The organism is Microbispora sp. NBRC 16548, assembly GCF_030268985.1.
Classification (GTDB): domain Bacteria; phylum Actinomycetota; class Actinomycetes; order Streptosporangiales; family Streptosporangiaceae; genus Microbispora; species Microbispora catharanthi.
Genome location: NZ_BSSF01000006.1, coordinates 1 through 222,575 on the forward strand (window position 1 = coordinate 1; position 222,575 = coordinate 222,575).

The following is a 222,575-nucleotide window of genomic DNA, read 5'->3' on the forward strand; positions in this document are numbered from 1 at the left end:
TGGTCATCCGGATCCTGGCCCTGACCTGCGTGATCTGGCACAACGACAGGACCGGTCAGCCGGTCAAACGGTCGCTGATCGCATACGACCACTGACCCAGCCGGAGGGCTTGGAATCAATCATCTAGGCGCAATCGGCGTTGTCCGGCGACGGCATTACAGTGGGGAAGCCCGCATCGCTGTGACGCGTTGTCCTTGGCGTATGTCCCCCGGCCGTGCCCTCCCCGGCGTGACGGCCGCCCATGTCCGTCCGGAGGTTTCCACAGATGACCATGACCGCCCTCGGAGAGCCCTCGGTGCTGCTCAAGTTAGGCGAGGTGGTTCTGAAGGGCCGGAACCGCGAGATCTTCGAGATGCGCCTGCGGGCGAACATCAAGCACGCTCTCAAGGGCCACCGGGTCGACATCCGCCAGCGGCACGGGGTGATCGCCCTGTTCCTGCCCCCGGGGACCGAAGTGGAGGAGGCCGAGACGGTGGCGGCCCGCGTGGCCGACGTGCCCGGGATCGTGCTGGTTCACCTCGCCTGGCGGGTGGCGAAGGACCCCGACTCGATCACCAAGGCCGCGATCGAGCTGATCGGGGACAGCGACGAGGTGGCCCGCAAGGCGCGCTTCGCCGTACGGTCGCGGCGTCGCGACAAGCGCTTCCCGCTGCGCTCCAACGAGCTGGATCGCGTGGTCGGCGGGGCGATCAACGACACCTACGGGCTGCCGGTCGACCTGAGCAACCCGGAACTGACCGTGCACATCGAGGTGGACAAGGACGAGGCGTTCCTGTTCACCGGGGGCAGGCCGGGCCAGGGCGGCCTGCCGGTCGGCTCCAGCGGCCGGGCGCTGGCGCTGCTGTCCGGCGGCATCGACTCCCCGGTCGCCGCCTACCGCATGATGCGGCGCGGCCTGCGGGTGGACTTCCTGCACTTCTCCGGCATCCCGTTCACCACCTCGGAGTCGATCTACAAGGCGTACGCGCTGGTGCGCAACCTGGACAAATTCCAGGGCAAGTCGCGGCTGTGGGTGGTGCCGTTCGGCAAGGCGCAGCAGTCGATCAGGAACTCCGGCCAGGACCGGCTCGCGGTGATCGCGCAGCGGCGGCTGATGCTCAAGACGGCCGAGGAGGTCGCCCACCGCATCCATGCCGAGGCGCTGGTCACCGGCGACAGCCTCGGCCAGGTCTCCTCGCAGACCCTGGCCAACATCACGGCCCAGGACCACGCCGTGGACCTGCCGATCCTGCGCCCGCTGATCGGCCTGGACAAGACCGAGATCATGGCCGAGGCCCGCCGGATCGGGACGCTGGAGATCTCCGAGCTGCCCGACGAGGACTGCTGCACGCTGCTCGCGCCCCGGCAGGCCGAGACCCGCGCGAAGATCGAGGACCTCAAGCAGATCGAGCGGCGCCTGGACGCCGAGGACCTCGCCGCCCAGCTGGCCGACTCGATCCAGCCGTACAAGCTCGACGTCTGAGACGGCGTTCGTCCTTCGGCCCCGCCGGGACCCGGGACCGCCTGACGCGGTTCCCGGGCCCCTGCGGACCCGGTTCGGGCGCGACGGGTTCGGGCGGGACGGGTTCAGGCGGGGATCGGGGACGCCGCCGTCGTCGCGGTGCGGCCCAGCAGCGGGGGGAAGTCGCGCATGACCGCCGCGAGGTCGTCCAGGTCCCCGTTCACCAGGGCCTGCGGGCCGTCGCACAGGGCCTGCTCGGGGTGGGGGTGGACGTCGACGATCAGGCCGTCGGCCCCGATCGCGACCGCGGCCCGCGACAGCGGCAGCACGAGGTCGCGCCGGCCGCCGGAGTGCGACGGGTCCACGATCACCGGCAGGTGCGACAGCCGCTGCACGACCGGGACCGCCGAGATGTCGAGCGTGTTGCGGGTGGCGGGCTCGTAGGTGCGGATGCCCCGCTCGCACAGCACGATGTCGAGGTTGCCGCGCTGGGCGACGTACTCGGCCGCCATCAGCCACTCCTCGATGGTCGCCGTCATGCCCCGCTTCAGCATGACCGGCTTGCCCGCCGCGCCCACGGCCTGCAGCAGCGCGAAGTTCTGCGCGTTGCGGGTGCCGACCTGCAGCATGTCGGCGTACGACGCCACGAGCGCCACGTCGTGGGCGTCCACGACCTCGGTGACGATCGGCAGCCCGGTCTGCTCGCGCACGTCGGCCAGGATCCGCAGGCCCTCCTCGCCCAGTCCCTGGAAGGCGTACGGCGAGGTGCGCGGCTTGTAGGCGCCGCCGCGCAGCAGCGTCGCGCCCGCCGCCTTGGCCATCAGCGCGGCCTCCAGCGTCTGCTCCGGCGTCTCGACCGCGCACGGGCCCGCGATGAGAGTGACGGTGTCCGGGCCGATCGGCACGCCGCGCACGGTCACCGCGGAGCGTTGGGGATGGTTCTCCCTGCTCACGAGCTTGTACGGCGTGGAGACCCGCACGACGTCCGCGACGCCCGGCATGGCGCGCAGGTTCAGTGTGGCGAACTGCTCGACGTCGCCGATGAGGCCGACGATCGTACGGTTCACGCCGCGGCTCGCGAACGCCTCCCCGCCCGCCGCCGCAACGAGCTCGACGATCGTCTCGACGTCGTCCTGCGTGGCCTCGGGCGTCAACGTGATCACCATGACGGGGGCGGCGCGGAAGCCCCGACCCGCTCCGGGGAGGTGGGCATCAGGAGTAGGTCGCTATGGACCTGCAAGGCGGCGTCTGACCTGGGGGCGGCCGGGACGATCTCCGGGCTGAAGACCTCCTGAATGTAGAGGATCGGCTCGGACTCGAGACAGATCAGGTACTCGCGGTAGGCGCAGTGGCGATCGAGGTCTGACCACGCATCGTGCCATACGGTGCCGTGGTTGAGGATCCGCCGATGATGGCCGGGCACGTGCTGGGCCAGAATATGCCCCAGGGGGACGTCGTCCGCTTCAGATATCGCCGCCACAATCGGATGGCGGGAAGGAACCATGATCACCGTGTTCAGCGAAACGGCCTCCCCTGTCGCCCTGACCAACTGCGAGCGTCGCACGATGGCGTGGTCTTCGCTGGAGAGTTTGAGATGGGCGGAGACGTGGGGGGCCAACGCCGAGGCGGCCTCATCGTGCTGACGTAGCACGCGCACTTTCAAGGGCTCGCCGAGCAGGCACGTCAGAATCCGGGTCGTGGATCCATCGTGTTGTAAAACCATGCGCGTTAACGCATGTGAGGAGACATCCATAGCACTCGCTAGTCAGAGGAGAATTGAAGTTGACTCATGTTTACAACCATTGTAAAGACTGTTTGCGAGCCTAGGGAAGATTGCTTGTGGTCCTCCAGCGATCTGCTCTCGCTGTCACCAATTTGTGATTCGCCCGGTGAACCGAGGATCCGACGCGGCGCTGTAGAGCGTGATCTGTAAGGAGTTCGGCCGGGGCTGTGGGGCTCCGAGACAGCTCAACGGGCCATCACGGTCGCGACGACTGACGCGACCTCGCCCGCGAAGACCGCGCGGTCCTCGCCGCTGCGATCAAAACGACCCGGGGTTCTTCCCGCTGGCAGCCTTCACGAGCTGCTGTGCCCGCGCGCACAGCTCCTCACGGACGTAGGTCGGCCCGCTGAACCCATCCGCATGGGAGATGAGAAATCGCTCGGTGACCTGCTTTCGGGCAGGGGCCGTACGGCTGCGCTGAAACTCGGGCTCGGCCGCCAGCTCGGGGGCCAGCTCATCAATCCGGGCGTACAGCTCGCGGTACTTGTCCCCGGCCAGCTCCTCGGCCCGGTCACACGCGGCACTGATGATCCGCCATGAGGACCAACCGCGGTTGGTCTCGCCCGGCATGGCCGCCTCGCCGACCCGCCGCCGAGCAGTCGCCTTGGCCGCCCGGAACTCGGGATCGGCCAACAGGGCGTCGACCAGTTCGGCGAGCTGCGCGCGCTCCTGGTCGGTGTGCTGCTCGTCTTCGTCGTCCTCGTCGTAGTCCTTGCGCGATGACTGCGCGTTCGCCAGTTGCTGCCACTCGGTGTACCAGGCCGCGCGGTCCTGCCAGACGTGCACGATCCCGTTCGCCGCGAACGCGACACTCAGATGGCCGATCTGCCCCTTGCGCCTGGCCAGGTGTGCGGGCGGTTCGCTGACCTCGTGCTCGTCGTCGGCGGGATCGAACGGGTTGGCCCGCAGGTAGAGCAGACCGCCGCCGTGCTTGCAGGCGATGTCCAGGAAGGCCGGCAGGTCGAGCTCGGCTGGCCCGAGACAGACCTCTGATCCGAGATCGGTTTCCGGCACCGCCGGAACCAGCGTCATCGCCGCCTGGTCGGCGAGCTGCCGGACAGTCCCGGCCAGCTTGGCAAGGTCATCCACGAGCCGCTACCGTAGCCGCCGGCACCGACATCTAGCCTCGCTCATGGAGCTGACCAAGGCATGCTTGGCGGTTTCGTAGAGTGTCCGGGTGGGTCCTTCCAGCACGGCTTGTACACCGACTGGCAGCTCTGACCTGCGGGTCAGGGACTCTTGATTGCTGATTGTCCGGCTGGACGGATCTGCCCGGCGCATGTTGCATCCCTGTTTGGGAACTCGCGGCCATCCCCTCGGCTCTCCTGCGCGACCTGCCCCGCATCCGACAGCGAGGTGCCGCCTGCGCAGGGCAAGGTCGCTGGCACGCGCTGACCTCACCTGCCCGCCGGGAGCCTCGGCCTGCGCTCGATCGCTCCCGCAGTCCTCGTCATGCCGGGCCGAACCGCTCATCGGCGGGCTGCTGGCGCGACTGAGCGGCGGCGCGCAGGGCCGCGGCCACCTGCGGGTGGATCTCGAAGGTGGTGTGCAACCCGGTCAGCTCCAGCACCTGGGTCAGATGCGGCCCGGCCCCGGCCAGCATGAGCCGGGTTCCCGTATTGCGGCTGCGCCGCCACGCCTCCACCAGCTCAGCCAACCCGGCGGAGTCCCAGAACACCAGATCCGACACGTCCACGATCAGCACCGGGACGTCTGCGAGCTGCCTCAGCTGGGTGCGCAGGAGCGGGGCTGAGGCGTCTGTCAGCTGACCGGCGGCACGGACCACGGTGACACCGGCGTCCTGGCCGACGGTGACTGTGAAGGTCGGCCCTGGACTGGGTGTCATCGGGAACTCCTTATGCCTGCGGGGATCAGGGCAGGCGATCTGGACGACTCCATCCGAAATCGTCCACTCAACCTATGCCCCTCCCGTCAACGTCAACCTGGTTTTGTCGGCGAGAACCGACAGCACCCGCCTGTGACGGCCTGTCCTTGTCGCTGAGTTTTGACAGCACCCCCGTACGGCCCGAGAGCGTCTTCGCTGCCCTTGCCGAGTTCATCCGCGAGCTCATCGTCGACGGCACCCGCGAGGGCCTGGCCGCCGCCCGTGCCCGCGGCCGGGTCAGCGGGCACCCCACCGTCGTCCACCCCGACCTGCTACGCGCGGCCCGGGACATGCTTCCCAACCCCGAGCACTCCATCACGTCCATCGCCAGACTGCTTGGCGTCTCCCCCGGCACGCTCTATAACCACATCCCCGATCTGAAAGAACTCCGGGCCGCGGCCACCTCGCGTCAGCTCCCTCCGGGGCGGGGATTCCCGGACAGGGCCGGGGGTTAGACCAGAGCGCCCGCGGAGGCCTGGTGAGGTGAGGTGTCAACGTTTGGGGCGTTTGGTGCGTCTGTTCACCAAGGAGGTCATGGTGGAAATTCCGAACGGTTTGGAGGATTTGCCTCTGGAGTTGCTACTGATCCAGGCCCTGCACGAGGAAGCCGAACGGCTGACCGGAAGGACCGTCCCGCGCTGGAGCGCGCAAGAGTCAGCAAAGGTGCTCAGGTCGGCAGATGCCAACGGTGGAAGACCCGCTCGTCGGCACCGGGGAAAGCCGTGGCCTGTACCCCGAAGATGACCCACAGGTCGACGGCCTCACCGGCCGATCTCGAATCCCGGAGCGGCGGTAGAAGGCATCCCGGCCCGGGTGGGACAGGCAGGCGCTCCCTTGAGGAGACTTTCCCGTCCCCGCGTGATTCCTGATCATGGCGGCATGAGCGAGGGACAGATCCGGTACGGAAGGAAGAGCCGTTGAGCCGGCCGCCGCAGGGGGATGAGCATCCCGTGCTGAAGGTGTTCGCCGCCTACGACCGGCTCCAGGAGCAGCTTCAGCAGCGCTACGGCGAAGACGACACCCGGGCCCGGCTGCTGCTGATCGGGACGGTGGCGGTCGTGGTCCTGGTCGCGGTGATAGTCGTGGCCGGGGTGTTGTGGCTGGTGCTCGGGCTGATCGGTGCTGTGGTCACAACCGCCGCGAGCGGGCTGAACAGGGTCGCTGCCTCCGATGTCTTGGCGGTCGTCACCCGGCCGGTCCGCGCGTACTTGAGCGCGCACGCCGCTGGACTGCCCGCCACCCCGGAGGCGCTGTGGCAGGTGTGGGCGCTGGCCGGGCCGTGCCTGTGGCTGCTGGGGCTGTTTCGCGGCTGGGCCGCGCGCCTGGCCTGGATCCTGTACGGCGCGGCCACCGTGGGCATGGTCTACGCCGGCAGCCCGCCCACCGGCCAAGCCCTGTCCGGTGGGCTGACCGTGCTGGTGTGGGCGGTGCTGTCGCTGCCGGTGCTCGCCGGCGTCGGCCGCCGCCCCCGCACGGTCATCCACGTGTCCGCCCCGTCTGGGACGAGCGAGAGCGCCGTGGCGATGATGCGCGACCAGGTGACCGAGCTGCACAGCCGCCTGGAGCGGATGGAGCGGGCCGGCGATGAGCTGGCCATCCGGCGGTCGTCGGCCGACGACGATTGAGTTCCTCGCCGCCTACAGATCGACGCTCTCGCAGCCGGTGGTGGGCTGTGGTCATGCGACAGAGTGGGAGACACGGCCGCCCTAGGCAACGCGCCCTGCTCGGGGTCGGTCACCGTTCATCGAGCTGGTCCAGGTCCCGCTGTTCGGATTCCAGAACCGCCTCGTAGGCACCACGATCCCACCAGCGCGCCAGAGCCAGGTTGAAGAGGCGATGAAGGTCATCGGGCGCTAAGGCGTCGACCTCGACTTGCACCAGACGCCCATGCGCAGCGGTGAAGGCGGCGGCGCGTGAGTCGGTGGCCTTGCCGGGCTGTGGCGGCAGATCGAACTGGGCGATCTGGTCGGCGGTCAGGGCGACACGCTCCGTGTGCATCCAGCAGCCGGTGCGGACCACGAAGTCACGCTCGATGTCCTCACCCGAGCTGTCGAAATCCCCCGCGTACAACAAGTTTGCCGGACGTCCGGCACGCTGAGCATCGCGGCGCACCAGGTCGGCAATGGTCTGCGAGCCGTAGCCACGCAGCGCGACGACCGGAAGACCGAACTCGTCGTACCAGGCGGCGAGCTGAGCGACCAGAGCGTCCTTCTCGACGCCGAGATAGATCGCCGCTGGTTGCCCGGCGGTGCGGTCCCGCCGATAGACCTGCCGCAGCCACGCCCGGGCGTCGGTGACGTCGGTGAAGGACAACGGCCGGGCTATGCGGCGGCCATGGTCGGCCAGATCCGGGAAGGTGCCCGCCCGGCGGGCGCCGGCGGTGAGCGCTGACAGCCTCTTGTAGGACGAGACGGTGTTGGGGATCACACTGGCAGCGACCAGGCGGTAGAAGACCTGCCGCAACGTCACGGGCTCGGCGTACCCCTCCACGACCGCCCGCGCTTTGTCCAGCACTGAGGACCAGGCCAACCTCGCCACCGCCATCACCGCCTATCGCCGCAGGTCAGGCGCTACAGGGACTAGTCCATATTCTCCCGCCGCAGGCGCAGGAAGCCGACCCGATCGCTCCTCAGTGGGGGCCGCCTGGCCCAGCTCCTGGCGTAATCGGGCGCTGGGGAGGATGACGCCCGCCGCTCACCGCGCTACCGGGGCTAATTGGGCAGGGCGCGCCGGCGTGCGCCGCTCGGCGGCCGGTCGGAGTCGTGGTGCTCGGGGTCGACGCGCTCAGCGGAGGCGTACGGGCGGCCGGGGGTGGCTATGACCTCGAACACGATCCGGCCTCCGCCGCTGCGGTGCCGGAGCCGGGTGGGGTCTCCGACCACCAGGTCGGGGCAGGCGCGCAGCCACGGCACGAGGATGGCCAGCACGTGTTCCACGGCGTCGGCGTCGGTCGCCCATCAGGCGGAGCTGTGCCATCAGACGCTCACCTCCCGCCGGGTGCGCTCGGTCGGTGCGCCGATCGCCTGGAGGACCCGGCGCGCGTCGAGCGCGTCGCCGAGGGCGCGGTGGCCACCGCCGAGCGGCAGCCATCGCCCGATCCGGGCCCAGGTGGAGCGTGCCCGCATCAGGCAGTCCCACCGGTCCGGGCCGGGCAGGTCCCGCACGTCGAGCCCCGCGACACGGTGCGTGGCCCTGACGGCGCCGGCGTCGAAGGGGGCGTTGTAGGCCAGGATTCGGCGGCCGTCCACCGCCTGGAGGAACGCGGGGCCGACCTCCTGCCAGGTCGGGGCGTCCTGGAGTTCGGCGTCGGTGATGCCGTGCACCGCCCGGGCGCCCGGCTCGATCGGCACGGTGCCGGGGTTGACCAGGGTGTTCAGCAGAGTCTCGCCGGTGCAGGCGTCGACGACGGCGATCTCGATGATGACGCCGTCCATGCCGGTGGTCTCGGTGTCCAGCACGACCGCGACGCCGGGGCGCAGGCACTCGCGGGCCCAGCGGATGACCTGCCCGACCGCGGTGGACAAGGTGATCTGGTCGGCGTACTTGCGGGCGCCGCGGTGCGCGGCGAGCGCTGCGGCCACCTCCGCCTTGGTCGGATGGCCGTCCTCCCGGATCTCCCAGTCGATCTCCCACCGGTCGCCGCCGTTCCAGTAGTGCGGCCACACCTCCACCGACCACTCGTGGCCGAGCTGGGCGCAGAACGCGCGGATGGCGTCCGCCCTCGCGATCGGCAACCGGGTGTGCTCCCGCAGCGGCGAGGGCTGACCGGGCCTTACCGCGCGTACAGCCTCCCAGTCCACGCCCGGCATGGCCAGCGCGTCCTCCAGGTCGCCGACCTGATACAGCGGCACCTCCACCGTCTTGCGGACGCCGACCTCGCGCGTCACGTGCAGAACAGGCCGGATCCACCCGGCGGCCACGACGTAGTCGAAGTCGCGGCGGCGGATCTCCATGTGCTGCGCGGCCTGCTCGGGTCCAAGCAGTTGCTCGCGGCGCACGCGCTCGATCAGGGCCTCGTCCTCGGTGAGGGCGGCGATGTCGGTGCGGGCCCACCGCCCGAACCTGCCCGCCGTCATGCCGCGTGCGGCGGCCACGCGCTCCAGGTCGCGCACGTGCCAGCCAAGCCAGCGCGCGGCGTCCTCGGCAGTGATCGAGTCGGCCAGCCACGCCTGCCGGTCGGCGACGATCCCGGTCAACGTGGCCAGCCCGTCCTCCTGGCCGACGAGCGCCACCAGCGCGCCCACGTCGTACAGGTCCCACTTCTTGTAGCAGTCCACGACCCGGGTCAGCCCGCGCTCCTCCAGGACCCGTACGTCGGCGTCGGTGACCTCCAACCCGGTCCGCTCCGCCAGCAGCTCGGCACAACGGCGCAGCCCCAGCGGCTGCGGCGGGATCGCCGCGCGGATCTCCTCGGCACGTGCGGCGAGCTGCTCGGCCAGCGCCCGGGTCCAGTACGGGGGCCGGTCCGGGGCGGGAATCACCTCGGCGTCGCGGCCCCGCCGGAGGTCGCCGTGGCCGATCCCGAGCATGGTCATCAGCTCGGACTCGTCCGCGTCGTCGGGAATCGCGGCCGTCAGCTCCTCCCGCCGGCCGAGCATCTCCGTCACCAGGCGAGCCGACCACCGCGGCGTCTTCATGTCGTAGGCGGGCAGGACGCCGGCGGCGAGCGCGCGGCCGAGCTGGCCCATGGTCCAGCCCAGCGCGGCGGCAAGCTCGGCGTGATCGTGGGCTCTCGTACGCGGCGGCGCGGGGCCGCTGCCCTGCTTAGTCGGCGAGGTCTGCGCTGTCATCGGTAGCCCTCTCGTCGTCGCAACCCCTGCCCCATCTGGGGCCGGTGAGGGCGACGGTACGGCAGCTCGACGACACTTTGCAATTTGCTCGGAAGTGGCGGTTTACCTGGGTAAATGAAGTTTGCAAACTAAGTTTCCGACTCGCCAATTCAGGCCGGGCTCAGGGCGCGGAGAGCAGCCGCACGCAGGACGTCGCCGGGTGTCGTGACCTGGTTAGCGAGGGCCTCGTACTCGGCGTACAGCGCGGGGTTGTTGCGGGCGGTGATGGCCTCGGGGTGCGAGTCGCGCCATGCGCGCAGCGCGGCGATCGCGGGAGCGCTAGTGTGCCAGCACCCGCAATACACCCATTCCGCGAGCTCAGCCGGCAGACGCATCGGGATCGCCTCCGGCCAGGACCGGTCACGACTGCCTGGCCAGCGGCCCGACCGCGGCGCCCCGGGCGGCGGGACCGGCCACGGATGATCCCATCCACGCTCGGCAAGCTCAGCACGCACCGCGTGGGTCATCAGGACATCGACGGAATCGCACAACTCCCCCGCCCGGCGTAGCTGGGCCAGGTGCGCGCGGGCCCGGGCCCGCAGCTGCGCCCGTGCCTCGGCCGTAGTCCCTTTCGCTGGTCGCCAGTGAGGCTCGGCGAGGATCTCCTGCCGCCGGGTCTTCTCCACGCGCAAACGGTCAGCCAGCCGCTGCCTGGTCCCGAACGCCACACGGACCTGAACAGGCGTTGCTCCCTTCATATACCTATCGTCCACCTGCAGAAAACAAGATTGCAAACATGTCTCCCAGGAGCGGCGGCCTGAGGGCAACCAGACCGGCCCTTGCCGTGCGCGGGTCCCGCATGGCAACGTTAGGGCTCATTCCGATCACCACTACACCCCGGCATGCCGGGCGTGGCGCACGGAATTAGGAGCGGCGCCGCGGCGTCGGTCCGTGGGCCCCGCAGTAGCGGGGATGCTCCCCACCTATGTGGGGGTAGAGCCCTTCTTCGGACAGGGCTCACATTGGCGTCTCCTCAACCTGCAAGGACGGGCCTATGTTCGATCCCCCGATCGATCTCAGTGACCTTCCCGGCTACCAGGCCGCGGCGAGCACGCGACCGGCCAGGACTGCGTTCCTCGGCCGCTGCTCCACCAAGGACAACCAGGATCCTCGCTCCTCGATCGCTGGGCAGCTCACCGAGGCGTCCGTGCTCCTGGCGCCCGGCGAGGCGTTCACCGCCTATTTCTGGGACGTGGAGTCGGGCATGCTTGGCCTGGACGACCGCAGCCAGGGCTCCGCTGACGATTACGGGCGGCTCGGAGTGCCCGTGCCCCGCGACGGCGGGCTGCGGGAGCTGCTGGAGTGGGTGGAGCGCGGTGAGCTCGACCGGGTGGTGTGCGAACGCATCAGTCGCGTCGCCCGCGACATGCTGCCCAGCCTTCAAGTCGAGTACCATCTGGCGTCCCGCGGTGTGACGCTGGAGTGCGCCAACGAGCCCCGCGGCGGAATGACCACTGGGCAGCTGGAGTTGCGCCGCACCGCGCAGGTCCGCGCTGAGATCTACCGCCACGAACTGCTGGAGCAGTCCATGCGCGGCCAACGCCAGCACGCCGCTGCCGGATACCGGCACGGCCCGCCCTGTTACGGCTACATCGCCGTCGTGGACCCGGATGCTCCTCCAGCCGCCAACAGGTTCGGCGGCGGCCGCCCCAAGATGCGCCTCGCCCTGCACCCCGACCAGCGCCGCGCCGACACCGTCAAGGAAGTGTTCCGGCTCCGCCGAGACGAACAGCTCCGGGATGGCGAGATCGCCCGCCTGTTAGCCACCGACCTTGACCGCTATCCGCTTGCCGACGGGCAGGTGTTGTGGGCGGCGCGGCGAGTCCGCAAGATGCTCGCACAGCCAAAGTACAGCGGCTATCAGGTGTTCAACAGATGCGCGGCCCGGACCAACCATAGCCGGATCAACCCCATTGCCGACTGGGTGTGGTCGCACCAGCAGGCCCATCCGGCGATCGTGCCGCTAGAGGAGTGGCATGAGACTCAGCGGGTGACCGCGCAGATGCGCGAGCGGCAAGCCCCCGGCTGGGAGCGAGTGCACACGGCCGCCGCCCAGCGCGGTATCCAACTCACGACGGTACGGCAGACCGACACCCACGTCCTCTACGATGCCAGCGGCCGCCAGTTCGTGCTGCCCCGCGGAGACCTGCCAGCCGCAACGGCCGACGAGGTCATCACGATCCTGGAGGCGGGCGCGTGACCGACAATAAACCCACGGCCGAACTCGCAACCAACGGGGACGCCATCGTCTTGCCGGCCATTCGGAGGGAACGGCGGTGGATCACACCGGCCGGTGCGCATGGCGTCGTCGTCCACGGCCGCACGCTGAGTGAACTCCAGGCCAGCGCGCGGCAGGCGCTGGCGCTGCGTTTCGGCACCCCAACTGCCCCGCCCGTGCAGGTGCGCCCGCAGTCCGCCGAACTCGACACCCTCGCCGAGGCGCGCCTGCGCTACGACACGGCCTTGCGCCACGCGGTGCAGACCCTGCGCGCAGACGGAACTTCCTGGACCGACATCGCGCAGGCCTGTCACGTCCGCATAGCGGACGCGCAGTCGTGCTTTGCCAAGACCCAGGCTGATGCGTCCGCAGCCCAGTGACCGGCCCTCGATGCAGAGCGCGCCAGGTCGGTCGGCGAACTGGTGGGCGACGTCGTGTCGGTACAGGGTGCCCCATCAGCGGGTCCGGCCGGAATACGGCAGAAAGGGGCCGCGGCGGTACGTTCCTGCTGGTCAGGGGGAGTATCGGTGGGGGCGCTCGCCGGTGCTCGCCGGGAGGCTAGAGAGGCCTTCGAGGAGGTTAAGCGCGCAAATTGGCGGTGGCGTTCGGATCCTGAATCTGGGTGCGCGCGGATTTGGAATGGTTTGCTGTGACGTGTGACAAGGGTGAACTGGGAACTCGAGCCTGGCGAGAAGATCGAAGAGTTCGTGGCAGCGATGCTGCTGCTGGATCACCCGCGAGGTAACCGGATCACTCCTGCGCGGGGGGACCGCGGCGTCGACATTCGCGTGCCCACCCCAGATGGCTACGACATCTACCAGGTCAAGCGGTACAACCGACCCTTGACGAGCGCACAGGTCCGAGATGTGGAGAAGTCCTGGAAGACCTTCGTCAGCCAGACGCTGCCCTATCTCCCGGTTCGGTCGTGGACGCTGGCGATGCCGTGGGACCCCACGAACACCCGCCTGGAATGGCTACAGCGCCTGACCGCGGGCACCGGGCTCGACATTCATTGGATGGGGCGCGCCTCCCTCGACGGCATGGCGGCCAGGCGGCCGTCGCTGGTGGACTACTACTTCGGTGACGGTGGCCAGCAGGTGAAGCGGCTGATGGCCGATGTCCTGCGGGGTGGCCGCGACCTTCCCGACGGCGAGGCGGGTCAGGATCTGCTGGAGGCGGTGGTCGACCGGTATGCGGCGTTGACGGCCGCGTTGAACGACGTCGACCCCTTCTACGACTACGAGTTCGCCATCCGGGTCGGTCGGGTGGCTGAGCTGTCGTGGGAGGACACCGTCCGGGAGGGCACCGGGGCCGCTTTCGTCCATTACCGGCAACTCACCGATGACCGCTACCTGGTGATGCGCCTGCTGGCCTTGTCAGCCGAGTCGCAGTGGCTGCGGCCGATCACCGCCGAGGTCACGCTGGAGGCCGCGGCAGGCTCACGGGAGCAGCAGGCACTGGAGGAGTTCATCGCCTACGGGGTGCCCTTCGAAGGTATCTCCGGCACCGTGACCCGGCTATCCGGGCCGGCGGGTCCGTCGCCCGCAGCCGATGCCGGGCAACTCGCCTTCATCGTGGTCGCCGAGCCGGATCCGGAACGGCCGGATTTGGAGGTGCGGCTGCTCGGACGCGACGGGACGGTCCTGCATACGCTGGACCTGGTGGAGGTGCGGGCCTCGCGCGGGTTGGAAGGGCCGGGGTTCTGGCTCAGCGGCACCGACCCCAGCGGTATCGCGCAGTTCCAGTTCCTGCTCAACGGAGCCGATCGGCGCGAGGTGTTTCGGCTGGATGTCAGCTCGCCCTCCGGCAAGACCCCGGCCGAGGTGCTGCCCGCGATGCGGCTGCTGGCCGACCTGGCCCCGGACACGGCTCTAGTGCTGGCAGTGCGGGAGGGCAGGGCATTCTCGCCGGTGTGGCAGCCCGAGCCCGATGCCGTGCAGGCCTGGGCTGCGCAGCAGGTGCTCTTGCTGGAGGCGTTGAAGGAGATCCAGAAGCACAGCCTCCGACGGGTCGTGGTGCCACCTCTGGAGACCAGCCCGGCACAGGGACTGGCCGAGTTGCTGCTGCTGGGCCGCCTGCTGAGGGGCGAGACGGTCGAGGTCACGTGGACAGAGGTGGAGACCCGGATCGGCGACGGCGCCGCGCTGCCAGCGCAGGAGTTCAGCTTCGTGGATGTCGGGCTGTTGCAGGCGCGATTAGGTGACCGGGTCATCGATCTTGGGATGAAGCGGCAGGTGTTCTATCGCGCCGCCCGTGTCGCCGACCCGGCCGAGGCCGCCTCGGCGCAAGTCGGCGACACCGTCAGGCTCATTCCGGGCACCAGCAACCAGGCATTCATCACCGCGATTTCCGCCGCGCCGGAGGCTCCGACCGCTATCGCAGATAGTGAGTGATTATCTGCGATAGCGTCGATGCCGTCCTGGGAGAACACCCCCGCCGCGGCGCCGGTGACTCCCGTTGCTTATCTGCGATAGACCCGGGAGGGGCCCCGTGGGGTCGGTCCACCGCCTGCAACAACCGTCGTCCGCTCCGCTGCTGGGCGCGGCGGCAGGCGCGTTCCTCGCCCAGGTTGCCAACGTCAACACGGCCCGCGCGTACAGCATCGCGCTGCGCGTTCTGGCCCTCGAGTTCGGCGAGCGCGCGCCGCTGGCCGAGCTGGAGGGAGCGCTATGCCAACGCGGCGAGGTGCAGGGATCCGCGTGCCTGCGGCGACGGCGCGCGGCGGTCGCGACTTCCTCGAACACCCTGCAACACAGCCCCCTTCCGGCTACGGTGAGTATCGGCGAGGCCGCCAAGTTGCATAGCAACTCGACGGCCCTGTTGTGCGGGTAACGTCTCAGCACCTACCCGGCGGTGGGCGCTCCAGAGGGTTGGCAACCTCTTCAGAAGAGCGGCAACCGCAGTGAGCAGGGACATCCCCGAATACCCCATGTCCACCGGGCTACGTTCCTGGTGGAGTGGCATCCATAAGTCGCAGCTCTTTCGAGAGCAGCGGCGCCGGCCAGGTGCTGAGACGTTACGTCTGCCCCTGGACGAGCGAGGGCACCGAGCTGGTGACAGCTCGACGGCCTGGTGAGCAGTGACGAGAGCCGGCGACCTGGTATAGGTCCCCGGCTCTCGACGTTCGGCCGTCCGGGTGGTCGCTGCCGGCTCGCCTGCCAAGACGGAGTGGGTCCTCTGGTACCGAGACCGTTGCGGTTACGTGCGCGTTGCTTCTTCTCCCGTCCGTGAAGCTGACGGTGAAGAGCGGAGCGGTTCCGTGTCGGTGCCTGCCAATACCGTCAAGGCCGGCGCACTCTCGATCGCGGCGAGGGCACTTCAGATGAGTGTGACTGTGCATGGAACGCCTGGCTGGAGCCTATGCGGATCAGGCGGTGGAAAATACGGGTCGAGTGCTCGACGCAGGGCCTTCCATGAGGAACAGGCTGCGCGAGCGCTTAGCATCCAGGACGACAGCTCAGGAGAGATCATCTGCGATAACGCGCTGTGAGAGAGCGGGGCGGCGGTTCGTTGTCCTGCCCAGCTCCGGCGCAGCGGCCATCGCCAGGGTAGGCCGGAGTGCAGATTCTTCACACGTGCCTCGATGGGGAACCGGACACCAGGGATGGATCGACGGCGAGCGCCTGCCATAGCCGGGAGTCGGTGAGGGCCGGGACGCGAAGATGACAGGGGAAGATCACTTCAGGGGAATAAGGGACTCCGACGAGATACAAGCCGGCGGCGAGTGCGGCAGCGCCTCCAGGGGAGGAGTCTTCCATGGCGATGGCGTCGCCAGGCTCGACGTTCATGGCGGCACACGCCACCCGATAGGCGTTCGGTGCCGGTTTGGGTATTCCAGCCAGGTCGCTCCCCACGATGGCTGTGAAAGCGGTGAGGTCGAAGAAGTCACTCAGGTGGGCTATGACAACGGTCGTCGGGGCATTGGAGGCCACTGCTAACGGCCGGGTTCCGGCGAGCGCGTCGACGAGTTCGACGGCGCCGGGCATCGGCGCCAGCCGACTTCCCAGGTGCTCACGCATCAGCTCGTAGGCCTGGCGGCCCAGTTCGTGGGGTGAGGCCGGGTGGTCGAGTAGATCAGCGAGTCGCTGCCCCAGGGGAGCCAGCTCCAGACCAACGAAACTGCGCCGGTCGGCTGGGGCGAGCGGGACGCCGTACCGGGCAAAGAGCGCAGTGTACGCGTCGTCCCAGGCCGTTTGGGTGTTGACAAGCAAACCGTCGCAGTCGAAGACGACGGCGGCGCCGGGTGCGGGCGCGCAGCGGTTGAGGGTGGGCTGATGCACGGGTATCCCTCATGGTCGGGTCGCGGTTGGGTGTGACGTCAGCAGAATGCCGGTCTGCCCGGTGAGTAGGCCGGGGTGCTCACGGAACAGCGCCAGGAGGTAGTTCGCTGTCGTGCGGGTGCCGGTCGGTATCGGCAGATGGCCGAGTTCGTCGGTCGATGCCCAGCGGAACGGGTGCTCGGCGCGGCCCCCCAGGTCGCCGGAGTGGTCGTCCAGCGCGACATATTGGTGGTCTTCGTGAATGTGCGGTTCGGAAAGATGACCGTCCGCCGCTACGGGCATCCGAACGATCCACCAGGGGCTCGCGATGCGGGGGTGGGGGTATCCCTGGGGCAATTGCAGGCTTGGGGCCGTCAGCAGGCGGGGGGTCCGCCCGGTCTCTTCAAGAGTTTCGCGTACAGCAGCATCCGATGGCATTTCGTCTTCGACATGACCTCCGGGAATCATCCAATCGCCGAGGCGGGGGTGTTTGATCAGCCCGAGCAACCAGTCATGGTTGCGGTGGGCGAACAGGTACACCGAGGCGGTCAGATGAACGGTGGGCATCTACGCTCCCTGATCTGCGGCTCGGGCGTTGGCCGCGGCATGGCGGTGGGCTCGAGGACGTGAACTGCCAGTTGGCGGTGGTGCCCGCCAGGTTCCCGCTGGCCGGGGTGCCGGAGGCCTGATCCGCGAGCAGACGAGCGTGAATTCGGAGTGTGGTGGGCAGGCCCCATTAGCGCAAGCAGCGGCTGGGACGAGGTCCAGTGTCGGGAGAGGTCATGCGGCCAGGCGCATGGACCGGACTTGTTCGTGGAAGTCCAGCACGTCGGACAGGGTGGGGTAGCGACGGCGCAAATCCTCATCGAGCTGGCGGAGCCGCCCGGTGACGGCGGTGACCAGCCGGTCGCTGGAGAGGGCTTGGCGGCCGACGTCGACGGCCGCGCTTGGCTCTCCCAAAGCGGCGTGTGCCAGGGCCAGGTCGAGCTGAGCGATGGCCAGACGGGTGGGGGCGCTGATCGCCCGGTAGTGCTCGATCGCGTCACCGGCTGCCTTTTGGGCCTGGTTGGGATCGTCTAGCCAGATGTAGGAGGAGGCGTCGTAAGACAGGATCCGCACTGCATCGACCGAGAACAGCCCCGAGGTGGCGGCCGGCAGCTGGTCTTGGTAGGCGTGGGCGAGGTCAGCGGCGACGGTGAAGCCTTCGGCGTTGCCGAGCATTGCGTGAGCCCGGGCGATCTGAGCCGTCATGCGGATGGCGGCGGGGCCGTTGCGAGGCGCGACCGCGAGGCCGCGGGTGGCGGCGGCCAGCGCATCCAGGGGTCGTTTGCTGTACAGGGCATGGGTGGCTAGGACATCTTCCGCCCAGGCGCATACCTCCGGGGCGTCAGCCTGCTGGCCGTGGGTCTTAGCGTCGGCGGCGAAGGCTTCGACGGCCGCCTGGTTGCCCAGATCGTGCGAGAGCCAGGCCAGCACGACTGACAGCATGCCGGCGCATCGGGCGACCTCGCGCCCCTCGCGCAGGGTGTGGCGCCGGTGGTGCAGGAGCTCGAAGGCCTGGTGGCGATAGTGAGCGGCTTGGGGCCACAGCTGGCGTGGGGTGTAGGTGGAGTAGGTGACGCCGAGGCGATGCACGGCCAGATCGAGGTCGCTGATCTGCGCTTGGTCGAGATCGGAGGTGGTGGCCTGGCGGGCATAAGCGGTCGCGGTCTCAGCGGCGGCCGTCAGTAGCGGAATCAAGGTTCCGGTACCGATGATGGTCAGGGCAGCTCGTCGGTTCGTAGGATCACCTGCTAGAGCGGGCGGCGCGGGCGGCGGCGCTGGATGGGCAAAAGAACGAGCCCCCGGGTCGAGGGCCGATGGGCTGGATAGGCCGAGGTCTGCGGGAGTGAGCGTGCAGGCGCATAATCGGCTCAGCGTCGCGGCGATAATCTCCGGCAGGGGCGGGCGGGGCTGCTCTCCGGAGCTGACCCAGTGGCCGATGCGGGTCCGGTCAGGACACAGATCTGGCCGACCGCATGCCGCGGCGGTGTCCCGTAGTTCGCGTGCCAGGATGGCGTAGCTGACCTGTGCTTGCTCAATCCAGTAGCCGAGCTGTGCGTTCCGGCTTCTGCGCGCCGACCGGGTGCTCACAGCGAGTCCTTTCCGCTGGGGGGAGTGCGGTTCAGGAGCGTCTTGCTTCACGGTAACGACCTGCGTAGGGCAGGGGAAGGCGCGCCGGGCATGCGCCACAATGTGCCGTGGCGTGCGCCACAGCAAGAGCTGATCGGTTCCGCGACGATTCGCCACATAAACGGATCTAGCCCCGCCACGGGCTCGTGGGGTGTGCTCATAGGGCGTCGGCTTCCCCTGTCGTCGACAGGGTGGCTCCCGCCGCTTCGGGGAGCGGCGGCCTGAAGCCGGCGCCGGGCCCGCTACCGACACCGGGACCGAGCTCGTCTCCCAACGCGAGGGGATGGTGGTCAGCGCTCATGCCCGCAACCTGTGCCGGTCAGCAGATCGACACCCTCCTATGCGACGTCGGCGACGTGATCATTACGTTTGATCCCGCTGTTGCCGCCACCATCGAGACCCGGCACGAGCTGGCGGCCGGGACGCTGCTGCCCATCGCGCTGAAGTCCGAGCCGGCTCGGCTCGCGATGAAAGGCGCGATCGACCACGAGGAGTGGCGGCGCGCGGTAACGCAGCTGGTGGGTGAGGCGGCAATCACCGACTGGCTCGCCTACCACGGCGACCGTAACGACAAGGTCATCGCCCACCTCAAGAGCGTCCGCGACCAAGGGGTGCGCATCGTTCTGCTGTCGAATGCCACCAGCCGCCTGTGGGACGACCTGTCCTTCCACGGTCTCAACGACCTGGCCGACACGGTGCTGTGCTCGGCCGATATCTGCCAGGTCAAACCGGACCCTGAGTGCTACCTGTACGCCGCCGAGCGGGCCGGGTTCGCCCTGGAACGCGCCCTGTATATCGACGACACCCCTTCCTGGGTGAGCGCGGGCGTTGCGATGGGCCTGAACGGGCACCTGTTCCGCTCCGCCGAGCTCCTGGGTGAGCACCTGGCCTCCTTGGGGCTGCTGCCATGACGGGCCTAGCCGAAGCCCCCGGCGAGCTGGCGGTGAGCGTCATCGTCGCCTCCGGCCGGGAGAACGGCTGCCAGCGCCTGGTGCGGGCAGTGCACCAGCAGTTCGAACAGGTCGGCGAGGAAGCCTACGAGATCGTGCTGGTCATCGATGGCTGCCCCCGCTACCGCTGGTTGGAGGCGGCCGACGCCCGGGTGCGGGCGATCGTGCTGCCGCAGCCGGTGGGTATAGCCCGGGCCCGCAACGCCGGGATCGAGGCCGCGCGCGGCCACCTGCTGGCGTTCTTGGACGATGACTGCGTCCCGGCCGACACCTGGGTGGCCGCGCTGCTGCGGATGAGCCGCGACTACCCCAAGCAGGTGGCCTTCGGCGGCAAAGTGATCGGAACCGACCGGGTGAACCTGTATGCGCAGCTGCGGGACCGCGTCTACTACTACGAGACGTTCGGCCCGTGGTACACGGACGCCGGCTCGCGCACGGATGTGCTCGGCTCGCCGTATGTCAACGGCGGCAACAGCGCCTACCGGCGCGAGGCGCTGACCGGGGCGGGCGGGTTCGACCCGCTGCTTCCCGCCTACAGCGACGTAGAGGTCGGCCGCCGCCTTGACCTGGCGCGGCGCGCGGTGCTGAGCCCGCAGATGGCCATCCACCATGACCACCCCAGCCGCTTCAGCAGCTACATGCTGCGCTGCTGGCGCAGCGGGCGGGCCAGGGGGCTGCTGTGGGCGCGCCGCGGCTACGTCCAGGACCGCCCGGCGGCTGTCCTGGGTGCGATCGCCCGCAACATCGTGTGGCACAACGCCGCCCGCCGGCGGCGCCGGATCACCGCCTCCCCGCTGCGGGTGGTTGCGGTACTGACCTGTCAGGAGGTTGTGCATGGACTGGGGTACGGGCACGCGCTTATCGATAACCTCGGCCGCCGCCGGCGTGCTGGCCGCCGCTCTGATGGCGCGCCGGGCACTGGAGTGGCGGCAGATTTGCCGTAGCCGCTCCTGGGACCAGCCTGCGCCGCCGCCGCCCGAGCCGGGTGCCGGCGCCGAGCCGCGGGTGGTGTGCATCGTGCCGCTGTACTTGGAGCAGGACCTGGTCGCCGAGACGGTGCGGTTCTGGCACGAGCTGGCCCAGCAGAATCTGGTCGACCAGGTGCTGCTGGTGACCACCGCCAAGGAACGGTCTGAAAGGGAGACCACGACGCGGGATCTGGTCGATGCGGAGCTTCGGCGTCGGGGCACCGGCGGCGACCGGATCACTCTGCTGCACTGTGAGCAGGTCACCCGGTATCGGGCAGCGCAACTCAATCTCGCCGTCGAGTGGGCCCGCGCTCGCTTCCTGAGGGAGGGCAGCCAGGAGACGGCGATGATCTGGATCGGCGTCTACAACGCCGACTCCCGGCCGGAGAAGAGCACCTTCACCGAGCTGCGTGGCCGGATCGCGGCCGAACCCAGCACCCGAATCTTCCAGCAGCTGGTCGACTACGTGGTCCCCGAGCGCGGCCGCCCCGACCCGGTGGCAGTAGGCAACGCGCTGCTACAGACCTGGTGGACCCTGTCGCACTACGTGGGCCGCAACCGGCGCGGATATCCCGGCACCACGGTGTGGTCGCGCACCAGCCCGTACTCCACCTTCGGCCATGGTGAATTCGTCCGGCTGGATTTCCTGGACGACATCGGCGGCTTCCCGGACTTCGCCTACGCTGACGGGCTGCTGCTGGGCTGGATCGGCAGGCTGATGGTCGAGCCGATCGGGCTGCTGGCCAGCCGGGACGTGGCTGAAGTGCCGCGCTCGGCCGCGGACCTGATCACCCAGCAGACTGCGTGGATGCGTGGGCTGCTGAATTTCCCCACCACCGTAGACTGGTGCCGCCGCCAGGGGCTGCTGCGCCTGCCGAAGCACGAGGTATGGCTGTTGCGCGCCCAGCACCTGGCCATCCCGCTGTCGTGGGGCCTGAGCACCGCGGCGGTTATGGCCGCCCTAGCCGCGCTGGCGCGTCAGATAGGACGCGGGCAAACCAGTGCGTACGATCTTGCAATCCTGGCAGGATTGGCGGCCTACCCGGCAATCCCGGCCCTGGCGCCCGTGGCGGATCCCCACCGCGAGATAAGCCGCGGCCGGCGGGTGCTGGGAGCGGTGAGGTCCTGGCCGCTCGAAGGTCTGGCGTTCTGGCCGGCCCTGGGCAGCCACCTGCAACGCAGCCAGCGAGCCCCGGCGAAGACCCCGCGGTAGGAGGTGGACGGTGTCGGCCGACGACGACCGCAATGCGCTGCTGGCCAAGGCTCTGGCCAGCGTGGCCGACGGGGCCAGCGCGCGGTGGTGCGGTGACGGCTACCGGTTTTCGACGGTGGGCGGCGGCACCCAGGCCACCGTCTGGCACGGACAGCCGACACAGGCCGAGGCGCCGGAGGTCGCCGTGCGGCTGACCCCCAAGCCGGTCGAGCTGATCGACCGGATCGCCCGCCTCATCGATGCCGTCGACGCCGTGGAACGCCCCGAAACCCTGGCGGTGGCCCGGCTGCAAAGCGGCGGCCGCACCTGGACAGTCCATGTGTGCACCTGGATCGGCAAGGGAACGGCCGACCGCAGCGACCCCTACGGCCTCGGCCAGGACATCGCCCGGCTGCACCAGCAGCTAGCCCGCGCGGGAAACGACTTCGCCGACCGCAAGCTGACCTTCGAGCGCGGCCCGGTCCCTCCGGCCGACCAAGAACTGCCGGCCTGGTACGTGGCCCGGCACCTGTGGCGCGACCGGATCTTCCCGCGGTTCGCCGACCATCAGGCGCAACTGCGGCCCCAACCGATTCACGGGGACCTGCACTGGGACAACGTCGTCGCGGGAAGCAGCGGCGGATTCGGCTTTATCGACTTCGACAAAGTGATGCACGCCCCTCCGGTGTTCGATCTCGCCAAACTGATCGCCACCGGTTTCTTCAGAATATCCAGCTCTACCGGAACCGCTGTCTTCCGGCAATCGCGCGCGACGGATCTGCTGGCCGGATATCAAAGCATCCGGCCACTGAGCGCCGCCGAGATCGCCGCGCTGGAAGGCTTCGCGCTTATCTTGAACGAGGAGACCGCCCGGCTCGGGCACCTCTACGACGTGGCGACCTACCGCGAGCAGGCGGATGCGGTCGGCAGTTGGTGGACCATCCGCCGCCGCCGCAAGCCGAGCGACCCCTTGGGTATCCGCACGGCCAGCCGCACGCCCAACGCGCCACCACGGCCTGCCGTTCAGCAGCTGCCGTTCTTTCCCGACCCTAACAACTGACCTTTTCGTAAAGCATCACCCGCGATCCCCGCTGTCACCGCAGGGGAAATGAGCCGCGTGGTCTGTTCACGCCGCTGTTTTTCGCCTGCGCGAATCACAGACATCGCTTGCGATGCCGGGATGGAGTGCCGTGCGCACCGTGCTTGTCGGATGCGGAAACCATGGCGGTCAGACGCTGCTGCCCGCCGCCTGTTCCGCCGGAATCAGCATCGCCGCGCTGGTCGATCGCGACATCGACCGCGCCCGTGAGCTCGCCCGCCTGTGGCTGATACCGCAGGTGTACGGCTCGATCACCGACGTCGACGCCTCAACCTTCGACGCCGTAATCCTCGCGCTGCCGATCGCCGCCCAGGTCGAGCACGCCAGCTGGGCGCTGCACCATCACCTGCACACCTTTGTCGAAAAGCCGCCCGCCCCGGACCTGGTACGGCTGAATGCCCTGGTGCAGCAGGCCCAGCGCGCCGGCGTGGCGTGCTGCGTCGGCATGAACTTCCGCTGGGCGGAGGGCGTGGGCAAGCTCCTGGCCGCGCTGGAATCGGGCCAGTACGGGCAGGTCAGCTACGCACGGGTGGATCACATCGCGCGCAAGCCGGTGCAGTCGTTCAGCCCCGACCTGTCAATGGAGGCGAGCCTGTTCGCCGCCCAGGGAATCCATGCCATCGACCTGGGCCAACTGCTGCTGCCGGGCAAGAGCACGATCTCCGGGCAGATGGTCGCCGTCAACCGGGGCCGTCTGTGTGCGCTGGTCGGACAGGATCCCGAAACCGGCACCCGCCTGGAGATCCAGTTCGGCAGCTGCGCGGCGGGCTTCTATCACCAGGTGCAGGTGATCACCACTACCGGTGACCTGCTGCAGCTACGCAACCTCTCCGAATTGGTGCATCTGCCCAACGGCGGCGACGAGCACGTCAAGGAGTACCCCGGCGCCCGGGTGCTGTGGCGCAGTTCCCCGATCACGGGCGGATACGCCGCAGCCGGCTACGGCCCTGAGCTGGCCGCGTTCCTGGAGCGGGCGGGCGGTGGCGCCCCACGCCACCTAGCCAGCGTGAGCGACCTGCTGCCGGTCTACCAGGCATTCGACGCGCTGCTGCAGGACGGAGGCCTGGCGTGGACGGCGTAACCGGCACCTACCTGCAGCGGGCAATAGCCGACGGCGGCACCGGCAACGCCGAGATCGTCCGCGAGCTGGAGAGCCGCTTCACCGACCTGTTCGGCCTGCCGTACGGCCTGTGCGTCTCCAGCGGCACCGCCGCGCTGATCTGCGCGCTGCGCGCCCTCGGCGTGCGCCCCCGTGACAGGGTCGCACTGTCGGTACTGGGCCCGGCGATGACCGGCCTGGCCGTTGCCGCCGTCGGCGCCGAGCCGGTGTTCATCGACAGCGCGGCGCCCACCTCCTTCGGCTTGGACGCCGCAGCCTTGGCCGCAGCCGCCGGCCAGGGAGTGGCCGCCGCAATCGTGGTGCCCATGTGGGGGTACTGGGATGAGGACGCCACCGCCCTGGCCGGCCTGCGCGCGGCAGGGGTGCCGGTCATCGTCGACGCCGCCCAGGCCCCGTTCCTGCGCTTGCACACCGGCTGGAGCGATCTAGCCGACGTGGTGTGCCTCAGCCTGCATGGTCGTAAACCGATCAAGGCTGGCGAAGGCGGGATCTGCCTGACCGGTCAGGCGCATGTGGCCGAGAAGATCGCGGCGATGCGGAGCTTCGGCCAGCGCTCTGCCTTCACCGGCAACCGGCTAGACCCGACAGGGTCGTTCGCACACCGGTTCGGCACCAACTTCAAGATCAACGCTTTGGGCGCCGGATGGTGCCTGGCCCAAATGGACATCGTTGAGCACATTCGCCAGCGCCACACCCAGCTGCGGGTGCTGGCCTGCTCAGCTCTCGATGCCACCGGCGTGGACTGGAGCGAGGCCCGGCAGGCACCCGAAGTGGACGAGCACGGCCGCTACGGCATCGTCGCACTGTGCGCCACCCCTGCCGACGCCCAGCGCATGGCGGCATCCCTGGCGGCCACCGGAATCGAGGTGGACACCACACGCTACGGGTACGCGCCGATGGACCAGGCCCCGTTCTTTACCCGAACGGCTAGCGGCCTCAGCGGGGGCCCCTACCCGAACGCCCACCGGCTCACCACCACGGCGGTGGCCTGCCGCCTTGAGACCTTTGCTCCCCACCTACCCACAGGAGCGTGACACCGTGAAGATCGGCATCATCGGGATGGGCCACGTCGGCTCCACCATGCACGCCTTACTGGCCAACCACGCCGACCTCGTCACCTACGACGTGGCCGACGGCGCACCCTACCCACACGAAGAGCTCGCCGGCTGCGACTTCGCCATCGTGTGCGTCAACACCCCAAGCGGCCCGGACGGCACCTGCGACATCACCTGTGTCCGCGAGGCGATCAAGCAACTGCCCACCGTCAAGGTCCTGCTGAAGTCCACCGTCGCACCGGGCACCACAGACCGGCTGATCGCCGAGACCGGCAAGGAGATCTGCTTCAGTCCCGAGTACGTCGGCGAGAGTACCTACTACAACCCGGTCTGCTCGGACGCCGCCGCGATGCCTTTCGTCATCCTCGGCGGCCGGCCCGCCACCCGGGCATGGTTCCTCGACGCGCTCCTGCCCGTCTTGGGCCCCACCAAGATCTACTTTCAGTGCGCCGCCGTCGACGCCGAAGCGGTGAAGTATATGGAGAACGCGTTCTTCGCCACGAAGATCACCTTCGTCAACGAGTTCCGGCGCATCTGCCAGGCCCTGGGTGCCGACTGGCACACAGTGCGCGAGGGCTGGCTGCTGGACCCGCGGGTCGAGCCGTCGCACACCGCGGTTTTCACCGCTGATCCCGGCTTCGGCGGTAAGTGCTTGCCCAAGGACACCCGCGCGATCGTGGCCGCGGCCCAGCAGGCGGGCTTCCAGCCGCACCTGCTGGCCGAGGTCCTGGCCAGCAACGACCGCTTCCGCACACCCGCCTGAGACGAGCGCACTTCCGTCCTCCGAGGCGGGTCGGCGGGTTACCCGACTGGCCGCCCCAGGATCGCACCCCTTCCTTCAGGGAGCTGCAATGCCCGATTCCCCCGCGGTAATCGCGGTGAACTACCACCGCATCGGCGCGATCGATACGGCCAACCCCTTTCACCGGCTGCACACCGTCGACGCCGGCGTCTTCGCCCAGCAGGTGGATTGGATGCAGCGCCACGGAGCGGTCATCTCCCTTGACCAGGTCCGTAGCGGCCGCGAGCTGGCCGAGCTCAACTTCGTCGTCTGTTTCGACGACGTGCCGGTCTCGGCAAGGCGCGGCATCGACCTGCTGCGCGAGCGCGGCCTGCCTGTGACCATCTCCCCGTGCGGGCACCTGACTGAGCACGGCGCCGGAACTCGCGACAAGGTCTACGCCATCGAACAGTTGGCACCCGCCGAGGCCATCCGCGCTCACCTGGCCGAACTCCTGCCCTCGGTCGGCGAGAACGCGTCGTTCTACCACCTGACCAAGAGCGCCGAGCTGAACCCGCACTGGGTGCGTACCGAACTAATCGACCCGCTGTTTTCCACCATCGAAGCCCAGGCGCAGCCTCTGCTTGCCCAGCGCGGCTACCTGGCCTGGCCGGAGCTGCGGGAGCTGGCCGCCGACGAACTGGTGACGGTGGCCAATCACACTTTGACCCACGACAACCTCGCAGCGCTGTCACGCAGCGCGCTGGAGGAGGAGATCACCCGCTCGCACGCGCTGTTCACCGAGCGGATGGGATTTCCCGCCCGCTACTTCACCGTCCCCTTCGGTCGCTTCACCCCCGAGCTGGCCCTGGACTGCCTGCAGGTCCTGACCGCAGCCGACTACGCGGGCATCTTGTGGGTGGGGCCGGCCGGCCTGACCATCACCGGCCCTTACCGTCACCAGGTGCTAAACCTGTCCCGCCTACACTCCGCATCCACCCTCGAGGACTTCACCGCCCACGTGGCGCGCGCCCGCCGGGCCAGCACCGCAGCCCTGATCTGGCAACTAGCCCCGACCCGGCACCGGCGGCCCGTCACCATCGGCTCCAGCCGCGACGCCCACCGAGCCCGGGTGACGGAGATGGTGCTGCGCCAAGGCAAGGACTACGCCAGCGACCCGGCCTTCTACGCCTACCAGTTCACCGACAACCCCTACCGGTCCGAGCGACCCGACTATTACACGGTCGAATGCGACGGCCGCATTGAGGCGACCGCCTACAACTTTCACACCGTCTTCGCCGTCGACGGCACCTGTGTGCCGGGTGTGTACCTGTCCAGCTGGCGCAAGCTCCCGCACGCTCACCCAGCCGCCGCGGCCCACCTGCTGCACACCATGCTCACCCGCGAGCCGATCGTCGGCGTCTACCGGCCCAACCCCGCGATCGCCGCAGCCTTCTCCGGCTGGCACCGAGCCCGGGTGCAGCACCTCACCCTCCCGGTGCCCGCCGGCCACCCTCGGGGCCCGCGCCCGCCCTACCAGGTCGGCGAGCACGCCGACTTCCCGGAGTCGTGGGTGGAGCTGTGCGCCACTTCGGTACGCCGTGCCGGCTTCACCGTCGCCCGCGACGCCACCTACCACCGCTGGCGGCACAGCTCCTATCCCCTGGCCCGAGCCACCTACCTGACGCTGGAGCGCGCCAAGGAACCGCTCGCCCTGGCTGTCATGCTGCACCGCCCCGGTGCCGTCGAGATCGCCGACTTCCACGTCGCCGCCGCCGCGACGACTGCGGTAGCGCCCCTGATCGAGGCGGTACTAGCGAGCGCCGCTCGCCACGGCGCCCCCACCGTGACCTGGCAGGCCAGCGACCCGTACCTGGTCGCGACCGCGGTAGGCGTATTCGGCGCCACGGCCACCCCGTTCGACAACTTCTACCATCTCAACCCCGCTCTGCTCGGCCCCCTGGGCGTCGCCGCCGGTGAGCTCGGCCGCCGCTGGCCGCTCTTGCCGTTGCACGAGACCGGCACCACCAGCGACGTCCTGCTGCGATAACTCAGGAAGGCATCTCCCTGTGCCCTACACCGTCCCCGACCTCCTGCTGGAGTCCGCCGCGCGCTGCCCTGACGCCCCGGCGGTCATTGACGGCGACGCCGTCATCTCCTACCACTGCTTGGCCGAGCTCGCCCACCTGTATGCCGGCGCCCTGACCGAACCGCTCGCCCCAGGTGAACGCGTCGCTTTGCTGCTGCCACGCAGCATCCCTACCCTGGCCACCTACTTCGGCGCACACCTGGCCGGGCTGGTGCCGGTGATCGTGCACGAACGGCTGCGGCCCCGCCAGATCGCCCGCATCCTCACCCACGCCCAGGCTGGTCTGGTCGTCACCACTGCCCGGCTGCGGCACCTGCTGCGCGACTGCCCCCTGCCCGATGAGCAGATCCTCCAAGCCGACGACCTCACCGGCAAGCCGCTGGCCCACCCCGTGCGCACCATCGGCGCCGATCTGGCCGCCCTGGCCTACACCTCCGGTTCCACCGGAGGTGCCAAGGCCGTCATGCTCAGCCACCGCAACCTGGTCTTTGGGGCCTTGGTGGTTGCCGACTACCTGCATCTGGACGCCGCTGACCGTACCCTGGCGCTGCTGCCCTGGTCGTTCGACTATGGCCTCAACCAGGTCCTTGCGACGTTCGTGGCCGGCGGCACAGTGGTCATCCAGCGCTCGGCCTTCCCGCCCGACATCTGCCGCACCCTCACCGCCGCGGGTGTTACCGGCATAGCCGGCGTGCCCACCCTGTGGTCGGACCTGGCCGGTCCCCGCTCGCCGTTCCTGCGCCAGCACTACCCGCAGCTGCGCTACCTGACCAACTCCGGCGGCGCCCTGCCGCCCCTGATCACCCAGGCACTGCGCTCGGCGCATCCGCAGGTCGCCATGTATGCGATGTACGGCCTGACCGAGGCGTTTCGCTCCACCTACCTTGACCCCGTCCGAATCGACGCCAAACCCGCATCGGTGGGCCAGGCCATCCCCGACAGTGAGATCCTCATTCTCGACGAGCACGACGCCCCGTGCCCGGTCGGCGTCGTGGGAGAGATAGTCCACCGCGGGCCGACCGTCGCCCTGGGCTACTGGCGCGACCCGCAGGCGAGCGCCGCGGTCTTCCGCCCTCACCCTCACCTGCCCGCGCCCCGGCAGGAGACCGTCGTCTACTCCGGCGACCTGGGCTACTACGACGCCGACGGCGATCTGCACATCACCGGCCGCCGCGACGAGATGGTCAAAATCCGCGGTCACCGGGTCACCCCGGCCGAGATCGAAGCTGAGATTATGGCGTGCCGCATGGTCGGCACCGTCGTTGCCGTCATCAGCCCCGCCACCGACGGAAACGACCCGCGCGTCCTGGTCGCCATCCAACCGCACGGCCCGGACTTCTCCCTGCAGACCGTGAAGGAGTTCTGCCGCACCGAGCTGCCCGCTCACCTACGCCCCGAAACGATCACTGTCTTCGAGGAGATGCCCCGCACCCCGCACGGCAAAGTCGACCGTCAGCAGCTCCATCACCAGCTGGCCCCATCCGCCCACACCGGACCTTGGCGATGAGCGCGGCCGCGAACCCGGCGTCCTCGCAGGTAACCGACCTGCTCACGCCGCTCGACACGTACATGCGCCTGCACGCGGCCACCCTGCGCCGCTTCGGCGCCAGAGCGCTGGATCTGTCCTTTCCCAATCCTCAGTTCCTCGCCGACCCGCACCCCTACCAGACGCTGGCCAAGCTGGCCGCCCGCTGTGACCCGCTGGACCTGCGCTACAGCCCCTTCGGCGGCTTCACCCCGGTCCGGCGGCGCATCGCAGCCGCCCTGTCCAAACGCCACCAACTGTCCTACCGCTGGAGCGACATCATCATGACCCCGGGCGCTGCCGCGGCCTTGACCATCGCCCTGCGCACTCTGCTGGCCCCCGGCGAGCACGTCATGCTCATCACCCCCTGCTGGATGGACTATCCGCTGTACCTGGCCGACCTCGGGTTGGGGTGCGACCCGGTGCCCGCCGCCGCCGACAAGCACCTGGACTTGGCCGCGATCGAAGCCGCCTGGCGGCCGCACATCCGCGCACTGATCATCACCCAGCCGGTCAGCCCCACCGGCGTCGTTCACAACGGCGATGAGTTGGCGTCCTTGGCCGCGCTGCTGACCCGCTTGTCGCAGCGCCACAGCCACCCGATTCTCCTAATCGCCGACGAGGCCCACCGCGACCAGGTCTGGGCCGGCACCTGCTGCCCGGCCCTGGCCAGCCACTACCCCCACACCCTCACCGTGCACTCCTTCGGTAAGGCCTGGCAGATGCCCGGACAGCGCACCGGCTACCTGGCGGTCTCCCCGCACCTGACCACACCTCCGCAGGCCGCCCACCGCCTGATCCAGGCCATGCGCACCAGCGGGCACGGCGCCCCGACCGCACTCATGCAGCACCTGGCCGCGGCCCTAGCCGACGCCCGGCCCGACTTGAACGCCCTGGCCCGCCTGCAACGCCATGCCCGCCAGGACCTACGCAAGCACGGCATCGAGGTCCTCGAGGCCCACGCCACCCAGTTCCTGTACGCCCGCTGCCCCACTGGCGACGACGGCGCCTTCGTCACCGCCCTGGCTAACCGAGGCGTGCTGACCATGCCTTCCCATCTGTTCCACGAACCCGGATGGTTCCGCCTGGCGCTCAACGTGGACATCCCCGATCTGAGCCAGGCCGCGCGCATCATCGCCGAGGAGGCCGCCCGTGCTTGACGCCCGCCTGACGATCGCCAACGTTTGCTGGGACCGCGAGCACTACGTACCCTCGCCGTCCGCCGCGCTCGATGCGGAGACAGCCCACCGTCTCACCGGCCGGTTCGCCACCGCCCACCACCAGGGCGACCGCATCGTCTTGGCCCGCGACCCGCTGGGCCTCAACAAGCTGTTCATCGGCCACCACCCCACCCGAGGAATGATCGCCACCAGCTACCTGATCGACCTAACGCGCGCTGGGATCCCGTTTGCGCGCACCTATGCCGTACCCGCTGGCAGCATCTTCACCGTCGACCTGCGCCGCAGCACGACCAGCATCCACCGCTACGCCACGCTCCCGCCCACCAGCGGCTCCGATCGCTCACAGGAGGCCGTCGCCGCCGACATCGCCGACGCACTGGCCTGCGGCATGCGCCGCCTGGCGGCCACCCGCCCCGACCACCCGGTGGCAATCTGCCTGTCTGGAGGCGCCGACAGCTCCCTGATCGCCGCCTACGCCCGCCGATACCTGCCGAACCACACCCTGACCGCCTACACCTACTCCTACACCGGCGGCGGCACAGGCCTGAGCCAGGACGCCGCTGCCGCCCAGCGCATCGCCGCCCACCTGGGCCTGCCGATCCGCCTGGTCGCTGCCGACACCGATGCGATCCTCCAGGCGCTGCCGCGCGCCCTGACCTACGGCCAGGACTGGCGCGACTTCAACGTCCATGCCGCCATCGTCAACGACCTGCTGGCCGCAGCGATCGCCGCCGACCACCCCACCGTCCCCCGGCCCCTGGTCATAACCGGCGACCTGATGAATGAACTCCTAGGCGACTACAGCCCCGTCACCTACGCCGGAGACACCTACTACCGCCTGCCCCGCCTGGACCCGGGCAAGCTGCGTGTCAGCCTCACCCGCGGAATCCAGACCGGGGACCGGGAGGTCGGCGTCTTCAACGCACACGGCCTGGAGGTCATCCAGCCCTACGGATGGGCCGCCCGCCTGCTGCTCGACCTGCCCAATCCGGTGTCCAAACCGGACATCATCACCCGGCTCGCCGCCGGAGCCCTACCTGAGGACGTCATCCACCGGCCCAAGGTCCGCGCGCAGATTGGCGACCACGACGCCCACCAAGGGATCCTGCCGCAGCTGTTGCGGGCCGGCCTGGATGCCCGCGGGCTGCAAGCCGCCTTCTGCCGGACGTTCGCCATCACCGGTGCCGATGAGCTTCGCCGCGTCGTGCGCGCCGGCATTCACCAACCACCCCCGCCCACCCCAGGAGGGAACCCGTCATGACACCCCAACCGCTCACCCACGACAGCGTCGCCGCGGAAATCGAGGAGTTCCTCCGGCAGAACGCCGCCATCGCCTCAGACGATGCCGGCTTCCAGCGCACGACGGACCTGTTCGACGCCGGCTACCTCGACTCCCTGACCCTGGTCACGCTGACCGCCTTCCTGGAGAAGAGGTTCACGCTAGCCCTCACCGAGGACGACCTGTTCGACCCGCGGTTCACCACGATCGACGGGATAGCTCACCTGGTCACCGCCCGAGCGGCTTGCTGAGGGCGCGGCCGCTCCCACACCACAACATGACTTCATGCACCGGGCGGCACCACGGCCGGCACCGCCGGGCAACGAGCAAAGCGCCGCGCGGTCACATTCAGTCGCGTGCTCAGTCTGTTAGACGGAGCGCAGCAGGAGCGATGTAGGGACGCACGTCCACCACGTGCATGTTGGCCGCGCGGGCGCTGGCGATCCCCTCATCGGCGTCTTCATAGGCCCAGCAGCGGGCGGGCTCCACCCCGAGCCAGGCCGCTGCGGACAGAAACAGATCCGGCGCAGGCTTGCCCAGCGGCACATCATCGCGGCACACCACCGCATCGAACAGATGCCTCACCTTCAGCGCTGCCATGCCTGCCTCCACCACACGCCGAGCGCCGCCGGAAGCGATCGCCATGGGCACCGCACCGTGCAGTTCCTCCAACACAGCCCGCGTCTGCGGAATGAGGACCAAGCTGGTGATGTCCGCCAGGATGTACTCCTGGCACGCGTTGATCACCTGCGCAACGGGCAACTCCCGGCGATGGACAACAGCCAGCTCGGCCAGCAGGTCGGCCACCGAGGTCCCCAACCGCTGCCCATACCAGACTGGGTCCAGCACAACACCGTGCGCCTTCACCGCATAGGCCAGCGCGCGGAGGTTGGCTGACTGGGAGTCGGCGAGGGTGCCGTCCCAATCCCACACCACCGCCGCGCACTCGGTCTGGTTCGGTCGTGGCAAGATCGGCATCGGCATCGGCCTTCCCAGCGGGACAGCTTCTCACCGATCAGAGTAGATCGCTGGAGGGGCTCGGTTGGACAGGGTTGGACAAACGAGAAGACCAATCGAAGACTCTTGGTTTCGGGCGGTTTCGATGTGATCGTGTCCTGGGCACCCGCGCTGCACTTCCTCAGTCGCTCACATCATTATCGATGTGGCGTGGCCCCAATTCCAGCTCAGGAGATTGATATGCCCCCGTTGATTCTTATGCCCATCAGGCAACCAAGGACCGTTGTGGACCTTCGGACGGAACCGCCTCTGGTCTCCTGATCGCAATGAGGACTCTCGTGACGCCGCGCCACGCAGCCCAACCCGAAAACTCCGATCAGGCCCTTGTTGCCGCTATGCACCTCTCCGCCTTGCTTGCTCGGCGCAACATACCGGCCTACGTGTACCGCCTGCCCAACGGAGTGGTGGTGTCCGTGTTCGCAGGGCTCCTCGCCCACGTTGATCGCGTCATCTGGTGGGCCATTCCCGATCTCACCGGTACCCGCGACAAGCCGCTCACGACGTTCGCGCACACGACCGAGGCCGCCGCTGGCCGGCTTGCCGAACATTACGATCAGCTACGATCGGTCCCCCTTGGCGAGTTGGTAGGCAAAGGGCTCATTACGCCCGTGGCCGCGGCGCTTCTCGACGACAACGAGGTTCACCGCGATGTCGTACCTGTTTGACGAAGATGAGGTTGCGCTGGCGCACCTCATGGAGCAGAGGTCTCCTGGGTGGGTCATCATCTGGCGCCGCTGGGCGCGGACATATATGGCGTGGCACACGGCCGACCCCAATCGGTGCCGCTGCGTTGAGTCCGCCGACCCCGACAAGTTGCGTTCCCTGATGATCGATGCAGAGGTCGAACATCTGTACGCGGCATGGAGCGCTAGTTGACGCGGTGCGTTTGATGCGCGAGGCACGACGGCCACCGTCCAGTTCGCATGGCGAGGTGCTTTGGGAGGCCCTGCCCAGACGCACTACAGCCACCGCTGTTGGAACCGATGCCTGCTGGCGTACCTCAGGGCAGTGGCTCGACCGGCACCCGTGGCCAAAGTGCCCGGAGCGGCTGTGGCTGAGAGGTGAGTACGGGCCAACCACGGTCTCGAGCAGCGTGGACGACAGCGGCCGCCGTAACACCTGCCGGCGCGTGATTCCCGGCAGCAGCGCGGAGGGTATCAGCGATCCCAGGGGCGGTGCCGCGGGTGAGGTCAGTAATGACTGTGATCGGCAGATTGAGCAGTGCGGTGATGATGTCCCACCGATCGTCAGGGATCTGCGCGAGCGCGGCCACCAGGGCAGGGGCCGGGACAACGATGACGAGATTCTCTTCGACGGACGACCAGACGGCAGCCTGCGCGTACGGGGAACCGACGCCAAAGGCGACCAGGCCAGAAGAGTCGAAGACGCGACCGCCGATCACTCGGCGGGTGCCTCGAAGGTATGGGCGAACGTACGTACTGCCGCGAGAGCATCAGCGTCGGGCTCACCGCCAAAGATGCTGCGGAGCCTAGCCAGAGCGTCCTCCCGCTCCTGGGCCGTCATTACGACGGTTTCGACGATCGCACTCATAACGGCCAGCGTACCCCCGCCTTCTTCTCGACGCGAGATTACAACAAGAACCAATGCTCATCGCTATCCTCATCATCCGGCCTCCCATGAGGATTACCTCGGCGGACAGTAGATCGCGTGGAGAGGCAGTCCCACGTCGTAGCATGGGCGTGAGCAGCGTAGACGTGCTGGCGGTGACACGTAGAGCCCTGCGCCCGCTGCTCGTCTGGGTCCCATCCCGTGGAGCGTGTGTGAGTGACCAAGCCCTGGTTGGCAAGCGAATTAAGCAGGTGCGTCGTCAGCGTGGTCTGTCCCAGGCTCAGCTGGCGCATCCTGAGCTGTCCGACAGCTACGTCTCCCTGATCGAAAGTGGTAAGCGAGCGCCCACTGCTGAGGTGCTGGAACTTATCGCCGGCAAGCTCGACTGCTCCGTAAGCTACCTGGTTACAGGGGTGTCTCCAGACCTACTGGAAGATATTCGCGTCGCGCTTAAGCACGCTCAGCTTGCTTTCAACCAGGGTGAGTTCAGGGAAGCGCGGCACCGCTACAAGGGTCTCCTCAATGACAGCCGCCTGGCGGGGCTGACGGAGTTCCAGGCGGACGCGGAGTACGGGTACGCGCTCGCGGCCGAAGCGTGCGGCGACTCGGCGGAGGCGGCCCGGGTCCTGAGCGAACTGCTTGAGTCGGGTGCAGGACTGGACGATGAGCGGCTGATGATGGTCAGGGCGGCGTACTGCCGTACTCACCTCGCCCGGGGCGACCTCAACCGGGTCATCCAGCTGGGAGAGGCAGTGCTGACCGAGGCCGTTTTCTGGCAGTGGACCGAGCGCCACGTTGAAGTGGGTGCAGCGGTCCTGATGGCGTACGCAACCCGTGGGGATCTGCTGCGCGCCCAGCAGTTCACCCTGGAGCTGCTGGGCGCCGCGGACAGGATCGGCGCTGTCGGCGCCGCAGCTTCAGCGCGATCTGCCGCGGCTGCGGTGGCAGAGCTGTGCCAGGAGAGCGACAAGGCTCTCGCGCTGGCACGGCAGGCCCTGTTGGACCAGGAGGAAACAGGAGACGCCGTGGCCACCGCGCGGGCGCGGATGGACTACGCCCGGCTCCTGCTCACGCTGCAGCCCACCGAGGCCGAACGAGTACGCGACCTGCTCACCACGGCCAGCCGGGAAGCGGGAGCGTTGCCGGAGGGGGTCGACCAGCTACGTTGCGCGCTGCTGCTGGCGTGCGTGGAGCTGGCCTTGGGTCATCCGGACCAGGCGCTGGAGGTTTTGCGCTCAGCGCCCAGTGCCACCGGCGATGCCGCCGACGAGCATCAGGCGCAAGCACACCTCATCGCCGGCAACGCTTATCAGCAGCTCAATAGGCTGCCGGAGGCGGAGGCGAAGTATGACGCCGCCAGCCGGCATTTTGCCCAGGCGCCGCAGACATGGGCGCTGGCTCGCACCTGGTTCGAGATCGCTGAAGCGCTCACCGTCATCAACCCCTCAGCAGGCATCACTGCCTACCAGCGAGCGCTGTCTTGCCTGCAGCTGTGAGTGTGCGCGAGCAGACAGGCCGGGATCGGTGACTTGCCTCACGGCGAGACCGGCCGACTCGGGATAGAGCTCGTGAACCGCCTCAAGCAGATCACGCAGGTCGCCAGTGCGGGCGTCGATCGCCCACCGGCCGGGGTCGAAGAAGTACAGGCTTGGCCTGGTCTCCCTGATTGGACCGCAGGCCCAGATCCGGCTCAACGGGTACAGTCCGAACAGGTTGATCCGCAGGTCAGGACATCTCTCCTGCAACGGGGCGAGGAGCGAGTAGGCACGCCGCAGGATTTTCTCCTCCCGAGGGTCCTCGACGGCGAGCGCCAAGCGACGTCCGTCCGCTGAGGCTCCCGCCCTCAGCAGCGCCGCGACATAGCTCAAGGCAGCCAGATCAATGCCGTTATCGGGACGGGCAAGACTGCACAGCTCGCGCCACAGCCAGTCGCCCTCTCCGAGGACCTTCAGCATTTCGTCGATGGTCTGATTCGGGGGACTGATGCCGTCGAGTTCCGGTCGTGTCTCGATCACCACCGGGGCGCCCTGTAGAAGGTCAGCCAGGTGGGTTGCGAACATCAGCTCTACGCGTCGGTGCCGCGCGTCGACCATGCGCATCCACTGCTGAGCCAGCTCGGGACTCATCCGGCCCAGGGCGTGCAGGTGGTACTGGACCCGGGGAACGTCCAGGACGATCGTGACCGGCACCTGGGCGGGAAGGCTGTGTACGATGCCGGCGATGACCGCGGCCTGGCGCAGGGCTCCGTCGACCTCGCTGACCGTCAGATGCTGGGCCGGGTGCTCGATCTGGTCGATCGGTGGGGGATTGACACTGGTGTGCAGGTCGCCCAGGGGAAGCATGTCGCCGTTGTTCAGGCGGAATCCCAGCCCGGTGGAGCTCCACAGGCATAGGCCGGTGACGATGCGCAGTTCACGAAGGTCGCCTAGAGGTAGCGGTGGCGGAGCACCCTTAACGAATACGTGATGACGAGCATGTCCGAGGTCCGCCGCGTTGTAGACGGTGATCCCGCTGTGGCCGGGCCGGGTGTCGAGCTCGCAGATCGCGTCCGGGCCGACGGCGCCGAGGTCACCAGTGAGATAGCCGAGGACCTCGCGCAGGCGTCGCTCGCCGCTGGCTACAGGACGGCGGAATCGTGCAGGTAGACGGGGAGAAGCTGCAGCGACGTGGACATGCCCGGGCGCGATTTCACGCGGACGAAGGGGTGGATTTGTCAGGTCGACCTCGCGGAGGAGGGCTAGCGATCCGCGGATCGGCTGCGTGACGTACCCGACGCGGCGACTGCTGTTCGCGCTGGCAGGCGAGGCGGGATCGTCCTTGAGACGAAGGGGAGTGGGGGTCATCGACGGATCACCACCAGGAGGGTTCCGGTGACGGTGACGGCGGCGCCGGCCAGCTTCAGGGCTGTCAGCGACTCTCCCAGCAGGACGGCGGCGGCCACGAGCCCGGCGACGGGGGTGAGGCACAGCGTCACGCTCGCCTCTCCCACGGGGATGACCGTAAGCGCGCGATTGTACCACAGGTACGGCAGGCCAACACCCACCGCGCCGGCCAGTGCGGCCGCGGCCCAGTGGCTGAGGTTGGCACCGGACGCGGTGAGGGTGCCGTCGGCCGCCTGGAGGATGCCGGCCGGGGCGCACACGAGCAGGGCGATGAGGAATTGCCAGGCGGTGCTGGCCACAGGGTCGGCCTCCTGAGGCATCACGCGGGAGGCGAGTAGGGAGTAGGTTGCCGCGGCGAGCGTCGCTACGCCGATGAGGACAGCGCCGAGGCCCTGCCCGACTTCAGCGGATGTCCCCTGGACGATCCACAGGCCGCAGGTGGCTACGGCCAAGCCCGCCCAGGTGGATCTACGCAGCCGTTCCCGGAAGAACGCCAGCGCGCCGACGGCGACAAGGGAGCTTTCGGCGCTGCTGATGAGGGTCGCATGCATGGAGGAGGCGGTGGCGAGTCCCAGCGTCCACGCCCCCGAGGTGAGAACAGGGTCGAGCAGCGCCATGATCGTGATGCGCCTGAGGTGCCGGACCGGGCGGTGGCCCCGAACGATGACGACCGTCCACAGCGTCATGGTGGCGGCCGCGAGTTCGACTGTCAGCAGCGTGCCCGGAGGCAGCCCTGTGGTGGCGTGTTTCAGGACCGGCGCGGCAAGCCCCCACCCTGCGGCGGCCGCGACGAGGGCGCCGCGGCTGCGGCGGCGCTCGTCGCGAGCGCGGCGCCGACGAGGCCGCCTGCCAGCCGGGCTGGCGGCTGGCGGCGAGATGGTCAGGGGTGGCAGGGAGACGGTAGGTGCCCCGGAGTCGCTGGTTACCGGCATGACGGGCCACCGAACGGTGAGCGATAGTCCCGCAGCCGCCAGGCGTCGTGTTCGCGGACCATGGCGATGTGCAGCTGGTAGTGGGCCTGTTTGCGCGCTCCGAAGGTCCAACGCTTCGTCCCGTCCGATCTCTGGGTGCCGGCGTGGGTTTCGTCGCCGCAGCCCCGCAGAACCGCGATGCGCGAGGTGAGGCTGTCTACCGCCAGATGGGTGACGCGGATCTCGCCGACCGGGCGGACGTCTTCGCGTATCCAGCTGTCGATGGTGTCGGTGAAAAAGCTGGCGCTGCCGCGGGCCACGGTGTCTCGGGCGAGGTAGTCGCGGTATCTGTGGTCGCGGCCGTGGGTGTCAATGGCGCGCCACCAGGCCGTCCAGAACGTCTGGAAGGCGGTCACCGCCGGGCGCGCACCTGAGGGCAGTTCGGGAGCGACGCTGAAGGTCAGCCGGTAGCCTGGCGGGCTTTCGAGGCCGCGACTGGCGCGTCGGCGGGTGACGTGCGGGTAGGTGGTGTCGTGCGGGTGCCGGTCCTGGGCCCGCTCCGCGGCTGGGGTGGCGGACATGATGGCGGGAGAGACCGCAGGTGCGCGGTGGGTTTGGCCTTCCGTGCAGGCGCTCAGGGACAGAGCTAGCGGCAAGGCCAGCAGCAGGAGCCGTGCTCGCTGACAGGGCGCTATCGCCTTTCCGGGTCGCAGCCGCGCTTGCGTGGCCTCCGGCCTCACGTGGGTCCCTTGGCTTTCGTTCATGGAGCTCACCTCTGTGAGGCGGGGTGGATGGGTGCGGTCGGGCGACGCAGGTGGTACGGCGGGATCAGCCCAGAGGCCAGCGCGGGCGCATCCAGCGTCTGGGGGAGGTAGGGCAGCCGGCTCAGTCGGTCGGTCATCACTGCGGCGGGATCGGTCGCGTCAGTGAGGCTGCCAAGCAGGAACGCCTGCTCGAGCTCCCACGCCGTGTACATGACCGTGGTGCGAAACAGGCTCTGAAACCGATCGAGAGCAAGAGCGACAGGTTCCTGCCGCCACAGGGTCGGGCAGCCGGCCGGGGCGACGACGGTGCCGCCAGGGGCGAGAAGGTCCCGGCACAGGTGCAGGTAGAGGCTGGTGTAGAGCTCGTGCAGGTATCCCGTACCGCCCGTCGGCTGGGCCGGGGCATCAAGCACGATGAGGTCGTAGCGGGTGCCGGACTCCAGCTCAGAGACGATCACCTGGTGCGCGTCGGCGAAGCGGGCCCGGATCGGGCCGTTCCCTTCGGCCGCGGCCAGGAGCTGGTGGCTGTCGTATCCGTACGGCAGCAGGAGGGCGCACAGCTCTACGCACTCGCGGTCGGCATCGACGTGGTCGACGTGGGCGACGCCGGCCTCGGCGGCGATCTGCGCGGCGAGTCCGTCACTCGCTCCGATGATGAGGAGACGGCGTCGCCCGCCGGCCAGGAGCAGACCTGGGATCGTCAGGGCCTCGCTGTAAGCCTGGGCGGTGAGCTCGCTGCTTTTCAGCCGACCGTCACAGAGCAGGGTCACCCCGTGGACCGCAGTTCGCGCGATCAGCACGCGCTGGTGAGCAGTGACGCCGGTGTGCAGGACCTCCTGCAGCATCCAGGTGCGTGTCAGGTCCGGCCCGAGCCGCTCGGCTAGGGTGCGGGTGGTGGTCAATGGGACTCCTTGAGGGCGGTGCCAGCACTGACAGAGGGCGGGCGCCGTCACCAGCTGTGCGCCGGAACCGGCTGCCTTGACTGGCTCAGTCAGCTTCACGCTGGCTGCGGCGCGGCCCGCCGGTGCGGTGTGGGTGTCGGCAAGCCGCGCCGCAGGTGCTCACCGGATGGAAGGCCGGTGAGCCGGGGAGAAGAGTCGGTGGCCTGGCGAGCCGAGACAGCGCCAGAGGTGGATGTGATCGCAGGGTGCGGTCGTCGTCTAAGGCGGCAGTGGCATGGGCGTTTCCTCACACCGGAAATCAACAGGCATCTTGACTAGTCCTGACAATCTCTGTCAAATTACCCGCATCACCTTTCACGATCACGACAGGGTCGGCCGGTCCCTCGTGGGGGTTCGCGGGGCTCGGCGAAGGGGACCCACCCAACAGGCAGGCGGGCACTCTCACCAGATGGGGAGTGCCCGCCTGCGGCTGGTGGACCGGCACCCGGCGTGGCGTCCACCACTGGAAGGGGGACCCCCCGTGTCGGCAAGCGATGCAGCAGCGATACGCCGGCGCCACGCGCGTGCTGGCGGACAAGGTCTCAGCAACCCGTATCTCCACCTCGCCGGCGCGGCGATCTGCTGGGGCATCGCCGCACCCTTGGCCGTCTACGCGCGCAGTGACGGCCGCGCCCTGACCGTCCTTGGCTTGCTGCTGGTGCAGATCGCCTCGGCTGCGGCGCTGCTGTGGGTTGTCGTGATCGGCCGCCGGCGGCCGCGGCGGGTTAGTCACGGGCGAGCGGCGCTTCTGGGCGTGATCCTCGCCGCGGTATGCGCGGTAGCGGCCCTCGTCCCGGCCACCACCGGCGGCGCGGGAGCGTTCGCCCGTGAGGCGGCCGCGGGGTATGCGGTCGCGCTTGCGGGATTGACCTTCTGCGGGCAGCGGTTGCGCTGGCCCGCCGGGGTGGGCCTGGCCGTGGGCGGGGCCGGACTGTGGCTGCTGCACGGCGCGCCCACATCCGTCCTCCCCTGGACACACCTCGCGCTCATGCTGACGGTGGCGGTAGGGGCGGGGCTGTATTCGGTCCTGGCTGCGCGGCTGCGCACCGACCCCCTGGCCGCGGCCGCGTGGCAGGCCCTGTACGCCCTGGCCGCCGTGCTTCCCGCCGCGGCCGGGCAGTGGCTGATGAGGCCGCTCCTCGGCGAGGCCAGCCCCCTGCACCTGGCAGCGGCCGCCGTAAGCGGCGTCGTCGGCATCGCCGTACCGGTACTGCTGTACAACCGGTCGATCCGTACGGTCCCGCTGACCGAAGCGGGCCCGATCCTGTGGCTCACACCCGTCGCCGCCGCCGGCGGAATGCTCCTGCTGAGCCATCGGCTCACCTTCGGGCAGTGGCTCGGCGTCGCCCTGGTGCTCGGTGCCGTTGCCCTGGCGGCCGGCCGAGGCCAGCGCAGGGAGACCGGTTTGTCTGCACGGTCTGAATCCCAGGCCGAGGACGAAGCGCGGCAATGGCCGCCACTGCCCAGACAGTCCAGGGCAGGACAGGTGGGGCGGGACCTGTGGCGGACTCCCCCACCGCCAGCCGCCCGGCGCCGGCCTGGACCCGACCTGGCGCACGATCCCCACACCGGGGATGTCCTCGGACAGGTCCTGTCGTTGCCCGATCATCCCAGCCCCGCCCATCCTGCTCGCACGTTGGCTGGCGAATCGCCGGGACACCGCTCCCAGCAGGCGGCCATCGCTGACGCGCCCACCGTGGACAACCTCACCCCGTACGGTCATCGACCGGCCCTTCCTTCCCCCTTGCCGCACCGCACCGCGACGGCACTGCGGCACCTGCTGCAGGCCACCCAGGCCTTCCAAAGCGCACTGGAGACCGCGCTCGATACCTCCGCTCCGCCCGCAGCCGCTGCCAGGGAGCAGCGTGAGCGGCCAGCCGGCTGAGGCACTGTCAGGTCGGCTCGTAAACGAGGGCGGCGTGCTGCTCGCGCCAGGTACGCAGGATGTGATCGCTCAGCTGCGGCCGGGCAGCGAAACGCATCACGGAGATGACAGGCATGCCGGCATGGACATCGACCTCCACCGCCGTGATGAGCAGCTCGAACCGGGCCAAAGAGCTGGCCGGCGCCGACGGCAGGCGCCTCGGCTCGGCGCGAATGTGAAACACGTCCGGCGGCGCGGCGATGAGCAGCAGCACCGGACTGCCCCGGCCCATGTTGGCGGCAGTAGCGCTGTCCGGCCACACCACGGCGCGTAGACGCTGCCGGTCGACCACGAGCAACTCCGCGGCGCTGAGCAGGCATGAACGCGGCTGGCCGTCGGCGTCGACAGTGGTCAGGATGAGGCACTGTCCCCTCGGCTGCTGCCGTGCGTCGTCAGACAGCAATGCCATCACCCGAGGCGGGAGCGTGCTCCCGCACCGCGTTGCCATAGGGCTTCCTCCGAAGTGTGACGAGGGGCGGATACGGCGCAGAATCCGTTCGCTGGCCTTCGAGCTGGCCGCGTAAAGGTGTGTTCCTTCACCAAGGCCGGGCCCGCGTGAGCGGGCACCGGCGGAGAAGGCCTACCCCCGGTGCGACCGACGGGCGCAAGGCCGGCACTGCAGTGATGGGTTGGATGGCACCGCTCACGCCGTCGGGACGGATTCGGAGTTGCGCTGCGAACGAGGCGCGCGCCCCCGCGGGCTGAGGCTCCACCGTGGCGTCAGGTCGTTGCCGATGCCGAGCTGGTCCAGAACCCGGGCCACGATGTGGTCGACGACGTCGCCGATGCTGGCAGGGCGGTTGTAGAACGCGGGCATCGGAGGGACGATCGTGACCCCGTGCATCCTGCTCAGCGTGAGCATGTTCCGCAGATGGATCTCGCTGAGCGGAGTCTCCCGCGGCACGATCACCAGCGGCCGGTGCTCCTTTAGCATCACGTCGGCGGCGCGGGTGATGAGGTTCCCGCCGAGGCCGTGGGCCACTTCCGCCAGGGTTTTCATGCTGCACGGCACGATCACCATGCCGTCGACGGGGTAGGACCCGCTTGAGATCGGCGCGGCTTGGTTGTCGTACCGGTAGGTCCTGGTGGCGAGACTCTGCACGTCGCTGAGGTTGTAGTCGGTTTCGATCCTGATCGTCCGCTCCGCCCAGTCGCTGACCACCAGGTGGGTCTCGACCTCCTGCGCCTGTAGCACCTCCAGCAGCCGGATGCCCAGGATGACGCCGGTCGCGCCGGTCATGGCGACGACCAGCCGCCTGGGCCGCCTGCCGCCCGCCGGCGCCAACTCATCTCCGTTGACCTGCATCAGTGCGTCCGGCGGGGTGTCGGTGTCGCTGCGAAGGCCGTTCACCGTGCCCCCTCCACCGCGATCTCCAGCAGGCCCACCACCGCGCCGTCGCGGTCGGCGATGAAGCCGACTCTCCCGGCGAGGCTGTCTTCAGCTGCGTGCACGACCGCGCCGCCGGCCTCTGCCGCTGCCGTTTCGGCCGCTGTCAGGTCGTCGACTCCCAGGTAGATCAGCCAGCGACAGTGGTTTCGCGGCGGCTGGTGCGTCTGCGGAGAGATGACCAGGTCCAGGTGCTCGCTGTTGGCCTGCAGCCGGCCGAAGCTGCGGGACCCGTCGCGGGCGGGGTGCAGTTCGTAGCCGAGGACCTCGTGATACCAGTCGGCCGCGCGCTGGGGGTCAGGGGTGACGAGCTCGGCTGCGCAGATGGTGCCCGGCTCGCCCACGACGTGCGTGCCCGGTTCGGGCCCGCTGTGCCACAGTCCGAGCACGGCGCCGTCGAGGTCGGCGGCGAAGGCGATCCGGCCGGCCTGGCCGATGTCGGCCGGAGGCTGCACGACCCGGCCTCCGTGTTCGAGGATCAGCGTGCACGTCTTGTCCACGTCGTCGACGGCGAGGTAGGGGCACCACCCCAGGGGCACGTCGTAGGTTCTGGTCGTGGTGTGGGCGAGGCCCGCGCAGTGGACCTGGTCGATGGTCGCGATGTAGTGCGGGCCGACGACGCCGGGCACGTAGTCCCAGCCGAGCACCGCCCCGTAGAAGGCGGCGGCGGCGCCGAGGTCGCCGGACACGAGTTCAGGGTGGACGAGATCACCCTGCCGGTGCAGGGTCGGAATGGTAGGCATGGGGGTTCGCCTTTCATCGTGGACCAGCAGCCGGTGAGGGCCGGTGCCGGTGGAGCGGGTGAACCGCGTCGTGCGGGTCAGGCGTGGGCGTAGAGGCTGAGCATGGAGGCCAGGTAGTCGCCCACGGTGCGCGGCGGCCCCGCCCACAGCGGCAGTTCGGTGGTGCCAGGCAGCGGCAGCGGCGTGAGAAAGGTCGCTGGGTTCGGGTTGGTGAAGAAGACCAGCGACTGCCGCCGCCCTTCTCCCGCCAGCGGCGGCCGCACGCGGTGCAGGGGCGAAACCCATCGGCGGCCGGTCCAGTTGGCCAGCATGCTGCCGACATTAACGATCAGGTTGTGGGGGTCTGCGGGGACGGGATACCAGCACCCGTCGTCGCCGCGCACTTCCAGGCCCTCGGCGCTGCTGGCCAGGATGGTGAGCAGGCCGCGGTCGCGGTGCTCACCGAACCGCATCTGGTCAGGCCTAAGCCGACGGCCGCCCTTCGGATAGTCGATTGAGGTGAGCCAGCTGAGGTGCCGGTGCAGGGACTGCCGGAAATGGTTCGCCGGCAGTCCCAAAGCGAGCGCGAACAAGTTGCTGACGCGCACAGACAGGTGATGCATGGCCTCGTAGTAGGCGCTGAGCGTGTTCCGTACCTCCGGCATTCCCGCCGGCCACGCATTCGGCGGGGTGAACTCGGTGCAACGCTCCCCCTCGTCGAGCTCCCGCCCGACGGCGTAGGTCGCCTTGCGGTCGCGGGGGCCGGTGCTGGTCGTCGACGCCCGCAGGGTGTCCGGCCCGTGGTAGCCGAGGAAGCTGCCTTGCCGCGTGCATGCCTTCTTCACGCGTTGCGGGGAGTCGAAGAAGATGCGGGACACCTCGAAGGCCCGGTCGATGAGGTCGGGGGACACGCCGTGTCCGGTCAGGCGGACGAAGCCGACCTCGCGGCAGGCGGTGTCGGTCTGCTGCACCGCGTTGTCGTCGAGGTCGCTCAGGTCGATCAGGGGGATCGCCTGCGTTGCTGATGCCGTGGTCATGGTCGGTGGATCGGCCCTTCACGAAGGGGATTGGCGAAGTAGGCGCGGAAACGGTTCGTGATCAGAAGGTGCCTCCGTGCCCGGCCCGCGCCGCTCATGGAGCGGCGCGGAGGGATCGAGCATTCGGCTCTCACCGATGGCCAGCAGCCACAGGTCACAGGCGTCTTTCCCGGCGGCGGCCCAGGCCCGGGCCGTTTCCGTGGCCGGCGCGAGGATCGCTTCGCGGCCGAGCAGGAAGGTCCCCCAGTGCATCGGCACCAGGACGCGGGCACCGACGTCCTGGCAGATCTGCACAGCCTCACCCGGCTCGACGTGCGCTGACTGCTGCAGCCACCGCGGCTCATAACTGCCGGTGGGGACCAGCGCGACATCGATGCCCGGGTACCGGGCGCCGATCTGTTTGAAGCCGTTGCCGTAGGCGGTGTCGCCGGCGAAGTAGATCCGCTCCCGCCCGGTGGTGAGGATCCATCCGGCCCACAGCGTCGCGCACAGAGTGAACGGGCCCCGGCCGGACCAGTGATGGGCCGGAACGCAGCCGATCTGGACCTCGCCGACCTCGGTCGACTCCCACCAGTCGAGCTCGCGCACGTCACGAAAGCCAGTCCGGCGCAGCCATCTGCCAACACCGAGAGGGACCACCATCGTGGTCTCGCGTGAAAGCTGCCGGAGCGTGCGCCGGTCCATGTGGTCGACGTGGTCATGGCTGATGACGACGACGTCGACGCGCGGCAGGTCCTCCCAGGCGATGCCGGGCGGCGTGAGGCGGCGCTTGACCCCGGGGACCTCTCCCCAGACGGGGTCGGTGAGCACCGTCACGCCGCCGAGCTGGAGCAGGAAGGTGGAGTGTCCTACCCAGGTGACGACCGAGCGCCCCGCATCCGGCTCCGGCAGGCCCTCGTGGCAGATGGGAATGCGGCGCTTGTCGGAGACGTCCTTGGGTGTCCACCCGCCATCCAGCAGGCAGTGGACGATGTCGACTGGGCCGGGCAGCCGATGCGTGAGACGGTGCCGGTACCGCCCGAGCAGGCGCCCGGCCAGCAGTTCGCCGGCGGTCATGTGCGGGCCTCGCGCGGCTTGCGGCAGACGTACAGCAGCGCTGGGGGGACGTTGCGCCACACCATGCTGGTGGTGTGGACGTCGCGGAAAACCTCGCGCAGCAGGCCGCGGAAGCGGCGGGCGGCCGGCCACGGCAGCGCGGTCACGGTGGTGACGGTGGTGAATGCGGCGCCTGGGGCCATCGCCTTGGCGACCTCGCCGAGAATCGCCTGCTGGGTATCGCTGCCCATCAGCGTCCAAGGCAGTGCGGACACGACGGCGTCGACTTCGGTCACGTCTGCGGAGAACAGCAGGGAGCCCAGCTCGGCGGCGTCGCCGCGGATCACCTCCAGCCAGTCGCCCCGTGAGCGCTCCAGGTGGCGCGCGCAGTCCGGGTTGAGCTCGATCGCCAGGTGCCTGCCGGACCCGTCGCGCATGCGGCGGTGGATGGCGTCGCTGATGACGCCGGTGCCGGGGCCGAGCTCGGCGACGACCGCCGCTGTCTGAGGCACGATGCTCGCGGCCAGATCCGCCAGACGGCGTGAGCTGGGGGCGATCGCGCCGAGCTGCCGGGGGTTGCGTCGGATCGCCGACAGAAAGGTACGGGTGTCGTCGCCCGTATCCGAGCCGCGAGGGGTGTAGCGGGTGGGCAGCCAGGACGAGTCGTACGTCGATCGCCCGCGGCGGTTTCGGGAGGGGGTGGCGTTGGCCATTGCTGTCCTTGGAGTCAGGGGTGGTAGCGGATCAGGCGACTGCCGAAGGCGTCGACGTGGCCGACGGCTGATGCGTGCGGGGATAGGGGTCGCGGCGGTAGGGACCGCCGCCGGGATGCGCAGCAAGCACCTCCCGGCGACCAGGTGCTTGGGGTGCCGGGGCGACCGCGGTGCCGGTCGTGCCGCTGTGGCAGGCGCACTGGGCCGCCGGGCCGTCCAGATCCGCTTTGATCGCCTCCACGAGGTCGGCCGTTGCCGTCTGCAGGTCAGCGATCACGCCGCGGGGCAGACCTCGGGGGGCCAGTGGAGGGACCGGGCGTGCTTGGACCGGCGCTGGAGTGACGCGCTGCCGGGCGCGCACGATCAGAGCGGTCAGGCCGGCGAGCACGAGCACGCCAACGCCCACAGCCAGTGCAGCCTGCCCGGCGGGCACGCTCGCACCACCTGCTCGGCTCGCCGCGGCGTAGATGGTCGTGGCGGCGAGTGTCCCGCCCAGGTGGCGCGCGGCCGCGAGTTCGGTCAGGCCCGCGACATGGCGTCGGCTGCTCACGCCGGCCAGGCCCGCCTGCCAGGCGCCGGTGTGCGTCGCTCCCAGTCCTAGTCCGGCCAGGATGAGAGCCGGTGCCCACAGCGGCGCGTTGCTGAGGGCACCGGCCCCGGCCGCCAGCAGCCACGCGGCTCCCCCGGCGGCGGTGGCCGCGCCGACGTAGACCGTCAACCGGGGGCTGGCTGCCCGTACCGTCATACGGCCGAGCGCGGCTCCCGCGACTGCGGCCAGTGGTCCTGCCGCGGTAGCCGCCATGGCCCAGGACCCCTGCCCCGCCGGCTGCACGAGCAGCGGGATGGCCAGAAGCACCAAGTAGGCCGCCGCTCCTTCGCAGAGGGTCACTGCGACGCCGGTAAAGCTGGGCTTTCCGGTGTCCTTCGCGACCAGGCGCCACCCCGCACCGGCCAGCGCTACTGTCCCCGCGGCAGCCGTCAACAGGCTCCAGATGCCAGCCGACAAGAAGACGGCTGTCGGCAACGTGGCGGCCGCGACCACGACCAGCGCTTCCCGGGCCGGATCGGGGCGGCGCGCTCTGCGCCACCCTGGAGTGTCAGGCACCCACGCGAGGCCGATCAGCAGCAGCCCGGCGGCAGCGACGCTCACCAGATACACCCCGCGCCATCCTGCCTGGGATGCGAGGCCGGCACCGGCCAGGCAGGTGAATGCGGCACCGGCAGCGAATCCCGTGGTGGACACGCCGACGGCCGCTGCGCGTCCTCGCGTCGTGCAGTGCTCGAGGTAGAGACCGGCTGCGCACGGAACTGCGGCTGCGGCCGCAGCCCCTTGCAGGGCAACCGCGGCGAATAGAACCGCATCCGCGGACGCTGTGAAGGCGGTCATGGCTGCGGCGGCGAGGATCAGCGACGTGGCGACGAGCATGCGACGCCGCCCCACTCGGTCGGCCAACCAGCGGCACACGTTGAACGCGGTGACTGCCGGCACCAGCGCCGCAATCAGCAGCGCGTCGGCGAGAGGGGCGCCGGCCGGGCCGTTGTCCGTGGCCGCTGACGCAATGGTCAGCGTGGCGGTCGTGACGTGAATCCCGGGCAGCGCCATGGCCAACGTGCACACGAGTGGGGTGAGCGGCTGACGCCTGGGTATGGCGGCGTGGCGCGCTCGGCGGCCAGGCCCAGATGGGGAGGCCGCGGAAGTCGAGGGAGCTGAGGCGACGTGCGTGGTCATTCGACGTCCCTTGGGCGGGCAGCGGTGGGCACGTGCGAGGTTGAAGAGTTCGAGGCGACGGCGCTCGCCGTGGTCTAGGGGATGGGTTGCGGCGACCGGGGCCGGACCCGGGCGATACGCGTGATCTCCAGGGCGGTGTGCGCGGGGTTGTCGCCCGTGATCAAGCCCCAAACCGACAGCGCGACCTCTGCCAGGTCCTCAGGCCGGTCGACGTACCAGGAGACGGGCCGGTGCTGGTGGCGTAGCAGGGCCTCGGCTTCCCGCTCGGCCAGGGGCGCCGGTAGGACGTCCTGATAGGCGGCGATCAGCGCCGGGATGTCCCACAGCTCGTCGACGGTTGCGGTGGTGGCCATGCGGACCTTGACCGTGTCGGCATTGCCGCCGACGACCCGGATCTCCACGCTGGAGGCCTTGGCTTCGATGCGCGCGTGCAGGGCCGCGAGCTGCTGATAGGTGACTGAGGTGTCGCAGTAGGCCAGATGTCCGTCGAGCACGGCCGTGACCGGCCACTCGCGCCAGTCCACCTCGGGACTCGCGTGCCGTAGGTGGGCGGCGACGTCGGAGTCGGCCGGCGCGGCCAGGATACGGTTCCAGGGGCTGGTGAGCGGCGGGTCGACCGGCATGGGGAGCTCGGTCCAACTGGACACCTCCCAGCCGTTCAGGATGGCGACGGCTCTGACGCCGGTGCTGCTGGGGCGGCTGTACAGGCCGTGCATGGTCTCCCCCATCGTCCACGGCCCTGTCTCCCACCCCAGGTCCGGCGTGCTCGGACGGAACGGGGGCGGGGTGCGGATATCTCGACGGAGTGTCCAGTCGCTCAACGATGGCCTCCCATCTGTCTCGCCTTGGGGGCGCTTCCCCGATGGAGGCGTCCGAGGGCTGGCAGCGCGCACGCCACCTCGGCGTACGCCATATATGGTGGAAATGCTGAACCATCCGCCATATATGGCTACTCAAGATGGTTGGTTCGTCGGGGTTATGTCAAGATTCCGCGCCATATATGGTGGACTCATCTCCATACATGGCGGCATCGCGGAGGCTCAGGACGATGACGAGCATCGCTGAATGGATCAAATATCTGTTCGATACCAGGCCTGATCCTGCTACCGGCCGCCCCTGGAAACCTCGGCACGTGTACAACCGCACCGGCATCGCCGAGAGCACTGCGCGACGCATGATCGAGGGCGGAGCCACGAACCCAACGTGGGACACTCTGGAAGCCCTGGAGACGATCTTCCCGAACGCGCGGGCGGACTACCTGAGGCTTCATGGCGCCAGTGCTCCGCCTGATGATCTCGGACGGGGCGACAGTCAGGACAGCACCGACGAGCAGTCGTCACCCAATCGCATCGAGGTGCTGGTCACGCGCGCCATGCAGGATCTCGATCCGGCGAACCAGGACAAGATCGTGACATTCGTGAACTTCGTGCTGAATCAGAATGGGCTGCCTCCCGTGGAGGCACCTCCGTCCGCCGGCGACAGCCGCCCGTAACCGCTATCAACCAGTCTCGGGGCATTCTCGCACTTTCGCCCCACCTCAGCACTTCCCGCACGTGAGAGGTCCATGATGCTACAGCGTCTGCGCCGCGGGCAGGACGACGTTATCAAGCGACTGCGTAGAGATCACGCAGAAGCGCTCAAACTCCTGCACCCGTTCTCCATCCCGGAGTTCTGTGAGCGGTTGAGCACATGGCGCGGAAGGCCGGTCTATGCACACCCTTTTGACCCCGCCGCCATGGAGAGCCTGTACTCCTGCCATGGCGTGAGCGGAATCTGCGCGAAGACGAGAGATGCCGACATCATCGGTTACGCCGACAATGTCCCCCTAGCCCTACAGGTGATGATCTTCTTTCATGAGGTCGGGCATCTCCTCGCGGGGCACCTCGACACCTCCGCCACTCAACTGCGCACCGTCACCCTGCCCCGCGGCTCGTTTCCGCATTTCGATGGCGACATTCAGGCAGTAATGGGCCGCACCAACTGGCTCGGCCAAACAGAGCAAGAGGCCGACATGATCAGCATGATCTTCGGCGACCGCTTACGCCGAGGGTGGCTGGCCAGTTCCGATGAGAGACCCGAGAGGGTCAACATGCTCCAGAAGCTGGTCGGCCCGCTGCATAACCCGTTTGCCGATGAGTGACAGCGTCACCGCTGTCTGTCTCACGGCGATGTGGATCATCGCCCTCATGCGGCTGCCCGGCGCCCGGAAATCAGCCAAGCACCTGTTCATTTCGATAGCTCTGCTCTCCGGCTGCGTCGTGGTATCCGTCCAGCAGCCCCTCATCTCGACCTGGGTGGCCGCGTCGGCTCACCCGAGCCTGCCATTCGTGAGCACCATGGTGTTCACGATCTCGGCCATGACGGGGATTCTCTGCTGGTGCGTCGCGCCGGAGCGGGGCTACAACCCCTGGGCCGGAGAGATTCGACGCCTTTGGATCCGCGCCGGGCTCATCGCGGCCGTCTTGTCGACCACGGCAGTCGCGTTCCACCTCGAGGAGAAGTCCGCCTACGCGGCGGTAGGAGCCGGCCACGGAACCCCGCCCCAATGGCTGTGCCTGGCCGGATACGAGATCTACATGGTGTACGCGCTCGCCACGCAGATGGTCCGCTTCCGCGGCCTGGCGCACACAGCGACGTCGCGATTGGTGAAGACGAGCCTGTACATGCTGGTGGCCTCGACGGTCGGCTCGTCCACCCGGTCGATCTACACGATGCTGTATCTAGTTCCTCAGGTGGTAGGTCTGCCGGAGCCGGGTGTCCCCTGGTCGGCCTCCTTCAGCTACACGGTGAACATGCCCTTTCACGCACTGGGCTTCGTGGCGCTGACTGTTCCGGCACTGTCTGTGCCGCTGGAGTACCTGCAGACCCGCCGGTATCTGCGGGCGATCACCCCCTTGTGGGAAGAACTGCGCAGCGCCTACCCCGAAGTCGTTCGCGTCAGTGAGCGTCTTCCTCAGCAGCACATGAGACTGCTCGCGCAGGTGACCGAGTTGTTCGATGCGCTCACGCTGATGTTCGCGAGTCCTGGTGTCGCCGCGGCGCTCAACCGTGCTCGGCTGACAGCCCGAGCCGCCGAAATACCGGAGGGCAAAGTGGAGGCCGTGGCGCATGCGGCGTCGATCGCCTACGCCCTCCAGCACGGCCCCCGCGCCGGGGAGATGCGGCCGACCTCCTGGTCCTACCAGGACCCGCGGGAGGACGACCTGCGCAGCGCGATCGCCTGGCTGGCCGACGTCGCCACCGAATTCCGCAGCAACCCCTTCGTCTCCCACTTCGCCACCACAGTCCCCGCCCCCACTCCCGCCGAATAAGGAGCTGGATCCATGGGTGCAGCCACCGTCATGAGGCCCACTTCTCCCCCTGAGCTCGCCGCTCACCTCGTATCAACGCTGCTCGCACCCGTTCCTCTCGCCGCTGCCCTTCCCATCGCGATCGGCTGGCACGCCGCCGGGTGGTACGGCGGCATGTGGGGTGTCGTGCCCGCTGTCTTCACCGGCATCCTCCCCTACCTGCATGCCCGCCGGCTCCGCCGAGCTCAAGCCGCCACTGTCCAGGCTGGGGGAAAGCCTCCCCGGCAGGTCGCGGTCGCGCTGGTCTCCTTGCTGATCGGGGTGGCAGCGCTCGTTATCGGTCAAGCGCCGCGCGAGGTGCTGGCAGCCGACGTCGCGTTACTGTGCATCCTGCTGGTGACAGCCCCTATCACGATCCGCTGGGACATCTCTTACCACGCCGCCGTTGCGGCCGGCGCCGTCGTCGTCTGCTGCCTGGCCTACACGGTCCCCCTGCCCGGCGTGACGGCACTCATCGCGGGGATGGTTGCCGTGGGGTGGTCCCGCCTTCGTCTCGGTCATCACACCACCGCCGAGGTCGTTGTAGGCGCGCTCGTCGGCGCAGCCGTTTGTGGGCTCAGCTTCGCGTTCCTCGCCTAAGACCGCCGCGCCCTGCCCGGGTCTGCGCCTCGCGGACGGAGCCCCGCCCGCCCTCAGCGGAGCCGGCCGGACGCACAATCCCCCAGTGAAGTAGCACCACATGAAAGGGTTGTCGACCTCGCGATGACGGCCACAAGCAGCTCCGCGCATCCTCCCTCCGCCTGCCCGATCATCCACCCCTTTGACCTGGACGAAGGCGGGGTGAACCGCCCTGGTCTCTATAAGAGCGACAGGTACCACGCTCTTCGAGAGGCAGGCACAGGCGTTGCCGACGTCCTCCGCGCCAACGGCACCACCGCCAGACTCATCACCCGCTATCAGGACGTACGGCACGTCCTACGCGGTCCGGAGTTCAGTCGAACCGCCGCGCTGGACGTCGACGACGTTGAGCTGGAAGGGACTCTCCTTGGGCTCGACGGAGATGAGCACACCGCCGTCCGCAGGGTGGTTCGCGACCGCTTCACCCCGCAGGCTCTCGACCGCCTGCTGGACAGAATCGAAACCAGCGCGCGCGTTCATCTCGAGGGCATGATCAGAAACGGGGCATCCGACCTGATCGACGACTTCGCTCTCCCGTTCGCTCTGGATGTGATCGGCGACCTGTTCGGAGTGCCGCAGCAGGAACGCACGCAATTGCGGGTGTGGGGTGAGGCGTTCCTTTCGACTTCCCTGCCGCGTGAGGAGGTGTCGGCGGCAGAGCAAGCCATGGCGATGTATCTGGCCGGCCTCATCGACCAACGGCGGCAGGCGCCGACCGACGACCTGCTGACGCAGATCGCCACCGAGGGCACCCACCTGCCCTTCGACCAGCTGGTCAAGCTACCGCTCGCGCTGCTGGTCGGAGGATGGGAGACGACCGCCAGCTCTATCGGCACGGCCGTCCTGGTGCTGCTCACTCACCCGTATGAGGAGTACGAGACCGCTTACGCCTACCTGGTCGCCAATCCCAGTGCGGTATCCGGCGCGGCCACCGAGTTGCAGAGGATGTTCTCAACCTCGGCCGCAGACGCGATGCCGCGGCGTGTCCTCCGCGACACCGTGCTGCCCAGCGGCGCACATCTTAGGGCGGGCGAGATCGTCATCCCCTCCCATGACGCCGCGAACTTCGACCCCCGCGTCTTCTCCGACCCGCACACCATGCGGTTCGACCGCCCAGCCCAACCTCACCACTTGTCGTTCGGCTACGGCGCGCACTACTGCATCGGCCGGCATCTCGGTCAGGCCGAGGTAGAGGTCGCGCTCACCCTCCTCACGACTCGTCTACCCAACCTCCGTTTGGCCGTTCCTGCCGAAGAGGTTCCGCTCAAGGCCGGCCATGCCATCGCCGGCCCTGAGCACGTGCCGGTGGCGTGGGATTGACCCGGTCCTGAATTGCGAGGGCGTAAGAGCGGCCACCGGAACCCGGTGGCCGCTCTTACGTGTCACGGACCCATAACGCCCGGGAAAGTCCTCCTGATGAAGGTCCGGGCACGTTTACACTCATCGTCTTGACAATGATGTTGACAGAAGTAAAGACCCGCGTTTCTGTCTTGTCGTCCGCCTTGGACCAACGCTGGAGCGATTCATGAGCGCCTCGCCACCCACCGTCGCACTCATCTGTGCCCGGGCCAGCACATGGCAGACCCAGGCCCTGGCAGGGCCTGACGGCAGCGTCACTGTGCACTCCGTCAACTGGGCCGATCAGCAGCGCTGCCTCCGCGCACTGCGCGCGTACGGCTGGAACGTGGACGCCTCCGCCGGCCCCGCCTACGAGCTGCACGTGAAAGGGTGGAGCTCCCCCGACCTCAAGCGGCGCATCATCAACCTTAGCCATGCCCAGAAGAGGCTGTTGGCCGACGTTGAGCAGACCGCCCAGCAGGCCGTAACCGACACCGAGAACTACCTCCAGGCTCACCCAGGCTCGCCAATCGAAGCCGCCATCGAGGCCGCCACACAGGAAACCTCACGGCGGATTAAGTGGCTGGCCCTGCTCGAAGAGGCGCGCCAAGTCCCCCGGCACAGCGACGCCCCAGCCATCGCCGACGATCTCCAGGCAATCATGGACCTCGAAGCCGAGCTCGGACGGCTGTGCACCATTCACCTGCGCACAACCACCACCGCCGTGGTGGTGCTCTGGAGCAACCACTCCTCGGACGGCTCGCTCCCCCCAGGAGCACGTCATGCCGTGATTGCCGAGACCGTCGACCGAGTTCGAGCGGCGACAGGCGTGCCTGTCGCGAGCCATGAAAGCGCGTGCTAGCGCGATGGCCTGGACATACCTGGCCATCGCGATCATCGTTGAGGTAGCGGCCACCTGCGGCCTCAAGGCCAGCGAAGGCCTCACCAACCGAGGCGTGACCGCCCTGATCATCACCGGCTACGTAGTCTCCTACGTCGCCATGGCCCAGGGTCTGAAGGCGGGACTCGAGGTGAGCGTCGGATATGCCATCTGGTCCGGCGCAGGCACCGCCGCCGTCGCGGTCATTGGCGCCCTATGGTTCCGTGAACCGGCGAGCTGGGTAAAGATCGTCGCCATCGCGCTGATCATCGCCGGGGTCGCACTACTGAACCTCGCGCCAACTTCGGCCTCTGCAGCGGCCCGTGGACCGTCGACGAGCATCACCCTGCATCCAGCAGCTAGCCTCGCGCTGGCCGACGCGCTCAATGACCTCACATCGGCGCTGCATCACATGCACCAGCATAGTGGAGTCGATGACCGCCGAGACGAAGGGACTTATCGGCGTCAGCCGACACGAGTCGGACTGGCCCTTGGGGAGTCCCGGAACCGGAATTAGCGGTCGATCTTGGCGCTACTCGTCCCGAGGACGACCAGCGCGACCACGACGACGAGGATGACGGCCCCCATCGGCCGAAGCCGTCAGGAACGGTGAATCCACCACACCCGTTCGTCCGATGTGACCGAGCCGCCGTTTCCGCCCGACTCCTTCGCCACCGCTGCTCAGGTGATCCCGGCTCTGCTGGTGCTGCTGGCTGTGGACGAACGAAGCCGCTGGAGCACTCCGAGCCGCGAGGGTCTGCATCTTCTATTGCGCACGCTGGTGGCGAGGGGGAACCTGGGGAGGGGGAAGTACTCGGGCCGGTACAGCGCGGCGAGCAGGATGCGGGGGCGGGTTAGGCGGGTCACCGCCTCTGGGCTGAGGTCGGCGGTGGTGAGCCAGTCGCTGGGTTGATGCAGCCGTACGCCCTTCTGGGCCCAGGTGGGCCAGTTGCGGGTGTCGTGCGGCTGTCCGGACAGGTCGGCCAGCAGCCATTGTCCGCCGGTGGTGGTGGCGGCGAGGAGGCGCCGTTCCAGGGTGCCAGCCACCACCACCTGGTGACCTGGCAGGATCTGTTGGACGGCCTGGGCGACGGCGGCGGGCTGGGTGCGGGGAACTGCCTGTAGCGCCTGCGCTTGGTCGGGGGGTGAGCGGAGTGAGGTGGCTGACCGCGTTGAGAAGTAGGGCGGTGCTGTCGGGGAGGACCATTGCAGGCATGCGAAACCTCCACAAATTGGGGGTGTTTTGGGCATGGCGAACTCACCCGAGGGCGCGGCATGGGCGCCCTGGGGTCGTGCTGGTAAGGAAGGGGGTTAGGGAGTGACAGTGAACGTCGCGGTCATCGCCGCGTGGTCACTCAACCGCAGGACTCGCGGCTCTTGCAGGTACGCGCACCCGGTGACCGTCTCCGGGTGGGTAGTGAAGATGTGGTCGAACCGGTAGCCGGAGCCGTTCCGGCCGAACCATGAGTGAGTGACGGCAGCGGGGTGCAGGTGCCGGTAGGCGTCGACGAGGCCCGCCTTGATGAACCCGGAGTAGAAGGTGTACTCCCAGCTACGAAACACCGTGTGATGCGGGACGTGACCGGGCTCGACCACGTTCAGGTCACCGGCGACGATCACAGGCCCGGTGAGCTTCATCTCCGCATGCAGGGTGGGGAGAAGCTCGGCGACAGCCTGCTGGAAGGCGCGTTTGTCGACGTTACGGCGATGCCTGGGCCCTCGCGACGGCACGTACAGCCCCACCAGCCCCACCGTGGCGCTGCCTGCGAGATGAAGGCGGGCGGCGGGGGCGCGGTGCGGCATGACCGATGTGGCGACCTCGCGGGCCGGTTCGAGGTCCCCGACTCTTGAGGCGATCACCGTGCGGTAGTCGAACCCGCCGTCGATGTCGTGCACGGCGAACCCGCGCTCGCACATCGCCTGCGGCGTCTGCTCGCCATGGCCAACCTCGGTCAGCACAACCACGTCTGCGGTGCTGGCGGCGATCCAGTCCGCCTGCCGGTGCGCCCGGCCGGGCGCGGCGTGCTGCACGTTGAACGTGATCACCCGCAGCATGCCCGTGGCTGACCGGTGACCCGGTGCCGGCACCAGGCTCATCTGCGGCCCGTTCACGGCTGCCCCGCTTCGTCCACGAACACCTGTCCCTGGGCGTCGAGCGCGGCCTGTACCCCGGCCATGACCTCGCGCGCCTCGGCGATGACCGTCGGGTGCGGCGGCCCTGCGGAGACGGCGGCGAGGTTGGTCCGGACGTGCTCGGGGCGGGTGAACCCGGCCAGCACCACGGCGTGGGCGTACCGGTCCAGGCACGACCACAGGCAGATCCGCACCAGGTCCTGTCGGTGCGGCCCCACCAGGCGCCGCAGCCTGTCCAACCCTTCGTTGATCACCGCTACCGCCTGGGGGGAGAACCAGCGTTTGCGGGAACGGTGGTCTCCCGGCCCGAACACTGGCATCCGGGCGGGGTCGTAGGAGCCGGTGAGCAGGCCCTGCGCGAACGGCTTGTTCACCAGCACCCCGACGTGGTGCTGCCGCGCGAACGCGAAGATTCCTTCTGACCGGGCTGGGGGGCACAGCAGGTTGTCCCGCACCGCCAGTACGTCGGGGCGGACCTGGTCGAATACCACCTGAAAGCGGGCGATCTTGTCGTCGCGTTCATAGGGGGAGGTGGTGAGCCGGTCTAGGGCGAAGCGGTGCGGGCCGCGCATCCCCACGCTGCCGATCAGCCCTCCGGCTTGGAAGCTGCGCATCGCTTCGACCGCGCCGTGCAGCCACCGGTCGCGGTCTCCGAACGCCGAGTGGTGGAGGAAGTACACGTCGAGCCGGTCGGTGCGGAGGTTGTCCAGGGTCTGCTCCAGCTGCCTGCGCATGTGCCGGGGCTCGAAGCCGTGCTCAGCGGTGCCGGCGAAGTATCCGACCTTCGACACAAGCACGATGTCCTTGCGGGGCACCCGCGCGACGAGGTGACCCAGTAGGCGTTCGGACCGGCCCAGCCCGTACACGTCGGCGGTGTCGAACAGACGTGCCCCAGCCTGCCACGCTGCTTCGAGCCCGGCGACGGCAACAGCTTCGTCGCTGCCTGTGGACCACCCCATCGGCAGCCCCAGGTTCTCCCCCGGGCCGCCGATGCCCCAGCAGCCGACTCCGACGGCGGGGACGGTGATGCCGGACCGGCCCAGCGTCCGCAGCGGCAGGGCGTCATCGTGCGGTTGCACGGGTCACCTCCGGGCGGGGCAGGGCGGGCGCGGGCGGGGCCTGGTAGTACACGATGTCCTCCGCGGGCTCCAGCCCTGCGGTGCGCAGGTCCCCGATGAGGGGTCGGTTGTGGATGGGAACGATCGCCCGCGCCACTTGGGCGCCGTGCCTGGCTCCGGCGTCGATCACCGCGGTGATCAGCGCGGAGGCGACCGTGGCGCGGTCGGCGGCCGGGTGCACGAGCACGTCCGCCACGAGGACCTCCGGTGGTTCGGCGGCGGTGGTGTGGATCAGCGGGTACCCCAGCGCTACCCCCGCCAGGCTGTCGTCGGGGCCGTCCACGGCGAGGAGGGCGTCGGGGACGAACCGCTCGTCAGACGACCACCGGCGGTAGGTGTCGGCGGCCACCTGCGGCCCGTCGGTGCTGTTGATCATCTGATATAGCGTGGCCAGCCGGGTGGCGTCATCGGCGTCGAGAGGGCGCACCACCAGCCTGGACATGTCCCGTCGGGTGATCGGCCCTTTGAGGAGGACCGCCCCGTGCAGGCGGGCCCACCCGGCCCGCTCGAACAGCTCGCAACCGTGGGCGCGGTTGACGGGGATCTCCGCCGTCACGACGGTCATCCCGTTGCCTGTCCAGAGCACCTGGGCGTGCGTGAGAAGACGCGACCCGATGCCGGCCTGCTGCCACTCCCGTGCGACCACCGGCCCCCACAGGCGGGCGGTCCCGTCCGGAGTGGCGGGGTGCCGCAGCGCGGCCGCGCCGACGAGATCACCAGACGGGGTGCGGGCCAGGACCAGGCTGGTGGCCGGCGCGGTCGGAGACGGTGGGCGCAGCCTGGACCGGACCAGGGTGGCGGTGACGGGCCGCTGGTCGGCCCAGCCACGCATCCCTTGGTAGCCGAGGTCGGCGAGTTCGTCGTCCAGAGCGGTGTCGGGGCGGTAGCGGGTGGTGGTGATCTGAATGGTCACGTGCGTCGCCTCTTGACGGGGGTGAGTGCGGCCACGCCGACGCAGATGCTGCCGCGCCCGGCCCAGAACGCGGGATGGGCGGCCAGGGCAGGGGTTGGCGGGCCAGGGCGAGTGAACACCCGCACACTCTCAAAGGCGGTGCGGAACGCGTCGGCTAGCTGGCCGGGGGTGGTGAACGGCGCGGGGCGGGACAGGCGGGCAATCTTGTCGCGGGCCAGACGCCACCGCTCGCGGGGCGGGGCGGGCCAGGCCAGGGCTGCGGCGGCCTGCATCACCCGGCCGGGGGCGTCGTACTCCAGTCGGCCGCCCGGCCCCGCAATGCGCGTGGTGTATAGCAGCAGCCCGTCGTCAGCCACCAGCGACGCCAACCGGTGGATCACCTCGTCGCGGGTGTGTGGGTCGGGCATCAGCGACAGCAACCCGTCGGTGATGACCAGGTCGAAAGCGCCGCCTACCTCTGCCAGTTTTGGTGCCGCAGAGTGGATCGTCTGGACGTACGTCCCCGCGTGATGCGCCCACTCTCGGATGAGGGCGAGGGGGGCGGGGCAGGCGTCGGCGACGGTGACGTGCGCGGTCGGTGCGATCCGGGACAGCACCTCGGGCATTGTCTCATCCGACGACCCGCACACCAGGATCCGTGACGGCCACCACGGCGCCCGCCCGCAGATCAAGGACCGGTAAAACGACTCGTGCCAGGTGGGGTTGCCCTTCACCCCGGCGTGGCGGAACAGCCGCCACGCCGCGTGGTAGGGGAAGCAGGAGCGGGAGCAGTATGCCCGCGCCGCCCGCCAGGCCCCCACCACCCCGGGGCGGACCGCCCGGGTCATGACCCGACCCGGCGGGAGATGAGGTGGAAGTGGCGGGCCACCAGCCGGTACGGGTCCCGCGCCCCAGCTTGCCATTCGGCTTCAAGGACCTGGTCGAAGCCTTCCCCCACGGGTGTGTCCCCGAGGTGGTCGGTGAAGACCCGCACCCCGTACCACGCGATCGTCGCCGCGTCGGCCTCGCCGAGTATCCGTTCCACGTCGCCGACCGTGTCGGCGCGGGTGGGTACGCCGAGGTTACCGATCTCCCGGCGGGTGTTCATCGCCGCCAGGGCGTCGGCCCACCGGCCTTCCAGGCCGGGCCGCATTGCTAGCGCCTGCCCGTTCTTCGTCAGCACCGATAGCAGACCACCGTCTCGGGCGACGCCGGCGAGGGCGTGAAGGAACGGGTCGGGGTTGGGCAGGTACATCAGCACGCCATGGCAGCACACCAGGTCGAACCCGCTACCTACCAGCTGGGCGGCGTTCTCACCAGCTCCTTCGACCAGGCGGATGCGGCCGCGAACGTGGTCGGGCTCCGCCTCGACGCGGGCCTGGGCGCGCTGCAGCATGGCCGGGTCGGGATCCAGGACGGTGACGTGATGCCCCGCGCGGGCCAGCTGTACCGCTTGGTGGCCGTCGCCACCGCCGACGTCCAGCACACGCTGCTCCCAACTGGGCAGGTGCGTCCGCAACGCGCGGGCGACCAGTGCATGCCGCAGCGCGCCGCGCAGAGTACCAGCGTGCCGCGCGTACCCGGCTGAAAGATCGGCCCCGGACGCGGATGTCCAGCTGTTGCTCACAGGGGTCACATCTCCTTGTTCTTGAGCAGGGTCGAGAAAAGGTGCGGGTGCTCGAGAACGAGCCGGATCGATAGGTACCGGGCGGCCAGCAGCCCCCGCAGCATGTGATGGGGGCGGCTGTCCGGCAGATGTCCCTCCCGCGCCGCGGCCCGTAGGCGCAGCAGCCCCGGCAGCCACTCCTCCAGCCGCCGCACCAGTTCATCGGGTGGGCGGCCGAGCCATTCGGTGAACTGGTCGGCAGTCATGACCTCCCACACCACCGTGTCGCACCACTCGCCGTCCGGGCCTTCGACGGTGACCAGGTGCGGCAGCCGACATAGGCGCGACCTGGGGAGGGGTGGGCGGCAGGGGCTGGTCACCCACGCTCCGTGCAGGTTGCGCCGCTTGCGCACCTGGTGGAGGTGTTCCCCGAACGCGAGCGCCAGCCCACCCTCCGACACGCTGGCGTTCGGGGGGAGGACGGTGACGGCGTCTACCCAGGGCCGCGTGGCCATCTGCAGTGCCACCCGCATGGCCGCCCTTGGGTCGCGTATCTCGCACCAGACACGGCGGCGGTGCCAGCTCACGCTGACCACGCCGGGCCCGTACATGGCGTGCATGTCGGAAGCGGTGAACAACCGCTCCTCTCCCCTAGTTATGGTGGTCATCAGGCGCCGTTCCCAGGGCCGAACCGGGCGTAGTACCGCTCGAGGAGCCCGCACCCTTCCAAAACCGTGTCCGTTTCTGCCAGGTTGTGGCCAGGCTGGAAGCTGTGCCCCGGCGTGGCCAGGGTGGCGGCACCCACGATCAGGGAGGCGAGGATGAGGTCGGCGTAGGAGTTCGGCAATGACTCAGCGTGGTGGAAGTTCACCGGCATCCCATCCGCTACCAGCGTGGCCACTGCGCCGGAAGGTAGATGCAGGCGGGTCCCGAGCACGCCAGCGTCTTCCACCCGGGTGGCTTCGCCAGCGAGCTCGGCGACGGCGAACTCGCGATCTCTGCTGGTGGTAGACACCAGGTAGCAGTCCCGGGTGAGCGCGCCCGCATGCTCCCCTCGCAGGCTGGTCCGGCCGGTGCTGCCCACAATGAGGAAAGGGTGGTGGTCGCGGAGCAGCGTGGTCAGGCACCTGCCAGTGAGGAATCCGCGTTCGTGCGCCGCGATGAGCCGCACCAGGCGCCGGTCGTAAACCGCCACGCGCATCCGCCGCTGCCGCAGGACCTCGGCAAGTTGCTCGCCTATCCGGCCGAACCCGACCACGAGGGCGGGCTGGCCTTCCATCTTCTCGTCCGGCAACAGCCGCAGCACGTTTCGTATCGCGGCGTCGGCGATGCCGTACGACTCCACCGCCGCCTTCAGCGCCGACTCGGCGACAGAGAACACCGGCACAGGCAACCGGCGCTGCCAGTTTTCAAGTTTTGTGATGCCAGAGATGGTCTGCTCCACGAGCCCGATGTAAGCGGGCAGCAGGTCGGAGCGTTCGGTGAGCAGCACCGGCAGCGTGTAGCCGCCGTCGTCTATAAGCAGCCCGGACCGGCCCATGGCGGCCGCCCGCTGCGCGTGATCTGCCAGCGCGTCAGCGGTGCGGGTCCACGGCCACACCCGCACTCCCTGGGCGGCTAGGTGCGCGTCAACGCGGTGGGTGTGCTGGTACCGGTACCCCTTGTCCAGCACGGTGATCGCCTGCGCTGGCACGCCAAGGGCGCGGACCGTCTCCACCATGATCAGAAAGTCGGTCATGTGATGCACCGTCAACACGGGCGCCACCGAGGCGAGGCAGTTCGCAGGGAGGAACAGGGGCAGCTCTCCGGTGAGGGGCATCTGCCGCCGTAGGGCGTCCATCTCCACCGGAGTAAACGGCAGCCGCCGCACCGCATCCAGCACCGCAGCGGCCTGGTCCGGTGCCAGGGCACCCGCATCTTCGAGAACGAGGGTGAGGGTATGCGTCGCCGTAGGGGCTGCTTTTGCCGCTGCGGGGACACCGGCCACCACCCGGATCATCGCGCCGCCGCCGGTCCGGAGCCGCAGCCCGGCTGCATCACCGCCGGCTTCGGCGATGTCGACCACCTTGCAGATCTCGGCCAGGACCGTGTCGCACATGATCGGCACGTCCGCGGGCTCCCCGCGGAACTCCACCGTCGTCGCCCTCACCGGCCGGGACAGCACACAACGCTGCCCCGCACCATCCGTTGCAGTCTTCACCTCATGCCCTTCCACATTCACCGGGGATCGTCGTGTAGCAGCGCGCCCGTGCTGGAGCACGTTGCTGTATGCAGGTCGTGCGGGCGAGGGCCCGCCCGCTCCAGGAGATGAACGGGCCGTAGTTCAGCAGCGTGACCAGGGCCCCAGCCGGACTTCCGGGAGGGTTAGTGCGCTGGGGAGGGCTGAAGGGTGATCGGGAGCTTGGCGTGGCCGTTGGCGATGAACGACGCCAGCGGGCGCAGCTCCTCCGCAGGGACAGCGAGCGTGATGTCAGGGAAGCGAGCGAAGAGCGCGGGGAGCGCGATGCCCGCTTCGAGCCGGGCGAGGGGCGCGCCGAGGCAGTAGTGGGCGCCGTGGCCGAACGCGAGGTGGTCACGGCGGGTGGAGCGGGTGATGTCGAACCGGTCGGCGTCCGCGCCGTGCTGGGCGGGGTCGCGCCCGGCGGCGGCGTAGGACGCGAGGATGGGCTCCCCCACGCGGATCGTGGTGCCACCGATCGTGATGTCCTCGATGGCGTACCGCAGCGGGACATGCGCGACAGGCGCCTGCCACCGCAGCGTTTCGTCAATGACGTCGTCCCAGGAGGCGCTGCCTTGCCGGACGAGCGCGAGCTGGTCCGGGTGGGTCAGCATGGCGGTGACGGCGTTGTCGATGAGGTTGACGGTGGTCTCGTGCCCGGCCGCAACCATCAGCAGGAGCGTGTCGACCAGCTCGGCCTCCGACAGGCGGGAGCCGTCCTCATCACGTGCCGCGATGAGGACGCTGGTCATGTCGTCGCCGGGCTCGTCACGTTTCGCGGCGATCAGAGCGGTCAAGGTGGCTTGCACGTCGCGCTGCGTGCTGCGGACCTCGTCGGCGTCGGCGGTCGTGTTGAAGACGCTGTCGACCACGCGGCGCAGGTCGTCCCGGTGGTCGTCAGGCAGGCCGAACAGGTGGCCGATCACGCGCATGGGCAGCTGGTAGGCGAACTCCTCCCGCAGGTCGACCACCTGCCCGGGGGCGGTGTCGGCTAGGTGGGTGAGCAGGTCGGCCGTGATTCGCTCCACCTGGGGCCGCATCGCCTGGGTGCGGCGGTGGGTGAACGCTGGGGCGATCAGCGTGCGGAGCCGCCGGTGCTGCTCGCCGTGGGCGGTGAACATGTTGGTGACGGCCACCCACAGGTACAGCGGCCAGTCCGGGGTGATTTCCCCGTTGATGAACGCGGGCCAGTGCTGGCGGGGGTCTTTGGAGACGCGGGAGTCGGCCAGGACATCGCGAAGGGTGGCGTGGTCGGTGACCGCCCATGCGACGATGCCGCCGGGAAGTTCCACGGCGGTGACCGGCCCGGTCTGGCGGAGGTGGGCGGCCTCGGCGTGGAGATCGACGCCGGTGGGGTCAAGGCGGATTGGGCAGTCGGCTCCGGGGACGGTGCTGGAGGGGTGGTCCATGCGCTTCCTTCCGTGTCGGGGCGGAGGGGTTAGGAGGTGGTGACGCGTCGGGATGTGGTGGCGCTCATGGTGGGGGTGAATCGGACGGGAAGGCCGTTCAGGGCCCTGTGGAACGGCCCTGGCCGCCAAGTGAGCTGTTCGGCGGGCACGGACAGGGTGATGTCAGGCAGGTGGTCGAGGAGGCGTTCGATGGCCGCGGAGGCGATCGTGCGGGCGGGGCGGCGGGCGGGGCAGCTGTGAGGGCCGGCGCTCCATGCCAGGTGCGCGTTGTTGCCTATGCGTGTCCTTGCGCCCCCGTGAACGTCGGGGTCGGTGTTAGCGGCAGCGAACCCAATGACAACCGGGTGTCCCGCAGCGACATGAATGCCGAACATGTCGACGTCGTACAGGGGGTAGTGCACGGCATAGTTCTGCATGGGCGGCTGCTCCCACAGGACTTCGTCCAGGGCGGCGCTGATCGGCAGGGTGCCCCGGAAGAGGTTCCCGGCAAACCTCTGGTCACATAGCAGTAGCCGGAGGGTGTTTCCGATGAGGTGTGTCACCGGTTCGGTGCCTGCGGCGATGATGAGGATGCAGGTGTGAAGGACTTCCTCGTCAGCGAGGCCGGCGGGGTGAGACATCAGCCACGAGGTGATGTCGGGGCCTGGGGTGGTGCGTTTGATTGTGATGAGGTCCTGCACGTAGCGGAGGAACTCGGAGTCTCCGTCGGTGGCGTTGTCTCCGCTGTCGAACAGTGCGGCAATGGCGGTGATCAGGCGGTCGCTGTAGCGGTCGTCGAGGCCGAACAGCGAGTTGAGGACGAGCAGCGGAAGGCCGGAGGCGTACTGGGAGATCAGGTCGGCGTGACCGTCGCCGGCGAACACTGTGATGAGGCGGTCGGCGCTGTGGTGGACGACCTCGCGGAGGACGTGCGGGTTCACGCGGTCGAGGCTGTCGGTGATCGCCTGACGGAGGCGGTAATGCTCGGACCCGTCGGAGAACAAGCAGTTTGGCCTCCAGCCCATCATCGGGATCAGCGGGTGATCGGCGGGGATTTGGCCGTCGGACAGTGCGCGCCATCGGCGGGAATCTTTACTGAACAGGTGCGAGTTCCGCAGCACGTCTAACGCGGCGCGGTAGCTCGTGACGAGGACGGCGTGGACACCGGGCGCGAGTTCGACCGGCGCGGCCGGGCCGTACTGACGCAGCCGGGCGTAGACGGCGTGCGGATCGGCGGCGTAGTCGGCGCCGTAAAGCTGCACCGGTCCGGGGGCGTGATGGGCTGGGCAGCCGGGGGGTGGAGTCCAGTCGTTGAGGGTCACACGTGCTCCTTGCTGGTGCGGGAGTGCAGGTGGTGAACGAGGGCGATGAGCGCGTTCATCGACGAGGCCCGTTCGCGGGCGTCGCACGTCACCAGGGGTGTGTCGGTGTCGAGGTCGAGCGCTGCGCGGAGCTGGTCGTCGGGGATCGCGGGGGCTCCGTCGAAGTTGTTGCAGGCGACGGCGTACGGCAGGTTGTGTTCTTCGACCATGTTGAGGGTGTCGAATGATCGGTCGATGCGGCGTGGGTCGATCAGGACGAGCGCGCCAAGCGCGCCGTAGGCGAGGTCCCGCCACAGGGGGTGAAAGCGGTCCTGGCCGGGGGCGCCGAACAGGTACAGCACCACGCGACCGTTGCCGAGGGTGATGCGTCCGAAGTCCATGGCGACAGTGGTGGTGTCCTTGCTGGGGACGTCAGCCAGGTCGTCCACGGTGATGCTGGCTTCCGTCATCACCTCTTCGGTGCGAAGTGGTGCAATTTCTGACACGGACCCGACTAGGGTCGTTTTCCCAACTGCGAACGGCCCGGAGATGAGCAGTTTCACAGCCGTTCGCACGGTGGGGGCGACATAGTCGGCGTGGTCAGGCCAGGGCGCGGAGTCCATCCAGCACCTCCTGCAGCAGCTCAAGGCTCGGGGCGTGCGCCTGGGCCGCCGGTGTGCGGGTGATGATGTGGCCGGTGTCGATGAGGTCAGCGACCACGACCCTGGTGACGCTCGGCGGCAGGGACAGGTAGGCGGAAATCTCGGCGATGGACAGGGCGCCGCCGCGGCACAGCATCAGGACGCGCCGCTGTTCACGGGCCAGGTCCGCAGGCGGTGGATCAGGTACGGACACCACAAGCGTTGCCAGGTCGAGCACGTGCCGGCTTGGGTGGACACGGCCGTGCGTGACGACGTACGGACGCACCAAGCCGGTGTTGTCTCGGGGGATTCGTCTCATACGGGGTCGCTCGCGTGGCGTGGTGCGCTGGCGAGCTGCGTTCCCATGCGCTTGACAACCTCGCTCATCCGGTGCGCGACCACGTCGAGCTCGGCGGTCTTGTCGGCGGTGACGTACAGGATGGATCCCTGTCCTGCACCCATGATGATCTTGTGCTGGTCGGCGTATCCGATCAGCGTGTGATTCCACGAGCTGTCCTTGGTGATGTTCCGGCTCAGCGACTGCAGCCCCGTGGCCGCGGCCGCTTCCGGTTCGGCTTCGTCGGGGGTGATGTCACCGGCGTGCGTTTGGAGCAGTCCGTCCGCTGAGATGAGCAGTGCGTACCGGGTGCCGGGGATCCGCAGGATGTCGGCCAGCATCCAGCCGTCGGGGGACGGGCGGTGGGAGGGGCGCACGGTGGTCATGTCAGGAACTCCGGGGCTGGTCGGCGTGGACAGGGGATGTGGTGCCTCGGTGGAACGCAGCGATGGACGCGGCCGCGGCTGCGGGGTCGTGCTCGTCGACCGCGGCCGGGCCGGAAACGGCGGTGGTGATGGGGCGGCGGCGTCGCCGTTGCGGCAGCAGCCCTTGCGGTGATGTGCCAGCTGGGGCGTGAATCGCGGCCGGAATGTCGGGTTGGACGGTAGTCAGAAGCTCCGCCGGCACGAACACCACGGCCCGTACGCCGCCGTACGGGCCCGGCTGCAGCGACACCGGGAATCCGTACCGTTGGGCGAGGGTGCCAACGGTCACGAGACCGAACGCGGGAGGGTCGCCGAGCCGGGTCACGTTCGCAGGGATCCGGCCGGACACCACGTCAATCGCATGGCGCAGTTCCTCGCTGGTCATGCCGATGCCGCCATCGTCGATTACGACGGCGATGCCGTTGTGTCCGTGCTCGGTATGCACCTGGACGTTGCTCGTCGGTGGCGAGTGACGTGCGGCGTTGTCGAGCAGCTCGGCTAACGCCAAGGCCAGCGGCTCAACGACTCGCCCGATGACGGCAATTTCGGGCACGCGGATCGTTGTGATGCGAAGGTAGTCACGGATGCGGCCCATGGCGGAGCGGATGACGTCCTCAAGGGGGGCGTCGTCTCGTTGACGGCCCGACCAGCCGCCGCAGACGACGCCGATGGCCTGAAGTCGGCGGCTGATTTGGGAGTTCAACTGGTCGATGCGGAACAGGCCGTCGAGTACGTCGGGGGTGACGTCGGGCCGCGCCTGCAGGTCCGTGAGAGCGACCTGCTGCTCAATCGCGAGGCCCTGCAGGATGCGCGTGGACGCCAGGAGGGCGCCTTGCGTGGACTGCTCGGCGAGGGCCGCCACGGTGGCCACGCCCTGGCCGACGACGGCCATGACATCGTCCAGGAGCCGGCCGAACGTCGACTGCGCCACCTGCTCGTTCAGCGGTTTCGGGATGTGCACGCCGGGGTGTCGTGCGGACTCCACCAGCGCAGGCAGGCGGTGCCGAATGAGGTGGCGAACCTCCGCGTCCCAGTTACGTAATGCGGCTGTGGCGACCGCGTGGTCCTGACGTAGCCGCGATGCGGCGCGGGCCTGCCGCATCGCGAAGATGACGACCAGGACCAGCGCAGCGATGAGAACAGCGCACGCGCAGGCCAGCGCCAGTACGGCTGGCGGACGTGGCATCAGCAAGCTCCTAATTTGTGAAGAGATAGTGGGAGAGGTGGGAGATCACCGTCTCGCTCTGCTCCAAGGCCGCAATCGCGTTCGCACCAAGCTCCTCGCGGAGCGGCGACTCGTCCCCAGTTGGAGGAGGCGGTCGGTGGGCGCGGCGCGCAGTTCCTCAGACGGGGTGGGCGCGTCGTCGGTGAGCTTGATGGGGGGACCAGGCATCGGAGTGTGGCTTTCACCGGGGAAAACACCATCAGCGGTGGGGCTGCACAAGGTGCTAACGGCGAGGGCGGAGGTTGCTGCCTGGTCGCCGACGGGCAGGCCCGCCCGGTTGGCGTGGAACAACCAATGGTGAGCGAGGACCTCACGGAGGTCACCCTGAAGCTGCCTACGCTGGGCGAGGTCAGCAAGGGACCGCCCCGCTGTCTCAAACGCTGCCGCCCACCCAACCGGGATTGACGGGCAGACGCGGGCATCGGATGCGAGCAGGCGCCGCATCGCCCCCCGCAGTCCGGGTTCCCACTCTGGCGGCCACAAGGGGTGGGCAGGATCTGAGGGACGATGCTCGGAGACCTTGACCCACACCTCACGCTGCTCGTCCCAACCGAGCCCAGCGGCGCGGATCAGCACGGAGTACAGCAGGACGCTGGTCTCCCGCAGGCCGAACAGCTGCCGGTCAGGTTGGGCGAGGAGATAGCGGCTGTCCTGGTGGAACAGCTCGTGGGCGACAGCTATCCCCTGTTCACCGCCGAACTTGAGCGTCTCGGGTTCATAGATGTCGGGTGCCCAGCTCACGATCCGGCCGTCGGCGGCCAGCGTGTCAAGCAGATCATCGACTACGGATGCTTCGCCGCCTGCGGCGGCGTATCGAAGCCTCCACTGTTCCTTCTCTCGGATGAACCACCAGCAGTGCAAGACTCCGCTGTCTTGGGCGGCGGTCAACGCGGGGAGCAGCTCGGCGGCCGCCGTCACAGTGGCGGCTGCCGGGTGGGTGAACTGAACGTTGCACTGATACCAGTCCACAATCGTTATCCCTAGTTGCAGTCGGTGAGCAGGTGGACGTCCAGAACAGGGGTGGAGGCCCTCCGCAGTGACGGCGCTCCCAGCCGCGCCATTGGGGCGAGCCCGATACCTCGTGGGAAGTAGGAGTTGGTCGGAGGCTGGTCAGGGCTGGTCATCCCTGCTGCATGATCAGCCGATCCGCTGAGAGAACGGCCCACTGTGCCCCATGCAGCTCTCGGTAGCGCTCTGCGAGCCGAGAGGCCGCCTCTCGATTCACATGCAACTCGACCTCGCCCGTCAGTAACCGGCGATCCTGCTCGCGCCGGCACGATGTGATCTTGCGGCGTCACTGAAAGACGGTGAGATCGCTGAGGCGCAACGTGGAGGCCCTGCCATTCGGTTTCGATCTGCGCGCCACGGATCCGGTGCTTCTGGCCCAGGTGCGCCGCCACCTGGTGGGCAGCGGCCAGATGGGACCGACCTGCCGATCCCGGCTGTTCCCTGGTTGCCTGGTAGCCACAAGGGAAACGCAGTAGACATAGAAAATCCTGACTGTAAGCGGTTAAGGGTGCAAAGCGTCAAAGACATCGTCATGGTGAATCTCGAGCATGCCAAGACCACCCGGTTGGACAGACGAAATGACCAACCTGTCCAACCGCCCACACGTTGGAGCCAGCGCCTGCGGTCGAGCCGAACCAGGTGGCAAACTTCCGCATGCAGTTACGTGACGCGCCTGTGGCCATAGCACGCTCATCATTCAGCCGGGCTGTGGCCCCGGGTCGCGCGACGACGACCAGGACCAGCACCGCGAGGACAACAACACGGGAGGCAACACCAGTGCGGTCAACTTCCTGACGTCGACGACGAGGGAACCATGCGGGTGATCACCAACTCGCTTCGAGACAGCGCCGCCGCCAGGTCCGCGCCGAGCTGCTCCGGCAGCCGCTGCAGGCCGAGCCCGCTTGCCCGAACCGTCGTGCTCAGCGCAAGCGTCTGGTCGTTTTGCAACATGCCCGAGCATGCCGGATGCGTGAGCACGTCCCGGGCGGCGTAACCGTCGTCGGACGCGACTGCGCGGATGATCACGGTCGTGGCCACCGCTCGTCCTTCCGCGCTGCGCGCTCCTCCGATAGCCTCCACCACCGACAGACCGAGCCGCGTACGGAACACGACAAGGCCGGAGGCGGCGTGGTCGAGCCGCCGGTAGCGGTCCAGCATCTCGCTCGCCGCACGGTTGTCACCAGGTTGGCACAGAGCTGCCAGGCAGGCGGTGACCGCATTTTCCCATGGCTCCCCCGCTGCGGTGGTGGCCAGCAGTGCGCAGGCTGCGGCGGTGTCGCCCGCGATGGCGTTGGCGATGACGGCGACCTGGCGGCCGTCGAGCATGCGGTCGCCGACACCGTTGCGGGAGCGGAGGTGGACGAGGGCGTCACACCAGCGGCCCGCGCTGGTCAGGGCGCGAGTGCCGTCCGCTAGGAGAACCCTCCACAGCCACTGGAGGACGTCCTGGTGGTCGTCCGCGGTCCGAGCGAGGGTGGAGAAGGGCATAGGGAGGCCGTCAATGACGGTGTCCGTGCGGACTTTCAGCGCCTCGTACAGGCCGTTCAGCAGGTGGAACGCTGAGTTACCGCTGCCGGCGCGGATCTGCAGCCGGGCGAGGTTCACGAGCGGTTCGAGGGCGTGCCGGGCGGCCGTCCCCGGCAGGGGGCAGCCGCGCAGGTACAGCGTTGCGTGCCGGTGGCACCACTCGCGGGCCAAGGTGGGCAGGTCGAGGTCGCTGGCCAGCAGAGCGGCCTGGTTGAACACCGTCGACGCCGTGGACGTGTCGTTGTCACGGTCGGCAGTGCGGGCCAGGTCGCAGAGAGTGCTCACGCGGGCTTCGAGGGGGGCGCAGGCTGGGCGTGGCCGGGCAACGAGGGGAAACCACGCGAACGCCTGCGTGCGTTCCATGAGGGTGTTACTCCCAGGTGATGAGGATTGGGTGTGTGGGCCGGTCGAGGACGAACTGCCCCTTGTCGGGGTTCGGCGCAGGCGGGGTGTCCGGCAGGGAGAACCGCACGGTGCAGCCGCGGAACCAGTCCCAGGTGCGGATTTCCGTCGCGACACGCTCGGCGAGGTCGCGGCCGTCGGGGCCGTGGCCGATGACGCCGACCTCGTACATGCGGGTATCGCCCTTATCGTTCGGACGGATCGTCAGGTAGGCCAGGTCTGCGCCTCGGGTCGTGGCCATGGATCCCCACGGGAACATGGCGTGAACCTGGCCGTGGTCCTCCGGTGCTGCGCCGATGTTCATCCGCATGAGCGGGTTGTCCAGGCGGAGGCACAGCCACAGGTCCATCCACTCGAACGACACCATTGGCGGGAACGCGACGCCGGTCCATTCGGTGACGGGCGGAGTGTCGAGCACGCCAGCGAGCTCGCCCGGGTCGACGTGGTTGTCCTTGTGAACCTGCAGGGTGACGTCGTGTTCCGGGGTGAGGGCGACTGTGCGGCGGGCGTCGTCGCCGACGCCGCGTAGCGGCATGAACGTGGCGAGCTGGCTGTTGACGCTGTGCCATCCGTTGTCGCCTCGTTCGAACACAATCGAACGGGACGCGACGCCACGCAGCCGCAGCGGCACGACGAGGCGGCCGCCGGGGGCGAGCTGGTTCAGCCACGCGGGCGGGACTTCCCACGCGCCGACCGTGGCGATGATCCGGTCGTACGGCGCCCCATCGAGGTGGCCGAGCGCGCCGTCGCTGAGGATCACGGTGACGTTGCTGACGTCGGCGGCGGCCAGGTGCTCTCGGGCGCTGGTCACGAGGTCGTCGTCCACGTCGATTGTTGTGACGTGACCGTCGGGGCCGACGATCGTGGCCAGGAGTGCAGCGTTGTAGCCGGTGCCTGCCCCGGCCTCGAGAACGCGGTCCCCGGGGTTCGCTCCGAGCTGTTCGAGCATCATGGCGACGATCGTGGGCTGGGACGCGGCGCTGAGCGACGCCCCCGATCCGTCGTGCTTGGTGTAGATCGGGTCGTCGCCGTACGCCGTGTGTAAGGCGGTGCTGGGGACGAACAGGTGTCGTGGCACGGTGCGGAACGCGGCCTCGACGCTGGGGGTGCGGATCGTGCCGGCGTCGAGGAGACGGTCGGTGAGCGCATTCCGCAGCTCTTCCGGAGTGCTGTCGGGCTGATCATCTGTGTGTGTCATAAGGGGAACCTTAGTGATCGAAGATGTGCTCTGAGCTGGGAAAACATCATTCTCCGAGGGGTGAAGCACGGTGCGGGCGGCCAGGGTGGCGATCGCTGCCTGGTCGCCAACCGGAACGTTCGCTCGGTTCGCGTGAAAAATCACATGGTGGGCAAGGACGGCGCGGAGGCCCCGCGTCAGCCGCCCCTCGCGGTTGAGTCCGGCGAGGGCCTGACCGGCGTCTTCGAACGCGGCCGACCACCTGGTGGGGATCGTCGGAAGGGTCCGCGCGTCCGCAGTGAGAAGGCGCCGCATTGCCGCCTGCAGCTCGCGGTCATGTTCGGGCGCCCACGGCGGCGTCACGGGGTCAAGTGGACGAAGTTCGGCGACCTTGGCCCACACGTCGCCTTGCTCGTACCAGTCGAGCCCGGCGGCGCGCATCAGCACCCCGCACAGCAGGATGCTCGTTTCCCGGACGCCGACGTGGTCAACGTGGGTGAGGAGGTCGCGGCTGTCGGCGTGGAACAGCTGATGTGCGGCGTCCATGCCATGCGGGCCGCCGAAGACGTGAGTTTCGGGCTCGTAGATGCCAGGCATCCAGCCGACGATGCGTCCCGTGGTGGCGAGGTGGTCGAGGACGTCCCCGATGATGCCGGTGTCTCCGCTGGCGCTGGTGAGGGCGTACCGGAGCCGCCACCGCCCCTGTTTCCGAATGAACCACCACGTCTGCAGGACGCCGTCGTTCTGCGCTGCGGTGAGGGCGGGCAGCACCTCGGCGGCCGCGACCTGGTAGGCAGCCGCCGCGTCGGGGAACTCGATGGTGCACTGACGCCAGTCCATTACGGTGGTTCCCTTCAGGCGATGAGCAGGCAGGCGTCCCACCAGGTGGCGGGGCCGGCAGCTGTGGCAGCTGACGCAGCGGTGAGGGCGATCCCGGCAGAACCTTCAAGCAGCGCCGGACCTGATGCGTTGAGGAGCCGGGTGGCGGTCACTACCGGGAAGGTGCCGGGCGGGTGGACGGTGCCCAGCAGCTGCAGCGCGGCCTCACGAAGTCGTACGCCGTTGTCGTGGGTGGCGTCTGCTGCGGCGCGAAGAGCAACGTGGGCGAACCCGGCGTGGCCGTGGCACAAAGACAAGTCCGTTGCGGCGCTGGTCTGCGCGGAATCGGTGAGCGCCCCGACAAGGGCGTCCTCGACCAGGTGGCGGCGCTGGTGGTCGCCGGTGGCGAGGGCGGCGAGCTGCTGGGCGCGGGCCAGCCCGGCGGTGCCGTAGCACCACGACGGCCGCACCGGGCGGGACGGCTGCGTCACCTGGTCGGCGTGTAGCTCAGGGCGGGTGATGTAGTACGGCCAGGCCGCGCCAGTTCCCGTGTTCGTCGACCAGTGGTCAAGCCACGCCAGCACGCGGGTGATCGCCTCGGTGTGGCCGTTCACGGTGATGCCGCGCAGCGCGGCAAGGGCCAGCAGCGCGAGCGGGCCGCCGATGCCGTGCGCCATGCCGTTGTTGCCGTGTCCGCCGGGAAACGCCGCGTCAGGGCGGCCGGACGGCCCCGTCAGGGTCCACCACCCCGGCAGCGTGTCGCCGTCCACGATCACAGGTTCGGTGAGCCGCACCAGGTACGACAGGACGCTCTGCAGGGCCAGGCTGTCGGGGTTCCACCGCAGCAGATATGCGCCGACGCCGGACAGGCCACGGATCACATCGAACTCCGACAGGGTGGGAAGTTCCTTGGCACTCATGCGGTCAGTGGCGACCTGTACGCGGCGGACGGTGTCGCGGCTGATCTCCCGGTCAAGGACCTGCAGCGTCGTGGAGTACGAGCCCGGCAGCCGGTCGGCCGCGCACGCCACGGCGTGGGCGATGGCCGGCAGGCCGTAGTACAAGTGGCTGCTCATTCCGCCGGTAATCGGTGCCGTGGTGGCGTAGGTGAGCCAGTCGTGAGCGCGCCGCCACGGCGTGAGCGCTGCCGCGGCAAGTTCGATGTGCAGCAGCGCCACGCCCGGGACGCCGCGCGCGAGAGACTGCGCCCACCACGACTCCCCCGTCGGCAGCTCCGCCGCGGCGGGGTAGGTGAGCTTGTTCGCAACCGCGATGGCCAACTCATGAGCGTCGCCCAGCACAGTGGTCACCGGGTGCCTCCCATGGTGGAGTTCAGCCAGGCAAGGGCGGCCGCCCGGGCGAGGTACATGCATTCGGCCTCGGCGGGGAAGTCGATCGCGTGGGCGCGGACGTAGTGGACGTGCAGCAACGACGCGAGGACGTCGTCTGGGTTGATTCCTTCGGTGTGTGGGCCGGGCAGGTGGGTGCGGTATTCGGCAATGGCCCGGTCGCGGTCCGCCCACGGCTGTGCGATCGCGTCCCCGCCTTGGGTGGACCGCAGGACTGCCCAGTCGTAGTCCGGGATGGCGAGGACGACGGCGCGGGTGAACAGCGGGCGCGGCACCCGCGTCGGCGCGGTCGCGGGAATGTGGCCGGCCAGCCACCGCATTCCCGCTGCGGTGCTGCCGGTGAACGCTGCGGCGATCGCCACCGTGTGCGCGGCGACGAGCGCCTGCCGGGCCGGGCGGTTCTCCTGACGCAGCTGGGCCAGAACCGCGCGGGAGTCGGCGGCGAACACCTGCTCGGCGGCGGCCAAGGCGGGGCCGTCACCCCACCGGCCTGGCTCCGCGTACGACGTCGCGTAGGTGAGGTGACGCAGCAGTCCGATGCGGCGTAGCTCGTCCGCCCACGCGCTGACTGTGCGGGCGGTGTCGCAGAACGCGTCCGCGGTGGGAAGTGCGATGCGGAGCCGCAGGTGCTGGTCGGGGTCGCGGTAGCGGACGAACCACCACATCGGGTTCCCAAGGCGGGCGAGGAGGCCCGGAAGGTGCTCGGCGAGGATGGCGTCTTGCCGCGGCAGTTCGCCGTACAGCGCGGCGAGGAGAACGGGGGACGCGGCTGGGGTGTCGCCATGTCCGGGGTGCAAGACTCGGGCCCGGGTCGGTTTCGGCAGGCGAGGCCACGGCGCAGGCGTCGCCGCCGCCAGTGGGATGATGACCTCATGCGCCCGCCCGCCGCACCAGGCGATGTCGTCCGGTGCGGGGGCCTCCGCGAGGACCGCGTACCGGTGGCGGTTCAGGTGCGTGCGGAGCAGCACCCGGTGCCCGTCCTGGTTCAGGTCGAGCGGAAGCCTTTGGTCGCCCTGCACCAGGTGAACCAGGTGCGGCACCCGCCGACGGGACGCCAACTGCTGCCAGGCGGTGTTCCAGGCCGCCCATTTGTCCGTAGGGCCGGGGAGGTCGCCGGCGTTGATTCGCCACCGAGCCGGGGCAAGGATGACCCGACCGTACCGAACGCGGGGAAGGTACGGCAGCCGTTCGGCGGCACCCCAACGGAACGTGGTGACCTGCGCGTACTGGGCGCGCGGTAACTCCGTCAGGAGACGAGCAAGCGGCGGTGTGTGAGTGCGGGCAGACAGGGCGTGCATGCTGGTCGCGTGGACGCGGACGCCATGCGCGGGAGCGGCCAGGACCATGCGGCGGCCGTCGCACGCCACGGCGAGGTCGTCAGGGGTGAGGACGTGCCATCCGGGGGTGTGATGCTCGGCCAGGCTCACCACGGTGGGGTGAACCTGCACAGTGCGGGTGACGTGCCCGGTGGCTGGGTCCAGCGGCGGAAACGACAGCTGCGCGGACACCGTGTCGGCGTCTCCGCTGGGCATACCGGCGAGCGCAGCCACAAGGTCTGCCCGGGACTGCTGGTCAAGGACAGGCAGGAACCGGCCGATGAGCGTGCCCGCGCCGCGGGACACCGACGTGATCTCCACCCGGAACCGGCCCGTCCGCAACGCGTCAACGCCGGTGGCGTACACGCGGATGCCGACCTCCAAATGCGGCGGCACCCGCGGCTCCTGAGGCCCAAGCTCCAGAGATGCGATCAGGTCCTCGTTTAGGATGACCTCGTTAGCGCCGTCCAGGGCGGCCCGCTGCGCCAAGGTGAGGAGGACCTCGTCACGGTGCGACATCGGGGAGCGTGGCTCCTCCGTCACCGTGCCGGGGTAGCCATCGGGCCAACCGATGCCGCTGTCGGCCACGACATCCGTCACCGGCACCATCGAACCGATGCCGTACCGCTCATAAAACCGCTGATGGTAGGCCCGCCACTGGGGTGTGCCGTACGGGTAGGCACTGAGTCGAGTCAGGACAAGTGCCGCCCGCTCCACCTCAGCAGCCACGTCCGGCGGGACAGTCACAGCGGCGTCCAGCCGCAGGTCGACCGCTACCGGATGCCGTGACGTCGAGGCGATGGCCCGCATGCGAGCGGCGACGTCGTCCCGCACCTGGTGGGCCTTCCCGGCGGGCAACTGGTTATGCGTCTGCAGCAGCTCGTGAACGACGGCCAAGCCAGCGACGAGGTCGGCGACGTCATCGATGCGGTGAGCGCTGGCCACGTGTAGCTGCCGCATGAGGTAGCCGAGGGCGTCCGGCTCAGTTGAAGGGGCGTGCAAGCTCGTCACCAGCACCCGGCGGGTGACGAGCTCGATGAGCATGTCGGTGACCGTGGACGGCTCGGTGTTCGGGAAGTCGACGCACAGCTTCGCGGCGAGGTCCTCGAGTTGGATCGGTGCCCGAGCGGCGTCGACGGCGGCAGCGACAGCCGTGGTGTGCCGCACGGACAAGTCCATGGCCTCGTCGGTGGGGCCGCCGAGCAGCTGGTAGGGGACGATCAGGCGATCCCCTCGCACCACCGCTGTGGTGTTCGCAACAACGGGCAGCCGCAGCAGCAGCGCACGGGAGTTTTCCAGGCGGGCGATGACGGCGGCGAGCCAGTCAGCTCCGGCGGCGGCGACGGCGCGGTGGTCGCTCCCCCACCACATCCCCACGTTCGCGGCGGCCACGGCCGCAGGTGCGACGCCGGCGAGCAGGCCGAGCGGTGTGGCACGGCCGGTCATGCGGAGCAGGTAGCGGGCCACAGCCAGGACGCACCTGCGTGTGGTGGCAGGCGCTGGGTTGCCGGACACGAGAACGGCGTGGACCTGTTCGGCGAGCGCCGGGGCGGCATGCTCCAGGGCCTCCGCGACCGCTGGGACCGCCCAGACCTGGCTCAGCCACCGGGCCCACTCCTGTACATGCTCCTCAGCGGGGCCGGTCAGGTCCGGCCATGGCGGAACATCAAGGGTGGCGTTCGCGACAGCGCGGAGCAGGCCCACAGGGCTGGCCCGGAAGGCGGAAGCGGGCACATGCACCTCCTGGAGAGCGAAGGGGGGGCCGGCGCCCCCCGCGGTGGGACGCCGGCCGGAACGTGGAGCGGAGTGGGTCAGGCGGCGCCAGTCACGCAGGCGCCGCAGGTGCTGCCGCAGCCGTCGTCGGTCACGTTGACGAGTCCGGCCGGGTCGGCGGCCTCGACCACCCTGACGTCGAGGGTGAACGGGCTGCGGGAGGCCGGGCCCTGCGTGGGGGCGCCGTTGGAGTAGCTCTGCGTGGGGGCACCGGTGGGGTGGCCCTGAATCGAGCCGAGGCGGTTGATGGACATTCGTGTCCTCCTTGTAAGGACCGTCACTCCCCGGGCCGCGCCGGTCCGGGGTCGTGCTCGTGGTCGGGCAACCGGGGGTCGGAGCCCGCCACCGCCGTCCGGTCGGCTACGCCGCGGACGGAGCCATTGCGTAGGCGGCCAGCGCTTCGTGAGCGAACTCCTCGGTCCGCACGCTCACCGCTTCACCCCGACCCCGCCGAAGAATGGCAAGTCAGGGTCGTGGTCCAGCACGTCAAGATCTGGCCGCCACCGCCGCACATTCACCAGTCCCGGGGGCACCAGGTCCAGCCCCTCGAAAAACCGAGCGATCTCTTTCACCGAGCGGAGCACGGCCGGAGCGTTAGCGCGCTCGTACTCTTTGGCTCCTCGCTCCAAATGGGGGCGAAGTTCCACATGAGAGATCACCAGGTACGAGCCCGGAGCCATCGCCTCGACCAGCCTGCGTATCGCACCGTACGGATCTTCGTGGTCGGGGATGAAATGCAGCACCGCCACCAGCAGCACCGCGATCGGCTGGGACAAGTCCAGCAGTGTGCACATGTCCGAATGGGTCAGGATGCCATCGGGCTGGCGCACATCCCCAACGATCACCCTGGTGCGCTTGTCTGTAGCCAAGATCGCACGAGCATGCGTCAGCACTATTTCGTCATTGTCGACATAGACGACGCGCGCGGACGGGTTGAGCCTTTGGGCGACCTCGTGGACGTTGTTCTGCGTCGGCAGTCCCGCTCCAATGTCGAGGAACTGATCTATTCCCGCCTCACTGCCCAGGAACCGCACCGCGCGGCCGAGGAACGCACGGTTGGCCCGCGCGATCTCCCGCGTTTGGGGCACCCGCGCAATCAGCGCTTCTGCACACTCGCGATCAACCTCGAAGTTCTCCTTTCCGCCCAGGAAGTAGTCATACATGCGAGCGACGTTCGGCGTTTTCAACAGTTCTGCCAGCTCGCGGGCCCTCATCTCAGAATGTGCGAGGGTGCCAGCATCCATCGGTACCTCATAGCCACTAGGTGGAATGTGATCTCTGCGCATGGTTCGTCTCTCTGTCCCTCACACGTCCTCCTCCCTGCGCATCCCGAGAGGTCTCCGAGGCCCGGCCCGGAAGCGTCCGCGCCTTGGCCGCTCCGGGCCGGGCTAGGTGTGCTCGACGCTGCGGGAGTCGGAGACCACCCCGCCGCCGCTGGCGGGAGCGCTCAACCGCATCGCCGAGCCGTCTGTTGCGGGCCGTCCGGGCCAGTCACCGCCACCTGAGGAAGCGCTGGCGCCCACCCCTGATGGATAAGCTGTGCGTCCTGCTGCGCGAACCACACGTCCACGCGGTGGCCGATCAGGCGCGTGTGGTGCTGCCGCCGGACCTCGCCGCCTACGATCCACGTTTGTGTGGCGAGCCACCGCTGGACCTGGATTGTCCATTCCTGGTCGGCGCCGTCTAGGCCGCGCCGGTGGTACACCGCAGATGTTGGTAGGTGCGCCGGCGGAACTGTCCAGATCAAGCCGGAGGCGTTCGAGCCGAGGGGTAGGTCCGCGAGGGGGGACGGTCGTCCGAGCATGGTCAGCCCATCCGCAAGGGCAGGTCCGGCCCGATGCGCCCGATCAGCTCCTGATAGCGCGCGGCGACCAGGGCGGCCGCATTCTCGACCTCGTGCAGCTCACACACTTCCTTTTCCGGTCGGCCGTCGCCGCCACGCTTACCTGTTGTCCAGATGATCTTGCCGCCCCAGAATCCGACCGTCAGGTCGAAGAGGCGAAGTACGGCGGCGCCCCCATTCGAGGTGATCGTGCCGCCGCCGATGCGGTGGGTGCGGTCCAGGTGCTCCTGCATCTGACGGGCGGCGGCCAGATGCGGGTCGACCCTTCCATCGGGGGCTGCTTGGCGGCCTGGTGGCCTCGTGGCCATCAACTGCGGCATATCAGTCTCCTGAACAGGCGTTTCGTGGAAAATACGCCACGTCAATGGTGACAGTGAGCGGCTGGGAAGTGCAAAGTGAGGGTGCTCGTGTAATAGTCCCTATAGGTCTCGGGGGAGCCAAGAGTTTCAGGTTGGACAAACGAAGTGACCAACCTGTCCAACGGCACGCACAGTGAGTCAACGCCAGGAGGTGCCTATGCCCGCCCCCGCTGATCTCGATCCGTCACTGTCGCCCTGGCATCGGCTCGGTGCCTACATTCGGCACTGGCGTGAGCTGCGAGATGAGACACAAACCAGCCTTGGCAAGAAGGTCTTGGTGGAAGGGTCGCTGATCGGCCGCTACGAACGTGCGGCAGAGGACCGGCGGCCGTCCCTTGAACTCGTGCAACGCATGGATGATGTCCTACAGGCGCGCGGGCGTCTAGTGGCGTTACACCCGGAGGCGATGGCCAACTCCCCGCGGAGCGACTCGCCAAAACCTGCTGCGCCGCATGATGCTGACGACATGGACCTCACGCGCCGGACTCTGCTCGTCGCTGCCGCTATGGGCGTTGCAGGGGCCCTGCCAATGCACGCTATCGAGCAGGTCCGCCACTCTGTGTCGGCCAGCCTCGGCGGTGACCAGCTCAGCGACTGGCAGGAGACCGTCTGGGAGTACGGCCACATGGTGATCCGGCAGCCCCCGCAAGCTGTCCTGGCCGACCTTGCGCTCGACGCGGCCGCCCTGCAACAGGCCATTAACCGCCGCCCGGTTGGCGACTCGAAGGCTTGGGCGCGCGTTCAGGCGGGCATGGCGTTCCTCATGGCTCGCTGCCTGGGCTACTGTCTGCAGCCGAGGGAGGCCCGCCATTGGTGGCAGGCCGCCCGTCGCGCCGCCGATTCGGCCGGGGACATAGACCTGCAGGCCGCCGCCCGAGGATGGGAAGCGACACAGGCGTTGTATGCGGGGCGGCCGCACGTGGTCGTGCTGCAACGCGCAGACGACGCTCTCCAGCTCGCACGTGGCCGCGCGTGTGCCGGCGCCGCTGAAGGGCTGGCGATGCGCGCCCAAGCCGCTGCCGTTGCCGGACACGCCGGGAAGGCGCTCACTGAGCTCCAGGAGCTAGAGCGGCTGGTCGACCGGCTGCCTGACGCGGTCTTGGAGGACCGGGAGACGGCGTTCGGATGGCCGCACACCCGGTTCCTGCATACCAGGTCATACGTGCTAGCTCGGATCGGGCATGCGCGTGCGGCGTCAGCGGCGGCCGACGAGGCGATCGGCGCCTACCCGACCTGGGCGGCGCGGGCGATCACACAGGTGGAACTGCACCGCGCCGTCGTCGCCATACGGGAGGGGCACACCGAGGACGGCATCAGCCACGCCCGGTCGGTACTGCGCGCCCTCCCGCCCGAGCAACACACGATGTTCGTGAGGGAGACGGCCAACGACGTTCTTCGTACGGTTCCCCTGGCTGAGGCACACCGGCCGCCGGTGTTGGAGTACCGGCAACTGCTTGCCCTGTCCCCCGTCGTCTGACCCGGAAGGCCCCTGGTGAAGTTCGTGCACGCCCTCGGCGACGCCGCCGAGGCCGCACTGACCGGCGACCACGCCGAGGTCTACGCCGCGGTGTACGCGCTCGCTTATGCCGAGCCGCCGTACCACCAGAGTCCACTGTTCTCCCCCGCGCGCTTCATGGACCGCACCCGCGTTCAAGCCGGGGCGTATGGGTTCGAGCTGGTAACCGCGGTCGCTTCCACTGGGGACGTGGCTGGATTCTCGTTCGGCCTCACGTTCCCGGCTGGCCGCTGGTGGGCGGGTAAGGTGTCCCCACCGCCCGCACAGGTGCTGCACAGCACCAAGATGGCTGTGATTGAACTGGTTCTGCTCCCGGAGTACCGGAGGCAGGGCCACGGTCACCAGCTGCTGAACGAGGTCCTCTCACGTCGGCCGGAGCCGTACGCGATGCTGACCGCGCATCCGGAGGCGCCCGCGCACGCCCTCTACCTAAGGTGGGGATGGGAGATCGTCGGGACGTGTCAGGGCGCCGCGGACGCCCCGAAGATGGACGTGATGGTCCTGGACCTAACCCGACAGATGAGGCGGGCCCTCTCAGAGTGAAGCTGGGCTCGGGAGGGAACCTTCCCCCGCTCTACCAGGACCTTGCGGTTCCCTACAGCCAATCCGCTGACGTCCCACCACGCAGGGGTCGCAGCATGATGCGAGGCTGCGCGGATGGCTTACCCGCACGCTGAGGCCGGCCTCACGCACAAAGAGATCCTGTTCGTGCTGCAGCGGCGCCGAGGTGATCTTCAGGCGTGGCAGGGTCAGGGATCTACCGACTCTACGGCGGCGGGGTCGTCGCCGTCCTCGGAGGGAAAGACCAGTTCAGTCTGGTCGGCCCGGAGGAGCTTCTGGTGCTTGCGGGGGCCGGGGTCGACCACGAAGAGCATGACGGGCTGGCCCTCCGGGATGCCGAGCTTCCGGGCTTCGGCAGCGGTGGCGGGGCGACCCCGGACCCGGGCACCCGGCGGGACGACGTACTCGGTCATGGGCTCACCGCCGGCCACGACAGTGCCTTCCCGCGGCTTGGAGATGACGAGTCCTTCACTGCGGAGGATGGCGATCGCTGAGCGGACGGTGTCGCGGCCGACGCCGTACTGCTGCATGAGCTGTGTCTCGGACGGGAGCATCTGACCCGGCTTGTAGGTACGTCGGACAATGAGGTCACGCAGCACGTCCGCGAGCTGCTTGTAGAGTGCCCGGTCGCCGGACGGATCGATCACCACAACAAGCGAGTGTCACAAGGCCACCATGCCATCACCCCTAGTGGCTACCAGGCAACAAGCATTATTGTGCTCATACTTACTCGGCGCCGGAACTCAGAGGGAATCCCGCAGTCCCGCGATGCCTAGGCGCGAAACCTGCTCAAACCTGCCCATTGACAGTCATTGAGTTGGAGGCTGGCGGGGCCGCCGTCGCCTCGCTAGCAACTTCCCAACTCAATCCCCTCCAGGGCTATGGCATGATCCTATCCGCCATATATGGTGAGTCTGTCCATATATGGCGGACATCGAAGAGGCTGTACCTCCGCGGGCGAACAGGAGAGCCAACGTGACGGACATCCCCGCCAATCGGCAGGCCGAGAACCCGAGATCTGCAGGGGCGGTCTCGAGCACCCACCCGTCGCACAGCCTGAATATGTCCTCGCACCCCACTGGCACCTGTAGCCGCAGGATCCGCCACCGACACGCCGCAGTGAATGCTGCACTCACTCTGAACTTTTATGGAATGATCCCTGCCATGGCATACAGAGGCGGTGGATCAAGGCGTGGCGATCGTCGGCGCACCTCGACGCCGGTGGTGCCCGAAGAGAACAAGATCGCCAAGGTGACTACGACATTCAGGGACGACGAGGAGCGTCGGGTCTTGGCGGCGGCGAAAGACATCGCCGCAAGAGCGAACCTCAGCGACGCCGAGGTCGTGCGTCGCGCCTTGAACGAGCTTGTGTGCAAGGTCGACCCCAGGACGGGCGTGCCTGCGCACTGGGACGAAGCGAAGAACAACCAGGAGGAGTTGGAAATCGCCAGCTAGCCCATGAAGCGTAGGCCCCGAGGACACCGTCCCCGGGGGCTCAACAACTCCACACCGCACAAGGGACCATTCAGCGCCTAGGCCTCGCAAACCTTCTGCTGAAGAGGACCCTTCACCCGGCCAGTCCTGACGCTTGCGTCACGGACCGTCCTTTGTTTGTCCGGAACCGGAGTGCCAGTCCCTAGGAGGGATCATACCCGCTGGTTCAGATGACGCTACCCCCATGCCTTTTTTCGGCGTGTCTGCCGTGTCTGCCCCATCTTTGCAGCACGGCAACTACGCCGGCACAGGGCCAGCGGTAACGATCATTCCCCGCCTCTCATCAGCCGATACTCCTCGCTCGTCAACGGATGATCGGCTTGCCGCCATGGTTCGGCGCGGGCCGGCCGCAGCACGTGCCTCGGCTGCCGAGCAGTGGCGTCTGCTCGCGCCTGCCATTGCTCAAGCTCCACGCATGCGCCTTTCCCCCGATGGCGGTGTGAGCTTCCCGAAGTGGCACAAGGGCCGCGGGTACGAGCACGCGCTGGTTGAGGCACTGCCGTACCGGCCGGCGACGGTCCCGGTATTCAACGCGGAGACTTACACGGGCCGGCTCCTGGTGGCCGACTTCGACATCGCGCTCGCCCGGCGTACGAGCTCCCCGGCCTCGCCTCGTGAGCAGGTCACAAGGGAGGCAAGAGCGTTCGTCGAGCTGATCGAAGGGCTCGGCGGGCGTTGCATCCACGACTGCTCACCGTCGGGCGGCCGACATGTGTACGTGCTGTTCGCGGCGGCGCTCCCGTACGAGGAGCTGCGCCAGGTCGCGCATGCGCTCGCCCGGCGCTACACGACTGTCGACGTCTCCCCCATGAGCAACCCGTTTGGCCAGATCCGTCCTCCTGGAGCCCCGCACAAGCTCGAAGGCGGCCAGCTGACCGGATGGATGCGGCTCGACATGGCCCTCGACGCGGCCCTGGACGCGGTGCGGCATCCCTGCGGTCCGCAGGTCTGGGACAGCCTGCTCGAAGAGCTCGCCGGCGAGCTGTACGCCCTGTCCCCCGTACGACAAGCGACCTTCGACGGACCGGTCGACGCCGACGGCGAACCCTGGCTCCCCCGCATCGGCGGGCGACGCCCGATCCGTACAGACCTCGACGCGATGGCACGCACCGGCGACTACAAGCAGGGCGGCTATCCAGACAGGAGCCGGGCCCGCCTCGCCGTGCTGAACTCCGCGGCCGCGGCCGGCTGGCGGCTGTCGGATGTCCTGCAGGAGATGCGCTCCGGCCGGTGGCGGGGGATGGCTGCCTTCTATGGCAAGTACGGCCCACGCGACACCGAGCGGATAACGGCCGAATGGCGAAAAGCCGTCTCCGGAAGCGCCGTCGATAAACCTGCCCCTGACTCCTACACAAGGGAGCAGACCTCCACGCCCCCGACGCCACCCCCAGTGGGTCCGGTCGTACCCGAGTTCCCTGCAGGCAATCCGTGGCATGTTCCTTTACATCGTAAGGAAGGTGGGGATGAGTACCAAAGGATCCGGACTTGGTGGAACGCAGTTTGGCTGGCTGAGCGGGACCCTGAGCGGCGGGCGAAGTGGGGTGGTGCAGCGGTCTCTGTACGGAGGGTGTTGAGGGCCTTGGGCGCGGCCGCGCAGCTGACGGGCTCGACCACCGTCGAGTTCGGCGTGCGCTCACTGTCGCTGATGTCGGGCCTGCACTGGACCACCGTCGCGGATCTCTTGGTGGTGCTCAGAGACGAGGACGATCCGCTGCTCGACATGGTGATGGATCACCACGGTGTTAAGGCGGATGTCTACCAGCTGCGTGTCCCCGAGGCGTATCGGGCCGAGGCGGTGTGGAGGCGCTGGCGCGCTGGCACTATCGATGCGATCCACCCGGCATTCTGGGGGCTGAGTAGCCCGAGCGCGCTGCTGTACGAGGCGCTGAACAGCGAGGAGACGCCTGTCAGCGACCTTGTCCGGCTCAGCTGGCTCGGCGACACCACGGTGCGCAGGTCGCTGGAGGAGCTTGCGGCGTACGGCCTGGCAGCCAAGGGTGAGCGCGGTTGGCGGCGCGGCGCGGCGACCTTGGAGCAGGCCGCGCGGGAGGTCGGCTCAGACGAGCGGATGACGGAGCTGGTGGAGTTGTATCGGGAGCAGCGGCGAGAATGGCACGAGCTGCTCGGCATCCTCAGAGCGACAGGGGACGCCGAGCGCTCACGTGGTGTGGCTCCCGACGAAATGCCCATCGCAGAGCTCGCCGAACTGCTCGCGCAACTTGAGCCGCCTGTCTGGCTAGATGCTGAGCCCGATCCCTCTGATGAGCTACCAATCAAGATCCCAGAGGAGGATCCTGAGTTTCTTGCCCAGTGGCGCCATGAGGTCGAGGATCTTGGGGTGACCACGATGGTTCACAGGCTCAGATTCAGAGAGCGGCACGGGCGTGTCTTCCTAACAGGCTGATGAGATTCCCACGCCCACCTTCCCTGTGCCAGGACCCTGGCCGGCTCGATTGACCGCAGCGCTAGCAGCGTGACGGTCGGTAGCGCATCCCGAATGATCGGTTCCAAGGGGGAGCCGCTCTGCTTCTGTGCATTTGGCGAAGATGCTGATCACAAGCGAGGCACGGCCGACCAGCTCGCAGGCGCGGCGCCTACTCCGTCAGGCCGCCGGCATGGTCGTGGACCCCGAACTGCTGGAGGAGTTGGAGAAGGTCGTCGAGGAGGAAAAGGGGGTTCACCGGCGGGCACCGCAGGTGACGTCGGCGAAGGCGGACCCGACGAGGACGCAAACGGGACTCAAGCCGAACGCCGGCGCCTGAGGCTGCGGCGCCGTGCACGGCTGAAAGCGGCCGCGCTCGGCCGCTCGCGCGGCGGCCTGACCAGCAAGGTTCACCTGTCCGCTGACCGGTGCTGCCGCCCGCTGTCGTTCGTCGTGAGGCCGGGTCAGGCCTCCGACAGCCCGCAGTTTCGGGCCGTCCTGGCCGGCATCAAGGTCCGGGTTCGCGTCGGCCGCCCGCGTACCCGCCCTGACGCGGTGGCCGCCGATAAGGCGTACTCCTCCCGCGCCAACCGCTGCTACCTGCGTCGGCGCCGCATCCGGGCGGTGATTCCCGAGAAGGCCGACCAAGCGGCCAACCGCAAGAAACGCGGGTCACGCGGTGGCCGCCCGGTTAGCCGCGATCCGGAGTTGTACAAGGAGCGCAACACAGCCGAGCGCTGCATCAATCGGATCAAGCAGTGGCGGGGCCTGGCCTTCCGCTTCGACAAGACCCCCGAGAGCTATCTCGCCGGCCTCTACTTACGAGGTGCCATGTTGTGGATCCGTAGCCTTCAGCCCGCCTGAAGATCCGAACTCCGTACAGGCCCTAGCGGCGAGAACCGGTCGCGGTCACCGTGACGGTACGCCTCTCGGCTGCGGCCGCCTTTCGCAGAGGGGGAAGTTGCCTCGGAAGCTGTGCACCCCTTAGAAGCGACTACAGCCACGAGAACCCTCCAATGAGGGAATCAAGATCGAATAGTTTTGACTTACGAAAACTCTATAAGCGTTATCTGTTTCGCTGAATGATAGTGCTAGTATGACGCTGTGGGTGAGAGAGAGTCGCAGAGCGAGACCACCAGCCGAGCCTGCGGCTATACCAAGTGCGACCAGCGCGTTGTCTACACCGGCTCCGGTCGGCCGCGGGAGTATTGCGGCCCGCCAGAGCGGGTGTGGTCGAACGGCAAGACTTGCAAGCAGCTTGCGGCCGAGGAGCGGCGCGCCGCGCAGACCGCCGGAATCGACGGGGCGCTGGCCATGTATGCCGCCACCGCTGACCCGCTGCTGGCCGCGATCGCCGCCGTGCTGCCCGCGCTGAGCGAGCACGCCACCGCGCTGACCGAGGTCCGCGACGCTGCCATGGCCCGCATCGGCGAGGCCGAACGCCAGGCCGCCGAAGCTATCGAGGCCGCCCAGCGGGCGGAGACCGCCCGTGCCCAGGCCGTACGCGAAGCCGCGGCAGCCGTCCGCGAGCGCGAACAGGCCATCGAGGCGCGCCGCGCCGCGGAGCGGATGGCCCGTGACGCCGAGGAGGACCGGCGCCGCCAGGTGGAGGCGGCCTGGCGGGAGGTCGCCGAGCACGAAGGCCGGCGCGCGGCCGCCGAGCAGCGCGCCAGCGAGCAGACCGCCGCCGCCACTCATGCCCACCAGCAGCGCCAGGCCGAATGGGAACGCGCCGAGGCCCTGGCCAGAACCAACCGGGAGTTGGAGAGGATCAACCGGGACCTGGACAAGCGGCTCGCCGCTCAGGCCGCCGAGGCTAGCGCGGCCCGCCGGGCACAAGCCGCCGCTGAGGCTCAGGTCGTCGCTGGCCGGCAAGAGATTGAGCAGGTGCGCGTCGACGCCGCTGGCGTGCGGGAGGCGTTGCGCGAGGCATTCGACGCCCACATCAGCGCGCTGGAGGAGGCCCGCGAGGAGCTGCGCCGCCGCGCCGAGCGCACCGAAGCTGACCTTGCTGCCACCCGCGACGAACTGACTACCGCCCGCGCTGAAGCCGCCCAGCTCCGCGAGCGCCTGCAGTAAACCAAGCCACCCTCGACCAGAACCGCAAAGAGTTGGGATGCCATTAGGAAGCATCAGTCGCCGCCAAACGCCAAATGCATCTCGTCAACGTCGACTCGTACTGGGGCGGCTGGCGGAGGCGCGCCTGCGCTTCGGCGTGCGCAAATGAGGGCAATGTCCCGGTAGATCCACAGGGCGATGCCGGGAGCCCCCCGCGTGCCGCGGCCGGCGGTCACCGCCGTAGGACGTACTCCGTCAGCACGTCGGCGACGGCCTCCTCGACCGTCTCGCGCGGCTCCTGCTGGCCGCGGGCGACGGAGTATTCGCCGGGGGCGTCCGCGAGGTAGTAGCCGACCCATCGGCCGGCGTTGTCCTGCTGCACCTGGCCCACCCTGGCCCCGTCGATCCCGACGCGCTTGACCGGCACCACGGGGGCCGGGGAGTAGCCGGGGCGGAACTGCCGCTCGGTGCCGTCGAGCAGCTCATACGGCATCAGGCCGGGGTTCGCCAGGAGTTCGGCGCGGATCGCTTCCCGCTGCTCGTGCCGGGCGTCCAGCCAGTCGCCGATCGCCTGGTGGTCCTCCGGCGTGCGCGGCCCGTCGAGGACGAGGTCGATGAGGTGCCCGATGTCCATCTGCTCTCCTGCATGGGTGAGGGTCCAGCCCTGCCCGTGCTCGGGCAGGGCGGTGCAGTGCGTTGGAATCCTCGGCCCGCAGGGGCCGCCACAGCGCGACGGAGGCGCTGCGCCCACGATAGCCCCACGTCAGGCGAGGTCAAGGTCGCTGATCGCGACGCCCTCGACGTCCCGCCCGGCGGGGTCGTAGTCCCATGCGACGATCCGGTCCCCGTCCCGGTAGATGCCGGGGGTGACCTCGGACCCGCCGAACACCTCGCGCTCGCGGTCCTCGACAGTCTCACCGGCCGCGACGTCGAGAGGCTCGTCGAGCCGGGCGAGGGCCTCACGCATCATCCGGATCAGCCCGCGCCGGGCCTCCGAGCGCAGCTTCTTGATCTCGGCGTCGAGTTCGCGCTGCAGCTCGGCGGCGACATCCTCGACGTTCTCGCCGTTGGTGACTTCCTTCCACGGCACCGACAGCCACTCGCCGCAGACCACGTGCTTCTTGTCGAACTCCTCCAGCTCGCCGCCCTGCACGTCGGTCGAGAGGATGACGGGGCATGGGGGTTCTCGTACCCGATCTCCTGGTGGCAGCGGGGGCAGTTGTTGTACGGCCAGTCGGTCCAGACGACGACCCGCCGGATCTCTTCCCTCGTGATGAGGTCGGTCCCGGTGAGCGCTTCGGCGTAGGTGCCGGCGGGCATCCGGTCAGGAATCACGATGGTTTCCTTCGGCAGGATGCGGTCGATGGTGGTCCGGGCGATCCCGGTGAGCTCATGGATGCGGGTCTTGCTCATGCCCAGTCGGCGGGCCGCGCGGACGAGGGAGTCGCGGCGGGCGTAGTTCGCGGCCCACGCTCGCGGCCATTCCGGAGGAGACGGCCCTGCTCGGCCTGCCGCCGGCGGGGACGCCGGTGATCGAGCAGGTCACGCTCTTGCATCGTTCGGGCAGCCACACCCGCTGGTCGTGGCGTTAGGGCTGGCCGTGTCCGAGGCGAGGCCATTGGCGCGCCGCTGCAACAGCGAAGGCACGATGGAACGCGCCCCCGGAGGAGCGCCCGCTCAGCTGGTCGCGTCGATTGCCGGCGGGAACAGGCCGTCACGACCCCGCGCCGGTGCCGAGCCAACAGGGCTTATCACACCGCTCCAGAATGAAACAGCGTCATCTCGGCGCCCGCCAAGCCCTGCCCCCGTCATCACCCGTGGTGCGAGCTGGGGGCTGGAGCGACACTGCGCTTGGCGGTCCCGGCGCTTTGGGGACGCTTCCGCGGAACCTCTGCGCGGGGGAAGGCCAAGCCGCGCTACGCGCGGTCGCCTTCGGCGAGCCTTCCCCCGCGCCGAGAACCCGCGGGCAGCCAGTCCCAGCGCCGGGACCCGCCCAGCGCGATCAACCGAGTGGGTGAGCTCCCGAAGGTTCCATGTCCATCGGGGTGCCGACCACGCGCGCGGTGACGTCCTCGTTCACCCACGATGCTGGGTGGGCTCTGCCCGTACTGGTGTCGAAGTATCGCGCGTACTGCTGGACCGCGTCCAGGCGATCGGCGTCGGCATTTTGTCCGCGCCCTTCGCCGGCCGCCGCAGGCCTTCGCTCCGCCGCTCTGGCTGCGGCGGTTTGGAGATGCGTCGCGACATCCCTGCGAGATCTGCAACGGCGCCGGCTGGTGCTGCCCCTCATCTCTGCACCTCTGGGAGATCCCATATGACCTGGAATTCCTACTGGGTGTCTGTCTGGGCCGTGCTCGGTCTGGCCATCGGCCTTGCCGGTTTTCGTAAGAAGGACAAAATGCCGGTCGGCTTCATGAGCTGGGCCGCCGCCGCCTGTCTGCTGTACTGGGGCTTCGGGATGGCCGTGAGCTTCCTCGGCGCGTGGGCGGCTGGCCTCGGCGGCTGGATCCGCGACGGGATCCGCCAGGGCGGCTGGGTCGGTTACATCGCCCTGGGCACCGCCATCATCCTCACTACCGCTACCGCATTCGGCCTGTTCACCGGGTTTAAGGACATCATCAAGGACCGCAAGCCGGATCAGCCCGCCTACATCGTGTGCATGTTCATCTTCCTGGCGGTCCTGGTTGTCCTCGGCACCGTGGCGGGGCCGAAGATCCACGACCGCATGTTCGGCAAGGTTGGCGCGTCTGTGGCACAGAACGGGTGATGAACGATGGACCGGATTGCGGTCTTCATCGGCAGTGTTCTGCTGCTAATCGCCAGTGTCGCCTACTTCCGCCAAGTGATGGGCCGTGATGCCGGGGGCGGAAACAAGACGTCGCATAAGGCTGAGCCAAGACAGAGAGCCACGGCGAATGAGAAGGCTAGCCCGGGCATCCGCGTTGGCCGCTCCGGAGCCGCCGCCGATCAGAGACCCGCTGGGGAGCCCGCGGCCGAACCCAATGAAGGCGAACCGCGCCCGCTGCCTATCGAGGTGACGCTCGAACGGCATGAAGAGCCGCACCCTGGCCCTTGGCCGCCGAAAGGCTCCGATACCTCGAAGCCGCTTGGCGAGCGCCGCCCCGAGCTGGATCCCGCACCCGCATCAGAAGGACCTGACCTCATGAGGAAACTTCGTGACCTTGCCCGTAGGAGGGAGCCGCCCGCCGCGCGGTACAAGAAGCCGCGTGCGGTTAGCAGGACCACCACCTTCAGGCGAGTCCCGATAGCTGAGGTCGACGAGCACGCATCACCTGACCAGCACCCCCGCAGGGGCCTGCCGGCTCAGGAGAAGGCAGCAGCGGTAGAAAAGGTGATCCAGGAGTTCGCGGAGGAGGTGATGATTCCACCGCATCTGCTTGTCCCCAAGGCGACCATGATGCGGAACATCGTCAGTTTCATCCGCGAGGGCCTGGTCCGGCTTGTCCGCCTCCCGGACGGCAGGGACATTCGCACGCCGCTGGCGAAGGGATACGCCTACGCCCAGGTGTACGCGGACGCCGCTGACGGTCTGGGCCTCCTGCGTGACCACCTCATCGAGAACCGTCACGACCCGCAGGTCATCGCAGCGTATGAGGAGGCCGCTGCTGCGGCTCGTCACTGCGCCGAAATCGTGAAGGGCGCAGCCCAGACAGCCTCAGGTCGCTACCAGGGCACCGCCTCGGACCAGGCACGCGGCGTCCGCCTGCCTGACATGCACGACTCCTGATTCTGCGCGGGGAAAGGAGACTGCCCTGTCCGCAAAGGCGCCCCCTTCCCCCGAGTCTGCCGAGACCCCGCCTGAAACCGAAGAGCCGGGATACACGTGGGTAGCCCCCGAATTCGTCAGCTATCCGTACAGAGCTGTGCGGTGGCTCGTGATAAGCGCCTGGCAGCACCGGATCATGCTGTCGCCGGTGTACGCCGCTGCCCTGCTTGAGGGCCTGGCGTCGCAGGGGTGGCCTACCTGGTCCCTGCTGTTCGGCGGCATCATCTGCGTGGCGGTGCTGTACCTCGTGGGCAGGATCCGGGAGACCCCTTTGGGGTGGCAGGCCTTCTCGCTCGGCTCGACGGTGGCCGGCACTGGCTACCTGGTCGCAACCACTGAGGCGGGCTGGCTGCACCCCATTGTTCTCGCAAGCTGGGCGGCACTGGCGGGCGGCGCGACGTACGCCCGGGGGAAGATCGCCGAGCACTACGCTCCCGCCGAGAAGACGCCAGCCGAGGCGCCCCCGCCGAAGAAGGTCGAGCTCCCCCTGGCACCGGCGCCGCACCCGCTGCAGGCGATGATCGACGACATCTGCCAGCGGTTGGCGCAGCTCAGGACCAAGATCGGCATTCCTGAACTGGAGATCATCGGACAGCAAATCGTCAGCGAGACGCGTTTCACCGTGACGGTGCGGACTCGGATGCCGCTGCGGGACATTAGCCCATCGCGGGAAGGCATTGCCGCACGGTTGGAGCTGCCGGTCGGCATGCTGCGGCAGATCACCGGGCTCGTCGACAACGCCGGTGTGCAGGTGTTTCACTTCCAGATTGGCCAGCCGCACCGCGGCGAGCCGATCGTGTGGAGGCCGCCCAGGTGGGAGGGCGACATCCTGACCCCGTTCAAGATCGGCATACGGGAGGACGAAGAGGACGCCACCATGCTGCTGGCCACCCGCCAGGGTGGCGTGCGGCACGGCGCAGTATCCGGAAAGTCCGGTTACGGCAAGACCGTCCACCAGATGGTCGTCGCCGCGAACGTCGCCAACTGCATCAACGCCGTAGTGCTGGTCGCCGACCTGAAAGGCACTCACGACTTCGCTCCGTTCGCGCCGCTGACGCCGTGGTACGCCACGACGGCCGAAGAGGCGACCCGGCAGCTCGTGTCGGTCGCGCGGCTGTGCGAGCCCGGCCCATACAACCGCGGGCCACTGAAGGTGCGCGGCGACCGGGTCATCGTCCCCACGGAAGACTCCGTCGCGATCATCCTGCTGTACGACGAAATCCGGATGGTCTTCAGCGCCGAGATGAACCCCAACGGGTACAAGCTGGCAAACGCTGCCGCCGCGACCATCGCCCTGCTCGGCCGGGCGTTCGGTATCGGCATCCACGTCGCCGGTCAGGACATGTCCGAGACGGCGATGCCGCAGACGCGCGACACCTCTGGCACGGCCTTCCGCCGCCAGCTCCACCACCGCCGCGTGTTCCACGAGGACGACAAGCGGTCGGGCCAGTTCCTCCTAGACGACTTCTCCCGCCTGGACGTCACCACCTTGGAGACGCCCGGCCGATTTTTCCATGCGGAAGGGAAGGAACCGTCGCTGCCGACCCTCGGTTACGACATCCCCGACCCACTGGCGTTCCACGAGTGGGCGCTGACGCGTTCGGACTCGGTCCGAGGCGTCGACGAGCGGACCACCCGTCTGCTGGGCGATGACTTCACCACCGCGCATCAGCGGTTGCCGGCCGAGGTGGCGGAGTGGATGCCGTCGCGGCCGAGACGGCGGGTGGCGACGATGCACCCGGTGCCGGGTCTCCGCCGACGTGCGCAGCAGACGGCCAGGGAAATGCTGATCACCGCCAGGCCGGAGGTGCAGGCCACGCAGGACCTGGAGGAGTTGGAAGCGCGGCTCTCCGCGCTGGACTCCGAGCTCGAGGGCGATCTGGACGGCTTCAGCCATGAGGCCGACGAGGCCGGCGAGGTCGTACCGCTGGCGAACCCGACGCTGGAGGCGTTCGCGGTCGCGCTGGAGCACGGTCGCCGGACGGGCGTGAACCGTGTCGGGCTGATGGATGCCACAAGGATGAAGCGCACCTGGCTCAGTGTGCGGCTCAACCTTCTCTCCGAAGACGGCGTGCTGTACAGCCGGGGGCAGACACGCGCGAAGCTCTGGTTCCTCGCCGATGGAGTGTCCGGGCGGCGACTTCGCGAGGCGATCGAGGCCGCCGACGAAGCGATCAGGACCGCCAGGACGCAGGACGAGGACACAGGCGGTAGTGACGGCGAGTGATCGCCGTCACTACCGCCGGAAGGCTCGCGGTCGAGTCGGTCGAGCCAGCCCCCGGCCGCCTCTATACACGCCGAACTTGACCGCCAACAAGATCAACGGTCCAACTGCGGTCGAGTCGCGGTCGGGCCTGTGGTCGAGCCGTGAACAAGCTCGCGGTCGAGTCGAATAACTACAGAAAGTGACAGTGTGATGGTGTACGAGTGGCTCGACGGCTTCGGCCGCCAGGTCGCGACCAACGGCTGGCTGGCTCTGGCCTGCATTGTGGCCGCTGTCATGCTCGCCGCGGGCGTGGTGTGGCTCCTGACGTGGTCGGCCGGGCGCATCCTGGCCGCTCTCCGTGGCTTCCCTGGCCAGGCAGAACGCGAGCAGGGTCGGACCGACAGGCTCGCAGTGGTCGTCGCGCTGATGGCCGGCGCGGTATCCGCGCAGGGCATGTGGGTGGTGTTCGGCGAGGTCCTCGGCCTGGACATGCCGTTGCGACTGTTATTCGTGCTGTTCGAGGTTGGCGCGTTTGCCGAGGCCCGCCGCGCCGACAAGCACACCCGCATGTACGGCAAGGCGGGTGTGGACGGCGCGATCATGTGGGCTATCACCGCCATGTCGGGTCTGTTGTCCAGCCTGGACTCCAAGAGCGGGATCGAGGCGCTGCTGCGGCTCATCACACCGCTGTTCGCCGCGCTCATGTGGGAACGCGCGATGAGCGGTTCCCGCAAGGACTGGCTGGAGGCGCAGAAGGCGGACCTGGTCCGGTTCCCCGAACCGGTGCGGGAACCGTTCTGGGCGCGGGTCCGGGACCGGTTCCTGGTCGCGTTGCGCCTGGCGGACCCGGAGGGCCGGACCGTGTCGGAAGCGACGGCGGACCGGTACCTGGACCTAGCGGCGAAACGCATTGCGCGGGTCCGCCGTATGAGGGAGAAGGCCAGGTCCGCGCGGAGATCATGGCGTCGGTGGAAGGCGCAGCGGGCGCTCACGGCGGCGACGGTCCACGCGGGCCTGGGAACGGACCCGGTCCGGTTCCAGGCCCTAAGAGGAAAGCTCGCGGCACACGGCGCGCTCGACTATCTCGTGGACATGGAGGTACCGCCGCTGGATGCCCTCACGGAACCGGACCAGGGCGCCTCCGGGGCCGGTTCCCAGACCAGCGGGAACCGGGGCCAGAACGCTTTCGCCAACCGGCGCCGGACCGGTTCCCGGAACCGATCGGGGAACGGCTCCAAGCGGATGAAGGCAATCACCTTCGACTACCTTCCCGACGACCCCGCTGAGGCCGCCCAGCTCATCGACGAGCGCTACTTGGCCGAGACCGGTAAGCCGGTCACCGTGGAGGAGCTCCGCGATCACCTCGGCATCCGCAAGACCACGGCAGGAGAACTGCTTCGCCGGGCGCGCGGTGTCAGCAAAATCAATTCCTCCGGCTGAAGGACACACCAAGCCTGCCACCGCTTGCCACTGCGGCCGCCCTGCTGGATCTGGCCGACGTCGGCGACCTGGCCGTGTCATCCCCTGTCCTGCGCGTAGTTCGCCGACTACCAGCACCTGGTTCACGGGCTGCAGCTGACCGACGAGCGGTGGCGGGGCATCAGCGACCACCTCCCCGACTGCGACCGCCACGTCCGTGCCTATGGCCAGCCCACCCCGACGACGAGCCGCTGCCGCCGTACGGCGGGGCGGTGTCGTCCCGGTTCAGCCCCCTGGACCGGGCCGTGCAGCTGGCCGGCCACGTTCACCACCACATACAGGAGCTCAACGGCGCGCCCGCCGCCGCCACCGCTCACTGACCCTGCCCGCGACGAGCACCCAGAAAGGGACCTGCCATGCCGTACGTATACCCCGCCGACCCGATCACGCCCGACGAGCTGTTCGATGCGCTGCAGGACGCGGTCGACGACCTGGCCCCGCTGATCAACCAGTACAAGGCGACGGACGACCCGGCCGCGCGCACCGAACTGGCCGCGAAGATCGCCGAGGAGATCGCCGAGGCCGTCGGCGGCACCGGGCTGTGCGTGGTGATCACCGGCCCGGGTGACCAGCCGGTGACCGGCCCCGACGGGGAGCCGCTGCACTTCGGCGGCGGCTACGACGCCAACGACCAGGCCAAGCAGCTCACCGAGGGCACCGGCGTCCCGCACGTCGCCCAGTGGCGCACCACGTCGTGCCGGGTCGCGGCGTGCGGCGGCTGCGGCCGCACCGCCGCCGCACACCGCGACACGCAGGAGGAGGCGGACCAGGCGGCCCCCGCCACCTGGGCGCGCACCCCGCGCGGGCTGCGCTGCGACACCTGCACCCCCACCGCCATGAAGGGGCAGACCCGGTGACCGCCGTGCCCACCGATGAGGAGCTGGCCGCGTGGGTGCAGCAGGCGTGGGCGGTGGGCGAGGCCGCCCGCGCCGAGCACCTGCGCCGCTGCACCGTGCGCCTGGCCCGCCTGGTGCGGCAGCACTTCCCGGAGGCGGCCGCCGTCACGGTCGACGTGACCGACTGCATGCCGCGCGGCGACGCGCAGCCGAACCTGCTGCGTATCCACGAGCCGGCCGGGGTGGTGTGGGACTGGGACGACCCCGACACGGAGTGGCGGCTGACCCTGCCGGAGACGCAGGAGATTGAGGGGCTGCTGGTCGACGCGCTGGCGTTCGACGTCACCCACCAGGTGCTGGCCGAGGCGGGGTGGCAGCAGGCCGAGCACGACCACGACGAGTACACGATCACCCTGCTCGCTGTGGAGGTGCCCGCCGTGCGGGTGCCGGTGGTGTGGCTGCCCCACCAGGCGGACACCAGCACGGATGGCGGCACCGATCCACGAGGCGGCGGAGGCCGCCCTGGTGGCTGCCGCCTGCCGCTGAACCGGCACTGTTCACCGCCTGGTGGCCCCGGCTTCCGCCGAAAGCCGGGGCCACATTACGGGCATAGGGCGTAAGGTTGGTTCTTTGTCAGCTAGACGTGCTGTTCACCTCCAGCCTTGGCGGGTGCGGGGAGGACGACGTCGATGCGGCACTGCGGCGGGTCCTCCTGCGAAGAGGACGTTGCCGAGTGGTAGATGGCGAACGCTCCTGCTGCGAACAGAAGCAGTGCGCCCAGCCGGACGGTCTTGGACCAGTTGCCGATTGCGTCTCGGACCGTCCGGCCGCCCTCCCGCGTGATCTCCGCCGCGAGGGTTTCGCTGTGGTCCTCCGCCCTGGTTGGCGGGGGTTCTTCGCCGGTCATTCGGCGCATTCCTCCCATTCGTGGAAAACAAAAATGCGCCCATGCCGGACGCCTACTCAAATTTTGCGAGTCCCCTGGAAACCCGCGGTAGGCGTACGCACAGACGCATTGGTCATTCAATTGTCACGCCAGCTGCAGCTCGTGAGCCGCAATCGGCATCGGTCCGAGGCCAGCCCCCGGGTGGGGTTGGCCGGGCGACGGTCCCACCAGGGGGATGAGACCGAACTGAATGCTGCCAGGAGGAACATCTGACAGGCGCGCTACGCACCCCACGTCAAGTCAGGAGCGTCCCTGCGAGGCCACTCCGGCACGAGGCGGTAGCACCCCACAGTCTGCCACAGGCGGCCCCGCCATGCGTGCCGAAATGGGCGGGAAGGCTGGGAATCGCCGGGCTGCGGGGAGGTGCCCTGCTTTCGATTAGCTCGACGCCGCCCCCGGCGGGGGCTGAACTGCGGAAATTCCCCAAGTCGGTTCGCCGATTCTCGTCACCGGCTCCGGCGGCGCCGGGTTGTGGCAGCAGCTGCTCGTGCAGCGCCACGGCCGTCGGCTCCCTTGGCGAGCATCCTCCCCGGGCAGCCGCACTGCTGTCACAAGCGCGCCTGGGGACCTCATTTGCCTCACGGGATGCACCGAACCTATGTCTTGACTTATCTTGACTGTACTTGTCAATGCTCTCAAGGAGCAGGAATAGTGACCCGAGCATCACGTGGGAGAGCGCCATATCAGAACGTCAGGTCGCGGCCGCATGCAGCCGCCGGCCTCAGGGCGCATGTTCAGCCCAAGCCGCCTGGCAAGCACCGCGGGGAAGCGTCGGGACATGAGCTGACGCCAGATGACGACTTTTGGACAGAACAAGACGAGGACGCATTCGGCGGACGACTGATCGCTGTGCTGCGGCGGCTACCGCTGAGGAAGGGGCTGCGTGTCGCCTTCACGGCAAGCGCCTTCCTCTTGGTTGCGGCTATCGCGGCGGAACTGTTCATCGACAAATCCGTTGCCGTGCCAGGTGACACTTCGAGCTCGTCAGCGGCTTTCGCGGAGGATGCCTCTCCCGAGCCGATGCTGTTTGACTTTCCTCCTCCTCCGCCTGCGGTCGCCAGTCCTGTGCCGGCGACGCCGGACGCCGGAAATAGTCAGCCTCCTAGCCGTCCCTCTCCGCCAGTCGAAAATCAGTCGACCCCGTTAAGGGCGCCTACGCCAACACGCTCGCCGTCACGTCATCTTGTGGTCACGATCGGACCCCATGATGCGCCGCCCCCGCCTCCTTTCAGAACGACCCCTTCACCAGTTCCTTCCCCGGAGCTCTCTGTCTCAGCGAGCAATGTCCATTTGGGAGCGGCCTCATCCGCGACCGTGGCTCTAACTGCTGTTAACGGCGAGATCAGATGGCAGGCAACTGTCACCGGGGATGGTCTCATGCCTGAGCTTTCTCCTGACAGCGGGCGCCTGGCAGATGGCCAGACCACCGTTGTTCAAATCAAGGCCTCGGACGACACCGGTTCGTTGTGGCAGTACTTTGCCTCGGCTCACGGCCGTGCCGCCACCATCACGATCAGCTGGTTCGGTACCAACGGCGGCACCCGGGCCTCGGGGGTCATCCCCGTCACCGTCACCAGCGGACACAGCTGCAGGTGCCTTACCACTCCAAGCCCCTCCCCAGACCGCCCCTTCGCGGTCACCACACGCTCATCCTGAGAGAGTCTGATGAACAGATTTCGGCAACGCCGATGGCTGGTCACACTGACAGTGATCATCACCATCGCCTGTGCTGCCACGGGTATTGCCGTGGCCTCGCAAAGCACCGACCCGACTATGGAGCAGACGTGCGCCGCCCTCTACGGGCAGGGCAGCGACGTCTACAAGGAGTGCATGGAGTTCAACGGCCTCGTCCCGCCCGACGCCGGCGGGACACCCACCGCCGCGGCAGCGAGAGCCGGAAACCACCCGGTCATCTACTGGTGTAGCAATAAGTCGACCGGCTCCACGCCGCCAGCCCGATCCTGCAAGACCCCGAGCGTCTGCACCTGGCAGGCCGACTCCAAGTACCATTGCGTGAACAGCAACGGTGTGGAAGTGGCGCCCAGCGCCACCATGTGCGCGAGCAACCCCGACTACGCCTGCTACACCGGCGTCAGCCCAACCAATACCGGCAGCGCCCAGAACCTGGTTGCTACGCTCGGCCCCGCTGCCCCGGAGACTGCCTTGGCTGCCCCTACGGCCCTGGTCGCGTCCCCGACCCCGACGCCCGCCTCCATATCTCCCAGTTCTCAGCCGACAACGACGCCGACCCCCTCGCCCAGTCCCACACCCACCCCGACACCGGCAGTTCCCGCCGACGACCCTGTCGGGCAGGCCATTACGCAAGCGCGTGACGCATACGGCCTGAGAATCTGGCTCGAGACGGACCTCGTGCCCAAATGGCAGGCTGGCCCGGACCAACTCCAGGCCGCCGCGGCGCGCATCGCGACCTACGCCAGCCAGCCCAACGTCGTGGGCGTGCAGATCGCATACGACCTCGGACTCCGCAATCCCACCAACGGCGACGACATCCAGCGGTTCGTGTCGGAGACATCCGCAGCGCTCCGCCAGGTCCTTCCGCCTGGGCGGCAAATTGCCGTCAACGTTGACATTCCAGAGCTCGGATGCGGCACGAACCAGACGTGCGTCGAGGACATGCGCCGACGCTATCCGGCCCTCACCCTGGCCCAAGTGGAACGCGCCGTCTTGAACGGCGCGGTCGACGCGGTCAACGTCACCAGCGGCCTCTGGTCCGCCGACTACGCGAAGTGGGGGATCAACGCGGCCGCGGCGGAGCGCAATCTGTGGCTGCGGCTGAAACTACGCACTTGGGAGGTGCGCGTTCCCGGCTTGTATGTCGGCGCACGTCAACTCGCGCTGGCGCACGCCGGCGCACGAAGCCCCCTGAGTAAGGCCGCGGCAGAGGACGCCGTCCGTACGCGAGTCGACCTGCCGTTGCAGCGAGGCATACACCACGTGGTGCTCTGGACTTGGCGACAGACCTGGAACGGAGATGCCTGGCGTCTGGCCGACCAGGATGTGACACGCAACCAGGTATGGGATGCGCTCAGGGTGCGGAAGGGCCTGAAGCGAGTCGGCATCGTCTACAACCCACGGGAGCCCGAGAGGGGCCTTTCTGACGATCTCAAGGCGATCGCCGACGTCGCAACCGAGATCTATCTGTTTCTTCCCTGACCCATCCTGACCCGCCAGGGGCGCGGCTCCGTCCGCGCCCCTGGAATCCCGCTGACCGACCACGCCGGAACCACCCCTCCTGACCGTTCAGCTACATCGGTAACGCCGCGATCCAGGCCCGCATGCTCTACGCCGGTCGCCGAAGTCCAGGAGGGGCTTACCAATCGACTGCGACGGAAATGGAGACAGTGGCCGACCACCTCAAGCAGATCCCCCTCCCGGTCTGGGCAGGCGGGATCCTTGCGCTGGTACTGATCGTCATTGCGATTTCGGCCCTTAGGACACGTCGAGCTCGCTCCTTGCCTCCTGCTTCGCTCACCGGTATCTGGGACGACCTTCTGCCGAAGCAGCACGCCATCGCCAGCCTCGCAGAAGTACACGCCCAGGCGAAGGGACCAAGACTGCGGGCATGGGCTGCGCGAGTAACTCCGTTCGTCCTACTGAGTTACTTCGTCGCAACGGTCGCCGGTCTGAGCGCACAGGGCTTAACCGGCTTTGGCCGCGACAACATGCGATTGACGGGGCCCTGGCCATACCTGCTGTTTTTCGCTCTGGACGGAGCGGCCGGCCTCTGTGCATTCCTGGTGACGCGGCGCGCCGCCCGCAACGACGTGGCAACCGGCCCACGCATCGCCGTCTGGCTCATCATCGGCGCCAGCTCCGCCTTCAACGCCGCTCACGCACCCGACAGGCCCGGCGCCGCGGCGTCCTACGCGCTACTGCCCATCATCGGGGCCATGTTGTTCGAGTTCACCCTGGCGGAGGTCAGGCGGTCAAGTCGCGCCCGCGTGGACCGACGCCTTGGCTGGACCCGCTGGCTTCATCCCGTCGAGCGAATTCGCGTCGAGATGATGTTGGCCACTGACGAAACGATGACGGCGGCCCATGCAACCCGCCGCGTTCGCGTGTTAACAGCAGCCGCCTGTCTGCATCGGCTGCGACAGGCTCACGAAAGCTTGGCCGCACATCCCGAGCGACGGCGTGCCGGCAAGCGGGTCGCTCGTTGCGAGCGGAAAGCGCAGGCAGCTCTGACCAGGGCTGAGTTTGCGGATCCTGACGTCGCGGTGAGGGTGATCCGCGAAATGCAGGTGCTGACCTCTGCTCAGCACCTCGCGATGCTCGACTACAGCACCCCCGATGAGGCACAGAGCTTGTTGTCTAACTTGATGATTGCTCCTTCTGCGTCCTTGAACCCCATGGCGGCCCCAGTGGACCAGGCCAACGGACAGGCGAGCGCTAGCCTCAACTCCTCGAAGTCGACCTTGCAGGGAACGGAAGAACAGGCGCTGCCGCAGAGTGAGAAGAGTGTCAACGGAGTTCACCACAAGAGTCCGGGCAAGCCGCCTCTACGAGGCAACGACACATCAAGAGTCCCGGTGAATGACACGGGAGTGTCCTCACAGACCAGAGTGGGTGTCGACAGCGAGCGCAAGGTCTCCGACAGCCCTCCACTAAGGCAATTGAGCCCTGCCCGTCGCGCCCGCATCCTTCGCATCCGTCAACTGCTTACTACGCGACCCGAAGCAAGCACTGAAGAGGTCGCGGGGGCGATCGGAGTACGGCTCCGGACGGTCCAACGAGACATTAGCGACGGAGTCGCGCATGGCCTGCTGCGCGACCTTCAGAACCAAACCCGAGACGGGGACAGCTGCTGAGGGCCCGACGATGGAGAGCATCTATCTTGACTAGCAGTCACGGCGACGCCGGCCTCCTGCAGTGGCGAAGTCTGCCTGCGGGGGCGCACTAGGCGTCGCGCCTCAGGTCGCCCCGAGCAAAGCTGGGCGCGATCCCTGCGACAGATAGTGGCGGGACGCTCGGCACGCCAGCCCTCTAAAGCTAGCGCCCCCAGGTGACCCCTTGATGCTGATCAGCCAGAGCTACCAGCGTTTCCACCAACGGTCCGAGACTCTCTCGGAACTCCTGGTGCTCAGCGGCCAGGAGCTCAGGGATAACCAGGGCCCTCAGCCGAGCGGCGAGGATGGAGAGCCGCTTTCGATCATGAAAATCCGTAGGCGGAGAGTTGATCCCCGCTGCAGTCTGCCCGAGCTGCTCGAGTTCATCGGCGAGGTCACTGTCCGCCTGGTCACGTGCATCCGCCAAACGGACGGCAAGCACCCTGAACTGTTCCCCGTGCTGGCGCACCCACTGGGCTTCTTGATCCGCAGACCACCCGCTCTGTCTCGGAAGGTCCCTATCCTCAGGGTGCCGTCGCAAATTCTCAGCGTGCGCTAGCCAACGGATGCGTTCGCGGGTGGCCTGCCTCGTTGAGAGGCCTACCCGCTCGCCAAGCATCCTGAGTGTCAGCGCGGGGTATCTCGATTGCCCCGCCTCCAGGAGCCGAAGCTCCAGGCTGTCCAGATGAGCAGGGAGCGCAGGAACCACCCGACGGGCGTAAGTGAGCAGCGTGAGCGCATCCAGAATGTCGGCGCTGATGGTGGATTCTGGACTACCCGCGTGCTGCTCGGCGATGAACTGCGCCAACTCCAAAGGGGTTTCAGCAGCTCTCTCCAGGTCGCCGCGCCTGTACGGACTACCAGGACGATCAAGGATGGCATCTCGTGCAGCCTCCATCTCGGCCCGACTGATCAAGGGGATGAGACGCGCTGGCATGCCGTAAATTCTATCTTTACGTCTCTAGGTGCCGGGGCCGGCGCGAGGGACCCGTTGTGAGTTGCTCCTTGCTGACGTTCCAGCCCACCTAAGCGTGGATTCCACATCGTCCGGCTACCCACCCAGGGACGGCACTCCGGCTGGCGCGGGCTACGCCGCGCCCGCGGGGCAACCTCGGCCCGCGCTGCGCCGCCTGAGACCCGCGACGGGGGCGATCCCGCCGTGACGTCACGGCCCAAGCGGCGGGTCTCGTCCGCCACGCCTGATCGGCGTGCTCATATATGTGCCGGACACGGCTGATGAGCTTGATGAGGTCGGCGCTGTAGACGCTCGGCCTCGCGAACCCCGAGCCGGTCCGCTCCCGGCTGGCCCACAGGCCGCCGTGGCTGTCCACGACGGGCAGGCCCGGGCGCAGCCCGCCGAGGCCCTGCTGCCGGGCGAGCACGCAGTTGTGCTGCGCGACAGTGTCGAGGTTTGTGGTGGAACACGTCGAGCCCGGGTGCCGCGCCCTCTGGTAGCCGACATTGAGCACGGCCGCTGCCGATCCGTCTGCGGCCCCGTCTGCCACTGCCCCTGCGGAGGGCAAGCGGCATGGCGCCGACAACCTGCTGAAGCTCTGAAAGGACCCCGTGGCCATCCTGACCGTCAACGGCATCGCCCGCGTCCACTACGACAGCGACATCAACAAGCGCCGCCACCAGGCCGACTACGTCACTGCCATCGACGGCGCCTGGGCGCTCGGCGTCGCCGTGTGCGACGGCGCGGGCGACAACCCCGACGCCGCCGAAGCCGCACAGATGAGCGCGCAGATCGGCGCCGCCGTCGCCGCGTCCACCGGCAGCGGCACCGATGGCATCAAGGCCGCCCGCTACCACCTGGCCCAGCGCAACCACGACGCCCCGTTCGGACAGGAAGGCATCACCACGGCGGTCATCGCCGCCATCACCCACGGCGGCATCGAACTCGCCTGGTGCGGCGACTCCCCGGCCTGGGCTGTCTGCCACGACGGCGCGATCGTCCCCCTGACCGACCAGTCCTGCCACCCGCTGACGCCCTGCAGCGTCGAGTTCTGGCACGACACCGGGCCGCACCGCCGCTTCACACACACCGACGACTGGCTGCGGATCATCATCGCCACGGATGGCGTCACCTCACACCTGCCCGCCAGCGAAGGGCTCGCGCACGCGGCCGCAATGATCGACGACCTGTCGCGGATCGCCGCGCCCGACCTCGACGGCGGCGTCGTCATGACGGAGCTGCGGGACAACGCCAAACGCCACGGCGGCCGCGACAACATCACCGTCGCCGTCATCGACCTGCTGCGGGACGACACCGAGACCAACTGACCCGCGCGGGGGCCGGTCCGGCCGGCCCGCGCAACCACCAACACCACGGCGGCCGCCACAGCCAACACATGAAGGAACCCTTGACCAGTACCAGCACGTTCTCGGGCTGCTGCTCACCACCGACGCAACGAGGGCAACCGGGTGAACCTGCTCGTCTCCGACAACGGCGACCGCCTCGACCTGGGCTACCTGTCCGGCGCGCTGACCCTCGGCGACTGCGATACCGACACCGAACTCTGCGAGGTGGAGGAGCTGCCGCAGGCAGGCATCATCGTCGGCCGCCTGTCCCACCCCGGCGACCGCCCCATCAACCAGGTCGCGGGCGCCCTGCTCGACGCGGCCATGCCGCCCAGCCCGGACCGGTGGTGGCTGGACCTGCGCGGCGGCGTCGTCATCACCGGCATCTGCCACTGCGGCGGGCCGGCCGACCTGCCCGACCACATCTACGACCTCGCGCGGTACGCCGCCGACGCCGTCCACGCGACCATCAGGAGGGCCCGGTGACCCTCATCCGCAACGCCGTCGAGGCCAAGGCCCGCCTGTGCGGCTGGACCGTGGAGCACCGCCGCGAGGCGGAATGCACCGCCCTGGTCCTCACCCGCGACGGCTGGGAGCTCTACATCGCCTACGACCAGGGCAAGGCGTTCTCGGCATCGCTGACCTACCCCGGCAGCACCTACCCCTCCGTCCTGTCGCTGGGCCTGGTGTCGCGGTACCTGTCCGGGAACCGCGCCCAGATGTCGGCCGTCCGGCGGCGGCAGCGCATCGTCTGCGGCGGCAAGGCCGGGGTGGTGGAGGACATCATCCCCGACGACCGGTACCGGGTGCGGCTGGTCGTCCACTACGACGACAACAGCGTGGGCGAGCCGTACACCACCTTCGTCCGCGCCGAGCAGGAAGAGGTGGCGGTATGAAGCAGGACACGACGCGGCGCATGGAGTCGGTCCGGCGGCCGGTCGCGCTGCTGAACCACAAGGTCTACCGGGACCCGGACGGCGAGCACACCTACGTGATGGCCCCGCACGACGGCATCGGCAAGGTGTTCCACGTCCCCGGCTGCCCGAAGCTCAAGGACGCCACCGACACGGACGAGGTCACCGGCACCTACGGCGTCCTGTTCGACATCCCGGGCGGTGTGTGGCCGTGCGGCATCTGCCACCCGCACGGGCGGCACAAGGTGACCCTCCCGGACGGCACCACCCGGTACCGGCCGATGGGCCCGATCGCGCGCGGCACCCACGGCGACCGCCTGGAGGAGTACGGCGAGTACGCCCTGTGCGACCAGGCCCGCGGCCGGTGGCGGGTCCGCGAGTGGGCACCGGACGGGCCGAGGGCACTCGAACGCGCGCAGCAGCTCGGCGTGACGGTGATCCTCGGCCCGCCGGACGCCCGCTACGGCCTCCCCACCCCGATCCCCTCAACGGAAGGACGGCAGTGACGACCACGCCCGCCACCAGGCCCGTGAAGGTGGACGACCTGATCCGCGCCCGCGACGGCCAGTACCTGGTCCTGCGGGTCCGCGAGAACGGCGGCCTGCTCAAGGCCCGTCACGTCGCCACCGGCAAGACCTGGCACCTGGTCCCGCGCAACGGCGTCTGGACTCGCCTGTAGCAGCCCGCATCGGCCCCGCCACTGCGGCGGGGCCGATAGCGGCACCGCAATCAACGGAGGAACCCGTGACGCACACGATCCCACCAGCCCGCACCAACTGCCCCAAGTGCGGGAAGACCTCGGACATCGTCCTCATGGAGTTGCCCGACGATAAGAGCTCGATCGTCTCCGCCTGCTGCGAGGCCCTGATCCCGCACCTGAACGAGGACGCCCCCGTGCTCATCGTGGACGGGCACCTCGTCTGCCCGTACGGCGACTGCGGCGCCGTCGGCGAGATCGTCGAGCTGGACGTGGCGACCCGCGACAACGAGCTGTCGATCGACCCCGACCAGCCCGGCGTCATCAAGGCCAGTCTCGGCGACCACAGCTTCGAGGCCGATGGCTACGAGTGCCGCAAGTGCACCCGCAGCGTGACCATCCCGAACGGCTACGAGATCGAGCGCGACTGACCAACCCGGCGTGACGGCCGGCCCGCCAACCGGCCACCCCGAGCACGCCGATAGCAACACAGACGTCGTGGGCGCCTGGTACGTCGCTCGCGGTGACGTAGAGCCGCCTACCGAGCCGGAGGCGCCGGGGGTGCGGGTCTGGCCCGGCAACCCGTTGTTGTGCGGCCGGTGCGTCGCCAACGCCCGCCGGACGCTGCTCGACCTCGACATGCTCGCGGTCCAGCTCGCCGCCTCCGCAGATGCCGCGGCCGCGCTGCTTCTCCACTGTGGGAGGCCGGGGGTCGGGCACGAAGACCCGCCTGAGCGTGTCCCCGTCACTGCGCGCTCGACCGACTGCTGGGAGAACTCTTCGACGTCGAGGACGAGTGGCGGCAGCTGCGCGGCTACCCAGCGAAGGAGTCGCGAGGCTGCCGAGGTACGCACCCCAGGTCGCGCACAATCGCCGTGGGAAAGTCCACCGTCTCACGCGATACCCGGCAGCGGCGCGCGACTCAAAGTGGATGTCGTGCCCGACGGTATGCAGGATGGACGATGGGCAATTCGGCAGAGCTGTGGTCGCCCGGCGAGAGCGGGAATTGGTGACCGGGAAGTGGGTACCTGGACATGCGAAAGGGGCGCATGCCGCGCGGCTCACGCCCCTCTATGATCTTGATGACAAATTTGTCATCAAGATCACTGTGCGCCCTCACCTCCCTTGTCAAACTCGGTGCGGAGCGTCCACAGCCCGTGCTCCAGGGCGGGCAACAGCACCTCCCGCGCCCAGTCGGGGTCCTCTTTTGCCACCTGGATCAACGGCTTGCCGTCGCCGCCAGAGACCAGTTCGGCGAACTCCTTGATTCGCACGAAGGTCCGCGACATCGCTCGACCTGGAGTTGGCGGCGCACTACCGCCACCCTCGGGCGGGAGGTAGCCCTTCGCTCGGGCGACCCGTACCAGCGCTGCTGCGGACCGCTTGCCCTGCGTGGAGTCCCACACCTCCAGCAGCGCCTGCTCGCCGTGCTCCTCTAGCACTGGCCGGAGCGCCGTCGCCTGGCCCTCGTTCACGTCCCGGTCCGCGCCATGCCGCTCCAGCGCCTCCACCACGGGGATGTCGGCGATGACGCGCGACACGTACGACGGGTCCCAGGGATGCTCGGCCCGGACGTACGCGGTGAACGACGTAAAGCCCTTCTCCCGGAACAGCTCGTGGTCCTTGATAGTCCGCAGCGCGTAGCCGACCGCGAGCAGCCACTGCGTGGTGACCCTCGCAATGTGCCGCTCGCAGTCATCCAACGTCGGGACCTGACCGGTGGCCATCTTCTCCAAGAAGGCGTCCCGTACGGCAGGCTCGACTACTGTGGCCGATGTCGACGGCTGCGCCTCGGCTGGCGCGGCCGTCGCAGCCGGGGTGGACACTGCGGGCACCATGGGAGCCGCAGCGGCGGGCTCGGCCGCAGTGGCCGAATGCTCACCGGTAACGACTGGCTCCGGAGTAGCGACGATCCGGGGCCGCTGGCTCGGCTTGCCCCGATCGACCCTCGCCATCACGCAAACGCCTCCTTCGTAAGCATGCCCAGGCCGGCGCGCTGCGCGATACCCTGGGCGAGGTCGTCATACCGGGCGGCCATCTCCGTGCCGTCGCGGCCGAGTAGCCGCAGGGGCCGGGGCGGGTCGGCGTCGGCGGCGTCCTTCACCACGGCGCGCACGGGAAGCCTTGGCTCGAGCACCTCGTCACCGAAGGTCTCCGGAATGGTCTCCTCTACCTGATAGCGATCCGACCCCATGCGCAGGTCTACCCGGTTAACCACATAGCCCAGGACGCGGAGGTCAGGATTTGCGAGCCTGCGGCGGCCGTGCTGAACGAAGTCCCGCATCGCGATAGCGCCCTCGATGCCGTCGAGCTCAGCGTCGGTGACGATCACGACGCAGTCGGCGGCAGCGAGGGCAAGCTGGGTCAGGTGGCCCAGGTTCGGCGGGCAGTCGATGAGCACCACGTCGAAGTCGTCGTCCGCCCCGTCCAGGGCGACAGCGAGCCGCTGGACCGCCCCCAACAGGCCCGCCTCCGTCAGAGCGCGATTCTCTAGATCGGGGCGGGAGGGAATGAGAGTGATCCGCTCGCTGTACGGCTCGGGCCAGCCGATCGGCGCGAAAGCGTCAACCGCGCATCCGGCCAACTCCTCTGGGCGCTCTGTCTCCGCGAGTGCCTTCAGCACGTCGGAGACCGTGGGCTGGGAAGCGTCGATTTGCGCGGCCAGGCGACGGCCAGCGTTGCCCTGGGGGTCCATGTCGACGACGAGGACCCGCTGCCCGTGCTCGGCGAGAGCTGCGGCGAGGTTCACGGTGGCACTGGTCTTGCCAGTGCCACCCTTGTTATTGGCCTGAGCGATACGGCGCGCCCGGCGTCGGCGTGGAGTGGACACGGTGGGAAGCCTCCTGTGATGAGTCACACGCGGCATGATGCCCCGCGCTGTGCAGCATCCTAGAGATGTTCATGGGTGCGGGCATACAGAAAGGCCGCACCCTTGTGGGGGTACGGCCTTTCCAGCGGCCTCATCACAGGTCCGCAGGCAGAATACCGTGATTTACGGAGCCGGTTCAGGCGACTGAGTCAAGGTTGGGGCGGGTCGACGATAATGTCTGCGGTAGACCTCTGGCCCTTCCGCAGCAGCCAGCGCCTCGCCCTGCATATAACGCTGAATGAGGGTGCGGGTTCCTACTCCGGCTGTCGCCGCCGCTCCACCCGCTCACTCTGAGACGGGAAACCTGTAAACAAAGGTTGATGCATCGCCAACGAGAGTTGCGATCATGACCTCGACAGGTCGCCCGGAGACATCGAAGGCAGTGCGGACCAACGACATCACGGGTGCCGCCGCTGGAAGTCTCAGTGCCTCTGTCTCTCGTCTGTCTGGGGTCCGCGCGGTCAACTCCTCTTGCACCTCTCCGATGCGTACTCCCAGTCCTTCGATGTGAGCGAGAGTATCCAACGGGCCCTGGATCGGCTCTGTGAGTGGCATCCTTTCCGCCAGGCTGGATTTGAGGTAGCTGAATGCAAGCTCATGCGGCCGCTCGTTGACGAGAATCATCCAGCCCTGGACCCGTACGTCTGCCCCCGGGGCGATACCAAGCCTGCGACTGACGACCTCCGGAGCCGGCACGGTTGCCACATCCAGCGTCAGATGCCGACGGGTACCAGGCCAGTTCCGCCGTGCATAGCGGTCCATTGTGTACTGCTGTCGTATCGGCCGAGGCCGAACGATAAAGCCCTTGCCTTCAATCGCTTCGACAAGGCCTTCCCGCTCCAACACTCCTAGTGCCTGGACCGCAGTGCCCTTCGCCACCCCATATCGCTCAGCCAGTCTCACCAACGACGGCAGTAGAGCCCCTGGTCCGTACTCGCCCGTTTCGATGGCGGACCGCAGCTCATCGGCGATCTGTTGGTAGCGAGCCTTCGCCACGAAACCTCCAAAATCTCACTGCTCTGGCCCCCGTGCTGGCTCAGTTGCCCACCCAGGTTAGTCCGCTACTTGACACCACCTCACACTTAGGGGAGCGTACTAGTACGCGCGTAATGGTCTGCGCATACTAGTACGGCCTCTCGTGTTGGTCGCGTTAGGAGCAGCATGCCTCATGCACTTCCTCCCGAAGGGGGCGAGGAGTTGACCTCTAAAGAAGTACGAATGCTCCTCCGATTCGTCGACCCGGTGGATCCCGAACAGCCTTTCGAGGGCGAAGGAGTATACGACCCCGCCGTGCCGTTCGTGGTGCGCATCACCATCCCCAGCCCATGCGGGCGCACACACGTGACCTACACCTACGATCGCGAGTTCCTGCGCCGAGGGCTGAGCGGACCGGTAGGACTCGGCGAGGTGCTGGCCGGGCCTGCAGCAGATCCCCACTACACCGCGCTGACTTTTGCCGCCCGGACGAGCCGGCAAATGACCCTGCTCGTGCAGTACGACGACCTGGCGGACTTCCTCGCGCAGACCTACGAGTGCGCTCCCGCGGACACCGAGTGGGACATCGACCTGCTAGTGGCGCGGTTACTCAAGCGAACTGATTCATGACCTACGCCAGGGCGGCTGCCGCGTGGCCTGGAGCTTGCCCCGATCGCCCAGCGAGCGCCGCTTGCGCATGCTCGCAGGCGCAGTCACGCCACCTACAAGAAGAGGGGTGAGAGCGGCTAATGAAAACCGAACGTGCAACATCTGTGCGAGTCCGGGCGTTCGAGGGCCTCCCGGACATGGTCAGCCATGCTCGTCAGTGGGCGATGGCCGCCTTGCCGCCTTCCTGGCCCCTGGTCGACGAAGTCGCGTTGGTCGTGAGCGAGCTCGTCACCAATGCGATCCGTTACAGCGCATCTGGCGACCCAGACGGCCACGTTCTCCTTGAGGTGAGGTGCGGCGAAGAAGGATGGGTGGAGCTGAGTGTCACAGATCAAGGCTCCGGCTCGGGCGCATCGGCGCGCTATGTTCCCACCGATGTGGAGGAAGGTGGCCGCGGTATCGCGCTAGTCCATGATCTCGTGGACGCCTACGACGTGACGTACACATCCGGCGGAAGCCGCTGCGTCTGGTGCCGATTCGATCGTCCCGTATCTGACAGGCACCAGTAAAGTCTCGTCAATGGATGTGTCGAGGGTCTATAACTGCTATATGCAGTCGTCTGAATATCCCCGGCATGACGTTGAAGGTGATCTGCGCGATGCGGTAACCAGCATCGCCTCGGACGGGCTGTTCGCCCAACCGGTCCTCCTGGACGCTGGCAACGGAACAACTGCCGTCGTCATCTCCCATGAACTGTTCGCCCTGCTGCAGCAGGCGATGGACGGTGCCGCCGCCGAGGCCGCCCCGCCGGCCACCGAGCAACTTGCCATGGAGTTGGGCATGACGACAGACGATCAGGGCAACCTCGTGGTGAGCGATGGCTGAAGACCGCTCCAATGCTGCAGCAGATCAATACGTATCTCCGAGCACGGAGGAAATACGTGCCACCGCCCGAGCACTCGCGCAAGGATCGGCCGCCGGCAGAGTCGGACAGAGCGTCGGACCATGGGACAACAGCAACAATCCCGAACGTGCGTGGCCGGACGGGGTGCCGAACGTCTACAACAGGCCCCACCCCTCAACCTATGACGAGAACTACGTAGCACCGGAGCCGCAGGCAGTCAGCGGAATCCGAGACATTCGGCCGGCACCTGCCCCACCGCCACGCCCGCGACGCGACCTCATCTGGGAGCCGGGGACGCTCTCAGACATCAACCGTTTGTCCCCATCTGATCAGCAGATGGCCGTCATGCGTGTCCACTCCCTGGTCTATGACCTGCCGGGGAGTGGAGGTCCTCTCATCGGCGATCCAGCGAAGATCGGAGGCACCTGGCACGAAGCGCGCTTCGCCAGTGTCGTCAGCTCCCCGGAGATGGAGGAGTTCGAGCGGCGGCTGCGCATGGCGCTTCCCGGCGAGCGCCGCAACGACATCCGCGCCGTCCCCGGCGCCGTCACCGACTTGCGAGGTCTCCCTAATCCACAGGCCAAACAGGCGGCGCTCGACCAGATCCGGCATCTGGCGGTCAATGGTCCCAGTACAGATGACCTGGAACTCGAAACGCCGAGCCTGCTGGTGTCGGGGCTCCACGTGCGTCCTCTTGGGGACGGCAACGGGCTCGTCTATCAATACGAGCCGCGCGTGTACTCCGATCAACGGAGCGTCGTTCGCCTCGTTGGAATCACCGATCGTGTCGACGGCGCGCTGACAGACACGATCGCTGAGCGGCTTCAGCCTGAAGGGCGCATCGTCTACCGCATCCTGAATGAGAAGCACGCTCCTGGGAACGCGCCCGCAGTGCAGGTGCTCGCCGTTCAGGGGCCTGGGCAACTCGACGACGCCGCGGTCGCTGAGTATGTGAACGAACTCAAGCTCCGGACCGAGCTGTCGAGGGGAGCGAACCAGGGTGAGACGCCGAGATACTCGCTGCCCGTCGTCGAGGCTGGGCGCGAGCAGATCGAGGGAGCCCGGGTGGTCCGGGTGGCGAGCAAGGTCGCTGCTGAAATCAACGGCCAGACTGTCGCGTCCGCGCCTGTGCCTACTCGAGCAGCGACTCCTGCGGAAACCTTCGAGAGGCAGATGACGCAGTGGCTACCCAGAGACCGTCGCTATAACCTCCGCATATCGCCGGGGGTCGATGCCGAGTTGCGGCAGCTTCCTGCGGGAGCCAAGCAGCAGGCGGCTGCGCACTTGCGGGATCTGACGATGCGCGGACCTCAACCCCAGGACCGCAAGCGGTCGACTCCGGCTGGGACGGAATCCGGGACTGCCCCAGCTCGCCGTGACGTCGACCTCCGGGAGTTCAGGCCGCGATACTTCGGCGGCAGCCCGGACGCTCCCTCCCACCAGATCATCTATCGGCAGGTCAACCCTCAGACGCTCCGGAAGGTCGGGAGCGGCAACGTGCCGGATGACCGGCCGATCATTCATGTCGTCGCGGTTCGTCCTTTCCCCGACCCGACCGCGCCGCAGGTGGTGGCCGACCGAATCCCGAAGCGTGCAGCAGAGTGGTTACGCAATCCTGCGAACAACCGCGGCCTCACCGACGAACCGCTGACAGTGGTCAACGAGGGGAGGGAGGTACCCCTCGGCGATGAGCAGTTCGCTGAGGTGATCGCCGAGCGACAGCTTGAACAGCTGCAACAGCGTGCCAGGAACCGTCGGCCGACCACTCGTGCGGAGGCCGAGGCAGGTCGCTACATTCAGACACCACCCGATGTCCTGGCGAGAATCTATGGACGGCCAGAGGTGGCGAACCTGCGATCAACAACTGCGACTGCTGGCCCCACACGACCTGTTCCCCCGCAGACATCGCGTACCACCGAGCCGGCAATGCGGCAGAGAACGGCAACGCGGCGGGTGCGATAAGGACCTCAGGAGAAAGCCCCACTACTCGCCCAGCCGCAGCGCGGGGTCCTCAGACCGGCTACGGGCCGTCCCGACGACTTGCAGCCTGCGTCCGCAGCGGACGGGAGGCAAATCCGCCAGAGCTGCCATCCCTTACAAGATCTTTTGCGCTGAGCCAATGCGGATAGTTCCGCGGGGGAGAAGCGCAAAAGATCTTGACGGGCTGGCTGCCGGATTTGCCTCCCTTCCCCGCCGCGGACGCTCCCGGCCGCCAGTCGGGACGGACCTCCACCCGTCGCACAGCACTGATTTCCGACAGCCGCTCAGCTGACCCATCCTGGGGTCGCCACTAATTCCCCGCTGCTTGTCTCGGCCTCTGGTCACCTTTCTGGACTCAGCCCCCGGCGCCCCCGCGGTGCCGGGGGCTTCGTCGTCTCCTTCACCCATCTGCGAAGGGTCGCCTCGCTTATGACTGCTCTCATTGATCCCCCGCCCTACCAGCGCCGGCCGCCGTTGACAGTTCACCTTGTCGCCGACTTGCACACTGCGAGCGACGCGTTCAGTCACGGGAGCGACACAGTGGTTGTCTTGGCCTTCCAGGAGGTCGTCAGAACGACACTGCGCCCACGAATATCAGGCATCGTCCGTGCCGAGGTGTCGTCCCCCGCTGCCGATGTGCGTGACCTTGCCACCGAGGTCGCCGCTGCCGTAACCGCAGCGGGTGCCGTCGAAGCTCTGCTGCTGGGCTACGGAAGCAGCACCCGGCTACTTGCTGCTCTGGACGCGTGCGAGGACGCTCTGACCGCCGCCGGGACCTTCGTTCAGGACGTCGTCCGCCTCACCGAGAGCCGATGGTTCAGGGGCACTTCCGTCGCATCGAAGAGGGTCGGCAGAGCGCCCCACGTTCAGATGCCACCCCTGTTGAACTCCGCGCAGACGGCCGAGACCGGCGCATTTCGAACGCCTCAGCGTGAGCTGGCGCCAGCCAGGCTTCGCCTGCTCCCTGGAGGTGTCCAGTGATCGCAACGGCCATGCAACATGCGGCTAGCGAGCAGGACCTGGACGCTGACGCCACCGTCGGCGACAGCGTCCAGCTGTATCTGAAGGAGATCGGCCGTGTGCCTCTGCTCACGCCCAGAGAGGAAGTGGAGCTCGCTCAGCAGATCGAAGCGGGACTGTTCGCCCAGGAGCAGCTTGACCAGCTCGACCCCAGCAGCCTGACGATTCCCGACACCCTCTATGCCGAACTCCAGGCGCTCTCCCGCCTCGGCGAGCAGGCCAAGCAGCGCATGATCGAGGCGAACCTGCGCCTGGTCGTCTCGATTGCCCGGCGCTACACCGGCCGGGGCATGGAGCTACCCGACCTGATCAGCGATGGAAACTTCGGGCTGATCCGAGCCGTGCAGAAGTTCGACTACGTCCAGGGATTCAAGTTCTCCACCTACGCGACCTGGTGGATTCGCCAATCCATCCAGCGGGCGCTTGCGGAGCGCAGCAGGACCGTGCGCCTGCCAAACCATGTCCACGAAGAACTGAGCAGGATCCGACGGGTCGAGCGAAGTCTGGAGCAGACCCTCAACAGGGATCCCACCGTAACCGAGCTCGCCAATGCGCTGGATATGACGGTGAAGCAGACGACGTACCTCCTGAATGTGCGCCAGCAACAGCCCATCAGTCTCGACGCTCCGCTGGATGAGACGGGCCGTGTCCGGGTGGGCGACCTCATCGAGGACCTCGATGCGCCGCAACCGCCTGAGGTGGTAATCGACACCCAGCGCCGCGAGGCGATGCAGCGGGCACTGAACGTGCTGTCCGAACGCGAGGCGGAGGTCATAACTCGCCGATTCGGGCTCGTCGACGGTCATCCGCGCACCCTCGACGACATCGGGCAGGAGTTCGGTCTGACCCGGGAGCGGATCCGGCAGATCGAGAAAGCAGCTTTGGCGAAGCTCCGTGATCCAGCAGTGCAGGAGAACCTGAGGGCCTGGCTGAGCTGACACCACTGCCAGCAAGGCAAGCACAAGGTGATGACCTCCGGAGGGTCGCCCCCGGCGCCGCCGGGACTGTCCCGCGGAACCTCTGCGCGGCGGAAGGCCAAGCCGCGCTGCGCGCGGTCGCCTTCGGCGAGCCTTCCCCCGCGCCGAGAACCCGCGGGCAACCAGTCCCAGCGCCGGGGGAACGACCCGCCGGCGGCAGGCAGCGAAAGGGACTCTCGGTGGACGCGGTCATCACGGTCAGCATCTGGCACAACACCGCCTTTCCGGACAACCTTGTGAGCGGCTGGCAGTCTGATCACCCGATGCTCAAGGTGTACGCCTACGACATCCCTGCCGAACGGGCCCGGAACCCGCAGGAGGTTCTGGAGGAGGCATTCACCACGTTTAACGTCGGTGAGGATGCCCGCGCGGAGAAGTCCCGCGCGCGTGGGAACCGGTCGCTGAGCGTGGGCGACATCGTGGTCGTCGGGGAAGTCGGCTGGGCCTGCGGATCATTCGGCTGGGAACCGCTCGCCGGGCCGATCAACATCTGCAAGTCCTCGGACCCTGAGTCCAGGCTGCACGGCTCGGTCCCTTGGCCCATCTGACCGTCACCACCCATCCTCTGGCCCATCTGACCGTCACCACCCATCCTCGGCCTCGGATCCGCGACGGGTCCGGGGCCGATTTCGTGCAGTTGCACCGATTTATGGCCCGCGCGTTATCCGCGCCGGCCTTTCTCCTCACACAATGTCCGGCCTCCGGAAGGAGTACCGAATGTCGGTAGCGAACGACCTCGACGAGGAAAGTGCCGCGTTCACAAGACCCGATCACAAGGTCTTCACGGAGATCGAGGTCAAGGACCTGGACCTCAGCCCGTGGAACAAGCGGAAAGAGTACAAGATCACCCCCGAGTTCTGCCGCTCCCTCCAGGCGCTGCAGGAGCACCCGCTGATCGTGTTCCCGGCTCCGGAGGGTGCCGACGTGCCCTACTGGGTGTACGACGGCAACCGCCGCCTGATGGGCGCCCGACAGGCGGGGATGCAGAAGCTTGAGTGCATCATCGACTTCACGCTGACGGCGGACAAGGCGCGGCAGCTCATCGGCCAGGTGACGACCGCCGAGCAGCGTGAAGGGCTCTCCCCGCAGGAGGTGGCGGAGGCGCTGTTCGATGCCGTTGAAGCCGGTGCGACGAGAACGGAGATCTGGAGGAAGACCGGCTTCAAGGCCGCCACGCTGAGGACGGCCCTCAAGGCCTCCCGGCTTCCGCGGGAGGTCCGCGACAAAGCCGCCGCTGCGAACTACGACTGGACCCTTGAGGATTACGCACTCCTCGCGGAATTCGAGGGCGACAACGAAGCCATGGACCAGGTCATGGGAATGATCAACCGTGGCCGGAACACCTCCGTGAAGTACGCCGTCGAGTACGTCCGCAACGAACGGGCGGAGCTGGCTGCGTACCAGGCGCTGGTCGAGCAGCTCACCCAGGCGGGGATTGCCATCACCGAGGACATCCCCGATGGGGCCGTTCGCGTGGACAGCATTGGCTATCAGGTCAAGGACTTCGACTCGAGCACCCATCACGAATGCGCTGGCCACACGGCGCACCTTCGTGGTCGGAGCACCCGCCCGTCGTACTGGTGCACTACACCTGCCGTGCATGGCTACAGCCCGCCCCGCTATGAAGACAGTCGGGCTCAGAGACCGAAGGCCGATCCGGAGGAACGCCGTCGCGTCATCGCTGGCAACAAGGCGTGGAAGGCTGCGGCCGGCGTCCGCCACGACTGGCTCCGTCAGCTCTTCGCCCGATCGACGGCGCCGAAGCACACCTTCGCCTTCATCACGCGGATGCTGATGACCATGCCGGAACCGGTACGCGATCGCCTCGCATCAGCCTCCAACAGCGAACTGTGGGCGAAGTTCGCCGGCAAGCAGGTGGACGCGGATGCGGTGGCCACCGCTCGCCCAGGCAAGATGCAGTTGCTGGCGCTGCTGCCGATCGCGGTCGCGTTCGAGCACCAGATGACCCTGGCCGGGGAGGCCAGGAACACCTGGCGGTCAGACAAGTGGAGCCCCTGCACGCCTGCAGACGCTCGCCGGTGGCTGGAGTTCCTCATCGAAGCGGGCTACAAACCCTGTCCCATCGAGCAGGCCGTCGCGTACGGCCTGCCGTACGTCGGCGACGACATCGACTACGCCGCTTCCACTGCCGAATCGCTCACGGCCGCCAGCGCCGAGCTCAACGATTCCGACGAGACGGCCGGCGCCAGCACCGCTGGGGCGGACGGCTCACCTGACGAAGGCGAGCCGGACGAGAGCCACACGGTGAACCGCGAGGCGGATGACCGCGGCGACGGCATGCCACTCAACGAACCCACCAAGGAGCCGGACAGTTACAACCCGGACGCCTTCGTCGACCCGGACCTCGACGGCGACATGAACTCCGACGAGTAGCACGCCCGGCATCCGACCCTCCTACCTGCGATCTCAGGCCAGCAACCTCACCCACACCGTTGCCATGGCCGGAACTCGCACTGCTCCAGCAATAGCTGTCGATCACCAACGGAAGGACCACATTCCAATGCAGTTGCTGTCCCAGGCCGAGAGGCTGCTCACGCCCGCAGAGGTCGCCACCATGTTCCGCGTCGATCCCAAGACCGTCACCCGCTGGGCCAAGGCAGGCAAGCTCACCTCCCTCCGCACCCTCGGCGGCCACCGCCGCTACCGCGAGACGGAGGTCCAGATCCTGCGCAGCCAGCACGACACCAGCCCCACGGTGCCGTAGCCCATACCTTCACGCATCCACAACCGCTGCCCTGGTCGCGCGCCGCGCGACCAGGGCAGCTTGCTTCTCTCGAGAGGATGTGACTTCGCCATGCTTGTGGCCCGCTCGTTCCCCGGTCACGCGGCGATCAGAGCGCGAACGGCAGGCCGATAATGGCCAAGGCGCGCAAGAACGACAACCTGCCGCAGGTGGAGCTATCTGCGGATCCGGACGCCCTGGAATGGGTCGATGTCCTTCGCCGGGTCCACATGGCCAACGCTCAACTCGAGCCAGAACGCGAGGAGCTACGAAAGCGCCAGGCAGAGCTCAAGGCCAAGGAAGATGAGCTCAACGAGATCGCGGAACAGGCAGTGGCTGTGTTGCGCCCGAAGCTCGGCGTGGACGGTGGCATCGGCCTGATCAGCGGCATTCCGATCATGAGGGGCGCAGAGCAGGGAGGAAGCCGTAGGTTCCAGACCGACGCGTTCTTCAACGACCACCCCCAGCTGCAGCCCATGCGGGACAGCTACACCAAGGTGACACCAGGCAAGTATCAGATCCGGCTGCTGCCTGAGGCGTTCCCCGGCGGTGACCCACCATGACTCCGTCGTCGCCAGTCGCCGCAGAGCCGTTCGCCACGCTGGAAACCGATATCGACCAGATCATCGCTCACATCGCCAGCCACCAGCCTCGCTCTCTGCAGCAGCAGTTAGGCCCTTCGGAGATCGGCTGCCCATGCCACCGGCGGATCGGGTACAAGCTTGCGGGCGTCCCGCCGTGCCGTCACACGTTGAAGTGGGAGGCCTATCTAGGGACGGCCTTTCACGCCAAGATCGCCCAGGATCTCCCCTCCATTTTGGCCCCTGACGGGCGGCCGCGGTTCCTGGTCGAGCAGAAGGTCCACGTCGGTCAGATCGCGGGCGAGGACATCGACGGCACCAGCGACGTGTACGACCGGCTCACCGGCGGTGTCATCGACTGGAAGCTCGTCGGTAAGACCTCTTTGGCCCGCTACCGCGCCCGCGGTCCCGGCCAGCAGTACCGAATCCAGGTCCACACGTACGGCCTGGGCTGGCGGCTTCGTGGGTTCCCCGTAAACGGCGTCATGATCGCCTTCCTGCCGCGCAGCGAACGCTACAGCCGACGCCATTTTTGGTGGGAACCCTTCGACGAACGCATCGCCCGTCAGGCCCTGGCCCAGGTGGACGCCATCGCCGCCGCCGTCAAGGTAGCCGGCGTCCAGGCGCTGCCGCTGCTGCAGACCTCCAACGCCGCCTGCCACCACTGCGAGTGGTTCAAGCCCGGCAGCCGCGACCTGACACGCGGCTGTCCCGGAGAGCTCAACCTTCCCCACCCTACCGAATCCCTGATCGATCTGATCGCCTCTAAGGAGACCTCATGACCATGCCCGACGCCAACGATTTCCTGCTGCAAGGCGGAATGCCGTCGGTGAGCTTCGACCGGCCGATCGGCCACACGGTCACCGGCATCATCGCCCGCTACCCGGAGGTGGTGCAGCGCCTGGAGTACGGCACCAACAAGCCAATGGTCTGGGACGACGGAACCCCGCAGCTGCAGTTGAAGATCGTGCTCGCCACCGAGGAGCGCGACCCCAGCATCCGCGACGACGACGGCCTGCGGGCGCTGTACGCCCGCCACCACATGAAGGACGCCATCCGCGACGCCCTGAAGGCTGTCGGTCCAGGCGTCAGACTCGATGTGGGTGGACGGCTCACCGTCACCTACGTCGCTGACGCACAGCCCAAGGTGGCAGGTGCGAAGCCGTCCAAGCTGTTCAGCGCTCAGTACGTTCCCCCCGCGGCCGCGGCCGTCGACGCGATGCTGTTCGGCAACAACCCCACCCCTGTGGCGACGCCGGCCGTTCCTCTCACCCCGGCGGTGCCGCCCGGTCAGCCGCCCGCCTATCCGACGCTGCCTGCCACCGGCGCTCCCGCCACCCCCGTCGCGGCGATTCCTGCTCCGACTGCCCCCGGCCAGGCGATCCCGTGGGCTGCGGCCATTCCTGGCCAGCACATCCCCCAAGTCGCTGGCCAGCCGGTCCCGGCGGCAGCTGCTCACGCCCCTGCTCCGTCCCCCACCGCTTCTGGCCAGCTCGTCCCCGCGACTCCGGCCCAGCCGACCCCGGCACCCGCTTCGCCGCCCCAGACCACAGGTGGCGCCGCGCCGCTTGCCGCGGCCCCGATGACGGCGGCACCGCCCGCCCTGGCGGGCCTGAATCCGGAACAGCTGGCGCGGCTGGGCTACACCTCACCCACCCAGTAAGCAACCGCCTTGCGTGGGCCCGGCTGCCTACAGCCGGGCCCCGGCACATGCATACCTCACCCGCCACGCATGGAAAGGGCAGCGTCGATGGTGCGTGCCATTGGCTGGGAGTTGCACTACCGGGACGTCAGTGCCAACAGCAACAAGGTCTACCGGGTCATCGTCACCCACCGCCTGTTGATCACCAACTACGCCAAATACGGCGCCTTGGGTCAGTTCCAGTTCCAAGCCCTGCCCAGTCTCGCGCAGGTCCGAGACCGCGCCGTCAGGATCACGACGGAGAAGGAACGCAAGGGTTACCGGGCATCTCGGCCGGTCACCGAGTTCGAGATCGCCCTCGATGACTACAGCGAGGTCTGCGACGGCGATCAGGGTGTGCAAAGGCATGTCCGCCAGCGCATCCTCGACAACCTTCTCGCCGCCGCGCCCGAACTGACCCACGACTGACCACACCCACCTTCCCCTCGTTGGTCTCCGCGCTCATACCCCTCGTCTCAATCCCCTCGTCGGCGGCACCCCTCCTGGCCGCCGCTCACCAACTGGAGGTCGTCATAACTACGCCAACTGCTGCTCAGGCCAAAGCCCGCTTGGACCAGCTCGACGAGGACTACTTCATGCAGGGCTCCGCACCGGCCGGCGCCGCCGCTCACCCACTGCTGCCCCCGATCGGGCCGCGCCCCAGGCCCAACGGCGAGACCTACCATCCCCGCCAGATCGGCTCCTTCGAGGACCTGGCGCTCCTGCGCGCCATCCGCGAACAGGGGCAGCATGTCCTGCTCGGTGGGCCCCCCGGATGCGGTAAGACCGCCGCTGTGGAGGCGGCGTTCCGCTCCCATGACGGACCGGGCCTGCTGACGCTCGTCGGCAGCGCCGACACCACCACCGCCGACCTGCTCGGCAGCTATCTTCCCAATCCCGACCCGGCCACCGTCACCACCAGCCCATACGTGTGGGTCCATGGTCCGCTGACCTTGGCGGTCATGTGCGGTCTGCCGCTCCTGCTCGACGAGGTCACCATGATCGACCCGCGAGTCCTGATTCCCCTATATGAGGTGATGGACGGCCGCGGAGAGCTGCGCATCCCCGGCACCAACCTGCCAGCGATCCCCGTCGCTAGAGGGTTCATGGTCTGCGCGACGCACAACCCCGACGTTCCCGGGGCGGTGCTCAGCGAGGCGCTGCGGGACCGGTTCACCCATCACTGGCAGGTCGAAAGCGACTGGCAGCTCGCCCGGGACCTCGGCGTACCGACAGAGATCGTGAAAGTCGCGCAGAACCTGGACCGCGCGCGGCAAAGGAGCGAACTGAGCTGGAGCCCACAGCTGCGGTCCCTGCTGGACTTCCGGGACATGGCCAACCTGTACGGCAAGGAGTACGCCGCCGGCACCTTGGTCGCCAAGGCCCCCGCACACGACCGCGACCAGATTCTGGAAGCGATCCAGCAGCTGTATCCCACGGTAACCGTGACCCAATTCGGCGGAAGGTACGGCGCGTGAACCTCTCCGACGACCCCGCCGCGCAGATCACACCGCCGCGGCGGCGGCGCAAACGCCCGTGGAACAAGGCCAAGGAACCGGATGTCGACCCAGCGCTGGCCAGCGCCCGCGCTCACCTGGTCGCCCGCCTTAACCTGATCATGGAGGCGGTCACCGGCCGCCCCGAGGTGCTTGCCCGCATGGTGTGGGACCAGCCGGAGGAGACCCCACCCGGCTGGTTCGAGCCCGACAACGCGCAGATCACCATCAACGGCGACCGGGTACTCACCGACGGCACCCACCCCAGCGACGTGGACCCGACCACCGCGCTCGGACGGTTGGAGCAACCGGTGCTGATCGGGGTGTGCGCGCACGAAGGCGGGCACGCCCGCGCCGGGTGGGATCTTCGGGAGCTGGCGGCCCGCACATCACCGCGTGTCAGGTCAGTGGTGACCTACCTGCTGGAACCGTGGGTGGAAGCCCAGCAACTGCGTCACCGGCCCGTCGACCAGCGGTGGCTGCGCACCGCCGCCAAGCACATCTTGCAGTTCCCCCCACCTGGCGGAGAACAGTCCGAGGAGGAGCAGCGTGCCCGCGCCCTGGCGGCCGCGCTGCTGGTGCTGGCCCGGGTCGACGCCGGAGTGCTGCTACCCGATGACACCCGTCAGGTCGAAGCCCTGGTGACCGAGGCCCTAGGCGCCGAAGTGCTCGACAGCCTGCGGACATTGTGGCGCCAAGCGCTCGCCGCCGAGGACGGCGACTACGACACCTTGATCGACGCCGCCACGCAAATCACCATCACCATGGGCTGGGACGATGACCGCGACGTCCCCGATCTGCCCGTGCTGGCCTGCCACGGCGGACACGCCGCTGCGCCTGGGTCCCCCGGTGCGACCAGCGGAGCTCCTACCACGAGCGACCCCGGCGACGGTGCCGCCGATCCGCCTGCTCCCGATCCTCTTGCCGACGCCATCGATCAGTTGACCACCACGGTGGCCGAGGACGCCGTCGCTGACGTCGAAGCCGAGCTCGCCGAAAACCGCGTATCCGCCAGCCCCGATCGTCAGGTCCTGGCCGAACGCGCCAACGAAGCAGCCGAAAGGGAAGCCGCCGCGCAAGCAGCCCACACGTTCGACGGTGGACCCTCCACTACTCTGACCGGGCCGATACACGGGTTCCGGCACCCCACGCAGGCCGAACGGTCCGCCGCCAACACCCTGGCGACGCATCTACGCCGCGCCCGCCAACGTGATCACCGTGTCGCCGTGGTGACCAGCAACGTCCCACCCGGACGCCTACGGATGAGAGAGGTGATGCAAGCCGACGCCCAGCGCCGACTGGGCCTGGCGGTTACCGCCCAACCGTTTCTCCGCCGGCAGCGGACCAGGGTCACCGAACCCGCTCTCATCATGGGTTTCGCCGCCGATGTCTCCGGGTCGATGTCATCTACCGCCGAGGCGCTAGCAGTCTCGGCGTGGGTATGCGCCCAGGCGGTCCGCCAGGTCGAAGGAACCGCGGCCGCGATCGCCTGGGGCGACAAGCTGACCCCCCTGATCTGGCCCGGCATACCGCCCGACCAGGTGCCGCTACTCAGCGCCGATGAGGGAACCGTAGTCCTGCCAGGAGCCATCCGTGCCCTGGACGGCGCTTTGGGCCTGTCATCGGGCACCGGTGCACGTCTTCTCGTCATCGCCTCCGACGGCGAACTCGCCGGCAAGGACGCTGCCGGCAACAACCCTGCCGCCATCGCGCAGGGACTGATCGATCGCCTCATACAGCGCGGATGCGCTGTGCTGTGGCTGTGTCTGGACGGCGAGCCCCGCGTCATGCGGGGCGCCGTTGAGGTGGATGCCCACGACCCGGCCAGCGCGGCCAACGCCATCGGGCAAGCGGCAGTCGAAGCGCTGCGCAGGGCAGGCGGCTGAAGCACCTCACCACCTAGCCGCACTCACCCTCCCGACATCTCCATCGAGGGCGTGCCCCGAGCCCGAGCGCCTTCGGGACCGCCGCACGGAACCTTTACGCGTGGGAAGGCCAAGCCGCGGTTCGCAGCCGCCTCTGGCGGGCCTTCCCTCGCGTGGGGAACCCGTGGACAGCCCCTATGCCGGCGGCCCATGAGTCGCCACGACCGCGATCACCAACGGAGACACGCGTGAGTGACCCGAACACCAACGACCCTACGCACGAGCGCCACCACTGCCGAGGTCATCGAGACGATTCGCGTCAACAGGCGGGAGGCCGCCCCGGGACCGCGCCGATCGAGACGACGGAGGAGTGGTTCAGGCAGGCGTGGGACCTTGGCCTGGCCCCGATGACGTTGCGCCTGGCGATCGAGGGCATCGCCTTCTCCATCGGCCGACCGGCCCGCCGTCAGATGGTGGTTCACATCCCGCTCATGTCGACCACCTACCTGTGGGTCACTGGCGCCGAGAACACTCCCGCCGACGACATCGAGGAACTGCACTGGCACATCTGGAAGCTCGACGCCCGCAACGCCCATCCAGAGGACGAGGAGATCATCCTCGGTGACTCTGTCAGCACCGCGGACGCCCTCGACGTCATCGTCACCGAGCTGCACAAGGCGAGGTCCCATGCCTGACAAGCGGTATGTGAAGGCGAGCGACGTCGTCGGCAAGGCCACCGAGGCCGGCCTGCACAGCTCATGAGTTGTCACGTCCTCCCGCCGGAGAGTTCGCCCTCCGGCGGCACTGCCTTCATCGGCTGGAACCGCGAGCTGTCAACATTCTTCATCGTCCACATCACCCCTCCGGTCAGAGCCACCACAGCCGTCACGGCCACAGCTCGCGGCTTCACCCCCTGCGAGATCCCCACCATCGCTGCCCTACATGCCGTCCTGGCTCGACACGGGGTCAAACTGCCCGAGCAGGTGACCCGGAGACTGCGGCAAGACATGACCGATGAAGGAGCCGCATTCGGCGGTGGCTGTACCGCCAGCTTCCTTCCTGAAGCCGCGATAACGCTCGGTTCCTGACCTTCATAGCGAACCCGTTCCCGCAGTCCCAGCCGCCCCCGTAGCGCGCGAGGCAACAGGAATCCCGTCGCTCGGACTGCACGTTCGGCCCTCTCCTCCCTGCGCACCTTCTCTACGAGGAGACATCGTGTCCAACCTTCCGGCCCTGAGAAGCAAGGCGGCTAGGGATGCGCCACACCCTGCACCACCTGCCCATGAGAACACGCCGATCGCTGCCCTGCTCGACGAGCTCACCAAGCGGAAGCTCCGCCTTCAAGCGGCTACCGCCATCGCTGAACGCGCTGTGTCCAAGGACAGCGGCGAAGCTACCAGCGCCCTCGGGCTCGCCGGGAAACTCCGCTCCCGCATCCACGAGATCGAATCCACCCTGCCCTTCGAAGGGCACACCGTCGTCATTCCAGCTCGGGCAGGCTTCGGCCGCGTACGGCTCCACCTCGTTGTCCAGCTGATCCGCTTGCTGGACGGCGTGGTGTCTGAATTTGCGATCTCTCAGACCCGGTTCAGACACGGTGACAGCTCCCTCAGCTGGTCAGCGCGGGCCGATCGCGCCCCCTTGATCGCCGCGATCCTGCCCGAATACCTGCGGGACATCGACGCCGCCGCCCAGCAAGCTGCCCGCATCCACCGCGACTACCTCAAGACGCTGCCCGACAACCACCACATGCCATCCGAGCGAGAAGACCTCGTGCGCCCCTACCGCCGCACCTACATGCGCGTGTACGGCGGTTCCCTGGCCATCAGGATCGCTCTCGGCATCGACACGGACCGGACCAGCATGGCCGCCGCTCCTGGAGAGAACGCTGCGATCGACGCCGCCAACGCCGTCGCTGATGCCGACATCACCCGCTACGCGATCAGCGGTCCCCTGCGGGTGTTCGCCCTACCTGCCGTCGTCTAACGACTCACTGCCTGGCACCGGGCGAGCAGTTCCTTTGCCAGCCCGAACCTCTTGGATCACGAATCGGCGAAGCCACGCCGAGGGCAGTGCCGCGGTCGACGTGTCCTCAACCTCTCTGCAGCGGGTGCCACACCGCCACTGGATCAGGTGGAATTCCCATGACGATTGACGCCCCCCCCAGCCGGTATCGAGACACTTACCCAGATCCTGAAGTCCACCGCTCAGGACCTCGACGTCCTCTTTGAGCAGATGGACTGGGCGGAGAACGAGATCGCCGCCGGGATCCGCCGACACCCTGCCTCAGCAGACCTGCTGTTCCACAGCTTCACGCTGCTCAGGCCAACCAGTAGGCACATGGCCACGGAGTTCGTGTACAGGGCGCACTGCCGTGAGCTTCTCGATCGCGCCGCCACTGGCCAGGACACCCGATTTGGGACAGCTGTTGAGGTGTGCTGCGCCTGCTGCGACTCCAGCCAGCTTGCGCCGCTGACTTCACCAGCGGCAGGTCTCTACCTGCGCATGTGGGGCATGGCATTTCCTGGTTTGCCCATGTTCGCTGACAGCCACGGGCATCACGAAGCGTTGGAAGGGACGCAAATCGACGAGCTCGAGACCAAGCTCCGTCGCAAGCTCACTGTCAAGGAACGCAGGCTCGCCACCATCGAATGCAGCGGGCTGCACCACGGCAAACGAGTTCAGTGCAAGTACACCCATCTCCGCCCTGATGACGCGACGCGATCGGGTCTCACCGAACGACAGTTGCAATCTGCGCCTGCAGCAAAGCCAGTCACAATCACCAGACCACACAGAACAGCACGGCGTCAGCCGCCGATGCCCGAGCCGCTGTTCTAGCAGGGCGTCCTCTCTACACGGGCAACGCAGACGTGCCCAGCGCTGCCTTGCCATCCCTATCGAGCGGGCGGACCGCTCGACATCAACGACGTGGCGCCCCCTGAGGTGGACCGTCACCTCCGACAGGTGCTGGTGCGCCTCCTCGTCGAGGCCGGCACTCGGTGGCGCTCTCGTCAGCGAGCACGCGCCCGCATCGCTCCTCCCAACCAAGTCGAGCGCACCCCGCTCCGATCTCCCCTGCCCCGGAACATCATATGAATCGCGACAGCCTCCGAGACCCGCTCCTGGGCCTGCTCCCCCTTGCCATCTACGAACTCCGCACCACCACCTTCCCCGAACGCCAGGCGATGGCGACCGCCGACACCACCACCATTGCCTCCCGCGCTGACCAGATGCTGTTCACCACACCTGGCAGAACCGGGCCCTCTGGGGTTTTGGCGAGCGTGGTCCGTGGCCTGGCCTGCGCGGCGTACCAGCCAGGCGGCATCACTGCGCTCGGGGTACACGCCTGTGTCTGGGAACATCCCGGATGTCCCGGCGCACCTGGCCGACGCGCACGGTGCTGCACATGTGAGACAGCTTGCGGCGTCACCACTGGGTCAACCGGATGCCCCCCGGCCTGCTCGTGGTGCCGCAACGGATGCGCGACGGACGGCAGCTGCTGCCCGCCAATACATGCAATGGGCCGCGTCGTGGCCGTCTCCGCCACGCCCACCTCAGGTCCACATCAGCAATGACTCGTCTGCCGGTGTTCCTGCTGGGCACCCCCGAACCGAGCTGGCTCAATCGCGAAGGCGCCATCTGGGAAGGTCACGAACACGTGCCGCTGTTCGTGTCGTACTCCCGGCTTCGGCGCTTGAAGAAGAAGCTGCCGCGCGCCCGGGGCCCCTGGGCTCTGGATTCCAGCGGCTACATGCACCTGCGGGGCCGAGATTCAAACGCTCCGCCGAGGCGATGGACCGTCGAGCCCCAGCAGTACGTCGACGATGCCCGTCGCTATGCCGCCGAGATCGGCCAGCTGCGATGGGTCGCGCAGCAGGACTACATGTGCGAGGAGGAGGTGCGGCGCAGCACGGGGCTGTCGACTCAAGAGCATCAGCGTCTCACCGTCGAAAACCTGCTGCTGCTGCGCTCGCTGGCGCCGGAGCTGCCCATCGTGCCGTCACTGCAAGGATGGACACCCGGCGACTATCGCCGGCACCGAGCAATGTACGCAGCCGCTGGCATCGACCTGCGCCAGGAGCCGCTCGTAGGACTCGGGAGCGTCTGCCGTCGCCAGACGAGCATCCCCATCTGTCTGTTGATCAAAGAACTGGCAGAGGAAGGAATCCGAGTACATGCCTTCGGATTCGGCCTCCCCGGCCTCCGCATGAGCGGTGAATACCTTGTTTCCAGCGACTCGCAGGCCTGGTCGTACAACGCACGCTCCAACCCTGGTGGCTCTCGTGAATGCGCACACAAGAGCTGCAACTACTGCGCCCGCTGGGCTCTGGCCTGGTACAGCGACATCATTGCGCGAAACCTCGCTCTCCCCACTTTCCATCCCGCCCCGTAACCCACGGCCGGCGAGCATGCGCTCCAAGCCGCCCTGCCGATCGACTACAAGAGCCAGAAGATCAGCGCCCCGAGGATGACGGCAGGCGAGGCGCTGCTCGCACTGCTCGACGAGTAGCCGGATGGGGCCTGACAGGAAACAGGAGAAGTTCCCCTGATGAGTAAGCAGAGCAGACAGCCGAGCAGGACTCGGGTGCTGATCGAGTTTCCCAGTCCGCAGGCGGCGGTGGAGTGGTTCGACGCGGCCGCCGCCGTGGGCGCGGTCCCGGCCGGCAGCGACCTGTTCCGTGCGGACGACCTCGACGTCGCCCGCGGTGTGCCGCGCGGGGTCTACCTGGTGCGGAAGACAGCCGACCGGCCGGAGGCCATGGCGCTGCGCGGCATTCTGGACGCCCGCCGGGAGCGGGCCCGCAAGCGCGCCCATCTCCGCAGAGGTGCGTGATGGGCGCGAAGCGGGTCACCGTGTACGCGGCGGTGTGCGACGGCTGCGATGAGCGGCAGCACACCGACGTGGACGACGGCTACCGGCCCAGCCTGGCCGCGCTGAAGCGGTGGTTCGAGTCCAGCGAACGGGACGGCGGCGTCCACGGTGTCGTCGTGGACGACGGCGCGACGTGGATCTGCGGCCGGTGCCGCTCCCGGCGGCACCGCTTCCGGGGCAACCGGCGCGGGCAGGGCCACTGCAGGGTGTGCGACTTCACCAAGGACGAGCTGCGGCGGATGCTTGACGCGCACGCGACGGGACTGCGGAAGCGTGACGGCAGCGGATGCCGCCAGTGCGGCGAGCTAGGGCAGCCGTGCTGGGCCGCAGAGAGGATCGCCGGCGAACTCGAGGTCGCGATCGCGGCCGATGGGACGGTGACCGGCCCGGCCGCCCAGCCGAAGGGCAGGCGTGTGCCAGGCTCGAACACGAGAACGAGAAGGAAGGGATCGACCCGATGAACGGTCTGCTGCTGCGCCCGCTGGCGCCGCCGGATCAGCCGCACCTGCACAACGGGCAGGTCGTGTACGTCAAGCGCGTCCACGGTGATTCCGTCACCTACGACGAGGCGATGCTGTGCAACGTGACCCAGGGGCCCGGGGCGATGGGCTGCTCGTTCTCCTGGCGGACGGAGTTCGGCCAGTACGGCTGGGCCAACGCCGGCTGGGCCGACGTGCCCGACCGTGTGTCGCTGTCGCGGGACGCGATCCTCAAGGGGATCGGCCTGATCGAGGAGTGGCTGTTCCTCCCGTCCCCTGGCCACCACCCGGAGGAGTTCACCGCGTGGCCGACGCCGCAGTACGGCACGGAGATGCTGGTGAACCTGCGGGTGCCGGGCACGGGGGAGGACGCGGCCCGGCTCCTCGCGCTGCTGGAGGACGCCCTGGAGGAGCTGCGGCACGGGGCGCGGCTGGTCGGGTCGCTGCAGACGCCGATCGCCGACCGGCGGTTCGCCTACCTCGACAGCCAGGGGCAGCGGGTGGTGCGGCTCGCCCGGGACATGCCGGACGAATGCCTGGAGCGGGCGGTGCCGGTGTCCGGCGACGTCGACCTGAGCGAAGGCGAGGCGGGCCGGTGAGCAAGGAGGAGATGACATCAGGACGGGAGCGCACACGGGTGCTGCTGTCGCAGATCCGGAAGACGGCGCCGTACCCGAGAACCGAACGGACCCACTCTTGACCGAACCCCTGCGCCTGGTGCCGTTCGGCGCGGACCGCAACACGCTGGCCGCCCTCCTGAACAACCACCCCGACTGGACATGGCGGGGCACCGCCAACGACGGCTTGTACCACCTGTACGGCCACGAGCGGTTCGCCGAGGCCGACGATGACGCGATGGTGTTCCTGCCCGCACTCGACCGCTCCGCCCGCCGCGACGTGCAGGACAAGCTCGACAAGGCCGCCGGCATTGTCAACGCGATCGAGCTGGGCCTGCATCCCACCACCCCACGCGAGGCCATTGAAAGGCTCACCGCGATCGCTCGTCTCCTGTCGCCGTGCTCGCCGCCGACCGCCTGGCCCCACGGCGCGACCGGCCACCAGGTGATCAGCAAGCTGGTTCGGGACGTCACGCGTTGCCCGGCCCACCCCAGCGCCACCTGGCCGTGCACGGCGACTAAGGCCGCCTGGCACGCCCGCGGCCTGATTCCCGCCGTCGAAGCGGCCCGGATCATGAACTCACTGCCGACCTTCATTCTCTGACCCTGACGACCCTCGCCGCGGCGTTGCTTACCAAGGCTCGCGTCCTGATCGAGCATGAGTCAGGCAAGTAGGCCACGATCACCGACGTCAGCACGCGCGACGCCGGTACCTACGGCACGAGCCGTCCCGAGACGCGCGGCCCACACCCTGCAGCGGGTGCGCGAGCAGGTCCACGCGCTGACAGAGCATCTGAACGAGGCCGAAGCCGAAGCAGACGAGCAGGCCGCCGCACGGTAACGGTTGACGCAGCCAACCCACTCACGCCGGTCGGGGTGCCTCGGTCGCTTTTCAGCCCCGGCAGCGGAAGAACGCGCCCAAGGACGCGCCCATGCCCGATAACAGCATGCGGACGCCTGCATCGGATGCGAGCACCACAACGACAATATCGACTGACAGGAGGCACATCGCCATGGCGAGATTGAGCGACATCCTCACGACCAGGCGAGTCCGGAGACGCTGCTACCGCACCGAGTTCCCCGGATTCGGCACTTTCGAAGGAGCCAGCGCCGCGGAGGCCGAGGCCGCCGCGGTTCATGCCTTTCAACTGTTTCACAACATGAACGACGACTGGAAGCGCGCTTTCATCCTCTGCAGCGACGGCAAGACCCTGCTGTTCTGCTACGCCACTGCGAACGGCTGGGCGTTGGAGACCATCCACCTGGACGAGGCGGATCCCGTTACCACGATGGGCGCTCGGCACGGCAAGGCCATGTTCGTCGGACGTGAAGGTCGACGCCGCACCTGGACAGAGTTCCTCGCCGAGGCCGCAGAGTTCGCTGCGACCTACGGAGTCCCGACCCTTGACGCTGCGACCGCCTACTGCGGTGCACCGCAGTAGCGGCGCGAATCGCTTACCCTTCCCCAGCGAGAAACGACCAGCTTCAGACAGTTCACGCCCTGACGTCCGCAGCCGCCGCCTCGTCAGTCGCAACCGGATGCGTGCACCGCAGATTCAGGATCGGCGGTGATCGCGTGGCACCTTCTGCGGACCCCCTGCTCCTCCTTGCCGCTCTGAACGACATCGAACGAAGAGTCGCCGCCGCATACGCGGATGGATACCGCGACGGCTTCACCGCTGGCTACGAAGTCGGATACGGCCGCCGCTGCCATGAGGAGACAGAGGAGTGGCGGAGACTCAAAGAATCCATTCACCGGCACGCACGCTCTCCTACCACGAGGGAGCGGAACGCCTGCGGTGAGAGCCCCCCTTGCAGTAAGCCTCATCTCTCTGGATGTTCCAGGTGCATTCGCGCAGCCGCAGCCGCTCGTCGCGGCGGCGATTACCTCGGCGGGCCAGTCCTCTGGGAACCACAGCGGGCAACAAGGAAAGCCGCGTGAAAGGTTGTAGCCGATTTGACCAGCAGGAGATGCAGCCGACATGAATGCCTTCAATCCAACCCTGGACACTGCTTACCTGACTGTCGAGTTCGACATTCGCGCCCTCGGCGGAGCCACACCACAAACCCGCGAGATGGTACGCCACCTCGCCTTCACGCCCCACCTGCTGCGCCGCCTGATAGACCGCACAGCACACCTGACTCGGGCCGACGCCGCTCGCGTTGTCCGAGACGAGATCACGATGGCTCTGGCCGCTGAGATCCCGGAGCGGTTCGAGACCTACTCACTGCAAGGGGTTGTCGTCCGCGGCTGGGTTGAGAAGGTCGACTGGGGATCCGTGGCAGGGTACGTCAGGTGGGTTCGCGTCGGCACGGCTGCCGCCGCAGCCCCCAGTGGAGGGGGACCCAGTAGCGGCATTTGCGGGTGAATCACCGTCGAGGGCGAGGGCGAGCGGTCGTGACGGCTCGCCCACGCCCGCAGCGAAAAGGCCCGCTACATGCGCCGATTGGGACGGTTGGACGATGGCCTCACGGCGAGCGGCCACGCCGACATCTGCGGCACTCGCGTCGGGTCCAGCGGCCGGCCTTTGCTCCAGCCCGGAGCGGTGCCCGAACGCGGGAGAGACGCCCTCTCGCGCTTGGCCCCGGCGCCACCGGGACTCTCCCACGGGTCCGCCCGCTTCGGAAGGCCACGCCGCGCTGCGCGCGGTCGCCCTTCGGGCGAGCCTTCCTACGCTCCTGCGGACCCGTGGGAAACCAGTCCCGGCGCCGGGCCCAGGCGCGAGACACCACCTGGGCCCAGCGCCCACCAGAACGTATGTGAATACCTGCTAACCGAGCGAATCCAGGCACCGAGCAGCAACTCCTAACGAGGAGCGCAGCTCAGCGGAGTGCCATTGCGAGGGCGAACGCCAGTCGCTATCGCAGACGCAGCAGCGAAAGAGGTAGGCCCCCGGGAACTCCTCCAGGGCTTTCCGCAGATTCCGCCGTCCAGCGCAGCTCACTGACCTTCACGGCCCGTCGCCATGTCGGCGGCGAGGGCGTGCACTCGTGTCCGCCGTCGGACCAGGTCCACCACCTGGCTCGGCCTGCCCGAAAGCAGTTGCACAGTGACGGATCTACATACCGAAAAGCCAGCGACGCCGATGGGCAATGGCGAGGTCCTCCTACCCGGCAGAGTGCCGGCCACCATCCTGCGCGTGCGTGAGAACGGCCAGTTACTCAAAGTACGGGATCCCAAGGGAAAGATCTGGCACGTCGTCCGCGACCAGGAAGGCGCCTGGACCTACCTGTGAAACCAAGCCTGCAACTACACAACTCGCAGGAGGGGAAGGCACCCATGACCGCTGACGTACTCGCGATCACGACTATCCCGAAACTGATCGAGAGCGTTACTCGGGTCACCGTTGAACTGTCTGCTTCGCTCCAGATCACCGATGCAGAAGGAGCAGGTGACAACATGCTCACGGCTCCGCTGGTGGTGGTGGGCGTCGACCAGGCCGAGAAGTTGGCTACCAGCATGGCCCCGCTGCGCGGCCGCGTGGTGATGGTGACCGACGATGGGTCATCTCACTTCATGCATGCTGTCACCATCGGCGCCCAGATGGTGATCCCGCTCCCGGCCGGCGAGCCCACCCTTCGAGGGTATCTATCGGCGCTGGCAAGGGCTTGAAGCCGCATCCTGATCCCTTCGCGCCGCTGCGCGGGAAACGATGCGAGATCACCGTATGCGGCTCGCGCCACCCGCCCGACAGCTCGGCCGTGCGGGTCTCCCTTGACCGCACAGAGGCATCTACATCGAACGCTGCTGACCCTATGCAGTCCAATGCCCCTGGCAGTGGCAGACCAGGGGCTTCGTCACGTCTGGAGGGAACCATGACCACCGTTCTCCCCCGAACGATCAACCTGCAAGGACCTGCCGACTACATCGCCGCGGCGGCGTACCTGCTGGGCTTCCACCCGCAGCGCAGCATCGTCGCCATGGCGTTCGAACCCACCGCCGACTCTCACAGCACGACTCGGGGATTGCAGTTCAGCGTGCGTTACGACCTGCCGGACCGCTCGGAGGACACGCCTGACCTGGCCCGGCACATCGCCGGACTGCTCACCCGGAACGGCACCGAGCGGGCGATGCTGATCGGATACGGGCCCGGGTGGCACGTCACCCCCGTGATGGACGCCCTGCGCGGCGCGCTTGAGGCGGAGGGCATCCAGTTGATGGACGCCTTGCGGGTCGAGGACGGCCGCTATTGGTCCTACACCTGCCCCGATCCCCACTGCTGTTCGCCGGACGGCGTGTCGTACGACGTGACCAACAGTCCGGTCGCCGCGGCGGCGGTCTTTGCCGGGTACGTCGCCCGCCCCGACCGCGCGACGCTCGAGGCCATGCTCACTCCGACGAGCGGGCAGGACCGGGAACAGGTGAGAGCCGCCACGCGTGACGCCTGCGCCCAGGCGCGCAGCCTGCTGACCGCTGCAGGCGATCGCGACTGGTATCACGAGGGCCTCGATCGGGTCGCCGCCGCGCTGGACCGTACCCAAGCCGGTGAGGAGCTTTCCGCCGACGAGGTCGCCTGGCTCGGCGTACGGCTTACCGCGATCTTCGTACGCGACGCAGCGATGACCCTGATCGGCCGATACGACGACGACACGCACATCAGGCTGTGGACCCAGCTCATCCGGAGGCTCGAACCCGACTTCGCCGCCCCTCCGGCCGCGCTGCTGGCGTTCCTCGCACTGCGCACCGGAGACGGCCCGATGGCGCGGATCGCCGTGGAACGGGCGCTGTCGGTCGATCCCCGCTACAGCCTGGCGCACCTGATCCGCACCGCCCTGGACTGCGGTCTACCGCCGGAGACCGTCTGCCGCATGGACTTCGCGGGGATGGCCGACGAGATCGCGGAAAAGGCCGCCCAGCGCCCGGACGGGACCCGCCCGGTATTGCCAGTGGGGTGGTGAGGCATGGGCTACGCCTTAACGCGGTCGGTCGCCCTGATCGGCGGCACTGCGCACGTCGTTGCCATCGAGGCCGATGCCGTGCCCGGCGACGCGGGATTGCATCTGGTCGGCCTGCCTGAGTTGTCAGTCTGGCCTGCCCGTGCTCGGATCCGAGCCGCGATCCTCAACAGCGGAACGGCCTGGCCGGACGCCAGGATTACGGTGAGCGTGTCGCCGGCGATCCCGCTGGGCCACGACGCGGCGGCCGATCTCGCACTGGCTATGGCATCGCTGGCCGCCGCCGGCCTCATCCCCGCAGAACAGACCGCCGGATGGGTGTTCGTCGGTGAACTGGCGCTGGACGGCGGGATACGCCCAGTAAGAGACGCCTTGCCGATGGTGCAGGCCGCTGTTCGTGCTGGAAGAAGCCGAGTCGTCGTCCCCGCAGAATGCGCGCGCGAGGCGGCGCAGGTCCCTGGTGCCATGGTCATGCCGGTCACCCGGCTGGCTGACGTTATCGACCAGCTTCGGCACAAGGCCCTGTTTCGCCACGACCAGGAGCCGGGGCCTGCGCCATCATCGTCATTCGCCTTGGACCTGGCCGACGTGCCCGGGAACCAGGTTGCCCGCCGCGCATTGGAGATCTGTGCGGCGGGCGGGCACCACCTGTTCATGCTCGGCGATGGCCCTGCCATCATGCTCGCGGAACGCCTGCCCGGCGTCCTTCCGCCGCTTGGTCCCGACATGGCCCGGGAGGTCGCCGAGATTCACTCCTGGGCGGAAGGGCTGGACGGCCGGCCGGCGACCATGCCGCCGTTCCACGCCCCCCACCACAGCATCACGGCGGCCGCAATGCTGGGCGGAAACGGGTCTGGCCTGGTTCGGCCCGGCGCGGTCTCCCTCGCTCATCACGGCGTGCTCTACATGGGCGAGGCGCCGGAGTTTTCCCGCCAGATTCTGGACGGGTTGCGGCGTCCACTGGAGACGGGACAGGTGATCCTCGCCCATGCCGAACACTCGCTCACGCTCCCGGCGCGCTTCATGCTCGTGATGTCCGCCCGCCAGTGCCCCTGCACCAGTGCCGAGCCATGCCGGTGCCCGCCTCTGGTCCGGCGCCGCTACCTTAACCGGCTCGCCGGACTGCTGGAGCGGGTCGAGGTCCGCGTCAGGCTCCAGCCCACGCCCTGGCCCTCTACACCAGGGGAGCCGACCGCGGTAGTCGCCGCGCGGGTATGGGAAGCGCGCGAAAGAGCAGCAGCACGCCTAGCCGACACGCCGTGGACAACCAATAGCCAGGTCCCGGCCTTGGAACTGCGTACCGTCTACCGCGCCGACCCTGCGGCCGTCGAAGTGTTGCGGTCCGCCCTGGACTCCGGCCTGCTCACCTCCGCGTCGTTCACGCGCGTTCTACGGGTGGCATGGACGTTGGCCGACCTCCGCGGCGCCGACCGCCCCTCTCATGACGACGCCGGCGAAGCTCTCCAGTTGTGGACGTTGTGGACCGACGGAGCTGTCGGGCCTGCCCACTGATCCCCTGGGCCAGGACCCCGCGGCTCGCGGACGTAATCCTGCCGCCGCTTCATAACCCCTCACCAGTGCGGACCTCTGCCCCAAGAGGACAACCAGATGTGCGGTCCCCTGATCACCGTGAACAAGGTCGTCATCCAGGGGCACCGGTTCCCGTTCGAGGACATCGACGACGTCACCTTCCTCGCCGACGCCGGGATCCGCGCGTACACCGACGCACTTGACTACACCCCCCCACCCCCGCCCCTGCGGCCGCGCCCCCGACCAGTAGATCACCCGGGGGCTGCCGCCCGGCCGCCCCGCCCTACCCCCTGGAGACGACACGATGAACCGGCACCAGCCGGCCCTTGGCCAGCGCCTCGCCGCCCGCCGCGGCTGGATCTACTCCGCCCCCGGCATGCCGGTCGGCCGGGGCGCCGCCGACATCACCGTCTGGGTGGCGACCTACCCCGGCGGAGAGACCGGCGTCGCCGCCCTGGTCTCCGACTGCGACAACGGCCCGACCGTGATCAACGGCATCGAGTACATCGAGCCCGCCGTACGCGCCGAGTTCGACGCCCCCAACCAGCCAGTCACGCTGATCGAGCACACCTCGGACGGGTTCTTGGACGAGGCGTGGATCGGGTCGGACGGTCGCGCCTGCTGGCGTCGCATCTGGCCCACCACGGAGGTCAACCCCGACCACGCCCAGTTGGACGCGTGGGCGGAGGTGAACGCCGCCGCCTTGCACGCCGCTGGGGTGACTGCGCTGCTGGAAGGGATGGCGAAGCTGTGACACCCCTGGCCCGCTTCAACGAGCTGAACCGCGCACACCGCGACGCGTTCCGAGAGGCGATCACCCGCCGGCTGGCCGACGTCCCCGGCCTGGAGTTCGACCACGGCAGCAGCCGAGTCATGACCTGGCTGTCTTGGGGCGGCCGTGGAGATGCCGGCTACTGGGTGAGCGCCGGCCTGCGGCACTACGAGGAGCGCCCGGAGGACGACCTACCCGCGTACATCCTGGCTGGCTACGTCGAAGACGACGGCGACGACGAGAAGACCCGGAGCGACCGCTCCCTGCTGGACGTCGAGCTACCCAAGTGGGTTGCCCGCGACGCCGACCTGCACGCCGCGATCATCATCGCCGCCGTCTGCGAGCACGGCGCACGCAACGGCCTGACCGCGGAGACGAAAGCGTGATCGGCGGACGACTCAAACCCCGCCGGGTGGACTTCCTCTGCAAGCCGGCCGCCGACCCCTGGACGCGCCTCTACCCGGAATGGGAGGACATCCCGAGCATGGGCTCAGCCGAGACGACGTGAGCGCCCTGGTGGAGCTGGGCCTGATCACCCTCGACGGCGAGCCCGCCGGCGCACGGACGGGCAACTCGTCCGCCTCCCCGGGCCGGCCGCGCCGAGATCGCCAAGCGGACGGGCGAAGCCGAGAGGACGAACCGGTGACCAAGACCGACATCCGCCGCGCCATGACCACCGTGGACGCCTGGAACGCCGAGCACCCCATCGGAACGGCCGTCCGCTACTGGACAGGCTTCCGCGAAGGGCCGGGGAAGATCAGCAACACCCGCACCGTCGCCCAACTAATCGCCGGGCAAAGCCCGGTCGTGTGGGTGGAGGGCGAAGGGTCGTGCATCTCGCTCACCCACGTCGAGCCGGTCGACGAGGAGCTGCGGGCCGCGTACGAGGCCGACCGGCGGGCCGTTGCCGAGTGCGCCGCCCGCCCCGGCGGGCACGCCTGGCTTGTCGAGGCGGAACCCGGCGAGGAGCCGTATCTCACGTGCGCGGACTGCCCCGCCACGGGCGACGACCTCTATCCGGATCTCGACATGCTGCTCGACTGGGCGCAGGACATCGGCGGGACCCGCGTCCAGTTCGGCCGGGCGCTACCCGGCGACGCCGTCCCGTACTCCATCCCCGTCGCCGTGGAGCTGGAGGACGTCGTCAGCCCCGCCGGGCCGTGGGGACCCGCCGAGGTCCTGCGGACCAACGTCCTCATCACCTACCGCGAGGACGGCGCCGGCTGACCCGGCCGCCCAGGGCTGCCCACCACCTGCACCGTGTTCAAGCTGCGCCCCGGCCGCCGCCCCTCCACGCAGGAGGTCCTGGCGCTGGCCGCCGCTCTCGTCGACGAGGAGGACGAAACCGATGAGTAAGGTCACCGACGTCGAGGTCGACGCCGCCTGGTTCGAGCAGTACGACCGCGGCTGCTTCTACGCCGCGTTCCACCAGGGCCTCGCCCCGATCGCGCTGCGCCTGGCCGCCGCAGGCATCCCGTTCGCCATCGACCAGACGGGCGGGTACTGCATGACGATCGGCGTCTACCTCACGAGCGACCGTGAGCACTGGATCTGGGTCAACAACCCCGCCGAGTGCGCCGAGCCCGGCACCCCGGTCGACGACCTCCGCTGGTACGCGGCTCGGTACTACCCGGAGCACGACGACTACCCCGAGCACTGGGCCGCCCTGGTCGAGGGCGGCACCACCGAGCACGTGACCGCTGCCATCGCTGACCGGGTGAGGGCGCTCCGCACGGCCGGCGCGCACCCGAAGGTGCGGGACACCGAGACCCTGTTCCGCGACGCCTACACCGCGGGCCTGGCCCCGATGGCGCTGGCCCTGGCCACCATGCGGGTCCCCTTCACGGTCGAGCGGGTGGTCGGCCTGGGGCTGCGTGTGCCCCTCACGGCCGACACCTGCCTGCACGTCTTCGCCGCCGCCGACCAGACCGACGAGGACGACCCCGACGCCCTGCGCTGGAACATCCTGCTGTGCCCCGAAGACGAGGACCCGGACGAGGGCTTCAACGACGACGCCGAAGTCCGCCTCGTCGACGTCGACGACGTCCTCGGCGACGCCCTCACCACCTGGGACGCCCTGGCCGCCATCGGCGCGGCGCAAGAGACGGTGAAGACCGATGCCGCCTGAGAAGCACGTGGTCCAGATGTCGGGTGGCATCGGGTCGTTCTGGGCCGCCAAGCGCGTCGCCGAACGCCACGGCACCAAGCACCTCACGCTGCTGTTCGCCGACACCCTCGCTGAGGACGAGGACCTGTACCGGTTCCTCACCGACGCCTGCGCCCACCTCGACGTGGAGCTGACCGTCGTCAAGGACGGGCGCGACCCCTGGGAGGTGTTCCTCTACGAGCACTTCCTTGGGAACTCTCGGCTTGCGCCATGCTCCAAGCGGCTCAAGCAGATCCCCTGCCGCAAGTGGCTGGAGGCCAACTGCGACCCGGCCCACACCGTGGTGTACGTCGGGATCGACGACGGCGAGACGCGGCGCATCCCCGGCGTCGAGAAGGGCTGGGACGGCTGGACGGTCGAGTTCCCGATGGCCGACGAGCCGTACTGGTCGAAGGAGCGGATGCTCGCCGAGTGTGAGGCGCTAGGGATCGAGGTGCCGCTGCTGTACCGCCTCGGCTACGAGCACAACAACTGTTCCGGGATGTGCGTCCGCGCCGGCCAGCGGCAGTGGCTCAGGACGCTCGTCACCTTCCCCGACCGATACGCCCAGGCCGAGGCGAGGGAGCAGGAGTTCCGCGACCGGTTCGGCAAGGACGTGGCGATCCTCCGCGAGACCGTCCGGGGTGAGCGTCGGCCGCTGACCCTGGCCGAGCTGCGCCGCCGCGCCGAGACCGGCACGACGCGCGTGCCCGTGCCCGTGCCGGTCCGTCTCTGACCACCCATCACCACGGCGGCGGGCGACCGGCCGCCGTCACCATCCCCTCACACAAGGAGAAAGCACATGTCCAACGGCAAGCGCCTGGTCGTCCTGGTCGTCGATCGCTCCGGGTCGATGTGGGACATCCGGGAGGACACCGAGGGCGGCATCCGCGCGTTCCTCGCGGCGCAGAAGGACGCCCCCGGCGAGACCTTCGTCAGCGTCTACCAGTTCGACGACGAGTTCGAGACCGTCTGCGAGGTCACCCCGCTCGACGAGGTGGCTGACTACCAGCTGGTGCCGCGCGGCTGGACGGCGCTGCTCGACGCGGTCGGCAAGTCGATCGCCCTGACCCGCTCCAAGCTGGACGAGATGGGCGACGACAAGCCGTCTGAGGTGGTGTTCGTCATCAGCACGGACGGCGTGGAGAACCACTCCTCCGAGTACACCCTGGACATCGTCAAGAAGCTCGTCGCGACCGTCCAGGAGGAGAACGGCTGGAAGATGGTGTTCATCGGGGTCGGCATCGATGCCTTCGCCGCCGCTGGCTCCCTCGGCATCAGCGCCAACAGCACCCTGCACTCAGGCCGCGGCTCCACGCGCGCCGCCTACACCTCAGCTAGCCAGACTGTCATCCGCTCCTCGCGCGGTGGAGAGCTGGCCTTCACGCACGAGGAGCGCGAGGACTCGAAGTAGCGAGGCAATCGCAGGCTACGGGAAGGCACGCTCGCCGGCGAATGGCTGTCGCTGGTCATCGTCGACGTCTCGCCTGCCTTAACTGCGCGGGATTAACCAGATCGCCGAGTCGACGTCGCCCATCGGCGTAACGCCGAGGCCAGCGAGCAGCCCGGTGCCGCAGAGGTCTGCGGCACCGGACCCACCCCTCACGAGGAGAACGAGATGAGCCCTTTGCCTCTGCTGAGGAAGTACGACCGGGTTCGGATCGGCGACAGTCAGCTCGGCGTCGCGTGGCGTACGACCGACGACCGGGCACGCGTGTTTGTCAGACTGGACCGCCAGGCGAGCCTGGTCGAGGCTCACCGCGAGGAGGTCACCCGCTTGTTCGGGGCGGGCGACCCGGTGATCGTCTGGAGCTGCGGGCACGACCACCGCGGCGTCGTGGCCCGCTACACCGAGAACGGCTCCTACTACGTGGTGGAGACGATGTTCTACACCGGGTGCGACTACTACGCCTGGGACCTGCAGCCCATCTCGGACACCGGGTACGCCTTCGCCGCGAAGACCCGCCAGGACGAGCGCGGCAACATCTACATCCCCGGCACCCCGTGCAAGCACTGCGCGCCCCGCGAGTGCGACCCGAGCAACACCCGGCCGGTGCCCTGCACCCACGCCTACTGGCACGCCCGGCACGCCGTGGACAACTGGCAGCGGGAGAAGTCGCGCGGCTGGATCGAGGCCATCCCCATCGACGAGCTGCCCGACAACCTACAGGCCGAGATCATCACGGAGGCGAAGTGACCGACCGCAAATACGTCCACGAAGGCGAGGTCGTCGAGCTGCTCGCCAGCTACAGCGAGGCCGCCGTCTTCACCCGCATCGGGGGCAAGCGGGTCATGGTGGCCCTGCACCGGTGGCACGACGGGGAGATGTACGTCCCCCTCGGCAGCCCCGATGGGCACGGGCTGACCATGAGCGAGATCGGGTTCTTCCGCGTCGGCCGCGACCGCTGGTACATCCCCGAGGAGCACCTGCCGCCCAGGCGGTCGCTCGAGGACGCGCTCGCCGCGCACACCGGGGTCATCGTGCTCGGTCCGCTGTCCCACGGGGAGCACATGAGCGTCGGCGAGGTCGCCCTGTACGTCGACGGCCGGTGCGTGGAGACCGTCCGGCAGTTCATCGAGCACGCCACCGCCGAGCGCGGCACCGCTTGGCGGCTGGAGTTCATGGACCCGGCCGGCAAGCCGAGGACCGGCACCACCTCCGGTGGGCGCTCGTGCGCGCTGACCGCCCTGATCCACCACATGATCCACGTTCACGGTGGCCACCACTCGGAGATAGGCGTCCACCTCGCACAGGAGGTGACCTGGTGAGCACCGACCCGATCAGCCGCGAGATGGGCTACGTCGCCATCGCCCTCAACGGCGTCTACCAGGCCGCCAACGGCTGCGGCATGGATCGCATGGCGCTGCAGGACGCGATGAAGGCAATCGCCGAAGCCGTCTACGACGAGACCCCCACCCGTGACGCCGCGACCGCGAAGGCCTTGCAGGAGCGGTGGCTGAACATGTGCCAGATGACCGCCGAGATCCGTGAGGTGTGATGGGAGACATCACCCTGACCGCGAACGGGTCGGGCACCATCACCGTCCACCGCGACCGCCAGCCGATCGGCCGCGTGTGGTGGAACCCCCCGACCGAGGTGTACGTCGCCGAGACCATGACGGCCGAGGAGATCGGGCGGCACCCGCTGACCACGAACGCGATCGGCATGATCGCCGAGCACGACAAGGAGGACATCACCGATGCCGTTCGATGACGTGAAGGTCGGGGACTTCGCCACCTACCGGCCTCTGCTGGCGGCGCCGACGCTGCTCGCCGAGGTTGTCGAGGTCAGCCTGCCGCAGGCGTGGCGCGGCGGACGCCGCCTGGTCACCCTCGTGGCCCTGGAGGACCATGCGACCCGCGACTGGAGGCGCGGTCACGAGCTGACCACCGCCTGGGACGACGACGCCGAGCTCAACCCCGCACCCGCGAGCACCCACATGGGGTTGGCCCTTGTCGCCGAGCCCGCCTGGGCGGTATTCAAAGGCGGCCGGCCGTGGCACTGGTACAACTACGGCCCCGCCTGGATCCCGGAAGGGCTTCAGGAGGCGCTGAAGCCGGTGCCGATCAGCCCGCGGGTGTTCCGGTGCGCCGACCTTGCCGGGCAGTACCTCGAGGCATGCGGGGAGGGCGAGCCCGGCGACACGATCGAGCAGGTGCAGGTGAAGACCTGGCGCAGCGAGTACCTGCCGACTCCGAACGCCGCTAGGCACGTGCAGTACGTGCGGGCGCTGATCGTCGGCCCCGAGGTGCCCACCTGCTGAAGGGAGAGGCGTCATCAGTTCCAGGTCGACTACGTCGATGTGCTCGACGGCGTGGGTAACTCGCCGTTGCCATGTGCGACGACCCCCGGCCGCGGATGCTGCGCTTCCGAACACACGTGGCCCGCGCCCACCCTCGATCGCGAGTACGTCGCGTCCAACTGGTGGACTCTCGTAGCGGTCCGGTGCCCACGACAACACCTCCATCGTCGTGATCGACCTGCTGCTCTAAGCCACCAACTGATGTGGCGCCCCAGAACCCAGACCGCCTCACCAGCACCACATCGACTCCTACCGCTGTGGCAAGAGCTTTTTCGGCACCAGGGCCCACCACGTCTTCGTGACAGCCCCGTCGCAACTTCTAGTGACAGCGGAGCCGCTGTCACGTCCTATCCAACGACAGATTGGACTTCGATGAGTCACGCGCCTGCCCTTCCCAACGCCCACGTGATCGGCTTAGACGATGAGCGACGCGCCCGCCTCATCCTCATGCGGCTGGTCGAGGGCGTCGACACCGAGATCGGCCGGCACGTCGCACAGCATGGACCGCAGCACGCCGTGGCGGACATCCGCGCGGGCCATCTTGGGTCGGCCCTCAGCGTCCGGGCTGGCCGGGTGAATCCGGAGCAGGATTTCAACCACGGGCAGCATCTTGGGGCCAGGTTCCTCATCCCAGGCGACCCGGAATGGCCGGCTCAGCTCGGTGATCTCGGTGCGGCTTGTCCCTTCGGCCTGTGGGTGCGAGGCAATGATCTGCGTGCCGCGAGCGAACGAGCGGTTGCCATCATTGGCGCTCGCGCCGCCAGCGCCTATGGCGCGCACGTCGCTTCCGATCTGGGGGCCGGCCTGAGCAGTCGGGGCTGGAGTGTCATCTCCGGAGGGGCCTACGGGATCGACGGAGCGGCCCATCGCGGCGCTTTGACCGGATGCGCTCCCACCGTTTGCGTCCTCGCTTGCGGGGTCGACGTCACCTATCCCACTGCCCACCAGGGCTTATTCACCGCGATCAGGGAGAGGGGGACGCTCGTCAGCGAGTGCCCGCCGGGAGCATCGCCAACCAGGACACGTTTCCTTGCCCGCAACCGAATCATTGCAGCGATGGCGGCCGGAGGGATGGTCGTCGTCGAGGCCGCTGTGGCCAGCGGCAGCATGAATGCCGCAGCCCACGCCCTGCACATCAAGCGGTCGCTGGCTGCGGTTCCTGGCCCGCTCACATCGTCTCTCTCCACGGGCACGCATCAGCTGATCCGCGACGGCTCCGCTGTACTCGTCACTAGTTCCGACGACGTCATCGCGCTGGCCACCATCGCCTTGAGTGCGGGAGCAGGCACGTGAACATCTCCCGCTCGGCCAGCTGAGCGGGGAGACGGGCACCCATCTTTAGCCGGTTGAGATGCACCTGCATACGGCAGGCGTACGAGTCGAATTGCGCGGGGCGCAGGTGATGGTCGCCGTTGGCGCGAGCGCACTGCAGACGCCCCGACGCCGTCGCCGACTGCGCCGCTCAGGGCCACGCCGTCGACCTCCTGTACGGCGGGCGCCCGCCTCGGACGCTCGCCCCCGTCTGCTCCGTGGGAAGAAGGACCCATGCGCGTCACCGTCTGCCACAACCTAGATCGGGCTGGCGATCGGTACATGCCGGACGACAAACTCGTCGCCGTCTACGCCTGCACTCTGCCCCGCCTGCTCACCGAGATGTGGGCGCTGCCAACGGCGAGGGACCTACGCGATGCGTTTCTGCTGCCCGATCCGTGCGCGTCGCTCCGCCCTGACGAGCGACGCGCCGCCGCCGTGTACTGGGCGGCTGGGCTGCGCCCGTTCGCCCGAGGCGACATCCTCATCCTCGACGATCGATGGGCGTTCACCTGGTGCGCCTATGGGATGTGCGTCGAGCTGGACCCCGCAGACCTGGTGGTGAACCGACCTCTGCCTACCCTGCCCGCGCGGTTACATCTCACTCTTCGACGGGATCTTCAAGTGGTGGTCCGGCCGCATTGAACAAGCTACTCACTCCCGCGCCGCGAATCCCAGGAGCGTCCCGTCGGGGGCAGCCTGCCCCCGACTCCCCTGATCGGAAGGAGATGTCGTGGTCGACATCAGCAACGGCCTGTTCGTCATCCCACGCTCAGGCCGCATCGAAACAGACCCGGAATGGAACAACGGCTGGCTGATCACCCCAGCCGATCGGGCCAAGAACTTCGTGGAGGTTGGGAAGGACCTAGGCGTCATCACCGACCAGCAGTGGGAGGACCTCGACGACGCCGACGACTACACGGAGGCACTGGAGGGCCTGCTCGCCGGGCTCGGCTACACCCTGCTCGGGGAGGCCGACGTCGTGAACCTCAGCATCAGCATCGGTTAAGGAGGGCACCGTACACCGCCCTCCCCGCCGAATGGCGGCACCCGCCACCTAATCAGCACGACCCGAGCAAGAAACGCGACATGCCCACAACCATCGCCGACGTCCTTCCCTCAAGACCGGACGACCAGTGGAACGTTGAATGGCTCGACCAACAGGACGACGAAGGGGAGCTCATGACCGTCCTCGCGATCGACGCCGATACCGGCCAGGAGGCGGAGTTGAGGGCACTGGCCTTGGTCTCCGGTGAGTACGACGCCGACCTCCGCTGCGCCTTGGCGGAGGCCAATGAGGCCCCCTGGTGCCCGGCCGGTGGAGGGTCATCGTCACCTGGGACTTCGGCCGGGGGTAGCCAGCCCAGGACCCGGACAGTGACCACGCGCAGCGGGAACGGACGGGCCGCGGACCGCATCGCCCACAAGGTCACCCCGGTAGCTAACTGACAGCACCACAGAAGGCCACAGCTCCGGAGCCGGCCATCTGCAGAGGTCGGTCGGAAGGCGGTTTGGAGTTCTGTGGGTGGGTTGGTTCCCGTCCCGACGACTTGCAGCCTGCGGCCACGGCGGACGGGGCGCAAGCCTCGCCGGAAATCCTCACCCTTCGGGTGGCCGGCGAGGCTTGCGCCCCTTCCCCGCCGTGGCCGCTTACGGCAGCCAGTCGGGACGGGAACCAACCCGCCCACCCCGGAGAAGGGACTGGCCGATGTTGCTCACCAACGAGATGACGATAGCGGGGAACCTGGTCGACGACCCCGAGCTGCGCTTCACCCCCACCGGGGTCCCGGTCGCCCGCTTCCGCATCGCGTCCACCCCGCGCTTCCTGGACCGGCAGACCAACGAGTGGAAGGACGGCGAGGGCCTGTTCCTCACCTGCAACGTCTGGCGGCAGGCCGCCGAGAACCTCGCCGAGAGCCTCCAGCGCGGCTCGCGCGTGATCGTGCACGGCCGGCTGCGGCAGCGGTCCTACGAGACCAAGGAAGGCGACAAGCGCACCGTCTACGAGCTCGACGTCATCGAGGTCGGCGCCTCCCTGGCCTTCGCCACCGCGCGCCTCGAGAAGAACGCGCCCCGCTCCGGCGGCGGCCCCGACTTCTGGCGCGAGGCCTCCCCGACCCAGCCCGCCCCCGCGGCCGAGCCCACGCCGGCCGAGCCCGCGCCGCCGACCGCGGCCGAGCCCGACGGGGCGTCCGTGCCCGGGACCGGCCCCGCCGCCGACCCCTGGCGCACCGACTTCTCCGACGAGCCGCCCTTCTAACCACCCGGCGACACCCCAGCACACCGGCCGTCCGCTCCACCACAAGCGCACGGCCGGTGTAATTCCCAACTCACCTCTTCAGGCTTGTGCTCAGTGCGTGCACCGCGGCGACCACGAGCGGGCCGCGAAGGAGACCAGCCCTCGCGCGCCGACGCTGCCGCCACGTGCCGAACGTCCACCTGCCTGGACCCATCGGCGGCCCGGCGCACCCCCGCGCCGGGCCGCCCTCGTGCCCCTTTCGGAGACCTGATGAGTAACCGAGCAACCCTGGGCACTGTGCACCGGACCGTGCCGATGGACTTTGTGGACGGCGACACCAGTGACGTCGTGCGAGGCTTCCGCTACGACATGGCCGTGATCTGCCGGAGGCACAACATCCCCCGGAAGTACATCACCCCGTACACCAGCCGGTGGGGCCACGGTTTCGTCATCCAGGGCGCGGACTACGGCCACGATCACCAGCACGTCATCCTCTGGACCCGGCAGGGCCACTGGGTACGGTTCCCGCTCAAGGCCGGCACCGCCCAGTACCACGCCCTGATGGCGTTGGACGATTACGCGAAGCTGATGGCGGAGATCGAGCGGGACTTCCCGCCTGGCAGCGTCACCGGCGAGATCGCCAGCACCCTCGGGCAGCTCCTGCAGATCTGGGCGGCGGCGAAGGATGCCGGGGAAAATACCTTGGACCTGCGGGTGGTCGACAGGACGGTGGCCGCGCGCCTGAACCCTTTCGTCCGGGCGTGGCTGCACCGCGGCGACGAGGACGGCGGCTGATGTCGGTCCGCTGTTTCGAATGCCGTGAGGAGGACTACTTCCTGCGGATTGTGCCGACGTCGTACTGCGAGCACCGGCTGTGCATGTGGTACCGGCGGCGCGGATGCGCCGAGATCCACCACCTGACCTGCCCGGAGTTCTGCTCCGCTGTCGGCCGGACACCGCAGACGCACCCGCGTTACCTCCTCGCGCAGGCCACGCATCCGGAGGCGGTGCAACTCGGTCTGTTCGAGGAGGAGATGCCGACGCAGGCGCCCGCGCTCGTGAAGGCCCCGCCGATGACCGGCGAGCAGATCGAGGAGTGGTTCTGGGGTGCTGGCGGGCACCTCCACCGCACCACCTACCCGGAAGCGCGGTTCGTCGTGAACGGCACCGCGTACGTCCTCGCCTCGGAAGACGCCGAGGTGGTCAAGCACATGTCCCGCCGCCCGTGGGAGGTCGAGTTCTTCGACGGGCGGACGGTCACAACCCTCAACCCCCATAAGCAGGGCGTCGTGCCCGCCCAGTTCCGGGATCTCTACCCCGACAACGCCCGATTCGTCACGGAAGGAACATACGCATGACCACGACCGCGAGGGACGTCCTCGCCGCCGCAGCCAACAGGATCGAGCGATCCACCTGGGCGTCCCGACACCAGCAGCCAGGCGGGACCCTCAGCGACGCGATCGCCCTGGAGGTTCGAGACGCACCCGGCACAGACGCCCAGCGTGCCTCGCTGCAAGATGCCGCGTTCGAGGCCCTCCGCTGCCACGTCGCGCCGTCAGCAGCAGACATCAACGACTGGCTGCGCGACCCCGACAGGACTCAGGCCGAGGTCGTCGCGGCTCTACGCGGGGCCGCGACGGCGACCAGCGACCACGAGGACGAGGACGCCGCCCACCAGGAGCGGTTCTGGGGGCCCGGCGGTCACCTGCAGACCGAGGTCCCGCCGGACACGCGGCTCGTGGTCAACGGCGAGCACTACGCCATCTGCGATGAGGACGCTCCCGGCTTCCGGGGCTACGGTGGCCGCCGGTTCGACGTCCAGTTCCACGACGGCCGGACGGTCACGACCACCAATCTCTGGTGCCAGGGCACCGTGCCCGCCCAGTTCCGCCACCTCTACCCCGACAACGCCCGATTCGTTCAGCCCAACACAGAAGGCACACGCGTTCGTTGAGCATCAGCGGCTACATCACCCGCGACGAGATCAAGGAGGTCATCGGCCTGCTGCTCGTACGCCCGGACCAGGAGGATCCGCCTACCGCGTACGTGAACGCCGTGGCCATCAACGGGGAGCACGAGAACCCTATCGGGCTTACGCGGGCCTACCTGGAGGTCCAGGACGTGCTCGCCGAGGCCACCCGCGACGCCGAGCACTACGGCGGCACCCTCGAGGCGCACATGCCGAACCGGCCCGAGGTGTTCGGCGTCGAGTACGACGATGACGGCGACGGCAGCACGGTGCTCTACATCGGCATCGAGACCTACGACGAGTCCCTGGACCGGAAGGTCGCGATGGACATCATGCGGGCTATCGCCGCTCGCTTCCCCCTCACCGCCGAAGAGAGGAACTCCCTGTGAAGGCCCGGCTCATCGCCTGCCAGACCACGATCGTCATCCTCGTCGGCGGCTGGCTGACCTTCACCTACCTCATGCGGGACACCGGCCTGCTCATCCCGATCCTCGTGGTGGGCGCGTTACTGATCACCGCGCTGAGCACGAGCATTCTGCGCCTCGCCGAGGGGCCGAAGCCGGAGCCGGCGCGGGAGGAGGACGAGTCGGCGTGACCGAGCACGCGCATCCTCATCCCACCGCCGGCGCCCAACTGGAAGAAGACCTTCGGGTTCCACCCGATGACGGTCTTCGCCGACCACGGAGCGGGCGGGGGCGGGGAGCCGCTGGCCCTGCTGCTGCGGCCCGGTAACGCCGGGTCCAAGACCGCCGCCCACCACATCACCGCGACCCGCCTAGCCCAGGCTCAGCTCCCAGGCACCGCCGCCGGCAGGTGCTGATCCGCACCGACTCCGGCGGCGGCACCCACGAGTTCCTGTCCTGGCTGTCCCGGCCCGGGCGGCGGCTGTCGTACTCGATCGGGTTCGCTCTCACCGAGGAGGTTCAGGCCGCGATCCTTGCTTTGTCCGAGCAGGCGTGGACGCCCCCCTCAACCTCGGCCACATCAACGACGGCGCTGCCGGCAGCGGCCGGTTCCGCGCTGGCGACCTCGCCAAGGTATCTGCGCTGGCCACGAACCTCACAGAAGGAATCATGGCTCACCTGATCGCACCCATTCACCGAAGGGACGGAATGCGTCCCGTCTCCTTCGGCGACATCAGCAACATGGCTTACGGCCGGTGGCTATCTCGGAAGCTGCCCGCCGCTCACGACATGTTCGTGACCCTGGCCCGCCGCCTGGATTTCATGGCTCACGTTTTGGCTCGATGCGACCTCGACGTCGACGCACTACTAGACATCGCCAGCCGCGCCGACAATCCCACTCGGATGCGCGTGGACATCGACACGATCGCTGAGCGGCTCCGCGATCAGGCCCGCTTACTGGACTCGCTCGTGTGGCTGCGCGATGTCGCCCCGCACTACCTCCCCCAAGACGATGCCCTTGCCTGGCGCCCGCTCAAGAACCTCGCGTGGGACGCAGGGTGTCTTCGCAAGCTGGCCGACCTGATTGCGCGAGACGCCACTCAATCCCAGGCGCCGCCTCGGCAACCCTGCGTAGGTGAACTGGTCGTTGTTTTCCGCAATGCCATCAACGGGGAGGTCCAGCGGCGCTACAGCGAAGACCTGGATGAGGCGCGACGACTGGCTCGTGAGCATCGGCCATACAACAACACCGACGTGACCATCCGGCGCGTTGTAGCCCTACAGGGTGACCGCCCCGTCACGGAAGCCGTCTCGTTGGCCTAATCCCTTCACCTCCGCAGGCTGATCAGTCCGAGCCGAGAGTGCAGCACGCAGACAGCGTGACTGCGACCGGAAAGTGAGGCGCGGACAGCGCTGATATCGCAGCGCAGCGCGCCGGTCAGGTCGCCCAGAGCAGTTCTGGCGGCATTCTCGCCGCTCCCCGCACCATCACCCGTTCAGAGGTCACAGACGGGGTCGGCGTTCCCCGCGCAGCCGTGGACGGTCGTCCTGGACCTGCGCGACGACGATCTGCCGTGCTCCTGCTGAGGGCGGAGCTTGGCCAAGGTCCGCAAGCAACAGCAGGAACTCGAGGAAGAGGAAGAAGCCGAGCAGTGAGTCACGTGGAGGACGGGTACGAGGTCGTGTTCGACCTGCGGGAGGTGGCAGCTCACGCCGAGGCCGCCGCCCAGGCCGACCCGTGGGCGGCCATCGAAATCGCCAGCGACGGGTCGTGCCTGCGGTTCAGCGTTGGCCAGCCCGGGGTGCTCCTGGTCGCCCACGGTGAGCAGCCTCCCGCCGGCGGGGTGGCGTGGATGCGGCAGAAGCCACTGACGTACAAGGCCGGGCCCAGTCAGGACAGCGAACTGGAGCAACTGCGCACCTGGGCGGCCGGGCCGGCGCGCTGGCTGGAGTTCCGCTACTCGCCGCGAGTGTCGGGCGGGTGGTCCATGGGGGCGAACGCGTGGGTCGAGCAGCGGCGCAGCCCCTACAACGTGCCAGGCCGGTACGCGGTGGTGTCCATGACCTGGCCCGACCGGTGGCAGGTGGTCGACCTGCACCTCGGCGGGCTCGGCTACCGAGAGGGCCCGGGCAAGGCGCCGTTGCAGGCCGATGAGGAGACGATGCGGGAACTGTGCGCCCGGCTCAACAGGGAGCAGCCCGGCTGAACAGGGAGCACGAGCAGTGAAGCCCGTGGATGACGGGTACGAGACGGCGTTCGACCTGTAAGCCATTCAATTCGCGTCCCCACCATGGCCCACAGCGCATCACTGGCCACCTGCAGAGGTCGGTCGGGGGGCGGTTCGGAGGTCTGTGGGTGGGTTGGTTCCCGTCCCGACGACTTGCAGCCTGCGGCCACGGCGGACGGGGTGCAAGCCCCACCGGAAATCCCCACCCTTCGGGTGGCCGGCGGAGCTTGCGCCCCTTCCCCGCCGTGGCCGCTTACGGCAGCCAGTCGGGACGGGAAACAGGCCGCCCATCCCGGTGGGAAGGCTGACGACACTGTCGGACGACTGTTGGCCGTGCACCTGCATCATCTTCGCCGCGGATTCAGGACTACCACCGAATTCAATGGTGTGGAGGCTTCGTGAAGAAAGAATACAAAAAGCGCGTCCCTTCCTGGGTTCGAACTAAGTCCATCCGCTACTGGGCGGGTTCGAAACGCAACAAGCCCAAGCATGGCACCCCGAAACGAAAGAGGGGCATTCCTTACTGGATGGACCCCGCGGCCCCTCGCTAACCAACGCTTGCAAGATTCGCAAGAAGAAGATCGCCGTCATCGCCGCCGCAGCCATCATCGCCGGCGGCGCGTGCGCACTGGTCGCCGAGCTGAAAAAGAACAACTCCAAGGCGGTGGCGGCGGGACCGGCGGCGGCTTCTCCTACCAGCCGCCGTTCTAATCACCCCGCTGGTACCTCACAGCGAGGTACCAGCGGTAGGCCGTCGGGACGAACACATCCCCAGGCGGAAACGGAGGGTGCTTATGACCGTCGTCATCCACCTCCCCCGGTCAGCTTTCACCCCGCAGCCCGGCCGCCCCCTTCAACGGAGGAGGAACCATTTCCCGCACGTTCCATCACGTACCCCGCGAGCATCGATCCGGCTACGCCGACTGGGCAGAATCTGACACTGACGTTGCAATCACCCACCGGGGTAGCGCTCTTCGCTACTCGCAGGCGGTGATGGGTGCTGATGGGGATCACCGGCCAGCCCCTGAACGGGTGATCCGGAACTTCACCCCGTACAACTACCCCCGAGGTGTGGGCAAGCGGGGCATCCGCGCCGTTTCCAAGATGGACCAGAAGGCGTTGCGTGCCGCGGCCAGGGCCGCGCGCGACCGGGCTCTGCAGAGCCTCCGCGCTGAGGAACACCCTGCGGATGCCGCCTGGGATGTGGAGTTTCCCGAGCCGCGCCATCGAGGCAATTCCCTGCGGTATTTCGGTTCCAGCGGACGCTGAGCACTACTCGCTCCCGATGTATGCCGCGTCGGGAGTCGCGCCCCGCCTCTTTGGCTCTCAGCCGCTCCCGTCATCCCCGGGAGCGGCTGAGCCCTTTCTGGCTGTGATCGACGGCCCGCCGGGCGTGATTCCGGGGAGCGAATCGGCCCTCAAGCGCGGCCCGCGCACTCAGGGCTTTCCCACTCAAGTTCGTCAGGCAACCCAGCAGTCGCGATCGGAAGACTTGAGGAGCCTTCTTGTCTACCACCCCTGCATATTTGTCCCGCCTTGCCCACCTCGTCCTTGGCGTCGCCGCACTGATGTGCTCCCTCGTGGCTCTCGCGGGGCCAGCGTCAGCCGCCGAGACGGTGACGGTCTCCATACAGAGTCCACTGGCGGCTGCGCTGGCCGCATCGCAGGAGCAAGCCGCGGCCGGGATGACGATCGTCAAGAAGAGCACTGCGAAGAAGCGAGCGGTCAAGGGAACGATGATGCCAAGCGGGGCCGCACGCCAGAGGGCCAAGGCCAGGCGAGCCGTCGAGGTCGCCAAGAGGCACATCGGCGACCCATACCGCTACGGCGCCAGCGGACCGGGCGCGTTCGACTGCTCGGGTCTGGTCACCTACGCCTGGCGCAAGGCCGGCGTACGGCTGCCGCGCACGACGTGGTCCATCCGCAGCGCCGTACGGAAGAAGGTGTCCTGGGGCCACTTCAAGCCCGGCGACCTCATCTTCACCAGCGGCGGCGGCCATGTCGGCATGTACGTCGGAAACGGCAGGATGATCCACGCCCCGCGCGCCGGCGCTCGGGTGAGGATCAACAGACTCGGCTCCTTTTTCAAGAGGACGTTCGCAGGAGCCGTTCGTCCCGGCGCATGACAGGGCCTTCACTCGCCGGGGGTTTCCTGCGGGGTTGGCTTCGTACGAAGGCCCAACTCGCCTACAGCGACTGCACGGTTTGGTAAAGCGGCGCGGGACTACCTAGATCACGCCCGCCTGCTAGGTCTGCACGCTTCGAAGCCGCTACAGGAGCGCCTGCTGAAGGGGTGCTTGGCTGAGGCGCCCGCGCCCAGCCACGAGCCCCAGGCGGCCGCGAGAGTCGGCGAATGCACCTGGTCAAAGTATTGCCAGCTGTCGCACGTCTCTGCACTGACAAAGCGGTTCGCGACCGCGCCACCAGAGCGGGCACTGAGCGCCTTCCAAATGCATCTGCATACCATCCATGGCACGCACAGCGATGTCGCCGGCCAGTCATTTCGTCGCAACGGCATTGCTGCATCTGCCGAGCCGGGTGATTGGCCGAGTCGGCCCTGACCACCAGGCAGGGGGCTGCGTGACCACCGTCATCGAACGCACTGCAATCTATTTGACCACGTATAGGAGCCATCCTGTGTCTGTTGGCGTGGTGGACCTCTTCGCTGGCGACCACCTGTTCCTGTCGAACTTCTACTCGTTCTCGGTGACTATCTGATGAGCGCGCCGCAGACTGTCGTCAACGAGAGCCCGGAAGAGTCAGACCTCTGCGTGATCATCCTGCGTCAGGACAAGGTCAGAACGATTCTGCAGGGTTTGCGTGCGGCGTGCGATGAATACAGCAAGCACGGCGAATGCGATGAGCGGACTGAGGAAGTCCAATGCTCCAGCGCGCCTGGCGCCGCCTGCGAAGACCGTCAGCGCGAGCTGGCCATGATCGACGAATGGCAGGCTGCAGCCGCGGCAATCAACATGCAGACAGGCGTGGTGTACCCATGACGCCACCCGTACCGGTTCCGCTTCACGAAAGGCCGACGTGGCACGGCTTGGTCGTGCCGATCATCACCCTGCGGCATCGTAACGGAACCCCGATTTTTGGAGAGGTCGACTCCGCCCAGGTCGAGGCCTGCCTGCAGAATCGACTCTGCCAGTTGTGCGGCAGACCACTGACCGGCACTGCGGTGCTGATGGCCAAGCCGCAGGATTTCATGGTCGCCTACGTAGGCGAGCCTGCACAGCATCCCTGGTGCGCCGCCTACTCACGTCAGGCATGTCCAATGCTGTCCGGCCGGCTTGAGAAGTATCGAAGGACTCAGCGGTCTTCACGCCATTGCGGGGATCCACTGTGCGTGTGCCTCAGGTGGACCCAAACGTCCCCGGACGCCATATTCCGTGCCGGGCGCGATGCTGACCCATGGTTCTCCGTGCACTTCTCGATGGACGACTACCAGCTGCGAATGTCCGCTAGGCATGGACCCAAAGGCATCTCTCTACGGCAGATCGCGAGGCCGAAGGTACGACTCGTCACGCCTGGGCGTCCCAGCACTGAAGACCTCTCGATCATCGTCGCGCTCGGTCTGTCCTGGAACTAGTCCTTTAACCGGAGACGTGTTCCTTGAATGCCATTTACCCGCACACAGGTGAGGTAAGCAGTGACCTTCCGAAATCTCCGTGGCGAGCCACGGCTCTGCTGTCAGGCTGTCCTATCCTTCGTGGGCACGGTGACATGTGCAGTTCTTATCTCCTTGACCCACGGGGCGCTGCTCTTAGTCGTTGTGGCTGCTCTCGCTTACGGTGCCGTCCTTGGCGGAGCCGTCAGGTCCAATCGGACAGCACGCGCTGCCGCCATTAAGTCCAATGCCTGGGAGCGTCGATACGAGAGGGCGCACGACAAGGCTCAATCACTCGGCCGGGAAAACGGCGAACTCCGGTCTCGTGCAAGGAAAGCCGAACGCAACCTGATCGCCGCGACAGAGGAGAAGGTTCGCCTGCAGGCCCAGCTCGACAGAGGCGACGCCGCTCGGGATGTGCCGTCGCAGGACATGCCGCGCGTTACGGAGGTGTGTCCGCAGGATCTCGTCGTCCCGCCTAGCCCGGCGATGCAGCCGGCGCCGCTACCGCCTCATCACGGAGACGCTCTTCATGTTCAGGACTGAGCGCATCGCCGCACAACTGCTTCGTCTAGGCCTACCTACGCAGGGCGAGACCGTCGCGGCAGCCGAACTCTGGGACGCCGCCGAGCGCATCGTCGCTGCGGAGGACGAGTTCCTTCGCTACTGCAGGAGCATCACCAGGATCGCCCGCCAGACCACGCGCGTGATCCGCGACGGCAGCAACCCCCTCCCCGCACACCAGATGCGCCGCATTGCTAGCGACGTCGACCGGCTGTCCACAATCGTTGTCGAGCGTCGTGCTGCCTTGGTTTGCATCGCCCGCGCCGCTGGTTACCTGCAATCTTAATCGTTTCGCGACAGTCGCCATTGGTCTGAAGATGTGGGCCATTGCATGCCCGGGGACAGCACACGAGGGCTATTCCACCGTCGAGGCGACGAGTTGAGTGGAGGCCGCTTGCCTTTCCGAGCGGTTCGCTGATCGTCGTCCATCTGTAGGTGGTGGGCGGCTGAAGAACGAGCCCGTTTACCTCACCAGCCGTCTCACGACTCTCTGTCACGCTCAGATCATTGAAAAGTTTCGCACCGCCGCACTCACGCGGCTCCTCGAATTGTCCGGGACCTTGTGAAGTCAGCGGCCTGGCCAGGTCATGCGTCCACTTGTCCACACGCTCTTGGCTGTCTGGTTAGCTCACCCGGCACCCCCTCGAACAGGAAGCTGCTATGCATTCAACCTCCCGTTTCGACAGCATTGTCGGACCTTCCCGGCACGATGGCCGCATGACTGAAGCGCCCCCGATCGACGCGATCCCCGATGAGACCGCCTACGCCGAGGCGGTCCAGCTGGCGGCCGACGCGGCCGCGGCCTACTACGGTGACGGCACCTCCCCGCTGGACGACGACGCCTACGACAGGCTCGTCCGTGGCATCGCCGCCTACGAGAAGGCCCACCCCGACCAGGTGCTGGAGGCCTCGCCGACGGGCAGGGTCGCCGGAGTCGTGGGTGATGTCCCGCACACCGTGCCGATGCTCAGCCTCGACAACGTGTTCGGGCCTGAGGAGCTGGCCGGCTGGGCCGCCTCGCTGGAACGCCGGCTCGGCCGTCCGGTAACCGCGTGGTCCGTGGAGCCGAAGTTGGACGGGCTGGCGATCGCCGCCCGCTACCGTGACGGCCGCCTCGTCCAGTTGGTCACCCGCGGCGACGGGAGCGCGGGCGAGGACGTCTCCCACGCGATCGGCACGATCGCCGGTCTCCCCGGGCGACTGGCCGACCCGGTCACCGTGGAGCTGCGTGGCGAGGTGATGATGACCGCCCGGCAGTTCGAGGAGGCGTGCGCGAAACGGCAGGCGCATGACGGGACCACGTTCGCGAACCCGCGCAGCGCCGCCGCGGGCACCCTGAGGGCGCAGGACCGGCCGTACGTGTGCGAGCTGACCTTCTTCGGGTACGGCGCACTGCCACTGCCCGACGACACCTCCGACCTCGCGACGCGGCTCCGGGAGCTGCCGCACAGCCAGGTGATGAGCTGGGTTGCCGGGCAGGGCGCGCAGACCACGGCCGGGACCCCGGTCGCCGGGATCGTCGCGACGACCGTCGAGCAGGCGCAGCAGCGGGTCGAGGAGATCGCCGCCGCGCGGCCGGAGCTGCCCTTCGGCATCGACGGCATCGTGATCAAGGCGGACGACGCGGCGGATCAGGCGCAGGCCGGGTTCAGCTCGCGGGCGCCGCGGTGGGCGATCGCCTACAAGCTGCCCGCCGTACAGAAGATCACGAAGCTGCTCGGCGTGGAGTGGAACACCGGCCGGACCGGCGTGATCGCTCCGCGGGCGGTTCTGGAGCCGGTGGAGCTGGACGGCTCCGTCGTGACGTACGCGACGCTGCACAACCCCTCCGACATCACGCGCCGCGGCCTGATGCTGGGCGACAGTGTCGTCGTATATAAGGCGGGCGACGTTATCCCGCGGGTGGATTCGCCGGTGGTGCACCTGCGGACCGGCGACGAGCAGCCGATCGTGTTCCCGGAGGTGTGCCCGGCCTGCGGCGACGAGATCGACACCTCCCAGGAGCGGTGGAGGTGCGTGCGAGGCCGGAACTGCCGCGCGATCGCCTCGATCCGGTACGCGGTCGGCCGCGACCAGCTGGACGTGGAAGGGCTGGCCGACAACCGCATCCAGCAGATGCTGGACGCCGGCCTGATCACCGACTTCGGCGACCTGTTCTTCCTCACCCGCGAGCAGCTGCTGGGGCTGGAGCGGATGGGGGAGGTGTCCACCGACAACCTCCTGGCCGCCATCGACAGGGCCAGGACCAGACCGCTGAGCCGGGTGTTCTGCGCGCTCGGGGTCAGGGGAACGGGGCGCTCGATGAGCCGCCGCATCGCTCGGCACTTCGCCACCATGGAGGCCATCCGCGCGGCGGACGCGGAGGGGTTCCAGAAGGTGGACGGCATCGGCCCGGAGAAGGCGCCCGTGATCGTCGCCGAGCTGGCCGAGCTGAGCGACCTGATCGACAAGCTCGTCCGCGCCGGGGTGAACATGGCCGAGCCCGGTGTGACGGCGGTGGCCGGTGACGAGGGCGGCACGACCACCCCGGCGCCGGGCGGCGACGAGCCGGGCGCTCTGCCACTGACCGGGATGACGGTCGTGGTCACGGGCGCGATGAGCGGGCGGCTGGCAGCACTGTCCCGCAACCAGATGAACGAGCTCATCGAACAGGCCGGAGGCCGGGCGTCGTCCAGCGTCTCGGCGAAGACCTCGTTGGTCGTCGCGGGTGAGAACGCGGGGTCCAAGCGGGCGAAGGCCGAATCCCTCGGCGTGCGGATCGTTCCCCCGGAGGAGTTCGCCGAGATGGTCGCGCAGCTGTTGTAGCGAGGCGGTCGAGTCCGCATGTAGCCACCCCATGCCATAGATCGGAAAGCACTTACCCAGCATCCGGGCCGGTCGTCCCTCACACGCAGCATCGAGGGGCGGCCGGCTCATTGCGACGCCCACAGGGGCACCGCTGCAGTGGCTGATACATGGCTCTGCCAACCGTCCATGCAATCAGGAAGGCTCCCATTCATGACCGGCAATGCAGCCGTCAGTCGCTTTCCCGCCTCACAGCTCGACGCCCGCCGGGCAGCCCTGGCTGATCGGTGCCGCGTACTGCCACACCTGGCCGAGTACCTGTCTGAGGGGCTCGGATACGGCAATGACGTGATCGCCCTCTACCTCGACGCCGCGGCGGGCATCGTGCACACGATCGGCGACGCGCCCGAGGGCAGCGACGACTACCGCGTAACCGCGCTGCCCGCTCGCGACTGGCTGCTGTCGCTTGACCTCGACGCGGATTTCGCCGACGAGTGGCGTGGCTGCGGCGAGTTTCCGCCGGCCGCCCCGGACGGGCCGCAGCTCCACGTACCGGCGAGTCTGTTCCTCGGCGAGGCCGACGCCGTGCTCGCGGCCGCCGGGCTGCCCGTGCCGCCGCCGACGCCACCCGAGGACCTCGGGCAGGTGCAGGGCCTCGCCGCCGCCCTAGTCGAGTTGGTCGACACCTACCCGACCGATAGCCCGGCGGCCCCGGTCTACCCGCTCACGCTGACCGACCCAGCGAGCGGCCGTGCCAGGACGATCCTGCTACAGCCCGGGCAGGTCGCTTGGCTCGCCGAGCTGGTGCGGGCCGAGCTGACCACGTGCCACGAGGCGCAGGGCGGCACGGGCGCGTGCGGGCACTGCGGCCCTACGCCTGACGACGGCGGGAACCGTCGCGGATGACCCACACACCGGCGCAGCCGCCAGTGGACGTTGGTGTCTCTGCCTCGGGCCGGGGGCGGCCTTTGCCGTACTATACGGCCGCGCCGACGATTCCCCGATCGTGCTACAAGATGCCAGTGAGCACAGACAGAAACAGAACGCCGCGGCACGGCATGTGGTTTGAGCACAGAGAGCATCGACAGCGGCACCCCGTGCACGGTTGGGAGCAAGGCGGTGTCCCCGCGCTCGTCAAAGTAACCCGGGTAGAGACGACCAACGGTAGGACGACCGTGCATTGCTGGGAGCCGAACAATGGGCACGGCCGTTGGTCAGTGCCAGCAGAGGAATTGCCGTCGTTGGTGGAACGGTGGCTTACCAGCGACGAAATCGACAAGATCAGCAACTGATACAGCTGACTTCCACTCCCACATTGCCGGTGGCTGCCATCCCGGTGCTCGCTCAGGCCAGTCATGGCGCCCCAAAACCATGACCGGACGACCATGCGTGGCCCCCGTAGTCCACGACCGCGTTCCAGGGTCTCCACGACGTGAGTGCGCATGCCAGCCCGTTCACGGCGCGTCCGGCGCGCACCTGCTCGGCCGTCGTATCCAACTCGACCAGGGCGGCGAGCCTGGTCGCCGTGGCCGCGAACCGGTCCGGCCCTCCGCGAGCCGGGCGAGGGGCCGACAGGCTTGACGTGGTCAAACACGACGCGGACGGCGTACTTACCGAGGTCCGTGGAAGCCGGCAGAGGCAATGCGCTCAGGGCCGGACACACAGCGGGGAGGCTGGGTGCCCGTCCCGACGACTTGCAGCCTGCGGGCGCGGCGGACAGGCCGCAAGTCTTACCGGAACCCTCCACCCTTCGGGTGGCCGGCAAGACTTGCGGCCTTTCCCCGCCGCGCCCGCCTATGGCAGCCAGTCGGGACGGGCACCCAGCCCCCCGCGGTGAGAAAGGGATGCGCGATGACGGAGATCACTTCTGTGGGGAACCTGCCTGTGCCGCAGCCGGAGGAGGGCCCGGCCGTGGATCTCGTGGCGCAGCCGCTTGCTGCAACTCTCGCCGAGTTCGTCGAAACGTACCCAACCGAAGATCACTTGCCTGGGGAGGTCTACCCACTCACCCTGACCAACCCCATCAGCGGCCAGGCCTGGACGATCCTGCTCCAGCCCGGACAAGTGACCTGGCTGGAAACCCTCATCCGCAAGGAGATGGTGACCTCCCGTGAGGCGCACCCCGACGGCACAGGGGAATGTGGGCACTGCGGCGCCTTGCCCGAGCACCAGCTCGACCCTTTGGAGGAGGAAAACGCCCCGGAATGGTGGGACCCCAACAATGTCGTGCTGACCGGCGATTACGAGGAGGGAATGGCGTGAGCCCGATGACCGGGACACGCGATTGGCCGGGGATTACGACATGTGCACAGCCGACCCCCGGGTGCCGAAGGGATTGGTGACGCGGTGAAGCGCTGGCACAGCATCAGGTGCGGACGGTGCTCTCAGGCCCACAGGAGCGTCAAGAGCGTCCGTCTCTGTTACACCGGCATCGCGATCTGGCCCTGCTGGTGGGAGATCGATACGCGAAGGTACGACGAGGACGGCGCGCCGATCATTGAGACATGCGGTGCGGACGCGCAGGAGACGGATCGCGGCTGGGAATGCACGGCCGGGCATGAACATGTGTCCGCGGAAATTCGTGCAGCGGAAGGGTGGGACTACGCCGACGACGAGGATGAAGCACGGCTACTGCGCTCGCACGGAGTTGACGCCGTCGCCATGAACGGGAGCTCGATCTAACTTCCATAAAGCCCGAACCGCCTCTTGGAACCGGGCTACACAGCGTCGCCAGACGGCGAGACGGGCCAGGCCGTGAGGGTCCCCGTCGTGACCACCGCGACGACCCACAAGATCAACCAGTATCACGAGGTCTCAGGAAGCGGCCGGGGGTGGGTCGATTGACCCGAGGTCACCACCTCGGACGCATCTGCCTGACTCCGAGAGCGTTGCCGATGCCTGGAGGAAGGACACGCCCTGCCCCGGCCCGATTGCCTTTGGCGACCTTCCCCCGCCGCGAGAGCCCGCGGGCACCAGGCTCCGACGGTGGCGCTCGACCGGCGGCCCTGAGTCTCGTCCGCTGCCGAGAGGAAGCCATTCCGTGAGCATCGCGAGACTGCCCTTGCAGAGCAACGGACACATGATCCCACGGTGGAGTGAGGTGGAAGTGCTCCGGCCATTCGGCGGTGTGGAACCGTTGGTCATGGGGGCGGACCCCTGCGCCGTCTGCGGCCGCCCGCCGAAGTTCCAGGTCACCGAGGACGCCATCCGAGTGCAGGACCCCTGCCCTTACCCGAACGGCATCACGTCCGAGATCACCATCGATGTGTCGTCCGGGAAGCTGCTTGTCAGCGACGACCTACGGCCCATCTACGACTGGGACGACTCTGGTCTCGCCGACTACACCACGGCCCTTGGTCAGGCCCAGGCGGTCGAGGCCATGGCCGCCCTCGGATGCGCCTACGGCCCAGCCAGCAACTGCGAGCTCGGCTTGTATCGCACGAGCCCGGACCACTACATCATCGCCACCCCGGGCTACGACGACGACGAGGTTCCGTCGCTACCCAAAAGCGACTGCCTGGCGAGCATCTGCACGGACCTGTGGGCCTACTCCATTGCCGACTTCGAGCAGTGGAAGAAGCGAGGTGGCGACCCCGCCAGGCTCGACTGGACTGACACCGTCGTAGACGTACCGCCAGGGACCTACCGGTTCATTCACCACTCCGGTGAACGCGGGTTCGATCGTGATGCCGCCGAAACCGTGATCTGGGCTCATATCGAGCGTCTCGCCTGACCGAAGAGATCAGCTGACGAAGACGCTCCTGGACGGCGTGGCGCTCACGCGTCCCGGCTGACGCAGCGGCTTTGGCCCTGGCCACCCCGCACCCCAATGACACCCTTCGCCCTGGCCTCGCCACCAGCCTTTCCGACTGATTGGAGCCTTGCTCGTGCCGATCCTTCGCGTCACCCGAGGCCTCCCGGGTTCCGGTAAGTCCACCCTGGCGAAGAAGTGGGTCGCCAAGGACCCGGCCAGCCGGGCCCGGGTCAACCGGGACGACCTCCGTGCCATGCTTCACGATGGTGAGTACCTCGGCGACGCGACCGAAGACAAGGTCCGAACGGTTCGCGACGCCGTCATCACCGCCCTTCTCGAGGCTGGCGTGAACGTGATCTGCGACGACACCAACCTATCGCGAAGGGTCGTCGACAGCCTCCGCGTGCTCGCAGAACAGGCGGGTGCTGGCTTCGAGGTCTGCGACCTGACCCATGTTCCGCTGGAGGAGTGCATCCGCCGTGACAGTGGCCGTGAGCGCAGCGTCGGGGAGGAGGTCATCCGGGGTATGCACCGCCAGTATCTTGCGCGCGCCGTGCAGGGTGCCGCTGCGCGTCAGCCCTCCAGCCGGCGCCGCCCGGCCAACAGGGACAGGGTCGAAGGCCATCGGATCTAGCTGTATCCGCCAGCCTCACACAGTGCGGGCTGTCGTCCCGGCGCTTGCTTAGGTCTACCGCGGAACCTCGGGATGGGGGAAGGCAAGACCGCTTCGCGGCCTTCCCCCATCCCGAGAACCCGCGGTTTGACGACCTAAGCGCCGGGACGACAGCCCGGCGGGACCCAGTCAGAGCCTTGTGTCACTTCCCGTGGCACTCGCTCGTGTCAGGAGGCCGGATGACCGCATCCACCCCCCAGAACAAAGGACCGGAAAAGCAACTCCAGCGCAACAAAGCGCTCTTCAATGACAGCTCTGTGGTGAGGGCGAGCGCGTTGCGCAATACGGCCGTGCGACCCATCAAGGCCGTCGTCAACCTGCTCAAGCCGATCAACCGCCGCCTCGCGCAACTCGATCTCCGTGACCGCTACCAGCTCGTCTGCATCCACTTCATCGATGTCCCGCGCCGAGTCCGGCACGCCCGCGAGGTGCTCCGCGAGCTGATCCGCCCCTGCTGGGACTGCCACGCTCGCCCTCTGTTCGAGAGCCACAGCCCCAACTGCCAGACCCTCTGGAATTGAGGCGTACGGACGCGCTACGCGGCGCCCCACGTGACGGAACGGGGCGCCGCGAGGCGAGCCGAATTCTCAAGCGCTCACATGCTCACTCCTCAGCGGCGAGTACTGCCCGCGGATCCGCCACGGATGCCAGGGGCGGCCCGTACTTTGCATCGGAGGACTACTCCCTATGGCGGCCAAACCGGCCGAGAGACTCGGCGTGACGCTCACCTTCGGAGACGGCACCCTGCACATTGTCCCGCCGCACAGCACTTGGCCGTTGCCGAACGATCACGTGGTCATCCTCGCCTTCGGCTCCATCGCTCAAGGCGTGACGCGGCAGGGCATCGGACTCAACAGTAAGAACGCCGAAACCCTGCAGGTTCTCCTCAAGGAAATCATTCGCAACCCCGAGCGGCCCTACTTCCGCTCCATCGGCAGTACACGCGGTGACAGCACGATCCTGCACATCACCCAGGTCTGGGCCGAGGTGACCTTCGCGATCACCCGTGATCAGGAGCCCAGCGGCCTCGAGATCACGGTCCCCAACGACCAGCTGCAGGAAGTGGCCGACGCCCTTGCAAGCGCACTGCAGCGCCACTGAACCTTCCCGTCGCCCGCCGGGCCGCGCCAATCAGGTCCGTAGGACCGCGCTGCCATGGACGACCACGTGAGGGTGGCCGGCCGGGCCACCTGGGCTTGGACTTCGGGTGGGCTGACGGGATACGCCGCCCGCGCCTGATCACCTCACCCGCTGCGGAACAGCTGCAACCTGAAGGGCGGCTAAGGCCGCAACGCGAAATCTATCCGGTCTACAACGCTCTCAGGCGTAGCAGATTCCGGGCACTCCGCGTCCGGAGTCGCACGGGCCGGCCGCAAGTCACACCGCACAAGGCAACCGCCTGCCCCTCTCCGCTCGGAAGGGAAAGCCCATGCGCACCATCACAGCGGCCGTCACCGTGGCCGTGATAACAGCTGCGGCGCTCACCGTGTCGGCGTGCTCCGACGACCAGCCGGCATGCGCCGCCACCCTGCCCGCGCTCAAGCCGCCCCCCGGCGGCCGCAGCACCACCACGAAGGTCACCCGCACGGTCACCCGCACGACCGTCACGACCAAGACGCAGCAGAAGTCGGCATCGACCAACACCGACCGCCACACCTGGACCACCCCGAAGACGAGCGTCACCTACCCGGCCCCCAGGCAGCCCCGCGTCACAGTCCACGTCCAGCACAAGACCGTCAACAACCACGTCGTGTACGTCCAGCCCCGCCCGGTCCTCCGGTACGACGGCTGGCGCCAGTACCCCGCCTACGGCGCCGTGTGGTACCCGCCGGGGTACTACCCGCCGAACTACCACGTCGAGTACCACTGCACGCTCCCCGAGGACGCGCAGGAAGGCGACTGGCAGTGAAAGGCGCCCTCGGTCTCGGATTCCTCGCCTTCGCCGTCCTGGTCGTCCTGATCGTCGCCGCCGCCATCATGCTCGGCCAGCGGCGCGAGATCAGCCGACGCCAGGCCAAGATCAACGCGCTCAAGCTCGCCGCGTACGAGGAGCTGATCGAAAAGCTCCGCGAGCAGGCCCACCTACACCGCGAACTCGACTCCACGTTCCCGGTGATCGTCCTGGACGAAATCCGCAACTGCCACACCAACCTGCACAAGCTCCCCGAAGGGAAGTCCACCAGATGAACACCCGCCCCCGCACCGTCGTCGCTCTCGCCGCTGTCGCCGTCCTCGCGACCGCCTGCACCATGACGACGCCGGACCCGGACAAGGTCGGCATCGTCTACGACGCCGGCCCCATGTCCGATACCACCTTCCAGAACTGCATCAGGCCCGGCCAGCAGGACATCAGCGGCCCCAACGATGAGGCGTACGTCTACCCCAACCAGCAGCGGACCTACGACTTCACCGGCCGCGCCGAGTCGGAGGCCAAGCCCATCCACAGCGCCAGCAAGGACGGCGTGGACCTCAGCATCGCGGGCGGGCTCGCGTTCTACATGAACGGCGCCGACTGCCAGCTCCTCAAGGCGTTCCACGAGCAGATCGGCCTCAAGTACGAGGCGTACGACGGCGGCGCGGACGGCAAGGGATGGGGCAACATGCTCCGCTTCTACCTCGGCAACGCACTCGAGCGTGCCATGGACGAGGAAACCCTCAAGTACGGGTGGGAGGAGCTGCACTACAACCGCAACGGCGCCAAGACCAAGTGGGAGACCGCCGTCGCCGCCGGCGTCGCCACCTACGTGCAGCAGCTCACCGGGCAGCCGTACTTCACCAAGATGACGATGATCCTGCGCAGCCCTGAGCCGCCCGCGAACATCCTGGCCGCCGTGAACGCGTCCGTGGAGGCGCAGGAGCGGAACAAGGCGCAGCAGAACGAGAACGACCGCATCGACACCAAGCTCCAGTCGATGAAGAAGCTCGTGGACCTGCTCGGCCCGGAAGGCGCTGTGCTCTACCAGGCGATCGAAGACGGCAAGGTCTCCGTCATCCCGATCCCCTCGGGCGGCTCGATCAACGTCACCCCGCCCACCAAAAAGTGACCGCGGTGAGGCGACTGACGCTCTGGGCGGCCGTCGCCGCCATCCCGCTCGCCAACGCCGTCATCGTCGCCGTCGCATACCTCACCCACTGACCCCCGGGGCGGCACCGGCCGCCCCGCACACCGCCTGTACGAGAGGCATCCCCATGTTCTTCCGCGGATTCGCCGCCTGGTTCATCTTCTGTGCCGTTATCGGTCTCGGCGTCCTCGGCGTCGGGATCTGGGCCGTGATCACTCTGGTCAACCACATCACCGGCTGACGGGCGCAGGGGTGCGGGCCGCAGCACGATCCGCCCGCACCCCTGCCGATCACCAGTTCACTGATGTAGCACGCGGAGAAACTTTCAGTGACGTGCGCGGAATCGATATCAGCGGCAGCCCCAGACGGTGCTCAGTCAGGGGAGGGGATGACGTCGAACCTGTCGAACAGGTCGGCGAAGAACTGCTGGAGCAGGGTACGAGCCTGGGCTGGGTCGTTGAGTTCGTTGGTGCCGAAGCGGAAGACCTCGTATCCGCTGAGCTTGAGATCTCGATCACCCTTCATGCCAGCTGCGTACTTGGCGCTATCGGGTCGTCCATCGGTTGAGTAGTGCTGGGGACCGTCGACCTCCAGGACGACGCGTTGGCCGCGAGGGAGGAGAAGCAGGAAGTCCATGCGGAACCGGAGTAGTGCTTCGGGCCCGCGGGCACGCACGGTTTTGGGGTCCCAGTGCAGCCACACCTCGGGTAGGAGGGCAGGCAGCCCCGGAACATTCGGGCCATGCAGTTCGTGGTAGAGCGTGAACAGGTTCCGTTGGGCCTTGGAGTTGTTTGGCAGGCAGGAACCGAGCCTGCTGTACAGGGAGTTCTTCGCGTCCTCATCGGTTGGCAGGTTCTGAGTCTCCTTCCACCATGCCTGCAGGTGGCGCCAGAGGATGCCGTCGGCGCTGATGGGGCGGTCGTAGACAAGGACGTCGCCCGGGTTGAGGACTTCGATGTCGTTGTCGACGGCGCTCAGGAAGCGGATGTCGGGCTTGGCTGTCGTGGCGAAGATCAGGTTCTTGGGCTGTCTGGATCGTGCGGACTGGGTCGAGGTGATGCGGAAGACGGGGTATCCGCCGTCGGTTCCGGTCTCGCGAAGTTCGGCCCCGATGGCTTGCAGGTGCGGGTTGATGGTGTCGACCACGCGCCGTTGTGCCGACTCGTCGGGAAGGACCTCTGCGCTGGTCATTCCTTCCAGGAACAGCATGAAGCGCATGTCGCCCGCTTCGAACGCGCCAAGTTGTTCGAGTAGATCCTCTGCAGTCCAATCGGGGTTACGAAAAACGTGCTGGTCGATCTGGGCGCTCAGCGTCGCGCCCGCGTCGATGAGCCAGTCAAGCGGGCCGTTGTCCAGGACCCACAAGCGCGCGAGGAGGGCCTTGAATCGGTCGGCGTATAGAGCAAACTCGGCGAGGTCAAGATGTCGTGCGATGTCCCGTCGGGTCTTTGCGGGGATATCCAGGCTGTTGTGGCCTGCCCACAGGACGTCCTGAATCGCGTTGCGGGTCGGCGGGGAGACTTGCAGCAGCTGTAGGACGCGCTCGGCCACCATGGGAAGGTCGGCGTCGGAAAGATCGGCGAGGCCTTGGCTGACCCGCTCGCGCTTGGAGCCTTCGTCCGGCAGCGGCATTCCCAGACGGTCGCAGAGCGGACCGAGCTCGCGATGAGTGTAGGACGTGAGATGGCCTACGACGCTGGCGACGAGCTCGCGTAACGCCTTCAGATCCGGTCCGCGCGCCATTCCGTGATTCTGGCAGAAACCGCTACGGACCTGAGCGGAAGTGGCTTGAGCTGGACATGGACAGCTATCTGGGCCTGCACTTGTCCGGCCCTCCCTCGGCGATGGCCGGACAGGCGGAGACACCGGTGCCTGCCTCCCGCTCCATATAGATACCCATCTGCGTGTGGGCCTGGCTTCCAGACGCGTGCGCCGGGGAAGATCGGAGCATGGCCGACTCGCTCGCTGGAAGGCCCTGAAAAGCCTGCGGGACCGTTACGACCTGCCCTCGATGGTCTATCTATCCCGGTACGGGCGTGCCCGAGCAGCTCCTGGTCTGATCGCGCTGGCTCCGGGGCGGGCAAAGCGGAGTAGAGGTTCGCATCAAGCGCTGCAGAGATCGTCTGGATCGACGGCATGGTGGGGGCACCAGCGGTAGTAGGTGGTGTCAAGGTTCCTGCTGGAGGCGGCCCGGCCGTGTTCGGGCTGCCATCCGCTCCAGTGGCGGGTGTTGCAGCGGGTGCATAGCGAGGCGCGGACGAATTTGTGTGTGTGGCAGTGGTCCCAGACCCGGGCCCGGGCGGTCAGGCAGCCCGCGCACATGAACTGGGAGGCTTTCGGCCAGCCCAGTCGGGCCCTGTCGGCGCGGTCTGCGAGGTATTTCTTTCCGGCTAGCTCCCCGTCGTAGATAACCGCGGCACCCTCCACCATCTTTCCGCCGTAGACCACGACGGTGCGCTTGATCCCGCCCCGGTCGGCGACCATGGCATCAGCGACGCGTTCGTACCAGCCGTCGGAGCCCTCGCCGTGGAAGGTCCCCAGGCACGCGCAGTCGCAGTCAACGCCCGTCGCTTCCAAGCAGGCTTTGTTGCAGTGCGACAGCTTCGACATGTCCCGCCACACCGCTATGTAGCCGTACCGGTCGACCGCTGCTGTCACCAGCCTCGTGAGGCAGTTGCGCGGCAGGTACCACCGGTCCTTGTCAAGACGCGGAGACCTGACGCCCACCGTCGCGCGCAGCCACCGTTTGTTCCCCCTCTTGGCGGGGATCTTCGCGATGACCTGGCCGTGCTGGGGCAGCCACACCATGGCCACCGGCCCCACCCCAGGCGCCATGACGATACGGCCGTCAACGATGCGGACCTCAGGCTCGTCGCCCATTCGCCTACGTTCGCATACGAGGCCGACAGAACCGTGCTGGCAGCTGTCGATGACCTCTCCTGCCCAGTGTCCGCCGACGTGCGCGCAAGCCGATCGAGCACTCAGAAGTGGGGGCAGAGGCGCTGCTCGTCGATCCATGGACTGCGGCTGCTGTGCCGATACCGGTGGATCACCATCCGTCGCGCCGCTGACCGCATTCACATCGTCGCGACCCTCACCCGCCGGGACGGCAGGAGGGCCAACCTGCGCGGCACCTGGTTCGCGCTGGGCGCCGCATGCTGCCGGCCGAGGCTCGGTACGGGCTACGCCGTACGGCAGTGCCACCGGCTGCCGGTGACGCCGGCGCCGCTGAAAACAAATCCAGGCATTCACTGACATCAAGTCCCAGCGGTGATGACCGCGCACTGCTGTTTCAGACTATTCATGATCATTTGCAGAGCAAGTTGGTAAGAAAGGTGCCCTTTTCTGGCGAGTAGGGCAATCCGCCTGACATGATCCTCAACGGATAGTCCGTTGCGATGTCAATCTGGCGTGGGGAGGGACTGACAGCATTGGCTACGGGGAGGCGAACGCACAGCCATAGCCGCCGTGAGCATCGCGTTGCCCCGAAGTTCTCTGATAGTGAGATTGCTGACGTACGGGCCGCAGCTGATCGCGAGGGGTTGAGCGTCGGTGCGTTCGTCGCGACGGTGGCGCTGGCCGTGGCTCGTGCGGGCATGACACAGATCCCAGTCACACGTCGCCAGGAGGTCGCGGAGTTCGTCAAGGCGCGAGTTGAACTGAGCCGCATCCGCGCCCATCTCGACCACCTAGCCCAGGAGGTGGGAGTGGACGCCGATGAGTTGCTCCGGCTGTTTGCTCTGGTCGACCGCACTGTCCTTCGGATAGAGGCAACAGCGGATGCTGTGGCAGTAAGAGTGTCTAGGCGATGATTGCCAAGATCCTTTACGGGGCGCGCACGTTCGGATTGCTTTCGTACCTGTATGGGCCAGGAACGCACGAGGAGCACCACGACCCTCGAATGATCGCCTCTTGGGATGAGACGGAGCCGGATCCAGCGCGCACCACGGCCGTTGATACTGCGGAGCGGCAAACAGCCCTGGCGCTGCTCGCCAAACATTTAGACCGGCCAGTGGCTGTGTTTGAGGGCAAGGGGCACATCCGCCAGCACGTATGGCACACCTCCGTACGCTGCGCGCCTGGGGACGTGTGGCTGAACGATGAGCAGTGGGCACAGGTAGCCCGCCGCTTAGTGGCGGCCGCCGGTGTCGCTCCGCATGGCGATGCGTATGGGTGCCGCTGGATAGCGGTACGGCACAGCGAGGACCATATTCACATCGTGGCAACGCTGGTTAGACAAGATGGGCAGCGCCCTGACCTGCGTGGAGAGCGCTTACGACTACGAGAAGAATGCCGGGCGATCGAACGAGAGTACGGTCTGCGAGCAACCGCCCCGGCCGATCACAGTGCCGTTCCCCGCCCCACCAGGGGCGAGCAGGGAAAGGCACAGCGGCTCTTCAAGGACTATCGCGGAAGGGTGGGCCAGCCGAAGACCACGCGAGAGTGGCTGGCTATAGCCGTTCGGCAGGAGGCTGTCGAATCAACCAGTGAGCAGGACTTTTTCGCTCGACTGCGTCAATTAGGCATGCTCGTGCAGACACGGACGCTTCCTTCAGGTGAGGTTGTCGGCTACGCGGTGGCACGACCAGAAGACCGGGCTAAGGACGGTGCTCCGGTCTGGTTCTCCGGTTCGAAACTCGCCCCTGACCTGTCGCTTCCCCGCGTCCGGCAGCGCTGGGCGGACCTTTCCGCCCCCTCGGCCGCAACCCGAACACAGAGCGTGGGCCTTGCCAAGCACGTAGCCGACGCCACCGACGGCGAGAGCCGGCGCGTGGCCGCCTGGCGGCAGGCGGCCGAAGCGGTACGTCTGGCCAGCTCCGAACTCCGCCAGGCTGGCGACAAGCGAGGGGCTGCAGCAACCGCTGCACTGGCCGACCTGCTCACCGCGGCCGCCGGTCGGGCACCGAAGCAGGTGCGTGATGAGCTGGTGACAGCGGCGCGGGCGTTCGAGCGAGCAGGTCGTGTGCCCTGGCACGTGCAAACTCAGGTCGCGCAGCAGGCCAGAGTCGCTCTCCGCACGATTGCAGCGGCGGGGCAAACGCTGTCGACAGGTGACGAGGACCTCGCGGCCCTGGCGTTCATCCTGGCCGCGCTCCAGGCGGTGCGTCTTGTCGCCGCAGGCTACGAGGTCCGCAGGCGGGAGACGCATGCCAACGCGGCGCGAGTCGCGGCCGAACACCTCCAGGAGGCCGCGGAGAAGCTGGGTGCGCCTGCGCGGGCTCGAGCTGGCAGGGCGGCATATCGGGCAGATCTGAGCCAGGCCGTCAGACGCGCGGTCGCCGGCCGCGCCAACGTCGATGAGATCTTTGCAGATCCGGCGTGGCCGACCCTGGCGAGAATGCTCGCGCAGGTTGAAGCGTCAGGCGCGGACCCAGAAGCAGTCCTGACGCAACTTGTGCACAAAAGAGCGCTGAAAAACGATCCTGTCAGTCCCTCGCGCAGTGACGCCCATGTTCTGACCCGACGTCTGCAGATGTGGCTGGCACACCAGACCACTCCGGCTGATCGTCCCAATGGCCCCGCTGCGCGTCAACCAACCCGGACAGGGACGCCTGTTACGCAGGATGCGCCTGCCACCCCCGATTCCGGCGTCGCCCAGTCAGAACGGGAGCAGCGTCAACCCGCTGCCAAACCTGCGATTCAACCAGGCGATGACAATGTCTTCTGCCTGGCAGCTTTGACTGTGGTCGAGAGTCAAGAATGCTCCCTGCCAACACTCGCCAAGCGACTATGGGTGCGACACGACAAGGCGGCTGAACTGATCGGCCAGTTGACACGCCGGGGATTTGTCGCCCCCGACGGCGACGCGTATGTCGTTGTCGTGCCTGTCGAGGAACTGCCCGCGTTGAAAGCAGCCGTGTCGTCGCGACGAGTTGACGCAGCACGGCGCACGTCTGCGACAACGTCAGCGACGCCGACTATGACACCGGACGTCAAACAGTCGACGCGTCGGCTTCCAGCTGAGACACCGAAGCAGGGCAATCGTCGACGTCAACGTCTCTAACCCCGCATGCATCGTCTGACACCACATGCGTCATACTAATCTACGTTGTAAAGGACGCGGCTCTTAGTACTTGACACGGCATGGTAGATAAACAGCCATGACGACGACAGGGCCGCGCATCATCAGCACGGCAGCTGAACTCGCCGCTGTTGTGACAGCGGCTCCGCAGGACGCTCCTGTCATCATCGGCCCGCCCGAATGCGAGCCTGGCTCTGACCCTGTTGTCGACGACTGCTGGGTCGTGACTGCTGACGTCATCACGCTGCCGGCCAACGCTGACGGCGACATCGCAGGTCCCGGTGAGCGGATCGCTGTCGTCGACGAGTTGTCGCTGGACGGCGTGACGCGACGCCTTGCTGGTGTAGATGCGCTGCTGCTGCGGGTTCGTCAGGTGGCCGTCGCCGGGCAGCTCGGCCCGAGCGCGATGCCGGCGGATCCGGCTGTGCGTCGGGCCGAGGCGTACGACACCCCGGACGGCGATATGACGCGCTACCTCATGGAGCTCGTTTCTGCGGTTGACGAGTTGAGGGAGGAAATTCGCGTAAGGGCGGTGGACGGAGGAATGTTCGCGCCTGCGGCGCGGCGTCGCATGGAGCGCGCCGCCCTCGCGCTGGACGTTGCCCGGATGGAAGTATGTGACGCCAGCCGATACGCATCGCCTTGTGACCTGGCTCGTCTGGCCCTTGTTGATGATGACGGCGAGTGTGATTCCGCGCGTCAAGAGGACCAGTGGGTCTACCTTCCTCCCGAGGATGGGAGTGGGGCCGGCAGTGAGGAGCTGGGATGCCGCCGACACGCGAGCATCGCAACGTGCATCATCCCGGGAGCCCGCATCCGTCCGGACTCGTCGCTTTAGTTGGGATGGCCGGCGAGGGCCAAATCGATGGCTCTGACGAAAGCAGCGGGGGAGCGCGGTGGCCGCCTCTGTGGGCGGCCACCGGCCATTGAGCAGGGGTGCTCAGGTTCATCAGGCGGCCGGGCCGATGGCCAGCTCGATCTTCGTGCCGGTCAGCACGAGGATGTAGAGCACGACCACGACGACGGTGATGAGGCCGCCCCAGCGGGCAAGGTCCCGCAGGGCGGGAAGGGCCACGTAGTTCATGCGTCCTCCATGAATTGAGGGTCGCCGAACCTGAGGCACCACTACGCGACGGTCATTCACGCAGCGTCCTACACTGGCCGTTTGTCGAGTGGGTCCAGTGCAGAGCCTCGGGTTCGGCACGGTTCCGCGCTTCGGCCCGGACCCCGCGGCAACGGGGTCCGGGCTTCTGCATTACGAGGGGAAGCGTAGTGGTGCCCCTCGACGATCCGCCCCGCGTGTTCCGAGTGCGGCAGCACCTCACCGCCGTGGTGAAGAAACCTGATCGTGAAGGTCTTGTGAAGATTCAACCCGGGGTTGTGCTTTTCTCCCTGGTCGGGATGTCGATCTCGTGGGCGGGGCCGGGGTGTGGTAGCGCTGTTGCGGGGCTAGGTGTGGCCGTTGTCGAGGATGTCCAGCGGGTGGCGGAGCCCTCCTTGCCGACGTCGGCGGTAGCCGCCCCGCCCCTCTCCGATCAGTTAAATCGGATCGCGCTGGTTGCCCTCCTCGTCGACCTCCGGGAGGATGCCGCGCTGGAGGCTCCCGGCGACGTTCTGGCGTGCGCCTCAGCGCGACCGCAGCTAGCGCGTGGAGCCGCCGAACAAATGCCTCCTCCTCCTGATTCACTCGGTCGACCTTCTCGACGATCGCGTCGGTCTCGATGTCAATCGACGCGGTCCAGGCCGGAGACGGCGTTCTTGTCGGTTACGTCGTCGCGGTCACGCGGGGGAGCGCGCCGCTCTGGCGGGATGGGCATCTCCGAGGAAACGAGGCTGTGCAGGAGGGCCGCTTCCGCGAACGTCCCTTGGCGTCGGTGGTCGCCGCCTGGTCCCTCATAGAGCAGGTACACGTGCCAGGTTCGTTCGGTTGTTGTCTCAGTAACCGATGAGGTGGTCGACCTCGATATCGCGATCGGGGTCGCGGTGTCGTTCTCACCGGTCGGCGTTTCGCCGCCACGACGTCGATCTCCGTGTCGATCGGCGCACACGAGTACGGGAGTAGCCCCGCGATGAGCGTCCAGTTCAACCTCTACAGCCCCGGCCAGAAGCGCCTGCTGATGGCCGCCGAGACGGAGTTGAGTTTCAACGGCTACGGCGCACCTGGTCCAGCAGGCACTCGACCTGGCCGAGCTATCCCACGACGGCACGATCGGCCAGGGCGGCGCCTGCACGCTCGCGGACTTCCGCGAGCGCCTGCTCCGCTGGCCGGAAGGTCACCCCGACCCCGAGACGCAGAGCCGCCTCGCCGCGCTCGTCCAAATGGTCGTCACGCCACAGCGCCGCCGGACACCCTCGTCACCTGGGGCTGACCGTGGCACGGCCAGGTGGAGTCCAAGCGCCCCCTAGCCGCCCCCATCCGCTACACCCCATGGCAGCCCCTACTACGCCACCCGTATGGACAAGGACACCGCCGAGGAAGTTGCGGCCATCGCCCAGTCCGAGAGCACCCCGACGCGGTGGTGGTCGACCAGCTCGCTGAGCTCGCCGACCGGTTCCCGGTCGGCAGCTACGTCCGTCACGTCGAGACTGGCTGGCTCGGCCGGATCGCCGCCGAGCCGGCTAGCTCGTCCCCGTGCCCCGAGCCCGACGCGACTCCGCGGATCGCCCATTGATCGGCAACACCGGCGACGAGCTGGTCAGCGTCCGCTTCCCTGGCCACGTGTCCCGCGGTACAACGCCGTGTTTTTCACCCCCGTCAAGGAGGACATCCCCATCGTGTTTCCCGACCTGCCCGACCTGGCCCGCCTCGCACACGAGGACACCGCCTGGCGCTACCCGTCGAGCTGCGCTGGCGGCTACGGCATCGCCCGCCTGCGCGTCTACCAGGCCGACTCCGCGACCGCGCCCACGAGCGACGGCGGCACCTGCATTGCAGCGGTCGTCGCCGTGGTGTCCGAGACCGGCAAGCGCGTCACCGTGACCAACGCGGCCGAGGAGATCTGGCAGCTCCTGTGGGACATGTACGGCCCGCGGCTGATCCTCGTGGAGCACTGGCCCGCCGACCAGCTTGGCGACGGCCGGGAGGACACCTGGGACCAGGTCGTCGTCGTGGGCGGCCGCGCGCGCTGGCGCCGCATCTGGCCGCTCGCCCCAGAGAACCCCGACCACGAGGCTATGCGCGCGTGGATGCAGCGCACACGGTGGCTGACGTGACCCGACCGTACGACCCGGCCGCGTTCTGCTCGTACGGCAGCCCCGACTTCCAGTACGCCTATGAACGCTGCCTGGCCCGTGCCACCCGCCGCCCGCCGGCCGACGCCCGGCTGCCGTTACCGCCTGCAGGTCCGGCTCGAACTTGGCCCGGACGGCACCGAACGCGCCTGGGGCAACGGTGACCTGATGCCCTTGGCCGACGCCCGGACGCTGCTGCTGAACAACTGGGCCGACCTTGGCGAGCAGCCCCGCCCCCGCGGCCGCCCCGCCCACGCCGGGCGGCCGCCCCTCTTCACCACGAACCCGCGGAGACCCCCGTTGATCAACTTCCCTGTCCCCGGCGACGCCCTGGCCCTCGCGCAGGGCCTGACCGCCCTGCTGCCCGGCCCGTACACCGCGCAGACGATCGAGTGCGACCGCACCCCCCTGGCCGCCCTGACCCGTGGCGACGAGCGGATCGTCCTGCTGCACCGCACCTGGGCCGAACGCAACAACAACCGCATCTCGTTCGTCGGCCTGCCCCTGCGCTGCGACCCCACGAACTTCACCAGTTTGTCCCTCGGCGTGAACTTCGCCCGCACCAGCGTGTGGCGGGCCCGCCCCGTCACGGCGATCGCCACGGAGATCGAACGGCGGCTCCTACCGACCTACCGGGAGAAGCTGACCGCGCAGCGCGCCGAGCTCGACCAGAAGGAGACCCTGCGACGTGAGCGCGAGATCTGGGCCGCGCACCTCGCCCTGCAGCTCCCCGGCGGCCGGCACATCCGATCCGAGATCAAAAGCGCCCTCGGCTCCGACCTGATCCTGTTCGGCGACCCCGCCGCCGCCCACGGCTCGCTGACCGTTCACAGCGACGGGCAGGGGATGAGCTACAGCCTGAGCTTCCAGGACAGGCCGGAGTTCCTCGTCGGGCTGCTCGACCTCGTCCGCGCGCACTACCCCGCCGCGAAGGACACGGCGGACGACACGCCGTAACGCGCACGGTGCTCGCCACGCCAGGGGCCCGCCAGATATGGTTGCCCCTGGCGTCGCCGTGACGCCTGAATCCCCGCCGGGACGCCCACGCCGACCGGCGCGCATGGGACGAAGGTTCTCCGAATCCGCGGCCTGAGAAGATTCCCCTGTCGTGACGCGAGCACCGCGCGGCCGGGTGCGTGGGGCCCAGGACCGCCAGAACGAGCCCGTCATGACCCGCAACCGCCGCCACAAACGCGACACCCGCCAGCACGCCCGCGCCACCGGCACCAGCTACCAGCGCGCCCTGTACGAAACCCGCGGCCACGAGCACCCCGCCCCCGACCTGACCATCCTGGCCGACCTGCCCTACCCGGCCGGCCGCCCCGTGAACGTGCCCCTCGCCGCCAAGATGGTCGGCGCGTGCCGGGCCGGATGCGGCCCCTGCCAGGACGACCTCTTCCCCGAGCTGCTGGCCGACCGCGCGACCGTCGCCGCCCTCGCGGGGGCCGTCTACGGGCTGGTGCCCGTCGTGGGCATGCTCGCCTCGCCGACGACCAGCGCATGGCAGGACCTCGCCCGCTACGTGAAGGAGCATCCCGGCAGCGCCGATGCCGTCGACGCCCTCAGCCTGATGAGCGACGAGGAGGCCGGGGACCTGCTGAACGACACGCTCGACCACTGGTCCGTCGCCGGCGCGGACATCAGCATCGTCACGGCCGACGTGCCCGAGCCCGGATCCGTCCCGGGGGACGAGCCCCCGGCACCCGCCTACGCGGTCTGCCCCGGCACCGTCCATGCCGGCGGAGGGCCGCTGCCCATGTTGGTCCTCGTCCCCGAGACACCCGGGGCCGGGACCGACGACATCCGTGACCGCTGCGGCTGGCCAGCCTGGGACATGAGCACCTTGCCGCCAATGGACCCCGACTGGCGGCTCCGCATGGACATCGCCACCCGCTCCGCCCAGACCATCGCGCACCTCGACGCCGCCGGGTGGGACGACCTCATCCTGTGGCAGGCGTCCGAGACGGTGTCCCTGCCGCCGGTCTGGTTCGACCTGGTTGACCAGAAGGAGCACGTCCTCCTGATCGGCCCCGCGGACGACCCCAGCGACGAAGCGCTGCGCCGCGCGGCCGCCGCCGGGGACCTGATGGCCATCGTCGCCCGCGTCCGCTTCCTGTGACCCAGCTCGCCGCCCCCGCCCAGAGGGGGCGAGGGCGGCGAGGAGCGCTGATCTGGTGGAATGCGGCGGCGGGCCCTGTGGGGCAGGGAGTTGCAGGGACTCACCTCAGCCAGCACCTGGCGTCGGTCAAGTTGCTCAGCATTGACTTCGATATCTGACTATTGTGACGCTTGATGCTGACTGTTGTATTGGGTGTGTTCTGCGGGGAGCTGACCCAGCGGACGAGAGGACGGCGTCAATGCCTGTCGCTGCAGATCCTGACCAACTTGATCAGTCCTTCGCGCATTTGATGGACGCGGCAGCGGACCACCTGCCCGTCGCCGGGCTAGAGGCGATCACCTTCGATGACATTCACCAAGGCTTCGCTCGGCTGAAAAACATTCTGGCCGTCCCAGCATCGCAGTGGCACATGGCCCAGCCCGTTCTACGCAACATGACCGAGCAGGTCGGTGCCATGCCCCTGCCTCCGGCTGCCATCCAACTCGACCCCGTCTGGCAGAAATTCATGCCTTCGGCCCCTGCCCTGCAGGACGCCGCGCGTCACAACAGTCCATTCCAGGACAGCGCTCAATGGCGGACGGTCCGGGCCATATGTGGCGCGCTGCAAAACATGAGCCGCGCCATTCAGACGACCATGCAGAGAAGCCAGGGTGACCTTCAGGACTTCCTGCAAGACGCCCGCGTTCAAGGTTTCTTCCGGACTGTCGGTCTTCAGGCGTCTCGCGTCATCGCTCAGGAGGCCGCCTCGCTCCATGCCAAGCTCACCGCGTCAGCGCGCAACGCCAGTGCCCGGCATGCGCTCGCAGAGCTCGCCCGGTCCGCGCAGGCAACGGCCAACCAGGTCACCGCACAGTTCGGCGGACTGTCGTCCGCCGGGCCAGCATCGACCGCTCAGATACAGTCTGCCGATAGGAAAGGTGCCGCTCCCTCGCCACAGGTCATCGACGTACCAGCGAGAGCAAGGGGATGGGCAGCTCATCCCACCTTTCGGGCTTCCGTAGCGAGGATGCGCTCAGCAGGTGTTCCCGCGCCGACAGCTGCTGCGGAGGCACCTCGTCGCACTGCAGACAGGACGCAGGCGGCCGCCCTTCGACGAGCGAGCCGAGCACGATGACCGAGGAATACGCGCTGCCCCAGGACGATGCGTCCGGCCTGCCGTATCCGGTAGGGGAGGCTTCGGGCGATGAGACAGCAGCCGACGAGCAGGCGGCCCCGACATTTCTGCTTCTGCTGGACGACGAGCAATGGCGTGCGGAGCTGCCCCTGCTGATTGCCTGGGTGCATGTCATCCTTGTCCCCTTCTACATCAGCGAGCCGAGCCCCGGCCGGCCATGGTGCCCCCAGTGGTGGCAGCACAACGAGGCTCTGGCGTGGCTGCACGCGCTATGGATGGCCTGGCAGGAACACACCGACCCCGCTGCCGGAGGATGGAGCGGTCCGGGCATCTGGCACAGAGACTTCCTCATACCCGCTCTGAACACCCTGAGAGACCCCGAGGGCCCCTTTGCCGGCTGCACGACGGACCCATCAAGGCCGAACCACCGCCCCACTAGACCGACTCCGGTCGACCACGACTACATGGAGGCAAACTGACTGCTCATGCCCTCTGCTGTACGCCTCGATCGGCAGCCGCTTAAGCGTTACCTCATGCGCCACCTTGCCGCAGCGTCGACAGCGGCATTACGCACCGGGCCGGTAGTCCACACTTCGGTTCGAGCTCCCCAGGTACGGTCCCCGAAGCCCGGGTCGTGTGATCGTAACCGCTTCGTCCCAGGTCGTGCCTCATCCTGGTCGCAAGGTAGGCGCCAGATTCTGCTTGCGGCCAGGCTCTGGTCTGCCAGGCTGGTCGGCGTGCTGCTGGCATACGTGGACGAGAGCTACACCCGCGACCGGTACTACATGGCGGCGCTGTTGGTCCCCGGTCATCAGGCGATCTCTCTCACCGACGCCCTGGATGAGGTCGTAGCCGCGGCCGGGCAGGCCTACGGCATCGCACCGTCAGCGGAGTTGCATGGCACCGACCTGCTGCACGGCAACCGTGACTGGGAGCCGATCAAGACGATGCCGCGGGCGCGCATTGGCGTCTACCACGCCGGGTTTCAGGCGATCGCCGACCACGAGGTCGCGGTCATCCTGCGCGGAGTGTGCTCGGATCTGCTGCGGCAGCGGTACGCGACGCCGTACCCGCCGCATCAGCATGTCCTCGCGCACCTGCTGGAGCGCGTCGACGACTACGCCCGGGTCAGGGATGAGCATGTACTTGTCATCGCCGACGAGGTCGGGCAGCAGGGCGAGTACCGGCAAGATCTGCGCAAGTATCAGACGGTGGGCACGAATGGGTGGCGTGCCCGCAGACTGGAAAGGATCGTGGACACGCTGCATTTCGCGCCGTCGCACACGTCCCGGCTGCTGCAGGCCGCCGACCTACTGGTGTTCCTGCACCACCGCATGCAGGCCGTGCCGACGAAGGATGAGCGAGCCCAGCGGGCGAACGCGGCGCTCTGGGAGCGGGTGGCCGGCCGAATTGTGCACCAGCACTGTTGGCGGCCCTGAACGCACGAGAGCCCCGCACGCTGGCGGGGCTCAAGGCTCATCGGAGTTTCCTCCTGCCCTTCAGGGTAGCGTGCTTCCCACGTTCTCACCAGCATGAGACTGCTGAGCGCGGCGCGGGGCGTTCAACTCTTCATCCAGGTCGGCCAGCGCCACGTGCTGAGCCTCCTCTCATCACTTCGCGCACATAAGGAGCGCGGCACCACAGCCGACGAACTCCTTCGGGTCAGGAGGTCACCCTGCTCGGGCACGATTGCGCGGACGAGGCGGTGTTTGAGCGGCCTGGGCGAGTTCGCCCGGTAGGCGAGGCCCGCCGAGCGGGCCCGCCTCGTACTCGCTGGGATCATCCGGCGCGGCCGTCATGAGCCGTCCGGAGTGGAGGGATCTCGCGGGTTACGGAGCGTAGGAGCTTTGGCCTGCCGGATTGGCGCTGATCGTGATCCCGAACTCTGTTTCGAACATGTGGAGCGCGGTGCGGACTGCCAGTGTCGCGGTGTCTCGCTGGGGTGACTCGATGGAGTGAGCCCATGCGTTGCGGGCCTTACGGACCCGGGCCAAGTCGCTGTGCTCGTCCTTCGTCAGCTTCCCGGACAGCCACAAGAACTCGGCGACCTGTGAGGCCGTAAAGTCGTGCTGGTAGTCCCTCTGCTTGGTCTTCGACAAGGACGCGCCCAGCTGCTGCTGATGGACGGCGTCGGCGAGGGCGAGCCACATGCGGTAGAGGATGACCTCGCACACGGACCAGGCCGTGACGACTGCTCCTGCATTGTCGTGCGCACTGGCCGCGACCAGCGCATCGTTGATCAGGACAGCGAGGTCGAATGCCTGAGGCTCGGGATGCTCCAGGACCTGGTCCAGGAGCGCCACCGCGGCGGCCGGCACCTCCTGAGGGATGGGGGAGCCTGAGAAGACCGAACTGATGGGGGTACCGCCCGCGTTAGCGGCTTTGGTGAGCGCCAGGAGCAGAAATGCTGTCCCGCCAGATCCGGCCCCGCCTGAGGGTTCGATGTGGAGCAGGTGTTCCGGTGTCAGCTTGAACGGCGCCTCGTAGATGCCCTCGACGGACAGGTGGGCACTGTGAAGGCAGAGAGCAAAGGCGTTCATGATCTTCAGTCGGCGGCCGATGACACCATGGATCTGCTCCATCGGCACCTTGGGCCACCCGCCCTGCACCGATGCCGCCTCTGGGTCCTTGGAGAAATCGAAGACGTAGAACGACTTCGAGGAGGTCGCTACCTCGACTCCGCACGTGAGGGTGCCCGAGAAGGCAACGCTCCCCAGCGCCGACCACGCAGGTACCACAGGTGGCGCCGTGGTCGGCGGGGTGACCGAACGGTGGGGGAGCGTGAGGCGAAGGAACGCGGACTTGTCGGCCATGGCGGGGCTCCTGGAGATCAGCTGACTGGACCTTACAGCAAGCCGCGAATGCCGGCCTTGCCGCTATTCCACGGGAATGGTCGCGGTAGGCGACACATCACGGCGCCTACCGCGCTGGCCCCCGATCTGGGGGCCAGCTTGTCGGCCTGGCCGCTACCGGCGTTCCCAGCGGAGCAGCTCCGGGTCCCGTCGGCACGCCGCATACAGGCGGTTGAAGTCAGGCTGCCCGTCCGGCTCGATCGCGAGCAAGGCAGGCACCCAGCCGAGGCCGTCGACCCACCGGCGGATGAGGTCGAGCCACTCGCAGTCGGTGGTGCCGGGCCAGAGGCCGGTCCACGCCTCCCCCTGCGCGCGCCCGGGTGGATCTGCGTGCGGATGAGCGCTGCAGGCCGGTAGCCATACATCGAGCCGCACCTGCTGTCGCCCCAGCCGTGGCGGGAAGAGGCGCTGCGCCTGCGATCCCTCAACGCCCGCAGCATCGTCGGACCAGGCCGCCGCCTACACGGACAAGCGAATCGCCGACGCTGACGATCCCTCCACCTTGAGGGTGCGCCGCTGGCAGTGCGGCACGGCTACCGGCGCAGCTCCACTACCTCGACCAGGTCCGCCAGGTCCACGTGCTGCGCCAGCTCTGCGACGGTGCGGCAGTACGCGATCGTGTACCCAAGCTGGCGCACTCGGAAGCGGGGGCGCCCATCCAGAGTGATCACAGCCACCTCGTAGCCGTCGGCTCCGACCCACCTGGACATGAAGCGATAGTAGGAATCAGCAGGTCAAAGCAGGGCAAAGCCGTCCAGGGCCGGTGCCAGGGGCGGCTGCGAAGGTGGGCCTGTCATGTCGGTGCCTTGTCGCATGATGGACGGCACAACATCCCCCGACGAGAGGACCCCCGATGGACACGCCGCATCTGGCCAAGCTGCTGATGAAGCACGGCAGTGCCCCCGAGCGGTACGCCTCCGCGACCCTGGACAGTCTCCGCCCCGAGCAGGACCCGGGCGGCGTGGTGACGGGATGGCCCGCCACCGACGTTCCCGTGCTTGTCCTGGTCGGCCGCACGCACGTCGGCAAGACATACGCCGGCTGCGCCCTGATCAACGGCTACGCCCCGGCCGACCCGGAGAGCGACTGGGGCGCTCGCTACTTCCGCTGCCTCGACCTGGTGAACCCGGACGGGTCCGTACGGGACGCGGGCGACCTCAGCACAGCCCGGACGGCGGGGCTGCTGTTCCTGGATGGCCTCGGAACGCTCCTCCTCGACGCCGGCCTCCGCTCTCCCATCACCCCTGATCTGCCGTCCCCGGTGCTGTACGAGCTGATCGATGCGAGGCTTGGTGAGAGGAAGCCGACCGTCGTGGCGACGAACCTGGCCGTCGGGGACGCGGTGCCGTACCCGGGCGTGCCGACGTTCGAGCAGGTGTACGGCAAGATCGCCGATCGGCTGCTGTACCGGGCCACGGTTGCGCACCTCATCGGCCCGGAGGTCCTCGCCGAGTAGCTGGGGCCTCGCCGTACGCAGGTCGGGCTGGACCACCGACCTGCGTACGCAGGGATCCCTCTCGTCAGCCCAACCCAGCAGGCCCACTGCCGGTTTCCCGGCGGCGGTCAGCCTGCGCCGACCCGGTGCCCGCGTCTGTTGAGGCTGGGCCGCCAGCGGGAAAGGTCGAAGTCATCGCCGGCGCGAGCGCTGCGGATTAGGGAAACTATGCGAGCCGAGGCTGCTGGGTAGAACGCCTGCTTGCCGTGATGAAGAGGGCCCTTGAACAGGAGCGGTGCTCGAGCGAAGGCGAGCTGCGCTGACCCGCTCGTTCTGCTGCTGTTGTGGGTCAACGTAGCGTCCAAGCCGTTGCGCTGCGGTTTCGTAGACAGCGTGGCCAGCTCTGGGGCCGATCGCCACGATGTGGATCACGCTCTGGGTGGTATCACCGCGCACGTCCTCCCGGTAGACAATCCGCCACGGCGCTCCACGGACGCGGCGCTCGTCTGCAGAGCCGAAGTAGGCCTTGCGACATCCTCGTAGATCAAGCCCCAGTCGGTCGCCGCACTCTCCGCCCCGTTCTCGACCGATCGCAAGGTCGCGGATCAGCAGGATGGCCAGGCGGCGATGTACGGGTGACAGCGCCCGCAGGTCGTCCATCACCCCAGGACTGTAGGCGACAGGGAGTTTACGGTCTGCGTCCTTCATCTCGCCGTCGTCAGGGCGGTCAAGCTAGGCCGTCTCCCTCAACCAACTTGTTCACGTCTACGCCGGCCTCAGCCGCCAACTCCTCCAGAGTGGTGAGCGTCGGACCACCTGCGGCGGCAGTGGCGTCGAGACGTTCCCGGATGGCCTGAGCGGACAGGACCGTGTCGACGTCGTCCACCAGAGCCGAGAACAGAGGCCAGGGGATGATCACGGCGAGTGGTCGACCCCCATCACTGATGGCGACGGGTTCGCTGTGGAGGCCTCGGTCGCGCATCTCGGTGACGATGTCGCTCAGGGCATCGCGGACGACTTCGACGGGCTTGATTTTCATCGGTCTCGCCACAGTTGCGTCCTTTCTACTGATCCTTGGCGCTGCGCAGAGCACCCGTGGTCGTTGTCGTGCCGTGCATGCGGCGGGCGCGCTGAGTCAGGAGATGCTCTTCACGCTTGATCGCGGCAGCGAGTTTGTCAGCGTAGGGCTCCATCATCCACGGGCGTAGCGTGATAACTGCCGCCCGAATGCCGGTGGCCAGCAGCAGTGCGGTGCCCTTGGGGAGCGCGCGCACGTCGGCGGCCTGGTAGATGCGCTCCAGACGGGTGCTCAGGCTGAGGCTTCGGCCTTGACGGCTGTAGGAGACGCTCGGCTCGACCACCCTGTGGTGGCCGATGAGACGGGAGATTTTCTCAGCGAAGTCGGCGTCGTCGAGGCCGGCGCCCAGGATCTTGATGGTTGCCGCGCTCCAGAGCGCATCCATGCCGGGAGAGCCCCACACACGTACGCCTTGGCGGTAGGACTGCAAGATGGTGACGACCGGCAGGCCGAGGCTTCCGAGGAAGCTGTACAGGTCCGGCAGGTCCTCTATCGGGCAGATGTTGGCGGCCTCGTCCAGGATTGGTAGCAGTGGCGGATCCAGTCGGCCGCCGGCGGCCTCGGCGGCTGTGATGCCTGCCTGGAAGCAGGCGTCAGCGAAGGCGGCGCTGAGCGGTGCCGCACTGCCGGGGCCCTTCTTGGAGAACAGATAGAGGGTGTCCTTGCTGGTGACGAAGGCATCCGGGTCGAAGCGTGGTTTGTCCGGATCAGGGGTGACCCAGGCGGTGATGGCGGGGTCGAGGAGGCAGGCCACGACCTGGCCGGCGGTTTCGTAGATGCCGTCGCGGGTTTCGGGGGCACCGCGGATGGTGCGTTGCAGGTGGTCGGCCAAGCCGTCGGCGCCGACGTCGTGCAGCAGGTCGAGCGGCGTGCGGTCGGCGGGGTTACCGAGCCAGGCGAGCACGTCTTGGACGGTCCGGCCGTCATCGGCGCGGGCGGCCGCGTGGAACAGCGCGCACAGTACGTTTCCAGCCGCCAAGGACCAGAAGTTGCTGCGTTCGCTCGCGCTGAAGGCGGCGCTGATGAAGTGGCCGGCCAGGCGGCGCGCCCCCTCAACAGTGCGGGCCAGAGCGAGCATGTCCCACCACCAATCCTGCTCGCCGAAGGCGATGTGCTGCGGGTCGAACAGCCATAACCGCCCAACGGCCCGTCGAGGGGCGGCGGTGGCGCAGTAGACGTCAGCTTTGCGCGAAGTGATCAGGACTGCTCCGGGCGCACGCAGTGCAAGGGGGACTGCGAGCGCGGTCGTTTTGCCGGACCGCGGGGCCATCAGCGCGAGGATGACGTCTTCCCAACTGCCGCGCTGCTCGACCCCCTGGTGATCGCCGAGCAGCATGCCAGTCTGGTCTGGGGCGGGGGAGCGGACAGCGCCCAGCGAGGGGCGCAGTTGCCGAGCCCGACGCACGCTCGCCTTGTAACTGAACGGACGCAGGTCTCGCGTTGTGGCGAGCCCCGGCGTCTGCATCATCCATCGGTAGGTATTCAGGCCAAGCGGGACGAGGGCCGCACTGGTTGCCGCGGTGACGATGACAATGCCCACCCAGACCATGGCGGAAGACACTCCCGGCCAGACCTGGCTGGGGGAGCGGAGCATAGCGATCAGGGTGCTCAATCGGAAGGGAGGGGGATTCCAGCCTGCCCCGGCGGCGAGGGCGCCGATGCTGCCTCCCAACCACACCATGCCCAGCAGGAGTACAGCCGAGATGAGCACTCCGAGCAGCACCCAGGGCAGGTACTCCGAATGTGGGCTGGTCGACCAGCGGCCGAATCCGCCGTGCATCAGTTCATCCCTTCGAAGCCGGCCAGGACGGAGTGGTCCTGGGCCGAAGAGGCCAGGTCAGCGCCGACTCGCGCGCATCGCCCGGTCGGTGTCGTAGAGCCTGCGTTCTGTTTCAGTCAGCTGCAGCCGTACTGGCACTCCCAGTCGGCCGCCAATCTTGATCAGGTACTTGCCGCGGCCCGGGTGCACCTGCGCCGTGCCGTCCACCCCTGTGGTGGTGGGCGCGGCCCACGACGTGACCAGGTCGACCTCGGCGCCGGTGAGCGGGCGCTGGGCGCTGACTCGGTGGAGTTCGCTGACAGGCATCGCGGCCAGGATGGTGATGTCGCAGCGCTCCATCAGCCCCCGGGCTTTTGCCCGGTCCTCTTCAGTCGGCAGGGCCTCGAGGTCCTGCAGACTATGAGTGATCATCAAGCTCACCTCGCCCCTGGACCTGTTGAGCCTGGTGATGGCGTCCATCGCGTTGACCATGCCAGGACCCGCGCGCAGCGCTCGCCACAGCTCATCCAGCGGCAGCACGACTGGACGGGGCAGCAGCCCAAATGCGCGAGCGGTGTCGACGCTGGCGTAGCTGTAGGCCCAGGTGGCCAGCAGTCCGGCGGCGACGACGTGGTCGCCGGCGGACAGCAGCGCCGACAGGTCGATCGCCAGTGCGGGTCGTTCCAGATCGAGGGGAGTGGATGTGGGCCGGTCGAACAGTCCGGACAGCGGTCCGTCGCAGAGGTTCTCCAGCGCTGCGATGACTGAGCGGACCGCGGCGACGTACTCGGTGTCATCACGGGTGATCAATCGTTGTCTGATCTCATCCGGGCTGTCGCGAAGCACCCGTATGACGTCGGGGATGACGGGGTCGCCTGGTGCGGCCGCCGTGGCGGCGAGCCGTACGGCGCTGTTGAGCGCGGAGCTCTCTTCCGCGGTGGGCCGACGGCCGAGCCCGGCGGCGGTGGCGAGCAAGGCGTGCAGCAGTTCGGTGCGGCGGCCGTTGATTTCCGCCTGGACCCGTTCGGCCTCTGGATGGGGGAGCGCTGCCAGGCGGCGCCCGAGCGGGCCGGAGTCGAGAGGGTTGATCGAGTCGAGGCCGCGGCCGATGCGGACCACCTGCCCGCCGAGGGCGGCCACGAGATCCACGTACTCCGCCTTGACGTCGCCTGGGCAGATCATCTGGTAGCCGTAGCCGACCAGGCCGAGGCACAGTCGCTTGGCTAGCGCGGACTTGCCGGCTCCGGGCTGGCCTTGCAGCCAGCAGCTGGGATTGGTGGTCAGCGTCCCGACCCAGCCCGGCGGGTCCAGGCACACCATCTCGTGCGTGATGAGGTCGGGGCCGATGGGGATGCCCTGGGAGGGCAGGCCACCGGCTTGGACCCAGGGGTATAGGCCGGCGACCTGGACGCTGGTGCCGAGATAGGTGACGCCCGGGTCGATGTAGGCGGCGCGGCCGCGGGTCCATCCGCGGCGCGGCGCTATCCGATCTCGGTCCAGAGTGAGACCATCTGCGCGGGCGGCGGCGCGACGACGGCGGGAGTCAGGCATCGCCCGGGTACACCCCGCAGCACAGACCGACGGTGAACCCGGTGGCTTGGCCACCGTAGGACAGGCGCAGCTTCAGCCGGGCGTGACCTGCCGCCTGCTCGACCTCGCGGCGCGCTTCGGCGAGCTGGTCGTGGTCCGGCACCGTCGTGGTGACGTACAGGCTCCACTGCACCAGGCCGGCTCCGTAGGCTTCCTCCATGGCGGCGCGAGCGGCGCGGTCGGCGTCGGCACGTTCGCGGGCGTTCGGGTCGCGCCGAGTCCGCCTGCGCACCTCTTCGCGGGTGGCCGCCGCGTTCACCTCGCTTTCCAAGACTTTGCTGGCCACATCCCTGGGCAGCGTGCGATACATCAGGGTGACTCTGCGCCGGTAGCGGCCTGGGCTGAGCAGGTGCAGCAGCACATCGTGGGCGACACGCTGCCGGGGAGCTTCCAGCAGCGCCCATGACATGGAGCAGGCGCCCTCGTGCCGGTAGTGGTCGTAGTAGTCGCGCGCGCGAACCGGGGCGGCGTCCTGCCAGCGCAGATCGTCCCACCCCTGGGTCGCGGACTCGGCATCTGGGTCGTAGGCGGTGCGGACGATCCTGATGAGGTCGGTCGCGCTGGCACGTCTGATGACCTCGGCGCCGGCGGCCGAGACCGACAGCCCGTTCAGGGCGCGGAGAACCTCGGCCACCGCGGCGGGCACATCGCGCGGGCTGGTGGCGCCGACAGCCGGGTCGCAGGTGATCGTCAGCCGGGCGCGGACTTGGGCAGCAGCGCGGGGGGCGAGGGTAACCAGATCGGTCATGACGTCGCGCGCCATCGCGGGTGCGGTCGGGTCCAGCCGCGCGGTCACATGGTCGACCAACTGCATGCCGGACTCGGGCACGAGCTCGATCGTGACGGCCGCGTGCCGGATCAGGGGGTCATCGGCGAGTCCGGCGAGCAACGCTCCCCACGCGGCGACCTGGCGGTTGACCACCTCGGTGTCGGCGAGCAGCGCCCCGGCGGGGGACAGCAACAGCGTGACCGACATCTGTCCACTGCGCTGATTCCACACCACGCCGGTCCTGCCGCGGCCGGGATCGGACACATCCAACAGCTTGGTGGCGGCGAGCACGCCGGGCAGCGCCCACGGCCGGCTAACCGGCGTGGCGACCTGCCCCAGGTACAGGGTGTGGGTGCGCCAGTCCGCCCACCGCCATCCGGCCCACGCGCGCAGGAGATCCAGCAGCACGACCCCGCCGCGGCGTCCGACGGTGACGACCACCACGATGAGGGTCACAGGTGTCAGGTACACCGCCACGGCGATGCCGGTGATCATCCCGCACAGCAGGGGGATCATCACGGAGGACATCACGATGATGGTCTGACGAGTGTCCCAGGACCCGATACCGACGCTGCGTGAGCGGCGCCAGCCTCCGTAGGTGCGGGGTTCGGACAGGCTACTCATCGGCTATCCCTAGGTCCGGTCGTCAATGGTGAGCTGGCCATCGCCTCCAGAGCTGCTGCCGCGCTCAAGCGGGTGCGAGGTGGTCGTAGGGCTCCCTTCCGTCGTGGCGTCCCCGGCCGCGCCGACCTGTCCAGCGGTGACAGCGACGCCGTGCTGAACGGCCTGGGCGCCGACGGCGACAGCCCCTGCAATGGGCACCGCGGCGCCTGCAGTTCCAGCGGCGGTCGCCGAGCTGGTGGGCGCGGTTCCAGCGGTGGTGGGTGCGCGGGTCGTCGTGGAGGGCGTAGAGGTCACCGTGGAGGGCGCGGCAGGCCCGCCGTGGGCAGTGCCGCTGGCAGGTGCTGGGTTGGCCGTGGGCTCAGACTGGGCGGCCGGCGAAGGTACGTTTGTCCCCGGGCTCGAGGGCGGGCTGGTGGACTTACCCGCTGAGGGCGTACTACCTGCGAGGGCGTCCATGCGTTGTGCGTGCTGGGCTGCGGTGACCGGGGCTGCGTCCCCGCCCGGCGCGCCCCTGCCTGCGGTAGCAGCGCTGGCTGCAGAGCCACCGCCGGACCGGCTGAGCAGGTTGCCGGCGAGCAAGAGTGCGCTACCTGAGCCTCCGCCGCCGGTGACCGCGACACCGATCGGCGCGAACACCTTCATCAAGGCGGGCATGGCGATCACCGACAGCGCGAACATCAGCAATCCGTACAGCAGGCCGGAGATCGCGGTGCTGTCCCGCCATTGCGCGACGGCCGCCACGATGATCAGCGACACCATCGGTTTGTAGACGACGACAGCGATCACCGCGGTGACCATCCGAGGGAGCCACTGGCGTGTGGATGCGCCGCCGATCTGTCCGGCTGCGGCGATCGGCAGCAAAATCGCGAGAATCGGCAGGGCCGCGTTACGCAGGAACAGCACCAGCAGCTGGATGATCAGGACCAGGATCAGCAGTACGCAGATCTGGATGGTCAGCCACGGCGCGACCGGCTCGGCGCCGGGGGCGCGTGCCAGCATCGCCCGCAGTTCCTTACTCATCACTCCGTTGCTCGCGAGGTCGCCGAGGATCCAGCGGGACACCTCATCGGCGCCGGTCATCAGCATTCCGGTGACGGTGACTCCCACGGCGGCGACCAACGCGGTGATGAGAAGGCCCGTGACGGCTTCCAGAAGCGGTGTTCCTCGCCCGGAGACCATGGTGCGGATCGCCTGCCACATCAGTAGGCAGGCGCCGATCAGCCAGCCGATGGACAGCGTGATTCCGTACAACTTCAGCGCGCCCTGCTGCTGCAGATCCATGCTGCTCATGTCGAGCCAGCTCTTCAGGAACGCGTTCAGCAGCGATTGGGCTGCGTCGGCGATCAGGTCGGCCAGTGGCTGCACGAACGTGGCGTTGACGGTGTTGGCGGCAAGGTCGCCGAGGCCCTTCTTGGCGGCGGTCTGGGAGGAGCAGGCGAGGGCGATCACCGGACTGGTAAGGCAGGCGGGGTTGGGTGCGGCGCTGGCCGGGTGCGCATGCATCACCGCCAGGAACGATGCGGCTCCGAGTCCGGCTCGGCGCACCCTCGTGAACATGAGCAGGTTGTGCACAATCAGCCCCCTCGGAGTGCCATCCAGCCCTGGGCGTTGAAGTCGCCGCTGCCGAGATCGGCCGCCTTCGGTTGTGGCATCTGCCGGGCCGGGGTACGTCGCGCCACCCAGTCGCCCCCGCGGATGTCAGCCCGCCACTGCATGTGCACGGTCATGGCCACCGACATGGTGATCACATTGGCGCCGCCGCCAGGAAGCATGTCCAAGCTCATGTCGACGCTTACGTACACGTCGTCGGGGCCGGTCACCTGCCACCGCACCCCGACCGGTTGAGCGACGACGCCGGCCTCCGGCGGCAGCTGCCCGCTGGGCGGCAATCCCATTTGGCCGCGCAGCCAGACGCTGTTGTCGGCGGCCTCCCGTTTGACGGCTGTCCGGTCGACGGAGGCGACGTAGACGTCGACGGCGGGCATGGCCTGGCCCATGTCGATCGCCAGTACGTGCTGGTACATGGCGGTGGCCGCGGCGGCGGCACCGGCCGCAGTGTGAGGGAAGTTGATCGGGTACGTCTGCCGCAGGTAGTGAGCGGCGTTCGGCAGCGTGGTCCACCGGGCCGGCACGACGTAGCCGTCACGGGAATCAGCCGGCGTGGTCGCGCCTGCGGGTGGTGCGGGCGAGACCGTTGCGATGGCCTGAACTGTCGACGGTGGGGTCTGCCGCTGACGGTTGAGAAGTGCGGCCAAGGCCAGGACAAGGACGACGATGACCACGCCCGCGGCGGTCAAGGCCTGCCGCAGCCGCCGTCGGGCGAGCTGGTCCAGATCGGTGGTCGAGGGCATCGATGGGCGCGCCTAAAATCCGTTGGCGACGAAGGCCACGAGGCTGGCGGCGCTCAGCAGCACGCCGATGCCGGCGGCCGCGTACACCAGGTGGCTGACACCGTCGGCGGCCAGGTGATGCCGCTGCCCCCGCCCTGCCATGATTTTGATGCCTGCGAATCCGAAGGACAGCACGCCGAAGATCAGCCCGACGTACTTGAGTGCGCCGAACATGCGCTCTCCGAACTGCTTGACCCCCGGCGGTGCTGAAGGGCCGACGTCGGAGAAGTCGAAACTTCCTCCGCCGGGATTGGGGGCGTAGGCCAGATGAAGCGCATGCGCGAGTAGGTGCTGGCCGGACGGCGGCGTCACCGCCGACGGCAGGACCTCGATCAGATGGCTAATGATCAACGGTTTGCCTTTCGCTGAGCAGCAACCGGCGTTGCAGCCGGCGAGCGGTGCGGCTCGCCTGCGGCATGCGCAAAGCGGCGGGGGTGTCGAGGTTGCGCAGGGCCCACAGGTACGGCACGAACACCACCGGTACGCCGCGGCTAATCGCCCTGATCCGGTGGCGGGCCAGCGCGGCCGGCGGGAACGGGGCGTCGGCCACCACAAGCAGCACCGGCTGATCCAACGGCGTGGGCCAGGAGGCGAGCGTTTCGGCCGCGTGGGCCGCACCGGCCGCGGTGGAGCGAGCGACAACGGCCAGGCGCCGCCCCTGCGGCCACGTCCCATCGAACTCGGCGGCGATGGCCACAGACCGGCGGAAGTTCAGCAACTCGACCACCGTGGTCGTCCCGGCTCCGCCGTGCGCGCCGATCAACGTCCACGACGATGAGCTGGCAACTGCCTGCATCAGCTGACCCTTTCACCACACTCGCATCTTGACTTAGAGTTTTACCACTCTTGACTAATTTTGGTCGATTGGTGACCTCGGCTGAGAATGCGCAAATACGTCCTCGTGGGCCTGGTGCTCGGCACGGTGTGCCTGTTCATGCCGCTGGCGCTCGTCATGGCCCTGGCGGCACTCGCCCCCGGAACCTCCTCAGGAAGCAGCACCAGCCTCACCAGCGAGCCGGCACGGGTGACGGGCATTCCTGACGACTACCTGCGGCTGTACGTCGCCGCCGCGCGGACATGCTCAGGCCTCGGCTGGCACGTCCTCGCGGGGATCGGAAAGATCGAGACCAACCACGGCCGGTCGAACCTGCCCGGCGTCCACAGCGGCACGAACTTCGCCGGAGCGGCCGGGCCCATGCAGTTCCTGATCAGCACATGGGGCGGCCAGCCGAAAATCCGGACCAGCTCCGGTGCGCATGGCTACGCCACCGACGGCGACGGAGACGGCTGGGGCGACGTCTACAACCCGGCCGACGCCATCTTCGCCGCCGCCAAGTACCTATGCGCCGCAGGCGTCGACGACATCCGCCGCGCCGTCTACGCCTACAACCACTCCTGGGCCTACGTCGACAATGTCCTGAGCGCTGCGGCGCAGTACCTCGCCCAGACGCAACCCGTCGACGGAGACAGCACCTCGGGCACTCTCAACCCCGAGCAGCCCAGCGGAGCCGAACGCATCACCCCTCGCATGAGGACCGTCCGCGACCTCATCCGGGCGCAGTTCCACCTCTCGTACGCCATCGGCTGCTACCGAGCCGACGGTGCGATACGGGGCGGTGGTGAGCACCCACGCGGCCGCGCCTGCGACTTCATGGTGGTGCCCCAGGGTGGTCGTCTGCCATCTGCCAGCCAGCAAGCCCTAGGAGACGCGATCGCCGCCTGGGCCCAAGGCCACGCACGCCAACTCGGCATCTACTACGTGATCTGGAAGCAGCACATTTGGAACCCATCCCGGGCGAACGAAGGCTGGCGGCTCATGAACGACCGCGGTTCCATCACCGACAACCACTACGACCACGTCCACATCTCGGTGCTGTGAACTCCGACAGCCGGAAGGATGCACACCTCCTGATGCCTACCGACCACAATGCTCAGCCGCCCCTCACGGGAAGGGCCGCGCTGGAGCACCTCACCGCCGCACCTACGGAACCCACGTACCCTTTTGTGCCTGCCAGCTCGAACGATCCCGACAGTCAGAAGCGGACTGCGAACGCCCAGGCGGCCGCATCCGAGGAACCGGACGAGCCGCCGCTACGCTTCATGGCCGGCGCTGAGCCCAGCGCGCGGGACTTCTGGGCAGACGATGACGACTCCGGCCTCGACGACGTTGAGCAGAACGACGACGAAGAGGAGGAAGCCGACAGCTGGGCGGAACTGACGAGGCACCACCGCAGCCGCCGCACACGCAGGACACTCCGTATCGCGGTACGAGCAGGAGCAGCCAGCGGTGCACTCGCTTCTCTGCTCGCCGCCTGGTCGTTATGGTCCAACGGAGATACCACGCCCCCGCCACTCACCCAGCCTGTGCCGACGGTCACCCCCTCGCAGCAGCTGCCCATCCTCGACTCGGCTGCACCGCCGCCCCCTGACACCGACATGAGCTATTCACCTAGCCCTCGGCCCAAAGCACTGACGCATCACCCAACGGCGGCACCCACACCCCGCAAGACGCGGAGCTCTGCCACGCCGCGCCCTCAGCGCACGCGAGCGCCGCGACCGTCCCGATCACCTGCGCCCACAACTGGGCCAACCGATGCGCCACCCCCGCCGGTATCCGTTAGCGACCCCGCAGGCCCGCCCGATATGGCTGGCCCTACCGATGCACCGCCGCCACCAGTTTCCTGACCCCGCTGCGGTTCAGCAGGCTCACAGGGAACCGCACGTTCCTAGCTATCTTTATGTCCCGCGGAGCCACCACCGTCCGCTGCCGGCTCGCTATTCCGCATCCACTTTGAGCGGCGAGCGCGATCCTCGCTCAACAGCCGTGACAGAGTGGACGGAGACATCTGCAAAATCTCCGCTGCGCGCTTCTGCGCACCCACCCGCTCATCAGAGGCAGCTGTGTTCACCACCTGCTCAATGTGAAGTGCGCGGATGTGCGAAAGAACCATGAGCCGGTGGCGGAGAGCCTCCATCTCAGCGTCGATGAGATCGTCGACGGTGGCGACGATCTCCCTCTCCCGCTCCTTTTCGTCCTCCAGCCACACTGCGGCTTCCGCCTGGGCCCGATAGAGGGGCAGTGCAGCCAGGCATAGCTCGGTCAGCGCTGCGACATCAAGTTCCGACGCCATCCCCATGGCTGCAGTGCCTGCGAGGGAGCTCCGCAACGAACTGAGTCCGGCGCCTCCGTCGTCGTCGCACTTGAAGCCGTTGAGGTCGTATAAGAGGAGTGAGAGGGAGCCGAAATCATCGCGGCGCACCTCGATCAACTGCTGGACGCCATCACTGGTGACTCCGGTCAGAACTCGCACATCGGGATCCAGGCCCTCGCTGTGCCTCTCGTTCGCTGCAGGCAGCACGCGCAAGTCTCGCACGCCCATCAATGCAGCCTCACGGACGACATCCGGGGGGATGGACGAAGTGGTCACAGCGACCTCCAAGTGGGGGCGAGCTTCGTTGCCCCCTCCCGCAATTTTATCTTGATCCTCCCCATTCAGCGGTCCATCCGGTACCTTCCCGGCATGCCTACCCTCCCGAGCGATGAACTCTGGAAAAGCTCGCTTGAACTCCTCCCCGAAGAGCTCAAAATCCGCGCAGAGCGTCTCCAGCCGTATTACAAACGCCATGGGACATGCCCGCGATGTATCGAGGCCCGGGAAAAGCTGACGCTCGCGTTTGACGCCGCCTACGCAGGCGACCTGTCGGCGGCCGCGGCGATGCTAGACGCCGCCGAAGCCGCGGACAGAGCACCGCACGACTGCGGCCGCAACGCCGCGCCGAGGGCGGGCATCACCAGTCGCATGCACGATCAGGTCCCTGGATTCGTCGGTCGTGGCCCGCTCGTAGCCGCGACCGATGCCGCAATGAAACGAAACGGGACCGGAGGCATGGGCTACGTCGTCAGCGACGGCCGGTGGGGAATGCGCAGCTGGGTCACCATGCCACGCCGAGGCCTTACCGACCCAAGCGGCCCCTCCCGCGTCGCGGTCGCCGAGTTGCGCGCCGTCGATCTCCTGCTGTGCCAAATCGGCGAGGACGCCAACGGCCTGCTGCTGCTGACCGACAGCACCCACGGCCTCAGCTATTTGCAACGATGGCAGCGCGGCGACGTGGATCACATGCCGCCGGGGTACAGCCTGCGCCCCCGCACGCAGGCCACGGAACCCACTCTGGTAAGGCTCGCGCGGATCGTGAGCCAACTACCTCGTCTGCGTGTGGAGCATGTCCAAGGTCATCGCGCCCACCCATTGAACGAGGCCGCCGACGCGCTGGCCGGCATTGCCGCCCGACGCGCCGAGGACGCCCGGCCACGCGCGGCCGACCTCGTGACGGCGTTCCTCCGGGACTGGCACTCTGCGGCGGCTTCGTAAGAGCACCTCGCCTCAACTTCATTTTACCGAACAGACTTTCGATTCTGTCGGGTATAGGAGAGCCTTGCGGAGTCACCTAGGTGGCGGGCCCCAGAGCGGAGAGAGCGTTGTACCCGAATCGTCCTGCCTCCTCCGGTTGGCCCTTCCCATGTGCTGGACCAGGTCGGAGGCCGGCTGCATCAGCCACCCCACAGATTCAGCCTGGTCAAGGTCCACGCCGACACTAATGAGGTTGCTTGCGACGACGATACTCAGGCGCTCCTCTGTGTCCGATGACAGTTCGATTTCCGCAGAGATCTGGGAACGCGACATGGTCCTGATCTCGAAAGACAGTCGCCATGTCAAGGCGGTTCGATAGGCGTGAGCGCCGGTCGCGCCCACGGCGAAGGTGAGCGCCGTCACGAGCTTGAAGAGCTTCCCGGGTCTGCTGTCCACGAGCGCGCACAGTTCTTCGGCGCGGATGGCGGCGCGCGGCGACTTCCCGTACTTCAGGTGCGCCGACCAGGTGACGATCTTCCGTGCGGCCCATGGCGAGATGTCGGTGAGCTCGGTGACCGCGAGGCCGGCAGCGATGCCGATGATGGTCTCGGTCGTACTCATCGGCCACCGCCAGCGAACAGCGCGTGCATCCAGTCGAGCCTGAGGAATCCGAGGGCCGGCCTGGGCTTGAGCGCCGTAGGCCGTCGTTCGGCGAGCAGCGCGCGGGCGGCTGGGACGCCGATTCCGGTGAGCTCGTACAAGCGGCGGCGTGGCCGGGCGGGGTCGTCCGGGGACTCCTCCCACTCGCCGCTGATCCAGCCGGCGTCTTCGAGCCGGTCGAGGGCCCGATAGACGGTAGGTCCGGCGCGCTTGGTCCGCTTCATGATCACCCAGCCGTGGAGCTTCTCGCCTTCCTGGTGAGCCCGCAGGAGCTCTTCCAGGACGTCCAGCGTCGGCGCGGTGACCCGTTCGATTCCTGCCATACCCGTTATCGTACCTAGGTACATTAAGGAGTGCGCGGCCTCCGCCACGGAGACACCGACTCCGGCCACGCCCTCGCGCCATGATCGTCACGTCGCGCTCGTCGCGACCCGGCCGATCCCCGCGATGTACCTCAGCCGACCGGCCCCCAGACGCCACGCCGCCCTGGAGGCCGTCCACCCGGGTCCGGCCCCAGCGCCACACCGGCGCGGGGGCCGTCCACTGCGTTGCCGGTCAGTAGGCGCGCTTCCAGTGCCAGCGACCGTCGCTGCTGTAGTAGCTGCACCTGTAGCGCTTGTTCGTGACCTTGGCATACCCGTACTTCCCGTGGGCCACGGCCGGACAGTAGGCGCCCGGGGTGATGCAGGCCCAGTGGTTGCCCACCCGCTTGTAGCAGCTCGCCGCGGCCGACGTGGCAGCAGAAGGGACGGACGCGTCGGCCGGTATGGCCAGCGCGGCGGGGGCGACGAGAGCGGACGCGGCAAGCGCGCTCGCGGCCAGGAAACGACGGAGCACGTGCTCTCCCTTGGGGCTGGGGATGTTGGCTCAGAGGAGACGGCCTCGCGTTCTCATGGGTTCACGACATGCCGGCCCTGTGACCCCAACAAGGATCCGGCGTGCTGCGACGCCTCCGCCTGCCTCGGTCTGCTCCGGAGTGTCACCGGACTGATAGTTCTCACTCAGAGTTGCGCATAACTACTCTCCGTATCGATCGGTGACCCTGACCGCCATCCTCGATCGGAGCCCCATGAGCACCAGGCGTGCACTCCTGGCCGCCATCGCGACGCTGACCCTCACCCTGGGCGCCGCCTTCAGCCCGGCGATGGCCGCAGCCCCCGTCGCCCGTACCTCAGCGTCCGCGCCGGACCGACATCATCGATCCGGGCCCCTGCTGTGGGACGCGATCGCCTCCCTGCCCCTGTCCGGCGAAGACCGCACCGGCTACAAGCGCAGCTCGTTCAAGCACTGGATCGACGCCGACCACGACGGATGCAGCACCCGGGCCGAAGTCCTCATCGCCGAGGCCGTCACACCTCCACAGGTCGGGCCAGGCTGCACCCTCACCGGAGGGCAGTGGTACTCCTACTACGACGACACCACCGTCGACCAAGCCTCCAGCCTGGACGTCGACCACCTCGTGCCGCTCGCCGAAGCGTGGGACTCTGGCGCCTACGCCTGGACGCCGGCGCAGCGCGAGGCGTACGCCAACGACCTCGACCAGCCGTACCACCTGGTGGCGGTGACCGCCCGCGCCAACCGCTCCAAGGCCGACAAGGACCCGGCCGAGTGGCTGCCCCCGTCCGAGAGTGCCTGGTGCAGGTACATCGCGGAGTGGACCGCCGTCAAGATCAACTGGGGCCTGACCGTCGACGCTGCGGAGAAGACCGCCTTGACGACCACCGCGCAGGACTGTCCAAACAGCCCGCTGCCCGACCTGGCCGACGCCTCGTAATCTCGCCGCCGCCCGTCACGGACGCCGGCCACGCCCTCCTGCACCATGAGCTGGGCAGCGCTTCGCGAAGAGACTCGAGGGAATTCGCAACGAGAACGCCGCGCCGACCCGCATGAAGCTTGACCGGCGCCGCCTGATGGAATGTACTAACGGTGGCCAGTGATAAGAGGTCCAGGGGACCTCTTCCCCCCGGGGATAGCTGGTCACTACTTTTTCTGCGCCGTGCCCCACGGTGTGAAGAACGTCCGCAGTGTCGGCTGCACGGCCTCCATGAAGCTGTCGTCGCCGCGCTCCAGCTTCCGCTGGACCGCCCACAGCCCGTAGTCGGCCACCTGCAGGCCCCAGCTCGTGCAGGAGTCCCAGTGGCAGACCACCACGTCGCGGCGTGACGGCGCGTGGTCCTCGCATACCTCCCTGATGGCGGCCTCGAATGCCCGCTTGCGGGCCGAGGTGCCCAGCGTCGCCACCACGACGTAGAGGGTGTCTCCCTGCACGGTGACCTGCTTGGCGATCTCCTTGAAGTGCAAGAACCACGCCATCCGGTACAGGTACAGGTCCCCCTTGTTCCGCACCGAGTCGTAGGCGTTCTCCTTCGCGAGGAACGTGGTGTCGAACCGCGGGGCCTGGGCCTTGATGACGTCGTACACCTCGGTCCGGGTCCGGTGGTTGTCGTTCTTCGCGTGGTAGCCCCTCGGGAAGGCCAGGCCGGCCCGCGAGTGGGCGAGCCGGAGCCGGTGCCCTTCCCACAGCGCGAGGTGGTGGTCGCCCTCGAACGTCGCCGTCCCGATGCCGAAGTACTTCGAGCCGCCGCCGGCGATGTTGTAGTCGAGGTTGCCGGTCTCGTCGGCGTACATGAAGACCTCGGACATGGGCTGCCTTACTCGTAGGGAGGTTTACCTGCTGTGATCTAGCCGTACCACAGCCGATGCTTGAAATCTCGGCGGCGAACGACGCTCTGTGGACAACCGCTCTGACATTCGGGAGAGAAGCTCACGCTTCGGGTGACTCAGCGGCATGCGGCACGGCTTGCGGTGAACTGCCGGACTGCTCACCATTCCGCCGCCGACGCAGCTCACGCTGCGCCTGGGCGCGAGCGCAGTCCCGAGAGCAATACTTCACGCCCTGCGTCCGGTACTGCCCGTACTCCGCCCGGCCGCGCTGCCGGACGAACGGCCGGCGGCAGCGTTCGTTCGCGCACTGGCGGACCTGCGCGTTCTCGACCAGGTGGTTGTAGAGCTGCAGGAACGCCACCGAGTAGACGGTGGGCGTGCGTTCGGACAGGTCGCCGATGCCCACGCTGAATCTGCTGAGGGCGCCGCTGATGACGGCCTCCAGGTCCTGAATGCGGACGTCGATCAGGCTCTTTTGCAGCTCGTCAAGGGAGGCGGGCCAGCCGTGGTTCTTCTTCTGGAGCCCCGCGAGTCGGTCCTCGGTGATCTCCGGCTCTACGAGGGCTTCCAGCCCGCCGGGCCGCTGACAGGCGAGCCAGGTCCCGATCGCGTCCTGCGCCAGTTCCAGGTGCAGGTTCACCACGTCCCGGTGATAGCCGAACACCTTCCCCATGTTCGGGTCCCAGCGGAAGAGGCCATGCAGCCGCTCGACCTCGTCCCGGTCGAAGGACCTCAGATCAAGGTCTCGAAGATTCAGCTCGAACAACGGGCCATGCGCGCGCATGACCGCCGCGGCGGCCTCCAGATCATCGACCGGAAGCTCCGCCAGCTCGCGCAGGTAGAAGTCGGCCGGCAGCTCAGCCGGTTCGCCGTGCCTGCCTCCACCGATGGGCCAGACGATCCAGTCCCCGTCGACCTCGACATCCGGCCGCGGTTGCAGCAGCGGCAGGGGGATGACGACTCCCGGCCAGAGCGTGGGACGGAATCTCGGATCAACGTATGAGGTCATGGTGATCAGAGTAGAGGTTTGACTGGTAGGACGAAAGACCACGACTTCGTACTACGTGCCGCGATGATGCTTGCCTGTTTCGTGCCTTGTCAGGCCGGACCTCATGACGAGGACGGCTTTCGCGCGCTGCCTGCGGCAGACGATCGGCTTCCGCTGACTCACAAGGAGGGGTCGGGCCGCCGCCTGTCCCCCACTGGTCCCGGCGGGCCCCTGAGTTCAGGAGTATCGAGCTCCGCAGGTGTGGCAGGACGACGGCGGGTGGCTCAACATGAGACCAATGCCAGCTCGTTCGCCAAGCCACCGGCACGTCCGGTTGACCTCGCGCTCGATTGGCCGGGCGGGCGTGGACTGCCTCTCTCGCTACGACGGAAGGATGACCGTGGGCAAGGGCAAACGGTTACGTGCGGCCAGAGAAAAGGCTCCTATCGCTGCCAGAAACTTCGAGCGCGACCTCGTCGACGGATGGGCGGTTGGACCTCACATCCGCGTACGGCAGGCCGCGGCCCCCGATATCAGCGCGATCGCTGAACTGGTGCCCCTCGCCGGCGTGAAGCTCGAAGATGCGCTCGCCGAGGCAGTCAGCAGCGGTGTCAGCGGCGCGGCACTGCGCGCAGGGCTGCGCGGCGGCTCGGAGGCATTTGTCAGGCATACAGCCGAGCAGTTCGCAACCCAGGATGCGAGGCAGGCATACCTGAACGCCTCGCTGGTACTGGTCGCGGAACACCGCGACCGCGGCGTCGTCGGCACGCTGGTCGCCTACCCGCCGTCCAATGTGGTCAACATCCATCTGCGCGGGAGGCAGGGCAAGGACACCGTCTCGGCCAAGGAGCAGCAGCAGATCCTGATGCTCGGCGCCGTCGGCCTGAGCAAGGTAAAGGCGGTCGCCGTGCAGGAAAGTGAACGGCGTCACGGCGTGGGAGAGACCATGCTCAAACGCTGCACGCAGGTGTACTTCCACTGCGGCTACATGCTCGTCTACGGACAGATGCCGCCGACGCCCGGCTTGGACGTCTTCTACCGCCGTGCAGGGTTCCAGGTCCTGCAACCCGGTGAGCCGCTCGACCTTTGGGTGATCTTCGGGGTGCATTCCGAGATCCATCCGGGCCCCGACGAGCGAATGTTCATCCGCGACAGGCTGTGACTGCGAGGCACCGCCTCCGCCCGGATCCTGACGCCCCAGGAAGACCAACGGGCCGACGAGGCAGGAGGCGGTGCCACTTCTGTCAGCCCGGGATCACAGGCAGCCGGATGGGACGATGATTACCGTCGGCGGTCCACTCCACCTCGTGCAACGCGGTCACCGGCCGCAGGTTCGGCAGGCGTTTCACCAGGGCGCGCAGGCCCTCCTGCAATTCCATCCGGGCAAGGTTCGCGCCCAGGCAGTAGTGCGGCCCATGCCCGAACGCGAGGTGCGGACTCGCCCCCGCCGTGGTGAAGCGACGGATGTCGAACCGGCCCGGATCCGGGAAGACGCTCGGATCGTGATCGGCCGCGTACGGGTTAGGCAGCACGACGCGCCCTGCGGAAATGACACCGGACTGGACCACGATGTCGTCGGTCGCCAAGCGCAATAGGCCGTAGCTGCCCGGACCGTCGAAGCGAAGGATTTCCTCTACGGCCGGTTTGACCAGGTCCGGGTCCGCCGCGAGGGCGTCCCACTGCTCGTGAGCCAGCAGCAGCCGGTACACACCACGGGAGATCATCGTGGTAAGCGTCTCGTGCCCTGCGGCCAAGAGCATGAAGACGGTGTTGACCAGTTCGATCTCGGTGAGGCGGTCCTCCTGGTCACGCGCTTGAATCAACAGATCGATCAGGTCGTCCCCCTGGTTGGACCGATGCGAGTTGATCAGTTCGGCGATATAGCCGAGGAAGGCACCGTAGCTCGCCTGCCGCGCCTCGGCGGACGCCTCTGACGTCGACAGGAAGGCATCAGTCCAGTCATGGAACTGGTCCTGGCGCTCCTGCGGGACGCCCATTATGTGGCAGATGACGCGCGAGGACAGCCGTAGCGCGTAGTCGGCGACCACATCGAATTCACCGGTGAAGCCGTCGACAAGCTCATTGGCGATGCCCGCGGCGCTCGCGCGCCAGCGTTCGACTCGGGAACGAGAGAAGACGCTGCTCATGATCCGGCGGTAGCGAGTGTGCTCCGGCGGGTCAAGGTTGATGATGACGCCCGGCACGTCGTCGATGCCTGGGCCCTGCACCATGCGCGGGAGGCCCGGCCGGGCTAGCCGGCGGCTGCTCGCCGGCGAGGTGAGTGCGGCGATGACATCGTCGTACCGGACGAGCATCATCACTTTGTCACCGCTCGGCAGCGTCACCTCCTCCAACGGCGCGCTCGCGTGCCGGCGGTGTAAGTCTGCTGGCGGGGTGCCATGCTTCCCTGGAGGGAAATCGGCCCACGGACACCTGGTACTGGGTTCAACGGTCACGCTGTCTCCCTGCCTGGCAACCCGGCTCATTCCGCCGGGTGATCGGACTGATGAGATAGGGCACCGGGTCAGGACGATGGCGAACGCCGCCGTGGGGAACGGCGCGGGGACGAGTCGCGTAGACCACCGCCACACAAGCTGCTCGCCGTAGAGCGTGCTGCGACAGATCGCCAACACATCACTCTTCGACTTTCCGGCGGCAGAGTGTGGCCTGCAGCTTCAAGCCGCACGGCTGGACGGGCTTCCGGCGACCACCTCATCGAAGCCTCCGTTGTACGCCATGTATGGTGCGAAGTAACCATATATGGCGGGTGATCACTGAACCAGGGAGCGTTAGCCTTCTCTCCCCCCGCCGCGACTCACCCAGCAGTTCCGGGGCCTCCTGCAGCCGAAGGCAACTGGGTGTCTACCGCGCAGTGCCCAATGCCACTGCTAGTCAGTCAGAGCCGGGGGCGCAGTCGTTGCTGCGAACCGTGAGACGAAGGCGTTGCTGCAGAACTCGGTGGCGACGTCGGCCAACCAGGCGATCGCGCTGGGAAGGTCCTCCCGCGGGTCCTGGTAGGACCACGATGCCGGCCGCGCTTCCCCCGTGTGGGCGCGATGCTGGAGGGCGTAGGCGATCGACGCCGCATGCGCGACCACTTCGACGCGGGATTCGGGCACACCGGCCTGGCGTGCTGCCTGACGCGCATCCAGGAGCGCTCTGGTGACGCCTGGGCTAGCGAACATCAATGAAAGCGCGTCGAACAACTCCGTTACCTGGGCGACCAACCGGATCCGTACCGGCAGGCGTTCGCTCATGCGCACGATCTCGGGGTAGGCACCACGGAGCTCCTTCCATAGAGGGGTGATCGCCCGCAGATACCGGCGCGTCTGCAGGTACTCCAGCGGCACCGACAGCGCAGGAATGGTCAACGCGATGAACCCGATTGCGTGAAAGGGCACGTTCACCGTGGAGCTGAAGGAGGCCGACCAAGGAATGCCAGGTTGCGGAAGGTCTAGCACCTGTGGAACCAGGTAGAGCATGGTGTAGATCGACCGAGCCGCGGAGCCTACTGAGGAGAAGCAGAGGATATACAGGCTCGTCTTCACTAGCTGAGAAGTGCTGACCTGCGCCAGGGCACGAAATCGAAGCAACTGAGACCCAAGCGCGTACACCAGGTAGCCCTCATAGCCTGCCAGACACAGCAGTTGCGGAATCGAGGCATGGCCGGCGCCCATGGCCGCGTAACTTGACCTCGCTTCGAGCTGGAACGCCAGCGCGACAATCAGCAACAGAGCCACCACGACGGTGGCTCGTGCCCAAATCCGCTGCACGTCGCGACGCCATCTCGGCGGGTCACTACCGTGCTGGGTCAGGCACCAGCACAGGCACCCTGTCATAGCTGCGATGGAGCCGGCCATGTCGATGGCAAAGGGCGCAGACCGATGTACATGTTCGATCATCCACGCCGTCACCGCAGGCTGCTCGACGCTGACGACCACGCAGCCGGAAACCAGGGCGATGAAGATGTACAGATGCCTGCTGGATTCCCTGATGCCAGGCAGGCGTATCAAGGCCACGAGCCACATGGTCGCGAGACAGCCGGCGACCATGAGATTGAACATTGAGTCTCCCGCTGCGCGTCATGAATGGCGTGCGATCAACCATATATGGCGGGAAATCCTGGCATAAGCCCCTAGCCTATGGATGCAAGGGCAAGCTGAGACACGCCACCTGCAGAGGTTCGCCGAGGAGCAACTTGCGTCCCCCGCTTGACGCCGATGGTGGGCATTGCGGCTCGCCCCCTTTCCATGTCGCCTCTCGACACTGACCGACAGCCATACTGCTGCCTCAAGGCGCGCGAACCCCAACCCTGTTCTGTTTGACCTGCTAGAGGTGGCGCTTCCGTCTAGGAGACGCGCGCCTTGACAATCGGACTTGACAGATTTTGGCTAGCATCTTTACTCTCCAACCCTCTTGACGAATTTGAACGCGTTGCCTGCGAGCTACCGCAGGCGCCTGGAACGGATGAGCGGATGCCTGTCTCCACCGCAGAATCACGACTGGTCAACGCCCCTCCCGCTGTACGGCAAATGTGGCTCGCCGTCGCCGATGCCCACACCGATGCGACGAGGCACATGGAGCGGCTGCACGCTGTCAAGGACGCCGACGACTACTGCCAGACCCTCGCCGCGTACTTCGGCTGGCAGGACTCCGCCGAGACCCTGCTGCTGCGCTTCGACTGGTCCCCCACGCAGTGGGACCCCCGCACCCTGACGCGGCTGGACGGGCTGCACCAGGACCTCCTCGATCTGGGAGTGAGCTCTGCGCAGCAGGCCGCGCTTCCCCGGTGCCGTCTGCCCGAGATCAACACACTTGCTGAAGCGGTCGGCCTCGCAATGGTCCTGCTGGGCAGCACCCTCGGCGCGCAGAAGATGCATCGCTGGGTGCGCGATCGGCTGCCTGAGGCGCCGGTCCGCTTCTTCGCCACTCCCGTACGAACGTCGTGGCGCGACTTTGGGGCGATGACGGAGCGGGCCCTGCCTACGGCGCAGCAGCGAGCCGCGGCAGCATCCGCCGCCGCGCGCACCATGCACGCATTCGTGAGCTGGGCGGAGACCTGGGCCTCCGGCAACGTCCAGTCGCCGATACGAGAAGAGGTCAAGCAGGTTGCCTGAAACGACAGTCGCAAACCGCACGTCCACCATGACCCGGTCCCCCGACCGGCTGGAGCGAAAGTGGCGCAGGCCCAGGATCCTGATGGCGGTGCTCCTGGTGGGAGGCGTGCTTGCCGCTCCCCCTGCCTCCGCGGTGGCCGGCTCGGACATAGGGCCGCGGGGGCAGGTCGTTCACACCAGCCGTACGACCGGCCTGAACTTGGGCAATTCCTCCACAGCCCTGTCCGGCAACGGTGTCGGCGGCAGGAGCAACGGCGATCGAAAGCAGCGCCCCTGCTGGTACGAGCCGCTGATGTCGGCAGAGGACATGCGCCGGCTCCAGGTACGGGAGAGAAAGCAGGCGATGGACTCTGGTGTGGACTACCCGCTGGATATCCGCAAGTTCGCGGACAAGCTCGACGAGAAGGGCATGTGGTGGGGCGTCACCTACAGCGCCAACGACTTGGAGGGCGAGGTGTGCGCCGCTGGAGTGCAGCCGTACATCTGGGTGCTGCGAGGTAGGACGCCGCCGGAACCCTAACCTGGTTGACCGGAGCGTTCATGGTCGCCTATCCAGTGTTGCAATCTCCCTCGCGCCGATCAGTCCGTCCAGCAACCGTCGCCACCTCGTCGGGGGTCGTGGGCGTGACGGCCAGGCGGCGCCGACGGCGGCGCAAGCTGCCCATCAGCCCGGAATCCAACACGTCGGCTTGACCCAGGGGCCGTCGAGCTGCGCACCGCACCGGTTCGGCCATGCACCGGCCTGTGCCAGCCGTGCACCGGGCCGGTCGCTCTTCGGGAAATGGGAAGTGCTCGAACCTGCCGGGGCGGGCGCGTACCGTCGAGAGCAACCCCTGACCCCACCCTCGCCTACCGGAGTGCCAGCATGGTCGTGGACGTGCCCGGCCCCGTTACACCGCAGGGGATGCCCTGCGATCCGGTGAACGCCGCCGGGGCCTCTGCTCTCACCCGCTATCGTGTCGAGCTCGCCAGAGGGCGGCGGCGTCGGCTGGCCGTACGCAGCCTCGCCGCCGGAACTGCCGGTCTCGTCGTCGGCCTGCTCGACTGGAGGTTTGGGGCCGCCGGTGCGCTCGCCGTCGCCGCGGCGGACCTCGGCCGCTGCTACACCCGCGGCCCGGCTGCCCCATGGCGTAAGGGCGCTGCCGGCGAGAGGGCGACGGCCCGCCTGCTCGCGCCGCTCGCCCTCGAGGGGTACGCCATCTTGCACGACCGGGCGATCCCGCACAGCTCGGCCAACGTCGACCACATCCTTATAGGCCCGACGGGGGTGTTCGTGCTCGACAGTAAGCGATGGCACCGCCGCACCCGGCTGCACGGCGTCGGCGGCACGCTGTGGGTCGGCTCGCGCACGGCCGCGTTCGCCCTGCGTGGCTTAGCGTTCGAGCACGCCGCCGTGCAGTCGATGGTGCGCCGGGCAACCTCGAGTCTGGTCGACGTAGGCGGCCTGGTTGCCGTGCATGGGCCCCGGGTGCCGTCCTGGCGTAACCCGGTCATGTACGAGGGCCTCACACTGCTGAGGGCCCGCCAGGTCCCGCGGTACGTACGCGCCCGCGAGCCGAGGCTCGCACCCGAGCAGGTCGCCGAGCTCGCCGCCGGCCTCGCGCGGGTCCTGCCGCCGTACGGCCGCGCCGCCGACGACGGACGTTGAGAACGAGATGGCCCCGTTGGGTGCTGGCGTCGATTCATGGGTGGCCTTCGACGTCGAGTGCATCAATACGCGGCTCAGCCCTCTTCATCTGGGCTTCGTGGAGGTAGTCGGCTGCCGGATCGCCCGGCGGCGGGACTGGGTCGTCCGAACTCCTGGAGAGCGCCTTCACGGACTGCGGTGCGGCGGATGGACGTCCACCCGCGGCCAGACCGTGAGCCCCGAGCAGTACGGCCGAGCCCCCCTGTTCGCCGACGCATGGCCCGAGATGGCCAAGTTCATCGACGGCAGACCGGTTGTCGCCCACAACGCCGGCGCCCGTGACGTCGCGGCGCTGCGGCGGGGATGTGATGACGTGGGAGTGCCGTGGCCCGAGCTCACCTTCGCCTGTTCGCTCGCGCTCGCCCGCCGCGTCTGGCGCACACGCGGCGGCGCCACGGCCGTCGTGTGCTGTTACCAGTTGCATCACCTGGCACGACGGCTGTTCCCCGAGGCCGGGTTATACCAACCCCGCTATGACCTCGTCGCCTATCTTCACGCCGACCCAGTGGAAGACGCCGAGGCCGCCGCCCACCTTGTTCTGGCCGCGCAGGAGACGACCCGCACGCAAACCCTTGCGGAGCTCCTCGCAGTCACGGGGTGCTCGCTCCGGCACGTAGAGCCCGACCGCTATCAGCAGAGTGAGCGTACCTGGGCGTCCCGTGAGCCAATCCGAGTTCCGCAGCCGCGAGTGATCAATCACTGGGATGGCGAGCTGTTCGCCCGTACGGTTCAGGCGAGTTGCCAGGACATCCGCGCAAACTGGCGAGGAGACCCTGCGCTCATCGCCGGATGCCCACACCCTGGGTCATGTACGCGATAGCCACAGCCCTCGGCCCTGAGCGTCCGGAGGCTGGCCAGTGGCACGGGGGTCATGCCTTCCTGCGGCGCTTGGGTGCGTCGCTCTGCTCAACGGGAGGCTGCTCATCGCCCTGGCCGAGGTCCTCGCGGGTACGCGAGTGGGCGAGCTGCTCAAGCGTGGTATCCGGGCGGCCGGCAACCCGCACCCGTTCAGCCCGCTCCTCGGCCGTGCGTGTGTTACATACTGATTGTTTCGAATGATGCTGGTCTGGTGTAGAGTCCGTGGTACGGCTGGCGCGGAGCCGTCTCTGAGCCTTTCCTCCCACGCAGGAAACAGGCGTTGAGGAGAGAACGTCCTGGGGATGCGGCAGACGGCAATTCTCCTTTCCTTGTGGCTCTAGCCGTGCTCGGGCGCGGCCCGTCCTCGGGCGAGGTGCGTGGGACTACGCCGGAGAGACGACACATGGTCGAGTACGACTACCTCAAGAGTCGCGTTCGCTCCTACGCTGCCGCACACGGGTTGACGTACCAGCAGGCCCAGCAGCGGCTGCGGGATGACACGACCATCTACAAGGTCCGCGCCACCGGTCAGCCTCCCGTCGAGTACGTGATCAGCACGGAGATGGCTGCGTTCCTGTCGGGTGAGGGCCTGCATGGCATGGGCCCCTCCGACCGGGAGTCACTGAATAGCCAGCTGATCCAGCTGCCACCTGTCTACGAGTGCGGCACCTGCGGCGAGCCTGGCGATGCGCACGACGACGCCACCACGATCCGGGCTGTCATCGCCGCCTATGAACCCGATCTCAACCCGGTCACGTGGGTGCAGGACCTGTCACGGCATCACGCCCGGTGCGCTCCACCGCGGCTTGTGTGGAAGCAGTTGATCGCGCTCACGTCCGGCGCCCAGCGTGTGTGTGTGACAGGAGGCACCCACCGCGACATCGAGGCTGCCTGCGACCTCACCCTCCGCCCCCTTGTCATGGCGACCATGTTCGATGACCAACTGCGGTCGGCCGAGCCAGTCCTGCTCGTCACCGCAGAGGTAGTCGACGACCACGGCCTGGGCACCGTGTACTGGCTCAACCAGCTGGAGCATCAGTGGTGGCGTCCCGACGGATTCGCTGACCACCCAAGCCGTGGCTACGCCGCCAACTGGTCGATCCGCGTGGAGGAGGCCGGCCGCGACGGCATTGCCTCGCCGTGGATCGCCATCCGGTACGGAACTGACCACGCCGGCGATCCTCTCCCGCTGTGCGCCGCCGCCTTGGACATCCCGGCCCCGTGGCTGGGGCTGTTGCGAGGCCGCAAGGAGCTTCTCGTGCTGGTCGGCCCTATCACCGTCGCAGGCGAAGCCGAGAGCATTCCGCCCGACCTCACCCCGCGCCAGATCGGCGCGATGCTCAAGCACGGCTCGCTGGTCGCGGCAGACGCTCCGCTCATCAAGGTCGCCTGACCCGAGCCGTGACGGCATGCCCCGGGGGCCACCGGGGCAACGGGCCCACCGACGAGGGGTACTTCACCAGGCACTCGACGGGCGCGGCATCACTCCGCCGCGCCCGCCGCCATGCGGTGCCGGGCAGTGTGCTTCCGCGCCTCACGAATTTCCGCGCAGGTGCTGTGCACCAGGGCTTCGTCACAGCGGAGCTCGCTGGTCTGGCAGCGGGAAGCGTAAAGCCCGGTCGTGTCGGCGGGCTGAGGCCGGCCGGCGACCACCTGGTCGACGACGGCGACCATCATGTCGGCCCGGGAGGTGGCCTCGCTGCCGCGGCATCGACCGGGTCGCATGTGCTGACGCGCTTTGCGGCACGCAGCCCTGCGGTCGGCGGGTCCGGCCGACATGTACCGGTCGTGATGGTCGCCCTCGTAATGGCAGCGGGTGCAGTGGAAGGTCACTACCGGCACCAGCCCGCGCGGGCTCTCGGTGCGGCCCTGCGACAGCAGGGCGGGCCTTCCCAACAGCTCATACACCACGACCTGACCACCGTCGTCGAAGGCGTACTCGGTCACGATGCCTTGCCCGTCGGCGTTCCAGGTGGTGGCCGGAATGAAGTCCAGCCAGGCGTCGGTGTTGGGCCAGCGGTCGCCGAAGCAGCCATGCGTGTTGAGCTCCGTGAAGGGGAAACCGGTCGCCGGGTTGGCCTCGAAACGGGTCACGATGTCGGCGGGCCCGAGCCACAGGATGGAGTGCTCCTGGCTTTCCAGCCCGGCTACTCCGAAGGTGTCGGTCGGTCGGTGAGAGCCCGCGAAGATCTCGGTCAGCGCATCGAAGCGGGGATCGCTGCGTTCGACGATTTCGGTCCAGCTGAGCCGGTAGCGCGCAGCGCCGGTAACGAAGGTGGGGTTAGTCGGTGAGAGGTGGTGGGTGTTGCCGGGCAGGTCGGTGGGCGGGAGAACCAGCATGATCGCCTCCTTGACGGAACGGATGATGTGAAGGCGTTGGGGGGCGCTGCAGAGCCGCTGAAGGCTCTGCTCGACCCCCGCTCTCGGCCGGCGCGGCCGGGCTTGCCTGCCCAGCGTGGCTGATCAAGTCGTGCACAGCTCAGACGGGCAGCTGACTCAGCACCCATGCCGCGAGGCCCCAGGCCGGATTCCCGTGTGGCAGCGGTCCGCCGGACACGCGCAGTACGAAGGGATAGTCGGTCAGGCCAAGGCCTGCGCCGGAAGCATCCAAGATCACGTCCTCGTCCGGCTCGCAGGTCAGTTCCGCGAACTCGGCAGGGTCATCACCCACCACGGCGGTGAGCGTCCAGGCGCGCCATGAGCTGTTGCGCTCGAGTTCGACGTAGACCTCCACCCCGCCGGGCCCAGTAATGGTGACCGCCTCTTCCTCGTCCTGCCAGCGGTCGGGAAAGCGCAGCAGCGGGACGGTACTCAGCGCCTCACACACCGCCTCCAGCGCCTCGGAGGATTCGCCGAACTCGGTGGATCGATAGACCGCCGCCTCCCGCACGCTCTCGGCGCTGGTGACCGCGCCTCCGTCTTGGATCTCAAAAGCCATATCTACCCGGACCAGGATGTCGCTCTCCCGCCAGGTGAACAGGCGCTCGTCCTCGCGGTAAAGGAACTCAGCCGTTCCTAGAAAGAACACCCTCGCCAAGGCGGTATGAGTGATCGCCTGCGTCGGCGGCCTCCTAGATCCGTTGCCGGGCGGCGCGGCCGGCGAGGATTCAGGCGCTTGAACGCTAACGTTGATGACGCCGGCCAAGTGGTCCAGATGGGTCAGCTCAGCCGAGATCAGATGCCTGTCGGGTTCGCGGTCCAGCGGGTCCTCGACGAGGGCGGCGAGCTGGCGGGGGTCGGCGGTCACGGTGAAGCCGCAACCGCTCGGCGGATCCTCGAACAGCCGGCGCCGGAGGTAGGCGACGATCAAGCGCGTCACGGTGGCGTCGGAGTCATCGAGAGTGAAGGTGAACAGAGTCTCCAGCAGCTGCCCCCAGCCTCTCATCAGCGGTGTGGGCACCTGCCATTCCTGGCAGGCCCGCTTGATGTCGCCGTCGGCGCTGACCAGCAGGACCCGGCTCAGATCTCCCTGGGCCGCACGCTGTAGGTCCCGTAACCAGGCCGAGTCTGCCGCCCCGGTCTTCACACCGTCCTTGCGCCTCCCGGGTGGCCGCTGCAGGATCTGATCCTTCAGCCCCTCCTTCGCGCTGTCGGCCGACAGTGGCACCACTGTCAGGTTGTCGATCTTTGCCAGGGCCTCCAGAAACGCGCGTTGGACGGCACTCTGGTCGGTATAGGGGGATGCGGGGGGCGTTACGGTCAATCCGGCGTCGGCGAGCTGCCGCCATGACGGGGCCGTGGTGCCGAACGCCGCCTGCCAGTCTTCTCCGATGTGCTGCGCCCACTCCCACGCCACCGGCTCGGGCACCCACACCGGCAGGCCGATCACCTGCAGCCGGGCGGCCAGCGTAGTTAGATTGCCCAGATGCGGCCGGCCCCGGCCCAGCGCGTTGGTATCCAGTGCAACGGCCAGCAACCGGCTGCGGGCCTGCAGACCGATGCTCAGCGTGTCCTTGCTCGCATCCTTCCCACCCCGGGCCGAGGCGGTGGCGGCCACGCCGCCGCCCCTGCGATGTTGCGTGTCGGACATGGTTGCCGCCCTTCCAGGGTCTGGTTGGTTTGCGTCTGCATGGCGACGGCCAGCGGGGCTGCTGTCAGCTCCTGGGCCCTCGATGGGGGGATGGAGGGATTCAAGATCGGCGAGAGGAAGATACCGATCCGCATCCCAGCCGTCGCCGTTCCCCTCGGCGCCGGAATCCTGCTGGCCCAGCCACCCTCCTGACCGCGTCCCCCGCCCTCCCGCCTGAGCGCGTCTCCGGCCGGTTCGCCGTGATGCCTGAAGAGTGCGAGGCCAACGCTACGGTGACCAGGCACACGGTGCATGCTGGACCCCGTGCGGGTGTACAACGAGCCCTGCGACATGGTCATGGCCAAGGACGGCCGGCCCCGTTCCTTCGAGTGGCGCGGCCGGCAGTACGCGGTCGTCAAGGTGCTCGAAGACTGGGAGTCCACGCGGCCATGGTGGCGCGAACCCCTCCCCGGCCCGCTCGACCACGTCGTCTATCACTACCGGGTTCGGGCCTCCTCTACTCGGGGGCAGGGGGTCATAGAGGTGCGGCGCCAGTACGAGGGCTGGTTCGTCACCGCGGTGCTCGACTAGACCACAGGCCGCCGGAAGCAGCGGCAGTCTGGTCAGCTGCGCGCTTGATCAGTCGCTCTGGGGCTCGTACCAGGGGAGGGCCATCGGCTCGTCTCGTCTTGCGGCTTGATCCCTCTGCGGGCCCGCCGCCTGTCGACGGTTCGCTTGATCGCGGAGTTGCCGGGCGCGGATCCGCGCCCCGGGTGCGGCCCGTAGCGCATTCTCGGCCTGCTTCACGTTCATCGGCTGTCGGGCGGTGCCGGCCGCAGCCGCGGCGTCCACCAGTGCGAAACCCTCAGCCATGGTCAGCGGACGGCGGGAGGCGATCGGGCAGCCGTAGGGACACCGCAGGCCCTCGGTCACCCCGTAGATACGGCAGATCGCCGGTCGCGCCTCATACGCGGTGCACCGGCCGTCGGCAAGTGCCGGGCAGGGGCTGGGGCCGTGCGCGGCGGCGCGTTCCTTGGCCTGTTCACGCGGTGGCATCTGGACGCCGGCCCGGCGCAGTCGCTGACGTTCCCGCGGCCCCATGCCGATGTCGTCGGTGCAGTCGTGGGCGCACAGCCCTTGGCAGGCCACCTCAGGGATGCGGGAGTAGACCTGGGCCAGCGCCTGGTCGGCGGCCGTCGACCAGGGATCAGGGGAGGCCGGTAGGTCGCCGGCGTTTCGGTCCGTCACGGTCGCCTCCGCGGCGGGTCGGGTGCTGAGCGGCGGACACGTGCGCGAGGTCGTCGCCGACAGAGCTGGGGGGCGAGCGCTCTCCTCGGTGTCCTGGGATCGCACCTGCCCAGCAGGTGATCGCCGGCTGCGGTCGTCGGCGCCAGTGGCGCTGTTGTGCCGTTCGGGAGGCGGGGTGCCCGTGACGAGGCGGCTCATGGCCTCTTCTCCTGATCGTCGGTTATCCCGTCTGCGGCATCGGCGGTGCCCGGCGTGAGGTTGTCATCGGCGACGGGTAGGCGCCGGGTGAGCTCGGCCAGCATGCCCTGCACGCCGTCCGTGTACGCGCGCTCGGCGGCCTCGGCGCGCTGTTCGGCCGCCCGTTGGGCCGCACGCGCGGCCGCCAGCTCGGCCTGGGCCTGTTCCACCTGCCGGTCGGCGTCGGCCAGCGCGCTGTTCTTAACCACGATGAGGTCGCGCGCTTCGCTCTCGTCCTGCCGTGCCTGCTCCAGCTGGCGGGTGAGGTCGGCGACTTGCTCGTCGTGCCGCTGGCGGACCGCGGCAAGCTCCTCCCGGAGGCTGGCCAGGTCGTGATCGAGGGCGTTGCTGCGTTCCTCGAGCGTTGCCTGACGCTGCTGCGCCAGCGCGAGCTCGCGCTCCAGCTCGGCGATGCGCACCCGGGCGTCGTCGCGGTCGCGGTCGAACTGCTGTCGCAGGCGTTCCAGGTCGGTGGTGTGCTGCCTGCGGTCGGCTTCGCGTCGCTCGCGCTCGTCGACGAGGTCGGCGGTCGCACGTGCGGCGGTTTCCTGGGCAGCGAAGCTGCGCCGCTCGGCGCGTTCGGCCCGCTCCTCGGCCTCCTCTTGTTCGCGTTGCGCGGTGGCCGCGCGTCGCTCTGCGGCTCGGGCGCGCTTCTCGGCATCGGCCGCTAGTCGCTCGGCCTCGGCCATGCGACGCTCGGCGGCCTCCGCGCGCTGCTCGGCGTCGGCGGCGGCCGCGCGCTCGTCGGCCAGTTCCCGCTCACGCTCGGCCTGCTCGGCGAGCAGCACGTCTTGTAGCTGCTCGAGTAGGCGAAGCTCGGCGGTTACGGCGTCGGTGAGCGTCTGGAGAGCGGGCGCGTGCTCGCTGACGAGAGCGCCGAACCGCCCCTGCAGCTCCCTGAGCCGCGCCTCGCCCTGGCGCTTGCGCGCGTTGCTGGCGGCGTTGTTGCACCGGCGGCTGCAGTACCGCGGCCGCCGCCCGGTGCCGGAATAGGCGGCGAGAGGCCGGGGCTGGCCGTCGGTGTCCCATAGCTCCGCGCAGGTGGGGTTCTGGCAGCGCAGCTGCTTGGAGTCCTCGGGAGCGTCGGGAGCGGATCCCTGGTCGGCGGGTGTCATCACGCTGATCAATCTAGTGGGTTGACGCTGAACGCGAATACAGTTGAGCGTTGAGCGTTCATAACCAATAGGTATGGAGAAGTGTTTCGCAGAATTCAGATTCTGTGAAATGATCCAGAGAGCAGCGCAAAGGAAGGCGCGTCGAGCGAAGGGGAAGGGATGATCTTGAAGCGGGGCCACGGCCGGCGGCGGGGGCCGCTGGTGCGGCCCCTCGGCGTGTGCCCCGCGGCCCGGCCGTCCCAGGCGGTGCGGCACCGGGCGGGTGCGGCGCCCTGCGGCACTGCCGGACCGGGGCGGACTTCCTGTCGCGACGCCCCATTCGCGGAGAACACTCGACTACTGAAATGGTCCAGGCTGCGCCTTACCGTCACGGTAGCGCTACGCACGCGGACCGACAAGGATTTCGGCATGACCTCCTGCGGCCATCCCCCAACCAGACCTGGAGCCCGCCGTGAGCATCAACTACTACGCCGTCACCCCTGACACCCCGCAGGACGATGAGGGCCTGCACATCGGCAAGCATGTCGGCGGGAAGGAGTTCCTGTTCCGCGCCCACCCAGACCTCGGCCTAGTCACGGTCGCGGCGTGGACCGCGTACCTGTCCCGGCCAGACGTCAAGATCATGGCCGAGTCAGGCTATGAGGAGCCCGTCGAAAACTTCCTGGCTGACGCGACCCAGCGGCCCGCCGATCTCGGCCCCGGCGAAGGGCACCTGTGGCCCCGCCAGGCGGTGTCCTTCCGCGCCGAGCGTGGCGTCCCGTTCGCCGACTACGAATTCTGCTGACGCTCGGACCACCATCGAGAGCGGCGAGCGGCCAGTGACAGAACCTGCCGCTTCTACTGCCAGAACTCGTCGTTCGTTGTGACAAAACCTGGCGCTTGCAGTGCCAGAAACCTGGCGCCTAACCCTCCCGGAGAACGGCCGTGCGCCCCACACCCCTAAACATGATCCTTTTCGCGCTGGTGTTCACCCTTGCCACCATCGGCGCAATCGCCATCGCCCACACGCTCATCACGTGACCCCCGAACGGGGGTTCTCCGTGAGCATCGACGTCGATCCGGCCCGGGAGACCTCCCGGGGCCGGCGGACTTGCCCAGAGAGGACGGACAGAGCTATGAGCATCTGTATTCGTGAGGCGGACGGCCGATGGAGCGACTCGGGCGACGTTGCCCTGAGCGCGTACAGGGTGACGGGCGCTGGCCTCGATATGGCCGCGAGCGAGGTCGGCCGGTGATTGCCACTCGTCGGCAGACGGCGGCCGCGAGCTACGTAGCCGCCGTCATGGCCGTCCTCGAAGAGGAGTTCCCCGGCCTCCGGGCCGACCCGTATGCCGCCGAAACCGTCTCGGACGCGATCCGCAAGCATGCCCTCAAGCCGGGCGACTGGTTGGAGGTCATCGTGGACGCACCGGCCGTGGCGAACTGGCGGGTCAAGGCCGACCGAGACCACCCCGGCCGCGTCCGCCTGGCGTGCTACCGGCTCCCCGACCTGATCACTGCCGACGATGAAGCGCGGGAACAGCGCATCAACGACGCCTTGCTGAGGATTCCGTGACCGGGGATAAACGTCGCGCCGGTGCCTCAGGCGGCGCCACCGGGACTCTCCCATGGGTCCGCCCCGCTTCGGAAGGCCACGCCGCGCTACGCGCGGTCGCCTTCGGCGAGCCTTCCTACGCCTCCTGCGGACCCATGGGAAGCCAGCCCCGGCGCCTCCAATCGCCCTGCATCGCCCGGTAGTCGCGATTCGCGCCTGCACCGGGCGGTAGCCGCGGTGGGCACGCCCCTGGAAGAAGACGGGACAAAATTGATCAGAGAGGACGATGGCGCCTGTGACCGATGAACTCCCCTCGAACGCCGAATCGGGCGGCGTCCAGCCGGACCAGGTGTGGGCCGACAACGACCGCCGATGCGCAGGCCGTACCCTTCGGGTCGACTCCGTAGACTCCGTCCACGCCTACTGCACCGTGCTGACGAACCCGACCGAAACACAGCGACTTCTGGACCGCGGCACCATAGGTGTTCGAGACACCCGCGGCAACAAGGTGCGGATCCTGCCTGAGCCGCATGTGGCCCACCAGCACCGGCTACCGTCTCGTCACCGAAGACAGCCCAACGGGGCGCTGATCCTATGGCTAAAAGGATGAAGCCGCCTGCGCCGCGCCCCTGCCTGACGTGCCCCTATCGCCGGGATGTTCCCTCCGGGATCTGGGACCGGGAAGAGTACGAGAAGCTGCGCCGCTACGACGCGCCAACCATCGCCCAGCCTCAGAAGGTGTTCCTCTGCCACCAGCAAGACCGGGCATCGGCGGCAGGGCGCGTATGCGCGGGGTGGGCGGGCTGTCACGACGGCGACCACCTGCTGGCGCTGCGGGTCGCTGTCTTGGAAGGCGTGATGGGAGTTGACGATGCCCAGGCCGTCATCGACTACAGCTCGCCAGTTCCCCTGTTCGCCTCTGGGGCGGAAGCTGCCGATCATGGCCTTGCCGAGATCGACCATCCCAGCCGGCAGGCTGTTGAAGCGGTCGCCAAGATCGAACGGGTGCGGACCGACCTTCTTTCGCCGAAGACGCAGCGGTCGGCTTAGACGCACTGAGGATGCCTGCGAATGCCCCTTCTGAACGAGATGCGGCACCCGGCCGGATTCGACTTCGCCGCATGGCAGGACCACGTCTGCGCCCTGCTGACCGCCTGGCTGCTCAACGACTTCACCTGGGCTGGCCAGCCGCTCGGAGCGCACATCGCGACGGTCACGGTTGAATTCGGCGACGGGCACCGGGTTCAGGTCTGGCAGAGCCCGGAGGCGACTATGGGCTTGGCGCAGCCATGTGCCATGAAGCGCCGTACTGGCCTGGAGGACGCCGAGTGGAATCCGTGGCACCCGGTGTGGTTGGAGCTTGCTGAGGCGGGCTGGCATCTGGAAGGGCGCTGGCTTCACCCGCACACGAGCCACGAGATCGACCAGTTCGCATTCGCGGAGAACCGCGGAAATCTCTTGATCGCCTGCGCGGATCGCTCCCGGCCCGGATCGCCGCCCAACATGGACCCGACGTCGTCGCCCTACCTCACCGATCAGAGCGTCATCGCGGTCCCGTTCTTTCCGCACAGGGCGCTGCGCCATCTTGAGGAGGGCCAAAGCCCCGCGGCGGCGATGCTGTTGGTCGCTGGTACGGCCGTGGTGGAGTTCGCCGTTCATGAGGCGCTGGAGACCTTCCAGTCCTGGCCCGGGAAGCCCGTGTGGGACCCGCACGACTCGGTGTACTACCTCAAGAGCGTTGCTCGCTGGGCGAACCCCGCGGCGATCACGGTGGGATGGCCGATCCTGCCGCGCTAGCTGTTGTCCTCCTCGAGTCGGCGACAAGCGCCCCGAACCCCAACGGAGACTGATCATGCTGTACCGCCTCTCAGATGGCCAGGGACGAGTCTTGGGCGTCTTCGACAGCCCCGAAGAAGCGCAGGGTCACGCGCCTGAGGTCGCTATCTGGCGTCCGGCCGCCGGCGGCCACCCAGATGACCTGGACGGCTGGCCAGCCGACTACAGCTTCCACGACGGCCCGCACTTCACCGTCCGCGCCATCCAGGAGGAACCGTGATGGGCAGGATCAGCGAGTTGGACCACGACAGTCCCGCCAGCGATGAAGCGGCGCCAGGCGCTCCGGACCGACTCGCTTGCGGCAGGGGTCTGCCGATGGCACGCACGCCACACCGCGGCCGCGCGGCGCGTACGCGGACTCACCACGTTCCTTCAGGAGGTTGCTGAATGCACCACGATGACCCGCTGCAGCGCCTAGTGGATGGAATCGCCGCCCACGCCGGGATGTGGGCCAGCGCCTACAAGACGCAGCGCGCGGACTGGAGGCATCCCAGCTTCGCTGCCCTTCTCCTCACCCACGGCCGGAGCTTCGCCCCGGGGCCGCGTCCAGCGCACGTGGAGCCGGGCCCGCCCGGCATGTGCTTCGCTACCGCACTGACCCATGCTGAGCAGCACGGGCTCATCTACGTGGAGGGCATGGCCCTCACACCTCACGAGCCGCTGGGCTTCGATCACGCCTGGTGCATCGCCGAGGCCGACGGCCGGGTGGTCGACCCTACGCTGCCCGACGGGTACGTCCTGGCCTATGTCGGCGTGCCGCTCACCCCCGAGTACCGGCGAGCGCAGCAAGCCATGCGTGGCTGCGACGCGATCCTCACCTCGGGCCGGACGACCTGGACTGATAACGCGACAGCACTTCGCGAAGGGCTCCCGGCCGACGCGATGCCTGTGGCGGGCTGGCCCATCCCGGCGCCGAGACTACTTGGCGCATGAGCTCCTGCCTCAGGGCAGCCAGTCCCATATCGAAAGGAATCCCGTGCACGACCAGACACCCGGCGCAGAGCGCGCGGCCCGGGCCGCCTACGCCCAGCGAGTCGTCGACGTGCTCGGCGAGCACTTCCCCGACCTGCAGAACCCGCGTACGGCCATGGACGTCTCCATCTCCATCGAGCGGCACCTGCGCAGCCCCGACCCCACCTGGGAGGCGTTCCTCGACCATCCGCTCGTGGCCAACTGGGCGCTTCGCAGCGACGGCGCGGGCAGGCTTCGGGTGGTCTGCCGTCGACACCCGAGCGGCGAGGCGGACGTGCGCCGTGAGCGTGAGCTGACCGCGCTCATTCAGGAAGGTGCCGTGTGACGGCCGGGCAGCATGACCAGGACGGTGAGGTGGAGCCGTCCGCGCTCACCCCGACGGCGATCTACCGCCCGGGTCAGCGTCCCGCCGCGCCAGCCTCACCCGGGCCCGTCCTTCCGACGCCAGGCACCGGCCAGCCGCCGACTCAGCCGACAGACGCCGCACCACCGCCGGCGCCACTGGTCTTCAGCGTCGGGGACATCCCCGGCCTGCGCCCTCGGTGGCGCCGCGGCGACGGTGGAGAAGTCGCCGGCGACGACGTCGTCCTGGTCGACAGCCTGGACCGAGCAACCTGGCAGGTCGTCGCCGCCTGGCTGAGGGACAGCGCCTCCGTCGCGACCCGCCGCACCCGGCTGCAGGTGCTCGCGGCGTTTCTGCGCTGGCTGAAGACTCTGAAGCCGCCGGTTGCGCTGCTGGAGGTCAGCGAGGACCACCTGATCGCCTACCGGGACGCCGCCGCCACCGGGACGCTCGCCGTCGGGGTCCGCACGCCAGGCAAGCCCCTCGGACCGGCGACCCTGGCCAAGCAGCGCGCCAACCTGTCGTCTCTCTTCCGTTACGCCCGGCGCCGCAAGGTGATCGCGCACAACCCCGCGGCCGACATTCACACACCCGCCGTCTCCCGCCGCGGCACCACCCCCGCGATGACCCGGGAGGAAACCCTCCAACTGAGGGAGGGGATCTCCCGGCTCGCGAGCAGCCAGCCGGGCCGGGCCGCGGCGGTCGCTCTGCTGGCTGGGATCGGCGCCCGCGTCGGCGCGCTGCCCGCCCTGACTGTCGGCGACATCCGCACCGTCCTCGACGACGACGGCCGCGAGCACGTGACCGTCCAGTTCCGCAACAAGGGCGGAGAAAAAGAAGCCCTCCCCCTGTCCGGGCTGGCCCTCCAGACGCTGCAACCGCTGATCGTGGGTCGTCCGGCCAGTGCCCTGCTGTTCACCAAGGCCGACGGGCGCCCGATCGACCGCGACTGGGTGAATGCCGGCCTTACCGCCGCCGCCATCGCTGGCGGAATTCCACGGGAACGCGCCCAGTCCTTCACGCCGCACTGGCTTCGCACGACCGTAATCACTGAGCTGCTTGAGGACGACGTCGCGCCCGACGTGGTCCAGAAGATCGCGTTGCACCAGTCGGTGGACACGACCATGCGTTACAACCGCCGACGGACTGCCCTGAAGGAGCACCAGCTTTACGACCTGGAGCAGAGACGTGAAGCCGGTCGGCAGCAGAGCCAACGAGCTGAGGAGGGCTAAGGGCGGTGTACGGATCCTCAGGCGAGAGCACGGGTCGTGAGCGCAATAAGCACTGACACGTTGCCGCCGTCACGAGTATGGCGGCTTCAAGATGAACTGGCGGCAGCTAGCGGAGTGGACGCATGCCCGGCCGGCTGGCCACGCCCACGCGTGGACGGCCGGCCGGTCCCGTGGGTCACCCCGGTCCTGCACGGGCAGCCCTGGTGGAAGTTCCTGCACTTGGAGCGGTTACGGCGCTGCCAGGAGGAATGGCTGTGCCAGGTATGTGGCCTGACGCTTCCGACGCGTGCACAAGTCATCGCCGACGCGCAGGGGCACCTTGTGACCGACGGGGCGCTGCACCGTCGGTGCCTACGGCTCGCACTAACCGTTTGTCCCGGCCTCGCGAACGCCGAAGAGGAGCTCCTTGTCGCCACCGTCGGTCGCCGTGATCTGCTCGTCGACGGCCAGGAGCTCAGCGACGAGGCTTTGTCCGCGCCTCAAGCCTGGGATCTCACTGCGTCCGCCCTCGCCGTTGCCATCCCCGTAGGGGACTTCCACGCTTGGTCTGGTTCCGCCTGATCCCCACGCGTCGTTCTCGTCTCTGCGTTGACCCGGATGCGCGCCTGCGCACTGCTGCTGTCGGCGGGTGCCGCCGAGTCCGGCTGGTCGAGCGCAGGTATGCCGCCACCGCCGCGGCGTAGTCGGCGGTGGTCTCATATGGGATTATGTCGGCCTCCTCGACGGCGCTGGAGGGGGCCCGCAGAACCCGGCCAGGCCCGTTGCCCCATAGCAACTCGCCGTCCAGGTCTACGCCCGCCTCATCCGCGATGTCTTCGGCTGCGCGTATGCAGCAATGCCGCCTTGACGTGCCGGGCGAGATGGCAGGCCTGGAACATTGACGTGGGCGCCGATGGAGGGACCAGCGTGTAGGTAAGGCGGCGCAGCTCCTCCTCGGCCATCTCACTGTCAAGCCGGATGCCAATCGCCGCGTCCAACGCTGTCTCCCACAACTGTGGTTGTTGGAGGATGGGCGCGGCGTGGTCGAGCGGATGGGAGATGTGCAGTGAGTGATGATGTGGCGCGGACGACGGTCGTGCCGTGGGAGACGGTGACGGATGCGAAGGGGCGCCGGGCGTGGACTGCTGGGCAGATCCGGGCGGCGCTTGCGGGTCTGCCGGATGACGCCCCGGTCGTGCTTCACGTGGCGACCGATGTGGATGACGTGGCTGACGATCAGATCATCGTGGCTGCTGGTCATGGGCAGATCGGTTGGGGGGATGGGTACGGGCTGGAGCGCGACCCGTTGTTCGCGTTTGAGTGTGCCTGGCACACGAAGGACGTCCTGCACATTCGCCCGGAGCGACCTCGAATGCGTGATGGGGGGACGGGAGAGGCGTGATAGGGCGGGACGAGTTGGTCCACATCGAGCACCGTCATGCGCACCTGTCTCGGCTCCTCGCCTAAAGGTGATCAGGGGATGTTGGCTCCCAGGACGTCTACCACCTCGGCCGGTCCTGGTCTCCGGATGAGGTTGTCTGCTGTAGCCCGGAGGGCGCGGCCCCGCCACTCGTGGGCGGACTGGTGGCTCTGCTGGCTGGTCCGCGACGGAGTCGGGTGGGCCAGGGCGGTGGCGGTCTCAACGAATTCGGTGACTGCCATGTATAAGGCCATAAGCGGGTCCTGAGACAACTGCGGCTGCATACGGTGAGGTGCTGTGGGGGCGGGGCCGTCAGCTGTGCGGACCCCGCTCCTGCTGGGCCGGACGGTCCGCATCAGCAGGGATAGATAGCCGACCAGTATGGCTGCGCCGATACACATGCCGATCACCGTGATGTATCCGGCTATCGGCCCGTCATCTGAGGCTCGTTGATCGATCAGTAGGGCGGCCGTGGCCATGCCGAGTGCTCCGCCCAGCTGGCGGGTGGTCATGTTCGCGCCGACGGCCGCCCCGTACGCGTCGGGTGGGCTGGATAGGGCGCATGCCACGGATGCCCCTGTGTTCACGGCGCCGAAGCCGAGGCCAAGCGTCGCCGCAGCGGGCAACCACACCTGTGGCAGCGGTGAGGGGCTGCCGATCGCGGTCGCGATCAGCAAGACGGCTGACCCGGCGATGGTCACCGCTCCGCCGTAGATGACGGGGCGCGGACCGGTCGGCCTCTTGCTGAGGCGCCCGGCGATCAGGCTGGCGATCCAGACTCCCGCGGATAGAGGGGCCATTGCCAGCCCCACCATGGCCGGCGAGTAGGACCACATCTGGTTCAGGTAACGAGGGCCGATGGCCAGGAGCGGGATGGAGATCATCCCGTAGAGTCCCGATACCGCACCCGCCAGTGTGAACAGCGGAGCTCGCCAGAGGCTGATCTCGATTGCGGGGTTGGGGTGGCGGCTTGATCGCCAGAGCGTCACGCTCAGCAACGTGCACCCGACGCCGACGAGCGCGGCACACCCGGGCGACCTCCATCCCCAGACTGGACCGTTAGCCAGAGCCGCCAGGATGGCAGTGACACCGATGCCGAACAGCATGGCCCCGGCGAGATCGGGCACTTTCCCCCGCTGCCCAGGGCCTCGGTCCGGTATCCAGGCCGTGGCCACCAGCAGCACCGCGGCGCCCGCCGCGCTGGGAACCAGCAGCACGTGCCATCCCGCGGCCCCACCGAGCCAGCCGCCGGCTGTGTGCATCAGGACCCCGCTCAGCCCGCCGGCGGCGCTCCAGACGCCGATCGCCCGCGAGCGATGCTCAGGAGCGATCTCACCGATCAGCAACGCTAAGGACGCGGGGACCATCGCGGCGGCCCCGAGGCCCTGGACAGCCCGGGCGATAAGCAGGATGGGAAGGGTGGGCGCGAGGACCGCCATGGTTGCGGCAGCGGAAAACGTGGCCAGGCCGATCGCCAGCAGGCGGCGTCGGCCGAGCAGATCGGCAAGGCGCCCGCCCGTCGTCAGGCCTGCGGCGAGCGCGACGGCGAACGCGCTTACTACCCACTGCAGCTGCGTCTGGCGGACATGTGGGCCGGTGAAATCGGTGTCAAGCAGGGGCACGACCAGCGTGGCGGCGATCGTGTCGGCCATGACTGTGCCCATGGTGCCCGCGCACACGACCATCAGCAGCGCCGGGCGCGACTTGGGCCTGTGCGGGAGATGGCGAGCGTGTCGGGTGATCACCTCAGGGCGCCCGCCGACGGCCCGATCGCCTGCTGCCGCAAATCCCCTGGCCACCTCGGCGTGACCGGTTGGCCGGTGGCGGCGCTCGCCCACAAAGGTTGCCGCAGGTCATGTGCGGTGGTCTGGCGCCGGCCGAGCAGCGGGGGAAAGTCCCGCATGACGGCGGCGAGGTCGTCGAGGTCGCCGTTCACCAGGGCCTGCGGGCCGTCGCACAGGGCCTGCTCGGGGTGGGGGTGCACGTCGATGATCAGGCCGTCGGCCCCGACCGCGACCGCGGCACGCGACAGCGGCAGCACGAGGTCGCGCCGGCCCCCGGAGTGCGACGGGTCCACGATCACCGGCAGGTGCGACAGCCGCTGCACGACCGGGACCGCCGAGATGTCGAGCGTGTTGCGGGTGGCGGGCTCGTAGGTGCGGATGCCGCGCTCGCACAGGACGATGTCGAGGTTGCCGCGCTGGGCGACGTACTCGGCCGCCATCAGCCACTCCTCGATGGTCGCCGTCATGCCCCGCTTCAGCATGACCGGCTTGCCCGCCGCGCCCACGGCCTGCAGCAGCGCGAAGTTCTGCGCGTTGCGGGTGCCGACCTGCAGCATGTCGGCGTACGACGCCACGAGCGCCACGTCGTGGGCGTCCACGACCTCGGTGACGATCGGCAGCCCGGTCTGCTCGCGCACGTCG

225 protein-coding genes and 2 pseudogenes are annotated in these 222,575 nt (G+C 68.1%); 144 read left to right on the forward strand and 83 right to left on the reverse strand.

Annotated elements, in window-relative coordinates:
- The first annotated feature begins 265 nt into the window (after nt 1-265).
- The gene (gene thiI, locus QSK36_RS17260) at nt 266-1,462 is read left to right on the forward strand and encodes a tRNA uracil 4-sulfurtransferase ThiI (protein ID WP_285783098.1); all 1,197 of its coding nucleotides are present in this window, start codon (nt 266-268) and stop codon (nt 1,460-1,462) included.
- A 104-nt stretch (nt 1,463-1,566) separates the two neighbouring features.
- Here the strand turns inward: thiI and aroF (QSK36_RS17265) are convergent, their stop codons facing one another.
- The 4 genes from aroF (QSK36_RS17265) to QSK36_RS17280 form a co-directional block, all read right to left on the reverse strand.
- A complete protein-coding gene (aroF, locus tag QSK36_RS17265; protein ID WP_285783099.1) occupies nt 1,567-2,607 on the reverse strand; it encodes a 3-deoxy-7-phosphoheptulonate synthase in 1,041 nt (346 codons plus the stop codon).
- The gene (locus QSK36_RS17270) at nt 2,601-3,164 is read right to left on the reverse strand and encodes a chorismate--pyruvate lyase family protein (protein ID WP_285783100.1); all 564 of its coding nucleotides are present in this window, start codon (nt 3,162-3,164) and stop codon (nt 2,601-2,603) included. Before QSK36_RS17270 ends, aroF (QSK36_RS17265) begins: the two co-directional genes overlap by 7 nt.
- Before the next feature lie 318 nt (nt 3,165-3,482).
- A complete protein-coding gene (locus QSK36_RS17275) occupies nt 3,483-4,313 on the reverse strand; it encodes a hypothetical protein (protein ID WP_285783101.1) in 831 nt (276 codons plus the stop codon).
- 361 nt (nt 4,314-4,674) lie between these two features.
- Nucleotides 4,675-5,070: an STAS domain-containing protein gene (locus tag QSK36_RS17280; protein ID WP_285783102.1), complete on the reverse strand. Its 396-nt coding sequence runs from the start codon at nt 5,068-5,070 to the stop codon at nt 4,675-4,677.
- Nucleotides 5,071-5,216: 146 nt separating this feature from the next.
- On the opposite strand from QSK36_RS17280, the gene QSK36_RS17285 reads away from it, so the two are divergent.
- Together QSK36_RS17285 and QSK36_RS17290 are read left to right on the forward strand one after the other, a co-directional pair.
- On the forward strand, nt 5,217-5,564 hold the full coding sequence (locus tag QSK36_RS17285) for a serine integrase family protein (RefSeq protein WP_285783103.1): 348 nt from the start codon (nt 5,217-5,219) through the stop codon (nt 5,562-5,564).
- Nucleotides 5,565-6,059: 495 nt separating this feature from the next.
- On the forward strand, nt 6,060-6,734 hold the full coding sequence (locus tag QSK36_RS17290) for a hypothetical protein (RefSeq protein ID WP_285783104.1): 675 nt from the start codon (nt 6,060-6,062) through the stop codon (nt 6,732-6,734).
- A gap of 109 nt (nt 6,735-6,843) precedes the next feature.
- Here the strand turns inward: QSK36_RS17290 and QSK36_RS17295 are convergent, their stop codons facing one another.
- From QSK36_RS17295 to QSK36_RS17310, 4 genes are all read right to left on the reverse strand, one after another.
- The gene (locus tag QSK36_RS17295; RefSeq protein ID WP_285783105.1) at nt 6,844-7,623 is read right to left on the reverse strand and encodes a hypothetical protein; all 780 of its coding nucleotides are present in this window, start codon (nt 7,621-7,623) and stop codon (nt 6,844-6,846) included.
- 197 nt (nt 7,624-7,820) lie between these two features.
- Nucleotides 7,821-8,045 (reverse strand): hypothetical protein, encoded by a 225-nt coding sequence (locus QSK36_RS17300; protein ID WP_285783106.1) that lies wholly within the window; start codon nt 8,043-8,045, stop codon nt 7,821-7,823.
- Between the two features lie 39 nt (nt 8,046-8,084).
- The gene (locus QSK36_RS17305) at nt 8,085-9,899 is read right to left on the reverse strand and encodes a 3'-5' exonuclease (RefSeq protein WP_285783107.1); all 1,815 of its coding nucleotides are present in this window, start codon (nt 9,897-9,899) and stop codon (nt 8,085-8,087) included.
- A 149-nt stretch (nt 9,900-10,048) separates the two neighbouring features.
- On the reverse strand, nt 10,049-10,273 hold the full coding sequence (locus QSK36_RS17310; RefSeq protein ID WP_285783108.1) for a hypothetical protein: 225 nt from the start codon (nt 10,271-10,273) through the stop codon (nt 10,049-10,051).
- Nucleotides 10,274-10,932: 659 nt separating this feature from the next.
- Here QSK36_RS17310 and QSK36_RS17315 point away from each other — a divergent pair.
- The 4 genes from QSK36_RS17315 to QSK36_RS17330 all read left to right on the forward strand — a co-directional run bounded on the left by QSK36_RS17315 (nt 10,933) and on the right by QSK36_RS17330 (nt 14,988).
- Nucleotides 10,933-12,138, forward strand: a complete 1,206-nt coding sequence (locus QSK36_RS17315) for a recombinase family protein (RefSeq protein ID WP_285783109.1) — start codon at nt 10,933-10,935, stop codon at nt 12,136-12,138.
- Complete coding sequence (locus QSK36_RS17320) at nt 12,135-12,536, forward strand: hypothetical protein (RefSeq protein WP_285783110.1); 402 nt, start codon at nt 12,135-12,137, stop codon at nt 12,534-12,536. The genes QSK36_RS17315 and QSK36_RS17320 overlap by 4 nt, the downstream gene beginning before the upstream one ends.
- 285 nt (nt 12,537-12,821) lie before the next feature.
- Nucleotides 12,822-14,549, forward strand: a complete 1,728-nt coding sequence (locus QSK36_RS17325) for a PDDEXK family nuclease (RefSeq protein ID WP_285783111.1) — start codon at nt 12,822-12,824, stop codon at nt 14,547-14,549.
- A 97-nt stretch (nt 14,550-14,646) separates the two neighbouring features.
- Nucleotides 14,647-14,988 carry a hypothetical protein gene (locus tag QSK36_RS17330; protein ID WP_285783112.1) on the forward strand — a complete coding sequence of 114 codons (342 nt, stop codon included), beginning with the start codon at nt 14,647-14,649 and terminating at the stop codon, nt 14,986-14,988.
- A gap of 737 nt (nt 14,989-15,725) precedes the next feature.
- On the opposite strand, the gene QSK36_RS17335 is transcribed toward QSK36_RS17330, so the two are convergent.
- The 3 genes from QSK36_RS17335 to QSK36_RS17345 all read right to left on the reverse strand — a co-directional run bounded on the left by QSK36_RS17335 (nt 15,726) and on the right by QSK36_RS17345 (nt 18,548).
- Nucleotides 15,726-16,436, reverse strand: a complete 711-nt coding sequence (locus QSK36_RS17335) for an HAD family hydrolase (protein ID WP_285783113.1) — start codon at nt 16,434-16,436, stop codon at nt 15,726-15,728.
- Nucleotides 16,437-16,445: 9 nt separating this feature from the next.
- Complete coding sequence (locus QSK36_RS17340; protein WP_285783114.1) at nt 16,446-16,982, reverse strand: NUDIX domain-containing protein; 537 nt, start codon at nt 16,980-16,982, stop codon at nt 16,446-16,448.
- A gap of 213 nt (nt 16,983-17,195) precedes the next feature.
- A complete protein-coding gene (locus tag QSK36_RS17345) occupies nt 17,196-18,548 on the reverse strand; it encodes an NsdA family TPR-like regulatory protein (protein WP_285783115.1) in 1,353 nt (450 codons plus the stop codon).
- A gap of 338 nt (nt 18,549-18,886) precedes the next feature.
- Here QSK36_RS17345 and QSK36_RS17350 point away from each other — a divergent pair, with 338 nt between their 5' ends.
- From QSK36_RS17350 to QSK36_RS17405, 12 genes are all read left to right on the forward strand, one after another.
- Complete coding sequence (locus tag QSK36_RS17350; protein WP_285783116.1) at nt 18,887-19,498, forward strand: HAD-IA family hydrolase; 612 nt, start codon at nt 18,887-18,889, stop codon at nt 19,496-19,498.
- A 32-nt stretch (nt 19,499-19,530) separates the two neighbouring features.
- Nucleotides 19,531-20,481, forward strand: coding sequence for a glycosyltransferase family 2 protein (locus tag QSK36_RS17355; protein WP_285783117.1), 951 nt, complete (start codon nt 19,531-19,533; stop codon nt 20,479-20,481).
- Nucleotides 20,372-21,718 carry a glycosyltransferase family protein gene (locus QSK36_RS17360; protein WP_285783118.1) on the forward strand — a complete coding sequence of 449 codons (1,347 nt, stop codon included), beginning with the start codon at nt 20,372-20,374 and terminating at the stop codon, nt 21,716-21,718. Before QSK36_RS17355 ends, QSK36_RS17360 begins: the two co-directional genes overlap by 110 nt.
- Before the next feature lie 10 nt (nt 21,719-21,728).
- Complete coding sequence (locus tag QSK36_RS17365) at nt 21,729-22,757, forward strand: phosphotransferase enzyme family protein (RefSeq protein WP_285783119.1); 1,029 nt, start codon at nt 21,729-21,731, stop codon at nt 22,755-22,757.
- Nucleotides 22,758-22,887: 130 nt separating this feature from the next.
- Nucleotides 22,888-23,877: a Gfo/Idh/MocA family protein gene (locus tag QSK36_RS17370; RefSeq protein ID WP_285783120.1), complete on the forward strand. Its 990-nt coding sequence runs from the start codon at nt 22,888-22,890 to the stop codon at nt 23,875-23,877.
- On the forward strand, nt 23,865-24,950 hold the full coding sequence (locus QSK36_RS17375; RefSeq protein ID WP_285783121.1) for a DegT/DnrJ/EryC1/StrS family aminotransferase: 1,086 nt from the start codon (nt 23,865-23,867) through the stop codon (nt 24,948-24,950). The genes QSK36_RS17370 and QSK36_RS17375 overlap by 13 nt, the downstream gene beginning before the upstream one ends.
- A 4-nt stretch (nt 24,951-24,954) precedes the next feature.
- Nucleotides 24,955-25,734 (forward strand): Rossmann-fold NAD(P)-binding domain-containing protein, encoded by a 780-nt coding sequence (locus QSK36_RS17380; protein WP_285783122.1) that lies wholly within the window; start codon nt 24,955-24,957, stop codon nt 25,732-25,734.
- Between the two features lie 88 nt (nt 25,735-25,822).
- Nucleotides 25,823-27,742: a polysaccharide deacetylase family protein gene (locus QSK36_RS17385; RefSeq protein ID WP_285783123.1), complete on the forward strand. Its 1,920-nt coding sequence runs from the start codon at nt 25,823-25,825 to the stop codon at nt 27,740-27,742.
- A gap of 19 nt (nt 27,743-27,761) precedes the next feature.
- Complete coding sequence (locus QSK36_RS17390) at nt 27,762-29,288, forward strand: AMP-binding protein (RefSeq protein WP_285783124.1); 1,527 nt, start codon at nt 27,762-27,764, stop codon at nt 29,286-29,288.
- Nucleotides 29,285-30,466 (forward strand): aminotransferase class I/II-fold pyridoxal phosphate-dependent enzyme, encoded by a 1,182-nt coding sequence (locus tag QSK36_RS17395; protein WP_285783125.1) that lies wholly within the window; start codon nt 29,285-29,287, stop codon nt 30,464-30,466. The genes QSK36_RS17390 and QSK36_RS17395 overlap by 4 nt, the downstream gene beginning before the upstream one ends.
- Complete coding sequence (locus QSK36_RS17400; protein WP_183545172.1) at nt 30,459-31,748, forward strand: asparagine synthetase B family protein; 1,290 nt, start codon at nt 30,459-30,461, stop codon at nt 31,746-31,748. Before QSK36_RS17395 ends, QSK36_RS17400 begins: the two co-directional genes overlap by 8 nt.
- Nucleotides 31,745-32,017, forward strand: a complete 273-nt coding sequence (locus QSK36_RS17405; protein ID WP_183545174.1) for an acyl carrier protein — start codon at nt 31,745-31,747, stop codon at nt 32,015-32,017. The genes QSK36_RS17400 and QSK36_RS17405 overlap by 4 nt, the downstream gene beginning before the upstream one ends.
- A gap of 109 nt (nt 32,018-32,126) precedes the next feature.
- Here QSK36_RS17405 and QSK36_RS17410 read toward each other — a convergent pair whose 3' ends face one another.
- Nucleotides 32,127-32,750, reverse strand: coding sequence for an HAD family hydrolase (locus QSK36_RS17410; RefSeq protein ID WP_285783126.1), 624 nt, complete (start codon nt 32,748-32,750; stop codon nt 32,127-32,129).
- Nucleotides 32,751-33,061: 311 nt separating this feature from the next.
- Here QSK36_RS17410 and QSK36_RS17415 point away from each other — a divergent pair, with 311 nt between their 5' ends.
- Nucleotides 33,062-33,448 carry a hypothetical protein gene (locus QSK36_RS17415; RefSeq protein ID WP_285783127.1) on the forward strand — a complete coding sequence of 129 codons (387 nt, stop codon included), beginning with the start codon at nt 33,062-33,064 and terminating at the stop codon, nt 33,446-33,448.
- A gap of 733 nt (nt 33,449-34,181) precedes the next feature.
- On the opposite strand, the gene QSK36_RS17420 is transcribed toward QSK36_RS17415, so the two are convergent.
- The gene (locus QSK36_RS17420) at nt 34,182-34,334 is read right to left on the reverse strand and encodes a hypothetical protein (protein ID WP_183545180.1); all 153 of its coding nucleotides are present in this window, start codon (nt 34,332-34,334) and stop codon (nt 34,182-34,184) included.
- Nucleotides 34,335-34,564: 230 nt separating this feature from the next.
- Here QSK36_RS17420 and QSK36_RS17425 point away from each other — a divergent pair, with 230 nt between their 5' ends.
- The gene (locus QSK36_RS17425; protein ID WP_285783128.1) at nt 34,565-35,848 is read left to right on the forward strand and encodes a helix-turn-helix domain-containing protein; all 1,284 of its coding nucleotides are present in this window, start codon (nt 34,565-34,567) and stop codon (nt 35,846-35,848) included.
- On the opposite strand, the gene QSK36_RS17430 is transcribed toward QSK36_RS17425, so the two are convergent.
- From QSK36_RS17430 to QSK36_RS17445, 4 genes are all read right to left on the reverse strand, one after another.
- Nucleotides 35,798-37,195 carry a hypothetical protein gene (locus QSK36_RS17430; RefSeq protein ID WP_285783129.1) on the reverse strand — a complete coding sequence of 466 codons (1,398 nt, stop codon included), beginning with the start codon at nt 37,193-37,195 and terminating at the stop codon, nt 35,798-35,800. The two genes, QSK36_RS17425 and QSK36_RS17430, sit on opposite strands and share 51 nt — an antisense overlap.
- Nucleotides 37,192-38,166, reverse strand: a complete 975-nt coding sequence (locus QSK36_RS17435) for a DMT family transporter (protein WP_285783130.1) — start codon at nt 38,164-38,166, stop codon at nt 37,192-37,194. Before QSK36_RS17435 ends, QSK36_RS17430 begins: the two co-directional genes overlap by 4 nt.
- The gene (locus QSK36_RS17440; RefSeq protein WP_285783131.1) at nt 38,157-38,726 is read right to left on the reverse strand and encodes a hypothetical protein; all 570 of its coding nucleotides are present in this window, start codon (nt 38,724-38,726) and stop codon (nt 38,157-38,159) included. The genes QSK36_RS17435 and QSK36_RS17440 overlap by 10 nt, the downstream gene beginning before the upstream one ends.
- A gap of 188 nt (nt 38,727-38,914) precedes the next feature.
- Nucleotides 38,915-39,811, reverse strand: a complete 897-nt coding sequence (locus tag QSK36_RS17445) for a spermidine synthase (RefSeq protein WP_285783132.1) — start codon at nt 39,809-39,811, stop codon at nt 38,915-38,917.
- 520 nt (nt 39,812-40,331) lie between these two features.
- On the opposite strand from QSK36_RS17445, the gene QSK36_RS17450 reads away from it, so the two are divergent.
- The gene (locus tag QSK36_RS17450) at nt 40,332-41,735 is read left to right on the forward strand and encodes an EamA family transporter (RefSeq protein ID WP_285783133.1); all 1,404 of its coding nucleotides are present in this window, start codon (nt 40,332-40,334) and stop codon (nt 41,733-41,735) included.
- Nucleotides 41,736-41,742: 7 nt separating this feature from the next.
- Here QSK36_RS17450 and QSK36_RS17455 read toward each other — a convergent pair whose 3' ends face one another.
- The 8 genes from QSK36_RS17455 to QSK36_RS17490 all read right to left on the reverse strand — a co-directional run bounded on the left by QSK36_RS17455 (nt 41,743) and on the right by QSK36_RS17490 (nt 49,218).
- On the reverse strand, nt 41,743-42,186 hold the full coding sequence (locus QSK36_RS17455) for a hypothetical protein (protein ID WP_285783134.1): 444 nt from the start codon (nt 42,184-42,186) through the stop codon (nt 41,743-41,745).
- Nucleotides 42,187-42,417: 231 nt separating this feature from the next.
- Complete coding sequence (locus QSK36_RS17460) at nt 42,418-43,125, reverse strand: UbiX family flavin prenyltransferase (RefSeq protein ID WP_285783135.1); 708 nt, start codon at nt 43,123-43,125, stop codon at nt 42,418-42,420.
- The gene (locus tag QSK36_RS17465; RefSeq protein WP_285783136.1) at nt 43,122-43,904 is read right to left on the reverse strand and encodes a VOC family protein; all 783 of its coding nucleotides are present in this window, start codon (nt 43,902-43,904) and stop codon (nt 43,122-43,124) included. Before QSK36_RS17465 ends, QSK36_RS17460 begins: the two co-directional genes overlap by 4 nt.
- A gap of 77 nt (nt 43,905-43,981) precedes the next feature.
- Nucleotides 43,982-44,920 carry an isopenicillin N synthase family dioxygenase gene (locus tag QSK36_RS17470; RefSeq protein WP_285783137.1) on the reverse strand — a complete coding sequence of 313 codons (939 nt, stop codon included), beginning with the start codon at nt 44,918-44,920 and terminating at the stop codon, nt 43,982-43,984.
- A gap of 18 nt (nt 44,921-44,938) precedes the next feature.
- Complete coding sequence (locus QSK36_RS17475; protein ID WP_285783138.1) at nt 44,939-45,976, reverse strand: MBL fold metallo-hydrolase; 1,038 nt, start codon at nt 45,974-45,976, stop codon at nt 44,939-44,941.
- A complete protein-coding gene (locus QSK36_RS17480; protein ID WP_285783139.1) occupies nt 45,973-46,668 on the reverse strand; it encodes a class I SAM-dependent methyltransferase in 696 nt (231 codons plus the stop codon). Before QSK36_RS17480 ends, QSK36_RS17475 begins: the two co-directional genes overlap by 4 nt.
- Nucleotides 46,669-46,699: 31 nt before the next feature.
- Nucleotides 46,700-48,271: an MFS transporter gene (locus QSK36_RS17485; RefSeq protein WP_285783140.1), complete on the reverse strand. Its 1,572-nt coding sequence runs from the start codon at nt 48,269-48,271 to the stop codon at nt 46,700-46,702.
- A gap of 200 nt (nt 48,272-48,471) precedes the next feature.
- Nucleotides 48,472-49,218 carry a hypothetical protein gene (locus QSK36_RS17490; protein ID WP_285783141.1) on the reverse strand — a complete coding sequence of 249 codons (747 nt, stop codon included), beginning with the start codon at nt 49,216-49,218 and terminating at the stop codon, nt 48,472-48,474.
- Between the two features lie 227 nt (nt 49,219-49,445).
- On the opposite strand from QSK36_RS17490, the gene QSK36_RS17495 reads away from it, so the two are divergent.
- From QSK36_RS17495 to QSK36_RS17525, 7 genes are all read left to right on the forward strand, one after another.
- A complete protein-coding gene (locus QSK36_RS17495; RefSeq protein WP_183545189.1) occupies nt 49,446-49,889 on the forward strand; it encodes a hypothetical protein in 444 nt (147 codons plus the stop codon).
- 72 nt (nt 49,890-49,961) lie between these two features.
- The gene (locus QSK36_RS17500) at nt 49,962-50,537 is read left to right on the forward strand and encodes a hypothetical protein (RefSeq protein WP_183545191.1); all 576 of its coding nucleotides are present in this window, start codon (nt 49,962-49,964) and stop codon (nt 50,535-50,537) included.
- Nucleotides 50,538-50,583: 46 nt separating this feature from the next.
- Nucleotides 50,584-51,708 (forward strand): DUF6545 domain-containing protein, encoded by a 1,125-nt coding sequence (locus tag QSK36_RS17505; RefSeq protein WP_285783142.1) that lies wholly within the window; start codon nt 50,584-50,586, stop codon nt 51,706-51,708.
- 12 nt (nt 51,709-51,720) lie between these two features.
- Complete coding sequence (locus QSK36_RS17510; protein ID WP_183545195.1) at nt 51,721-52,326, forward strand: phosphatase PAP2 family protein; 606 nt, start codon at nt 51,721-51,723, stop codon at nt 52,324-52,326.
- 123 nt (nt 52,327-52,449) lie between these two features.
- A complete protein-coding gene (locus QSK36_RS17515; protein ID WP_183545197.1) occupies nt 52,450-53,685 on the forward strand; it encodes a cytochrome P450 in 1,236 nt (411 codons plus the stop codon).
- Between the two features lie 205 nt (nt 53,686-53,890).
- Nucleotides 53,891-54,565: a hypothetical protein gene (locus QSK36_RS17520; protein ID WP_285783143.1), complete on the forward strand. Its 675-nt coding sequence runs from the start codon at nt 53,891-53,893 to the stop codon at nt 54,563-54,565.
- Nucleotides 54,566-54,569: 4 nt separating this feature from the next.
- A complete protein-coding gene (locus QSK36_RS17525; protein ID WP_285783144.1) occupies nt 54,570-55,100 on the forward strand; it encodes a DMT family transporter in 531 nt (176 codons plus the stop codon).
- A gap of 164 nt (nt 55,101-55,264) precedes the next feature.
- On the opposite strand, the gene QSK36_RS17530 is transcribed toward QSK36_RS17525, so the two are convergent.
- The 23 genes from QSK36_RS17530 to QSK36_RS17640 all read right to left on the reverse strand — a co-directional run bounded on the left by QSK36_RS17530 (nt 55,265) and on the right by QSK36_RS17640 (nt 79,401).
- Nucleotides 55,265-55,630, reverse strand: a complete 366-nt coding sequence (locus tag QSK36_RS17530) for a hypothetical protein (protein WP_285783145.1) — start codon at nt 55,628-55,630, stop codon at nt 55,265-55,267.
- 264 nt (nt 55,631-55,894) lie between these two features.
- The gene (locus tag QSK36_RS17535) at nt 55,895-56,680 is read right to left on the reverse strand and encodes an endonuclease/exonuclease/phosphatase family protein (RefSeq protein WP_285783146.1); all 786 of its coding nucleotides are present in this window, start codon (nt 56,678-56,680) and stop codon (nt 55,895-55,897) included.
- Nucleotides 56,681-56,691: 11 nt separating this feature from the next.
- Nucleotides 56,692-57,795, reverse strand: coding sequence for an aldo/keto reductase (locus tag QSK36_RS17540; RefSeq protein ID WP_285783147.1), 1,104 nt, complete (start codon nt 57,793-57,795; stop codon nt 56,692-56,694).
- Nucleotides 57,779-58,747 carry a GNAT family N-acetyltransferase gene (locus QSK36_RS17545; RefSeq protein ID WP_285783148.1) on the reverse strand — a complete coding sequence of 323 codons (969 nt, stop codon included), beginning with the start codon at nt 58,745-58,747 and terminating at the stop codon, nt 57,779-57,781. The genes QSK36_RS17540 and QSK36_RS17545 overlap by 17 nt, the downstream gene beginning before the upstream one ends.
- Complete coding sequence (locus QSK36_RS17550; RefSeq protein ID WP_183545205.1) at nt 58,744-59,574, reverse strand: class I SAM-dependent methyltransferase; 831 nt, start codon at nt 59,572-59,574, stop codon at nt 58,744-58,746. Before QSK36_RS17550 ends, QSK36_RS17545 begins: the two co-directional genes overlap by 4 nt.
- A complete protein-coding gene (locus tag QSK36_RS17555) occupies nt 59,571-60,353 on the reverse strand; it encodes a methyltransferase domain-containing protein (RefSeq protein WP_183545207.1) in 783 nt (260 codons plus the stop codon). The genes QSK36_RS17550 and QSK36_RS17555 overlap by 4 nt, the downstream gene beginning before the upstream one ends.
- A gap of 5 nt (nt 60,354-60,358) precedes the next feature.
- The gene (locus QSK36_RS17560) at nt 60,359-61,000 is read right to left on the reverse strand and encodes a hypothetical protein (RefSeq protein WP_183545209.1); all 642 of its coding nucleotides are present in this window, start codon (nt 60,998-61,000) and stop codon (nt 60,359-60,361) included.
- Nucleotides 61,000-62,553, reverse strand: coding sequence for a Rossmann-fold NAD(P)-binding domain-containing protein (locus tag QSK36_RS17565; RefSeq protein WP_285783149.1), 1,554 nt, complete (start codon nt 62,551-62,553; stop codon nt 61,000-61,002). The genes QSK36_RS17560 and QSK36_RS17565 overlap by 1 nt, the downstream gene beginning before the upstream one ends.
- 143 nt (nt 62,554-62,696) lie before the next feature.
- Nucleotides 62,697-63,959 carry a cytochrome P450 family protein gene (locus QSK36_RS17570; RefSeq protein WP_285783150.1) on the reverse strand — a complete coding sequence of 421 codons (1,263 nt, stop codon included), beginning with the start codon at nt 63,957-63,959 and terminating at the stop codon, nt 62,697-62,699.
- 29 nt (nt 63,960-63,988) lie between these two features.
- Nucleotides 63,989-65,260: a cytochrome P450 gene (locus QSK36_RS17575; protein WP_285783151.1), complete on the reverse strand. Its 1,272-nt coding sequence runs from the start codon at nt 65,258-65,260 to the stop codon at nt 63,989-63,991.
- The gene (locus QSK36_RS17580) at nt 65,257-65,862 is read right to left on the reverse strand and encodes a GTP-binding protein (RefSeq protein ID WP_285783152.1); all 606 of its coding nucleotides are present in this window, start codon (nt 65,860-65,862) and stop codon (nt 65,257-65,259) included. Before QSK36_RS17580 ends, QSK36_RS17575 begins: the two co-directional genes overlap by 4 nt.
- Nucleotides 65,840-66,199, reverse strand: coding sequence for a DUF742 domain-containing protein (locus tag QSK36_RS17585; protein WP_285783153.1), 360 nt, complete (start codon nt 66,197-66,199; stop codon nt 65,840-65,842). The genes QSK36_RS17580 and QSK36_RS17585 overlap by 23 nt, the downstream gene beginning before the upstream one ends.
- Nucleotides 66,196-66,603: a roadblock/LC7 domain-containing protein gene (locus tag QSK36_RS17590; RefSeq protein WP_285783154.1), complete on the reverse strand. Its 408-nt coding sequence runs from the start codon at nt 66,601-66,603 to the stop codon at nt 66,196-66,198. Before QSK36_RS17590 ends, QSK36_RS17585 begins: the two co-directional genes overlap by 4 nt.
- Before the next feature lies 1 nt (nt 66,604).
- Complete coding sequence (locus QSK36_RS17595; protein WP_285783155.1) at nt 66,605-67,828, reverse strand: ATP-binding protein; 1,224 nt, start codon at nt 67,826-67,828, stop codon at nt 66,605-66,607.
- A gap of 45 nt (nt 67,829-67,873) precedes the next feature.
- A complete protein-coding gene (locus QSK36_RS17600; protein ID WP_285783156.1) occupies nt 67,874-68,836 on the reverse strand; it encodes a thiopeptide-type bacteriocin biosynthesis protein in 963 nt (320 codons plus the stop codon).
- An 11-nt stretch (nt 68,837-68,847) separates the two neighbouring features.
- Nucleotides 68,848-68,991, reverse strand: coding sequence for a hypothetical protein (locus QSK36_RS17605; protein WP_285783157.1), 144 nt, complete (start codon nt 68,989-68,991; stop codon nt 68,848-68,850).
- 667 nt (nt 68,992-69,658) lie between these two features.
- Nucleotides 69,659-70,765, reverse strand: coding sequence for a hypothetical protein (locus QSK36_RS17610; RefSeq protein ID WP_285783158.1), 1,107 nt, complete (start codon nt 70,763-70,765; stop codon nt 69,659-69,661).
- 7 nt (nt 70,766-70,772) lie between these two features.
- A complete protein-coding gene (gene fxlM / locus QSK36_RS17615; RefSeq protein WP_285783159.1) occupies nt 70,773-72,821 on the reverse strand; it encodes a methyltransferase, FxLD system in 2,049 nt (682 codons plus the stop codon).
- A gap of 14 nt (nt 72,822-72,835) precedes the next feature.
- Nucleotides 72,836-74,110 carry a lanthionine synthetase C family protein gene (locus QSK36_RS17620; protein ID WP_285783160.1) on the reverse strand — a complete coding sequence of 425 codons (1,275 nt, stop codon included), beginning with the start codon at nt 74,108-74,110 and terminating at the stop codon, nt 72,836-72,838.
- Nucleotides 74,107-77,199 carry a lantibiotic dehydratase gene (locus QSK36_RS17625; RefSeq protein WP_285783161.1) on the reverse strand — a complete coding sequence of 1,031 codons (3,093 nt, stop codon included), beginning with the start codon at nt 77,197-77,199 and terminating at the stop codon, nt 74,107-74,109. Before QSK36_RS17625 ends, QSK36_RS17620 begins: the two co-directional genes overlap by 4 nt.
- A gap of 77 nt (nt 77,200-77,276) precedes the next feature.
- Nucleotides 77,277-77,492: an FxLD family lanthipeptide gene (locus QSK36_RS17630; RefSeq protein WP_183545222.1), complete on the reverse strand. Its 216-nt coding sequence runs from the start codon at nt 77,490-77,492 to the stop codon at nt 77,277-77,279.
- Nucleotides 77,493-77,666: 174 nt separating this feature from the next.
- Nucleotides 77,667-78,482, reverse strand: a complete 816-nt coding sequence (locus QSK36_RS17635) for an SAM-dependent methyltransferase (RefSeq protein ID WP_285783162.1) — start codon at nt 78,480-78,482, stop codon at nt 77,667-77,669.
- A gap of 562 nt (nt 78,483-79,044) precedes the next feature.
- Nucleotides 79,045-79,401, reverse strand: a complete 357-nt coding sequence (locus QSK36_RS17640; protein ID WP_285783163.1) for a hypothetical protein — start codon at nt 79,399-79,401, stop codon at nt 79,045-79,047.
- 196 nt (nt 79,402-79,597) lie between these two features.
- Here QSK36_RS17640 and QSK36_RS17645 point away from each other — a divergent pair, with 196 nt between their 5' ends.
- Both QSK36_RS17645 and QSK36_RS17650 read left to right on the forward strand, forming a co-directional pair.
- Nucleotides 79,598-80,917 carry a helix-turn-helix domain-containing protein gene (locus QSK36_RS17645; RefSeq protein WP_183545226.1) on the forward strand — a complete coding sequence of 440 codons (1,320 nt, stop codon included), beginning with the start codon at nt 79,598-79,600 and terminating at the stop codon, nt 80,915-80,917.
- A gap of 15 nt (nt 80,918-80,932) precedes the next feature.
- Complete coding sequence (locus QSK36_RS17650; protein WP_183545228.1) at nt 80,933-81,499, forward strand: GNAT family N-acetyltransferase; 567 nt, start codon at nt 80,933-80,935, stop codon at nt 81,497-81,499.
- Between the two features lie 206 nt (nt 81,500-81,705).
- On the opposite strand, the gene QSK36_RS17655 is transcribed toward QSK36_RS17650, so the two are convergent.
- Nucleotides 81,706-82,167 carry a GntR family transcriptional regulator gene (locus QSK36_RS17655; RefSeq protein WP_285783164.1) on the reverse strand — a complete coding sequence of 154 codons (462 nt, stop codon included), beginning with the start codon at nt 82,165-82,167 and terminating at the stop codon, nt 81,706-81,708.
- A 274-nt stretch (nt 82,168-82,441) separates the two neighbouring features.
- Between QSK36_RS17655 and QSK36_RS17660 the strand changes: the two genes are divergently transcribed.
- From QSK36_RS17660 to QSK36_RS17680, 4 genes and pseudogenes are all read left to right on the forward strand, one after another.
- Complete coding sequence (locus QSK36_RS17660; RefSeq protein WP_285783165.1) at nt 82,442-82,972, forward strand: hypothetical protein; 531 nt, start codon at nt 82,442-82,444, stop codon at nt 82,970-82,972.
- A gap of 454 nt (nt 82,973-83,426) precedes the next feature.
- Nucleotides 83,427-85,415, forward strand: a complete 1,989-nt coding sequence (locus QSK36_RS17665) for a hypothetical protein (protein ID WP_285783166.1) — start codon at nt 83,427-83,429, stop codon at nt 85,413-85,415.
- A 325-nt stretch (nt 85,416-85,740) separates the two neighbouring features.
- A pseudogene (locus tag QSK36_RS17675) lies at nt 85,741-86,297 on the forward strand (IS5 family transposase); the annotation flags it as partial.
- Nucleotides 86,298-86,537: 240 nt separating this feature from the next.
- Nucleotides 86,538-87,512: a hypothetical protein gene (locus QSK36_RS17680; protein ID WP_285783167.1), complete on the forward strand. Its 975-nt coding sequence runs from the start codon at nt 86,538-86,540 to the stop codon at nt 87,510-87,512.
- 211 nt (nt 87,513-87,723) lie between these two features.
- Here QSK36_RS17680 and QSK36_RS17685 read toward each other — a convergent pair whose 3' ends face one another.
- Together QSK36_RS17685 and QSK36_RS17690 are read right to left on the reverse strand one after the other, a co-directional pair.
- On the reverse strand, nt 87,724-88,125 hold the full coding sequence (locus tag QSK36_RS17685) for a hypothetical protein (protein ID WP_285783168.1): 402 nt from the start codon (nt 88,123-88,125) through the stop codon (nt 87,724-87,726).
- A 129-nt stretch (nt 88,126-88,254) separates the two neighbouring features.
- A complete protein-coding gene (locus QSK36_RS17690; RefSeq protein WP_285783169.1) occupies nt 88,255-88,644 on the reverse strand; it encodes a hypothetical protein in 390 nt (129 codons plus the stop codon).
- Nucleotides 88,645-89,805: 1,161 nt separating this feature from the next.
- On the opposite strand from QSK36_RS17690, the gene QSK36_RS17695 reads away from it, so the two are divergent.
- The 6 genes from QSK36_RS17695 (at nt 89,806) to QSK36_RS17720 (ending at nt 96,419) form a co-directional block, all read left to right on the forward strand.
- The gene (locus QSK36_RS17695) at nt 89,806-90,258 is read left to right on the forward strand and encodes a hypothetical protein (RefSeq protein WP_183545242.1); all 453 of its coding nucleotides are present in this window, start codon (nt 89,806-89,808) and stop codon (nt 90,256-90,258) included.
- A 6-nt stretch (nt 90,259-90,264) separates the two neighbouring features.
- Nucleotides 90,265-91,239, forward strand: coding sequence for a hypothetical protein (locus QSK36_RS17700; RefSeq protein WP_285783170.1), 975 nt, complete (start codon nt 90,265-90,267; stop codon nt 91,237-91,239).
- A 175-nt stretch (nt 91,240-91,414) separates the two neighbouring features.
- On the forward strand, nt 91,415-93,505 hold the full coding sequence (locus QSK36_RS17705; protein ID WP_285783171.1) for a hypothetical protein: 2,091 nt from the start codon (nt 91,415-91,417) through the stop codon (nt 93,503-93,505).
- A gap of 192 nt (nt 93,506-93,697) precedes the next feature.
- Nucleotides 93,698-94,924 (forward strand): hypothetical protein, encoded by a 1,227-nt coding sequence (locus QSK36_RS17710; protein ID WP_285783172.1) that lies wholly within the window; start codon nt 93,698-93,700, stop codon nt 94,922-94,924.
- A 395-nt stretch (nt 94,925-95,319) separates the two neighbouring features.
- A complete protein-coding gene (locus QSK36_RS17715; protein ID WP_183545028.1) occupies nt 95,320-95,820 on the forward strand; it encodes a hypothetical protein in 501 nt (166 codons plus the stop codon).
- A complete protein-coding gene (locus tag QSK36_RS17720) occupies nt 95,817-96,419 on the forward strand; it encodes a hypothetical protein (protein ID WP_183545026.1) in 603 nt (200 codons plus the stop codon). The genes QSK36_RS17715 and QSK36_RS17720 overlap by 4 nt, the downstream gene beginning before the upstream one ends.
- Before the next feature lie 17 nt (nt 96,420-96,436).
- On the opposite strand, the gene QSK36_RS17725 is transcribed toward QSK36_RS17720, so the two are convergent.
- Entirely contained in the window at nt 96,437-96,706 is a 270-nt protein-coding gene (locus QSK36_RS17725; protein WP_183545024.1) for a hypothetical protein, read from the reverse strand.
- 1,746 nt (nt 96,707-98,452) lie between these two features.
- On the opposite strand from QSK36_RS17725, the gene QSK36_RS17730 reads away from it, so the two are divergent.
- From QSK36_RS17730 to QSK36_RS17770, 9 genes are all read left to right on the forward strand, one after another.
- A complete protein-coding gene (locus QSK36_RS17730; protein WP_285783173.1) occupies nt 98,453-99,919 on the forward strand; it encodes a hypothetical protein in 1,467 nt (488 codons plus the stop codon).
- Between the two features lie 188 nt (nt 99,920-100,107).
- Nucleotides 100,108-101,574: a hypothetical protein gene (locus QSK36_RS17735; protein WP_285783174.1), complete on the forward strand. Its 1,467-nt coding sequence runs from the start codon at nt 100,108-100,110 to the stop codon at nt 101,572-101,574.
- A 205-nt stretch (nt 101,575-101,779) separates the two neighbouring features.
- Complete coding sequence (locus QSK36_RS17740; protein ID WP_285783175.1) at nt 101,780-102,151, forward strand: hypothetical protein; 372 nt, start codon at nt 101,780-101,782, stop codon at nt 102,149-102,151.
- A 1,007-nt stretch (nt 102,152-103,158) separates the two neighbouring features.
- Complete coding sequence (locus QSK36_RS17745; RefSeq protein ID WP_183545016.1) at nt 103,159-103,875, forward strand: PP2C family protein-serine/threonine phosphatase; 717 nt, start codon at nt 103,159-103,161, stop codon at nt 103,873-103,875.
- Nucleotides 103,876-104,016: 141 nt separating this feature from the next.
- Entirely contained in the window at nt 104,017-104,379 is a 363-nt protein-coding gene (locus QSK36_RS17750) for a hypothetical protein (RefSeq protein ID WP_183545014.1), read from the forward strand.
- Entirely contained in the window at nt 104,376-104,789 is a 414-nt protein-coding gene (locus tag QSK36_RS17755) for a hypothetical protein (RefSeq protein ID WP_183545012.1), read from the forward strand. The genes QSK36_RS17750 and QSK36_RS17755 overlap by 4 nt, the downstream gene beginning before the upstream one ends.
- Nucleotides 104,786-105,313: a hypothetical protein gene (locus tag QSK36_RS17760; protein ID WP_285783176.1), complete on the forward strand. Its 528-nt coding sequence runs from the start codon at nt 104,786-104,788 to the stop codon at nt 105,311-105,313. Before QSK36_RS17755 ends, QSK36_RS17760 begins: the two co-directional genes overlap by 4 nt.
- A complete protein-coding gene (locus QSK36_RS17765) occupies nt 105,310-105,486 on the forward strand; it encodes a hypothetical protein (protein WP_285783177.1) in 177 nt (58 codons plus the stop codon). Before QSK36_RS17760 ends, QSK36_RS17765 begins: the two co-directional genes overlap by 4 nt.
- A gap of 65 nt (nt 105,487-105,551) precedes the next feature.
- Entirely contained in the window at nt 105,552-105,935 is a 384-nt protein-coding gene (locus QSK36_RS17770; RefSeq protein WP_285783178.1) for a hypothetical protein, read from the forward strand.
- Between the two features lie 672 nt (nt 105,936-106,607).
- On the opposite strand, the gene QSK36_RS17775 is transcribed toward QSK36_RS17770, so the two are convergent.
- From QSK36_RS17775 to QSK36_RS17785, 3 genes are all read right to left on the reverse strand, one after another.
- Nucleotides 106,608-107,330: a hypothetical protein gene (locus QSK36_RS17775; protein WP_285783179.1), complete on the reverse strand. Its 723-nt coding sequence runs from the start codon at nt 107,328-107,330 to the stop codon at nt 106,608-106,610.
- Nucleotides 107,331-107,458: 128 nt separating this feature from the next.
- Nucleotides 107,459-108,334, reverse strand: coding sequence for a ParA family protein (locus tag QSK36_RS17780; protein ID WP_285783180.1), 876 nt, complete (start codon nt 108,332-108,334; stop codon nt 107,459-107,461).
- 324 nt (nt 108,335-108,658) lie between these two features.
- Complete coding sequence (locus QSK36_RS17785) at nt 108,659-109,369, reverse strand: GntR family transcriptional regulator (protein WP_183545002.1); 711 nt, start codon at nt 109,367-109,369, stop codon at nt 108,659-108,661.
- A 222-nt stretch (nt 109,370-109,591) separates the two neighbouring features.
- On the opposite strand from QSK36_RS17785, the gene QSK36_RS17790 reads away from it, so the two are divergent.
- The 66 genes and pseudogenes from QSK36_RS17790 to QSK36_RS18110 all read left to right on the forward strand — a co-directional run bounded on the left by QSK36_RS17790 (nt 109,592) and on the right by QSK36_RS18110 (nt 164,900).
- Nucleotides 109,592-109,978, forward strand: a complete 387-nt coding sequence (locus tag QSK36_RS17790) for an SsgA family sporulation/cell division regulator (protein ID WP_183545000.1) — start codon at nt 109,592-109,594, stop codon at nt 109,976-109,978.
- Nucleotides 109,979-110,154: 176 nt separating this feature from the next.
- Nucleotides 110,155-110,526: an ATP-binding protein gene (locus QSK36_RS43520; protein ID WP_352240586.1), complete on the forward strand. Its 372-nt coding sequence runs from the start codon at nt 110,155-110,157 to the stop codon at nt 110,524-110,526.
- Between the two features lie 10 nt (nt 110,527-110,536).
- On the forward strand, nt 110,537-110,842 hold the full coding sequence (locus QSK36_RS17795) for a hypothetical protein (RefSeq protein WP_285783181.1): 306 nt from the start codon (nt 110,537-110,539) through the stop codon (nt 110,840-110,842).
- A gap of 355 nt (nt 110,843-111,197) precedes the next feature.
- The gene (locus tag QSK36_RS17800; protein ID WP_285783182.1) at nt 111,198-112,823 is read left to right on the forward strand and encodes a serine/threonine-protein kinase; all 1,626 of its coding nucleotides are present in this window, start codon (nt 111,198-111,200) and stop codon (nt 112,821-112,823) included.
- A 995-nt stretch (nt 112,824-113,818) separates the two neighbouring features.
- Nucleotides 113,819-114,799: a sigma-70 family RNA polymerase sigma factor gene (locus tag QSK36_RS17805; RefSeq protein WP_183544992.1), complete on the forward strand. Its 981-nt coding sequence runs from the start codon at nt 113,819-113,821 to the stop codon at nt 114,797-114,799.
- A gap of 218 nt (nt 114,800-115,017) precedes the next feature.
- The gene (locus tag QSK36_RS17810; protein WP_285783183.1) at nt 115,018-115,386 is read left to right on the forward strand and encodes a hypothetical protein; all 369 of its coding nucleotides are present in this window, start codon (nt 115,018-115,020) and stop codon (nt 115,384-115,386) included.
- A gap of 169 nt (nt 115,387-115,555) precedes the next feature.
- Nucleotides 115,556-117,232, forward strand: coding sequence for a ParB/RepB/Spo0J family partition protein (locus QSK36_RS17815; protein ID WP_285783184.1), 1,677 nt, complete (start codon nt 115,556-115,558; stop codon nt 117,230-117,232).
- A gap of 127 nt (nt 117,233-117,359) precedes the next feature.
- A complete protein-coding gene (locus QSK36_RS17820; protein WP_285783185.1) occupies nt 117,360-117,563 on the forward strand; it encodes a BldC family transcriptional regulator in 204 nt (67 codons plus the stop codon).
- A 152-nt stretch (nt 117,564-117,715) separates the two neighbouring features.
- Nucleotides 117,716-118,144, forward strand: coding sequence for a hypothetical protein (locus QSK36_RS17825; RefSeq protein ID WP_285783186.1), 429 nt, complete (start codon nt 117,716-117,718; stop codon nt 118,142-118,144).
- Complete coding sequence (locus QSK36_RS17830; protein WP_285783187.1) at nt 118,141-118,944, forward strand: hypothetical protein; 804 nt, start codon at nt 118,141-118,143, stop codon at nt 118,942-118,944. The genes QSK36_RS17825 and QSK36_RS17830 overlap by 4 nt, the downstream gene beginning before the upstream one ends.
- Entirely contained in the window at nt 118,941-119,825 is an 885-nt protein-coding gene (locus QSK36_RS17835) for a hypothetical protein (RefSeq protein WP_285783188.1), read from the forward strand. Before QSK36_RS17830 ends, QSK36_RS17835 begins: the two co-directional genes overlap by 4 nt.
- An 87-nt stretch (nt 119,826-119,912) precedes the next feature.
- Complete coding sequence (locus QSK36_RS17840) at nt 119,913-120,272, forward strand: WGR domain-containing protein (protein ID WP_285783189.1); 360 nt, start codon at nt 119,913-119,915, stop codon at nt 120,270-120,272.
- 140 nt (nt 120,273-120,412) lie between these two features.
- Nucleotides 120,413-121,321, forward strand: coding sequence for an AAA family ATPase (locus tag QSK36_RS17845; RefSeq protein ID WP_183544983.1), 909 nt, complete (start codon nt 120,413-120,415; stop codon nt 121,319-121,321).
- Nucleotides 121,318-123,225 carry a hypothetical protein gene (locus QSK36_RS17850; protein ID WP_285783190.1) on the forward strand — a complete coding sequence of 636 codons (1,908 nt, stop codon included), beginning with the start codon at nt 121,318-121,320 and terminating at the stop codon, nt 123,223-123,225. Before QSK36_RS17845 ends, QSK36_RS17850 begins: the two co-directional genes overlap by 4 nt.
- Nucleotides 123,226-123,452: 227 nt before the next feature.
- Entirely contained in the window at nt 123,453-123,899 is a 447-nt protein-coding gene (locus tag QSK36_RS17855; protein ID WP_285783191.1) for a hypothetical protein, read from the forward strand.
- 520 nt (nt 123,900-124,419) lie between these two features.
- Nucleotides 124,420-125,190 (forward strand): hypothetical protein, encoded by a 771-nt coding sequence (locus QSK36_RS17860; protein ID WP_285783192.1) that lies wholly within the window; start codon nt 124,420-124,422, stop codon nt 125,188-125,190.
- 249 nt (nt 125,191-125,439) lie between these two features.
- A complete protein-coding gene (locus QSK36_RS17865; protein WP_285783193.1) occupies nt 125,440-126,042 on the forward strand; it encodes a hypothetical protein in 603 nt (200 codons plus the stop codon).
- Nucleotides 126,043-126,775: 733 nt separating this feature from the next.
- Nucleotides 126,776-127,597: a deazapurine DNA modification protein DpdA family protein gene (locus QSK36_RS17870; RefSeq protein ID WP_285783194.1), complete on the forward strand. Its 822-nt coding sequence runs from the start codon at nt 126,776-126,778 to the stop codon at nt 127,595-127,597.
- Nucleotides 127,598-127,753: 156 nt separating this feature from the next.
- Nucleotides 127,754-128,038 carry a hypothetical protein gene (locus QSK36_RS17875; RefSeq protein WP_285783195.1) on the forward strand — a complete coding sequence of 95 codons (285 nt, stop codon included), beginning with the start codon at nt 127,754-127,756 and terminating at the stop codon, nt 128,036-128,038.
- Nucleotides 128,038-128,538, forward strand: a complete 501-nt coding sequence (locus QSK36_RS17880; RefSeq protein WP_183544967.1) for a hypothetical protein — start codon at nt 128,038-128,040, stop codon at nt 128,536-128,538. Before QSK36_RS17875 ends, QSK36_RS17880 begins: the two co-directional genes overlap by 1 nt.
- Entirely contained in the window at nt 128,535-129,155 is a 621-nt protein-coding gene (locus QSK36_RS17885) for a hypothetical protein (RefSeq protein ID WP_285783196.1), read from the forward strand. The genes QSK36_RS17880 and QSK36_RS17885 overlap by 4 nt, the downstream gene beginning before the upstream one ends.
- A gap of 97 nt (nt 129,156-129,252) precedes the next feature.
- The gene (locus QSK36_RS17890) at nt 129,253-129,777 is read left to right on the forward strand and encodes a hypothetical protein (protein ID WP_285783197.1); all 525 of its coding nucleotides are present in this window, start codon (nt 129,253-129,255) and stop codon (nt 129,775-129,777) included.
- A 418-nt stretch (nt 129,778-130,195) separates the two neighbouring features.
- Nucleotides 130,196-130,615 carry a hypothetical protein gene (locus QSK36_RS17895; protein ID WP_285783198.1) on the forward strand — a complete coding sequence of 140 codons (420 nt, stop codon included), beginning with the start codon at nt 130,196-130,198 and terminating at the stop codon, nt 130,613-130,615.
- A 540-nt stretch (nt 130,616-131,155) separates the two neighbouring features.
- Nucleotides 131,156-131,542 (forward strand): hypothetical protein, encoded by a 387-nt coding sequence (locus QSK36_RS17900; RefSeq protein ID WP_285783199.1) that lies wholly within the window; start codon nt 131,156-131,158, stop codon nt 131,540-131,542.
- A gap of 911 nt (nt 131,543-132,453) precedes the next feature.
- The gene (locus tag QSK36_RS17905; RefSeq protein WP_285783200.1) at nt 132,454-132,786 is read left to right on the forward strand and encodes a hypothetical protein; all 333 of its coding nucleotides are present in this window, start codon (nt 132,454-132,456) and stop codon (nt 132,784-132,786) included.
- Between the two features lie 203 nt (nt 132,787-132,989).
- On the forward strand, nt 132,990-134,072 hold the full coding sequence (locus tag QSK36_RS17910; RefSeq protein WP_285783201.1) for a DUF4192 domain-containing protein: 1,083 nt from the start codon (nt 132,990-132,992) through the stop codon (nt 134,070-134,072).
- A 3-nt stretch (nt 134,073-134,075) separates the two neighbouring features.
- Nucleotides 134,076-135,581, forward strand: a complete 1,506-nt coding sequence (locus QSK36_RS17915) for a YifB family Mg chelatase-like AAA ATPase (RefSeq protein ID WP_285783202.1) — start codon at nt 134,076-134,078, stop codon at nt 135,579-135,581.
- 322 nt (nt 135,582-135,903) lie between these two features.
- Nucleotides 135,904-136,353 (forward strand): hypothetical protein, encoded by a 450-nt coding sequence (locus QSK36_RS17920; protein ID WP_285783203.1) that lies wholly within the window; start codon nt 135,904-135,906, stop codon nt 136,351-136,353.
- The gene (locus QSK36_RS17925; RefSeq protein WP_285783204.1) at nt 136,350-136,757 is read left to right on the forward strand and encodes a hypothetical protein; all 408 of its coding nucleotides are present in this window, start codon (nt 136,350-136,352) and stop codon (nt 136,755-136,757) included. The genes QSK36_RS17920 and QSK36_RS17925 overlap by 4 nt, the downstream gene beginning before the upstream one ends.
- Nucleotides 136,754-136,879: a hypothetical protein gene (locus QSK36_RS17930; RefSeq protein ID WP_285783205.1), complete on the forward strand. Its 126-nt coding sequence runs from the start codon at nt 136,754-136,756 to the stop codon at nt 136,877-136,879. Before QSK36_RS17925 ends, QSK36_RS17930 begins: the two co-directional genes overlap by 4 nt.
- Nucleotides 136,880-137,013: 134 nt before the next feature.
- Complete coding sequence (locus QSK36_RS17935; RefSeq protein WP_285783206.1) at nt 137,014-137,598, forward strand: hypothetical protein; 585 nt, start codon at nt 137,014-137,016, stop codon at nt 137,596-137,598.
- Nucleotides 137,599-137,719: 121 nt separating this feature from the next.
- Complete coding sequence (locus tag QSK36_RS17940) at nt 137,720-138,499, forward strand: hypothetical protein (protein ID WP_285783207.1); 780 nt, start codon at nt 137,720-137,722, stop codon at nt 138,497-138,499.
- Nucleotides 138,489-139,253 carry a hypothetical protein gene (locus tag QSK36_RS17945; RefSeq protein ID WP_285783208.1) on the forward strand — a complete coding sequence of 255 codons (765 nt, stop codon included), beginning with the start codon at nt 138,489-138,491 and terminating at the stop codon, nt 139,251-139,253. Before QSK36_RS17940 ends, QSK36_RS17945 begins: the two co-directional genes overlap by 11 nt.
- A 66-nt stretch (nt 139,254-139,319) precedes the next feature.
- The gene (locus QSK36_RS17950) at nt 139,320-139,931 is read left to right on the forward strand and encodes a vWA domain-containing protein (RefSeq protein WP_285783209.1); all 612 of its coding nucleotides are present in this window, start codon (nt 139,320-139,322) and stop codon (nt 139,929-139,931) included.
- Nucleotides 139,932-140,135: 204 nt separating this feature from the next.
- Complete coding sequence (locus tag QSK36_RS17955; protein WP_285783210.1) at nt 140,136-140,714, forward strand: hypothetical protein; 579 nt, start codon at nt 140,136-140,138, stop codon at nt 140,712-140,714.
- Complete coding sequence (locus tag QSK36_RS17960) at nt 140,711-141,286, forward strand: hypothetical protein (protein WP_285783211.1); 576 nt, start codon at nt 140,711-140,713, stop codon at nt 141,284-141,286. The genes QSK36_RS17955 and QSK36_RS17960 overlap by 4 nt, the downstream gene beginning before the upstream one ends.
- Complete coding sequence (locus QSK36_RS17965) at nt 141,283-141,516, forward strand: hypothetical protein (protein WP_183545109.1); 234 nt, start codon at nt 141,283-141,285, stop codon at nt 141,514-141,516. The genes QSK36_RS17960 and QSK36_RS17965 overlap by 4 nt, the downstream gene beginning before the upstream one ends.
- The gene (locus QSK36_RS17970; RefSeq protein ID WP_183545110.1) at nt 141,516-141,731 is read left to right on the forward strand and encodes a hypothetical protein; all 216 of its coding nucleotides are present in this window, start codon (nt 141,516-141,518) and stop codon (nt 141,729-141,731) included. The genes QSK36_RS17965 and QSK36_RS17970 overlap by 1 nt, the downstream gene beginning before the upstream one ends.
- Nucleotides 141,718-142,281 carry a hypothetical protein gene (locus QSK36_RS17975; protein ID WP_285783212.1) on the forward strand — a complete coding sequence of 188 codons (564 nt, stop codon included), beginning with the start codon at nt 141,718-141,720 and terminating at the stop codon, nt 142,279-142,281. The genes QSK36_RS17970 and QSK36_RS17975 overlap by 14 nt, the downstream gene beginning before the upstream one ends.
- Before the next feature lie 486 nt (nt 142,282-142,767).
- Nucleotides 142,768-143,613, forward strand: a complete 846-nt coding sequence (dprA, locus tag QSK36_RS17980) for a DNA-processing protein DprA (RefSeq protein ID WP_183545112.1) — start codon at nt 142,768-142,770, stop codon at nt 143,611-143,613.
- Nucleotides 143,614-143,865: 252 nt separating this feature from the next.
- Complete coding sequence (locus tag QSK36_RS17985) at nt 143,866-144,276, forward strand: hypothetical protein (RefSeq protein WP_285783213.1); 411 nt, start codon at nt 143,866-143,868, stop codon at nt 144,274-144,276.
- A gap of 88 nt (nt 144,277-144,364) precedes the next feature.
- Complete coding sequence (locus QSK36_RS17990; RefSeq protein WP_285783214.1) at nt 144,365-144,640, forward strand: hypothetical protein; 276 nt, start codon at nt 144,365-144,367, stop codon at nt 144,638-144,640.
- An 80-nt stretch (nt 144,641-144,720) separates the two neighbouring features.
- A complete protein-coding gene (locus tag QSK36_RS17995) occupies nt 144,721-145,080 on the forward strand; it encodes a hypothetical protein (RefSeq protein WP_285783215.1) in 360 nt (119 codons plus the stop codon).
- A gap of 259 nt (nt 145,081-145,339) precedes the next feature.
- The gene (locus QSK36_RS18000; RefSeq protein WP_285783216.1) at nt 145,340-145,891 is read left to right on the forward strand and encodes a single-stranded DNA-binding protein; all 552 of its coding nucleotides are present in this window, start codon (nt 145,340-145,342) and stop codon (nt 145,889-145,891) included.
- A 249-nt stretch (nt 145,892-146,140) separates the two neighbouring features.
- Nucleotides 146,141-146,665, forward strand: a complete 525-nt coding sequence (locus QSK36_RS18005; RefSeq protein ID WP_285783217.1) for a hypothetical protein — start codon at nt 146,141-146,143, stop codon at nt 146,663-146,665.
- Complete coding sequence (locus QSK36_RS18010) at nt 146,665-147,228, forward strand: hypothetical protein (RefSeq protein WP_285783218.1); 564 nt, start codon at nt 146,665-146,667, stop codon at nt 147,226-147,228. Before QSK36_RS18005 ends, QSK36_RS18010 begins: the two co-directional genes overlap by 1 nt.
- On the forward strand, nt 147,225-147,824 hold the full coding sequence (locus tag QSK36_RS18015) for a DUF6197 family protein (RefSeq protein WP_285783219.1): 600 nt from the start codon (nt 147,225-147,227) through the stop codon (nt 147,822-147,824). Before QSK36_RS18010 ends, QSK36_RS18015 begins: the two co-directional genes overlap by 4 nt.
- Nucleotides 147,821-148,228, forward strand: coding sequence for a hypothetical protein (locus QSK36_RS18020; RefSeq protein ID WP_285783220.1), 408 nt, complete (start codon nt 147,821-147,823; stop codon nt 148,226-148,228). Before QSK36_RS18015 ends, QSK36_RS18020 begins: the two co-directional genes overlap by 4 nt.
- On the forward strand, nt 148,225-148,434 hold the full coding sequence (locus QSK36_RS18025; RefSeq protein ID WP_285783221.1) for a hypothetical protein: 210 nt from the start codon (nt 148,225-148,227) through the stop codon (nt 148,432-148,434). Before QSK36_RS18020 ends, QSK36_RS18025 begins: the two co-directional genes overlap by 4 nt.
- 30 nt (nt 148,435-148,464) lie before the next feature.
- Nucleotides 148,465-148,805 (forward strand): annotated as a pseudogene (locus QSK36_RS18030) (transposase); the annotation flags it as partial.
- Entirely contained in the window at nt 148,796-149,566 is a 771-nt protein-coding gene (locus QSK36_RS18035) for a hypothetical protein (protein WP_285783501.1), read from the forward strand. The pseudogene QSK36_RS18030 and the gene QSK36_RS18035, both read left to right, overlap by 10 nt.
- A gap of 329 nt (nt 149,567-149,895) precedes the next feature.
- Entirely contained in the window at nt 149,896-150,450 is a 555-nt protein-coding gene (locus tag QSK36_RS18040; RefSeq protein WP_285783222.1) for a hypothetical protein, read from the forward strand.
- Between the two features lie 1,526 nt (nt 150,451-151,976).
- Nucleotides 151,977-152,597: a C40 family peptidase gene (locus QSK36_RS18045; protein ID WP_285783223.1), complete on the forward strand. Its 621-nt coding sequence runs from the start codon at nt 151,977-151,979 to the stop codon at nt 152,595-152,597.
- Nucleotides 152,598-152,940: 343 nt separating this feature from the next.
- Complete coding sequence (locus QSK36_RS18050; protein ID WP_285783224.1) at nt 152,941-153,189, forward strand: hypothetical protein; 249 nt, start codon at nt 152,941-152,943, stop codon at nt 153,187-153,189.
- Nucleotides 153,189-153,470, forward strand: a complete 282-nt coding sequence (locus QSK36_RS18055; protein ID WP_183545138.1) for a hypothetical protein — start codon at nt 153,189-153,191, stop codon at nt 153,468-153,470. The genes QSK36_RS18050 and QSK36_RS18055 overlap by 1 nt, the downstream gene beginning before the upstream one ends.
- A 1,143-nt stretch (nt 153,471-154,613) precedes the next feature.
- A complete protein-coding gene (locus QSK36_RS18060; protein WP_285783225.1) occupies nt 154,614-154,931 on the forward strand; it encodes a hypothetical protein in 318 nt (105 codons plus the stop codon).
- Between the two features lie 431 nt (nt 154,932-155,362).
- The gene (ligA, locus tag QSK36_RS18065) at nt 155,363-157,450 is read left to right on the forward strand and encodes an NAD-dependent DNA ligase LigA (RefSeq protein WP_285783226.1); all 2,088 of its coding nucleotides are present in this window, start codon (nt 155,363-155,365) and stop codon (nt 157,448-157,450) included.
- Nucleotides 157,451-157,642: 192 nt separating this feature from the next.
- On the forward strand, nt 157,643-158,335 hold the full coding sequence (locus QSK36_RS18070) for a hypothetical protein (protein ID WP_183545141.1): 693 nt from the start codon (nt 157,643-157,645) through the stop codon (nt 158,333-158,335).
- A gap of 945 nt (nt 158,336-159,280) precedes the next feature.
- On the forward strand, nt 159,281-159,691 hold the full coding sequence (locus tag QSK36_RS18075) for a hypothetical protein (protein WP_183545142.1): 411 nt from the start codon (nt 159,281-159,283) through the stop codon (nt 159,689-159,691).
- Between the two features lie 778 nt (nt 159,692-160,469).
- Nucleotides 160,470-161,162 carry a hypothetical protein gene (locus tag QSK36_RS18080; RefSeq protein WP_285783227.1) on the forward strand — a complete coding sequence of 231 codons (693 nt, stop codon included), beginning with the start codon at nt 160,470-160,472 and terminating at the stop codon, nt 161,160-161,162.
- A gap of 154 nt (nt 161,163-161,316) precedes the next feature.
- Nucleotides 161,317-161,817, forward strand: a complete 501-nt coding sequence (locus QSK36_RS18085; RefSeq protein WP_285783487.1) for an AAA family ATPase — start codon at nt 161,317-161,319, stop codon at nt 161,815-161,817.
- A gap of 218 nt (nt 161,818-162,035) precedes the next feature.
- Nucleotides 162,036-162,377: a hypothetical protein gene (locus tag QSK36_RS18090; RefSeq protein WP_285783228.1), complete on the forward strand. Its 342-nt coding sequence runs from the start codon at nt 162,036-162,038 to the stop codon at nt 162,375-162,377.
- Between the two features lie 166 nt (nt 162,378-162,543).
- Nucleotides 162,544-162,957 carry a hypothetical protein gene (locus QSK36_RS18095; RefSeq protein WP_285783229.1) on the forward strand — a complete coding sequence of 138 codons (414 nt, stop codon included), beginning with the start codon at nt 162,544-162,546 and terminating at the stop codon, nt 162,955-162,957.
- A 328-nt stretch (nt 162,958-163,285) separates the two neighbouring features.
- Nucleotides 163,286-163,765 carry a hypothetical protein gene (locus tag QSK36_RS18100; RefSeq protein WP_285783230.1) on the forward strand — a complete coding sequence of 160 codons (480 nt, stop codon included), beginning with the start codon at nt 163,286-163,288 and terminating at the stop codon, nt 163,763-163,765.
- Complete coding sequence (locus QSK36_RS18105) at nt 163,762-164,043, forward strand: hypothetical protein (RefSeq protein WP_285783231.1); 282 nt, start codon at nt 163,762-163,764, stop codon at nt 164,041-164,043. The genes QSK36_RS18100 and QSK36_RS18105 overlap by 4 nt, the downstream gene beginning before the upstream one ends.
- Nucleotides 164,040-164,900 carry an SPFH domain-containing protein gene (locus QSK36_RS18110; protein ID WP_285783232.1) on the forward strand — a complete coding sequence of 287 codons (861 nt, stop codon included), beginning with the start codon at nt 164,040-164,042 and terminating at the stop codon, nt 164,898-164,900. Before QSK36_RS18105 ends, QSK36_RS18110 begins: the two co-directional genes overlap by 4 nt.
- Before the next feature lie 390 nt (nt 164,901-165,290).
- Here QSK36_RS18110 and QSK36_RS18115 read toward each other — a convergent pair whose 3' ends face one another.
- Both QSK36_RS18115 and QSK36_RS18120 read right to left on the reverse strand, forming a co-directional pair.
- Nucleotides 165,291-166,661, reverse strand: coding sequence for an AbiJ-related protein (locus QSK36_RS18115; RefSeq protein ID WP_285783233.1), 1,371 nt, complete (start codon nt 166,659-166,661; stop codon nt 165,291-165,293).
- Nucleotides 166,662-167,021: 360 nt separating this feature from the next.
- A complete protein-coding gene (locus QSK36_RS18120; RefSeq protein WP_285783234.1) occupies nt 167,022-167,798 on the reverse strand; it encodes an endonuclease domain-containing protein in 777 nt (258 codons plus the stop codon).
- A gap of 928 nt (nt 167,799-168,726) precedes the next feature.
- On the opposite strand from QSK36_RS18120, the gene QSK36_RS18125 reads away from it, so the two are divergent.
- Nucleotides 168,727-170,922, forward strand: a complete 2,196-nt coding sequence (locus QSK36_RS18125) for a relaxase/mobilization nuclease domain-containing protein (RefSeq protein WP_285783235.1) — start codon at nt 168,727-168,729, stop codon at nt 170,920-170,922.
- A gap of 97 nt (nt 170,923-171,019) precedes the next feature.
- Entirely contained in the window at nt 171,020-171,778 is a 759-nt protein-coding gene (locus tag QSK36_RS18130) for a hypothetical protein (RefSeq protein WP_285783236.1), read from the forward strand.
- A 111-nt stretch (nt 171,779-171,889) separates the two neighbouring features.
- On the opposite strand, the gene QSK36_RS18135 is transcribed toward QSK36_RS18130, so the two are convergent.
- Complete coding sequence (locus tag QSK36_RS18135; protein ID WP_285783237.1) at nt 171,890-172,024, reverse strand: hypothetical protein; 135 nt, start codon at nt 172,022-172,024, stop codon at nt 171,890-171,892.
- 1,357 nt (nt 172,025-173,381) lie between these two features.
- The gene (locus QSK36_RS18140; protein ID WP_285783238.1) at nt 173,382-173,519 is read right to left on the reverse strand and encodes a hypothetical protein; all 138 of its coding nucleotides are present in this window, start codon (nt 173,517-173,519) and stop codon (nt 173,382-173,384) included.
- Between the two features lie 160 nt (nt 173,520-173,679).
- On the opposite strand from QSK36_RS18140, the gene QSK36_RS18145 reads away from it, so the two are divergent.
- From QSK36_RS18145 to QSK36_RS18170, 6 genes are all read left to right on the forward strand, one after another.
- Nucleotides 173,680-174,153: a hypothetical protein gene (locus tag QSK36_RS18145; protein WP_285783239.1), complete on the forward strand. Its 474-nt coding sequence runs from the start codon at nt 173,680-173,682 to the stop codon at nt 174,151-174,153.
- Nucleotides 174,154-174,213: 60 nt separating this feature from the next.
- A complete protein-coding gene (locus QSK36_RS18150) occupies nt 174,214-175,128 on the forward strand; it encodes a hypothetical protein (RefSeq protein WP_285783240.1) in 915 nt (304 codons plus the stop codon).
- Between the two features lie 211 nt (nt 175,129-175,339).
- Entirely contained in the window at nt 175,340-176,290 is a 951-nt protein-coding gene (locus QSK36_RS18155) for a hypothetical protein (RefSeq protein ID WP_285783241.1), read from the forward strand.
- A 238-nt stretch (nt 176,291-176,528) separates the two neighbouring features.
- A complete protein-coding gene (locus tag QSK36_RS18160) occupies nt 176,529-177,404 on the forward strand; it encodes a hypothetical protein (protein ID WP_285783242.1) in 876 nt (291 codons plus the stop codon).
- Nucleotides 177,401-177,883 (forward strand): DUF4913 domain-containing protein, encoded by a 483-nt coding sequence (locus QSK36_RS18165; protein ID WP_285783243.1) that lies wholly within the window; start codon nt 177,401-177,403, stop codon nt 177,881-177,883. Before QSK36_RS18160 ends, QSK36_RS18165 begins: the two co-directional genes overlap by 4 nt.
- 258 nt (nt 177,884-178,141) lie before the next feature.
- Nucleotides 178,142-178,843 (forward strand): DUF3800 domain-containing protein, encoded by a 702-nt coding sequence (locus QSK36_RS18170; protein ID WP_285783244.1) that lies wholly within the window; start codon nt 178,142-178,144, stop codon nt 178,841-178,843.
- 390 nt (nt 178,844-179,233) lie between these two features.
- On the opposite strand, the gene QSK36_RS18175 is transcribed toward QSK36_RS18170, so the two are convergent.
- Nucleotides 179,234-180,217 carry a hypothetical protein gene (locus QSK36_RS18175; RefSeq protein ID WP_285783245.1) on the reverse strand — a complete coding sequence of 328 codons (984 nt, stop codon included), beginning with the start codon at nt 180,215-180,217 and terminating at the stop codon, nt 179,234-179,236.
- A gap of 572 nt (nt 180,218-180,789) precedes the next feature.
- Nucleotides 180,790-180,966, reverse strand: a complete 177-nt coding sequence (locus tag QSK36_RS18180; protein ID WP_285783246.1) for a transposase — start codon at nt 180,964-180,966, stop codon at nt 180,790-180,792.
- A 143-nt stretch (nt 180,967-181,109) separates the two neighbouring features.
- Here QSK36_RS18180 and QSK36_RS18185 point away from each other — a divergent pair, with 143 nt between their 5' ends.
- A complete protein-coding gene (locus tag QSK36_RS18185; RefSeq protein ID WP_285783247.1) occupies nt 181,110-181,712 on the forward strand; it encodes an ATP-binding protein in 603 nt (200 codons plus the stop codon).
- 706 nt (nt 181,713-182,418) lie between these two features.
- Here the strand turns inward: QSK36_RS18185 and QSK36_RS18190 are convergent.
- From QSK36_RS18190 to QSK36_RS18225, 8 genes are read right to left on the reverse strand one after another with little or no spacing between them, the layout of a single operon-like run.
- Nucleotides 182,419-182,730, reverse strand: coding sequence for a type II toxin-antitoxin system Phd/YefM family antitoxin (locus QSK36_RS18190; RefSeq protein ID WP_285783248.1), 312 nt, complete (start codon nt 182,728-182,730; stop codon nt 182,419-182,421).
- A gap of 25 nt (nt 182,731-182,755) precedes the next feature.
- Complete coding sequence (locus tag QSK36_RS18195) at nt 182,756-184,549, reverse strand: type IV secretory system conjugative DNA transfer family protein (RefSeq protein ID WP_285783249.1); 1,794 nt, start codon at nt 184,547-184,549, stop codon at nt 182,756-182,758.
- 57 nt (nt 184,550-184,606) lie between these two features.
- On the reverse strand, nt 184,607-186,079 hold the full coding sequence (locus QSK36_RS18200; protein ID WP_285783250.1) for a putative type IV secretion/conjugal transfer ATPase: 1,473 nt from the start codon (nt 186,077-186,079) through the stop codon (nt 184,607-184,609).
- Entirely contained in the window at nt 186,072-187,511 is a 1,440-nt protein-coding gene (locus tag QSK36_RS18205; RefSeq protein ID WP_352240480.1) for an SCO6880 family protein, read from the reverse strand. The genes QSK36_RS18200 and QSK36_RS18205 overlap by 8 nt, the downstream gene beginning before the upstream one ends.
- 9 nt (nt 187,512-187,520) lie before the next feature.
- Nucleotides 187,521-189,083: a hypothetical protein gene (locus tag QSK36_RS18210; protein WP_285783252.1), complete on the reverse strand. Its 1,563-nt coding sequence runs from the start codon at nt 189,081-189,083 to the stop codon at nt 187,521-187,523.
- A gap of 2 nt (nt 189,084-189,085) precedes the next feature.
- Nucleotides 189,086-189,862 (reverse strand): hypothetical protein, encoded by a 777-nt coding sequence (locus tag QSK36_RS18215; protein WP_285783253.1) that lies wholly within the window; start codon nt 189,860-189,862, stop codon nt 189,086-189,088.
- A 12-nt stretch (nt 189,863-189,874) separates the two neighbouring features.
- Nucleotides 189,875-190,252: a hypothetical protein gene (locus tag QSK36_RS18220; protein WP_285783254.1), complete on the reverse strand. Its 378-nt coding sequence runs from the start codon at nt 190,250-190,252 to the stop codon at nt 189,875-189,877.
- Nucleotides 190,242-190,697 carry a hypothetical protein gene (locus QSK36_RS18225; protein WP_285783255.1) on the reverse strand — a complete coding sequence of 152 codons (456 nt, stop codon included), beginning with the start codon at nt 190,695-190,697 and terminating at the stop codon, nt 190,242-190,244. The genes QSK36_RS18220 and QSK36_RS18225 overlap by 11 nt, the downstream gene beginning before the upstream one ends.
- An 87-nt stretch (nt 190,698-190,784) precedes the next feature.
- Between QSK36_RS18225 and QSK36_RS18230 the strand changes: the two genes are divergently transcribed.
- Nucleotides 190,785-191,780, forward strand: coding sequence for a lytic transglycosylase domain-containing protein (locus tag QSK36_RS18230; protein ID WP_285783256.1), 996 nt, complete (start codon nt 190,785-190,787; stop codon nt 191,778-191,780).
- Between the two features lie 847 nt (nt 191,781-192,627).
- Here the strand turns inward: QSK36_RS18230 and QSK36_RS18235 are convergent.
- Complete coding sequence (locus QSK36_RS18235; protein WP_285783257.1) at nt 192,628-193,329, reverse strand: hypothetical protein; 702 nt, start codon at nt 193,327-193,329, stop codon at nt 192,628-192,630.
- 93 nt (nt 193,330-193,422) lie between these two features.
- Here QSK36_RS18235 and QSK36_RS18240 point away from each other — a divergent pair, with 93 nt between their 5' ends.
- The gene (locus QSK36_RS18240; protein ID WP_285783258.1) at nt 193,423-194,271 is read left to right on the forward strand and encodes an RNase H family protein; all 849 of its coding nucleotides are present in this window, start codon (nt 193,423-193,425) and stop codon (nt 194,269-194,271) included.
- A gap of 72 nt (nt 194,272-194,343) precedes the next feature.
- Here the strand turns inward: QSK36_RS18240 and QSK36_RS18245 are convergent, their stop codons facing one another.
- The 3 genes from QSK36_RS18245 to QSK36_RS18255 all read right to left on the reverse strand — a co-directional run bounded on the left by QSK36_RS18245 (nt 194,344) and on the right by QSK36_RS18255 (nt 195,747).
- Complete coding sequence (locus QSK36_RS18245) at nt 194,344-194,871, reverse strand: hypothetical protein (protein WP_285783259.1); 528 nt, start codon at nt 194,869-194,871, stop codon at nt 194,344-194,346.
- On the reverse strand, nt 194,868-195,233 hold the full coding sequence (locus tag QSK36_RS18250) for a PadR family transcriptional regulator (RefSeq protein WP_285783260.1): 366 nt from the start codon (nt 195,231-195,233) through the stop codon (nt 194,868-194,870). Before QSK36_RS18250 ends, QSK36_RS18245 begins: the two co-directional genes overlap by 4 nt.
- Nucleotides 195,234-195,465: 232 nt before the next feature.
- A complete protein-coding gene (locus QSK36_RS18255) occupies nt 195,466-195,747 on the reverse strand; it encodes a hypothetical protein (RefSeq protein WP_285783261.1) in 282 nt (93 codons plus the stop codon).
- Between the two features lie 232 nt (nt 195,748-195,979).
- On the opposite strand from QSK36_RS18255, the gene QSK36_RS18260 reads away from it, so the two are divergent.
- Nucleotides 195,980-196,684 (forward strand): HNH endonuclease family protein, encoded by a 705-nt coding sequence (locus tag QSK36_RS18260; RefSeq protein ID WP_285783262.1) that lies wholly within the window; start codon nt 195,980-195,982, stop codon nt 196,682-196,684.
- A gap of 206 nt (nt 196,685-196,890) precedes the next feature.
- Here the strand turns inward: QSK36_RS18260 and QSK36_RS18265 are convergent, their stop codons facing one another.
- Both QSK36_RS18265 and QSK36_RS18270 read right to left on the reverse strand, forming a co-directional pair.
- Nucleotides 196,891-197,553, reverse strand: coding sequence for a DUF3800 domain-containing protein (locus QSK36_RS18265; protein WP_285783263.1), 663 nt, complete (start codon nt 197,551-197,553; stop codon nt 196,891-196,893).
- Between the two features lie 121 nt (nt 197,554-197,674).
- Nucleotides 197,675-198,583 carry a hypothetical protein gene (locus tag QSK36_RS18270; protein WP_285783264.1) on the reverse strand — a complete coding sequence of 303 codons (909 nt, stop codon included), beginning with the start codon at nt 198,581-198,583 and terminating at the stop codon, nt 197,675-197,677.
- Between the two features lie 373 nt (nt 198,584-198,956).
- Between QSK36_RS18270 and QSK36_RS18275 the strand changes: the two genes are divergently transcribed.
- On the forward strand, nt 198,957-199,724 hold the full coding sequence (locus QSK36_RS18275) for a GNAT family N-acetyltransferase (protein ID WP_285783265.1): 768 nt from the start codon (nt 198,957-198,959) through the stop codon (nt 199,722-199,724).
- Nucleotides 199,725-199,806: 82 nt separating this feature from the next.
- On the opposite strand, the gene QSK36_RS18280 is transcribed toward QSK36_RS18275, so the two are convergent.
- On the reverse strand, nt 199,807-200,907 hold the full coding sequence (locus QSK36_RS18280) for a cytochrome P450 (protein WP_285783266.1): 1,101 nt from the start codon (nt 200,905-200,907) through the stop codon (nt 199,807-199,809).
- Between the two features lie 543 nt (nt 200,908-201,450).
- Nucleotides 201,451-202,626 carry a DUF6545 domain-containing protein gene (locus QSK36_RS18285; protein WP_285783267.1) on the reverse strand — a complete coding sequence of 392 codons (1,176 nt, stop codon included), beginning with the start codon at nt 202,624-202,626 and terminating at the stop codon, nt 201,451-201,453.
- Between the two features lie 411 nt (nt 202,627-203,037).
- Between QSK36_RS18285 and QSK36_RS18290 the strand changes: the two genes are divergently transcribed.
- The 5 genes from QSK36_RS18290 to QSK36_RS18310 all read left to right on the forward strand — a co-directional run bounded on the left by QSK36_RS18290 (nt 203,038) and on the right by QSK36_RS18310 (nt 207,617).
- Nucleotides 203,038-203,679 (forward strand): biliverdin-producing heme oxygenase, encoded by a 642-nt coding sequence (locus QSK36_RS18290; RefSeq protein WP_285783268.1) that lies wholly within the window; start codon nt 203,038-203,040, stop codon nt 203,677-203,679.
- Between the two features lie 28 nt (nt 203,680-203,707).
- On the forward strand, nt 203,708-204,199 hold the full coding sequence (locus tag QSK36_RS18295) for a hypothetical protein (RefSeq protein ID WP_285783269.1): 492 nt from the start codon (nt 203,708-203,710) through the stop codon (nt 204,197-204,199).
- 345 nt (nt 204,200-204,544) lie between these two features.
- Nucleotides 204,545-205,327: a nuclease-related domain-containing protein gene (locus QSK36_RS18300; RefSeq protein ID WP_285783270.1), complete on the forward strand. Its 783-nt coding sequence runs from the start codon at nt 204,545-204,547 to the stop codon at nt 205,325-205,327.
- 40 nt (nt 205,328-205,367) lie between these two features.
- Complete coding sequence (locus tag QSK36_RS18305; protein WP_285783271.1) at nt 205,368-206,186, forward strand: 3'-5' exonuclease family protein; 819 nt, start codon at nt 205,368-205,370, stop codon at nt 206,184-206,186.
- Between the two features lie 441 nt (nt 206,187-206,627).
- On the forward strand, nt 206,628-207,617 hold the full coding sequence (locus QSK36_RS18310; RefSeq protein ID WP_285783272.1) for a hypothetical protein: 990 nt from the start codon (nt 206,628-206,630) through the stop codon (nt 207,615-207,617).
- Nucleotides 207,618-207,706: 89 nt separating this feature from the next.
- On the opposite strand, the gene QSK36_RS18315 is transcribed toward QSK36_RS18310, so the two are convergent.
- Entirely contained in the window at nt 207,707-208,564 is an 858-nt protein-coding gene (locus tag QSK36_RS18315) for a hypothetical protein (protein ID WP_285783273.1), read from the reverse strand.
- Nucleotides 208,565-208,703: 139 nt separating this feature from the next.
- Entirely contained in the window at nt 208,704-210,254 is a 1,551-nt protein-coding gene (locus QSK36_RS18320) for a hypothetical protein (protein ID WP_285783274.1), read from the reverse strand.
- Between the two features lie 291 nt (nt 210,255-210,545).
- On the opposite strand from QSK36_RS18320, the gene QSK36_RS18325 reads away from it, so the two are divergent.
- On the forward strand, nt 210,546-210,824 hold the full coding sequence (locus QSK36_RS18325; RefSeq protein WP_285783275.1) for a DUF6504 family protein: 279 nt from the start codon (nt 210,546-210,548) through the stop codon (nt 210,822-210,824).
- Between the two features lie 48 nt (nt 210,825-210,872).
- On the opposite strand, the gene QSK36_RS18330 is transcribed toward QSK36_RS18325, so the two are convergent.
- Together QSK36_RS18330 and QSK36_RS18335 are read right to left on the reverse strand one after the other, a co-directional pair.
- A complete protein-coding gene (locus tag QSK36_RS18330) occupies nt 210,873-211,481 on the reverse strand; it encodes a YkgJ family cysteine cluster protein (RefSeq protein ID WP_285783276.1) in 609 nt (202 codons plus the stop codon).
- 194 nt (nt 211,482-211,675) lie between these two features.
- Nucleotides 211,676-212,836, reverse strand: coding sequence for a coiled-coil domain-containing protein (locus tag QSK36_RS18335; RefSeq protein ID WP_285783277.1), 1,161 nt, complete (start codon nt 212,834-212,836; stop codon nt 211,676-211,678).
- A gap of 448 nt (nt 212,837-213,284) precedes the next feature.
- On the opposite strand from QSK36_RS18335, the gene QSK36_RS18340 reads away from it, so the two are divergent.
- From QSK36_RS18340 to QSK36_RS18380, 9 genes are all read left to right on the forward strand, one after another.
- Entirely contained in the window at nt 213,285-213,617 is a 333-nt protein-coding gene (locus QSK36_RS18340; RefSeq protein ID WP_285783278.1) for a hypothetical protein, read from the forward strand.
- 498 nt (nt 213,618-214,115) lie between these two features.
- A complete protein-coding gene (locus QSK36_RS18345) occupies nt 214,116-214,388 on the forward strand; it encodes a hypothetical protein (protein WP_285783279.1) in 273 nt (90 codons plus the stop codon).
- Nucleotides 214,389-214,973: 585 nt separating this feature from the next.
- A complete protein-coding gene (locus QSK36_RS18350; RefSeq protein WP_285783280.1) occupies nt 214,974-215,417 on the forward strand; it encodes a DUF6283 family protein in 444 nt (147 codons plus the stop codon).
- A gap of 21 nt (nt 215,418-215,438) precedes the next feature.
- Entirely contained in the window at nt 215,439-216,164 is a 726-nt protein-coding gene (locus QSK36_RS18355) for a hypothetical protein (RefSeq protein WP_285783281.1), read from the forward strand.
- Nucleotides 216,165-216,219: 55 nt separating this feature from the next.
- Entirely contained in the window at nt 216,220-216,423 is a 204-nt protein-coding gene (locus QSK36_RS18360; RefSeq protein ID WP_285783282.1) for a hypothetical protein, read from the forward strand.
- A 167-nt stretch (nt 216,424-216,590) separates the two neighbouring features.
- Nucleotides 216,591-217,136 carry a hypothetical protein gene (locus tag QSK36_RS18365; RefSeq protein WP_285783283.1) on the forward strand — a complete coding sequence of 182 codons (546 nt, stop codon included), beginning with the start codon at nt 216,591-216,593 and terminating at the stop codon, nt 217,134-217,136.
- A gap of 43 nt (nt 217,137-217,179) precedes the next feature.
- Nucleotides 217,180-217,500: a hypothetical protein gene (locus QSK36_RS18370; RefSeq protein ID WP_285783284.1), complete on the forward strand. Its 321-nt coding sequence runs from the start codon at nt 217,180-217,182 to the stop codon at nt 217,498-217,500.
- Nucleotides 217,497-218,750: a tyrosine-type recombinase/integrase gene (locus tag QSK36_RS18375; RefSeq protein WP_285783285.1), complete on the forward strand. Its 1,254-nt coding sequence runs from the start codon at nt 217,497-217,499 to the stop codon at nt 218,748-218,750. Before QSK36_RS18370 ends, QSK36_RS18375 begins: the two co-directional genes overlap by 4 nt.
- A 1,045-nt stretch (nt 218,751-219,795) precedes the next feature.
- Nucleotides 219,796-220,131 (forward strand): DUF6225 family protein, encoded by a 336-nt coding sequence (locus QSK36_RS18380; protein WP_285783286.1) that lies wholly within the window; start codon nt 219,796-219,798, stop codon nt 220,129-220,131.
- A 71-nt stretch (nt 220,132-220,202) separates the two neighbouring features.
- Here QSK36_RS18380 and QSK36_RS18385 read toward each other — a convergent pair whose 3' ends face one another.
- Nucleotides 220,203-221,834, reverse strand: coding sequence for an MFS transporter (locus tag QSK36_RS18385; RefSeq protein ID WP_352240588.1), 1,632 nt, complete (start codon nt 221,832-221,834; stop codon nt 220,203-220,205).
- Between the two features lie 56 nt (nt 221,835-221,890).
- A partial coding sequence (gene aroF / locus QSK36_RS18390) for a 3-deoxy-7-phosphoheptulonate synthase (RefSeq protein WP_285783287.1) occupies nt 221,891-222,575 on the reverse strand: 685 nt, incomplete at its 5' end.

Bases quoted from the DNA above. Each gene is read 5' to 3' on its own strand.
- QSK36_RS17660 (WP_285783165.1), top strand. From the start codon at position 82,442: ATGGCGGACATCGAAGAGGCTGTACCTCCGCGGGCGAACAGGAGAGCC.
- QSK36_RS17560 (WP_183545209.1), bottom strand. From the start codon at position 61,000: ATGACCACCATAACTAGGGGAGAGGAGCGGTTGTTCACCGCTTCCGAC.
- QSK36_RS17715 (WP_183545028.1), top strand. From the start codon at position 95,320: ATGCCGTACGTATACCCCGCCGACCCGATCACGCCCGACGAGCTGTTC.
- QSK36_RS17305 (WP_285783107.1), bottom strand. From the start codon at position 9,899: ATGACAGCGCAGACCTCGCCGACTAAGCAGGGCAGCGGCCCCGCGCCG.
- QSK36_RS17970 (WP_183545110.1), top strand. From the start codon at position 141,516: ATGGGAGACATCACCCTGACCGCGAACGGGTCGGGCACCATCACCGTC.
- QSK36_RS17590 (WP_285783154.1), bottom strand. From the start codon at position 66,603: ATGACCACCGTGCGCCCCTCCCACCGCCCGTCCCCCGACGGCTGGATG.
- QSK36_RS18125 (WP_285783235.1), top strand. From the start codon at position 168,727: ATGATTGCCAAGATCCTTTACGGGGCGCGCACGTTCGGATTGCTTTCG.
- QSK36_RS18295 (WP_285783269.1), top strand. From the start codon at position 203,708: ATGACCCGGTCCCCCGACCGGCTGGAGCGAAAGTGGCGCAGGCCCAGG.
- QSK36_RS18245 (WP_285783259.1), bottom strand. From the start codon at position 194,871: ATGAGTACGACCGAGACCATCATCGGCATCGCTGCCGGCCTCGCGGTC.
- QSK36_RS43520 (WP_352240586.1), top strand. From the start codon at position 110,155: ATGGTCAGCCATGCTCGTCAGTGGGCGATGGCCGCCTTGCCGCCTTCC.
- QSK36_RS17875 (WP_285783195.1), top strand. From the start codon at position 127,754: ATGAGTAAGCAGAGCAGACAGCCGAGCAGGACTCGGGTGCTGATCGAG.
- QSK36_RS17945 (WP_285783208.1), top strand. From the start codon at position 138,489: ATGCCGCCTGAGAAGCACGTGGTCCAGATGTCGGGTGGCATCGGGTCG.
- QSK36_RS18315 (WP_285783273.1), bottom strand. From the start codon at position 208,564: ATGCTGGTTCTCCCGCCCACCGACCTGCCCGGCAACACCCACCACCTC.
- QSK36_RS17835 (WP_285783188.1), top strand. From the start codon at position 118,941: ATGACCATGCCCGACGCCAACGATTTCCTGCTGCAAGGCGGAATGCCG.
- QSK36_RS17465 (WP_285783136.1), bottom strand. From the start codon at position 43,904: ATGCCTACCATTCCGACCCTGCACCGGCAGGGTGATCTCGTCCACCCT.
- QSK36_RS17525 (WP_285783144.1), top strand. From the start codon at position 54,570: ATGGCCTGGACATACCTGGCCATCGCGATCATCGTTGAGGTAGCGGCC.
- QSK36_RS17635 (WP_285783162.1), bottom strand. From the start codon at position 78,482: ATGGATGCTGGCACCCTCGCACATTCTGAGATGAGGGCCCGCGAGCTG.
- QSK36_RS17705 (WP_285783171.1), top strand. From the start codon at position 91,415: ATGCTGTCGCCGGTGTACGCCGCTGCCCTGCTTGAGGGCCTGGCGTCG.
- QSK36_RS17440 (WP_285783131.1), bottom strand. From the start codon at position 38,726: ATGTCCGCCACCCCAGCCGCGGAGCGGGCCCAGGACCGGCACCCGCAC.
- QSK36_RS18095 (WP_285783229.1), top strand. From the start codon at position 162,544: ATGGCGGCCAAACCGGCCGAGAGACTCGGCGTGACGCTCACCTTCGGA.
- QSK36_RS17405 (WP_183545174.1), top strand. From the start codon at position 31,745: ATGACACCCCAACCGCTCACCCACGACAGCGTCGCCGCGGAAATCGAG.
- QSK36_RS17955 (WP_285783210.1), top strand. From the start codon at position 140,136: ATGAGCCCTTTGCCTCTGCTGAGGAAGTACGACCGGGTTCGGATCGGC.
- QSK36_RS18160 (WP_285783242.1), top strand. From the start codon at position 176,529: ATGCCTGTCGCTGCAGATCCTGACCAACTTGATCAGTCCTTCGCGCAT.
- QSK36_RS17885 (WP_285783196.1), top strand. From the start codon at position 128,535: ATGAACGGTCTGCTGCTGCGCCCGCTGGCGCCGCCGGATCAGCCGCAC.
- QSK36_RS17495 (WP_183545189.1), top strand. From the start codon at position 49,446: ATGACGAGCATCGCTGAATGGATCAAATATCTGTTCGATACCAGGCCT.
- QSK36_RS17995 (WP_285783215.1), top strand. From the start codon at position 144,721: ATGCCCACAACCATCGCCGACGTCCTTCCCTCAAGACCGGACGACCAG.
- QSK36_RS18110 (WP_285783232.1), top strand. From the start codon at position 164,040: ATGAACACCCGCCCCCGCACCGTCGTCGCTCTCGCCGCTGTCGCCGTC.
- QSK36_RS17950 (WP_285783209.1), top strand. From the start codon at position 139,320: ATGTCCAACGGCAAGCGCCTGGTCGTCCTGGTCGTCGATCGCTCCGGG.
- QSK36_RS17605 (WP_285783157.1), bottom strand. From the start codon at position 68,991: ATGACCAGCCCTGACCAGCCTCCGACCAACTCCTACTTCCCACGAGGT.
- QSK36_RS17940 (WP_285783207.1), top strand. From the start codon at position 137,720: ATGAGTAAGGTCACCGACGTCGAGGTCGACGCCGCCTGGTTCGAGCAG.
- QSK36_RS17665 (WP_285783166.1), top strand. From the start codon at position 83,427: ATGCGCCTTTCCCCCGATGGCGGTGTGAGCTTCCCGAAGTGGCACAAG.
- QSK36_RS17550 (WP_183545205.1), bottom strand. From the start codon at position 59,574: ATGACCCGGGCGGTCCGCCCCGGGGTGGTGGGGGCCTGGCGGGCGGCG.
- QSK36_RS17865 (WP_285783193.1), top strand. From the start codon at position 125,440: ATGGACTGGGCGGAGAACGAGATCGCCGCCGGGATCCGCCGACACCCT.
- QSK36_RS17360 (WP_285783118.1), top strand. From the start codon at position 20,372: ATGGACTGGGGTACGGGCACGCGCTTATCGATAACCTCGGCCGCCGCC.
- QSK36_RS18115 (WP_285783233.1), bottom strand. From the start codon at position 166,661: ATGGCGCGCGGACCGGATCTGAAGGCGTTACGCGAGCTCGTCGCCAGC.
- QSK36_RS17905 (WP_285783200.1), top strand. From the start codon at position 132,454: ATGACCGCTGACGTACTCGCGATCACGACTATCCCGAAACTGATCGAG.
- QSK36_RS17795 (WP_285783181.1), top strand. From the start codon at position 110,537: ATGGATGTGTCGAGGGTCTATAACTGCTATATGCAGTCGTCTGAATAT.
- QSK36_RS18290 (WP_285783268.1), top strand. From the start codon at position 203,038: ATGCCTGTCTCCACCGCAGAATCACGACTGGTCAACGCCCCTCCCGCT.
- QSK36_RS17585 (WP_285783153.1), bottom strand. From the start codon at position 66,199: ATGAGACGAATCCCCCGAGACAACACCGGCTTGGTGCGTCCGTACGTC.
- QSK36_RS18360 (WP_285783282.1), top strand. From the start codon at position 216,220: ATGCTGTACCGCCTCTCAGATGGCCAGGGACGAGTCTTGGGCGTCTTC.
- QSK36_RS18180 (WP_285783246.1), bottom strand. From the start codon at position 180,966: ATGTCCAGGTGGGTCGGAGCCGACGGCTACGAGGTGGCTGTGATCACT.
- QSK36_RS18175 (WP_285783245.1), bottom strand. From the start codon at position 180,217: ATGGCCGACAAGTCCGCGTTCCTTCGCCTCACGCTCCCCCACCGTTCG.
- QSK36_RS18300 (WP_285783270.1), top strand. From the start codon at position 204,545: ATGGTCGTGGACGTGCCCGGCCCCGTTACACCGCAGGGGATGCCCTGC.
- QSK36_RS17640 (WP_285783163.1), bottom strand. From the start codon at position 79,401: ATGCCGCAGTTGATGGCCACGAGGCCACCAGGCCGCCAAGCAGCCCCC.
- QSK36_RS18270 (WP_285783264.1), bottom strand. From the start codon at position 198,583: ATGACCTCATACGTTGATCCGAGATTCCGTCCCACGCTCTGGCCGGGA.
- QSK36_RS17340 (WP_285783114.1), bottom strand. From the start codon at position 16,982: ATGCCCACCGTTCATCTGACCGCCTCGGTGTACCTGTTCGCCCACCGC.
- QSK36_RS18325 (WP_285783275.1), top strand. From the start codon at position 210,546: ATGCTGGACCCCGTGCGGGTGTACAACGAGCCCTGCGACATGGTCATG.
- QSK36_RS18195 (WP_285783249.1), bottom strand. From the start codon at position 184,549: ATGCACGGCGGATTCGGCCGCTGGTCGACCAGCCCACATTCGGAGTAC.
- QSK36_RS18260 (WP_285783262.1), top strand. From the start codon at position 195,980: ATGAGCACCAGGCGTGCACTCCTGGCCGCCATCGCGACGCTGACCCTC.
- QSK36_RS18135 (WP_285783237.1), bottom strand. From the start codon at position 172,024: ATGAACTACGTGGCCCTTCCCGCCCTGCGGGACCTTGCCCGCTGGGGC.
- QSK36_RS18015 (WP_285783219.1), top strand. From the start codon at position 147,225: ATGACCACGACCGCGAGGGACGTCCTCGCCGCCGCAGCCAACAGGATC.
- QSK36_RS17595 (WP_285783155.1), bottom strand. From the start codon at position 67,828: ATGCCACGTCCGCCAGCCGTACTGGCGCTGGCCTGCGCGTGCGCTGTT.
- QSK36_RS17350 (WP_285783116.1), top strand. From the start codon at position 18,887: ATGCCCGCAACCTGTGCCGGTCAGCAGATCGACACCCTCCTATGCGAC.
- QSK36_RS18285 (WP_285783267.1), bottom strand. From the start codon at position 202,626: ATGTTCAATCTCATGGTCGCCGGCTGTCTCGCGACCATGTGGCTCGTG.
- QSK36_RS18050 (WP_285783224.1), top strand. From the start codon at position 152,941: ATGGCACGCACAGCGATGTCGCCGGCCAGTCATTTCGTCGCAACGGCA.
- QSK36_RS18385 (WP_352240588.1), bottom strand. From the start codon at position 221,834: ATGGTCGTGTGCGCGGGCACCATGGGCACAGTCATGGCCGACACGATC.
- QSK36_RS17920 (WP_285783203.1), top strand. From the start codon at position 135,904: ATGAACCGGCACCAGCCGGCCCTTGGCCAGCGCCTCGCCGCCCGCCGC.
- QSK36_RS17315 (WP_285783109.1), top strand. From the start codon at position 10,933: ATGTTCGATCCCCCGATCGATCTCAGTGACCTTCCCGGCTACCAGGCC.
- QSK36_RS17280 (WP_285783102.1), bottom strand. From the start codon at position 5,070: ATGACACCCAGTCCAGGGCCGACCTTCACAGTCACCGTCGGCCAGGAC.
- ligA (WP_285783226.1), top strand. From the start codon at position 155,363: ATGACTGAAGCGCCCCCGATCGACGCGATCCCCGATGAGACCGCCTAC.
- QSK36_RS17630 (WP_183545222.1), bottom strand. From the start codon at position 77,492: ATGTCCATCAACCGCCTCGGCTCGATTCAGGGCCACCCCACCGGTGCC.
- QSK36_RS17820 (WP_285783185.1), top strand. From the start codon at position 117,360: ATGCAGTTGCTGTCCCAGGCCGAGAGGCTGCTCACGCCCGCAGAGGTC.
- QSK36_RS17510 (WP_183545195.1), top strand. From the start codon at position 51,721: ATGGGTGCAGCCACCGTCATGAGGCCCACTTCTCCCCCTGAGCTCGCC.
- QSK36_RS17580 (WP_285783152.1), bottom strand. From the start codon at position 65,862: ATGGACTCCGCGCCCTGGCCTGACCACGCCGACTATGTCGCCCCCACC.
- QSK36_RS18000 (WP_285783216.1), top strand. From the start codon at position 145,340: ATGTTGCTCACCAACGAGATGACGATAGCGGGGAACCTGGTCGACGAC.
- QSK36_RS18215 (WP_285783253.1), bottom strand. From the start codon at position 189,862: ATGCCCTCGACCACCGATCTGGACCAGCTCGCCCGACGGCGGCTGCGG.
- QSK36_RS18130 (WP_285783236.1), top strand. From the start codon at position 171,020: ATGACGACGACAGGGCCGCGCATCATCAGCACGGCAGCTGAACTCGCC.
- QSK36_RS17975 (WP_285783212.1), top strand. From the start codon at position 141,718: ATGCCGTTCGATGACGTGAAGGTCGGGGACTTCGCCACCTACCGGCCT.
- QSK36_RS17535 (WP_285783146.1), bottom strand. From the start codon at position 56,680: ATGAGCCTGGTGCCGGCACCGGGTCACCGGTCAGCCACGGGCATGCTG.
- QSK36_RS17515 (WP_183545197.1), top strand. From the start codon at position 52,450: ATGACGGCCACAAGCAGCTCCGCGCATCCTCCCTCCGCCTGCCCGATC.
- fxlM (WP_285783159.1), bottom strand. From the start codon at position 72,821: ATGGACTGGCGTCAGTGCACCATCGAGTTCCCCGACGCGGCGGCTGCC.
- QSK36_RS17985 (WP_285783213.1), top strand. From the start codon at position 143,866: ATGCGCGTCACCGTCTGCCACAACCTAGATCGGGCTGGCGATCGGTAC.
- QSK36_RS17695 (WP_183545242.1), top strand. From the start codon at position 89,806: ATGACCTGGAATTCCTACTGGGTGTCTGTCTGGGCCGTGCTCGGTCTG.
- QSK36_RS18120 (WP_285783234.1), bottom strand. From the start codon at position 167,798: ATGGGCGACGAGCCTGAGGTCCGCATCGTTGACGGCCGTATCGTCATG.
- QSK36_RS17430 (WP_285783129.1), bottom strand. From the start codon at position 37,195: ATGACCCCCACTCCCCTTCGTCTCAAGGACGATCCCGCCTCGCCTGCC.
- QSK36_RS17410 (WP_285783126.1), bottom strand. From the start codon at position 32,750: ATGCCGATGCCGATCTTGCCACGACCGAACCAGACCGAGTGCGCGGCG.
- aroF (WP_285783099.1), bottom strand. From the start codon at position 2,607: ATGGTGATCACGTTGACGCCCGAGGCCACGCAGGACGACGTCGAGACG.
- QSK36_RS17700 (WP_285783170.1), top strand. From the start codon at position 90,265: ATGGACCGGATTGCGGTCTTCATCGGCAGTGTTCTGCTGCTAATCGCC.
- QSK36_RS17830 (WP_285783187.1), top strand. From the start codon at position 118,141: ATGACTCCGTCGTCGCCAGTCGCCGCAGAGCCGTTCGCCACGCTGGAA.
- QSK36_RS17870 (WP_285783194.1), top strand. From the start codon at position 126,776: ATGACTCGTCTGCCGGTGTTCCTGCTGGGCACCCCCGAACCGAGCTGG.
- thiI (WP_285783098.1), top strand. From the start codon at position 266: ATGACCATGACCGCCCTCGGAGAGCCCTCGGTGCTGCTCAAGTTAGGC.
- QSK36_RS17910 (WP_285783201.1), top strand. From the start codon at position 132,990: ATGACCACCGTTCTCCCCCGAACGATCAACCTGCAAGGACCTGCCGAC.
- QSK36_RS18055 (WP_183545138.1), top strand. From the start codon at position 153,189: ATGAGCGCGCCGCAGACTGTCGTCAACGAGAGCCCGGAAGAGTCAGAC.
- QSK36_RS18365 (WP_285783283.1), top strand. From the start codon at position 216,591: ATGCACCACGATGACCCGCTGCAGCGCCTAGTGGATGGAATCGCCGCC.
- QSK36_RS18200 (WP_285783250.1), bottom strand. From the start codon at position 186,079: ATGCCTGACTCCCGCCGTCGTCGCGCCGCCGCCCGCGCAGATGGTCTC.
- QSK36_RS17740 (WP_285783175.1), top strand. From the start codon at position 101,780: ATGCTGATCAGCCAGAGCTACCAGCGTTTCCACCAACGGTCCGAGACT.
- QSK36_RS18310 (WP_285783272.1), top strand. From the start codon at position 206,628: ATGGTCGAGTACGACTACCTCAAGAGTCGCGTTCGCTCCTACGCTGCC.
- QSK36_RS17610 (WP_285783158.1), bottom strand. From the start codon at position 70,765: ATGGAACGCACGCAGGCGTTCGCGTGGTTTCCCCTCGTTGCCCGGCCA.
- QSK36_RS17685 (WP_285783168.1), bottom strand. From the start codon at position 88,125: ATGGACATCGGGCACCTCATCGACCTCGTCCTCGACGGGCCGCGCACG.
- QSK36_RS18010 (WP_285783218.1), top strand. From the start codon at position 146,665: ATGTCGGTCCGCTGTTTCGAATGCCGTGAGGAGGACTACTTCCTGCGG.
- QSK36_RS17475 (WP_285783138.1), bottom strand. From the start codon at position 45,976: ATGACCGCCGGCGAACTGCTGGCCGGGCGCCTGCTCGGGCGGTACCGG.
- QSK36_RS18275 (WP_285783265.1), top strand. From the start codon at position 198,957: ATGACCGTGGGCAAGGGCAAACGGTTACGTGCGGCCAGAGAAAAGGCT.
- QSK36_RS18070 (WP_183545141.1), top strand. From the start codon at position 157,643: ATGACCGGCAATGCAGCCGTCAGTCGCTTTCCCGCCTCACAGCTCGAC.
- QSK36_RS18265 (WP_285783263.1), bottom strand. From the start codon at position 197,553: ATGTCCGAGGTCTTCATGTACGCCGACGAGACCGGCAACCTCGACTAC.
- QSK36_RS18230 (WP_285783256.1), top strand. From the start codon at position 190,785: ATGCGCAAATACGTCCTCGTGGGCCTGGTGCTCGGCACGGTGTGCCTG.
- QSK36_RS17505 (WP_285783142.1), top strand. From the start codon at position 50,584: ATGCGGCTGCCCGGCGCCCGGAAATCAGCCAAGCACCTGTTCATTTCG.
- QSK36_RS18090 (WP_285783228.1), top strand. From the start codon at position 162,036: ATGACCGCATCCACCCCCCAGAACAAAGGACCGGAAAAGCAACTCCAG.
- QSK36_RS18320 (WP_285783274.1), bottom strand. From the start codon at position 210,254: ATGTCCGACACGCAACATCGCAGGGGCGGCGGCGTGGCCGCCACCGCC.
- dprA (WP_183545112.1), top strand. From the start codon at position 142,768: ATGCGGCTGGTCGAGGGCGTCGACACCGAGATCGGCCGGCACGTCGCA.
- QSK36_RS17645 (WP_183545226.1), top strand. From the start codon at position 79,598: ATGCCCGCCCCCGCTGATCTCGATCCGTCACTGTCGCCCTGGCATCGG.
- QSK36_RS18250 (WP_285783260.1), bottom strand. From the start codon at position 195,233: ATGGCAGGAATCGAACGGGTCACCGCGCCGACGCTGGACGTCCTGGAA.
- QSK36_RS17915 (WP_285783202.1), top strand. From the start codon at position 134,076: ATGGGCTACGCCTTAACGCGGTCGGTCGCCCTGATCGGCGGCACTGCG.
- QSK36_RS18150 (WP_285783240.1), top strand. From the start codon at position 174,214: ATGAACGCTGCCTGGCCCGTGCCACCCGCCGCCCGCCGGCCGACGCCC.
- QSK36_RS17500 (WP_183545191.1), top strand. From the start codon at position 49,962: ATGATGCTACAGCGTCTGCGCCGCGGGCAGGACGACGTTATCAAGCGA.
- QSK36_RS17485 (WP_285783140.1), bottom strand. From the start codon at position 48,271: ATGGCGCTGCCCGGGATTCACGTCACGACCGCCACGCTGACCATTGCG.
- QSK36_RS17880 (WP_183544967.1), top strand. From the start codon at position 128,038: ATGGGCGCGAAGCGGGTCACCGTGTACGCGGCGGTGTGCGACGGCTGC.
- QSK36_RS17420 (WP_183545180.1), bottom strand. From the start codon at position 34,334: ATGAGTGCGATCGTCGAAACCGTCGTAATGACGGCCCAGGAGCGGGAG.
- QSK36_RS18355 (WP_285783281.1), top strand. From the start codon at position 215,439: ATGCCCCTTCTGAACGAGATGCGGCACCCGGCCGGATTCGACTTCGCC.
- QSK36_RS18155 (WP_285783241.1), top strand. From the start codon at position 175,340: ATGACCCGCAACCGCCGCCACAAACGCGACACCCGCCAGCACGCCCGC.
- QSK36_RS17800 (WP_285783182.1), top strand. From the start codon at position 111,198: ATGGCCGTCATGCGTGTCCACTCCCTGGTCTATGACCTGCCGGGGAGT.
- QSK36_RS17790 (WP_183545000.1), top strand. From the start codon at position 109,592: ATGCTCCTCCGATTCGTCGACCCGGTGGATCCCGAACAGCCTTTCGAG.
- QSK36_RS18345 (WP_285783279.1), top strand. From the start codon at position 214,116: ATGGCCGTCCTCGAAGAGGAGTTCCCCGGCCTCCGGGCCGACCCGTAT.
- QSK36_RS17385 (WP_285783123.1), top strand. From the start codon at position 25,823: ATGCCCGATTCCCCCGCGGTAATCGCGGTGAACTACCACCGCATCGGC.
- QSK36_RS17395 (WP_285783125.1), top strand. From the start codon at position 29,285: ATGAGCGCGGCCGCGAACCCGGCGTCCTCGCAGGTAACCGACCTGCTC.
- QSK36_RS17270 (WP_285783100.1), bottom strand. From the start codon at position 3,164: ATGGTTTTACAACACGATGGATCCACGACCCGGATTCTGACGTGCCTG.
- QSK36_RS18225 (WP_285783255.1), bottom strand. From the start codon at position 190,697: ATGCAGGCAGTTGCCAGCTCATCGTCGTGGACGTTGATCGGCGCGCAC.
- QSK36_RS18190 (WP_285783248.1), bottom strand. From the start codon at position 182,730: ATGAAAATCAAGCCCGTCGAAGTCGTCCGCGATGCCCTGAGCGACATC.
- QSK36_RS18240 (WP_285783258.1), top strand. From the start codon at position 193,423: ATGCCTACCCTCCCGAGCGATGAACTCTGGAAAAGCTCGCTTGAACTC.
- QSK36_RS17310 (WP_285783108.1), bottom strand. From the start codon at position 10,273: ATGCGTCTGCCGGCTGAGCTCGCGGAATGGGTGTATTGCGGGTGCTGG.
- QSK36_RS17520 (WP_285783143.1), top strand. From the start codon at position 53,891: ATGAGCGCCTCGCCACCCACCGTCGCACTCATCTGTGCCCGGGCCAGC.
- QSK36_RS17435 (WP_285783130.1), bottom strand. From the start codon at position 38,166: ATGCCGGTAACCAGCGACTCCGGGGCACCTACCGTCTCCCTGCCACCC.
- QSK36_RS17570 (WP_285783150.1), bottom strand. From the start codon at position 63,959: ATGGACCACCCCTCCAGCACCGTCCCCGGAGCCGACTGCCCAATCCGC.
- QSK36_RS17480 (WP_285783139.1), bottom strand. From the start codon at position 46,668: ATGGCCAACGCCACCCCCTCCCGAAACCGCCGCGGGCGATCGACGTAC.
- QSK36_RS18165 (WP_285783243.1), top strand. From the start codon at position 177,401: ATGACCGAGGAATACGCGCTGCCCCAGGACGATGCGTCCGGCCTGCCG.
- QSK36_RS17900 (WP_285783199.1), top strand. From the start codon at position 131,156: ATGAATGCCTTCAATCCAACCCTGGACACTGCTTACCTGACTGTCGAG.
- QSK36_RS18100 (WP_285783230.1), top strand. From the start codon at position 163,286: ATGCGCACCATCACAGCGGCCGTCACCGTGGCCGTGATAACAGCTGCG.
- QSK36_RS17815 (WP_285783184.1), top strand. From the start codon at position 115,556: ATGTCGGTAGCGAACGACCTCGACGAGGAAAGTGCCGCGTTCACAAGA.
- QSK36_RS17725 (WP_183545024.1), bottom strand. From the start codon at position 96,706: ATGACCGGCGAAGAACCCCCGCCAACCAGGGCGGAGGACCACAGCGAA.
- QSK36_RS17760 (WP_285783176.1), top strand. From the start codon at position 104,786: ATGAAGCAGGACACGACGCGGCGCATGGAGTCGGTCCGGCGGCCGGTC.
- QSK36_RS18205 (WP_352240480.1), bottom strand. From the start codon at position 187,511: ATGAGTAGCCTGTCCGAACCCCGCACCTACGGAGGCTGGCGCCGCTCA.
- QSK36_RS17470 (WP_285783137.1), bottom strand. From the start codon at position 44,920: ATGACCACGGCATCAGCAACGCAGGCGATCCCCCTGATCGACCTGAGC.
- QSK36_RS18350 (WP_285783280.1), top strand. From the start codon at position 214,974: ATGAAGCCGCCTGCGCCGCGCCCCTGCCTGACGTGCCCCTATCGCCGG.
- QSK36_RS18060 (WP_285783225.1), top strand. From the start codon at position 154,614: ATGTTCAGGACTGAGCGCATCGCCGCACAACTGCTTCGTCTAGGCCTA.
- QSK36_RS18185 (WP_285783247.1), top strand. From the start codon at position 181,110: ATGGACACGCCGCATCTGGCCAAGCTGCTGATGAAGCACGGCAGTGCC.
- QSK36_RS18075 (WP_183545142.1), top strand. From the start codon at position 159,281: ATGACGGAGATCACTTCTGTGGGGAACCTGCCTGTGCCGCAGCCGGAG.
- QSK36_RS17825 (WP_285783186.1), top strand. From the start codon at position 117,716: ATGGCCAAGGCGCGCAAGAACGACAACCTGCCGCAGGTGGAGCTATCT.
- QSK36_RS18005 (WP_285783217.1), top strand. From the start codon at position 146,141: ATGAGTAACCGAGCAACCCTGGGCACTGTGCACCGGACCGTGCCGATG.
- QSK36_RS17840 (WP_285783189.1), top strand. From the start codon at position 119,913: ATGGTGCGTGCCATTGGCTGGGAGTTGCACTACCGGGACGTCAGTGCC.